At 57.4% G+C, this 230,686-nt stretch carries 189 protein-coding genes and 6 pseudogenes (1 of these 195 cut by a window edge); 159 read left to right on the top strand and 36 right to left on the bottom strand.

Annotation, left to right across the window (positions count from 1 at the left end; all coding sequences use genetic code 11):
• Positions 1–1,076: the 5' portion of an erythromycin esterase family protein gene (locus RIN49_RS00980; RefSeq protein ID WP_309118499.1), read on the bottom strand. It extends 205 nt beyond the left edge of the window; only the first 1,076 of its 1,281 coding nucleotides appear in the window; the start codon lies at positions 1,074–1,076; the stop codon falls past the left edge of the window.
• Positions 1,077–1,251: 175 nt separating this feature from the next.
• Here RIN49_RS00980 and RIN49_RS00975 point away from each other — a divergent pair, with 175 nt between their 5' ends.
• The 13 genes from RIN49_RS00975 (at position 1,252) to RIN49_RS00915 (ending at position 16,945) form a co-directional block, all read left to right on the top strand.
• Complete coding sequence (locus RIN49_RS00975; protein ID WP_309118292.1) at positions 1,252–1,470, top strand: hypothetical protein; 219 nt, start codon at positions 1,252–1,254, stop codon at positions 1,468–1,470.
• Between the two features lie 200 nt (positions 1,471–1,670).
• Positions 1,671–2,891 (top strand): MFS transporter, encoded by a 1,221-nt coding sequence (locus RIN49_RS00970; RefSeq protein ID WP_309118291.1) that lies wholly within the window; start codon positions 1,671–1,673, stop codon positions 2,889–2,891.
• Positions 2,892–3,090: 199 nt separating this feature from the next.
• Positions 3,091–3,564, top strand: a complete 474-nt coding sequence (locus RIN49_RS00965; RefSeq protein ID WP_309118290.1) for a GNAT family N-acetyltransferase — start codon at positions 3,091–3,093, stop codon at positions 3,562–3,564.
• Positions 3,565–3,583: 19 nt separating this feature from the next.
• Complete coding sequence (locus RIN49_RS00960; protein WP_309118289.1) at positions 3,584–4,648, top strand: Gfo/Idh/MocA family protein; 1,065 nt, start codon at positions 3,584–3,586, stop codon at positions 4,646–4,648.
• A 19-nt stretch (positions 4,649–4,667) separates the two neighbouring features.
• The gene (locus tag RIN49_RS00955) at positions 4,668–5,543 is read left to right on the top strand and encodes a sugar phosphate isomerase/epimerase family protein (RefSeq protein ID WP_309118288.1); all 876 of its coding nucleotides are present in this window, start codon (positions 4,668–4,670) and stop codon (positions 5,541–5,543) included.
• Positions 5,544–5,564: 21 nt separating this feature from the next.
• Entirely contained in the window at positions 5,565–6,428 is an 864-nt protein-coding gene (locus tag RIN49_RS00950; RefSeq protein ID WP_309118287.1) for a sugar phosphate isomerase/epimerase family protein, read from the top strand.
• Positions 6,429–7,251: 823 nt separating this feature from the next.
• Positions 7,252–8,871 (top strand): extracellular solute-binding protein, encoded by a 1,620-nt coding sequence (locus RIN49_RS00945; RefSeq protein ID WP_309118286.1) that lies wholly within the window; start codon positions 7,252–7,254, stop codon positions 8,869–8,871.
• 83 nt (positions 8,872–8,954) lie between these two features.
• Positions 8,955–9,920 (top strand): ABC transporter permease, encoded by a 966-nt coding sequence (locus RIN49_RS00940; RefSeq protein ID WP_309118285.1) that lies wholly within the window; start codon positions 8,955–8,957, stop codon positions 9,918–9,920.
• Entirely contained in the window at positions 9,914–10,777 is an 864-nt protein-coding gene (locus RIN49_RS00935; RefSeq protein WP_309118284.1) for a carbohydrate ABC transporter permease, read from the top strand. Before RIN49_RS00940 ends, RIN49_RS00935 begins: the two co-directional genes overlap by 7 nt.
• A 59-nt stretch (positions 10,778–10,836) precedes the next feature.
• A complete protein-coding gene (locus RIN49_RS00930) occupies positions 10,837–13,077 on the top strand; it encodes a helix-turn-helix transcriptional regulator (protein ID WP_309118283.1) in 2,241 nt (746 codons plus the stop codon).
• A 45-nt stretch (positions 13,078–13,122) separates the two neighbouring features.
• Positions 13,123–14,121: a zinc-dependent alcohol dehydrogenase gene (locus RIN49_RS00925; RefSeq protein WP_309118282.1), complete on the top strand. Its 999-nt coding sequence runs from the start codon at positions 13,123–13,125 to the stop codon at positions 14,119–14,121.
• A gap of 55 nt (positions 14,122–14,176) precedes the next feature.
• Positions 14,177–15,760: an FAD-dependent oxidoreductase gene (locus RIN49_RS00920; protein ID WP_309118281.1), complete on the top strand. Its 1,584-nt coding sequence runs from the start codon at positions 14,177–14,179 to the stop codon at positions 15,758–15,760.
• Between the two features lie 99 nt (positions 15,761–15,859).
• A complete protein-coding gene (locus RIN49_RS00915; RefSeq protein WP_309118280.1) occupies positions 15,860–16,945 on the top strand; it encodes an acyl-CoA dehydrogenase family protein in 1,086 nt (361 codons plus the stop codon).
• A gap of 79 nt (positions 16,946–17,024) precedes the next feature.
• On the opposite strand, the gene RIN49_RS00910 is transcribed toward RIN49_RS00915, so the two are convergent.
• Positions 17,025–17,669 carry a sensor domain-containing protein gene (locus RIN49_RS00910; RefSeq protein WP_309118279.1) on the bottom strand — a complete coding sequence of 215 codons (645 nt, stop codon included), beginning with the start codon at positions 17,667–17,669 and terminating at the stop codon, positions 17,025–17,027.
• A 210-nt stretch (positions 17,670–17,879) separates the two neighbouring features.
• On the opposite strand from RIN49_RS00910, the gene RIN49_RS00905 reads away from it, so the two are divergent.
• From RIN49_RS00905 to RIN49_RS00860, 10 genes are all read left to right on the top strand, one after another.
• Positions 17,880–18,890: a response regulator gene (locus RIN49_RS00905; protein ID WP_309118278.1), complete on the top strand. Its 1,011-nt coding sequence runs from the start codon at positions 17,880–17,882 to the stop codon at positions 18,888–18,890.
• 62 nt (positions 18,891–18,952) lie between these two features.
• Positions 18,953–19,972 carry a Gfo/Idh/MocA family protein gene (locus RIN49_RS00900; RefSeq protein WP_309118277.1) on the top strand — a complete coding sequence of 340 codons (1,020 nt, stop codon included), beginning with the start codon at positions 18,953–18,955 and terminating at the stop codon, positions 19,970–19,972.
• Between the two features lie 53 nt (positions 19,973–20,025).
• The gene (locus RIN49_RS00895; RefSeq protein WP_309118276.1) at positions 20,026–21,012 is read left to right on the top strand and encodes a 2-hydroxyacid dehydrogenase; all 987 of its coding nucleotides are present in this window, start codon (positions 20,026–20,028) and stop codon (positions 21,010–21,012) included.
• A 138-nt stretch (positions 21,013–21,150) separates the two neighbouring features.
• The gene (locus RIN49_RS00890; protein WP_309118275.1) at positions 21,151–21,918 is read left to right on the top strand and encodes a YheC/YheD family protein; all 768 of its coding nucleotides are present in this window, start codon (positions 21,151–21,153) and stop codon (positions 21,916–21,918) included.
• 127 nt (positions 21,919–22,045) lie between these two features.
• On the top strand, positions 22,046–23,281 hold the full coding sequence (locus tag RIN49_RS00885) for a GGDEF domain-containing protein (RefSeq protein ID WP_309118274.1): 1,236 nt from the start codon (positions 22,046–22,048) through the stop codon (positions 23,279–23,281).
• Positions 23,282–23,434: 153 nt separating this feature from the next.
• Positions 23,435–24,400, top strand: coding sequence for an ABC transporter permease (locus tag RIN49_RS00880; RefSeq protein ID WP_309118273.1), 966 nt, complete (start codon positions 23,435–23,437; stop codon positions 24,398–24,400).
• A gap of 13 nt (positions 24,401–24,413) precedes the next feature.
• Positions 24,414–25,301 (top strand): carbohydrate ABC transporter permease, encoded by an 888-nt coding sequence (locus RIN49_RS00875; RefSeq protein WP_309118272.1) that lies wholly within the window; start codon positions 24,414–24,416, stop codon positions 25,299–25,301.
• Between the two features lie 60 nt (positions 25,302–25,361).
• The gene (locus RIN49_RS00870) at positions 25,362–27,074 is read left to right on the top strand and encodes an extracellular solute-binding protein (protein WP_309118271.1); all 1,713 of its coding nucleotides are present in this window, start codon (positions 25,362–25,364) and stop codon (positions 27,072–27,074) included.
• Between the two features lie 71 nt (positions 27,075–27,145).
• The gene (locus RIN49_RS00865; RefSeq protein WP_309118270.1) at positions 27,146–29,155 is read left to right on the top strand and encodes a beta-galactosidase; all 2,010 of its coding nucleotides are present in this window, start codon (positions 27,146–27,148) and stop codon (positions 29,153–29,155) included.
• 66 nt (positions 29,156–29,221) lie between these two features.
• Positions 29,222–29,989, top strand: coding sequence for a sugar phosphate isomerase/epimerase family protein (locus tag RIN49_RS00860; RefSeq protein WP_309118269.1), 768 nt, complete (start codon positions 29,222–29,224; stop codon positions 29,987–29,989).
• An 87-nt stretch (positions 29,990–30,076) separates the two neighbouring features.
• Here RIN49_RS00860 and RIN49_RS00855 read toward each other — a convergent pair whose 3' ends face one another.
• The gene (locus RIN49_RS00855; protein WP_309118268.1) at positions 30,077–30,952 is read right to left on the bottom strand and encodes a carbohydrate ABC transporter permease; all 876 of its coding nucleotides are present in this window, start codon (positions 30,950–30,952) and stop codon (positions 30,077–30,079) included.
• A gap of 17 nt (positions 30,953–30,969) precedes the next feature.
• Positions 30,970–31,905, bottom strand: a complete 936-nt coding sequence (locus RIN49_RS00850) for an ABC transporter permease (RefSeq protein WP_309118267.1) — start codon at positions 31,903–31,905, stop codon at positions 30,970–30,972.
• A gap of 205 nt (positions 31,906–32,110) precedes the next feature.
• On the opposite strand from RIN49_RS00850, the gene RIN49_RS00845 reads away from it, so the two are divergent.
• The 8 genes from RIN49_RS00845 to RIN49_RS00810 all read left to right on the top strand — a co-directional run bounded on the left by RIN49_RS00845 (position 32,111) and on the right by RIN49_RS00810 (position 42,033).
• Positions 32,111–34,411, top strand: a complete 2,301-nt coding sequence (locus RIN49_RS00845) for an AraC family transcriptional regulator (protein WP_309118266.1) — start codon at positions 32,111–32,113, stop codon at positions 34,409–34,411.
• A gap of 140 nt (positions 34,412–34,551) precedes the next feature.
• A complete protein-coding gene (locus tag RIN49_RS00840) occupies positions 34,552–36,123 on the top strand; it encodes an extracellular solute-binding protein (RefSeq protein WP_309118265.1) in 1,572 nt (523 codons plus the stop codon).
• Between the two features lie 299 nt (positions 36,124–36,422).
• Positions 36,423–37,337: an NHL repeat-containing protein gene (locus RIN49_RS00835; RefSeq protein WP_309118264.1), complete on the top strand. Its 915-nt coding sequence runs from the start codon at positions 36,423–36,425 to the stop codon at positions 37,335–37,337.
• Between the two features lie 143 nt (positions 37,338–37,480).
• A complete protein-coding gene (locus RIN49_RS00830) occupies positions 37,481–37,777 on the top strand; it encodes a DUF2277 domain-containing protein (protein WP_309118263.1) in 297 nt (98 codons plus the stop codon).
• The gene (locus RIN49_RS00825; protein ID WP_309118262.1) at positions 37,770–38,198 is read left to right on the top strand and encodes a DnaJ family domain-containing protein; all 429 of its coding nucleotides are present in this window, start codon (positions 37,770–37,772) and stop codon (positions 38,196–38,198) included. The genes RIN49_RS00830 and RIN49_RS00825 overlap by 8 nt, the downstream gene beginning before the upstream one ends.
• Before the next feature lie 102 nt (positions 38,199–38,300).
• Entirely contained in the window at positions 38,301–39,020 is a 720-nt protein-coding gene (locus RIN49_RS00820; RefSeq protein WP_309118261.1) for a YebC/PmpR family DNA-binding transcriptional regulator, read from the top strand.
• A 297-nt stretch (positions 39,021–39,317) separates the two neighbouring features.
• Entirely contained in the window at positions 39,318–40,877 is a 1,560-nt protein-coding gene (locus RIN49_RS00815; protein WP_309118260.1) for an ATP-binding protein, read from the top strand.
• A 136-nt stretch (positions 40,878–41,013) separates the two neighbouring features.
• Positions 41,014–42,033: a LacI family DNA-binding transcriptional regulator gene (locus RIN49_RS00810; protein ID WP_309118259.1), complete on the top strand. Its 1,020-nt coding sequence runs from the start codon at positions 41,014–41,016 to the stop codon at positions 42,031–42,033.
• 249 nt (positions 42,034–42,282) lie between these two features.
• Here the strand turns inward: RIN49_RS00810 and RIN49_RS00805 are convergent.
• A pseudogene (locus tag RIN49_RS00805) lies at positions 42,283–42,339 on the bottom strand (hypothetical protein); the annotation flags it as partial.
• A 289-nt stretch (positions 42,340–42,628) separates the two neighbouring features.
• Complete coding sequence (locus RIN49_RS00800) at positions 42,629–42,895, bottom strand: hypothetical protein (protein ID WP_309118258.1); 267 nt, start codon at positions 42,893–42,895, stop codon at positions 42,629–42,631.
• 141 nt (positions 42,896–43,036) lie between these two features.
• Here RIN49_RS00800 and RIN49_RS00795 point away from each other — a divergent pair, with 141 nt between their 5' ends.
• Positions 43,037–43,585, top strand: coding sequence for a Rieske (2Fe-2S) protein (locus tag RIN49_RS00795; RefSeq protein ID WP_309118257.1), 549 nt, complete (start codon positions 43,037–43,039; stop codon positions 43,583–43,585).
• A 33-nt stretch (positions 43,586–43,618) separates the two neighbouring features.
• Positions 43,619–44,971 carry a hypothetical protein gene (locus tag RIN49_RS00790; protein ID WP_309118256.1) on the top strand — a complete coding sequence of 451 codons (1,353 nt, stop codon included), beginning with the start codon at positions 43,619–43,621 and terminating at the stop codon, positions 44,969–44,971.
• Between the two features lie 47 nt (positions 44,972–45,018).
• Here the strand turns inward: RIN49_RS00790 and RIN49_RS00785 are convergent, their stop codons facing one another.
• Positions 45,019–45,852 carry an AraC family transcriptional regulator gene (locus RIN49_RS00785; RefSeq protein WP_309118255.1) on the bottom strand — a complete coding sequence of 278 codons (834 nt, stop codon included), beginning with the start codon at positions 45,850–45,852 and terminating at the stop codon, positions 45,019–45,021.
• A 163-nt stretch (positions 45,853–46,015) separates the two neighbouring features.
• Between RIN49_RS00785 and RIN49_RS00780 the strand changes: the two genes are divergently transcribed.
• From RIN49_RS00780 to RIN49_RS00745, 8 genes are all read left to right on the top strand, one after another.
• Positions 46,016–46,780, top strand: a complete 765-nt coding sequence (locus RIN49_RS00780; RefSeq protein WP_309118254.1) for a phytanoyl-CoA dioxygenase family protein — start codon at positions 46,016–46,018, stop codon at positions 46,778–46,780.
• A 91-nt stretch (positions 46,781–46,871) separates the two neighbouring features.
• Positions 46,872–49,115, top strand: a complete 2,244-nt coding sequence (locus RIN49_RS00775; protein WP_309118253.1) for an FAD-dependent oxidoreductase — start codon at positions 46,872–46,874, stop codon at positions 49,113–49,115.
• Positions 49,116–49,270: 155 nt separating this feature from the next.
• A complete protein-coding gene (locus RIN49_RS00770) occupies positions 49,271–50,872 on the top strand; it encodes a response regulator transcription factor (protein ID WP_309118498.1) in 1,602 nt (533 codons plus the stop codon).
• The gene (locus tag RIN49_RS00765; RefSeq protein WP_309118252.1) at positions 50,869–52,656 is read left to right on the top strand and encodes a sensor histidine kinase; all 1,788 of its coding nucleotides are present in this window, start codon (positions 50,869–50,871) and stop codon (positions 52,654–52,656) included. Before RIN49_RS00770 ends, RIN49_RS00765 begins: the two co-directional genes overlap by 4 nt.
• Positions 52,657–52,789: 133 nt before the next feature.
• The gene (locus RIN49_RS00760; protein ID WP_309118251.1) at positions 52,790–53,692 is read left to right on the top strand and encodes an ABC transporter permease; all 903 of its coding nucleotides are present in this window, start codon (positions 52,790–52,792) and stop codon (positions 53,690–53,692) included.
• Positions 53,686–54,546 carry a carbohydrate ABC transporter permease gene (locus RIN49_RS00755; RefSeq protein ID WP_309118250.1) on the top strand — a complete coding sequence of 287 codons (861 nt, stop codon included), beginning with the start codon at positions 53,686–53,688 and terminating at the stop codon, positions 54,544–54,546. The genes RIN49_RS00760 and RIN49_RS00755 overlap by 7 nt, the downstream gene beginning before the upstream one ends.
• An 82-nt stretch (positions 54,547–54,628) precedes the next feature.
• Entirely contained in the window at positions 54,629–56,212 is a 1,584-nt protein-coding gene (locus tag RIN49_RS00750; RefSeq protein WP_309118249.1) for an extracellular solute-binding protein, read from the top strand.
• 51 nt (positions 56,213–56,263) lie between these two features.
• Positions 56,264–57,055 carry a phytanoyl-CoA dioxygenase family protein gene (locus RIN49_RS00745; RefSeq protein WP_309118497.1) on the top strand — a complete coding sequence of 264 codons (792 nt, stop codon included), beginning with the start codon at positions 56,264–56,266 and terminating at the stop codon, positions 57,053–57,055.
• A gap of 61 nt (positions 57,056–57,116) precedes the next feature.
• Here the strand turns inward: RIN49_RS00745 and RIN49_RS00740 are convergent, their stop codons facing one another.
• A complete protein-coding gene (locus RIN49_RS00740) occupies positions 57,117–60,365 on the bottom strand; it encodes a hypothetical protein (protein ID WP_309118248.1) in 3,249 nt (1,082 codons plus the stop codon).
• A gap of 284 nt (positions 60,366–60,649) precedes the next feature.
• Here RIN49_RS00740 and RIN49_RS00735 point away from each other — a divergent pair, with 284 nt between their 5' ends.
• From RIN49_RS00735 to RIN49_RS00725, 3 genes are read left to right on the top strand one after another with little or no spacing between them, the layout of a single operon-like run.
• Positions 60,650–62,017 (top strand): extracellular solute-binding protein, encoded by a 1,368-nt coding sequence (locus RIN49_RS00735; protein ID WP_309118247.1) that lies wholly within the window; start codon positions 60,650–60,652, stop codon positions 62,015–62,017.
• 40 nt (positions 62,018–62,057) lie between these two features.
• Entirely contained in the window at positions 62,058–62,834 is a 777-nt protein-coding gene (locus RIN49_RS00730) for an endonuclease/exonuclease/phosphatase family protein (protein ID WP_309118246.1), read from the top strand.
• Positions 62,831–63,763 (top strand): carbohydrate kinase family protein, encoded by a 933-nt coding sequence (locus RIN49_RS00725; protein WP_309118245.1) that lies wholly within the window; start codon positions 62,831–62,833, stop codon positions 63,761–63,763. The genes RIN49_RS00730 and RIN49_RS00725 overlap by 4 nt, the downstream gene beginning before the upstream one ends.
• A gap of 46 nt (positions 63,764–63,809) precedes the next feature.
• Here RIN49_RS00725 and RIN49_RS00720 read toward each other — a convergent pair whose 3' ends face one another.
• On the bottom strand, positions 63,810–64,778 hold the full coding sequence (locus RIN49_RS00720) for a hypothetical protein (RefSeq protein ID WP_309118244.1): 969 nt from the start codon (positions 64,776–64,778) through the stop codon (positions 63,810–63,812).
• 132 nt (positions 64,779–64,910) lie between these two features.
• Between RIN49_RS00720 and RIN49_RS00715 the strand changes: the two genes are divergently transcribed.
• Genes RIN49_RS00715 through cysK form a run of 4 tightly spaced genes read left to right on the top strand, consistent with a single transcriptional unit; the run spans position 64,911 to position 68,448 of the window.
• Positions 64,911–65,966 carry an ABC transporter substrate-binding protein gene (locus RIN49_RS00715; protein WP_309118243.1) on the top strand — a complete coding sequence of 352 codons (1,056 nt, stop codon included), beginning with the start codon at positions 64,911–64,913 and terminating at the stop codon, positions 65,964–65,966.
• Positions 65,967–65,977: 11 nt separating this feature from the next.
• The gene (locus RIN49_RS00710) at positions 65,978–66,748 is read left to right on the top strand and encodes an ABC transporter permease (RefSeq protein WP_309118242.1); all 771 of its coding nucleotides are present in this window, start codon (positions 65,978–65,980) and stop codon (positions 66,746–66,748) included.
• A complete protein-coding gene (locus RIN49_RS00705) occupies positions 66,749–67,486 on the top strand; it encodes an ABC transporter ATP-binding protein (protein ID WP_309118241.1) in 738 nt (245 codons plus the stop codon).
• Positions 67,487–67,524: 38 nt separating this feature from the next.
• Positions 67,525–68,448, top strand: coding sequence for a cysteine synthase A (gene cysK / locus RIN49_RS00700; RefSeq protein ID WP_309118496.1), 924 nt, complete (start codon positions 67,525–67,527; stop codon positions 68,446–68,448).
• Between the two features lie 55 nt (positions 68,449–68,503).
• On the opposite strand, the gene RIN49_RS00695 is transcribed toward cysK, so the two are convergent.
• Both RIN49_RS00695 and RIN49_RS00690 read right to left on the bottom strand, forming a co-directional pair.
• The gene (locus tag RIN49_RS00695) at positions 68,504–68,656 is read right to left on the bottom strand and encodes a hypothetical protein (RefSeq protein WP_309118240.1); all 153 of its coding nucleotides are present in this window, start codon (positions 68,654–68,656) and stop codon (positions 68,504–68,506) included.
• Between the two features lie 110 nt (positions 68,657–68,766).
• Positions 68,767–69,657 carry a LysR family transcriptional regulator gene (locus tag RIN49_RS00690; protein ID WP_309118239.1) on the bottom strand — a complete coding sequence of 297 codons (891 nt, stop codon included), beginning with the start codon at positions 69,655–69,657 and terminating at the stop codon, positions 68,767–68,769.
• 125 nt (positions 69,658–69,782) lie between these two features.
• Here RIN49_RS00690 and RIN49_RS00685 point away from each other — a divergent pair.
• From RIN49_RS00685 to RIN49_RS00675, 3 genes and pseudogenes are all read left to right on the top strand, one after another.
• Positions 69,783–70,301: pseudogene (locus RIN49_RS00685) on the top strand (acyl-CoA thioesterase); the annotation flags it as partial.
• Positions 70,302–70,717: 416 nt separating this feature from the next.
• The gene (locus tag RIN49_RS00680; RefSeq protein WP_309118238.1) at positions 70,718–71,731 is read left to right on the top strand and encodes a LacI family DNA-binding transcriptional regulator; all 1,014 of its coding nucleotides are present in this window, start codon (positions 70,718–70,720) and stop codon (positions 71,729–71,731) included.
• Between the two features lie 92 nt (positions 71,732–71,823).
• Positions 71,824–73,170, top strand: coding sequence for an FAD-dependent oxidoreductase (locus RIN49_RS00675; protein WP_309118237.1), 1,347 nt, complete (start codon positions 71,824–71,826; stop codon positions 73,168–73,170).
• Positions 73,171–73,183: 13 nt separating this feature from the next.
• Here the strand turns inward: RIN49_RS00675 and RIN49_RS00670 are convergent, their stop codons facing one another.
• Positions 73,184–73,993 carry a peptidylprolyl isomerase gene (locus tag RIN49_RS00670; protein ID WP_309118236.1) on the bottom strand — a complete coding sequence of 270 codons (810 nt, stop codon included), beginning with the start codon at positions 73,991–73,993 and terminating at the stop codon, positions 73,184–73,186.
• Positions 73,994–74,143: 150 nt separating this feature from the next.
• Here RIN49_RS00670 and RIN49_RS00665 point away from each other — a divergent pair, with 150 nt between their 5' ends.
• Positions 74,144–74,413, top strand: a complete 270-nt coding sequence (locus RIN49_RS00665; RefSeq protein ID WP_309118235.1) for an HPr family phosphocarrier protein — start codon at positions 74,144–74,146, stop codon at positions 74,411–74,413.
• 43 nt (positions 74,414–74,456) lie between these two features.
• Here the strand turns inward: RIN49_RS00665 and RIN49_RS00660 are convergent, their stop codons facing one another.
• Positions 74,457–74,852: an SET domain-containing protein gene (locus tag RIN49_RS00660; RefSeq protein ID WP_309118234.1), complete on the bottom strand. Its 396-nt coding sequence runs from the start codon at positions 74,850–74,852 to the stop codon at positions 74,457–74,459.
• Between the two features lie 224 nt (positions 74,853–75,076).
• On the opposite strand from RIN49_RS00660, the gene RIN49_RS00655 reads away from it, so the two are divergent.
• The gene (locus RIN49_RS00655; RefSeq protein ID WP_309118233.1) at positions 75,077–75,895 is read left to right on the top strand and encodes a phytanoyl-CoA dioxygenase family protein; all 819 of its coding nucleotides are present in this window, start codon (positions 75,077–75,079) and stop codon (positions 75,893–75,895) included.
• An 83-nt stretch (positions 75,896–75,978) separates the two neighbouring features.
• Here the strand turns inward: RIN49_RS00655 and RIN49_RS00650 are convergent, their stop codons facing one another.
• On the bottom strand, positions 75,979–76,665 hold the full coding sequence (locus RIN49_RS00650; protein ID WP_309118232.1) for a hypothetical protein: 687 nt from the start codon (positions 76,663–76,665) through the stop codon (positions 75,979–75,981).
• Positions 76,666–76,780: 115 nt separating this feature from the next.
• On the opposite strand from RIN49_RS00650, the gene RIN49_RS00645 reads away from it, so the two are divergent.
• From RIN49_RS00645 to RIN49_RS00635, 3 genes are read left to right on the top strand one after another with little or no spacing between them, the layout of a single operon-like run.
• The gene (locus tag RIN49_RS00645; protein WP_309118231.1) at positions 76,781–77,545 is read left to right on the top strand and encodes a gluconate 2-dehydrogenase subunit 3 family protein; all 765 of its coding nucleotides are present in this window, start codon (positions 76,781–76,783) and stop codon (positions 77,543–77,545) included.
• 24 nt (positions 77,546–77,569) lie between these two features.
• Positions 77,570–79,285, top strand: a complete 1,716-nt coding sequence (locus RIN49_RS00640) for a GMC family oxidoreductase (protein WP_309118230.1) — start codon at positions 77,570–77,572, stop codon at positions 79,283–79,285.
• A 40-nt stretch (positions 79,286–79,325) separates the two neighbouring features.
• A complete protein-coding gene (locus RIN49_RS00635) occupies positions 79,326–79,718 on the top strand; it encodes a c-type cytochrome (protein ID WP_309118229.1) in 393 nt (130 codons plus the stop codon).
• Between the two features lie 38 nt (positions 79,719–79,756).
• On the opposite strand, the gene RIN49_RS00630 is transcribed toward RIN49_RS00635, so the two are convergent.
• A complete protein-coding gene (locus RIN49_RS00630; protein WP_309118228.1) occupies positions 79,757–79,939 on the bottom strand; it encodes a twin-arginine translocase TatA/TatE family subunit in 183 nt (60 codons plus the stop codon).
• Between the two features lie 150 nt (positions 79,940–80,089).
• Between RIN49_RS00630 and RIN49_RS00625 the strand changes: the two genes are divergently transcribed.
• From RIN49_RS00625 to RIN49_RS00610, 4 genes are all read left to right on the top strand, one after another.
• Complete coding sequence (locus RIN49_RS00625) at positions 80,090–80,848, top strand: IclR family transcriptional regulator (RefSeq protein WP_309118227.1); 759 nt, start codon at positions 80,090–80,092, stop codon at positions 80,846–80,848.
• 100 nt (positions 80,849–80,948) lie between these two features.
• Entirely contained in the window at positions 80,949–81,824 is an 876-nt protein-coding gene (locus tag RIN49_RS00620; RefSeq protein WP_309118226.1) for a fumarylacetoacetate hydrolase family protein, read from the top strand.
• A 46-nt stretch (positions 81,825–81,870) separates the two neighbouring features.
• Positions 81,871–83,325, top strand: coding sequence for an alpha-ketoglutaric semialdehyde dehydrogenase GucD (gene gucD, locus RIN49_RS00615; RefSeq protein ID WP_309118225.1), 1,455 nt, complete (start codon positions 81,871–81,873; stop codon positions 83,323–83,325).
• 51 nt (positions 83,326–83,376) lie between these two features.
• The gene (locus tag RIN49_RS00610) at positions 83,377–85,326 is read left to right on the top strand and encodes a YjhG/YagF family D-xylonate dehydratase (RefSeq protein ID WP_309118495.1); all 1,950 of its coding nucleotides are present in this window, start codon (positions 83,377–83,379) and stop codon (positions 85,324–85,326) included.
• 24 nt (positions 85,327–85,350) lie between these two features.
• Here the strand turns inward: RIN49_RS00610 and RIN49_RS00605 are convergent, their stop codons facing one another.
• The gene (locus RIN49_RS00605) at positions 85,351–86,091 is read right to left on the bottom strand and encodes an EcsC family protein (RefSeq protein WP_309118224.1); all 741 of its coding nucleotides are present in this window, start codon (positions 86,089–86,091) and stop codon (positions 85,351–85,353) included.
• A gap of 313 nt (positions 86,092–86,404) precedes the next feature.
• Between RIN49_RS00605 and RIN49_RS00600 the strand changes: the two genes are divergently transcribed.
• Positions 86,405–87,592, top strand: a complete 1,188-nt coding sequence (locus RIN49_RS00600) for a DHH family phosphoesterase (RefSeq protein ID WP_309118223.1) — start codon at positions 86,405–86,407, stop codon at positions 87,590–87,592.
• Positions 87,593–87,922: 330 nt separating this feature from the next.
• Here RIN49_RS00600 and wsfD read toward each other — a convergent pair whose 3' ends face one another.
• The gene (gene wsfD / locus RIN49_RS00595; protein WP_309118222.1) at positions 87,923–90,172 is read right to left on the bottom strand and encodes a glycan biosynthesis hexose transferase WsfD; all 2,250 of its coding nucleotides are present in this window, start codon (positions 90,170–90,172) and stop codon (positions 87,923–87,925) included.
• A gap of 152 nt (positions 90,173–90,324) precedes the next feature.
• Here wsfD and RIN49_RS00590 point away from each other — a divergent pair, with 152 nt between their 5' ends.
• Complete coding sequence (locus tag RIN49_RS00590) at positions 90,325–90,804, top strand: hypothetical protein (protein ID WP_309118221.1); 480 nt, start codon at positions 90,325–90,327, stop codon at positions 90,802–90,804.
• Positions 90,794–91,903: a phosphodiester glycosidase family protein gene (locus RIN49_RS00585; RefSeq protein WP_309118220.1), complete on the top strand. Its 1,110-nt coding sequence runs from the start codon at positions 90,794–90,796 to the stop codon at positions 91,901–91,903. Before RIN49_RS00590 ends, RIN49_RS00585 begins: the two co-directional genes overlap by 11 nt.
• Before the next feature lie 246 nt (positions 91,904–92,149).
• Here RIN49_RS00585 and RIN49_RS00580 read toward each other — a convergent pair whose 3' ends face one another.
• Positions 92,150–92,488: a L,D-transpeptidase gene (locus RIN49_RS00580; RefSeq protein WP_309118219.1), complete on the bottom strand. Its 339-nt coding sequence runs from the start codon at positions 92,486–92,488 to the stop codon at positions 92,150–92,152.
• A 113-nt stretch (positions 92,489–92,601) separates the two neighbouring features.
• Here RIN49_RS00580 and RIN49_RS00575 point away from each other — a divergent pair, with 113 nt between their 5' ends.
• Both RIN49_RS00575 and RIN49_RS00570 read left to right on the top strand, forming a co-directional pair.
• Complete coding sequence (locus RIN49_RS00575) at positions 92,602–93,462, top strand: aldo/keto reductase (protein WP_309118218.1); 861 nt, start codon at positions 92,602–92,604, stop codon at positions 93,460–93,462.
• Between the two features lie 15 nt (positions 93,463–93,477).
• Positions 93,478–94,737, top strand: coding sequence for an FAD-binding protein (locus RIN49_RS00570; protein ID WP_309118217.1), 1,260 nt, complete (start codon positions 93,478–93,480; stop codon positions 94,735–94,737).
• Positions 94,738–94,911: 174 nt separating this feature from the next.
• On the opposite strand, the gene RIN49_RS00565 is transcribed toward RIN49_RS00570, so the two are convergent.
• Entirely contained in the window at positions 94,912–96,012 is a 1,101-nt protein-coding gene (locus RIN49_RS00565; protein ID WP_309118216.1) for a PRK06851 family protein, read from the bottom strand.
• A gap of 288 nt (positions 96,013–96,300) precedes the next feature.
• Here RIN49_RS00565 and RIN49_RS00560 point away from each other — a divergent pair, with 288 nt between their 5' ends.
• From RIN49_RS00560 to RIN49_RS00515, 10 genes are all read left to right on the top strand, one after another.
• Positions 96,301–98,544 (top strand): hypothetical protein, encoded by a 2,244-nt coding sequence (locus tag RIN49_RS00560; RefSeq protein ID WP_375295190.1) that lies wholly within the window; start codon positions 96,301–96,303, stop codon positions 98,542–98,544.
• Positions 98,545–99,714 (top strand): HEAT repeat domain-containing protein, encoded by a 1,170-nt coding sequence (locus RIN49_RS00555; RefSeq protein WP_309118214.1) that lies wholly within the window; start codon positions 98,545–98,547, stop codon positions 99,712–99,714. It begins immediately after the preceding gene.
• A 96-nt stretch (positions 99,715–99,810) separates the two neighbouring features.
• Complete coding sequence (locus RIN49_RS00550) at positions 99,811–101,214, top strand: glycosyltransferase family 2 protein (RefSeq protein ID WP_309118494.1); 1,404 nt, start codon at positions 99,811–99,813, stop codon at positions 101,212–101,214.
• A gap of 23 nt (positions 101,215–101,237) precedes the next feature.
• The gene (locus RIN49_RS00545; protein ID WP_309118213.1) at positions 101,238–102,047 is read left to right on the top strand and encodes a response regulator transcription factor; all 810 of its coding nucleotides are present in this window, start codon (positions 101,238–101,240) and stop codon (positions 102,045–102,047) included.
• Between the two features lie 41 nt (positions 102,048–102,088).
• Entirely contained in the window at positions 102,089–103,444 is a 1,356-nt protein-coding gene (locus RIN49_RS00540) for a nucleotide sugar dehydrogenase (RefSeq protein ID WP_309118212.1), read from the top strand.
• A 39-nt stretch (positions 103,445–103,483) separates the two neighbouring features.
• Entirely contained in the window at positions 103,484–105,313 is a 1,830-nt protein-coding gene (gene glmS, locus RIN49_RS00535; RefSeq protein ID WP_309118211.1) for a glutamine--fructose-6-phosphate transaminase (isomerizing), read from the top strand.
• Between the two features lie 11 nt (positions 105,314–105,324).
• The gene (locus RIN49_RS00530) at positions 105,325–106,251 is read left to right on the top strand and encodes a copper amine oxidase N-terminal domain-containing protein (RefSeq protein ID WP_309118210.1); all 927 of its coding nucleotides are present in this window, start codon (positions 105,325–105,327) and stop codon (positions 106,249–106,251) included.
• A 2-nt stretch (positions 106,252–106,253) separates the two neighbouring features.
• Positions 106,254–107,015 (top strand): NTP transferase domain-containing protein, encoded by a 762-nt coding sequence (locus tag RIN49_RS00525; protein ID WP_309118209.1) that lies wholly within the window; start codon positions 106,254–106,256, stop codon positions 107,013–107,015.
• 17 nt (positions 107,016–107,032) lie between these two features.
• On the top strand, positions 107,033–108,409 hold the full coding sequence (glmM, locus tag RIN49_RS00520) for a phosphoglucosamine mutase (protein ID WP_309118208.1): 1,377 nt from the start codon (positions 107,033–107,035) through the stop codon (positions 108,407–108,409).
• Positions 108,410–108,414: 5 nt separating this feature from the next.
• A complete protein-coding gene (locus RIN49_RS00515) occupies positions 108,415–109,305 on the top strand; it encodes a hypothetical protein (protein ID WP_309118207.1) in 891 nt (296 codons plus the stop codon).
• Positions 109,306–109,359: 54 nt separating this feature from the next.
• Here the strand turns inward: RIN49_RS00515 and RIN49_RS00510 are convergent, their stop codons facing one another.
• Positions 109,360–110,766, bottom strand: a complete 1,407-nt coding sequence (locus RIN49_RS00510; RefSeq protein ID WP_309118206.1) for an S-layer homology domain-containing protein — start codon at positions 110,764–110,766, stop codon at positions 109,360–109,362.
• Positions 110,767–110,984: 218 nt separating this feature from the next.
• On the opposite strand from RIN49_RS00510, the gene RIN49_RS00505 reads away from it, so the two are divergent.
• The 4 genes from RIN49_RS00505 to mreB all read left to right on the top strand — a co-directional run bounded on the left by RIN49_RS00505 (position 110,985) and on the right by mreB (position 114,915).
• Positions 110,985–111,503, top strand: a complete 519-nt coding sequence (locus RIN49_RS00505) for a tetratricopeptide repeat protein (protein WP_309118205.1) — start codon at positions 110,985–110,987, stop codon at positions 111,501–111,503.
• Positions 111,500–112,651 carry a glycosyltransferase family 61 protein gene (locus RIN49_RS00500; protein WP_309118204.1) on the top strand — a complete coding sequence of 384 codons (1,152 nt, stop codon included), beginning with the start codon at positions 111,500–111,502 and terminating at the stop codon, positions 112,649–112,651. Before RIN49_RS00505 ends, RIN49_RS00500 begins: the two co-directional genes overlap by 4 nt.
• Before the next feature lie 191 nt (positions 112,652–112,842).
• Complete coding sequence (locus RIN49_RS00495) at positions 112,843–113,814, top strand: D-2-hydroxyacid dehydrogenase (RefSeq protein ID WP_309118203.1); 972 nt, start codon at positions 112,843–112,845, stop codon at positions 113,812–113,814.
• 123 nt (positions 113,815–113,937) lie between these two features.
• Positions 113,938–114,915 (top strand): rod shape-determining protein, encoded by a 978-nt coding sequence (gene mreB / locus RIN49_RS00490; RefSeq protein WP_309118202.1) that lies wholly within the window; start codon positions 113,938–113,940, stop codon positions 114,913–114,915.
• A 58-nt stretch (positions 114,916–114,973) separates the two neighbouring features.
• Here the strand turns inward: mreB and RIN49_RS00485 are convergent, their stop codons facing one another.
• Entirely contained in the window at positions 114,974–115,882 is a 909-nt protein-coding gene (locus RIN49_RS00485; protein ID WP_309118201.1) for a DMT family transporter, read from the bottom strand.
• A gap of 288 nt (positions 115,883–116,170) precedes the next feature.
• On the opposite strand from RIN49_RS00485, the gene RIN49_RS00480 reads away from it, so the two are divergent.
• The 15 genes from RIN49_RS00480 to RIN49_RS00410 all read left to right on the top strand — a co-directional run bounded on the left by RIN49_RS00480 (position 116,171) and on the right by RIN49_RS00410 (position 135,611).
• Positions 116,171–117,022, top strand: coding sequence for a sugar phosphate isomerase/epimerase family protein (locus tag RIN49_RS00480; protein ID WP_309118200.1), 852 nt, complete (start codon positions 116,171–116,173; stop codon positions 117,020–117,022).
• Between the two features lie 4 nt (positions 117,023–117,026).
• Positions 117,027–118,064, top strand: coding sequence for a Gfo/Idh/MocA family protein (locus tag RIN49_RS00475; protein ID WP_309118199.1), 1,038 nt, complete (start codon positions 117,027–117,029; stop codon positions 118,062–118,064).
• Positions 118,061–118,927 carry a sugar phosphate isomerase/epimerase family protein gene (locus tag RIN49_RS00470; protein ID WP_309118198.1) on the top strand — a complete coding sequence of 289 codons (867 nt, stop codon included), beginning with the start codon at positions 118,061–118,063 and terminating at the stop codon, positions 118,925–118,927. The genes RIN49_RS00475 and RIN49_RS00470 overlap by 4 nt, the downstream gene beginning before the upstream one ends.
• 70 nt (positions 118,928–118,997) lie before the next feature.
• On the top strand, positions 118,998–119,900 hold the full coding sequence (locus tag RIN49_RS00465; protein ID WP_309118197.1) for a helix-turn-helix domain-containing protein: 903 nt from the start codon (positions 118,998–119,000) through the stop codon (positions 119,898–119,900).
• Between the two features lie 17 nt (positions 119,901–119,917).
• Complete coding sequence (locus RIN49_RS00460; RefSeq protein WP_309118196.1) at positions 119,918–120,997, top strand: Gfo/Idh/MocA family protein; 1,080 nt, start codon at positions 119,918–119,920, stop codon at positions 120,995–120,997.
• A 3-nt stretch (positions 120,998–121,000) separates the two neighbouring features.
• Positions 121,001–122,239 carry a Gfo/Idh/MocA family protein gene (locus RIN49_RS00455; RefSeq protein WP_309118195.1) on the top strand — a complete coding sequence of 413 codons (1,239 nt, stop codon included), beginning with the start codon at positions 121,001–121,003 and terminating at the stop codon, positions 122,237–122,239.
• A 78-nt stretch (positions 122,240–122,317) separates the two neighbouring features.
• Positions 122,318–123,115, top strand: a complete 798-nt coding sequence (locus RIN49_RS00450) for a M55 family metallopeptidase (RefSeq protein ID WP_309118194.1) — start codon at positions 122,318–122,320, stop codon at positions 123,113–123,115.
• Positions 123,116–123,269: 154 nt separating this feature from the next.
• Positions 123,270–125,816 (top strand): beta-mannosidase, encoded by a 2,547-nt coding sequence (locus tag RIN49_RS00445; RefSeq protein ID WP_309118193.1) that lies wholly within the window; start codon positions 123,270–123,272, stop codon positions 125,814–125,816.
• A 34-nt stretch (positions 125,817–125,850) separates the two neighbouring features.
• Positions 125,851–127,635 carry a glycoside hydrolase domain-containing protein gene (locus RIN49_RS00440; protein WP_309118192.1) on the top strand — a complete coding sequence of 595 codons (1,785 nt, stop codon included), beginning with the start codon at positions 125,851–125,853 and terminating at the stop codon, positions 127,633–127,635.
• Between the two features lie 13 nt (positions 127,636–127,648).
• Positions 127,649–128,134, top strand: a complete 486-nt coding sequence (locus RIN49_RS00435; protein WP_309118191.1) for a hypothetical protein — start codon at positions 127,649–127,651, stop codon at positions 128,132–128,134.
• 249 nt (positions 128,135–128,383) lie between these two features.
• Positions 128,384–130,015, top strand: a complete 1,632-nt coding sequence (locus RIN49_RS00430; RefSeq protein ID WP_309118190.1) for a response regulator transcription factor — start codon at positions 128,384–128,386, stop codon at positions 130,013–130,015.
• The gene (locus RIN49_RS00425) at positions 130,008–131,810 is read left to right on the top strand and encodes a sensor histidine kinase (RefSeq protein WP_309118189.1); all 1,803 of its coding nucleotides are present in this window, start codon (positions 130,008–130,010) and stop codon (positions 131,808–131,810) included. The genes RIN49_RS00430 and RIN49_RS00425 overlap by 8 nt, the downstream gene beginning before the upstream one ends.
• A gap of 254 nt (positions 131,811–132,064) precedes the next feature.
• Positions 132,065–132,925, top strand: coding sequence for an ABC transporter permease (locus RIN49_RS00420; RefSeq protein WP_309118493.1), 861 nt, complete (start codon positions 132,065–132,067; stop codon positions 132,923–132,925).
• A 20-nt stretch (positions 132,926–132,945) separates the two neighbouring features.
• Positions 132,946–133,824, top strand: a complete 879-nt coding sequence (locus RIN49_RS00415) for a carbohydrate ABC transporter permease (RefSeq protein WP_309118188.1) — start codon at positions 132,946–132,948, stop codon at positions 133,822–133,824.
• An 80-nt stretch (positions 133,825–133,904) separates the two neighbouring features.
• On the top strand, positions 133,905–135,611 hold the full coding sequence (locus tag RIN49_RS00410; protein WP_309118187.1) for a type 2 periplasmic-binding domain-containing protein: 1,707 nt from the start codon (positions 133,905–133,907) through the stop codon (positions 135,609–135,611).
• A gap of 55 nt (positions 135,612–135,666) precedes the next feature.
• Here the strand turns inward: RIN49_RS00410 and RIN49_RS00405 are convergent, their stop codons facing one another.
• Positions 135,667–136,866 (bottom strand): right-handed parallel beta-helix repeat-containing protein, encoded by a 1,200-nt coding sequence (locus RIN49_RS00405; RefSeq protein WP_309118186.1) that lies wholly within the window; start codon positions 136,864–136,866, stop codon positions 135,667–135,669.
• Positions 136,867–137,111: 245 nt separating this feature from the next.
• Between RIN49_RS00405 and nagA the strand changes: the two genes are divergently transcribed.
• The 20 genes from nagA to RIN49_RS00305 all read left to right on the top strand — a co-directional run bounded on the left by nagA (position 137,112) and on the right by RIN49_RS00305 (position 161,713).
• Positions 137,112–138,281 (top strand): N-acetylglucosamine-6-phosphate deacetylase, encoded by a 1,170-nt coding sequence (nagA, locus tag RIN49_RS00400; RefSeq protein WP_309118185.1) that lies wholly within the window; start codon positions 137,112–137,114, stop codon positions 138,279–138,281.
• 38 nt (positions 138,282–138,319) lie between these two features.
• Complete coding sequence (locus RIN49_RS00395; RefSeq protein ID WP_309118184.1) at positions 138,320–138,778, top strand: hypothetical protein; 459 nt, start codon at positions 138,320–138,322, stop codon at positions 138,776–138,778.
• Positions 138,779–138,876: 98 nt separating this feature from the next.
• A complete protein-coding gene (locus RIN49_RS00390; RefSeq protein WP_309118183.1) occupies positions 138,877–139,719 on the top strand; it encodes a sugar phosphate isomerase/epimerase family protein in 843 nt (280 codons plus the stop codon).
• Positions 139,720–140,174: 455 nt separating this feature from the next.
• A complete protein-coding gene (locus tag RIN49_RS00385) occupies positions 140,175–140,750 on the top strand; it encodes a DNA-3-methyladenine glycosylase (protein WP_309118182.1) in 576 nt (191 codons plus the stop codon).
• 50 nt (positions 140,751–140,800) lie between these two features.
• Positions 140,801–143,368 (top strand): PEP/pyruvate-binding domain-containing protein, encoded by a 2,568-nt coding sequence (locus tag RIN49_RS00380; protein ID WP_309118181.1) that lies wholly within the window; start codon positions 140,801–140,803, stop codon positions 143,366–143,368.
• A gap of 92 nt (positions 143,369–143,460) precedes the next feature.
• Positions 143,461–144,336, top strand: coding sequence for a cell wall hydrolase (locus tag RIN49_RS00375; protein WP_309118180.1), 876 nt, complete (start codon positions 143,461–143,463; stop codon positions 144,334–144,336).
• Between the two features lie 135 nt (positions 144,337–144,471).
• The gene (locus RIN49_RS00370; protein ID WP_309118179.1) at positions 144,472–146,220 is read left to right on the top strand and encodes a sensor histidine kinase; all 1,749 of its coding nucleotides are present in this window, start codon (positions 144,472–144,474) and stop codon (positions 146,218–146,220) included.
• A complete protein-coding gene (locus RIN49_RS00365; RefSeq protein WP_309118178.1) occupies positions 146,217–147,623 on the top strand; it encodes a response regulator in 1,407 nt (468 codons plus the stop codon). Before RIN49_RS00370 ends, RIN49_RS00365 begins: the two co-directional genes overlap by 4 nt.
• A gap of 153 nt (positions 147,624–147,776) precedes the next feature.
• Positions 147,777–149,495 carry an extracellular solute-binding protein gene (locus tag RIN49_RS00360; RefSeq protein WP_309118177.1) on the top strand — a complete coding sequence of 573 codons (1,719 nt, stop codon included), beginning with the start codon at positions 147,777–147,779 and terminating at the stop codon, positions 149,493–149,495.
• Positions 149,496–149,564: 69 nt separating this feature from the next.
• Positions 149,565–150,455, top strand: a complete 891-nt coding sequence (locus RIN49_RS00355) for an ABC transporter permease (RefSeq protein ID WP_309118176.1) — start codon at positions 149,565–149,567, stop codon at positions 150,453–150,455.
• 19 nt (positions 150,456–150,474) lie between these two features.
• A complete protein-coding gene (locus RIN49_RS00350; RefSeq protein ID WP_309118175.1) occupies positions 150,475–151,359 on the top strand; it encodes a carbohydrate ABC transporter permease in 885 nt (294 codons plus the stop codon).
• 106 nt (positions 151,360–151,465) lie between these two features.
• On the top strand, positions 151,466–152,881 hold the full coding sequence (gene pdxR, locus RIN49_RS00345) for a MocR-like pyridoxine biosynthesis transcription factor PdxR (RefSeq protein WP_309118174.1): 1,416 nt from the start codon (positions 151,466–151,468) through the stop codon (positions 152,879–152,881).
• Between the two features lie 443 nt (positions 152,882–153,324).
• The gene (locus tag RIN49_RS00340) at positions 153,325–154,209 is read left to right on the top strand and encodes an NAD(P)H-dependent flavin oxidoreductase (protein ID WP_309118173.1); all 885 of its coding nucleotides are present in this window, start codon (positions 153,325–153,327) and stop codon (positions 154,207–154,209) included.
• Between the two features lie 128 nt (positions 154,210–154,337).
• On the top strand, positions 154,338–155,186 hold the full coding sequence (locus tag RIN49_RS00335) for an ABC transporter permease (protein WP_309118172.1): 849 nt from the start codon (positions 154,338–154,340) through the stop codon (positions 155,184–155,186).
• A 15-nt stretch (positions 155,187–155,201) separates the two neighbouring features.
• The gene (locus tag RIN49_RS00330) at positions 155,202–155,984 is read left to right on the top strand and encodes an ABC transporter ATP-binding protein (protein ID WP_309118171.1); all 783 of its coding nucleotides are present in this window, start codon (positions 155,202–155,204) and stop codon (positions 155,982–155,984) included.
• Positions 155,985–156,001: 17 nt separating this feature from the next.
• Entirely contained in the window at positions 156,002–157,084 is a 1,083-nt protein-coding gene (locus RIN49_RS00325) for an ABC transporter substrate-binding protein (RefSeq protein WP_309118170.1), read from the top strand.
• Between the two features lie 218 nt (positions 157,085–157,302).
• The gene (locus RIN49_RS00320; RefSeq protein ID WP_309118169.1) at positions 157,303–158,325 is read left to right on the top strand and encodes a glucosaminidase domain-containing protein; all 1,023 of its coding nucleotides are present in this window, start codon (positions 157,303–157,305) and stop codon (positions 158,323–158,325) included.
• 138 nt (positions 158,326–158,463) lie between these two features.
• Entirely contained in the window at positions 158,464–159,228 is a 765-nt protein-coding gene (locus RIN49_RS00315; protein ID WP_309118168.1) for an SDR family NAD(P)-dependent oxidoreductase, read from the top strand.
• A 480-nt stretch (positions 159,229–159,708) separates the two neighbouring features.
• Positions 159,709–161,421 (top strand): methyl-accepting chemotaxis protein, encoded by a 1,713-nt coding sequence (locus RIN49_RS00310; protein WP_309118167.1) that lies wholly within the window; start codon positions 159,709–159,711, stop codon positions 161,419–161,421.
• A 160-nt stretch (positions 161,422–161,581) separates the two neighbouring features.
• The gene (locus RIN49_RS00305; RefSeq protein WP_309118166.1) at positions 161,582–161,713 is read left to right on the top strand and encodes a hypothetical protein; all 132 of its coding nucleotides are present in this window, start codon (positions 161,582–161,584) and stop codon (positions 161,711–161,713) included.
• A gap of 44 nt (positions 161,714–161,757) precedes the next feature.
• Here RIN49_RS00305 and RIN49_RS00300 read toward each other — a convergent pair whose 3' ends face one another.
• On the bottom strand, positions 161,758–162,792 hold the full coding sequence (locus tag RIN49_RS00300) for a chymotrypsin family serine protease (protein ID WP_309118165.1): 1,035 nt from the start codon (positions 162,790–162,792) through the stop codon (positions 161,758–161,760).
• Between the two features lie 165 nt (positions 162,793–162,957).
• Here RIN49_RS00300 and RIN49_RS00295 point away from each other — a divergent pair, with 165 nt between their 5' ends.
• Positions 162,958–163,509 (top strand): glutathione peroxidase, encoded by a 552-nt coding sequence (locus RIN49_RS00295; RefSeq protein WP_309118164.1) that lies wholly within the window; start codon positions 162,958–162,960, stop codon positions 163,507–163,509.
• 76 nt (positions 163,510–163,585) lie between these two features.
• A complete protein-coding gene (locus tag RIN49_RS00290) occupies positions 163,586–163,729 on the top strand; it encodes a hypothetical protein (RefSeq protein WP_309118163.1) in 144 nt (47 codons plus the stop codon).
• Positions 163,730–164,061: 332 nt separating this feature from the next.
• Here RIN49_RS00290 and RIN49_RS00285 read toward each other — a convergent pair whose 3' ends face one another.
• Genes RIN49_RS00285 through RIN49_RS00275 form a run of 3 tightly spaced genes read right to left on the bottom strand, consistent with a single transcriptional unit; the run spans position 164,062 to position 166,996 of the window.
• On the bottom strand, positions 164,062–164,490 hold the full coding sequence (locus RIN49_RS00285; RefSeq protein ID WP_309118162.1) for a DUF1284 domain-containing protein: 429 nt from the start codon (positions 164,488–164,490) through the stop codon (positions 164,062–164,064).
• The gene (locus tag RIN49_RS00280) at positions 164,487–166,184 is read right to left on the bottom strand and encodes an ATP-binding cassette domain-containing protein (protein WP_309118161.1); all 1,698 of its coding nucleotides are present in this window, start codon (positions 166,182–166,184) and stop codon (positions 164,487–164,489) included. The genes RIN49_RS00285 and RIN49_RS00280 overlap by 4 nt, the downstream gene beginning before the upstream one ends.
• On the bottom strand, positions 166,181–166,996 hold the full coding sequence (locus RIN49_RS00275) for an ATP-binding cassette domain-containing protein (RefSeq protein WP_309118160.1): 816 nt from the start codon (positions 166,994–166,996) through the stop codon (positions 166,181–166,183). The genes RIN49_RS00280 and RIN49_RS00275 overlap by 4 nt, the downstream gene beginning before the upstream one ends.
• Positions 166,997–167,136: 140 nt before the next feature.
• Here RIN49_RS00275 and RIN49_RS00270 point away from each other — a divergent pair, with 140 nt between their 5' ends.
• The 16 genes from RIN49_RS00270 to RIN49_RS00190 all read left to right on the top strand — a co-directional run bounded on the left by RIN49_RS00270 (position 167,137) and on the right by RIN49_RS00190 (position 191,614).
• Positions 167,137–167,721, top strand: coding sequence for a biotin transporter BioY (locus RIN49_RS00270; protein ID WP_309118159.1), 585 nt, complete (start codon positions 167,137–167,139; stop codon positions 167,719–167,721).
• A 198-nt stretch (positions 167,722–167,919) separates the two neighbouring features.
• Positions 167,920–170,079, top strand: coding sequence for an alpha-glucan family phosphorylase (gene glgP / locus RIN49_RS00265; protein WP_309118158.1), 2,160 nt, complete (start codon positions 167,920–167,922; stop codon positions 170,077–170,079).
• 292 nt (positions 170,080–170,371) lie between these two features.
• A complete protein-coding gene (locus RIN49_RS00255; RefSeq protein WP_309118156.1) occupies positions 170,372–170,491 on the top strand; it encodes an NAD(P)/FAD-dependent oxidoreductase in 120 nt (39 codons plus the stop codon).
• 392 nt (positions 170,492–170,883) lie between these two features.
• Positions 170,884–175,074, top strand: a complete 4,191-nt coding sequence (locus RIN49_RS00250) for an FIMAH domain-containing protein (RefSeq protein WP_309118155.1) — start codon at positions 170,884–170,886, stop codon at positions 175,072–175,074.
• A gap of 1,032 nt (positions 175,075–176,106) precedes the next feature.
• Complete coding sequence (locus RIN49_RS00245) at positions 176,107–177,075, top strand: ABC transporter permease (protein WP_309118154.1); 969 nt, start codon at positions 176,107–176,109, stop codon at positions 177,073–177,075.
• Between the two features lie 19 nt (positions 177,076–177,094).
• The gene (locus RIN49_RS00240; protein WP_309118153.1) at positions 177,095–177,970 is read left to right on the top strand and encodes a carbohydrate ABC transporter permease; all 876 of its coding nucleotides are present in this window, start codon (positions 177,095–177,097) and stop codon (positions 177,968–177,970) included.
• Between the two features lie 91 nt (positions 177,971–178,061).
• Positions 178,062–179,687: an extracellular solute-binding protein gene (locus tag RIN49_RS00235; RefSeq protein WP_309118152.1), complete on the top strand. Its 1,626-nt coding sequence runs from the start codon at positions 178,062–178,064 to the stop codon at positions 179,685–179,687.
• Between the two features lie 73 nt (positions 179,688–179,760).
• On the top strand, positions 179,761–182,046 hold the full coding sequence (locus tag RIN49_RS00230) for a helix-turn-helix domain-containing protein (protein ID WP_309118151.1): 2,286 nt from the start codon (positions 179,761–179,763) through the stop codon (positions 182,044–182,046).
• Entirely contained in the window at positions 182,043–184,322 is a 2,280-nt protein-coding gene (locus RIN49_RS00225) for a glycoside hydrolase family 95 protein (RefSeq protein WP_309118150.1), read from the top strand. Before RIN49_RS00230 ends, RIN49_RS00225 begins: the two co-directional genes overlap by 4 nt.
• Before the next feature lie 110 nt (positions 184,323–184,432).
• Positions 184,433–184,843, top strand: a complete 411-nt coding sequence (locus tag RIN49_RS00220; protein ID WP_309118149.1) for a VOC family protein — start codon at positions 184,433–184,435, stop codon at positions 184,841–184,843.
• Positions 184,844–185,339: 496 nt separating this feature from the next.
• Complete coding sequence (locus RIN49_RS00215; RefSeq protein WP_309118148.1) at positions 185,340–185,822, top strand: GNAT family N-acetyltransferase; 483 nt, start codon at positions 185,340–185,342, stop codon at positions 185,820–185,822.
• Positions 185,823–185,962: 140 nt separating this feature from the next.
• On the top strand, positions 185,963–186,436 hold the full coding sequence (locus RIN49_RS00210) for a hypothetical protein (RefSeq protein ID WP_309118147.1): 474 nt from the start codon (positions 185,963–185,965) through the stop codon (positions 186,434–186,436).
• Positions 186,437–186,453: 17 nt separating this feature from the next.
• Positions 186,454–187,008 carry a flagellar basal body rod protein FlgB gene (gene flgB / locus RIN49_RS00205; protein ID WP_309118146.1) on the top strand — a complete coding sequence of 185 codons (555 nt, stop codon included), beginning with the start codon at positions 186,454–186,456 and terminating at the stop codon, positions 187,006–187,008.
• A gap of 498 nt (positions 187,009–187,506) precedes the next feature.
• Positions 187,507–190,056, top strand: coding sequence for a ligand-binding sensor domain-containing protein (locus tag RIN49_RS00200; protein ID WP_309118145.1), 2,550 nt, complete (start codon positions 187,507–187,509; stop codon positions 190,054–190,056).
• A 90-nt stretch (positions 190,057–190,146) separates the two neighbouring features.
• A complete protein-coding gene (locus RIN49_RS00195; RefSeq protein WP_309118144.1) occupies positions 190,147–191,028 on the top strand; it encodes an AraC family transcriptional regulator in 882 nt (293 codons plus the stop codon).
• A 259-nt stretch (positions 191,029–191,287) separates the two neighbouring features.
• A complete protein-coding gene (locus tag RIN49_RS00190; RefSeq protein WP_309118143.1) occupies positions 191,288–191,614 on the top strand; it encodes a hypothetical protein in 327 nt (108 codons plus the stop codon).
• 114 nt (positions 191,615–191,728) lie between these two features.
• Here the strand turns inward: RIN49_RS00190 and RIN49_RS00185 are convergent, their stop codons facing one another.
• Complete coding sequence (locus RIN49_RS00185; RefSeq protein ID WP_375295198.1) at positions 191,729–192,958, bottom strand: MFS transporter; 1,230 nt, start codon at positions 192,956–192,958, stop codon at positions 191,729–191,731.
• A 106-nt stretch (positions 192,959–193,064) separates the two neighbouring features.
• On the opposite strand from RIN49_RS00185, the gene RIN49_RS00180 reads away from it, so the two are divergent.
• Both RIN49_RS00180 and RIN49_RS00175 read left to right on the top strand, forming a co-directional pair.
• Complete coding sequence (locus tag RIN49_RS00180) at positions 193,065–193,871, top strand: AraC family transcriptional regulator (protein ID WP_309118142.1); 807 nt, start codon at positions 193,065–193,067, stop codon at positions 193,869–193,871.
• Positions 193,872–194,330: 459 nt separating this feature from the next.
• Complete coding sequence (locus RIN49_RS00175; protein WP_309118141.1) at positions 194,331–194,690, top strand: winged helix-turn-helix transcriptional regulator; 360 nt, start codon at positions 194,331–194,333, stop codon at positions 194,688–194,690.
• Between the two features lie 12 nt (positions 194,691–194,702).
• Here RIN49_RS00175 and RIN49_RS00170 read toward each other — a convergent pair whose 3' ends face one another.
• The 7 genes from RIN49_RS00170 to RIN49_RS00140 all read right to left on the bottom strand — a co-directional run bounded on the left by RIN49_RS00170 (position 194,703) and on the right by RIN49_RS00140 (position 202,909).
• Entirely contained in the window at positions 194,703–195,260 is a 558-nt protein-coding gene (locus RIN49_RS00170; protein ID WP_309118140.1) for an NAD(P)H-dependent oxidoreductase, read from the bottom strand.
• 311 nt (positions 195,261–195,571) lie between these two features.
• Positions 195,572–195,931 carry a Rieske (2Fe-2S) protein gene (locus RIN49_RS00165; protein ID WP_309118139.1) on the bottom strand — a complete coding sequence of 120 codons (360 nt, stop codon included), beginning with the start codon at positions 195,929–195,931 and terminating at the stop codon, positions 195,572–195,574.
• A 15-nt stretch (positions 195,932–195,946) separates the two neighbouring features.
• On the bottom strand, positions 195,947–197,002 hold the full coding sequence (locus RIN49_RS00160; RefSeq protein ID WP_309118138.1) for an amidohydrolase family protein: 1,056 nt from the start codon (positions 197,000–197,002) through the stop codon (positions 195,947–195,949).
• Between the two features lie 22 nt (positions 197,003–197,024).
• The gene (locus RIN49_RS00155) at positions 197,025–198,593 is read right to left on the bottom strand and encodes an extracellular solute-binding protein (protein WP_309118137.1); all 1,569 of its coding nucleotides are present in this window, start codon (positions 198,591–198,593) and stop codon (positions 197,025–197,027) included.
• Positions 198,594–198,655: 62 nt separating this feature from the next.
• Positions 198,656–199,516 (bottom strand): carbohydrate ABC transporter permease, encoded by an 861-nt coding sequence (locus RIN49_RS00150; protein ID WP_309118136.1) that lies wholly within the window; start codon positions 199,514–199,516, stop codon positions 198,656–198,658.
• A 15-nt stretch (positions 199,517–199,531) separates the two neighbouring features.
• Positions 199,532–200,425 (bottom strand): ABC transporter permease, encoded by an 894-nt coding sequence (locus RIN49_RS00145; RefSeq protein ID WP_375295197.1) that lies wholly within the window; start codon positions 200,423–200,425, stop codon positions 199,532–199,534.
• Positions 200,426–200,641: 216 nt separating this feature from the next.
• Positions 200,642–202,909 carry a helix-turn-helix domain-containing protein gene (locus RIN49_RS00140; RefSeq protein ID WP_309118135.1) on the bottom strand — a complete coding sequence of 756 codons (2,268 nt, stop codon included), beginning with the start codon at positions 202,907–202,909 and terminating at the stop codon, positions 200,642–200,644.
• A 397-nt stretch (positions 202,910–203,306) separates the two neighbouring features.
• On the opposite strand from RIN49_RS00140, the gene RIN49_RS00135 reads away from it, so the two are divergent.
• The 20 genes and pseudogenes from RIN49_RS00135 to RIN49_RS28915 form a co-directional block, all read left to right on the top strand.
• Entirely contained in the window at positions 203,307–204,023 is a 717-nt protein-coding gene (locus tag RIN49_RS00135; protein WP_309118134.1) for a GntR family transcriptional regulator, read from the top strand.
• A gap of 36 nt (positions 204,024–204,059) precedes the next feature.
• A complete protein-coding gene (locus RIN49_RS00130) occupies positions 204,060–205,556 on the top strand; it encodes a sugar ABC transporter ATP-binding protein (RefSeq protein ID WP_309118133.1) in 1,497 nt (498 codons plus the stop codon).
• Positions 205,549–206,529 (top strand): ABC transporter permease, encoded by a 981-nt coding sequence (locus RIN49_RS00125; protein WP_309118132.1) that lies wholly within the window; start codon positions 205,549–205,551, stop codon positions 206,527–206,529. The genes RIN49_RS00130 and RIN49_RS00125 overlap by 8 nt, the downstream gene beginning before the upstream one ends.
• A 78-nt stretch (positions 206,530–206,607) precedes the next feature.
• Positions 206,608–207,591, top strand: a complete 984-nt coding sequence (locus tag RIN49_RS00120) for a substrate-binding domain-containing protein (RefSeq protein ID WP_309118131.1) — start codon at positions 206,608–206,610, stop codon at positions 207,589–207,591.
• 39 nt (positions 207,592–207,630) lie between these two features.
• The gene (locus RIN49_RS00115) at positions 207,631–209,853 is read left to right on the top strand and encodes a glycoside hydrolase family 20 zincin-like fold domain-containing protein (protein ID WP_309118130.1); all 2,223 of its coding nucleotides are present in this window, start codon (positions 207,631–207,633) and stop codon (positions 209,851–209,853) included.
• The gene (locus RIN49_RS00110) at positions 209,784–210,995 is read left to right on the top strand and encodes a M20 family metallopeptidase (protein ID WP_309118129.1); all 1,212 of its coding nucleotides are present in this window, start codon (positions 209,784–209,786) and stop codon (positions 210,993–210,995) included. The genes RIN49_RS00115 and RIN49_RS00110 overlap by 70 nt, the downstream gene beginning before the upstream one ends.
• A gap of 34 nt (positions 210,996–211,029) precedes the next feature.
• Positions 211,030–211,422 carry a RidA family protein gene (locus RIN49_RS00105; RefSeq protein ID WP_309118128.1) on the top strand — a complete coding sequence of 131 codons (393 nt, stop codon included), beginning with the start codon at positions 211,030–211,032 and terminating at the stop codon, positions 211,420–211,422.
• Between the two features lie 13 nt (positions 211,423–211,435).
• Positions 211,436–212,173 carry an MBL fold metallo-hydrolase gene (locus RIN49_RS00100; RefSeq protein WP_309118127.1) on the top strand — a complete coding sequence of 246 codons (738 nt, stop codon included), beginning with the start codon at positions 211,436–211,438 and terminating at the stop codon, positions 212,171–212,173.
• Positions 212,174–212,230: 57 nt separating this feature from the next.
• The gene (locus tag RIN49_RS00095; RefSeq protein ID WP_309118126.1) at positions 212,231–213,364 is read left to right on the top strand and encodes an aminotransferase class V-fold PLP-dependent enzyme; all 1,134 of its coding nucleotides are present in this window, start codon (positions 212,231–212,233) and stop codon (positions 213,362–213,364) included.
• Positions 213,361–214,389 carry a zinc-dependent alcohol dehydrogenase gene (locus RIN49_RS00090; protein WP_309118125.1) on the top strand — a complete coding sequence of 343 codons (1,029 nt, stop codon included), beginning with the start codon at positions 213,361–213,363 and terminating at the stop codon, positions 214,387–214,389. The genes RIN49_RS00095 and RIN49_RS00090 overlap by 4 nt, the downstream gene beginning before the upstream one ends.
• Before the next feature lie 6 nt (positions 214,390–214,395).
• Positions 214,396–215,403 (top strand): Gfo/Idh/MocA family protein, encoded by a 1,008-nt coding sequence (locus tag RIN49_RS00085; protein WP_309118124.1) that lies wholly within the window; start codon positions 214,396–214,398, stop codon positions 215,401–215,403.
• Between the two features lie 21 nt (positions 215,404–215,424).
• Positions 215,425–216,282 carry a fumarylacetoacetate hydrolase family protein gene (locus tag RIN49_RS00080; protein WP_309118123.1) on the top strand — a complete coding sequence of 286 codons (858 nt, stop codon included), beginning with the start codon at positions 215,425–215,427 and terminating at the stop codon, positions 216,280–216,282.
• Positions 216,283–216,307: 25 nt separating this feature from the next.
• Entirely contained in the window at positions 216,308–218,017 is a 1,710-nt protein-coding gene (locus tag RIN49_RS00075) for a methyl-accepting chemotaxis protein (RefSeq protein ID WP_309118122.1), read from the top strand.
• A gap of 891 nt (positions 218,018–218,908) precedes the next feature.
• Positions 218,909–220,432, top strand: a complete 1,524-nt coding sequence (locus tag RIN49_RS00070) for a spore germination protein (protein WP_309118121.1) — start codon at positions 218,909–218,911, stop codon at positions 220,430–220,432.
• 32 nt (positions 220,433–220,464) lie between these two features.
• Complete coding sequence (locus RIN49_RS00065) at positions 220,465–221,667, top strand: Ger(x)C family spore germination protein (protein ID WP_309118120.1); 1,203 nt, start codon at positions 220,465–220,467, stop codon at positions 221,665–221,667.
• Between the two features lie 10 nt (positions 221,668–221,677).
• Complete coding sequence (locus tag RIN49_RS00060) at positions 221,678–222,790, top strand: GerAB/ArcD/ProY family transporter (RefSeq protein ID WP_309118119.1); 1,113 nt, start codon at positions 221,678–221,680, stop codon at positions 222,788–222,790.
• A 140-nt stretch (positions 222,791–222,930) separates the two neighbouring features.
• Positions 222,931–223,149: pseudogene (locus tag RIN49_RS00055) on the top strand (IS110 family transposase); the annotation flags it as partial.
• A gap of 516 nt (positions 223,150–223,665) precedes the next feature.
• Complete coding sequence (locus tag RIN49_RS00050) at positions 223,666–223,968, top strand: YbfB/YjiJ family MFS transporter (protein ID WP_309118490.1); 303 nt, start codon at positions 223,666–223,668, stop codon at positions 223,966–223,968.
• A complete protein-coding gene (locus RIN49_RS00045; RefSeq protein WP_309118489.1) occupies positions 223,925–224,380 on the top strand; it encodes a YbfB/YjiJ family MFS transporter in 456 nt (151 codons plus the stop codon). Before RIN49_RS00050 ends, RIN49_RS00045 begins: the two co-directional genes overlap by 44 nt.
• Before the next feature lie 38 nt (positions 224,381–224,418).
• Positions 224,419–224,562, top strand: a pseudogene (locus RIN49_RS28915) (IS110 family RNA-guided transposase); the annotation flags it as partial.
• Positions 224,563–224,895: 333 nt separating this feature from the next.
• Here RIN49_RS28915 and RIN49_RS00035 read toward each other — a convergent pair.
• Positions 224,896–225,015, bottom strand: a pseudogene (locus tag RIN49_RS00035) (GntR family transcriptional regulator); the annotation flags it as partial.
• Positions 225,016–225,283: 268 nt separating this feature from the next.
• On the opposite strand from RIN49_RS00035, the gene RIN49_RS00030 reads away from it, so the two are divergent.
• From RIN49_RS00030 to RIN49_RS00015, 4 genes are all read left to right on the top strand, one after another.
• Positions 225,284–225,760, top strand: coding sequence for a MarR family winged helix-turn-helix transcriptional regulator (locus tag RIN49_RS00030; protein WP_309118118.1), 477 nt, complete (start codon positions 225,284–225,286; stop codon positions 225,758–225,760).
• 65 nt (positions 225,761–225,825) lie between these two features.
• Positions 225,826–227,022: an ArsA family ATPase gene (locus RIN49_RS00025; protein ID WP_309118117.1), complete on the top strand. Its 1,197-nt coding sequence runs from the start codon at positions 225,826–225,828 to the stop codon at positions 227,020–227,022.
• The gene (locus RIN49_RS00020) at positions 227,019–227,246 is read left to right on the top strand and encodes a hypothetical protein (RefSeq protein ID WP_309118116.1); all 228 of its coding nucleotides are present in this window, start codon (positions 227,019–227,021) and stop codon (positions 227,244–227,246) included. The genes RIN49_RS00025 and RIN49_RS00020 overlap by 4 nt, the downstream gene beginning before the upstream one ends.
• A gap of 46 nt (positions 227,247–227,292) precedes the next feature.
• Positions 227,293–227,667: a DUF6463 family protein gene (locus tag RIN49_RS00015; protein WP_309118115.1), complete on the top strand. Its 375-nt coding sequence runs from the start codon at positions 227,293–227,295 to the stop codon at positions 227,665–227,667.
• Between the two features lie 819 nt (positions 227,668–228,486).
• On the opposite strand, the pseudogene RIN49_RS00010 reads toward RIN49_RS00015, so the two are convergent.
• Positions 228,487–229,676: pseudogene (locus tag RIN49_RS00010) on the bottom strand (IS110 family RNA-guided transposase).
• Positions 229,677–230,065: 389 nt separating this feature from the next.
• Between RIN49_RS00010 and RIN49_RS00005 the strand changes: the two are divergent.
• Complete coding sequence (locus RIN49_RS00005; RefSeq protein WP_309118114.1) at positions 230,066–230,488, top strand: DUF6843 domain-containing protein; 423 nt, start codon at positions 230,066–230,068, stop codon at positions 230,486–230,488.
• The last annotated feature ends 198 nt before the right edge of the window (positions 230,489–230,686 follow it).

Raw genomic sequence — 230,686 nt, 5'->3', positions numbered from 1 at the left:
TATTTATCGAAAGCGCCGGCTTCGTGCAGCAGATGCTCCCAGCTGTCCGGCACGCCGGGCGGGACGGTCATGACTTCCAGCCGCGCGCCCCAGGAAGAGCCTGCGACGACGGTGCCGCGGTACGTGCCGAAGCCGATGGCGTAGACGGCGTCGGCGCCGTATTTCTCGCGGGTCAGCTGCCCGACGTTGACCATGCCTTCGCGCGCCATATCGGTGGCGCGCGCATCCCCGATATGCGTGTTGTGTTCCCAGACGACCCCTCGGGAATCCGGGCCGTAAAACGACGCGACCCGCTCGAGGGCGTCGACCATATGCCGGTCGCGTACGTTCCACGATTCGGCGTCGCCGCGCACCATCGTGCGATAGTACGCCTCCGCATTGACGCTTACGAGGGCATTGACCTCCGCGGAAAGGGAGGCTTCCGCTTCGCTCGAGTCGGGCGACCCGGCATGACGCTCGCGACGTACCTTCGCGAGCAGACGTACGACGTCGTCCTCGCAGTCTTCGCCGTACAGTCCTGCCGATACGGCGTACGACTGCTCGTCGCGCTGATGCGCCTCGAAGCATTCGAAGGCTCGCTTCGCTTGTTCGAGCGCGGGGGAGTCGATCTTCTCCAGGTAGGCGATCATCTCGTCGAGCGATTCCCAAAGGGAGTAAACGTCGATGCCGTAGAAGCCGACTTTGACGTCGCCATCGGGCAGCTTGTCGTTGTAGTCGCGGAGCCACTCGACGAGCTCGGCGATCTCTTCGTTGGCCCACATCCATGACGGCCACCGGTCGAAGGCGCGCATCGCTTCCCGGACGGAGGCGGGCGCATCCGGCGCTCGCTTGACGTATTTGTTCAACGCCATGCAGGACGGCCAATCGCCTTCGACGGCGATGAACCGAAAGCCGTGCGATTCGATCAGCCGCTTCGTGATCGCGGCGCGGCCCGTATAAAATTCCGACGTCCCGTGAGACGCCTCGCCGAGCAGCGCGAAGCGGGCGTCGGCGGCGGCGAGGGCGAGGGTCGCGTAATCTTCCGGACTCCGGAGCGCCGCGGCGCTTCGTTGAATTTCTTCGATCATCGATTGCATACGCACCGCAGGGTTCCATCCTTTGCCGGATAATTGAGTTCATATGTATTCTTTCCCGCGCTTGTCATCGAAATGTAATACTGGCGCCGACACCGTTTTACAAATTCCTCGAAAGCCCTCTGTTATACTGAGGACACGCTTAGAGAATCTAAGCGATCCTTAGGAGGGATTTCGAATGAGCGAAGCGGAAAACCAAGAAGTGTTGGCGGAGAACGAAGACGTGCAAGCGGAAGAGGCGGTCGAAGAAGCAGAGGCTGCCGCTTCGGAGGAAGCGGAGGCGGAGGACGCGGCGGAAGCGATCGACGCGGAAATCGAAGAGGCGGAGGCGGAAGCGGCAGCGGCGGAACCCGAAGAGCCGGCTGAAGCGTCGGATTCGGAAGAAGACTCGTTGTAACGATCGCTCACGGTCCCTCTCCTTTCGCAAAACATCAAGATCGCCCATATTAGGGCATAATAAGAAGGCTGTCTTCCGGGACGGCCTTTTTTCTTTGGTTTCCGGATCCGAACGTCGGTTGAACGACCGTAGACAGAGGTTTATAGTGGAACGAAATAGGAAGTACGAGACCTCTGAACGAACGGAAGTGTTGCCCCGGGATGGAATCGTGGAAGCGTACGATGTGGATTTTATGGTTCGGCGTACTGTTGTGCAGCGCGAGCTATACGATGTCGGTGCCGTTCCTGCCGCTGTTCCTGTACGAGCTCGGCGTAGCGGAGAAGGACGTCAATTGGTGGGCGGGCGTCGTGCATTCGTCCGCGTTCCTCGTCGGAGCGATCATGGCTCCGTTGTGGGGTTCGGTGGCCGATAAGTACGGGAGGAAGAAGATGGTGCTTCGCGCGGGTTTCTCGTTGGCGCTCATCTATGCGCTTATCGGGTTCGTGCATACCCCGTGGGAGCTGGTCGTCGTTCGACTGCTGCACGGCTTCGTCGGCGGCTTCGTCCCGGCCTCGATGGCGATCGTTTCGAGCGTGGCGCCGAAGGAGAGGATGGGCTGGAGCCTCGGCATGATGCAGGCCGGAACGATGAGCGGCGGCATTCTGGGGCCGATGATCGGCGGGCTGCTCGCCGAATGGTTCGGGATGCGAATGTCGTTCGTCGCGGCGGGCGCGCTCATCTTCGCGGCGACGACCGCGGTGCTGTTCACCGTTCGCGAGGGGCGGCCGGCGGAACCGTCGAAGCCTTCGTCGGTCCGGGCCGATCTAGCGAACGTGTTCCGTCAGAAGGCGCTGCTGTCGATGCTGCTGCTGTTGGTCGCGTTTCAGATGACGTATAACATGATTCAACCGCTGCTCACGCTTCATATCGCGGACTTGCAGGGCAGCGTCGAGGACGCCGCGCTCACATCGGGCTTCGTCTTCGCGTTGATCGGCATCGCGGGAATCGTCGCCTCCCCGTTCTGGGGAAGAACCGGGGAGAGGCTGGGATATGCGAAGGTGCTGACCGTTTGCTTCGCGGGGTCGGCGGTCGCGATCACGTCGCAATTTTTCATTTCGGAATTATGGCTTTTTACCCTGATACAATTTTGCTTCGGTCTGTTTATGGCCGGCATCGTGCCGTCCGTGAATACATTAATGGTGCGGAGTACTCCGGACGACTTCCGAGGGCGGTCGTTCGGTTTGACGGCGAGCGCCAACCAGTCGGGCGCGATGATCGGCCCGCTGCTCGGCGGGGGGCTTGGCGCGTTCCTCTCGTTCCAATGGATCTTCGTGACGGCCGGGCTGCTGTATACGGCGCTAGGGGCGATCGTCTGGTTTTCGTCCGGGAAGGAAAGCCGGGAAGGCGCGGTGCCGTCGAAGACCGAACGGCGTTCGATGTAATCGGGGGACGGGGGAATTATTCGATTTCTACAAGTTTCCGATTTCCTCTCCCCGATTTTCTGCGCGGCTCATGATAATTATTTTCGTCAAAAGGCTCAATATCGCGGAAAAAAAGTTCGTGGAAAAGCAGGAATATTCGTTTTTGTACGGTATTCTATATAATGACTACATCCTGTAGAGAAGGAAAGGTGGAGGAGTCATGCCGGATATGCTGGTAAAGCTGTACGAGCTGCCGGAGATCCCGTCCGAAGCGGCGTACGCTTCGCAGAGCGGCGTTACCGTTCGCCGGGCGATCGCGCCGGAGAAGCATGTCGTAACGAAGTGGATCGGAGAGCACTTCGGTCCGGGTTGGGTCAGCGAAGCGGAGGCCGCTTTCGCAAGAAGCCCGGTATCGTGTTTCATCGCGGCGCAGGACGGAAAGCTGATCGGGTTTTCCTGTTACGACGCGACGATGAGAGGGTTCTTCGGCCCGACGGGCGTGGACCCGGAAGAACGGGGGCGCGGAGTGGGGAAGATGCTCTTCCTCTATGCGATGCAGGCGATGCGGTCCGAAGGTTACGGCTATGCGATCATCGGCGGCGCCGGACCTACCGAATTTTACGCGAAGACGGCGGGCGCGGTAGCCATACCCGATTCGTCGCCAGGGATTTACAAGGGCATGTTAAAATTATAAACGCGAGGGAGTGGCTGGAATGGCAAAGCTGAAAATCGGCGTTATCGGCGCCGGGTCCATCTCGGACGTGCATTTCCAATCTTACGAAAACCATCCGGACGTCGAAATTTACGCGATTTGCGACTTGAACGAGGAGCGCGCGAAAGCGAAGGCGGCCCGTTACGGAGCGACGAAGACGTTCACGGACTACCGCGAGCTGCTCGCGCTGCCGGAAATTCACGGCGTCAGCATTTGCACTTGGAATAATACGCATGCACCGATCGCGATCGCGGCGCTCGACGCGGGGAAACATGTGTTGGTAGAAAAGCCGCTCTGCAAGACCGTGGAAGAAGCGTTGGAAGTCGAGAAGGCGGTGGCGCGCAGCGGCAAGCTTCTGCAAGTCGGCTTCGTACGGCGGTACGCGTCGAACACGCAGACGTTGAAGAAGTTCGTGGACGACGGCGAATTCGGCGAGATTTACTATGCGAAGGCGACGTGCCTGCGCCGTCTCGGCAATCCGGGCGGATGGTTTTCCGACGTCGAACGTTCGGGCGGCGGCCCGCTGATCGATCTCGGCGTGCACGTCATCGACATCTGTTGGTACTTGATGGGGCGCCCGAAGGTTTTGTCCGTCAGCGGCAACGCTTACAATAAGTTGGGCAATCGGAACAACGTACAAGGATTGTCGTTCTACAAGGCGGCGGACTACGACGCTTCCAAGAACACGGTCGAGGATTTGGCGAACGCGCTTATCCGGTTCGAGAACGGCGCTTCGTTGATGGTCGACGTCAGCTTTACGCTCCACGCGAAGAAAGACGAGCTGTACGTGAAGCTGTTCGGCGAACGGGGCGGCGCCGAGCTCGAGCCGGAATTGCAGCTCGTGCTTGAACGCCATAATACGATCCTGAATGCAACGCCGCAGGTAGACAATCTCACGTTCGACTTCAAAGACGCGTTCCAACAGGAAATAAATACTTTCATCTCCGCTTCGCTCGGGGAGAAACCTACGCTCAGCCCCGTGCAAGACGGCGTCGAGCTGATGAAGATCTTGTGCGCGATCTACGAATCCGCCGCCAGCGGCAGAGAAATTCGATTCGATACTTAAAGAACGGAGGACGAATCGTATGGCATTGACGAATAAAATCGGCGTCATCGTCGACAGCTTCGGCGTCGGCGTGCGCGAAGGCTTACGTAAGGCGAAGGACGTCGGCGCGGAAGGCGTTCAAATTTACGCCGTGAAGGGCGAGATGGACCCCGACGTGTTGGTCGGACCGGCGCGTCAAGAATTAAAGAACTATATCGTGGATCTCGGTCTCGAAATTTCCGCGTTGTGCGGCGACTTGGGCGGCCACGGCTTCCAAGACGCGGCGGCGAATCCGGAGAAGGTGGAGAAGTCGAAGCGGATCATGGATCTGGCCGTCGAGCTCGGAACGAACATCGTGACGACGCATATCGGCATCGTGCCGGATGACAAGAACGGGCCGGTCTATCATGCGATGCAGACGGCTTGCGAGGAGCTGAGCCGGTACGCGAACAGTCTGGGCGCGTACTTCGCGATCGAGACGGGGCCGGAGACGGCCGCGCATCTGAAGTCGTTCCTAGATACGCTGAGCGGCAATGGCGTATCGGTCAACTTCGACCCGGCGAACATGGTCATGGTGACGGGCGACGATCCGGTGCAAGGCGTAAAGCTATTGAAAGATTATATCGTTCACACGCACGTGAAGGACGGCGTGCGCCACCGCGTCGTCGATCCGCGCGTCGTCTACGGCAGCTTGGAGACCGAAGGCATGGAGCACGACAAGATCGCTGCGCTGCTCGCCGAAGGGAAAATCTTCGAGGAGCTGCCGCTCGGCGAAGGCAAGGTCGATTTCGATGCGTATTTCCGCGCGTTGCAGGAGATCGATTATCAAGGGTATCTCACGATCGAACGCGAAGTCGGCGCCGATCCGGAGGCCGACATTCGCAAGGCGGTTCAATTCATCAAGACGTATCGGTAAAGGACGGGGGACTGAGCGAATATGAAACTGGGACTTAGCAGCTACAGCTTGCACCGCGATATCAGCAGCGGGAAGCTTTCGATTCTCGATGCGCCGCGATGGATCAAGGAGCAAGGCGGGGAGCACATCGAGATCGTGCCGATCAGCTTCTCTCTCCTCGACAATCCGGGCTTGATCGACGATATCCGTCGCGCGGCGATGGATGCAGGCATCGAAATTTCGAATTACGCGGTCGGCGCCAACTTCGCGGTAGACGACGAGGCGGACTATCGCCGCGCGATCGAGGAGACGAAGGCGCACGTCGACGTCGCGAATCGACTGGGCGTGAAGCTGATGCGGCACGACGTCGCGTCCCGGCCGCCGGCCGAGGCGACGATCCAGCGTTTCGAAGCGGATTTGCCGAAGCTCGTCGCGGCGTGCCGGGAAGTAGCCGATTACGCGGCGCAGTTCGGCATTACGACGAGCGTCGAGAACCACGGCTTCTACATTCAGGCGTCCGACCGCGTGCAGCGGCTCGTCTCGGCCGTCGACCGGCCGAACTTCAAGACGACGCTCGACGTCGGCAACTTCATGTGCGTGGACGAGAATCCGCTCGTCGCCGTCAAGAAAAACTTGCCGATCGCTTCGATGGTGCATTTGAAGGACTTCTACTTGCGGCCTGCGCATTCCGGCTTCGGGGAAGGGTGGTTCCGCTCGGCGGGCGGCGACTACTTGCGCGGCGCGATCGCCGGTCATGGCGATCTCCCGCTCGAGGCGATCTTGAAGGAAGTCAAAGCGTCGGGATATACCGGTTACGTCTCCCTGGAGTTTGAGGGAATGGAAGACTGTCAGCTCGGCTCGAGGCTGGGATTGCAGCAAGTGCGATCGATTTGGGAACGAATCTAGAATTCAATGACTCCTCGTCGTGCTAGACACGGCGGGGAGTATTTTTTTCTACGGCAGACCAATTCGCGCACACGGGCTGTCCCAATTTTTCTCCCAACCAAGACGAAACTTATGATGTGCGGCCAATTGGGGAGGAATTCCTCAATTTTCGGGGTGGCATGTCCTGATTATTGCGGAGAAGCGCCCCAATGTATTGCTCCCTACCAAGACGAAACTTATGATGTGCGGCCAATTGGGGAGGAACTCCTCAATTTTCGGGGTGGCATGCCCTGATTATTGTGGAGAAGCGCCCCAAGTTATTGAATTCCTAATGTTAGTGGATTGGTCGGAAGCAGTCTTTTTCGATCGAGGCGTAATGGTTTTCTTATTTTGATCGGAAAGAACGAGGAAGGGGGCGGCAGGATGGACAATCGTATCCTCATCCCGTAAGCGCGCCCCATATATGGGATTGATAAATTCGGCAGCGGCTCGCCGGTCGAATCGAAACGCAATCGGAAACGACGGAAAATAATAACGTAAGAATATCGAAGTGCTCAGTAACAATTCATGTTATCATGGTGTAACGTCAATAATTTTCCGAATTTCTTTCGTATTAGGTTTTTCTACATCGAATTTTCCGCTACAAATCAACGTTTTTACGATTTGGAAGCGATTTCCGAATTTCTTGTTGAACTTGGCGAGAAAGCTGAGTTTACGAAATTCGCGTTCCGGATTACGATGATCTTGGCTGCAGGGGAAGGTCTTGAACGTGAGTATTCATGACATGAAAGAGCCTCAGCAGACTACTTAATAGTTGAACAGTAGAAAAGGGAGGAAGACAGAAATGAATCGCAAGCATCTGAATGGCGCACTCGTATTAACATTGTTGACTTCGATTCTGGCTGCCTGCAGCGGCGGCGCGTCCGAACCGGAGCCGGCAGCTGAGACGCCGGCAGCGGAACAGCCAACGGCGGAAACGCCGGCGGCTGAAGAAGACACATCCTCGCAATACGGGGATACGGGAGGCATCAAGCTTCCGATCGTCGACGAGCCGACGACGCTCACTTGGATGTTGGTCAGCGAAAATCCGGCCAACGATAAATTGATCGCGAAAGAAATCGAGAAGCGCACGGGCATCACGCTCGATCTTCAAACGTACTCCAGCACGACGTACCAAGACCGCTTGCGCGTCGTCGTCGCTTCCGGCCAGCTGCCGGACATCTTCCACGGCCTTCCGTTCGCGGAACTGAAGAAGATCGGCCAACAAGGCGCGGTCGTCGCGATTAACGACTATGCGGACATGCTGCCGAACTTCAAGAAGCTTTATATCGACGAAAATCCGTGGGTCGTGAAATCGTACGGCGACGAAGCGGGCAAGCTGTATTCCTGGCCGATCTACAACATGAACCGCGACGTCAACCACGGCTGGATGTACCGCAAGGACATCTTCGATAAGCTCGGAATTCCGGAGTGGACGAACACGGATGAGTTCTATGAAGCAATGAAGAAAGTCAAAGAAGCGTACCCGGACTCGTTCCCGATCGCTTCCAAGACGAAAGACGGCATCTTCCGCGATTGGGGCTACGGCTGGGGCGTCAGCGGCGCAAGCTACCCGATGTACTACGACGAAGCCGCGAAGACGTGGAAGTTCGCGCCGGCGCAAGCGGAGTTCAAGGACATGCTCGACTTCATGAAGAAGTTGTACAACGAGGGCTTGCTCGATCCGGAGTTCTTGACGGATACGCCGGACTCCTGGACCGCGAAGCTGACGACGGATAAGGCGTTCGTCACGTGGGATTGGATCGGCCGTCTCGACTTGTTCTACAACCAAGTGAAAGACCAATACCCGACGTACGACATGCGCTACGCGAACCCGGTCGGTCCGACGGGCAATGTGCGCACGCTTCCGAAGATCGACGTCAACTTCGGCATCACGGTCGCGAACAACGACAAGAAAGAAATCGCTTTGAAGCTGCTCGACTACCTCACCAGCCCGTCCGGCGCGGCGCTCGTCACGCTCGGCGTGGAAGGCGAGACGTTCAACTTCGACGCGGACGGCAAGCCGGTCTATCCGGAGCTCGCCGACGTGCCGCTCGTCGACATCAAGGTGCTGGAAGACAAGTACGGCCTGTGGCTCGAAGGCATGTATCTGAATCCCGACCGCCGCAGCGTGTACTACAATTTCACGGAGAAGGAACAAGAAGCGCAAGATAAGATCGTATCGCAGAACAAATTCGAAGCTTTGGATCCGGTCTTGAACTTCAGCGACGACGAGAACGCGACGATCGCGGAGCTTCAAGTCACGTTGATGAAAGAAGCGGCCGAGTTCAGCGCGAAGTACATCCTTGACAAAGCATACGGCGACGCGCAATGGAGCGAATGGCAGCAGAACGCGGAGAAGGCGGGCGCAAGCCAGCTGACGGAAGTGTTCAACGCGGCTCAAGCGCGTTTCGAATCGCAATAATCGCATCGTAAAGAACGGTCGGCGGCACTCGGACGCAATCGCGGTTCGGGTGCCGTTGATTCTAGAACAGGAGGGAGAGCATCATGGAGCACCCCGGGACGAAGCCTTATCCGCGCCAACCGCAATCCTCTATCGGCGCAAGGCTGGCAGCAACGTGGAAACATATGAAGCGGGATCGGCAGCTTCTGCTCCTCTTTATACCGTGCATTTTGTTTTATCTCATTTTCCGGTACGGTCCGTTATACGGCTTGATCATCTCGTTTAAGGATTACAGTGTATTTCAAGGCATCATCGACAGTCCGTGGGTCGGGCTCAAGCACTTCGAGAAGTTTTTCTCTAGTCCTGATTTCTGGCAGCTGTTCGGCAACACGCTCGCGCTCGGGTTTTACTCGCTTATTTTCGGTTTCCCGTTTCCGATCATTCTCGCCATCATGCTGAACGAGGTACGGGTCGCGGCGTTCAAGAAGTCGATCCAGACGCTCAGCTATTTGCCGGCGTTCTTATCCGTCGTAATCGTCAGCAGTATGATCATCGACTTCCTATCTCCGTCGAACGGCATCATTAACCGGATCATCGCCTGGTTCGGGTTCGAGAAGATTTACTTCCTGATCGAAGCGTCTTGGTTCCGTTCGATCTACGTCATCTCCGACATCTGGGCGAGCGTCGGTTACGAGGCGATCGTATTTTTGGCCGCCGTCGCCGGCATCAGTCCGACGTTATACGAAGCGGCGAGAGTCGACGGCGCAAGCCGTTGGCAGGTCATGCGCCATATTACGCTGCCCGGCTTAATGCCGACGATCGTCATCATGTTCATCTTGAAGACGGGCTCGATGATTCGCGTCGGCTACGAGAAGGTATTGCTGTTGTACAATCCTACCACTTACGATGTCGCGGACGTGTTTTCGACCTTCGTTTATCGGAAGGGATTGCTGGAGGCGAATTATAGCTACGCCGCCGCCGTAGGCATGTTCGAAGCGGTCGTCGCGATGGTCATGCTGCTTGGCGCGAACTTCATCAGCCGTCGAATGGGAGGGAGCGGGTTATGGTAGGTCAACGGAAATTTACGCTGTTCGACGCGATCAACGCGCTCCTGCTGACGGCGTTGGCGATTTCCACCGTGTACCCGGTCGTTTATATTCTAGCCGTCTCGCTCAGCGACACCGCGCTTGTGACGCAAGGCAAGGTTTGGCTTTGGCCTCGGGGGTTGAATTTCAACGCGTACGCCGAGGTGTTGTCCGACAATCGCATCCCGCGCGCGTATTTGAACACCATTTTCTACACTGCGCTCGGTACGTTCATCAACTTGCTGTTCACCGCCGTCGCGGCGTATCCGCTCTCGCAGCGAGGCTTTATCGGCCGAAAATACTTTATGTTCATGATCGTTCTGACGATGTTCCTCAATCCGGGCATTATTCCGAACTACATGATCGTGAAAGAGCTCGGCCTGCTCGATTCCGTCTGGGCGCTCGTCATTCCGAATGCGATCTGGACGTTCGAACTGATCATCTTGAAGAGCTTCTACGAAAACATGTCGACGCAAATTCGCGAAGCCGCGCTGATCGACGGCGCGTCGGAATTCCGGATCTTGTTCAACATGGTCATTCCGTTGTCGAAGCCGGCGCTCGCGTCGATCGGTTTGTTCTATTTCATGGGACATTGGAACAGCTTCTTCCTGCCGATGATTTACTTGACCGATCAGACGATGCATCCGCTGCAAGTCGTGCTGAGGGGCATGCTCATCTTCAGCGAAGGAAACAACGCGGGATTGGTCGATGCGGCCGCGCTCGCGCCGCAGGCGCTTAAGAACGCGACGATCGTCTTGTCGATGATACCGGTTCTAATGATTTATCCGTTCGCCCAGAAATATTTTGCTAAAGGTGTAATGTTAGGGTCGGAGAAGGGATGAGCGGAGACGATGTAGAATTATTTTAGGATACACATCACGGCGTCGGGAGAAGATCATCTATGAAACGAATCGTTACCAATGCGGGTTTGCTGCAAATCTTCTTTGCGTTACTGCTCGTCATTACCGTAATGTTCGTATCCAACTACATCGTCTATAAAAACTCGATATCCGGCATTTACGACAAAGTCACGCAAAACAACGCGCTCATCATGCGTTCGATCATTCAATCGTTCGACAACAGCTTCCGCACCGTGAACAACGTCATTCATTCCGTCCACGGACTGCGGTACGACGACTCGATTCAAGCGGACGGACGCATGAAAATGAGCGAAATTTACATGATGCAGGAGCAGCTCGCATCGCTTCTCTCCAACGTCGATTACCTCGAGGATATCATCGTATTTTACGATCACTCGAATCTCGCCGTTACGTCGAGAGGGACCAGCGATTTACACACGCTGTTCACGACCAAATATCGGCACGAAGTGTACGACGCGGAGTATTGGCGATCGTTGTCGTCCACGAAGCACGAACTTAAGACGTTCCCGGCCGCCGATTATCGCGTGTACTCGGACGGGTCCCAATATAAGAACAAGCGGCTCATCGCCATCGTAGACGGAAACAAATTCCGGCTTTCGTCGAAGAACATCATTATGTTGGTGAACGTGGAAGCGCTGATGAAGCACGTCGATCAGAAAGCGATGCTTCCGGGCGCCTCTTTGATCGTGATGGACCAAGCCCGAAATATTCTCCTTAGCACCGAAGAAAGCTTCGGATTGATGGAAATCTTGAACGACGTGTACTTCAAAGCCGGCAACGAAACGAGCGTAACGAGGGAAAACTTCGAATATAACTTTTATAAGTCGAATTACAACGCATTCATTTATATCGATAAAGTGCCGTATCAGTTCCAAAACATCGACTCTGTCAATCAAGCGAACCGAATCATTATGTTCACTGGAATTTTATGCGCTTTATTGCTGTCCGGCTTGCTGAGTATTTACTTATATAAGCCGGTGAAGCGGATTTTGCAATTGTTCGGCGAAGGACAGGTAAAAGGGAACGACTTTCGGAAAATTCACAGCGGCATCTTACGGATTCAGTCGGAAAACGACTCTTACCGGAAGCAGCTCGAACTGGTGGACGCCGAGATGCGGAAGGTCGTCTTCTTCCAGACGCTGGACGCTTTCCCGCACACCGAGGAGCAGGACGCGCTGCTGCGTCGTCATTATCCCGACTTCTTCCGGAAGAAGTATTTCGTCATGCTTTCCCTCGAAGCGGTTCCCGAACGAAGGGACCGTCTGCCGTTCGATTCGATCGAGGCGTTCGAATCGCGGCTGCGCGAGTCGCTAAGCAGCGAACGGATGCACGCGGAAGTGTTCCACCATGGGAATTTGCGATTCCTCGCGATGATCGGGCTCGATCAATCGTCCGGGAGGGAGACGCTGCTTCGCCGTCTCGGCAATATGGTCTTGCGATTCGAGAAGGGGCTGACGGACTGCGCCCTCCGCGGCTGCGTAAGCCGTACGTACGAATCCCAAGTATCGAACTGCGCGAAAGCGTATGACGACGTCGTCCACGCCTCGCCCTATCGCAAGATGAAGGATGCCATCCTGTTGGACGTCGAGACGCTCCGGTACGAGTGGAACGTGTACTTCCCGTTCGAGCGCGTGGAGAAGCTGTCGAATCTGTTGCTGAACGGGCGCAGGGACGAAGCGGTGGAGATCGTTCGGGAGACGCTTCGGGAAAACTTGGATCGCAACGTGCACCGGAATCAGCTGAAGCACGTCGCGAACGCGATTTTCTTCTCGATGCTGCAAGTCGCCGAGGGGAACGGGAACGACCGCCAGGCGTTGTACCGGCTTGAGCTCGACTTCCAACGCACGGCCGAAGGGGCTAGCGGCGTCGCGGACATCGAAGAAGCGCTCGTGTCGCTCGCCGCCTCGGTGGCGAGCCAGAGCCAAGGCGAGCAGCGAAGCAAGCTGAATCCGTCGTTCATATCGCAATACATCGATCTCCATTATATGGAGAATCTGTATCTGGACCATATGGCCGAAGTGCTCGAGACGACGCCGAAATATTTCTCCAACTATTTCAAGAAGACGTTCGGCGTCAACTATGTCGAGTATTTGAACAAGGTCCGCTTGTCCCATGCGAAAGAATTGTTGAAAGACTCGAGCTTGACGGTCGCCGAGATCGGGGAGAAGACCGGTTACTTGAACTCTTCGACGTTCACGACGACGTTCAAGAAGTATTACGGCATCTCGCCGAGCGAATACCGAAAGCGTCAAGTCAGTTAATGTCATGAATGATTAACGGGTTGAACATCTGGGGGATGAAGCACGATGAAAGCGATCGCCACGCAACAAGGAAACATAGTCATCACTGAGCTGCCGGCACCGACGCCGACGGCGGGCCACGTCATCGTGCGCACCGAATATTCCGCGATCAGTCCGGGGACCGAGATGGGCTTCCTGAAGCGCATGCCGGAGCAGCCGGTCGTTCTCGGCTACAGTGCCGTCGGCATCGTGGAAGCGGTGGGCGACGGCGTGACCGATCGGTACCCGGGCCAGCGCGTAGCGTGTTACGGCGCTCCATACGCGAGGCACGCGGAACGGCTGTCGATGCCGTCGAACTTGACGGCGGCGGTGCCGGACGGCGTCGATCCGAAGGAAGCCGCCTTCGCGGGGCTCGGCGCCATCGCCATTCACGCCCTCCGGACCGCGTCCTTGTCGTTCGGCGAATCGACCGCGGTCGTCGGTCTCGGTATTCTCGGCAATCTGATCGCTCAAATTTCCAACGCCGCTTCGTATCGGACCGCCGGGCTCGACCTGGACGCCGGACGGGTGGAGGCGCTCCGCCGCTTAGGCGTGCCGCACGCGTACGCGTCGCCGGAAGCGCTCGAGGAGAAGCTGGCGGACGCCGTCGGTCCATACGGCGCGGACGCCGTCTTGATTTGCGCGAGCGGTCCCGGGGAGGCGCTGATTAACCGGGCGATGTCATGGCTGCGGGATCGCGGCAAAATCGTGATCGTCGGCGACGTTACGACGGAATATTCCCGCGGCGATATGTTCGGGAAGGAAGTTCAGGTGCTCATCTCTCGAGCCGGCGGGCCGGGGCGGTACGACGCGTCTTACGAACGGGAGAATCGGGATTATCCGATCGGGTACGTCCGTTGGACCGAAGGACGCAACGTCGGCGAATATATCCGACTGCTCGCGGAAAACAAAATTACGATCGCGCCGCTCATTACGGACGTGTTCCGGTTGGACCGCGCCGAGGAAGCGTACCGGCAATACGAAGTCGCGAAACCGAACGTCGTAGGCACCTTAATCCAATATTAACGCGAGCGGCTGCCCGGCATCGATCGGCAGCCATTCGCATGAGGAGAGATGAAACATGGTTTTCGGACAACAGCGTCATGCCGATATCGTCATCGTCGGCGGGGGCGTCGGCGGCGTGGCCGCGGCGCTCGCCGCTTCGCAGGCGGGTAAGCGCGTCATCCTGACCGAGGATTCGGATTGGATCGGCGGGCAGTTCACCAGCCAAGCGGTGCCGCCGGACGAACATCCGTGGATCGAACGGTTCGGCTGCACGGCGTCGTACCGCAAATTCCGAGATGACGTAAGGGCGTATTATTTGCGCAACTTTCCGGTGACGGCCGAAGCTCGCGCGAAGAAGGAGTTTAATCCGGGCAATGCGATCGTCAGCCGCATTTCGCACGAGCCGCGCGCGGCGCTCGCGGTGCTGCGCGACATGCTGGCTCCGTACGTTCACAGCGGCAATCTGGTCGTCTTGGAGCGGCATTCGCCCGTCGGCGCGGAGACGGACGGAGATCGGATCGTATCGGTCGCCGTTCGGTCGGAAGATACCGGCGAGACGATCGTCCTGACCGGCGATTATTTCCTCGATGCGACCGAGGAAGGCGACTTGCTCCCGTTGGCCGGCGTCGAATACGTGACCGGCGCGGAGTCCGCTCAGGAGACGGGCGAGCCGCATGCGCTGCCCGGCGCGGCGGATCCGACGGACATGCAGGCGATCACCTGGTGCTTCGCGATGGACCATATCGAGGGCGAGGATCATACGATTCCGAAGCCGGCGGAATACGACTTCTGGCGCTCGTACAAGGCGGATTTCTGGCCGGACCGGCTGCTCAGCTGGATGGGACTCGTGCCGCATACGCTCGAACCGATCCGGTACGGCTTCTTCCCCGATGAGCCGGCATCGTTCTCGCTCTGGAAGTATCGCCGCTTGATCGATCGAACCTTGTTCGCGGACGGAGCGTTCGACAGCGACATCACGGTCGTCAATTGGCCGCAGAACGACTACTGGCTCGGCCCGATCATCGACGTGCCCGCGGACGTCCGCGCGCAGCGGCTCGAGAGCGCGCGGCAGCTTAGCTTGTCGCTGCTGTATTGGATGCAGACGGAAGCGCCTCGGCCGGACGGGAAGGTCGGCTATCCGGGCTTGCGGCTTCGCGGCGACGTCACCGGCACGACCGACGGGCTGGCGAAGAAGCCGTACATCCGGGAGTCCCGGCGCATCCGGGCGGTGACGACCGTCTTGGAACAACACCTCAGCCCCGAGTGCCGACCGGACGGGACGGCGGAGCCGTACCACGATTCCGTAGGCGTAGGCTGCTACCGCATCGACCTGCATCCGAGCACGGCGCTGCGTACGTACGTCGACGTCTCGAGCTTGCCGTTCCGCATTCCGCTCGGCAGCCTGCTGCCGATCCGGGTGAGCAACTTGATCGCGGCGGGGAAAAATATCGGGACGACGCATATTACGAACGGCTGCTACCGGCTGCATCCCGTCGAATGGAACATCGGCGAAGCGGCGGGCGCGTTGGCCGCGTTCTGCATCGACCGGAGCGCGGAGCCTCGGACCGTTCGGGAGGACGTTGATCTATTGTCCGCCTTCCAAGGGCGGCTTCGCGCGCAGGGCGTCGAGCTCGAGTGGCCGAAAATCCATTCGGTGTAATGGGTCCCGGATCCCGCGCTCGTTGCATTCGACTCCGTTCCTGCGTTCCGGTTACAATGAAATAGACGGATCGGGAGGATGGAACCAGGGGGGATACGGTTGTTTACGAAAGATTTGATCGAGTCGGTAAGGGACGCCGCCGGACGCATGGAGCGGGAAGGCGCCTTGAGTCGCGAGGCGCTCTCGTACATATACGAGCTCGGATTATTCAAGCTGTTCGTTCCGGAAGAGTACGGCGGTCGAATGGCTCCGCTGCCGGAGGCGCTTCGCGTCTTCGAAGAAGCGTCCCGAGTCGAAGGCAACTTCGGATGGGCCGTGACGATCGGCTCCGGGGGCGGTTACTTCGCCTCGTGCTTGCCGCCGGAGACGGCTGCGGCCGTCTATTCGGACGCTCGAGCGGTCATCGCCGGGAGCGGGTCTCCCACGGGGCGCGCCAAACGCGTCGAGGGCGGCTACGTCGTTAGCGGCAGCTGGAAGTATTGCAGCGGCTCGACCTATGCGACGACGTTCACGGCGACGGCGCTCGTCGAAGGCGGCGATCCGGCGGACGCCGCTGCGCTCGCCTTCGCGCTGCGGCCCGAGCAAGTCGAGATCGTGCCGGATTGGCGGGCGTTCGGCTTGAAGGCGACGGCAAGCCATTCGATTCGGGCGATCGAGGCGTTCGTGCCGGATTCGCATGCGTTCCGCGTCGATAAGAACGACCGTCGGAACGAAGCCGCGTATCGGGTGCCGTTCCTGCCGTTCGCGGAGAGCTCGTTCGCCGCGGTGGCGATCGGCATCGCACGACATCTGCTGGAGGAGGCTTCCGCGGCGGCCGAAGCGAACCGCGAGGCGTGGAGCAAGGGAGGCGGCGCTCGATTCGAGTCGGTTGCGGGCCGGATCCGCCGAGCGGAGGAGCGGCTGACGCAGCAGGCGCATCGGTATTACGACGCCGCCCGGCAGGCGTGGGACGCCCATCTTCGAGACGTCGCGACGGACGTCGACTGGGCCGCCCTCGGGCGGGAAAGCAAGGCCGCGGCGGCGGAAGCGATGCGCGCGGGCCGGAACGTGTTCCCGTACCTCGGCATCGGCGCGCTGATGGAAGACGCCGCGGTCAACCGGATCTGGCGCGATCTGCAGACGGCCTGCCAACACACGCTGCTAGTCGACTTCCAAGCGGATTTCGAGGAAGCGGCAGCCGAATAACAAAACCGCGCGAGTGTTGTACCGCCGTAATGGCGGAACCGCTCGCGCGGTTTTTTTTCGTGCAATAACGCATGTATGCTTATCGAGGCGCTCGCGCCATGGCTAACGTAAACCTTGCCGTCCAAGCGGCCATCGCGCGAATCGCCGCGACGGAGAGAAGCAAGAGCACGATGCCGACCGCCGTGCAGACGAAGGAGAGTTGCAGCGATGTGACGTTCGGGGCAAGATCGGCGAGCCAATACGACATCTCGAAGATGTCGATATCGATCGTACGCTCCAGCACGACATACACGGCGGGCGTCGCGATCAAGCCGATGCTGACGCAGACGAGCGTGACGGACACGACGAAGTTTACGATGCCGATCGGCAGCTTCAGAATGCACAGGAGAATGTTCAGGTACGACGCCGGATCGGCGATCGCACGGCCGAGCCGGCGGAATAGTCCGGATTCGGAGGCGGCGGAAGCGGAAGAGGGCTCGGGATCGTCCAGGCCGAGCACCGCGCGGGCGAGCGATCGTTCGAAGCCGGCGATGCCGAAGAGAATCGTAAGCACGCCGAGCAAAATCGGCAGGCCGACGAAGATCGGCAGCAAGCCGGCGGACAATGTCAGTCCCGCGACGATAAAGACGAAGTAAAAAATGCCGAGCGGGAGCGACAGTAAGACGTAAGCGGACGGGGTGACGGACGGCTTCGCCGTCGGAAGCGCCGGTTGGCGGATTTGCATGGGGATCGTTTCTCCTCGAATTGGAATGTACTGTCACATCTTACCCGTTTTCGTGCCGTCTTCGATACCGGCCGCGGTTCGTGCGCGGCCCGGACTTTCGTCGGGGGAAGATGTTGGATTTTCTGTTGTATTCCGAGGCGGGATCGATTACGCTGACAGAAGGAGCAAGGCGCGGGAGCGCTCGAACGCCGGAAAGGAAGCGATTCTCCGATGTATTCTATCCTGATCGTCGACGACCATAAGCACTTAGTGGAGAGCTTAGCCGCCACGGTGCCGTGGGACGAATACCGGATTACGAGAATCCATAAAGCGTACAACGGAAAGCAAGCGCTGCAGATCGTCATGGAGCAGGACGTCCACGTGCTGGTCACCGACATTCGGATGCCCGAGATGTCGGGCCTCGAATTGATCGGGACGATCCGCCAGCGCCAGCTCGACATCGAATGCATTTTGTTGACCGGGATCGCGGATTTCCAATATGCGAAGCAAGCGATCGAGCTGCAGGCGGTCAACTATTTGCTTAAGCCGGTGCGGGTCGAGGAGCTGCTCCCGTCGATTCGCGCCGTCACGGATCGGTTGGAGGAGCGCCGTTCTGCGGTAACGGAGCAGGAGCGTATCGCCGCCGAAGAACGGAGACGCATCGGGCACGATTTGCACGATATCCTCGGCTTCACGCTGACGAGCACGCTCATGAATTTGGAGGCGGCGAAGATGCTGCTCGCGGCGAACCGCGAAGAAGGATTGAAGCGGCTCGAGCAATCCAGCGAGCTGCTGCGCAGCGGCATGCTGACGATCCGCCAGGCCGTAAGAACGGTGCAGCAAGGCCGGCAGGAGACGGATCTCGTCGCAACGCTGCGCGCGTTCCTCGCGGACGCCGAACGATTGGCCGGCGTGACCGTCGTCTCCGACTTCGAGCCGGAAGCGGCGACGGTGGACCCGTCCTTCGCGAAGACGGCGCTGCACGCCGTGCAAGAAGGCATCACGAACGGGATTCGGCACGGCGGGGCGACGCGGTTTCTACTCCGTCTGCAGCAAGGCGAGGGCGGGTTCCGCCTGTCGCTCTGGAACGACGGCCGTCCGTACGACGGGGGGAGCGAGCCCGGCATCGGTCTCGCCGCCATGCGGGAACGCGTCGAAGCGTGGGGCGGCGCCGTCGAGCTGACGCCGACGGACGAGCCGCCCGGCACGCTGCTGCGGCTCGCCCTGCCGTACGGAGTCTGACGCGAATCCGGGGGACGTTCCCTTGCCGGAAACACGTATTGCAGGAGGAGGCTCGCGAAGCTATGGGCGAAAGTCAGATCGTCCCGCCGCTCCGATTCGCCGTGTACGGCTGCCAGCACGGGCATATTGAAAGTTTCATTCAAGGAATGAAGAAGCTCGGGCATACGTTCATCGGAGTGTACGACGAACATCCGATTCCGTTGACGCACGAAACCGTCGAGAAGCACGGCGTGCCGCTGTTCGAGCGCCGCGAATCGCTGGAAGCGGCGGATCTGGTCGGCTGCGCGGCGGTCAACGACGAGAAGATCGACGCGGTCGAGTGGTGCGTCGCACGGAAGAAGCCGATCATGGTCGACAAGCCGATCGTTCTGCATCGGGACGGACTACGCCGTCTCGGACGCGCGATGGAAGCGGAGGGCGCTCGGATCGGGATGATGTTGACGTCGCGGTACAAGCCGTCGATCTTTACGCTTCGGAACGACATCGCGGCCGGCAAATACGGCGACGTCGTCAGCATCTCGATGCGCAAGCCCCATCGGCTGACGCCAGAACGAAGACCCGCTTGGTTTTTCGACAAGGCGCGCCACGGCGGCATCGCCGTCGACTTGCTGATTCACGACTTCGACTTGCTGCGATGGTTGACCGGTCGCGAGATCGTCGACGTCGCCTGCACGATGACGAAGAAGCTGCTGCCCGAGCATCCGACGTTCTACGATGTCGTGATCGCGAGCGCGATATTGGAAGGAGGGCTCGCCTGCCAGCTGTACTCGGATTGGCATACGCCGACCCGAAGCTGGACGTGGGGCGACGGCCGCATCTTCGTCGTCGGCACGCGGGGAACCGCGGAGCTTCGGCTCGAGGGAGATCCCGGACTCGCGGTCATGGATAAGAACGCTTACGTCAGCGTGACGGACGAAGCGGGCTTCGCGATCGAATCGGTCGACGCGCCGGCGCTCGGCATCATGGAGCAGTTCGTGCTCCATGCGTTCGGCGGCGGGGAAGCGGGAGTTACGCACCGCGACATCCTGCTCGCGTCCGAAGCGGCGATTCGCGCCGACGAGACGGCGACGCTCCTCCGATAAGGGAATGGCGCTACATGCGCTACATGGGAAGATAGGGCGAGGAGGCAACAACGATGGAACATGGCAAACCGAAAGTATTCGCGGCGAAGCGCATCCCTCCGGAGGCGCTCGCTTGTCTAGAACCGTACTGCGACGTGCGAAGCTGGGACGGCGACGGCCCGATTCCCCGCGAGCGGCTGCTCGAGGCGCTCGCCGACGCGGAAGGGCTGCTGACGTCGGGAGACGCGATCGATGACGAGCTGCTCGCCCGCGCGCCGAAGCTCCGGGCGGTCAGCACCGTGTCGGTCGGCTACAACCACTTCGACCTGGACGCGATGCGGCGCCGCGGGGTCGTCGGGACGCATACGCCGTACGTGCTCGACGACACGGTAGCGGATCTGGTGCTGGCGCTTATGTTGTCCGCCGCGAGGCGCGTGACGGAGCTGGACGCATACGTGAAGTCGGGGCGTTGGGAGCGCGGCCTGCCCGAGGCCGCCTTGTTCGGAACGGACGTGCATCATGCGAGCTTAGGCATCGTCGGCCTCGGACGAATCGGAGAGCGCATCGCCCAGCGTGCGGTACACGGCTTCGGAATGAAGCTCTACTACCATAACCGGAGCCGCAATCCGGAGGCGGAGGAGCGGTACGGCGCGCAATCCGTGTCGATGGACGAGCTGTTAGGCGAGTCGGACTTCGTCGTCTTGATGACGCCGCTGACGCCGAAGACGGAACGATTTTTCCGGAAGGAGCACTTCGACCGCATGAAGCCTTCCGCCTTCTTTATTAATGCGTCGCGCGGCCGCACGGTCGACGAGAACGCATTGGTCGAGGCGCTCGCCGCGGGGCGCATTCGCGGAGCGGGACTCGACGTCTATGAGACGGAGCCGGTCGACCCGAATCATCCGCTGCTCGCGATGCCGAACGTCGTAACGCTGCCGCATATCGGCTCGGCGACCGCGCGGACGCGGCGCGACATGGCGATAACGGCGGCGCGCAACTTGGTCGCGTCGCTCCGCGGCGACGAAGGCGCGTACGTCGTGAAGGAGCTGAGATCGCAGTAGGGCTTCGCCCGCGCGGCCAAAGATAGACGCATCTCTCGGACGATATACCCATCCCCGGATTTCATCGATGAATAGGATATACGGACATCGAATCCATCAACATCGAATCCATCGAAGGGGACGGGAGGTTTCGTTTCGTTGCTTAAGAAGCGTTATTGGCATGTCAAAAATAAATGGACGCGGCATCTAAGCTTGGCGGGTCATCCCGTCTTGAACCGGCATTTGCCGCCGACGCGCCTGCTTCGCCGGAAAACCCTTCGCAAGTTTCTGAAGAAATACGGGGTCGTTTACGTGAAGCCGGTATATGGCTCGTTCGGCAATCGGATTCTCAGGATCGCCAAACGGGATGGTGCGTATTTCCTTCATTACGAAAATAAGACGAAGCGGTTCAAAAGCCGAAAAAAGTGTCTGAAACGGGTGTTCCGGCATACGCGGTCGCAGCTGTTCCATATTCAGCGCGGCATTCGCCTCGTGCAGCTGGACGGCCATCCCATCGATTTCCGCGTGCTGCTGCTCCGGCCGAAGTCGAGTTGGCGCATGATGGGCATCATGGGCAAGGCCGCGACAGGCAACCGCGTCGTGACGAACTACCACCACGGAGGCCGCCCGGTCCGGTTCCGCGAGGCGTTGCGGCGCGCCGGTTGGTCGGACGGCGACATCCGACGCGCGAAGAGGGAGATCGAGCGGCTGTGCCTGATCGCGGCCGAGCGGTTCGGCAAGCGTCATAAGCATTGCAGACGCCTCGGCATCGATATCGGGTTGGATCGGGAGAAGCGGATTTGGTTCATCGAGGTCAATACGAACCCGTACTACGAATTGTTCCGGTACCATGAGGACCGCAAGCTGTACGGCAAGATCGCTCGACATATGAAACGGATTAAATCCATCCAATCCAATCGTTGGTAACCGAACGCCGACTCTCGCAGTCGGCGTTTTTATTTTGGAATCCGTTCGGATGTCAACGCTCTCAAAATAGTGTAGAATATAGTAAGCCCCTTACTAGAAGTCAGAGAAGGAAGAAGGATTCGCAGCAATGTTATACGTTCGCCTGTTTTCCCTCGCCTTGTTCGCGGTCGCGCTGGCCCTCGCCGCGGCCGGATTGGGTTCCTTCCGACCTACGGGCGAATACTGGATCTATTTCGGTATATACTTGCTATTTTCCATCCTCTACAATCACCTTCGTTTCATTAGTAAGAAGGGGAAGACCGAGATCGAGTACGGAATCAATTATGGGTTGTCTCTTAGCTTGTACGCCGGGCTGACGGGGCTGTTCCTGTTCGAAATCGTTTATCGATTCGCGAATGTCTTGTACCGAAAGCTGGACCGCTATGCGGACCCGGAAGAATGGTCGGATTTCTTCTATAACGTAGGTTCGTTCGTCCTTCAAAATTCGGTCGCCTTCTTCTTGTTCTCATGGCTCACGCATGGAGCGGGAGACGTCCACGGCGCGCTCTATTGGGTCGCGATCGCCGCGGCGGCGCTGCTGACCGGCTTCCTGTCCGACACGCTCATCGTGGTCTCGTTCGTGCTCGAACGGGAAATCCGTACGTGGAAAGAAGCGATCGATTTATATAAAACAAGAACGCCAATGGCCATCGCGCAAACCGCCCTAACGAACGGGCTTCTCTATTATTTCATCGCGGCGGACGAATGGCTGATGCTGATCGGGTTGTTTCTGCTCAATTACTTGGCCAGCTACTCGATGCTGTTCAAAGCGCAGAGCATTCAAGCTCGGGTGGAGCGAGACAACTTTGAGAAGATGGCATACACGGACCACCTGACGGGCGTACATAACCGGACCTATATGGAGAAGGTGATCCAAACGATGGAGGGCGGGAACGAGCCGATCGGGATCGTCGTAACGGACATCGACCGGTTCAAGTCCATCAACGACACCTACAACCACTCCGTCGGGGACCGCGTCATCCGGCATTTCGCGGATACGATGAAGGCGACGTGCGCCGAGCACGATATCGTCATCCGAACCGGAGGCGAAGAATTTACGATTTTGCTCCGAGGCCGTTCGTACGACGATTGCTTGGATTTTTGCGAGCGGCTCCGCCGCGACGTGGAAGAGAGCGTCGTCGAAGCGGAATTCGGAGGCGCCCGCGTCGACATCAGATACACCGCGTCGTTCGGCGTATACTTTCGAACGGGCGGGAGCGAGACGCCGCTCGCGAGCGGTTACGTCCACGCCGACAATCTGCTGCTGCAATCGAAGCAACAAGGACGCAATCGAATCGCCGGCGCACGGGAAGCTATCGCATAGGAATGAATACACAGGAACCCTTCGGGGTTCTTTTCTTTTTTTTCTAGGGTATTCTCGTATGGTTCCTCCGGTTAAAAGCGCTTCCACCCGGTTCTATAATCGAGATAGAAACAGAGAAGGGCAATGTAGAGAGAATCGGAGGAGACGCCATACATGGAAACCAAGCTCGACCCGAACCCGATCCGCCCGGTCGGCCGGCCTTCCGCGCTCTGCGTTTGGGTACAGAAGACAATCGCCCAGCGAGAGCTGCTGTTGATGACCGTGCCCCTGATCGGACTCGTCATCGTGTTCAACTATATGCCGCTGTACGGATGGCTGATCGCGTTCCAAGACTTCAAGGTCGCCAGAGGCATAAGCGGCAGTCCGTTCGTCGGATTCGAAAACTTCCAGCAGCTGTTCAAGGATCCGCATTTTTTCCGCGTGCTGCGCAATACGCTCGCCATGGGCTTCCTGAACTTGATTTTCGGCTTTCTCGGCGCGGTCGGCCTCGCGGTCGCGCTGAACGAAATTCGCGTTCGATGGTTCCAACGGACGGTGCAGACGATCACGTACATTCCGCATTTCGTCTCATGGGTCGTCATCGGTACGATCGCGCACGTGATGCTGTCGCCGGACGGCGGGCTGTTGAACGATCTCATGACCGGCCTAGGTTTGCTCGACGAACCGTTCTATTTCATGGCGCAGCCGAATTGGTTTTGGGGCATTAATACGTTTTTCTACTTTTGGAAAGAGGTCGGCTGGAACGCCATTATCTACCTCGCAGTGCTCGCCGGCGTAAATCCGGACCTATACGAAGCTGCCGACGTCGACGGAGCGGGCCGGATTCGGAAAATTTGGCATATCTCGATCCCGTCGCTTATGCCGGTGGCGATCATTATGCTGACGATATCGCTCGGCTGGGTCATCCAGAGCGGTTACGAATCGCAGTATTTATTAGGAAACTCGATGGTAATCGACTACTCGGAAGTGCTGGACCTGTACGCGCTGCGCTACTCGTTCCAGATCGGCGATTACGGCGCCGGGGCGGCCATCAGCATTTTCAAATCGGTCGTCAGCATCCTTATGGTGTTATCCGTCAACTATTTCGCGAAGAAAACCGGCAACGGCGGTTTGTTCTAAGGGGGCATTGACTGTGAAAGCGGTAAAACTCGGAGACGCCGCGCTATCGACGATTTTATACACCGGCCTTGCGCTCTTTAGTTTGTTTACGCTTTACCCGTTCATTAACATTCTCGCGGTATCGCTGAACGACAAAATTGACACGATCCGCGGGGGCATCTACGTATGGCCGCGCGTCTGGTCCACGCAAAACTATTCGGAAATATTCGCGAATCCGAACTTGTTCGGCGCATTCCTCATGTCCGTGATCCGGACGGTGGTCGGCACGGCGCTCGGCATTCTTTGCACCGCATTGTTCGCATACGCGCTAAGCATGAAGGAATTCATGTACCGCAAGCTGCTGAACGGGATGCTCGTCGTGACGCTGTATGTGAACGGGGGGCTCATTCCGACGTACCTCTTGATCAAAAATCTCGAACTCATGAACACGTTCGGGGTGTATATTCTTCCGCTGCTCGTCAGCGGGTTCTACATCATCATCATGAGAAGCTATTTCGAGACCTTGCCCGAGGGGCTCATCGAATCGGCGAAGATCGACGGAGCGGGACATTTCCAAACGTTGTTTCGCATCGTCATGCCTGTCAGCCTTCCGGTGCTCGCCACGATCACGCTGTTCGTTGCGGTACTCCACTGGAATTCCTGGTTCGACAACTTCTTATATACCAGCCGCGAGCAAAAACTGAGCTTGCTGCAATACGAGTTAATGAAAATCCTGCTCAGCGCCATGAACCAATCGGCAGGTCAACAGGCGCATATCGACGAGAGCACGATAAACATCGCGAATCCGCAGTCGGTGCGCTCCGCGATGACGATCATCGTCACGGCGCCGATCTTGCTCGTATACCCGTTCCTGCAGAGATATTTCGTCAAGGGCATGACCGTAGGGGCGATGAAGGAATGAATCGTGTATCCAAGGCGATTCGCCTTTGATATAAAAATTACACACGAGGGGCAGATGGAAATGAAAAGCAAAAAAACATGGCTTCATGTATTGCTCGCGGTTTGTCTCGTCCTGATCATTACGGCATGTTCCGGAAGCGGCGGAGGGGGGGCGGCCGAACCGTCGGCGCCGTCCGGGACCGCCGAACCGTCCGGGCAGGCGGAGCCGCCCGCGGTCGAGGGGCCGAAGACGCTCGAGCCGATCGAGTACACGTTCGGCGCGAGCGACAGCAAAGCGCAGTGGGGCGGACCGATAAATCAGGTCATGAAGGAAAAGACGGGCGTGTCGCTCAAGTACGAAAACATCGTCGGCGACCAATTCCAGAAATGGGATTTGTGGCTCGCTTCCGGAGACTATCCGGACATCGTCCGTCTCGACGCCGAGTACGTCAGCAAATACCGGGATGCGGGAGCGATCATTCCGCTCAACGATTTGATCGACCGGTATGGACCGAACATTAAAGCGAAGTGGGGAGACAATCTGGAGTTGCTCCGCCACCCCGACGGCAATATCTATTCCTTATACTCGGTGAATCTCGCCGAAGAAGCTCCGGCGGATTCCGCGGCGCAATTCGTGGTCCAGTACGCCGTCTTGGAGGAAGCGGGCTTCCCGCAAATCAAGACGTTGGATCAATTGTACGCGCTTATTAAAGACTACGCCGCGAAGCATCCGGAGATCGACGGCAACCCGACGATCGGGTTCGGCGCCGCCGCGGATTCGTGGACGATGAAGATCTTCTTTAACAACGCATCGGTGTACTCGAACGGACTTCCGGACCACGGCAATTTCATCATCGACGAGAACAACCAAGTGAATTGGAATTTTACGTCCGACAACGCCGTCCAATATTATAAATTCCTAAACACGCTTTACAACGAAAATTTATTGGATAAAGAATCGTTCACGTTGACCGACCAAGCGCTCCAGGCGAAGATGGCGCAAGGACGCGTGCTCGCCGCTTACGCGCCGAGCTGGTTCGTCAGCGGTCCGCAAGCGACGCTTCGCGCGGCAGGAAATCTCGACCGCCAATACGCGCATCTTCCGATTTATATGAACGAGAACGTCGTCGACCGCAGCAACGCGATGACGGCCGCGAACGGCGGCACGGCGGAGTGGGTCGTTACGGAACAGGCGAAAAACCCGGAGCGCATCATTCAATTCATCGACTTCCTGTTCTCCGACGAAGGCCAAATCTTGACGCAATGGGGCATCGAGGGCGTCCATTACGACGTCGTCGACGGCAAGCGTCAACAGCGCCAAGATTGGATCGACAAGAAGACGGCCGATCCGGATCTGCAATACAAGGAAGGGATGCAAGCCGAAGCTACTGGCGGTCCGACGAGTTGGTTCGGCGTCGGACACGGCGCGCTGCTGGGCGACGGCGATCTGGCGACGCCGGTCACGCCGGAATCCGTGCGCAAAAACTACGACGAGAAGACGCTCGAGGTGTTGGATGCATACGGGATCCAGACGTGGGCGGACCTGCTTCCGCCGGTCACGAAGGTGAAGGGATATTTGTGGCAGCTGCAGCCGCCGTCAGACGACGAGTTCAAGCGCATGGATCAACAGCTCGAGGACTTGTTCCGCAAGGCGATCCCGAGCATCGTCATGTCGAAGGATGCCGCAGACTTCGACGCGCAAGTCGCCTCGTTCCGCGACGAAGCCGCGAAGATCGGCCTCGACAAGTACGAAGCCGCGTTCAACCGGATCTGGAACGATTTCATTAACAAATAAACGATATCGTTGGGACGCATCCTCGACCGTTCGCGGTCGGGGATCGTCCGCGTCGAGAGGAGCGACAGGGCATGTATTTCGGAGCGTGTTATTATCCGGAGCAATGGCCGGAAGAGCGATGGGCGACCGACGCGAAGCTGATGCGGGAAGCCGGCTTCAACGTCGTTCGGATCGGGGAGTTCGCGTGGAACGACTTCGAACCGAGGGAAGGTACGTTCGACTTCGATTGGTTGGACCGCTGTGTCGCGCTGCTTGCGAACGAAGGGATCCGCGTCATACTCGGGACGCCGACCGCGAGTCCGCCGAAGTGGATTATGGACCGACACCCCGAGCTGTATAAACGGGACATGTACGGCCATGCGCGGGGCTTCGGGACGCGGATGCATTATTGCTTCAACGGCCCCGAATATTTGCCGTACGTAAGGAACATCGTCGGCGCGATGGCGGCGAGGTACAAGGATCACCCGTCCGTCGTCGGCTGGCAGATCGACAACGAGTTCGGCTGCTCGGACACGACGTGGTGTTATTGCGATCGCTGCAAGGCCGCGTTCCAGCGCTGGCTGCGCTCGAAGTACGGTACGATCGAAGCGGTGAACGAGGCATGGGGGACCGTCGTTTGGAACCATCGATACGCCTCGTTCGAGGAGATCGAGACGCCGAAGCTCACCGTGTACCAGCTGCATAACCCGAGCCTGCAGCTGGATTTCCGCCGGTTTTCCTCCGACGCCGTCCGCGATTTCATGAACGTCCAGGTCGAGCTGCTTCGGGCCGCGGCGCCGCGGCAGCCGATTACGCACAACATGATGGGCACGTTCAACGAGATCGATTATTATAAGCTGTCGGAGACGCTCGACGTGGCGGGGCTCGACCTGTATCCGAACTTCCCCCATAACGAGCGGATCAATCCTTACGCGCCGGCTTTGTTCCACGATGCGACGCGCGGCTTCAAGAATGCCAACTATTGGGTGCTGGAACATCAGAGCGGCACCCCTGGCGGCAACATCCTGAAGGAGACGCCGAAACCCGGGGAGCTGCGCCGCTGGACGTACCAGTCGATCGCGCGCGGCGCCGATGCGGTCGTCTATTTCCGGTGGCGAACGGCGACGTTCGGGGCGGAGGAATATTGGCACGGCATTCTGCAACATAGCGGCGTGCCGGGTCGCAAGTTCGAGGAGGTCCGCCGCGTCGGCGCGGAGGTCCTCAAGCTGGCGCCCTATCTGGATGGGACGACGGTCCGGAACGACGTCGCGATCGTCCGATCGTTCGACAACGACTGGGCGTTCGCGATCCAACCGCACACGCCGGGCTACGAATATTTGCGGCAGGTGCGCAATTACCATCGGTACTTCGTCGAATGCGGCGCCGGCGTCGACGTCGTGTCGCAAAGCGCGGACTTCGGCGCGTACCGCGTCGTCATCCTGCCGAACCTCGCGATCGTCGACGATGCGCTCGCGGACAAGATCGCCGACTTCGTCGAAGCGGGCGGCGCTGCGGTGCTCGACTTCCGCGCGGGCTCGAAGCTGCCGGACAACCGGATGCGCGCCGAGGTGCTGCCCGGCCCGTTCGGGCCGCTGCTCGGCATCGCCATCGACGACTACGGCATCATCCCGCTCGATCGCAAGCAGCGCGTAACGTTCGAAGACGACGGGACCGCATGCGAGGCGAGCGTCTGGTACGACGTGATCGAGCCGAACGGCGCGGAGACGGTCGCCTCGTTCGCGAGCGACTACTTCGCCGGGGCGCCGGCGATCACGCGCCGCCGTCATGGCCGCGGCCTCGCGTATTATGTCGGTACGGAGCTGGATCGCGCGGGCGTGCGCAAGCTGCTCGACGCGGTCCTGACCGCGCAAGGCGCGATGCCGGCGTGGACGGTCGATCACCCCGAAGTGGAGGTGTCCGTAAGATCCAACGGGAATCGCCGCGTGACGTTCGCGATCAATCATGCGAGCGTCCCCGTGTCGATCCGCCCGCCGGCGGGCAGCGTCGACCTGCTCGCGGCCGAACCGGGTGCGGCGTGTCCGGGGGAGACGCTGTTGCAGCCGAACGACGTGTTCGTATTCCTGCAAGAAGATTCATGGTAGGCGCTTCCAACAACCCATGGTAAAATACGAGGGGATGTACAAATTGGCGATGGAGGCGGTACGGACATGAAGTTGGCGGCGCAGTTATACACGGTACGGGATTTCTTGAAGACGCCGGAGGACATTGCGGAAAGCCTCCGCAAAATTAAAGCGATCGGATATAACGCGGTGCAAGCGTCCGGCGTCGGTCCGATCGACGATGCGGCGTTCCGGCGTCTCGCCGACGAAGCGGGCGTGACGATCTGCGCGACGCACGTCGGGTTCGACGCGCTGAAGAACCGTCCGGAAGACGTGATCGCGCAGCATAAGCTGTGGGAGTGTAAATACGTCGGATTGGGCGGACTCCCGGTGGAAAATCGCGCGGATCGCGCCGGCTACGCTTCGTTCGCGGAGACGGCGACCGACATCGGCCGACGGATGAACGAAGCCGGCCTGAAGTTCATCTATCACAACCACGACTTCGAATTCGCCAAGTACGAAGGCAAGACGGGGATGGACATTCTGTTCGAGGAGTCGGATCCGAACGTCGTCGACTTCGAAATTGACGTCTACTGGGTGCAGGCGGGCGGCGGCGACCCGATCGAATGGATTCGCAAAGCGGAGGGCCGGATGAAGGTCGTGCACTTCAAGGACATGATCGTAACGCCGAGCCGCGAGCAGCGCTTCGCCGAGGTCGGCGAAGGGAACATGAACTTCAAGGGCATCCTGCAGGCATGCTTGGACATCGGCGTCGAGTGGGCGGCGGTGGAGCAGGATAACTGCTACGGTCGCGACCCGTTCGAGAGCCTCGCGATCAGCTTCCGCAATCTTCGGGAGCTCGGCGCGGAAGCGTAGGCGGCGACGGAGCCGCGAGAACCATCGAAAGAAGCAGTCCCGCCATACGGCTTCCGCCGCATGCGGGACTGCTTCTTTTTCCCCCTCTTATTCCTTCACGGACCCGATCAACAGCCCCCGGATAAAGTATTTCTGCAGGAACGGGTAAAACAATACGATCGGTCCGATCGTCATGATCGCCGTAGCCATCTTGACGGATTCCGTCGGCAGCGCTTCGGCGCTGACCGCGCTGCCCGAAATCGCCTGCATCTGGGATATCATATTGATCTCCGAATTCAGCTTAAACAATAAATACTGCAACGGGTACAAGCGCTGGTCGTCGACCAGCATGATCGCGTTAAACCAGTTGTTCCAATACCCGATGCCATAAAACAATGTAATCGTCGCCATCACCGGAAGCGACAACGGGAAGAAAATGCGGAAGGCGATGAACAAGTCGTTCGCTCCGTCGATTCTCGCCGCTTCGATCAACGAATCGGGAATTTGCTTCATGTAATTTCGGACAAGGAATAGATTGAACGGATTGAACAGCAGCGACGGCACGATCAACGCCCACAGGTTATTGCGCAGCCCGAGGCCGGAGCTGACCAGGTACCACGGTACGAGACCGCTATTAAACACCATCGTGACGAAGAAAAACAAGGCGAGCGCGTTCCGATAACGAATGTGGCTCGCCGATAACGTATATCCCGCCATGCCGGTGATCGCGACCGCGAGCGTCGTGCCGACGACCGTGACGACGATCGACACGAGATAACTTTGCAGCAGCAGCGAGTTTTCCCCGAACAGCATGCGGTACGCGGCCGTCGTCATCTGCTCGGGGAAGAAGCTGTACCCGTTCGCCTTGATGGCGCGCTCCTCGGTGAACGACACGATCAGTACAAGCAGCAGAGGGAGGAGGCTGACTAGCGACACGATCGTTAGGAAGGCCATATTGACGATATCGAACAGCTTCGGTTTCATGGACGTAGCCTCCTTCCTTAAAATAGCGAATGATCCTTGTCGACTCTGCGCACGATGAAGTTCGCGCCGAACACGAGCGCGAAGCCGACGATCGACTGATACAGCCCGATCGCCATCGCCTGCGAAGGGTTGCCGATCGTCCGCAGCGCACGGAACATATACGTATCGATGACGTCCACGGTGGAGAACAACATGCCGTTATCCTTAACGATCGCGTAGATCATGTCGAAGCTGCCGTACATAATGCGTCCGAGCGCGAGCAAGGAAAGAATCGACACGGTGGGCATCAGCAGCGGCAGCGTAATGTACCGGATTTGCTTCCACCGATTCGCCCCGTCGATGCGGGCCGCCTCGAATAACGTGCCGTCGATGCCCGCAATCGCCGCGAGGTAGATGACGAGCGAGATGCCAATGTCCTTCCATACGTTCGTGGCGACCAGGATTTGCACCCAATATTGCGGGGAGGCGTACCAGTTGACCTTCTCCCATCCGATCGAGGCTAAGACGTTGTTCACGATGCCGAAGTCGGTCGCGAATAGGCTGTACAACATATAACTGACGACGACCCAGGACAAGAAGTGGGGGAAGAGGATCGTAGACTGCGTCACCCGCGCGAACAGGCGCGACTTCAGTTCATTGAAGAGGAGCGCCAATGCGAGGGCCGCCAGCGTCCCGCAAACGATAAACAAGAAGTTAAGACGAATCGTGTTGAAGGTGACCTGCCACGCTTGGTTGGACAAAAAGAAAAACTTAAAATTGGCCAGTCCGACCCACTCCGATCCGAGCAGACCGCGGCGGTAGTGGTACTTCTGGAACGCGATGATCATGTACGGCAATGTGACGTACCCGAACAGGAACGTATAGGCCGCGGCGGGAAGCACGAGCGCGTACCCCCAGCGATTGCCGCGCAGCTCCTGCCAGAGACTTGGTTTTCGGCGTCGACCCGATGACATGACGGATTCCTCGCTTTCGTTATCGTACCTTCACCATACCCGACCGGAAGCTCGCCGAACCACTTCGTTTATTCGAAAAAGGCGCGTTTCTCCGCGCTTCGGGCGCTTCACTTTTTCGCAATCCGTTCATTTTCCCGCAAATTCCCGACCCTTCGGACAGAATGCATTATAATGGGAAAAACGCGCGTTCGAAGGGGGAGCGTTCATGCGATTGAAGCGATTGAGGGAGAAGCTGGTTCGATATCCGGTGTACCGCAATATGTTTTTAAGCTTTTTCTTTTTGACCTGTCTCGTCGTGTGCGTGTTTTGCTTCGCGGTGTACGCGTTCTTCTCGAAGAGCACGTTGGAGGAGGTCGGCAACGTCTCCGAATCGATGCTCGCCCAGACGAGCTACGTCGCGGATATTATACACACCCAGGTGTACGATATCGGCAATCACCTGATCAACGATCAACACATGGTATCGGCGATGTTCAACAAGAAGATCGACCGGATTCAGGAATATCGCGTCGTCTCCGCGTTATCCGCGCTGCAGTCGACGTATCCTTTCATTAAATACATTGGCGTGTACAACGGCGCCACGGAGCGGTATATGAACAATAAGGGCATCGCGTACGAGGACGAGCGGGCGTTGATCGAAGGGCTCGGTCGCGCGCCGGTGAAGGAGTACAGCCGTTTCGTGCCGCGGAAGGTGCACGATCCGGTCAGCGACCGCGAGGTCAATGTGCTGACCTTCGTGCTTTCGCCAGGGTTTACGTCTTATTTTCCGAAGAACGGCGGCATCGTGATCAACGTCGACGAACAGTACATCAAGGAGTTGCTCGTGCCGCTCATGAATGAGAGAACCGGTTTCTTAATCGTTACGGACGAAGACGGCACGATTTTGTCCCGAACGAACGAAGAGCATTTTCTCGAAAATGCCGCCGGCGAACCGTACATTCGCTCGATCCTGTCTTCCGGCGATCGCAGCGGCAGCTTCTTGGCCGAGATCGAAGGGGAGAAGCGATTCGTCAGCTTCGTGAAATCGGAGGCGCTGCGATGGAATTTCATCAGCGTCAACGATTACGACGAGCTGTTGTTCAACATGACCAAGATGCGGCAAATCGTCTTATCGTTGGCGCTACTCCTCTGCGTATTGGGCGTCTTGCTCTCCTATTGGTTGACGAATCATATGTACAATCCGCTCGAACATCTGATGAAGCGGATCGCGGGGCTGCAGAAGGGCGGTTCGGCGGCGCCCAAGCGGGCGAACGAATTCCTGCTGTTGAGCGAAGCGTTCCACGCCGTATCCGAGAAGGCGACGCAGCTCGAGCCGGCGATGTCGGTCATGCAGATGAGCAGGCTGCTTCAGGCGATGAAAGGCAGCAGCGCGGATCCGGCGAACCGGTTCGTGGAGGCGTTGGGGGCGCACGAATACAAGGTCGTCCTGCTAAAGCTGGACGGCATGAAGACGTTCAAGCGGATGCACGACGAGAAGACGCAATCGCTCATTCGGTTCGCCGTCTGCAATATCGCGCACGAATTGACCGGCTTGGATGCGGTCATTACCGAGGAAGACGAAATCGGCTTAGCGGGCCGTTCGGACGCCGCAGCGTTCCCGCACGATCTTCCGGCGTCGTTGCAAGAAGTACAGCGGGTCGTGCTCCAGTATTTTCGCCTGTCGCTCACGATCGCGATCGGTCCCGACGCCCGCGGCGCAGGGGAGCTTCGTTCTTCGTACTTGGCGGCGAGCGAGCTGCTGCAGCGTCGGTTTATGGCGGGCGGCGGATGCATCTTCGGGGTTGCTAACCCCGAAGAGCGGAACGCGGACGGTAACGAAAGCGTCGCGTTGTCCGAGAAGAAGCTGATCGAACGCATCCAGACGCTGCGTCGCGCGGACGTCGGAGCCGAGATTCGCGGCTTGTTCGACGAGGTCAGACGGCTGCCGTACGATCAGGCGATGCTCGCCCTGAACCAGCTTCTCGTGTCGCTGTATCGGTATTTCGACGCTGCGGTGCCCGGAACGAAGGAGGAGGCGCGGAGCTTCCTGAAGCTCGCTTCCGGCTTAGTGGCGTTCGAAGCGGCCGACGAGCTTGCGGAGCGCATCGAAGCCGCGTGCCTCGCGATATGCGACGCGCTCGAAGCGAAGACGAAGCATAGACATCACGAAGTCATCGACGAAATCAAGGCGTATGCGCAAGCGAATTACGCGAAGCACGATCTCTCGTTGGAAGCGTTGGCGGATCGCTTTCAAATCACGCCGGGCTACCTCGGCAAGCTGTTTAAGTCGGCTTGCGGCGTCTCGTTTTCGGACTATTTAAGACAGGCTCGTCTGGACAAAGCATGCGACCTGTTGCTGCATACCCGCGATCCGGCGAACGTGATCAGCGAGAAGGTGGGTATCCTTAACTCGACGTATTTCTATACCGTCTTTAAGAAAAAATACGGCGTCTCGCCCGTGCAATACCGGACGGATGCGATCAAGAGGAAGCTGCTGCAGGAACGCGCGAACGCGACGAACGAATAATTCGAACGGATTGCCGATTTTCGAAGTGTTCGCAATGCCGGGCAGTGAATGAATTGCAAGGATTCGAAGTGGCGCCGCGCCCTGAACGGAGGCTATGATCGACTCGAAACCGTTCTTAAAGCCAAAGGAGAGGGTAGACGTTGACGATCAAAGGGAAGAAATCAGGGCTAATGGCCATCGTATTCGGCTTGGCGTTCTCGGCGCTGGCCGCATGCACCGGTTCGGGCGACGGCGAGCCGTCGGGCGCGGATTCGGAGCCGGGCGCCGCGACGGAGACGGAGGGGCCTGCGGGCGCGGAGCAGCCGGAGAACGCCGTGCCCGAGCTGCCGGTCCGTTGGGTGCTGCCCGGCTCGGCGCCGGAGGATCAGGAGATGGTGGAGCAAGCGATTAACGAGAAGCTGAAGGCGGACGGATTGAACTTGCGTTACGAAGCGATTTACGTGCCTTGGGACGTCTGGGATCAGCGCACGAACCTTATGATGTCTACGGGCGAAGAGTTCGAAATCATCCATATCATGCACGATCTTAAGGGTCCAAATATCTTGGCGGCGAACGGCGGCATCATCCCGATCGACGACTTGCTCGATCGATACGGCGCCGACCTGGTCGCGGCGATGCCCGATTGGATTTGGGAATCTGCGAGAATTAACGCCGAGACGTATTTCGTTCCGGACTTCTGGCTCGACACCGCGTACGCGGAAGGCATGGTGACGATGCGGAAGGATTTGCTGGAGAAGAACGGCATCGCGCCGCCGCGCTCGACCGCGGAGCTGATGGCGGCCGCCGAGACGTTGAAGGCGAATTGGCCGGAGACGAACAAGAACGTCTATATTTACGTCCTGAACGGCGAGACGCCGGCGTATTTGCACGCGACGTACGAGTCGTATCCGTTCATCGTGTTTCAGGATCTCGTCTACGTGGATCAACAAGGGAACGTGAAGCCCTGGATCGAAACCGAGGAGTTCAAGCGGGACGCGGCGTTTTTCCGGGAGGCATATCGGAAGGGGCTGGTCAATCCGGACATCTTAACCGTGCCGAAGGAAGTGATGGACCGGGATCAAGCGGACGGGCGATATTTGTACCGCGAGGGCGAGGGGTTAAGCGCGCTTGATAATGTAAAGAAAACCGTCCCTGACGCCGAAACGGAAATTTATTATTTGACCGACAAGCCGAAGTTGCGCTCCTATGGCCTAAGGAACTCGAACGGCATTTCGGCGACGAGCAAGCACCCCGAAGCGGCGATCCAGTTCTTCAATTGGATGTACGGCAAACAGGAGAACTTCGATCTCGTCATGTACGGCATCCCGGACGTACACTGGAAAGATCTCGGGCCGAACCAAATCGAGCGGTTGAAGAAGACGGAGCAAGGCGGTTCGGCTTACGAGCTGCCGTACTGGATGGCCGGCAACGTCGCAATGGGCCGATGGACGCCGGATACGCATCCGTCGGTGCTCGCGACGAAGTCCGTCGTCGCCGAGGACGCCGTCAACAGCGTAACCGTCGGCTTCAACTTCGACGCGACGAAGGTCGGCGTCGAATACGCCAACGCGCTGTCCGAGCTGAAGACGAGCATCTACCCGATCAAGCTCGGATTGGTCGACTACGAGAACGCGTTCCCCGACGCGTTGAAGCGGATGAACGCCGCGGGACTGCAGGAGGTCGTCGCGGAATACGAGCGTCAATTCAAGGCCTGGCAAGCGTCCAATCCGTAGCGGCCGGCTTCGCGCGGTTCTGTTCTATGTTGGGGAGGTGTCATCCGATCCATCGCCAGGAGCCGCACGAAGTTTATGGCGCGACGAGAACGGTCCCGCTGCCCTGGTAACGTATGCAATGGAAAACCTTGCCGCTCCCGGCCACGCCGACGACTCGCAAGGTTTTTCTATGCCTGCGCAATCGCGCGTGTCGCGATGTCGGATGATGTCGGTAATTTCGACTACTCACCTCGTCCTCGATTCGTTACAATGACATAGAATCGATTAGCAATCTATACTCAGTATCGGAGGAATCGTTAATGATCATCGGATCCGGAAATCACCGCTACGACATGAATCCGGCTTGGGCGCAACTGCCGGAGTCGATTCGGTTCGGCTACTGCCACGGCATCGTCGCCGATTCGGAGGATAACGTGTATGTATTTCATACGAACGCGCCGTGCGTCGTGAAGTTCGATCCCGAAGGGCGCTATCTCGCTTCGTGGGGCGACGAATTCGAAGGCGGCGCGCATGGGTTCTACCTGCATGACGAAGGCGGCGAACAATACTTATACATAACGGATACGGCTCGAGGCTCGGTCGTCAAGACGACGCTGTCGGGAGAGAAGGTGCTGGAGCTCGGCGCGCCGGATTTGCCGAACGCGTACGACGCGGAACGCAAGTACGTTCCGACCGACGTGGCGGTCGCCCCGAACGGCGACATTTACGTCGCAGACGGTTACGGGCAGAACTGGGTTCACCGGTATCGGGCGAACGGTGAATACGTGGGGTCGTTCGGCGGCACGGGTTCGGAGCCGGGACGGTTCAACTGCCCCCACGGCATCTCCGTCGACATGCGCCGGGGCGAGCCGGAGCTCTACGTCGCCGACCGCGGCAATCATCGCATCCAAGTGTTGACGCCGAACGGCGAGCCGATCCGAATCATCGACGAAAATATGGATATGCCTTGCAGCTTCTTCTTCCATGGCGACGAGATGATCTTCCCGGACTTGCACAGCCGCGTTACGATTTTCGACGCGAACGATACGTTCGTCACGCATCTCGGGGAAGACCAGCTCGCTTATAAACAGCAAGGCTGGCCGAATTTGCCGGAGTCGTACTTCCGCGGCAATCGGTTCAGCTCTCCCCACGGCGTCTGCGCGGATCGGGCGGGCAATATATACGTAGCGGAGTGGACGGTGAACGGAAGAGTGACCAAGCTTACGAAGATGTAGTCAACCACGGCTTTCGGCCGCATTCGTTCGCGAATGCGGCCGATTCGCGTTAAGTTCAGGGCAGAGGTTTGGTATAATGGAAGCCAAAGACAATTATCGGGCCGCCGCGTTCGCGTTCGTCCCGCGGGAAAGAGGAGAAGCTTATGTGCCGCAATATCAAGACGTTATTCAACTTCGATCCGCCGGCGACCGAAGAGGAGATCATGGCGGCTTCGCTGCAATTCGTTCGGAAGGTGTCCGGCTTCAACGAGCCGTCGAAGGCGAACGCCGAAGCGTTCCGCGCCGCCGTGGACGAGGTCGCGGCCGCCGCGAGCCGATTGTTGGACTCGCTCGTCACGAACGCGGATCCGCGCAACCGGGACGTCGAACTCGAACGCGCGCGGGCGCGAAACGCCAAGCGATTCGGCAACCCATCGATCGGAGGCGGAGTGGATGGTTGATTCCCCGTCGTGGAGCCGGTTGAAGGCGAGGTTGGAGTTCGAAGAAGCGAAAGCCCGTATGGATCGTCAGGTGAACGATTGGTTGGACGAAGCGGTCCGCGACTTCGAAGCGAAGGGCGGATTGGAGCATGTGCAGGGCAAGGGGAAGCCCCTGCGCATCGAGACGGGGGACCCGATCAACGGAGTGTTGAAGGCCGCGAACGTGAAGCCGCCATGGCTGGAGCTGCAGCATGAAATCCGTGACGGGCTTCGCGCGTTAAAGCGAGAGTTCGAGCAGGAGCCTTCCGTCGCCGCTCAACGGGCGCTGGAGGCGATCAACCTGAAGATCTCCCGGTATAACGCGCTCGTACCGCATTATTCGATGCAGAAGGCGAAGATCGATCCGGCGACGCTGGTCCGCCAATCGGAGTCGTGGGAGTAGCGAAAGAGCGGGCAAAAACTCTTGTTCTCGCCCGCTCTTTAGAGATATAATGGACAAGGCATTCTTGAGTACTGCCGAATCAAACGAGAAAGCGGGAACGTCATGGGCCGTAAGTGGAATAATATCAAAGAGAAGAAAGCGTCCAAAGACGCGAATACGAGTCGAGTTTATGCGAAATTCGGCCTTGAAATTTATGTCGCGGCGCGCAAGGGCGAACCGGACCCCGAGTCCAATCGCGCGCTGAAAGTCGTGCTCGAACGAGCGAAGACGTACAACGTGCCGAAGGCGATCATCGATCGGGCGATCGATAAGGCGAAGCGCGGCGCGGAGGAAAACTATGAAGAGCTGCGTTACGAAGGCTTCGGGCCGAACGGCTCGATGATTATTGTAGACGCGCTTACGAATAATGTGAACCGGACGGCTTCGGCCGTTCGTGCGGCGTTCAGCAAGAACGGCGGCAACCTGGGCGTAACCGGTTCGGTATCTTACATGTTCGACGCCGCGGCGGTGCTCGGCATCGAAGGGAAGACGGCGGACGAAGTCATCGAGCTGCTGCTTGAATCGGACGTCGACGTGCGCGACGTCGTCGAAGAAGACGAATCCGTCATCGTCTATGCCGCCCCGGAGCAATTCTACGCGGTGCAGGAAGCGTTCAAGCAAGCGGCCATAACGGATTTCACAGTCGCCGAAATTACGATGATCGCGCAGAACGACGTCGAGCTGTCGGGAGACGCGTTGACGCAATTCGAGAAGATCGTCGACACGCTCGAGGACTTGGAAGACGTCCAGCAGGTGTATCACAACGTGGCTATGGGCGAATAAGCCCGGGAACGTAACGCTTGAGGGAAACCTTAAGCGTTATTTTTTATCCCTTCGCATACATATACATAGACGCAAGTCAGGGGCAAGGAACGGGGAACGTTCACACGCCCGAAACGACGGCGGCTCTTCGTTACATAAAGAAAAATACCGAACGCTGTCGGAATCGATCGGATGTAAAAAAGGTTTGAAAACCGAATGTTGCCACTCTATAATGAGTACAGGTTCTCGAAACGAGAACGTATATCAGGCATTCTATCACGGAGAACGTAAATCATCGGGAACAGGATGAAGCTGATCATGAACGTTGACAGTACGGAAACCAAAGGAGTCAAAGTTACGCATCTTAGTCAGTTGGCCTCCGTCGGTCAAATCGCGGCGGGCATCGCCCATGAAGTAAGAAACCCGCTCACCGCCGTGAAGGGGTTTCTGCAGCTCCTTAAGGAGAAGAACGAGAAACAGTATATCGAAATCGCGCAGACGGAGCTGGACAATGCAATCGGCATCTTGCAAAATTTGCTGCAAGTATCCAAGCCCGACCTGGAGGACGAGCCGTTCGAATCGATCGACTTGGCCGTGGAGCTGGAATTGGTGTCGCAATTGTTCCAGGACCAGATGTACCGCGTTTCCCTCGAGAAGCAGCTGGACCAACCCGGACATTTCGTCATGGGGAAGCGGAATCAACTCAAGAAGGTATTCTTCAATTTGCTGAAGAACGCATTCGAAGCGATTCCGGGCAAAGGGCGAATTACGATCGATTATTCGGCGGACGATGATTACGTCACGATTGTCATTAAGGATAGCGGCGTCGGCATCCCGAAGCAGAAGATGGATATGCTGGGGACGCCGTTTTTCTCGACGAAATCGGACGGCACCGGTATGGGGCTTACGCTGGTATTCTCCGTCGTATATCAACATAACGGCGTGATCAACGTCGAGAGCGAGGAGCATGTCGGAACGACGTTCACGATTACCTTCCCGAAGGAGACCGGATTGATCAAACGGAAGGAAGTGTATCGCTTGGAGCTGGAGATGCCGGAATATCCCGAATTAAAGACGTTCTTCAGGCTAAATCGGAGCCACTTCGAGGAACGGCTGCTTAGGGAAGCTGTCAACGTAAGGGGTAAGATCGACGAAATCTTGAAGATCGGCAATATTAATCTGATCGATAACGCTCATAAGCTGGTCCTCTTCATCGTAGAAGGGAGAGAGCACGAGGTCGTCGCCTTCGCGAAGACCGAGGGCATCGTATGGGCGAAGCATTCGCTCACGCTCGCCTTCAAGCTGGAGTGGATCCAAGCGGTTCGTCGCGTCATGTGGGATTTCCTCTACAATTTCGACCGACTGCGAAATTCGGCGGGCACTATCGAGGACTTCTATACAATGGAGAAGCGGATTAACGAACTGATGGATATGTTCCTGAGTCATTTCTTTATCAATTATTCGCAATTCAAGGACGATCTGATCCGCACCCAGCGTGAAATGGTGGATGATTTGTCGGTCCCGATCATCCCGCTGACCCCGACGATCTCGATCCTGCCGTTGATCGGAACGATCGATTCGTATCGATCGGGCACGATTCAAGAGAAGGTGATCACGAAGATCGGTTACGATCGGCTCGAGAAGTTGATCATCGATTTATCGGGCGTCGTCGATATCGAACCGAACGTTATTCACGAATTGATCAGCTTGATCGCCGGCATCAAGATGATGGGCTGCGAAACGATCATTACGGGGCTGCGTCCGGAGGTCGTGAAGGTGATGGTCCGCATGTCGTTAACGTTCGAAGACAAAGCGATGCTCCGAGGCACGCTGCAGCAAGCGTTGAAAGATCATTTAGGATCTATTTTCGAAACTTGACGATCGCCGCCGCATCCGTTGGATGCGGCTCTTTTTTTTTCTGCCGGGGGTCGTGCGATTGGATTGACATTCCTCGACTCGAAGTTTAATAATGTAAATAATACGATGATATCGTTACCATGCTAAGGGGAATGGGATGAAACCGACCATTAGGGATGTGGCAGCGGAAGCCGGCGTCTCGATCGCGACGGTGTCGCGCGTGCTGAACGGGAAAGACCGGGTCAAGGACAGCACGAAGTCGAAAATCGAGGAAGCGATCCGCAAGCTAAATTTTCAACCCGACCAAAATGCGAGAAGCATGATCAAGAAGGAGACGAGGACGATCGGAATGGTCGTCCCGGAGCTGTCGAACGAATATTGGGCGCAGCTGTTCGACGTGCTGCAGCGCTTGTTCTGGGAGAATGGATATACGATCTTCATCGGAACGACGGAGCGCAACCTGGACAAGGAAGCGGCCGTCGTGAAGACGTTCATCGAACGAAGAGTGGACGGCATCATCTTCGGTTCCGCCTTGCCGAGACCGAATCCGGACCGTACGTTGGAGTTGCTCGAACGATTCGCGGTTCCGACCGTCTCGCTCGATCCGAGGATGAAGGGGCTGCATTGCGTCGTCGGCGATCATCTACAGGGCGCTACCGATGCGGTAGATCACCTCATCCGGCTGGGCCACCGGAGCATCGCTTACGTCGGAGGGCCGATCGTACCCGACAATCGGGAGCTCGGGCTGCGGAACGCATACCTGTTGAACGACTTGCCGGTGAATGAAGCGTTATTTCGGAGGACGAGCGATTCGCCGACGTTCCAGTCGGGATATGCGGAGATGAAACGGCTGCTCGGCGAAGGGGAGTCGTTTACCGCCGTCTTCGGTTTTAACGACGCCGTCGCGTTCGGCTGCATCCGGGCGTTGGAAGAAGCGGGCAAGCGGATTCCGGAAGACGTCGCGATCGTCGGATACGACGACATCCAAATGGCGACCGTCTTTAAACCGAGGCTGACGACGGTCCGGCAACCGGTTCGGGAGATCGGCGAGGCGTTGGCGACGCTGCTGCTGAGAGCGCTGTCCGAGACGCCCGACGCGCAGCGAAGCTTCCCGAGAACGCATATCGCCTTCAAGACGAAGCTGGTCGTGCGCGACAGTTGCGGAGGGCGCGGGTAACGCGAGAGGAAACACGCAAGCCGACGATTCGGCCTGCGTGTTTTTTTGTCGCAGGGAGTTTCGGGTCAGACGTTCTCGCACGGATTGCCGGCAAGGTTCCGACCGCGCGCTAGCCAAAACCGCCAGCCCGGATTTTTCTCCGGGATTGATCTTCGTGTCGGCGGAAATATATCGCATCGTATATCCGCAGCGGCGGTACGGACTTGAATTCGCCGCCGCGCCGTGGATGATGCGCGAGTCGTGGAGCGAGCATTCGCCCCGTTCGAGCTCGAAGTAAACCGCCTTCTCTTCCTCGATGTTTTTCAACTGGGCATGGAACGTGTTGAACGTCTTGTCGACGTTCTTTGTACGGATCTTTGCAAATGAAATGGCTGGACCACAGGACGATGTCGGGGCCGATTAAGCCTTCTACGAGGCTCAACGCTTCGTCGCTTAAGAGAAATTCCAGCAGCCGTTCATCGCGGAAGTGCGGCGTATCGAGCTCGTCGGACAGCTTGGATCCCTTCTCCGCAAGATGGTTCGTCCGTGAAGACAATAAATTGCCGGCGTACCGCAGCCGCGCCTCGTTGATCCATTGCGTCGGGGTCATGCTCAATTACTTCTTGAACGTCCGGCTCAGATGCTCGGGGCTCTTCGGCGACAGTTCGTGAATCCGAACGATACCGGCGGCGAACTGTTCCTTGCGCTTCATCGTCTGTATCAGATGCTCGAGCCAATCCGGCAACGGAGCGTCCGCGCGCTCCGCCGTTCCGGCGAAATATCGCATCGGCGCGTCGGCAAGGAACGCTCTCGTTTCGGCGCGAATGCGCCGTTTAACGGTTTCGATCGCTTCGAAGCCGGCCGGCTTTATTAAATCGGTCATCCGCATCGATTGATTTCCGGGGGAATCGCGCCAAGCGACAAGAGAGTCGTTCCTTCGTCGAAACGGGTCTCATTCTGTAAAATACGACATTAATAATTAATAATATAAATAATTAAATAGATTAATTAGAGGTAACGCCATATGATCCCTGCCATCAATCCGACGACCGTGGGCGGTTGGTCCATTCCGTTCCGCGACTTCTTGGATGCCGCCGCTCGGACGGGTTTCCCGGCAATCGATTACTCGGTCGAGCCGTTCGCGGAGGTCGCTCGAACCCAACCGCTCCGATTCGCGGCCGCGGCGGACGATCTCGCCGAAGGGACCTCGATTCTCGTGGACGTGGGAGGCCGAACCATCGGCGTGTTTCGGGTCGGCGGGCGATATTACGCGTTTCATAATTATTGTCCGCACGCCGGGGCGCCGCTCTGCCTGGGGCAAGTCGTCGGGACGACGCTCCCCTCCGCCGTATATGAATACGCGTTCGGCAGACAAGGGGAAATCATTCGGTGTCCTTGGCATGGGTGGGAGTTCGACATGACGACGGGGCGGTCGCTCGCGAACCCGAAGGTTCGGGCGAAGTCCTACGAAGTCAGAGTCGAAGACGGAGGATCGGCATCGTCTATTGAACGGAAGGCGTCCTCGCAGCGATCCTATGAAAAAAAATTGCCAATCTCTCAATATTCCGAGTAAAATAGTGGAATATTATAGAGTGGAGGGATTGGAATGATTGTAAGAGACATGACGGCGCTTCGCCGATTCGTGGCGGGCGGCGCGGCCTTAGCGATCGCTTGCGCGGCGGCGTTCCCGGTCGCGGCGGCGGCTGCGCCGGCGGAAGACGCGAACGATTACGCGCTGTTCCTGGAACAGAAATACGACATCGCCTTCGGCGCATCGACGCCGAAGGGCGACTTCCTCGAAGCGATGCAAGAGACGCTCGAGTTGGACGCTAAGGCCGTGAAGGTCGCCTTCGAGGACGTCGCGAGCGACAGTCCGCGGTTCGAAGCGGCTGCGGCGCTGTACGGCGCCGGCGTCATGACGTCGACGACCGTGCAGCCGGAGGCGACGTTGACGGCGCCGGGCGCCGTCTACTTGGCGGTGAAGGCGTCGGGCCTGAAGGAGTTGGCCTATTCGTACAAGGCGGACAAGGTGAACGCGGCGTTATCTAAGGCCGGCTTGACGCCGTCCGCGTATTCGCCGCAAGCCGCGAAGGAGCTGGCAGCCGCGATCGACGCCGGCCTGCTGCCGGAGTCGTATTACAAGGAGGTTGCGGCGGGCGGCCCCGCGTCGAACGCTTTGCTCGCGACGCTGCTCGGGAAGACGCTCGCGTTCAACGACCGGTATAAGCATTACCTCGGATCCGTCAGCGACGCCGACATCTATGGTAAGCTGCAGGATGCATATCGGACGTCGGATCTGATTCAGGCGCCCGAGCTCCAAGAGGTCGTGGATACGGCGCTGAAGCAGGACTTGCTGACCGGCTACAACCTGAAAGATTCGCGGTACGATCCGAATTTCGTCGATTCGTTGTCGCTGACGTACGGACACGACAACCTGCTGCATGCCGTCCAGCTGATCGGGCTGCTCCGCAGCGAAGGCATCGACGCGCTGGTGCAGTTCGAGCCGAAGACGTCGGCGTTCATCTACTTGAAGGAGTGGGGCGAGCCGACCGAATCCGACAGCTATCAGGTCGTACAGATCGAGAACGGCAATTATATCGCATACGCGAAAGAATACGACCTCTCGTTCGAATTCGAGACGGCGGCGGACAAGGCGCGGTTCCAAGATATCGTCCTTGCCTACGCTAAGAAAAACAGCGAGGACGCGGCCGGCTTGATCGCCTCGTCGTGGTGGCAGCCGCTGTACTATTCGTTCACGGAACTCGAGGGTTACGATCTTATTACGAACAACAAGATCGAAAGCTCCGGTCCGTACTACGCGCAGTCGTTCTCGCTGAACGCGGCGTCCGAGGCCATCGTCGACGGATTCGAAGCGCTCGATCCGGACGTCGAAGTCGAAACTTATACGTTCTGGGTCGATCCGCCGTTCTTCCGCTATTTGAACGGAGAATCGATGTAAACAAATCAGGCGCGCCGCTACCGTTGCGGTGCGCCTTTTCCATGCGATTAAAGGCCTCTCGATCTCTCCCGGTAGTCCTGCGGCGAGCAGCCGGCCCATCGCTTGAACAGCCTGGAGAAGTAATTGGCGTCCTCGAAACCGAGCCGCCGCGCGACGTCCGAGACGCGTTCGTCCCTCCGCGCCAAGGCGCGCTTCGCCTGCTCTAACTTTACGAAGTGGACGTATTGCAGCGGCGACATCCCCGTCGCTTGCTTGAACCGCTTCCGCAGCTGCGATTCGCCGAGGCGAGCAAGGTCGCAGAGCTCCGCGACGGTCGGCATCCGCTCGCCGCTGCACACGATATATTCCGCGATCCCGGCCATGTGCGCGTCCGCGATCGGAAGCGCGTCATCCGCCCGTCCGCCGCCCTCCAACGCGCCTTCGATCAATGCGCCGATCAGCAGCAGCATGTGCCCCTGCAGCTTCAATCTTCGCGCGATTGTATCGGACGCATCCAGCTCCGCCATGACGGCCATCGTATCGCGAACGAGCTCCGGCGCTCGTTGTTTCGCGGGGATCGGTATCCAATCCGACCAAGCCTTCGAGGGGAAGAAGCCGATCTCCGCGTCGAAGTTGACGCTGTAGAGCTCGATCGTTTCGCCGATCGCCCGGCTGGCCGCGACCGCGTTCGCCGGGAGGAAGACGAGATCGCCCGTCTCCGCGCGGAGCGACTCGCCGTCGACGGCGAACGAAAAGCGGCCCGCCGACACGTACCACAGCACGTTATGATTCAGCTTGCGCGGCGCGATCGCCCACCGGTAATCGAGCCGGTACGTCTTCGCGGAATAACACGTCGCGGTCATCGAATCGATCCACAGCTTTGCGCCAAGCCTCTCCGGCATCGTCCGGCCCCTCCTCGTCGATCGTTCGGAATGCTTCGGAATCATTGTAACGGAGAATGCGCGTTTTGTGCTAAAGAACATCGATTTGCCGTCTGACGCCGGACGACGCAGGAACGCTAGGATAAGGATGAGGCAAATCTTTTCGAGAAGGCGGGAGAAACGCATGATCGTGGCGGGAACGGAGTTTTCGTTGGAGCGTTATCGGACGGAGGGGTACAGCGGGCCGATCGCGGGGCTGAGCTTGGAGGAAGCGGAGGCGGGGTATCGGTCGTTCTTCGAGACGCTGGGGCAGTCCCGGCAACGGCCCGGACCGACGTCGGCGAATATGTCGGCGTGGCATCACCGGCACCGATGGGCGTACGACCTGGCGACGCATCCGCGGATCGTGCAGGCGATGCAGTCGATCCTCGGACCGGATTTGATTTTGTGGGCGATGCATTTCTGGTACAAGGAACCGGGGAACGAGAAGTTCATCCCATGGCACCAAGACATCAATTATTGGCCGATGGAGCCGGAAATTAACGCGACGGCTTGGGTCAGTCTCGGATTCTCCTTGACGGAAAACGGCTGCTTGCGCGTCATCCCGGGGACGCACGAGCGGGATGCCGAGCATACGAGCTTGAACGACGGGACGAGCGCGTTCGGCGAAGGCATTCGCGGCGACTTGATCGACGAGTCGAAGGCGGTCGACGTGGAGATGTCGCCCGGACAGATCGTCTTCTTCAACGAGCGATTGTTCCATGGCTCGAACCGGAACGCGTCGGACATTCCAAGGGTGGCGTTCTCGGTACGGTATACGACGCCGGAGGTCGTCTTCCGGATGGACGACTGGGGCGGGGACAAAAGCCGGATTCGCACGTTCTTGGTGCACGGGGAGGATCGGTACCGACGCAACGACGCGATCCGCGGGGTCGTGCCGAACGAATGAAATAAAATATATGTCGAGATAAAAAAAGTGCATTCGCTTTATTCCGTCTTCGGACTATCATGAAATTAATTATAAAACAGGAGGCTTGGTCATGAGGACGGAAACGATAACGACAGACATTACGGTAATCGGCGGGGGGCTTGCGGGCGTATGCGCCGCCGTCGCCGCGGCGCGGCTCGGGCGAACGGTCGCCCTCGTGCAGAACCGGCCCGTGCTCGGCGGCAACTCGAGCAGCGAGGTCCGCGTCTGGGTGTGCGGCGCGACGGCGCACGGGACGCAGCGGTACGCGCGGGAGACGGGGATCATGGGCGAGATGTTCGTCGAAAACCAATACATCAATCCCGAGGGCAATCCGTATTTCTGGGATCTCACCGTGCTGCAGACCGTTCGTGCGGAGCACAATATACAGCTCTTCCTTAACACCGACGTGCATGAAGTTGAAGCCGACGGCCCCGAGGACGATCGGGTCCTTCGTTCGGTCACCGGCTGGATGATGGGCAGCGAGCGGCGCATCCGGTTCGAGAGCGAGATGTTTCTCGATTGCACCGGGGACGGGCTGGTCGGCTTCCTCGCGGGGGCGAAATACCGATTGGGGCGGGAAGCGCGCTCGGAATACGACGAAGAGTGGGCGCCCGAGGTCGCCGACGAGATTACGCTCGGCAGCACGCTTCTATTTTACACGAAGGATGTCGGCCATCCGGTGAAATACGTCGCTCCGGACTTCGCCAAGGACATCGCGAAGACGTCCATCCCGCTGCGCCGCGTCATTCGAAGCGGCGACAACGGCTGCGCGTACTGGTGGATCGAATGGGGCGGAGAGCTGGACACCGTCCACGACAACGAACGTATCCGGGACGAGCTGTGGGCCGTCATCTACGGCATCTGGGATTACATTAAGAATTCCGGCAAGTTCGACGCGGAGACGATGACGCTCGAGTGGGTCGGCTCGCTGCCGGGGAAGCGGGAATACCGGCGGTTCATCGGCGACTATGTCCTGAATCAGAACGATATTCTCGATCAGAAGGAGTTCCCCGACCGCGTCGCCTTCGGCGGCTGGTCGATCGATCTTCACCCGCCGCAAGGCGTATACGCCGAGGAGAGCGGTTCGAAGCATCTCCATATGAACGGGGTGTATTCGATCCCGTTCCGCTCGCTTTATTCCGCGAACGTCCGGAATATGCTCATGGCGGGCCGCAACATCAGCGCGTCCCACGTCGCCTTCGGCACGACGCGGGTCATGGCGACGTGCGCGGTCATCGGAGAAGCCGCCGGTTCGGGGGCCGCCTTGGCGGTGCAGAAGGGCGCGACGCCGAGAGAGATCGCGACGGACCATATCGCCGAGCTGCAGCAAATCATGCTGCGTCAAGACGCCTCCATCGTCGGCCTCCGCAACGAAGACGCGCTCGACTTGGCGCGGCGGGCGACCGTCTCCGCTTCGAGCGTCCGGACGACGATCGCCGTGACGTCGCCGGAGGATAGCGTTCCGTTGGACGCGGACGTCGGCATTCTCTTCCCGGTCAACCCGTCGGTGGAGGGGATCGAGCTGCTGCTCGACGCCGACGCGGCGACGACGGTCGTGGCGGAGCTGTGGAGCACGGGGCGAGCGGAAAATTACGTTCCGCACGAGCGCGCGGCGGCGGCGTCCGTCGACGTCCCGGCGGGCGGCCGGCAATGGGTGCCGATCGACCTTCGCTGGCGTCCGAGCCTGCCGCAGAACGCGTTCCTGATCGTGAAGGCGAACCCGGCGCTGAAGTTGTACCGGTCCGGAGAGGCGCATACCGGCATCCTGCCGTTCTACAGGAAGGAGCAGCCCGACAGAGATCCGAAGCTGGAGTTCCAATTGCAGCAGCAGGTCGTCGTCTGGCGGATGAACGGGCAAGCGCGCAAGCCGTTCTGCCTGAAGGTCGCTCCGGCCACGAACGCGTACGAGCCGGCCAACGTCGCGGGAGGCTATCTCCGGCCGTACGGAGGGCCGAATCTATGGTCTTCGGCCGACCTTGCGGCGGGGCGCCCGGAATGGGTCGAGCTGAGCTGGGACGAAGACGTCGAGGCGAGCGAAATTCATCTGGTATTCAACGACGACGTCAACGAAGATCTCATCAATCTGCATCATCATCGTACGCCGTTCGAAGTCATACCGGAGCTGGTTAAGGATTATGCGATCGAGGCGTTCGTGAACGGCGAATGGACGACGCTGCATCGCGAGACGGGCAACCGCCGCCGCAAGCGCGTGCATAAGCTGGCGGAGACCGTCCGGACGAAGCGGCTCCGCGTCGCGGCGGAGGCGACCAACGGCTGCCCCCGCGCGGAAATCGTCGAAATTCGAGTGTATTAATGGAAACCAATGTACCGTCGGGCATGCGCCTGACGGTTTTCTTTTCTCTCTTGTCCGGGCGCGTTCTCCGCGGAAGCAGGAAATCGGCGCTCGATGCATAATTAGTATTGCAAACGCTTACTCTCTCCAGACAGAAGGAGGTTCGCCTCGTGACGATGAATCCCGTTACCGTTCTGATCGTAGACGACGAAGTGCCGATTCGCCAGGAGCTTCGCGCCTTCCCGTGGGAAAGCTGCGGCGCCGTATGGTTCGGCGAAGCGGAGAACGGAGAAGAAGCGCTCGCCATGTGCGAGCCGCAGCCGCCCGACATTATCGTCTCGGACATAACGATGCCGACGATGGACGGTCTGACGCTGCTTCAAGAAGTGCGCCGTCGGTATCCTTCCGTACAGTTCATTCTGTTGACCTGCCATAGCGAGTTCCAATACGCGAAGGAAGCGATCCGGCTGGGCGCTCAAGATTACATCTTGAAGGTATCGCTCGACGAAGAAGAAGTCGGCGGCGCGATTCGGAAGGCGAAGGAGGCGTTGATCCGGGAGCGGGGTCATCGGCGGCAAGAACGGAAGCTGGATCGCGCGAAGTCGGCGAAGCGGCTCGAGGCGCTCTTGAACGAGTTCCGCGAGCGCGGCCGTTCGAACTCGTCGGAGATCGATCCGGAGGAGTGGGCGCGGTTCGGCTTCGGCGATCGGTTCCCGTACCGCTTCGCGCGCCTGTGGCTGCCGGTGCCGCCCGAAGCGAGCTTGCTCGCGCAGGACGTCATTCACTCGGCGCTCCTCGACTTCGAACAGCAATGCGCGGATTGCGTCGCGTGGTTTCCGATGCGCGGCGACGAATATACGATATGGTTTTCCGCATGCGAGTCCGCAGAGCGCGCGCTGCCCGAGCTGGAGAAGCTGCTCCGGGACGTTCGGACGGCGGCCGCCGCGACGTCGCTCGTCGACGAGGACGAGCTCGTCTTCCGCGCGGTCGTCGGCGATGCTGTTCGGTGTCGGGCGGATGCGCTCGCGGCCGTTCACGCGACGTCGGCATGGAAGGAGGCGGCGTTCTACATCGACGACGAGTCGGAACGGCTGCGCATCGGCATGCCGGAGCCGCCGCGGGAGCTGACGGAGGAGCACCGCAGGACGCTCTCCGCCGGGCTTCGGCAAGCGGGGTGGGACGCCGACAAGCTGGTGCGCTACGCCGAAACCGAGCTGGCGTCATGGTGCGCGGCGCAGCGGATCCGGCCCGAGCCGCTTAAGCAGTGGCTGACCCAATGGCTGACGGATTGGATGTCGGGCCGAGGCGCGGAAGGCGCGGCGTACGCGAAAGCCGCGGGCATCGCCGCGGCGACCGATCTGCGGAACGCGCTGGACGCGTTCGTTCGGGCCGTTCGATCCGTCGACGCCGGGGAGGAGAAGTCCCGTCCGGAAATCCGCGAAGCGCGGCTGTGGATTCAGGACCGGCTGCAGGAACCGCTGTCGCTGCCGATGATCGCGGAGCGCGCCGGGCTCCGTCCGGAATACTTCAGCCGGCTCTTCAAGGACGAAACGGGAGAATCGGTGAATCAATACATTACGCGGCTCCGGATGGAGAAGGCCATGGAGCTGCTCAAGCATTCGCAATTGAAGGTGTACGAGGTGGCGGAGGCGGTCGGCATTCCGAACTATCGATATTTCACCTACACGTTCCGCAATTGGGCGGGGGCCGCGCCTACAGACGTCAAGCGCAATCATCGCTCCGCCGATCGCGGCAGGAACGAGGGGGCTCCGTCATGAAGCTGCTTCGATGGTACAACCGGCTCGGCATCGCGACGAAGCAATTCGTCTATTTGTTTTTCGTGACGCTGATCTTGTTTCTCGTGCTCGCGTGGAGCAACCTGAACGAAGCGGAGTCCTTGTTCAAGGCTCAGGTGACGCGGGACGCCGAACTGCTCGTCGCAAGGACGAATCAATACATCGACGCGAGCCTCGACAGCGTGGAAAATATGCTGCTGCTCCTCTCGACGCGGCACGATCTGCTCGACGACGGCAACGAACGGCTGGCGATTGCCACATTGCAAAACTTCGCGATCAACAACAGCTCGATCGCAAGGACGCTATATCTCGTCCGGGCCGACGGCAAGGTGTATTCCAACACGCAGGTGTCCTACGACATCATCGGAAACCCGCATCTGCAGGGCTTGTACGAGCAGGCGTTGGACAACTACGGCGCCATTCGGGTCAGCGAGCCGTACGTCTCTCCGTTGTCCGGCCATACGCTCGCTTACATGCGGCCGGTCGCCGACGAACGGACGAAGGAGATCAAAGGCGTCGTCATCGCCGAAATCAATCTTGACCTGCTGTCCTCCCGCATCGCGCCGCTCATCTACCAATCGTTCGCGCTCATCACCGCGAACGGCAACGTCGTGAACCGGCTGGAGCCCGGCGAGAAGCTGCTTCCCGTGCAGCCCCGGACGTACCCGCCGGAGCTGCTGCCGGACTTCGAGGCGAAGCTGCCCGAGCTGAAGACCGGCGTGGACAGCCTCTCGGTCGGGGACGAACGGCTCGTCGCGGTCAAATCGAACAAAAACCGTCTCGGCTGGTCGCTGATCGCCTTCATCCCCGAGGACTATTTCTATAAGGATTTGCAGCCGCTGTATACGAACTATCGGACCGCCTCCGCCGCGATGATCGTCATCCTGCTCTTCAGCGCGTATATGCTGTCCCGTTCGTTCACGAAGCCGATCCGCAGGCTCGTGGAGAAGATGGACCGGCTGCACGACGTGCAGATCGTGTCCAAGCTGTCGGAGACGCGGCAGGACGAGATCGGGAAGCTCGCGCGCAGCTTTAACGCCATGCTCGAACGGATTCATCTGCTGCTGCAGGAGACGAAGCGCGCCGAAGAGCAGAAGAAGGAGTACGAGCTGAAGATGCTCCGCAGCCAGATCGCGCCGCACTTCCTGTACAACACGTTGGCCTGCATCAGCAGCTTGGCGAAGCAGCAGCGCATCGGGGAGGTGCGGCAGACGATCCGTTCGCTCGTCGGACTGTTGACGTTCAGCTTCGATAAACACGGCGAATTCGTCACGCTGGAGGAGGAGCTCGAAGGGCTCCGCATGTACATGCATATCCAACAGGTACGATACGGCGCGAACTACGCGTACGACATCGATATCGACCCTTCCTTGCTGTCGAACCGCATTTTGAAGCTCACCCTGCAGCCATTAGTGGAGAACGCGTTGTTTCACGGCATCGCGCCGAGAGGCGGAGGAACGGTGTCGATCAAGGGCCGAGCGGAAAAGGGGAGGCTGCGCCTATACGTTCGCGACGACGGCGTCGGCGTTCGTTCGAGCGACGCGCGGGACGTTCTGCGAAAGCAGACGAACGAGCCTTCGCGCCATCGGTTCACGGGCATCGGCATCGCCAACGTGCATGACCGGATCCGCATTCATTTCGGCGAACCGTACGGTCTCAAGATCGGCGGGCGCGAAGGGACGGGAACGATCGTCCGCATCGATCTGCCGCTGACGAAGCTTTCCGCAACGAATGACGGAGCCGTTCGCTTCGCCGACCGGGCGTAGCGCGGCTCCGTCTTTTTCGTACAAAAATTCGAACACTTTTTCAGGTTTTGTGCATAACGGCCAGGGACTGAAATCGACTACACTGATTTTAGAAAGTGGTAGCGCTTACAAACTGGATGGAGAGGGGAAATCCATGGTCGGCAACGCCTTGCGAAAATTCGGTCCGTTCTACCTGATGCTCTTGCCCGGCGTCGTATACTTCATCCTGTTCCGGTATGTTCCGATGTACGGGATGATCATCGCCTTCAAAGATTTCGCGATCATGGAAGGCATCATGGGCAGCGATTGGGCGAATCCGTGGTTCAAGCATTTCGAGACGTTCTACCGGTCGCCGTACTTCGAACAGCTGTTGACGAACACGCTGCTAATCAGTCTGTACAAACTAGTCTGGGGGACCGTGCCCCCGATCTTGCTGGCGCTGCTCCTCAACGAATGCCGGGTACGGTGGTTGAAGTCGATCGTGCAGACGCTGACGTATATGCCTCATTTTCTGTCGTGGGTCATTATCTTCGGTATTTTGCTAGCGCTGCTGTCCCAGAACGGAGGTCTCGTAAATCGCTGGATCGTGGAAGCCGGCGGGGAGTCGATCCCGTTCCTCACGTCCACCGACTATTTCCGGAGCATCTTGGTCGGCTCGGAAGTATGGCAAAACCTCGGTTGGGGCGCCATCATCTATTTGGCCGCGATCGCGGGCATCGACCCGACGCTGTACGAAGCCGCGAGAGTCGACGGCGCGAGCCGCCTGCGGATGATTTGGCACATTACGCTTCCCGGCATTCGCAGCGTCATCGTTCTGCTGTTTATCTTGAAGCTCGGTCATCTGATGGACGCCGGATTCGACCAAATTTACATCCTGTATAACATTCAGGTGTATCCGGTCGCCGACATTCTCGACACTTGGGTGTATCGAACCGGTCTGCAGCAGCTCAATTTCAGTCTCGCTTCCGCGGTCGGGTTGTTTAAATCGCTGATCGGCATGGCGCTCGTCCTTCTGGCGAACAACATCGCGAAGCGATGGGGGGAGGGCATATGGTAAGAAATCTCGAGGATAAGCTGTTCAACGCGGTCGTCTACACGATCCTCGCCTTCTGCGCGCTGATCGCCGTGTTTCCGCTCATGTACGTCGTCTCCGTTTCCATTACGCCGTTCGGCGAAGTATTGCGCAACGGGGGCTTCATCCTCATCCCGAGGGAAATCACCTTCACGGCGTACAAGACGCTGCTGACGGAATCGAACTTGCCGCAGGCGTTCAAGGTCACGGTGATCATCACGGTCGTAGGCACCGCGATCAATCTCGTCCTTACAGGCTTGATGGCATATCCGCTCAGCCGCAAGCTGCTGCCGGGAAGGCAGTTCTTCCTTCTGATGATCGTGTTTACGCTCATCTTCAGCGGCGGCTTGATTCCGACGTATCTTACCGTGAAGTCGGTCGGCCTGCTCGATACGATCTGGGCGATGATATTGCCGAACGCGATCTGGAGCTTCAACGTGCTCATTATGAAAAGCTTCTTCGAAGGACTTCCCGAGGAGCTGTTCGAGTCGGCAAGAATGGATGGCGCGAAGGAATTCCGGATTTTGCTGCAGATCGTCGCGCCGTTGTCGGTGCCCGTCATTTTGACGATCGGTTTGTTTTACGTCGTCGGGCATTGGAACGAATTTTTCCAAGCAATCTTCTACGTGACGGACCGCACCTTGTTCCCGCTGCAGGTCATCGTTCGCGAAATCTTGATGCAAAGCCAACAACCGCTGGAGAACGCGGACAACGTCATGCCGACGCAGACGATGCAGATGGCCTCGGTGATGATCGCGAGTCTCCCGGTGTTGATCGTCTACCCGTTCATCCAGAAGCACTTCACGAAGGGAATGCTGCTCGGCTCGATCAAGGGGTAACCCGGGACGACGTACGGGATCTGGCCAGACGTACGACGGCTCGCTCGCCAATATACAAGATAAGGAAAGGGGCACTCTTCCTATGAACAGAAGGAAATTATCGTTGGGATTGACCGCCGCCGTTCTGTTGGTCGGCACGGCGCTCGCGGGCTGCAGCGGAGGGAACGGCGGCGCCGCGACGCCTTCGGACGCCGCGGAAGGCGGGAAGGGAGCGGCGGGGTCCGGACAGACGCCGGCCGCAACGCCGGCCGATGCCGGAGACGCATCCTCCGGGAAGACGATCAAGCTGGAAATCATCGAAGGCGGCAACAATCTCCCGTCCCCGGATCAAGACATCATTAAGCAAGAGCTCGATAAGGCGCTGAACATCGATCTCAACTTGACGGTCTACGCCTCCGGCGACGATTATAAGAACCAATTGAACGTACGGATGGCCTCCGGCAACTTCCCGGACTTGTTCGCCGTCGATCGGCAGCAATTGATCGAATTTTCCAAACAAGGGCTGCTCTTGGATTTAACGCCATATATGGATAAGCTGCAGCAGGTGCAGACGTTCATCGGCGAAGACAGCTTGAAGAAGGGGATGGTGGACGGGAAAGTGTACGCGATCTCCAAGAGTCCGCAAATCCCGTACAATACGTACTTCATACGCAAGGATTGGCTCGATAAGCTGCAACTGCAGGTTCCGACGACGATCGAGGAGCTGAAAGCCGTGTCCGTGGCGTTCGCGAACGACGATCCGGACGGGAACGGCAAGAAGGACACGTTCGGCTTGACCGGGGGTAAACTGAACGGCGCGTTCGCGCCGGTGTTCGGAGCCCACGGCGTCGCGCTTCCGGAACAGTTCTACGTGAAAGATGGCAAGGTCGTGAACTCGTTGTACGATCCGGCGATGAAGGACGCGCTCGCGTTCATCAAGTCGATGATCGACACTGGATCCGTCGATCCCGAGCTGCTCGCCAATACGGCGCTGCAGCATCAGGAGAAGGCGATCAAGGGGCAGGCGGGCATCATTTATATCGACTGGCCGAACTTGACGAAGGAGCAATTCGTGGAGCAGATCGCGACCGTGAATCCGGAGACGGAGTGGATTCAGATCGCCGCGCCCGCCGGCCCCGGCGGACAATACGACGGTACGTGGGACATCGGGGCGACGCCGGGACGATACGCCGTTCCGAAGGCGCTGGAGAAGGATCCCGAGAAGCTGCAGCGCGTCTTCGATCTCCTCAACTACATCTCCGATCCGGAAGGCGGCTCGATGCTCGTTCAGTTCGGGGTGGAAGGGACGCATTATACGCTGGACGGCGACAAGGTCGTTATGACCGATAAGGCGGGCGACGTCGGTTATTCGTGGCTGTACCAATTCACCGGACGACCGGAGATGGAGTACCTGCAGGCGAAATTCGCGAAGCAAGCGGCGTTCATCGAGTTCGCCAACGATCAGCCCCGCATCCAAGCGTTGAACGGCTTCATCGACCTGCCGGAAGGCTTCGTCGCGGCGGACGCGAACCGGTACATCGAGGAGGAGCTGGCGAAATTCGCGTACGGCAAGCGGGATCTCGCCGAATACGACGACTTCCTGAAGACGCTGGAGACGACGATGAATTACAAAGCGTTGTTGGATTCGGCCGTACAGCAGCTGAATGCGCTCGGTTACGGCAGCTAACGATATCGCGACAACTTCATGGAGGTGACAAGCGTGTCGACGCAACAAGCGATGGACATCCCGGCGCTGAAGCGGCGGTTCCAAGCGCAAGGTTATTTGCTTCTCCCCGGCATCTTAAGCGAGGAGAAGGTGCGGCGATTGAACGAAGCGGTCGACGCCGTATTGGCCGAAGAGGAAGAAAGCCTGTCCTACAATATTTATAACAGCGTGCAACGCCATCCGGAATTTCTGTCCTTGATCGACGAGCCGACGATGCTGCCGCTCATCGTCAATCTGCTCGGGTACAACATACAGCTTCATATTTCGCATCTGACGGTGCGCAAGCCGAACCCGAATCTGGAGAAAACGGCGACGAACAGCTTCATCGATTGGCATCAGGACGGTCCGCACCCGCAATTTCCGAAGATCGACGGGCTCACTTCAACGTATTACATTAAAGCGTGTTATATCCTAAGCGATATGTCGAAGCCGGATCGAGGCAATACGAAGGTGATCCCGGGCAGCCACGTCAAGCCGTACAATCCGAACCAAAAGGATGTGCGGGTTCATCTGGACGACGAGGTACAATTGTGCGGCCATCCGGGCGACGTGTTCGTCTTCGCTCAAAACCTGTGGCACGCAGGCGCGCCGAACACGTCCGAATACACGCGGCGGCAGCTGTTCATGGGATACAGCCCGATCTGGATGCGGCCGATCGATTATCACGAGGCGTCCGAGAAGCTGCTTGAAGGCGCGGACCCGATTCGCCGCCAACTGCTCGGCCGAATCAGCGATAACAAGTTCAAGTACTACGTGCCGGAGGAGTCGATGGTGCCGCTGAAGTCAATGTATTTAGGAGAGTAGGAAAATGGAAAAGGGCATGGGCTCCCGGGCGGGAGGTTCCATGCCCTTCTTTCGTCGTGCGTTACAGATAGCTTGCGAGCTTCAATAGCAGCGCCGCGCGTTCCTCCGCGATCTTCTTGCCGGAGAGCGCTTCGAGCTGATTCGCGAACGCTCGGAGCGAGCCCGCCTCGGCGTTCTCGTTGCCCTGTATCGCGGCTTCCTGCGCGCTGCGCAGCTTCGCGGTCAAGGCGTTCGCGATGCCTTCCTCGTCCGAGACGAAGCGGGCGACGAGCGCGGCCAGATCATCGTAGCTTACGGTCACTTCGAATTCGAAGACGGCGGTTGCGACGTTGCCGGCCCGATCCTCCGCGGTCGCCGAGACCGAATGCGTCCCCGGCTCGAATTCGAACGCCGGGAGGGCGACGAGACGGTCGGCGCATGAATCCGCGGCGAGTCCGGACAAGGCGTCGGAGGCGGTGCAGCCGAGATAGACGTCCTGCGTCACCGAATACGTCGGTTGGCCGGAAAATTGAATGACCGGCGCGGTTTTATCGATGGATACCTCTAGCGTCTTCGGACTCTCTTCGATGCCGGAGGCGTTCGTCGCGTAGTAGGTGATCAGCGTCTTGCCTTCCTGCGTCGCGTACAGTTGAACCGCGTCGCCTCTCGCCGTCGTCGGGGGGAGGGGCGACGCGCCTTCCGCAGAATATGTAATCGAGTAGGCGCGGTCCGCGGCGATCGATACGGTAACGTCCTCTTGATTCCAACCGTTCGCGTTCGGCGCCGGCGTTACGCTCGCCGAGGAGCTCGGAGGAACGCGGTCCTTCACCGTCACGAAGAAATCGTCGTAATACGCCGTCGCGATATTATACCGGGACGTCACGGCCAGAAATCTCGCATAGGCGGCGTTCGCCGGCGCTTTGCCGCGAAGCGACACCTTCTGCCATTGCGACAGCCTCGATTCGTCCAGATGCGTCTCGAGCGTAGAAATCGTGTTGTTGTTCGCGTCGAAAAACCGGAACATGAGGCCGGGCTGCCCCGACTCGATGAACAGATGCGCGCCGGCTTCATAGTCCTCTCCCGGCGTTACCGGAATCCTATCGCCGATGACGGCGACCGAACCCGTTCGAGTGGTATCCGTCGTCTTTAAGCTGAAGCCGCCGGTATGGCTTCGCGCACCGCTCGCTTCGTAAGAATAACCCGCGCCAGGAGCGAAGAACGGGCTCCATCCGGGGATAGTCGCGCCGGATGTCGGCGATTCGAAGCTCGCGTTGCTTACGGCAACCGGTACGTTCGGGAACGGCTCTCGAATGTCGCCGTCGACTTCGATGCGATACAGAATCGTGTTCGTCTGCAAATCCGTCAAGTACAGATGACCGTCGAACCCGAGGTCGAAGCGGGACGTATCGGCCAAGGTCCGCGATTCCAGCGTCTCCGGATCGATGACCGTCAGCTTGTTGTTAAACAACACGTACAGAAGACCGTCTTCCGACCAACGAAGCGGGTGATGCGCCCATTGGCTGAAGTTCAGCTGATTATGAACCTTCTTGCTCTTCACGACTTCGTAGGTAACCGGGTCGATCGCGAAGATGTATTCGTAAGAAGCGCCCCAGATCAAGCCGTCGGGACCCGCGGACAAGTCGCCGATGAAGATCGGCTTCTCCAAGCCGGGAACGCGGAGCGGGAACTCGGCGATCTTCCGTTCGGAGGCGACGTCCCAAACGAAGATCTTCGCCTCTTCCTCCGTCGGCTCGGAGCCGAGGCCGCCGCGAATCGTCGTCGAACCGAACAACTTGCCGTCCAGCACCGCGGTGCTCAGCACGCTTTGGTTCGCTACGATGTTCTGGTGGACATCCAACCGCCCGGTCGTCGTATCGTAGACGGTAAGCGAACCCCCGAGGTTGCCGTAGCTCGCGATCGTGGAGATGTACAGCTTGCCATTCGCGCCGGACATATGCACGAGGCGTTCCTGATCGTTGCCGAGAACCGCCAGCTTCTTCGGGTTGCCGGCGCCGGGCGGCGCGGAAAGATCGAATTCGTGCAGACTGCCCTCGGGATATACTCCCAGATACGCTTTATCTCCCATGACGTATACGCTGTCCGCTTGGCCGATGCTGAACGGCACCGCGGTTCGGTCCGTCAGATTCACAAGCGATGAACGCGCCTGAGAGCCCGTGGTAATCGCGTGCGTCTCCGAGACGATCGAGAGCCGATTCACGACGCCCGGCAAGCCGGGAATGACGGGGGGGTAGAGGTGGACTTGCTTCGTCTCGATATTCATGACGGCGACGCCGCCGTCGTAACGGACGGTGACCAAGTTTTTCCCCGGAAGGTCGGGGTTGTTCGGGAACTCGACCCAGTCCGCGCCGCGGAAGCCGCTGCCGTACTCCATGCCGGTCTCTTCCACGGCAAGCGTCGACAGGTCGATCGTCTTCAGCTTCTTATCGGACATGAAATACAGCTTCCCGTCGAGCGAGTCGGTCGCGTGCAGACCCGTCACGTTATCCAGCACGACGGGGAGCCAGCTCTCCGTCTGCGTATCGTACAGGAACGCTTCGCCCGGAATGCCGCTGCCGTCCGTATACCGAGCCAGCAAGTAGCGGTCGTCGATCGTGCTGAGATCGTATACCGTGTCTTCCTTGACCGGAAGCGTTGCGGCGATGTTCGTCTTCTCGCCGGTGTCGACGTCGACGCGGACGATTTGGCGGTGCGCGGTGCCGGCATAGACGTTGCCGCCCTGGTAGGCGATAGAGCGCACGTACTCCTGATCCAAATCGCCGATCATGCGGCCGTAATCCCGAGTCTCCTTCGTGGCCGGATCGTAGCGATATACTTTGCCGCCGGGATACGTCCCGACATACACCCGCCCTTGTTCGTCGGTCGTGATGCTGTTCGGCACCGATTGGCCGGAGAACGCGGCGACTTGGACCGGCGTCTTCGTGACGGGCGAATAGTGCCACAGTCTGGCGCCGCCGCCGTCGGCCGCCAAATACAACGAGCCGTCCGGCGCGATCGTATGCGCCCAGGAGCTTTCCGACGGCGCGAGCGGAAGACTGCGGAGCAGCTTATAGTCGTCTAAGTCGATGACGTTGAGATAGCCCGGCTTTCCTTTGGCCGTCGCGTATAACACGTTATGCCCGTCTTCTTTCCCGACCGTCCCGTTAAACACGGCTACCGTGTAATTATTAGGGATGAGAAGTTCTTCGGGGGTACCGTACGTCTTCTGCGACAATCGGCTTTCTTCGGCGACGGCCGCGGTTCCGCCCAACAGGGAGAAGGCGAGCGCCGCGGATAAAGCGAACGCGGGAACGCGGAAAGCGATTTTCTTCATAAACAGCCTCCTTGAACATACGATTTTTCGTTCCAGTATGAGGTTTCGAATCCGACTCGCCGTCCCTCCGCAGGGGATGCCTCCTCTCCAATCATTTTCGAAGGCTCTCTATCTAGTATCCATCTGGTTCCCATAATAGGTGAATGTGGCGAAGTCGTCAACGATTTATAGCACTAATTTTAAATTATTGGTGTATAACTGGTTTCCTAATTGTTGGTGGAAAATGGGTGTGTTATAATGAGCCGAATATTGGAAAATTCGATAGAGGCAGGTCAGGTGATACGATGAGCGGCAAACCGGATCGAGTAACGTTCGAAGCTCGCATGAACGTCATCCTGACGGAGCTTCGCAAGGAGATCATCTCCGGGATCCGCCCGCAAGGCAGTTATTTACCTTCCGAAACGGTGCTGGGCGAACAGTATCGGATGAGTAAGAAATCCGTGCGGAAAGCGCTCGAGTTTCTCGTGGACGAAGGATTGATCGTGAAAATCCCGCGCGTAGGCAACCAAGTTTCGATCCGGGAGAAGGATCCGCTTGCGGTCATAAGAATGGGCGTGTATCCCTCGATCGAAGAGCAAGGCGTGCTGGCCGGTTTACTAGAGCGGTTCGGCCGAACGTATCCCAACGTTCGGGTAGAGACGGTGACGCTGCCGTACAGCCGTTACCCGTCCAGCGTCAAGGGATTTTTGGACGAAGGCTTTCTGGATGTCTTCACGCTGAATAATCGAAATTTCGCGGATCTGGAGCATTCCGACCATCTTCATATGCTTGAGGAGCGGCTGCCGAATCCGGAGCTGCACCCGTTTTTGTACGAACGATTTCGAGCGGGCGGGAAGCTGTACGCGACGCCGTTCCAATTTTCTCCCGTCGTGCTTTGTTACAACAAGGATCTATTCAAGCGCAGCGGTTTGAAGGAGCCTCACAGCGGATGGAGCTGGAAGGAGCTGCTCGATTGCGCCGTCGCGATCAAGGAGAAAACCGGGGTTTACGGATTTTACGCGCATATCGAATCGTTGAACCGGTTTCCGATTTTTCTGCTTCAAGCGAGGTATCGGTTTCTCCGGGACGATGACGGCGGTTACCGGTTCCACGATCCCGCCTTATGGGACATCCTGAAAGACTGCAGGCGGCTGCTGCACGGCCAGGGCGTTCCGCCGGCGTTCCTGTCGGAAGGCGACGCAGGGGCGGAGACGTTGTTCAAGGAACAGAAGACGGGCATGATCATGACGACGTACTACGGTTTACAGCTGCTCAAGTCGGTTTCGTTCGCGTACGACATCTCGCCGCTGCCGTTCGGACGACTTCCGAAGACGCTGCTGCTCGTCACGGGCCTGGCCGTCAATCGGCAGTCCAAACAGAAGGAATCCGCCCGGCTCTTAGTCGACTTCCTTACGGGACCGTCGGCGCAGCACGAGCTGCAGCGGCTGTCGCTGGCGCCTTCCGCGCATTCCGGCGCCGCGGACGAGGCCGAGGAAGAGACGAAGGACGGGCCTTCCCGATATCGGTTGTATCGCGAGATCGTGCCCGCGTTCGCCGATTATAAGGAATTGGACATTTCCATCGAGGCGTTGGATGCGTTCAGCCAGGAGTTGAAGCTGTTTTGGGCGGGACTGGAAGAACCCGAAGCGGTAATCGGTCGTCTCCGCGGGTAAGAACCTTCGCTCGGAAGCGGAGCGCTTAGGAGGAATAAAGATGAGCATGATCGTGATGACGTACAATTTGCGAATCGACGTCGAGGCCGACGGGAACAACGCTTGGCCGCTCCGGTTCCAGGAGGCGGCGCGCTCGATCGCAAAGGCGAGCCCGGACATCGTCGGCACGCAAGAGTTGAATGCTTCGATGCTGCGGGATCTCGAAGGGCTTCTGCCGGAGTACGCTTGGATCGGGGAAGGGCGGCTCGGCGGCGGCGAAGGCGAGTTCAACGCGATCGGCTATCGTCGGGACCGCTGGACGGCGGAGGATAGCGGAACGTTCGGGCTATCGGAGACGCCCGAGACGTTGGGTGCGATCAGCTGGGACTCGAACTGCCCAAGGATCTGTACCTGGGCCCGGCTTCGCGGGACGCGCGGAAGCGAACGGCTGGTCTTCAACACGCACCTGGATCATATGAGCGAAGAGGCGAGACGCGAGGGGATGCGGCTGATCGTAGAGCGGATGACGGAGGCGCGCCGGATCCGGCCGCTCCCGACCCTGTTGACGGGCGACTTCAACTGCGAGCCGGACGCTCCCCCGCATAAGGGATTGACGGATGCCGGGTTCGTCGACGCGTATTCGGTCTGGCCCGGAGAAGACGGACCCGGGAGGACGTACCATGCCTTCCAAGGCGGAAAATCCGGCAAGCCGATCGATTATATTTACGTAACGCCTGATTTACGAATTCGGTCGGTCGCGTTGGACCGGACTATGTATGAAGGAAGATACCCGTCGGATCATTACGCGGTTACGGTCGAGCTGGAGGAACGCGAATGAACAAGATCGTGTACGTGCTGGGCGAGCTGAACGTCGATCTCATTATGACCGGAGACGACGTCGCCCCCGAGTGGAACCGGGAGAAGCTCGTGAACTCGTTCGATATGGCGCTCGGTTCATCGTCGGCGATCACGGCTTGCGGTCTCGCGGGGCTCGGACTCGACGTACGGATGGTGTCCGTCGTCGGCGGCGACGAGATCGGGGCGTTCTGCATCGAGCGGTTGAAGGAGAAAGGCGTGTCGGTCGAACACGTCGTCGCGTTGGAAGCCGAGAAGACGGGCGTGACGCTCTCGCTCTCCACGATGCGCGATCGGGCGCTGCTTACGTATATGGGAACGATCTCGATGCTGCGGCCGGAGCATCTGCCGGAACGAATGTTCGAGGAGGCGGACCATATTCATTTCGGGTCGTATTTCCTGCAGGAGAGCATGAGACCGCATTGGTTCGCATTATTTCGGAGGGCGAAGGAACGCGGCATCACGACCTCGTTCGATACCGGATGGGATCCGGGCGAACGTTGGTACAAGGATGAAATTTCGCAGTTGCTCGCGGTTACGGACTATTTCGTTCCGAGCGAAGACGAAATCATGAACATCTTCGGCGGCGCGAGTCTGTACGAGACGCTCGACGCCGTACCGGCGTATCCGGGCCGCATCGCCGTGAAGTGCGGCGCCCGCGGCGCGGTGCTGGCGGGCCCGGGCAAGGAGCGGATCGTCGTCGGACCGTTCCCGGTCGAACCGATCGATACGACGGGGGCGGGCGATTCGTTCAACGCCGGGTTCATCTACGCGAGCCTCGCCGGACGAGAAGGGAAGGAAGCGCTGCGGTTCGCGTGCGCCTGCGGCGCGCTGGCGACGACGCGAATCGGCGGCGCGAGCGGCGTCCCTTCGCTGCAAGACGTAGAAGCGATGCTGCGATCATCGAACTAACGACAATGGAGAGGCTCCCCTAAGCGGAAGCCTCTCCGTTTCGTTTCTAATGGCAAAACAGTCCGAAATTCCGAAGCGGCCAGAAGGTTACCGGCTGACTCAGGAAGTACAGCACTTCTTCGAATCGAGAGACGGGTACGACCAACAACTCCTTATCGATGGCTCTTACCTGTTCGTAAGCTTCGACCGGGACGAAAAAAACTTTCGGTTCCGATCGCAATGCCGCCCGCGTATACGCTTCGATATCGTCCACCATTCCGATCGATCCGTCCGGGGCGACGGCGCCGATCCCCATAACGGATTGCCCCTGCGTCACGTCTTCGTTCAAGGTCGCATCCCAACGCGCCAGCGTCTTCATCAGCGCATGCGGATCCGCCGACGCGCCTTCAACGCCGTAGAAGCTTGCCGGTACTTCGAACGGAAGCTCGTATAAGTCGCCGAAATCCTCCTCCGACAACTCGGCGAGTCCGAGATCGTTCAAGCCGGACGCGTCGTCGGAAGCTTCGGCCCGGTTCCACGGCTGCCGGAACAGCTCGACCGTCAGGACGGCGCGTTCCTTCACGTTAGGCGCGGAGATGGCGCCCTTCTTCCCGAGTACCGAGTAATCGCTCGCTTCGGCGGGATCGACGGTATGAACGCCGGGGACGGGAAAGCACAATACCGCCGGAACGACGAACGCCAAGGCGGCGGCCCGGGAAGTCCAGGTCCGAATCCCGCGCCATTCGAACGCATAGAACAGCAACCCGACCGCTTGCATCATAATCGCTGCGGTCATTGGCAATACTTTGAACAATCCTAGAATCGCCGCGAGCAGTAAAAATATCGAGAACAGCCGACGTCCGATGCCGATGCCGCGTCCCGCGACGTCGGCCTTCGTCGCGTTCGAGACGCCGAACGCGAGCGCGGCCGCGCCGGACGCCGCCGCGGCCCAGTCCGAGCCGGCTACGAAATACGCGTAACAAGCTAGTAGATAGAGAGCCGCGTATAAGATCATGCCTACGATTCTTGTCGTCATCGCATTTTTCTCCCAAATTAGGTTGACGTATAGAACAATAATTTCTACAATAAACCGGTATCCCAAGTATCCCTCTGGGGATTACCGATATTATATACAGCCACAGACCAAAAGTCACGGAGGAGAAACCAAATGCGCAACATTCGTTGGAGAAAATCGTTGTTCGCGTCGATCGTTCTAGTATTCGCATTGACGACGGCGGCATGCGGGGGGCAACCGCAAGGGAATGGGGAAGGACAAGGCGCGGCCGAAGGAACGCAAGAAGCGCAGAAGCAGAAGCTTCGTCTCGGCTATCTTAACGTCATGGACGACGCGCAGACGATTCTCGCGCATCGTGCGGGCTTGTACGAGAAGCACGGCTTGGACGTCGAGATGCAGCTGTTCTCCAGCGGCACCGACTTGATCAAGGCGATCGTCGGCGGCCAGCTGGACGCGGGCGTGCTCGGCTTCTCGAACGCGTTGTCTTGGCTCGACAAGGGAGCGGACTTGAAGATCGTCGGCGGCGCGCAGATGGGCTACCATAGCATGCTCGTAGAGCAAGACAGCGGCATTACGAGCGTCGAGCAGCTGAAGGGCAAGAGCGTCGCTTCCCAGAGCCAAGGCAGTACGGCCGACATCGTATTGAATGGCGTCGTCTGGAAGCAAGCGGGTCTCGCTCGCGAAGAAGTGACGATGCAATACGTCTCTCCGGCGGTCGCGATCCAATCCTTGGCTTCGAAGAAGGTCGACGGCGCATTCGTCTTCGAACCGTATGCTTCGATCGCGAAGATGACGTATCCGGTGAAGGAAATTTACGAGATCGGACAGCAGTGGCCGTTCCCGTGCATGGTCGTCATCGCGTCGGGCGACATCGTGAAGAACAACCAGACGGCGGTGTACGACATGCTCGACGCGCAGAAGGAAGCGATCGACATGCTCGAAAGCGATCCGGAAGCTGCGGCGAAATTCATTACCGACGATTTCATTACGGAAGATACGCTTACGAAGCTCGACGGTTCGACCGTCCCGGCGGAAGCGGTCATTCAGGCGTCCATCGAATCCCAACAATTCAATTGGGAGATCACGGAGCAGGATATCGCTCGGATGGACGAGGTCGCCTCGTTCATGGTCGAGCAGGGCATCTTGACCGCGAAGCCCGACGTGAACACCGCGCTTGATCTGTCCTGGCAAGAGCAACAACAAGAATAGGGTGCGACACGATGCGAAGCATTCGTAACATTTGGCCGTTCCTGGCTGCGGTGGCCTCGCTTCTGGCGCTTCTGCAGCTCGGGAATTGGCTGAATCCGATCCTTTTCCCGTCTCTGCCCTCCGTATTCGATCGTCTCGTAGGCAGCTTAGGCGACGAGAAATTTTGGCAAACCGTCGGGGCAAGCCTGTACCGATTGTTCGTCGGATATCCGATCGCCTGCCTCGTCGCGGGATTCCTGGGACTCGTCGCAGGGTTGTACCGCGGCTTTGCTTTATATTTGCGTCGTCTGATCGCCATTCTGCAATCGATCCCGCCGATTACTTGGTTGCCGTTCTTAATGATCATCTTCGGCTTCGGCGACGTACCGATCATCCTCATCGTCATGATCGCCAGCTTCTTCCCGATGGCGATCTCGGTCATGAACGGAACGGAGGGCGTCGTCCGCACCCATCTGGAGGTCGCCAAGGTACTCGGCGCGAATAAAGGTCAGCTGCTCCGCAAGGTTTATTTGCCCGAGACGTTCCCGGCGTTCATTACGGGGGCGCAGGTCGCCTTCGGCAACGCCTGGCGATCGCTCGTCGCGGGCGAGATGGTCGGCAGTACGATGGTCGGACTCGGCTTCTCGATTACCTTCACGGCTAACGTCGCCGATATGAGCGGTCTAATCATGTATATCATCGTCATCGGCACGTTCGCGACGCTGCTGGACCAGGTGCTGCTCGAACGGTTGAAACGCAGACTTCTTCGCTGGCGGTACGTCGGCGGTGGGGAGGAACGATAAATGCAAACGTTGGAATTGCGTCAGGTCAGCAAGTCGTTCGGCGATTTGCAGGTGCTGAAGGACATCCGGCTGAAGGTCGAACGGGGCGAATTCGCGGCGATCGTCGGACCGTCGGGCTGCGGCAAGAGCACGGCGCTTCGGATGTTCGCGGGGCTCGAGACGGCGTCGGAGGGCGAGGTGCTCTCGGGAGACGTCAAGATCGAAGGTCCGTCGCCGCGCCGCATGATGATCTTCCAAGAGCATGCGTTATATCCGTGGCTTACGGTAGAGCAAAATGTCGGGATGGGCTTGGAAATCGCCAATATGCCGAAGCGGGAGCGCCTTGCTCGCATTAACGAGGTGCTCGATAAGGTGAACCTGAACGGGTTCAATCACTATTTCCCGTCCCAGCTGTCCGGCGGCATGCGGCAGCGCGTCGCGATCGCGCGGGCGCTCGTCATGGATCCGGAGATTTTGCTGCTGGACGAGCCATACGGCGCGCTGGACGCGATGACGCGGCTCAAGATGCAGAACGAGCTGATCCGAATTTGGCACGGGACCGGCAAGACGATGCTCCTGATTACGCACGATATCGACGAAGCGTTGTATTTAGCGGATAAAGTATACGTCATGAGCCCGAGGCCCGGTCAGATCATTCGCACGATCCATCTCGACAGCCCTCGGCCGCGTAATCGGCACAGCCAGGAGTTCGTCTCGCATCGGCAAGAAATCATGCAGCTCTTAGGACTGGAAGAGTAAGAGCCAACGAGTAGAAGGAGGGGATATCGTTGCCTAAGATGGTTACGTCCGTCATGGATTTAATCGGAGAGACGCCGATCGTACGGCTGAACCGGGTCGCGGCCGACGTTCCTGCATCCGTCTATATGAAGCTTGAATCCTTCAATCCCGGCAAGAGCGTCAAGGATCGCGCCGCGGCGAATATGATTCGGGTCGCGGAGCTGGAAGGACGAATCCAGCCGGGGCGCACGACCGTCATCGAGCCGACGTCCGGCAACACCGGCATCGGCCTCGCGATGGTATGCGCCGCGAAGGGGTACCGCTGCATCATTACGATGCCCGACAACGCCACGAAAGAGCGAATTCTGGTTATGAGAGCGTACGGCGCCGAGGTTTATTTGACGCCCGCCGCCAAGCGGATGACCGGCGCGATCGAGAAGGCGAACGACCTCGCGGCTACCGTCCCCGATCCGTTCATTCCGATGCAGTTCGAGAACGCGGCGAATCCCGACGCGCACCGGCAGACGACGGCTCTTGAAATCTACGACGCCTTCGAAGGGAAGTTGGATGCCCTCGTTGTGACGGCCGGAACCGGAGGAACGGTGACGGGCGTCGGGGAAGAGCTGAAACGGCGGATTCCCGGAATACGGATTTACGTGATCGAGCCGGCCGGTTCGCCCGTGCTGGCGGGAGGTACGCCCGGGCCGCACAAAATCCCGGGCACCGGACCGGGCTTCGTCCCGCTCATTCTGAACCGCGCCGCCTTCGACGAAATTCTTCCTATCGAAGACGACGACGCGCAGCGGATGGCTCGACGGCTGGCGCGGGAAGAGGGCATCCTGGTCGGCGCATCGGCGGCCGCATCGGCGTTCTACGCCGTTCAAGTCGCGAAAAGCTTGCCGGCCTCCGCGCGGGTGCTCAGCCTTGCGCCGGACAGCGGCGAACGATATTTATCTTCGGATTTATTCGACTTCGAGAATTGACCGAATGAAAAGCGCACGGCCCCCGTCATTCGGGGTCCGTGCGCTTTGTTCGTCTTTATTGACGGCGGGATTTGCCGTTGTTGCCCTTGAACGCCTGAGCCGCTTCTTCCGCCGAAAACTCCGTATCCTCGGCCCCCGGAACCGGCATTTTGTTCAGCTCCGTCGATTGTACGGCCGCTTTAGCAGCTTGCTTTTGCTTCTTAGCCATGTTGCACCTCCTTCTGCGATCGGACAACCGTATTATTCGCGATAAGGAGGGCTTTTACCCTTGGAAAACTTCTAAAGGCTACCGCCGGTCGCGATGCGCGGCGATCCTTCTCAGCTGAACGTCCACCCCTTCAGCAGCTCGATCCACGCTCGCGCAGCATAAGGCAAATACCGCTCCTTCCGCCAAATCATCGCGAGCCTCCACTTCGGCTCCGGGGAGGCGAGCGGAACCGTTCGAACGTCGGGGTCGTCGATCTTGTCGCAGACGTTCTGCGGCAGGAACGCGACGCCGAAGCGAGCGGCGACCATCCCCGTCATGAAATCCCATTGCGCCGTCTCCAGCGCGATCTCCGGCCGGAACCCTTCCTCCGCGCAAGCCTGCAAGATGAGATGATGCAGCGTAAACTGCTCCCCGAACAGGATGAACGGCTCGGCGGCCAACTCGCGAAGCGCGATCGACGTGCGAGAAGCGAGCGGATGCTCCGCGTGCAGCACCGCCCGGAGCTCGTCCTCGAAGAACGGACGGATCGTGAACGCCGCTTCGTTCTCCACGGGCAGGATGACGATGCCGACGTCCAGGTCGCCGGCTTCGACGGCGGTTTCGATGCGCTTACCGCCTTTTTCGATTAGTTTGATATTGATATGCGGATACTTGGCGCGGAAATGTTCGAGAATCGGCGGGAAGTACCGCCCGCCGATCATGGGAGGCAAGCCGAGCAGGAGGTCGCCTCTTCGCAGCTCGAGCAGATCGTCCAGCTCGGTCGTCATGTTTTCCACCGAGGTTAAGATGCCTTGGGCCGAGCGAAGCAATATTTCGCCGGCGTCCGTCAGTCGGATGCGCTTGCTTCCGCCGCGCTCGAACAAGGTGACGTTCAGCTCTTCCTCCAGCAGCCGAACCATCTTCGATAAAGTCGGTTGGGTCACGTGCAGCCGTTCCGCGGCTTTCGTATAACTTTGCGCTTTCGCTACGGCGACGAAATATGCGAGTTGTCGTAAATCCAATGCAGCGGCCTCCTTGCTCTATAGATGGATGGAATGAAAATCATTCGATATATGTATTTTACTTATATTTCGAATCGATGTAGAGTGGTATGCATCATAGACTTGAGAGAAGGAGAGAAGCAGACATGACATTTTATACGAAAGCCGATTCGAAGCCCGCATCCGAATCGTATACGATAAAAGCATCGATCGTGCTTCCGCCCGACACGAACCATCACGGCACGATCTTCGGCGGCAAGCTGATGGCTTACATCGACGACGTCGCGACGATCGCGGCCACGCGCCACGCGCGCCGTCCCGTCGTGACGGCATCCACGGACTCCGTCGATTTCCTGCATCCCGTGAAGAAAGGCGACGCGATCTGCCTGTCCGCCTTCGTCACTTGGTCGCATCGCACCTCGATGGAGGTGTTCGTTCGCGCCATCACCGAAGATTTGTTGACGGGGGAACGGAAGGTGTGCGCCACGTCGTTCCTGACCTTCGTAGCTTTAGACGAAGAAGGGAAGCCGATACACGTTCCCGGCGTCATCCCGCAGACGCAAGAGGAGAAATTGTTGTACGACAGCGCATTGGAGCGGAAGGAAGCACGCAAAATAAGACGACTTGAAAGCAAAAAATTCGCGGAATATCTCGGAGTCGACTATAAGCTCGGCGGAACGCCGGGACGGCGGCGAGACGACTCGACCGCCTTCGCGGGGCCGGCGGGATGGGAGGCCGGCGATCCGATCGCGGCCGAACGACAGACGGACGATCAAGGCGAACGGAACGCCGGTTCCGGCCGTCGGACGACCGTCGCCGAACGAACCACCGCAGCCGAATCGCGCGCCGTCGAGCGACGGAACGCCGCCGGCAACGAGTCAGCTGCGGGAGAGAAGAAGTCCGCCGAACGCGCTTATGCTTCCCTGTGGGAAGACTGGAATTAACATAAATAACGCGGCCTCCGTCCCGAACATCGGGAGGGAGGCCGTTTTTATTTCCGGACCATGGTTGACAGCCGGCGCGGCTTCCATAATAATGGTCGTAAGCAGAGTTGTGCGCGCTCCCAGAAGAGGGTGGTCAGATGGCGCATACATTGGAATCGATCGCGGAACTTGCCGGCGTGTCCCGAGGCACCGTCTCTCGGGTCGTGAACGGGCAGCCCGGCGTCAAGCCGAACGTACGGGAGCGGGTGCTCGCCGTCATCGAACGGACAGGGTACGTTCCGAATCCGCAAGCCAGAAGCTTAGCGGGCGGGAGGACCGGCAATATCGGCGTCGTCGTCTTCGGCGACAAGCCGGACTTCTTGAAGCATCATATCTTCTTCGAAGCGTTGCAGGGCATCCAGGAGCAGACGGCTTCGAACGACTGCGATCTGCTGTTGTACGCGAACCGGAAGGAAGCGGACGCGGAGTATTGGAAGCGGATCGCCACGAAGCGGAAGACGGACGGCCTCATCATTATGGGAGAGCGAATCCAACCGGAGTACCTGCATTACTATCGGCAACGAGGCATCCCCTACGTGTTAATAGGGAAGCGGGTGTTCGGCTCCCTGCCGCTCGCCTGCGTCGCCTCCGATTACCGCGGCGGGGCGTATCGCGCGACGAAGCATCTGTTGGAGCGGGGAAGACGTCGCATCGCGTACATCCAAGGCCTTCCCGACATGCATCACGAGAACGAACGGTTCGCCGGGTATTGCGAGGCGCTCCGGGAAGCCGGACTCGACATGGACCCGTCGCTGATCGTCGCCGGGCGCGCCGACCGAGAGGAAGCGGTTCGGGAGATGCGGCTGCTGCTGGAGAGGCAAGCGTCGTTCGACGCGGTGTTCGCCGCCAACGACCTGATGGCGCTCGGCGCGATGGATGTCCTGCAGGAGAGCGGACGCAGCGTGCCGGAGGACGTGGCGGTCGCGGGCTACGACGACATCGCGCAGTCGCGCCATGCATCGCCGCCGCTGACGACGGTTCGGCAGGAGAAGGAGAAGCTCGGCAGGGAAGCCGCCGCGCTGTTGTTCGAGATGCTGCGCGGCGGGCTGCCCGCGGATGCGTCGAAGGACGTCGTCATCGATAACGAATTGATCGTCAGAGCTTCGACGTAAGAGAAGGAAGCCGCCATGGCGGGGGCGGTTGTCCTTTTTCTTCGGTCAAAAATGGGAGCGCTCCAAAAAAGATGGAAGGGTTGTGATCGCGAATGTCCAAGATGAACTATGAGGTAGCGGTGCTCGGCGGAGGTCCGGCCGGCATTACCGCCGCGCTCGGCGCGGCGCGTAACGGCGCGAAGACGATCGTGGTGGAACGATACGGCTTTCTGGGCGGGATGTCGACCGCGGCGATGGTATATCCGTGGATGACGTTCCATTCCGCCTCCGGCGAACAAGTGATCAAGGGGATCGCGCAAGAAATCGTGGATCGGCTCATGGCGCTCCATGCGTCTCCCGGGCATCTTCGGGATACGATCGGCTTCGTACATACGCTGACCCCGTATCATCCCGAGGTGTACAAAGCGTTGGCCGGGCGCATGTTGAAGGAAGCCGGCGTGGACATCCTGCTCCACACGTCGGCGATCGACGTCAAGACGGAAGGGGAGCGAATCGAATCGATTACGCTGTACAATAAGAGCGGCGTCTCGACGCTGTCCGCGAACGTATTCGTCGACGCTACCGGGGACGGAGACATCGCGGCGATGGCCGGCGTACCGTACGAGAAGGGCAATGCCAACGGGAAAGTGCAGCCGATGACGATGAAGTTCCGGATGCGCGGCGTAGACGTCGACAAGGTAAAGCGGGCGATGCAGGACGATCCGTCGAATTTCTACGAGAAATCGTTGACGTCCGAGCTGGATCGGCTTCCGGTGACGGGCGTTATGGGGTTCTACGCGCAGTGGAAAGCTGCCGGATTGCCCGTCGAACGCGACGGACTGCTGTTCTTCGTCGGTCCGAACGAAGACGAGGTGCTCGTCAACGTATCCCGCGTCTCGGGGTTGGACCCGACGGATATCGGGGATTTAACGAAAGCGGAATTCGAGGGACGGGAACAGGTGCTTCTGCTGGAGTCTTTCTTCCGGGATCGTATTCCGGGCTTCGAGAAGGCGAGCGTCTCGGCGGTCGGCGCCCAGATCGGCGTCCGGGAAACCCGCAGAATCACAGGGAAGTATGTGCTGAACGGCATCGACGTGTTGGATGGCCGCAGATTCGACGACGTCGTCGCGCGGAGCGGCTATCCGATCGACATCCACGATCCGGAGGGCAGCGGCGTCACCGCCAATTTCATCCGCGAAGGCGGCGCATACGACATTCCGTACCGGAGCATCGTGCCGATTCGCACGACGAATCTGCTGCTCGCGGGACGGTGCATCTCGACGACGCACGAGGCGCAGGCGACGACCCGGCTGACGCCGAGCTGCATGGCGATCGGGCAAGCGGCCGGCGCGGCGGCCGCGCTCGCCTCGTCGCTCCGGCGCGAAGTCGAAGCGATTCCGATCCTCGAGCTGCAGGAGAGGCTGGCGGCCGGCGGCGCCGAACTCGGCTTGAAGAAGTAAGCCGACGCAATGATTATTTCTTCGTAACGGAGACGCTCAGAATGGTGACGGGGGACACCGGCCGGCTGAGTTCTCCGTTGTTTTCTTTCACCGGAGCGGCGGCGATATCCAAGACGACATCCATGCCGTCCACGACCTTGCCGAAGATCGTATAGTTCGGGTTGGAATTCAGCAATTCGCTTTCCTTCCCCGTACCGATGAAAAATTGGCTGCCGTTCGTATTCGGGCCGGCGTTCGCCATCGCGACGACGCCCGGCTCGTACCGGTGCCCGTTGTTCAGCTCGTCCTTGAAGGCGTAGCCGGGACCGCCTCGGCCCGTTCCCGTCGGGTCGCCGGTCTGGATGACGAAATCTTTCAGGACGCGGTGGAAGATGACATTTTCGTAAAAGCCTTCGTTCGCCAAAAATACAAAATTGTTCACCGTTACGGGAGCGTCCTTCGCGAACAGCTCGATCGTAAAGCTCCCCTTGGACGTCTCGATCGTCGCTTCGTAAGCCGCTTCCGCGTCGATCGTCATCGCGGGCGGCGCGGCGTACCGGTTGCCGACGTAGATCGTCTCGCGTTTCGGATCGTAATGGACCGGCTTCCCGATCGACTCGCTCATATAACGGAGAGGCACGTACGTAGTACCCTTATACACGAACGGCGTTCCTTGCTCCGGCGCGATCGGCTTGTCTTGGCCGTCGAATACGAATCGAAGCTGTTTGAAAACCACTTCGATCTGCTGCCCTGCGGCGCTCGCCCCGACCGACGCGGTCATCGCCGCCCCGATCAGGATGCCCGTCGTCAATACTTTCAGCTTGCCCCAAGTCTCTTTCTTCATTTCATTCTCCTCCGATTTCGATGCGATATTTCCGCTACTCCGATTATATCGGCATTCGGCAAGAAATCATTGACTTTCTACGTGGATGCGATTACAAATTTACTATAGGAAGGATCCGCTAGGCGCGGCGAGAGAGAGAGATGAGCGAGAATGAGAGTACATCGCCTTACGATTGCGAACGACTTCGGAATCGAGGAGCTGCAGCGGATGTCGCAGGAAGCCGGCAAATTCAGCGCCGACATCTTGATCGAATACGAGGAAGACGGGACGTCGTTCAAGATCGACGTGAAGAGCGTGCTCGGCACGATGCTGCTTGCGCTTCGGCGAGGGACGGACATCCTGCTGCGCACGAAGGGGAAGGACGAAGAGGAAGCGATCCATTGGATCAGCGATACGTTCGAGAGAGGTTCCCGAACGTAAAGAGACCGACAAGAAGGCCGACGTCGCCGTCGGCCTTCTTCTTTCAATCTTCGGACGGTTCGGAAGGCTCCGTGAACCAGAGCGGGTCCATGCAGTCCTCTTCTCCGTTGTAGTTGATGAATATTTCTTCGCCCGCCACGATATCTTTATAGGCATAGAAGTCGAAGGTATGCTTCTCGAAGCTGATCTCGTACGTCGCGTTCGGCTGGTACGAATGGTTGAACAAGCTGCCGTAGCCTAACAGAATGGCCGTATGGTTCGCGCCGTACTCGTAGACGTAGTCCGCGAGAACCGTCTTCTCGATATGCTCGTGCTCTTCGTTCGGATAAGGGATGACCGGCGCTTCGTGGATCAGCTCTCCCTTCGCGATATTGCGCGTGGCGAACACGCCTCTTTTGAACTCTCCGGCCGACACCGCGGATGTTTTGATTTCGATCATCGATGGTCACCTATATGCTTTCTTATGAATTAAATTGCTGCGCAGGTTGATGGATGCAACCAACCTTGAGTGTACCGTATGGACGACGAATCGGCAACCGCCGGCCAATGACGCCTCTCCGGCGCGGAACCAAAAATATCGTCCGGCGGAAATAGAAATATGTCGTGTTGTTCCCGGGTCGGAAGCGGTAGACTGGAACAAACTTCAGAGCTGGAGAGATCCTTATGACGGATGCATACGAACCTGCCGCGATTATGGGCGCCCTATATGGACCCGGGATCGCGGGGTTGAAGGGAGCGTTCCCCCGCGAGTGGGCGGAGGCGCTCAAGGAAGATCTCGACGCGTTGTACCAGGACGCGCTGCAGCGGCCCGGCGGCACGGTCGGCCGCGGACCGAAACGTCATTACGTCGAAATTCATCCGGAGGATCTTCGCGGATTCGTCGAGTTGGCTGCGCATCCTTGGGTGAGGACGGTGTGCGAGACGGTGCTCGGTCCGGACTACAACATCGTCGAGATCGGCTTCGACGTACCGAATCCCGGCGCCGTCGATCAACCGTGGCATCGCGACTTCCCGTCGCCTGAAGAGACGTACAAGGGGAGACGTCTCACTTCGCTCGCCTTCAATGTCACCGCGGTCGACGTCGAACCGGACATGGGGCCGTTCGAGATCGCGCCCGGCACGCAGTGGGACGCCGCCGCGGATTTCGAGCACGGCATGTTTCCGCCGCAGCACCGCTATTCCCGGTACGAAGCGAGAGCGGAGCGGAAGATGCCGAAGATGGGGGACATCTCCGTCCGTTCGGCGCTGACGATCCACCGCGGGACGGCCAACCGCTCCGATAAAGCGAGGCCGGTTCTCGTTCTAGGCGTCGACGCGCCGGGAGCGAACAACCACGAGCGGCACGATCTGCAGGTGACCCAAGCTTATTACGAAACGTTGCCGGACGAAGTGAAGCGTCATCTGTTATGCCGCATCGTGGAACGATTGGAACCGATCGTGCAGAAGCACGACATCGAAGGCTTGAAGATGGGCGAAGCATAAGACTTCTGGCCGGTCGTAGGACCATCCCTTCTCGAAAACGGACACCTCCATGGAGGTGTCCGTTTCTGTATCCGCCGCATCTCCTATTCCTTCGCCAACTCCAGCAGCTCCGAGACGTCCGCGGCGACCGATCGGCCGGAGCCGGAAGCCGCCATGTTCGATTGAATGCGCTCGATCAGCTCGACGGCTCTCGCGTCCGTGACGGTCCGGATGCGCACATGGCCTTCGAACATCTCCTCCACTTGCTTCTTCGCGATCGCGAGGTTATCGTCCTCGGCGCTTCGCTCCACCTTCGTCCCTTCGTTGCGCGCGCCCTTGCCCGACATGCCCTGCGTCGGGCTTAACACTTCGTTCTGGAGCGCGTCGTATCGGTTCGAGACGATCGACGGCGTCTCCCGCGCCAAGATGACGGTGTCGTCGATGACGAACACTTCCACGCCTTCGACGCCTTCCGCCGATATCCGGGATTCGATATGCGAGGACACGCCGCCTTCGTGGAGCCCGGACGACCCGATCATGCTGTATACGGACGTCCCCATCCCGCTCGACGTCCGCCCGCGTTCGTTCGTCGTGTGCGTCTTCGGTCCGTTCACGCTCGGAATGACCCCGATATCGCCCCCGTGGGCGGACGTCCCTGCGCCGTCGTCATGGCCCTCATGCGGGACGACTTGCTCGTTGTCGTCCGCGGCTCGTCCGTCCCCGCCGCATCCGCTTACGAGGGCCGATATTCCGAATAAGACGGCGACGGCTGCTAGATAGCTTCGTTTCATATGTATCCCTCCTCCGAAATTTATGATTAACATGCCCATTGGATTTTAATGTATGAATGGTTTTTCATAGGGGAACACCACTGTCAAAGACTATTGCGCGGGAGGTTTCACGACGATGGACGAACAGGAACGTCCGAAGACGAACGACGATCAAGCGAAAGGGATGTCGCGCCGGCAGTTTCTGATTAAATCCGGATATACCGTGGGCGGCGCCGTTCTCGGCGGCGTCCTGGGGTATTTGCTGCCGAGGCGTCAGGAGGAAGCGGCGCCTCCGGCCGCCCCTGCCGCGGAGGGGAACGATTACGGACAAGCGCTCATGTTTTTCACGCAGGAGCAGTTCTCGATCGCGCAAGCGGCGACGGAGCGCATCTTCCCGACGGACGAGAACGGTCCCGGCGCGAAGGAGCTCGGCGTCGCTTACTTCCTCGATCATCAACTCGCTAGCGAATGGGGCTTCAACGCGAGAGATTATATGCAAGGCCCGTTCTTCGTCGGGGAGAAGGTGCAGGGCTATCAGGGGCGGTTGAAGCGGAGGGACATTTTCCAAATCGGACTTCGGGAAATGCAAAACTATAGTCAAAGCCAATACGGTAAAGCGTTCGTCAACCTGACGGAGGAAGAGCAGGACGCGGTGCTGACGGCGTTCCAAAACGACGAAGTGCCGGTGACGACGATTTCCGCCAGCGGATTCTTCAGTATGCTCCGCAGCAGTACGTTGGAAGGCGTCTACAGCGATCCGTTGTACGGCGGGAACAAAAACATGGCCGGGTGGGCGATGCGCAATTACCCCGGCAGCCAGATGTCTTACACGCAAATTATGGATAAAGAGTTCACGAAGGTGCCGCCTAGAAGCTTGAAAGATCATGTAGCGCATTCTTGAGGGTGCGAGAAGGGGGATGGACAGATGGCCAAGAAATTGCCGAAGACGGACGTCGTCATTATCGGCGTCGGCTGGGCCGGCGGCATCATCGCATCCGAGCTGACGAAGAACGGCTTGTCGGTCGTCGGGTTGGAGCGCGGGATGGAACGGACGACGGAAGATTATTTCATGGTTCACGACGAGCTTCGCTATGCGCTTCGGTACGAATTGATGCAAGACCTGTCGAAGGAAACCATTACGTTCCGAAGCAACGAGAAAATCCGGGCGCTGCCGATGCGGCAGTACGGATCGTTCCTGCTGGGGGAAGGCCTCGGCGGCGCGGGCGTGCATTGGAACGGCCAGACGTTCCGCTTCCTGCCGTACGACTTTCAAATCCGAAGCTTGACCGAGGAACGGTACGGGAAGAACAAAATTCCGGCGGAGATGACCATTCAGGATTGGGGCATTACGTACGACGAGCTGGAGCCGTATTTCGACGCGTTCGAAAAGATGGCCGGCATCTCGGGAGAGGAAAATCCGCTCGGCGGCAAACGCTCCAGCCCGTATCCGACGCCGCCGATGATCCAAACCCCGTCGATGAAGCGATTCGCGGATGCGGCGAAGAAGTTGAACTTGCATCCGTTCACGATGCCGTCCGCCAACCTATCGACCGCTTACACGAATCCGGACGGCGTATCGAGGGCGCCGTGCCAGTATTGCGGGTATTGCGAGCGGTTCGGCTGCGAATTCGGCGCGAAGGCGGACCCCGTCGTGACGGTCATCCCGGTGGCGAAGAAGACGGGGAAGTTCGAAATTCGCACCCACTCGTACGTGCGGCGCATCCTGCATACCGGGGGCAAAGCGACGGGAGTTCTCTATACCGACATAACGACGGGGGAAGAGATCGAACAGCCGGCGGATGTCGTGGTGCTTACGGGATACGTGTTCAACAACGTTCGTCTTCTGTTAATGTCGGAGATCGGAAAACCGTACGATCCTGCGAGCGGCACGGGCGTCGTCGGGAAAAACTATGCGTACCAAGTTCAGAAGGGGAGCGCGATGGGGTTCTTCGACGACGCGGAATACAATCTGTTCGCCGGAGCCGGGTCGCTCGGCATGAGCTTAGACGACTACAACGGGGACAACTTCGATCATTCCGAATTAAATTTCATCCACGGAGGGAACATAACTCTTACGAATACGGGGCAACGTCCGATTCAAAACAATACCGTTCCCTCCGGCACGCCGAAATGGGGCAAGGAGTTTAAAGCCCAGTCGCTCAAGTACGCCAACCGCGTGCTGAAGGTAGGCGGGCAAGGCGCGTCCATGCCGTTCCGGCATCACTACCTTGACCTCGATCCTACCTATAAGGACGCATTCGGAGATCCTCTCGTTCGGATCACGTTCGATTTCGAAGAGCAGGATCGTCAACTGGCGAAGTTTCTGGCCGATCGATGCACGGACATCGTCAAGGAGATGGGACCGACCGTAATGGAGTCCATGAAGGAGTTAGGACCTTACGAGATCATGACATATCAGTCGACGCATAATACCGGCGGCGTCATCATGGGGAGCGATCCGAACACTTCGGCGGTCAACAACTACTTGCAGATGTGGGATATGGAAAATTTGTTCGTGATCGGCGCCTCGGCCTTCGCGCACAACAGCGGATACAACCCGACGGGTACCTTGGGGGCGCTCTCTTACCGCGCGGCGGAAGGGATCGCGGCGTATAGCAAGAAGGGCGGAATTCTCGTGTGACGCGAGTGGAATCAATCCAAAGCGAGGGAGATGTTTTACGATGGTGAAAATCCGATGGATGCTGCTTTGCATGGCGCTTGCCGCATCGCTCTCCGCGTGCGGCGGAGGCGGCGGCAACGATGCCGGCGACGCTCCCGCGGGGGATGACGCGCCTCCCGCCGGGACGGAGAACGGCGCCGCGGGCGACGCGGGCGGCGGGGATCTCGAAGCGACGGCGAGACCGATCTACGAAGGGAACTGCTTGGCATGCCACGGGACGGACTTGGCCGGCGCGGGAAACTTCCCGAGCCTGCAGCAGGTCGGCGCGGAGATGTCGCAGGAAGAGATCGCGGCCAAGATCGCCGGCGGCGGGAACGGGATGCCGGCGTTCGAAGGCCGATTGACGGACGACGAGATCGGCGCGCTCTCGCAATGGCTCGCGGCGATGAAGTAAACATAAAGGTCGACGGCGGGTGCATTCGCCGTCGACCTTTATTTTTGTTCTTCCTTGTCGTCCTCGAAATCGGACACGAGCTCGCGCGTCGAGGTTTTGAATTCGTGCAGCGTTCGTCCGAAGCTGCGCCCTAACTCCGGCAACCGCGAAGGGCCGAAGATAAGCAGGGCGACGAGCAAGAGCAAGACGAGGCCGGGGATCCCGATGTTTCCGAACGGCATAGACTGGACTCCTTCCATTGGTACTTTCTCATTTTCGTATAGGATGCCCTTATAGACACGAATGCGATTCCTTGCTATCCTTAGGATAATCAATGCCATAATGTGGAACGTAGTTTTATATTATAGAACAAAATGAGAGGAGCGTCCTACATGCCGTTAATTCAATCGGTCCAGCGGGCGCTGCAAATCGTCGATTTATTCGACGAACGGACGCCGGAGCTGAAGATCACGGAGATCAGCGCCCGCATGCAGCTGCACAAGAGCACCGTACATTCCCTTCTGAAGACGTTGGTGCATCATGGATATATCGCGCAAGACGAGGAGACCGGAAAATATCGGCTCGGCTTGGCTTTGGTCGAGAAGGGAAATTTGCTCCTGCAGTCGATGGATCTTCGTTCGATCGCGAAGCCGTACGTCTCCGAGCTGTCGGCGAGGAGCGGGCAGACGACGCATCTGGTCGTATTGGACGGGAGGGACGGCGTATATATCGATAAGGTGGAAGGGGCGAAGGCCGCCATTCGGTACTCTCGCATCGGACGGCGCGTCCCGCTGCACAGCAGCGCGGTCGGGAAAGCGTTGGCCGCGTTCCGTCCGATCGAAGCCGTCCATGCGCTGCTCGAAGGCTATGCGTTCGATAAGCGGACCGAGCGGACGATCGGCGATCGGGAAGCTTTCTTAGCGGAGCTATCCCGCGTTCGAGGGTGCGGCTTCGCGATCGACGATGAGGAGAACGAGCCCGGCGTCCGGTGCGCGGCCGCGCCGATCTTCGACTATAGCGGCGTCGCGGCAGCGGCGGTCAGCGTCTCGACGATGACTTCGTCCGTCGACGACGCCGCGCTGCGGGCGTTGATCGACGAGCTGCTGGAGGCGGCGAAGGCGATCTCTCGGCAGCTCGGGTACAAGGGGTAATCCGTCGGTCTCGTCTTCGGCCGCGGGTTTCTTCCGGCGGTCCACATACGAGAACGATGTTTTATAATATAAAACCATTTATTCTTAGGGAGGTATGTTCATGAGGCTGATTCGGTATCGGGAGGAACATGGCTGGCGGCTCGGCGCGGTTCCGGACGGCGTCGACGAGGCGTATTCGCTGCCGGATACGGACGTCTTCGCGCTTCTCCGGCGGGCGGCGGCGGCCGGGGTAACGGCGGCCGATGCGGCGCGCGCTTCGATTCGAGAAGCGTCCCCGCTGACGAACGACTGGCGGAGCCTTCCGCTCGGCGTTCCGATCGAAGCGCCGGAAGTGTGGGCCGCCGGCGTCACGTACCAGCGCAGCCGGGAAGCGCGCAATTACGAAGCGACCGGCGGGAAGCTCGACGCCGGCACCTTCTACGACAAAGTATACGACGCGGAACGCCCCGAACTTTTCTTCAAGTCGACGGCGGCGCGCACGGTCGGGCCCGGCGGCGAAGTTTCGCTACGCAGCGATTCCTCGTGGCAGGTTCCGGAGCCCGAGCTCGGCGTCGTGTTGGACGGCGACGGCCGCATCGTCGCGTATACGATCGGCAACGACATGAGCTGCCGAGACATCGAAGGAGAGAATCCGTTATATTTGCCCCAGGCGAAGATGTGGAAGCAGTCTTGCTCGCTCGGACCGGCGCTGCGCCTGGCGGAGACGACGCCGGATCCGTACGCGCTCGGCATCGAGCTTCGCATCTACAGGGACGGCCGGTTGGTCGTCGAGGAGCGCGCCAATACCGGGCAGCTGAAGCGGAGCCTGGAGGAACTCGTCTCGTTCCTGCGCCGGGATAACGTGCTCTTCGAAGGCACGGTGCTGCTCACCGGCACCTGTATCGTGCCCCCGAACCAATTTACGCTGCAGGCGAACGACCGAATCGAGATCGACATCGCCGGCATCGGTACGTTGGTCAATTCCGTCGTCGCATAAGGAAGTCCTTGTAAGCGGATACATATTTCGAGAGAGGATGAACCTAATGAACGATACTCCCGTGTATGGGAACTACATCGGCGGAGCATGGGTCGCGGCCGCGGGCGGCGCGACGGTGCCGAGCGTCAATCCGGCGAACCGCTCCGTGGTCGGAGTCGTGCCGGCTTCGACGCGGGCGGATTTGGACCGCGCCGTCGAAGCGGCGAACGAGGCGCGCCGCGCCTGGAGGAAGCTGACCGGGGCGCAGCGCGGAACGCTGTTGTACAAGGCGGCCGATCTGATGGAACGAAGACTCGACGAGATCGGGGCCACGATGACGCGGGAGATGGGCAAGACGTTCGCCGAGGCGAAGGGCGAAACCGCCCGGGGCGTCGCGATCTTACGATATTACGCCGGGGAAGGCATGCGCAAGACGGGCGACGTCATACCGGCGACGGACGCCGAAGCGCTCATGTATACGACCCGAGTGCCTCTCGGGGTCGTCGGCGCCATCACGCCGTGGAATTTCCCTGTCGCGATTCCGATTTGGAAGATCGCGCCGGCGCTCATCTACGGGAATTGCGTCGTCTGGAAACCGGCGACGGATACTGCGGTCACCGCCGCGAAGGTGATGGCTTGCTTCCACGAAGCGGGCTTCCCGGCCGGGACGATCCAGATGGTCGTCGGCGGCGGTCGAGAGATCGGACAGGGCATGGCCGAGCACCCGGGCATTCACGGCCTCACGTTCACCGGGTCGAACGCGGTCGGGAAGCAGGTCGGAGCGGCGGCGTTCGCGCGGGGCGCGAAATACCAGCTTGAGATGGGCGGGAAAAATCCGATCGTCGTGGCGGCCGACGCGGATCTTGAGTTGGCGGTCGAAGCGACGATCAACGGCGGCCTTCGGTCGACCGGTCAGAAGTGTACCGCCACGAGCCGCGTCATCGTCGTGAAGGACGTGTACGACGCGTTCCGAGCGAAGCTGCTTGACAAGGTCGCGACGCTGAAGGTCGGCGACGGGATGCAGCCGGATACTTGGCTCGGGCCATGCGCGAACGAAAGTCAGTACGACACGGTGCTGTCGTACATTCGTCATGGCGTCGAAGAGGGCGCTCAGCTCGTCTTCGGCGGAACGAAGCCGGCCGACGAGGCGCTGAAGGACGGCTTCTACGTTACGCCGGCGGTGTTCGAAGGCGTCACGTCTCGGATGAAAATCGCTCAGGAGGAAATTTTCGGCCCGGTGCTGGCGCTGCTTCGGGCGGAATCGCTGGAGGAAGCGATCGAGCTGGCGAACGACGTCGAATACGGGCTCAGCGCTTCGTTATACACGAAGAACATCGGGCAAGCGCTCGCGTTCGTACAGGAGATCGACGCCGGATTGGTTCGCGTCAATGCGGAGACGGCTGGCGTCGAGCTGCAGGCGCCGTTCGGCGGGATGAAGCAGTCGAGCTCGCATTCCCGCGAGCAAGGGCAGGCCGCGATCGAATTTTACACGTCCGTGAAAACCGTATTCCTCAAACCCTAATCCGACCGAAGGGACCGATGCTCCGTGAGTTCCGCCGATTTGATTTCCGTAATGGGACCGGAGGACGACGACGTCTTCCGCATACACACGCATGCGCCCGGACCGAGCGGCTCGCTGCCGCTGACGCCGGATCAGCTTCGGCACGCGCCGAGCGGCGACTTGTTCGGCTGGTCGCAGAACGTCGGCATGGGGCTGGCGCCGAGCCGGCTCGGCGGGCCTGAGGTGCTGCTGCTCGGCACGATGGGCGGCATCCGGGACGCGGACGGACGGCCGATCGCCCTCGGCTATCATACGGGCCACTGGGAGATCGGCCTGCTCATGCAAGCCGCCGCCCGGGAGGTCGCGGCGTCCGGGGGCGTCCCGTTCGCGGGCTACGTCAGCGATCCGTGCGACGGACGTTCCCAAGGCACGACCGGCATGTTCGATTCGCTGCCATACCGGAACGACGCCGCGGTCGTCATGCGCCGCCTGATCCGCTCGCTGCCGACGCGCAAGGCGGTAATCGGCGTGGCGACATGCGACAAGGGGCTTCCGGCGACGATGATCGCCATCGCCGGCATGTCGCGGCTGCCGGGCGTCATCGTCCCCGGCGGCGTGACGCTGCCGCCGACCGTCGGCGAAGACGCCGGGAAAATCCAGACGATCGGGGCGCGGTACGCGAACGACGAGCTGTCGCTCGAGGAAGCGGCGGACCTCGGCTGCCGTGCCTGCGCGACGCCGGGCGGCGGCTGCCAGTTCCTCGGCACGGCCGGCACCGCGCAGGTCGTCGCCGAGGCGCTCGGCTTGACCGTGCCGCACGCCGCCCTCGCGCCGTCCGGACAGCCGGTATGGGAGGAGATGGCGCGTCAATCGGCCCGCGCCGCGATGCGCGCCGCGAAGAGCGGCTTGACCGTCGGCGCGATCGTGACGGACGCGGCGATTCGCAACGCGATGGCGGTTCACGCCGCGTTCGGCGGCTCCACGAACTTGCTGCTCCATATTCCGGCCATCGCGCATGCCGCCGGGGTTCGCATCCCGGACGTCGCGGACTGGGCGGATGTGAATCGGGCGGTGCCGCGCATCGTGAGCGTGCTGCCGAACGGGCCGATCCACCACCCGACGGTGCGCGTCTTCCTGGCCGGCGGGGTGCCCGAGGTCTGTCTGAAGCTGCGCCGACTCGGCGTGCTGGACGAGAAGGCGTTGACGATCGCCGGGGCGACGCTGGGGGAAGCGCTCGACTGGTGGGAGTCTTCGGAGCGCAGGCATCGGATGCGCAAGCGTCTGCGGGACGTCGACGGCATCGATCCGGACGACGTCGTCTTTACGCCCGAACGGGCGCGAACGGCCGGCTTGACGTCGACGGTGACGTTCCCGGTCGGCAACCTCGCGCCGGAAGGCTCGGTCATCAAGTCGACCGCGATCGATCCGTCCGTCGTAGGGGACGACGGGGTGTACCGGCATATCGGGCAGGCGAAAGTATTCGTCTCCGAGAAGGCCGCCGTCAAGGCGATCAAAATCGGCGGCATTCAGGCGGGGGACGTGTTGGTGCTCATCGGCCGAGGGCCGAGCGGCACCGGAATGGAAGAGACGTACCAGCTGACGTCGGCGCTGAAGTTTTTGCCGTTCGGGAAATATGTTTCGCTGCTGACGGACGCGCGGTTTTCCGGCGTGTCGACGGGCGCTTGCATCGGGCATATCGGGCCGGAAGCGCTGGCGGGCGGACCGATCGGCAAGCTGCGCGACGGAGACCGGATCCGCATCGAGATCGATCGGGTGAGGTTGACCGGCCGCGTCGACTTCGTCGGAGAGGGAGAGGAGACATTCGACGCGGACGAGGGCGAGCGGCGCCTGGCGATGCGAACGCCTCACCCGGACCTGGCGCCGGATCCCGAGCTGCCGGACGATACGCGAATTTGGGCGGCGCTGCAATCGGTCAGCGGCGGCACCTGGCGCGGCGGAGTATACGACGCGGACCGGATCGTGGCGGCGTTGGAAGCGGGGAAGAAGGCACTGGGTTGGTAAACTTTCGAAGGAACGGCGTTCTCTTTATTTAGAAGCATCGCTGAGTCTGCGCATGCGGTACGCGTTCATCGCGACCTCGCCGAGCTCCTCCAAGATGGTGTAATTGGCCCAGGCGCCTGCGACCGCGCCGATGCCGGGCACCATCTGGAGCATCTTCCGGAAATCGATCGAATCCCTATACTCCTTCTGGAACGTCTCCCAATCCATGCGTCGGTAATACTCGGAATCCGAAGACCATCGTTCCTTCTCGACGTCCCATCGCTGGATCGAATCCAGCACGTATTCGCGCTGCGCGTTGCTCGAGAAGGCGAGTCGGAACACGTTCAGCAGAAAGATCCGCTCGGAAAACGACTTCGTATCGTAGCCGTACACATGCGCCAGCTCGAACAACAACTTCATCTTGATCGCGATCAAGGCCGGGAAATCCACGGCGTTCAGCAGCAGGCCGCCCGCGCCGGTGCCGGCGCCTTCGGCCGTCGCGATCTTCTGGTATAACGAGAGCGTATTTCTCGCTTCATGATCGGCCTCTTCGAGCGTCGCCGTGCGGTGCACCTTCCGCCGAGGCGTATATTCGGCGCCGAAGAGCGCCGTACGAACGATCGATCGTACGGTCGCCGTGATGGCTTGATGCATCTTCGCGGGGATCAGCTCGTTGATCTTCGTACTGATCGTCTTCGAGGTTCGCTCGAGCCAACCCGGCGGTTCCGTCAGGCGACGCTCCCATACGTCCAATTCGAACCGAATGCGCTGTTCATATTCGTTCAATGGTTCTTTTCTCCCGTCCTTCGAAGTTTCGGTGGTTCCATGCCGCTATTGTAAAGAAGTTCCTTCGGTTCGGAAAGAGGCTGCGGCAGGAGGCCGGACTCGACGAAGGTCGGGGAGGCGGCGTCTACAGCGCGGCCAGCTTTCGCGCCGCCAGACTTTCTTTCCTAGAATATACTGTATTCTCCTCGCCCCTCGATCCGTTCCCACCTGCCGCCTCGACGGCGAAAACCTTCCATAGGGAATAAAGTGGAAACCGATCGGGAAACCCTACCCATGGCAACACTATCTCGCGCGGCAAGGGGACCGGGAATCCATGCATCACTTATACACGCACAACGATCTCGACGGCGTCGGCTGCGGCGTCGTCGCGCGCTGCGCCTTCGGCGATAAAATCGAAATACGGTACAATTCCGTCCAAAGCATCAACCCGCAAGTATCGCGATATATGGATGCGTATCGAGAGAAGCCGAAGAAGGGCGGGTTCTTGTTCGTTACCGACTTATCCGTATCCGAGGAGGTCGAGGCTCGAATCGACCGCTTCCTGCAAAACGGCGGCAAAGCTCGACTGTTGGACCACCACAAAACTTCGCTGCATCTGAATCGGCATCCGTGGGCGACCGTGCAGGTCGAATACGACGACGGCCGGCAGACGTCCGCCACGTCGCTCTTCTACGATTATCTGGTTCAGCATCGGATGCTGCAGCCGAACGAAGCGCTCGCAGCATTCGTAGAGCTTGTGCGCCAGTACGATACATGGGAATGGGAAACACACGACAACGTAATGGCGAAGCGGCTGAACGACTTGTTCTTCCTGTTGTCGCTGGACGAATTCGAGGATCGTATGGTCGAGCGGGTGCAACGGAAGGAGGCGTTCGCCTTCACCGACTTCGAGGAGAAGCTGCTCGAGCTGGAGGAAAGCAAGATCGATCGGTACGTGCGTCGGAAAAAGAGAGAGCTGGTCCAGACGTTCGTCTCGGACCGGTGCGTCGGCATCGTGCATGCCGAGTCGTATCATTCGGAGTTGTCGCACGAGCTTGGGAAGGCGTTCCCGCATCTGGATTATATCGCGATCTTGAACGTCGGAGGGAAGAAGCTCAGCCTGCGGACGGTGCACGACCACGTCGACGTCTCCGATATCGCGGCGGGGTACGGCGGCGGCGGACACGCGAAGGCGGCGGGCTGTCCGCTCAGCGACGCCGCGTTCCGCGCCTACGCCGTCGAGCCGTTCGCGCTCGACCCGCCCCGGCCCGACGCCGACAGAAACGAGTATAACGTCAAGGGCTCGGAGTACGGCGCGTTATACGAAAATCGGGCGGGGGAGCAGCTGTTTCTGTTTCAAGCCGAAGGACGGTGGCACCTCGACGCGAACGGGGAGACGGCGGAACCGGCGTTCGACGCGTTCGAGGAAGCCGAACGTTACGTGAAGCGGCGGTATGCCGCATGGCTCGTTCGCGACGATGCGTTCATTCAATATTTAATGGGGCACGCGAGCAAGCGGTAATACAATTGGGGAGGAGTTCCCCAATTATCGGTGTGGCATGCCTCAAAAATTGCGGAATGACGCCCCGATTTATTGCACCCTACCGAGACGAAACTCGAGTTGGGCGGCCAATTGGGGAGGAGTTCCCCAATTATCGGGGCGGCATGCCGTAAAAATTGCGGAATGTCGCCCCGATTTATTGCACCCTACCGAGACGAAACTCGAGTTGGGCGGCCAATTGGGGAGGGATTCCCCAATTATCGGTGTGGCATGCCGTAAAAATTGCGGAATGTCGCCCCGATTTATTGCTTCCTACCGAACTGAAGCCGCTTAATCCGATGCGTCAGTCAGCTATGGTAACCTGGGCCCGTCGACCCGGTACGGGCGTTCCGCCGTGCCGGAGCCGCTCCGGGCGGACGCGTCCGAGCGCAGAAATACGGCGGGCGCGACGCCGATCCGTTCGACGGCGGCGTCTCGGTGATAGACGAAGCCGTCCTCGCCGACGATACGGACCATGCTGGCGCTTCCGGCGTACGGCGTCCTCACCCAATAGGGCGTCGCGTTTCCTTGCAAGTTCGCCTTCGTTAAGGAGGAGCCCCGCATGGAGACATAGCGGACAAGCTGCTGCGCATCGAGCAGGAACACAACCTCGGACGCTCGCCGCCCGTACGCGCGATCGTAGTTTTGCTCCGCATCCCGGGGAATGCTGCTCCAATAATGAGGTTGATCGCCGAATTGCTTCCGGTCGACGCGAGGCGCCGACACGAGGGTGTTCAGGGCAGCGGCATTCAGCAGCTTGCGTTCCTCGTCGGTAAAGCCGGCGAGGAACGCCTCGTTCAGCCAACGCCTGAGGTCCGAGGTTTCCCAATCGTTCGATCCGTAGCTTCTTGCTTTCTCACCCGCCGGGAGCGATTCGTCCTCGGCGTCGAAGGGCTTCGCGGCGATCGCGTCTCGGGACCATAACAAGTAGCCTTCCATCTCTTTCGCGAGAACGGTCCATAACAACGGCTTGTCTTCATACCGGCCCAACTGCACCGTATCGCCGACGCGAATACCGGAGGCGGCGCTCGCCGGCGCGGACTCCGGGCTCTGCGACCGGTAGAAGGCTGGGAGCAGCAGAGCCGCCGCACAGACGATTAGGACGCCCCGCGCGGACGCGCGATCCGCGATCCACGCCGCGCCGACGAGCAGCATCAAGTCGAAGCAAGCGGCGAAGAGAAACATATGCTTCTGCAGATCCGCCTCCCCGTTGCCGAGCACCGGGACGACCCATTGCATCGCCGTCGTCGACAGCAACAGCAAGACGGCGCAGAGCGCAAGCTTCGTCCGGGCGCTCGTCGACGGCTGCCTGCCCAGCTTGACGAGCGTATAAGCGAACGCCGCAAGATAACAGACGAATCCCGCGACGACGATCGGGAAGGCGATGCCGACCGTCCGCTTGCGCAGCCCTTCCCACAGCGAGAATCGCTTCGTAAAGCTGAATCGCTCCAAGCCCGCATCCGGTTCGTAATTGCCTATATAGGAGGGACGCAGGAACACGCTTGCGTCCGCCGAAACGCGCAGCTTCTCGACGAGCCTGCCGGGATGCGATCCATAGAACCTAAGGATATCCGCATGCGACACGCGATCGTAGACGTCCCGTCGGAAGGCGTCGCCGTAGATATCGTACGGCGCGTCGGGCATATAACCGTGAGTGCCTCGGAGCGCGGCGTATTTCGGGTCGAGCCCAAGCTCCGCGGCATCCTCGACCGGCGTCGGGGAATCCTTCAACACCCCGAAGAAAATCGACTGGTATTGATTCACCTGCTTCATCCACTGCGGCGCTGCGGAGAAGAAGAGGATCGAGAAGAGCAGCAACGCGCCGCTTCCCGCGAGGACGGTCGCCCGGGAAAACCGATCCTTCCGGACGAGCAGAATCGCGCACCCGAACCATGCAAGGAGGACGCCGATCGGCGCATTCGCCACTTTGGCGGATACGAACAGCCCGCTGGACGCGTAATACAGTAGCAGCGGCAGCTTCCTCTGGGGATCTCCGTAGATGCACCATGCGACGCTGCCTGCCGTAAGCAGCAGCGCTGCGAGAATCGTCGCTTCGCCGTAGAAGGAATGAAAGTATAGAACATACCCCGCGTCGCAGAACATGAAGATCGCCGCAGCGAAGACGAGCAGTCTTGCGATCGGCCGCTTCGCGCCCAGCTTGGAGACGAAGAGAGCCAAGCCGGCGCCGTATATGACGATATATAGTCCCCCCAGGAACCGGATATCGAACAGAGAGACGTCCATCCCCATCCACCGGCGGAATCCGTCGTTCAGAAGGAGCGCCGCTTTCGTCAGCAGCATCTGGGAGCTGACGTATCCGAGTTCGTTTTCCAAGTCAGGGAATAACAGGTTACGTAGGCCGCCCATGGCCGCTTCGGTCAGGCGAAACTCCCGGAACGCGTGGAAGTACCTCGGATGCTCGTCGGGCAATAACCCCACCGGCTGCACCGCGCGGGCGTAATCGCTGTTATCGGCCAGCCCGACGAAGGGCGGCAGGAATAGGATCGCGCTCAAGACGAGAACGATGAGCGCCCATAGAAGCAAACCTCGCTGCGTAGTCAATCCATCCCCTCCGAAAACATCGATCCTTTCGCTTCCAGTCTGGCCTCGATTCGACGCTTCCATAACAGGTTTCGACATAATCTATGAAAAATCGCCCGCAAGTATGATAGGATTATAGTATCTCAACTAGAAACAACGAAAGGAACGGAACGATGAACGAAGCGTACTACGAATTGGAATCGAGAATGGAGCGATCTCCGAAGCAGCGGGAAAACAAGGCGGAACGCTCTTACAAGTGGGTCGCGAAGGCCGGGGTCGTCGCGTTGTGGCTGTTGTTGGCCGGCAGCGCCTTCGCGTTGGCGTATTATTACGTCGGCGGCATCCGCGCGGAGCTCGAACAGATTCAACGGACGAACCAACAACATATAGCGGACGTGAACGGGAAGTTAACGCAGCTGCAGGGCGCGCTGCAGTCGAACCAGGAACTAGCCGCGGCGCTTCAAGCGCAATTCGCCGTCGTCGAAAGCGAGTTGACCGCCGTGAAGGAGCAGATGTCGCTGGCCGGCGATTCGCTCAGTACGACGGCGGAATCGAAGAAGGCGCTGAACGAGCGGATTACGGACCTAAGTAAGGAACTGGAGGAGCTGCGCAAATCGATCAAGAAGCTGGAGGAAGCGGCGCGTGTTTACTAAATCGCTGATTCCGCTCGGCTTGCTCGTTACCGTACTGCTCGGCGTAACGGCGGGTTTTCAGCTGCGCTCCTCCGAGCTGAACGCCGCCTACGCGCCGGCCGTTCTGTCGTATGCGGACGCGGAAACGCCGATCGAAGGCGTAAGCAAGCTTGCCGACGACGTGTCGACCGCCTACGCGTCGATTGCGGATACGGCGAATGCGGCGGCCGAACGGCTGTCCGAAATCGATGCCTTCTTAACGGAATTGACGGAAGCCGCTCGACGGGAATCCGCTTTCGACGTCGAACAGCATGACGCGGTCGCGGAGCTGGTGAACAAGAGCAAGCAGCAAAATCAAGCGACGGAAGATACGCTCGAATCGGTGCTCAGCACGCAGCTCGGCAAGCCGATCGGCCAGACGTTCGGCAAGAAAGCTACCGTGAAGGTGTTTTCATTAAAGGAAGCGGGCTACCGGGGGTACTTGGCGAAGGTCAAGCTGCACGACCCGAAGGCGATCAAGCTCGTCATGTCGAACGACAAGATCGGCGATAAAGGCGAGACGACGAGCTCGGCGGCGAAACGCACCGACGCCGTGCTGGCGATCAACGCCGGCGGATTTTCGAAAGATAAGAACGGCCTTCTCTATCCGATGGGCGTAACCGTCGTCGACGGCGAGATCGTAGCATTCTACCAGACCGGACTCAGCTTCATCGGCATCAACAAAAACGGGCATTTGGTCGGCGGCGAAATTACTTCGCGGAAAGATATCGAAGCGCTCGACGTCGAACAAGGCGCCACGTTCGTGCCGACGCTGCTCCAAGACGGCAAGAAGCAGAAGATCCCGACCAAGTGGAAAAACAAACGGGAGCCGCGCACCATGATCGGTCACTTCTCGAACGGGGACTTGCTGCTTATCGTCATCGACGGCAGGCAGAAGGGCTACAGCAACGGCGTAACGCTCGAGGAAGCGCAGACGAAGCTGCTCGAGTGGAACGTCCGAGATGCCTACAACCTCGACGGCGGCGGATCGAGCGCCTTCGTGTACGACGGCAAATTGCTGAACAGCCCATCCGACGGACGGGAGCGGAAGGTCGTCTCCAATTTCGTCGTGCTGCCGTAATCGCGATGAACGAGCTAGTACCATTTTCCTGTATGAAAACGTAAGGAGAATCGCCTGAGATCCCGGACGAAACCGATCGTCGCCGGACGCGTCTCAGGCGATTTTCGGTTTCGGCGTCGTTACGGCGCTGCACTTCGAGCTCGGCATACGACCCCGTATATAGTCATCCGGCCGTTCCCGACCGGAAGCGTCGGATCTACATGATTTTCGTAAAGCGGCAATCGCTCGTCGACCGACGGAGGTCCGTTACGGCCGAATCGTTACCCTTGTCCCGACCGGCACAAGGGAAGACAGTTCCAGAACGTCCTTGTTATGCATTCGAACGCAGCCGCTAGACACTTCCCTCCCGATGGAAGACGGATCGTTCGTCCCGTGAATGCCATAGGTCGGCTTGGACAGTCCCATCCAGAATGCGCCGTACGGACCGCCGGGATTCGATTGCTTGTTAATGATTTTGTAATCGCCGGTGGGCGTCCGGGAGACCATCCTTCCGATGCCGACCGGAAATCCCCGCCTTACGATATCCCCATCGAGCAAATACAATCGCCGATCGGATAAATCTACGATGATTCGATAGTTCGGCACGCTCATCCTCCTCTTCGCCTTCAGATTCGTTCATTTAGGGTATGACGAAACCGGGAAACTTTGCTACTCTTATTCCGATGGCACCTATTTTAGGTTCAAAGGGGACGATATCGATGATGCCCAAGAGACCGTTAGGCCGTATTCCATTCGAAAGCTCGGTCGTTATGTTCGGAGCCGCAAGTCTCGGCAACGTCACGCAAGAAGAGGCGGACGCCTCGATTCGGTTCGCGCTCGAACGCGGCGTCAACCATTTCGACACGGCGGCGAGCTACGGGGATGCCGAGGAGCGGATGGGGCCGATGACCAGCGAGGCGCGGGGCGAGATTTTCCTCGCGACGAAGACAGGAGAGCGTACGAAAGAAAAGGCGAAAGCCGAAATTTATCGATCGTTGGAGCGGATGCGCGTCGATTCCGTCGATCTGCTGCAGCTTCATGCCGTGGGAACGATCGCCGAGCTTGATTTGTGCACGAACAAGGGAGGCGCGCTGGAGGCGGCTATCGAAGCGAAAGAAGAGGGGATCGTCAAGCATATCGGCATTACGGGGCACGGTCATGAAGCGCCGACCGCGCATTTGGAAGCGCTTCGACGATTCCCGTTCGAAACCGTGCTGCTTCCATTGAACTATTACATGTATTCGATGCCTGAATACCGAGAGACGTTCGACGCCTTGATGGAGGAAGCGGTCAACCGGGAGGTCGCCGTTCGGGTCATTAAAGCGATCGCGAAGGCGCCTTGGGGCGAACGTCGGCAGCGCCCGTACGCAACCTGGTACGAGCCGTTCGATCGGCAGGACGTGATCGACGCTTGCGTTCATTTCGTATTGAAGTTCCCGAACGTGGCGGGCTTCGCAAGCGCGGGGGACGTTCATTTATTTCCGAAAATCGTGGACGCCGCGGAGCGATTCGGTTCGATGACCGACGAGGAGGCGGATCGAATCTTATCGTCCGTCAGCGGGTATACGTCTGTATTTTAGAAGGGACGGGACAAGGTGCATAACGAAAAAAACTGGGCAGGCAATTATGTGTATAACGCTGCGGAAACATACATTCCCGATCGAGTGGATCAAGTGCAGGAATTCGTCGCGACCCGCTCGCGGGTGAAGGCGTTAGGGACGCGCCATTCGTTCAACGCGGTCGCCGACACGACGGCCAGCCATATCTCGCTCCGAAAGCTGAATCGCGTGATCGAGTTGGACCGCACGCGCCATCGGGTGACGGTGGAGGCGGGAATACGGTACGGCGAGCTGTGCGGATATTTGCACGCCAACGGGTATGCGCTGCACAATTTGGCGTCGCTGCCGCATATTTCCGTCGCCGGCGCATGCGCGACGGCGACGCACGGCTCCGGCGACCGGAACCGCAATCTGGCTGCGGCGGTCCATTCCCTCGAACTCGTTCAAGGGGACGGAACGACGGTCGCCTTCACCAAAGAAGACTCGGAGCGTCCGATCGAAGCGGCGGCCGTCGGACTCGGAGCGCTCGGCGTCGTCGTGCGAATGACGCTCGATGTCGCGCCTTCCTTCGAGATGAGCCAAGAGGTGTACGAGAACTTGCCCCTTACGATGTTGAAGGACGATTTCGACGCGATCTTCTCCAGCGCGTACAGCGTCAGTCTTTTCACGGATTGGAAGCGGCCGTCTTTCAATCAGGTGTGGCTGAAGCACAAGGGGAGAGCTCCTGACGATGGGAGAGTAGACTTCTATGGAGCGACGCGAGCAGGCGCGAAGCTGCACCCGGTACCGGGGAGCGGCGCGGAACATTGCACCGAGCAGCAAGGCGTCCCGGGACCATGGCACGAACGCATGCCCCACTTCCGCATGGAATTCACGCCGAGCGCGGGGGAGGAGCTGCAGAGCGAATACTTCGTCTCCCGCGGCGACGCCTATGCGGCTTTATGCGCGCTCGAGGAAATGAAAGATCGGATCGCACCGCTCTTGTATATATCCGAGGTTCGTACGATCGCAGCGGACGAGTTGTGGATGAGTCCTTGCTATCGACAGGATTCCGTCGCGATCCACTTCACTTGGAAGCCGAATTGGGACGCGGTTCGCGACGTTCTGCCGATCGTGGAGGAGAAGCTGGCGCCGTTCCAAGCCCGTCCGCATTGGGGCAAGCTGTTTACGATGCAGCCGGGGAGGCTGCAGTCGCTTTACGCGAAGCTGCCGGAGTTCCGCCGGTTGATGGCTCGCTGCGACCCCGAGGGCAAGTTCCGCAACGATTTTTTGGATACCTACGTCATGGGAAAATGATCGAAAGCCGAAACATCCCGCGGGGGCTTGTCGCCACGCGGGATGTTGCTTGTGCATGACATATAGTCAATGAAGCAGGCCGGCAACTGCACAGGAAGTGTGCGGAAAGTGCACAACCATTAGGCGGAAAGCGCCCAAGGGTTGTGCACTTCGCCGCTGCGGGGCGTTGCGCGTCTAGACGTATCTTTCGGCGATCGCGTCGATCTCCCCACGGATACGATCCCGCATCGAATCGACGACCGCGAAATTCATCGCCTGCCCGTAGATGCGTTCCAACTCGTCGTGAAGCGACTTCGCCGTCGCCAAGTGCCCGATCGACTCTTTCATCTTGGAGGAATACCTCAGCTTCAAGTCCTGCAAAGCGTCCGCATGCGCTTCGTCCGTTCCGGGCTTGATGCAGCGCACGTACATATCCAGGATTTCATCGGATTCCCGTTCGGGAAAATACTCGTGCGGCGCCGTGCTGTCGAAGATGGCGAAGCCGAGCTCCCGGACGATGACCATGTCCAGACTGTTCGGGTCGAAGCCGCAATGGTAGATTTCTACATCGTACCCCCGCTCCGTCGCGGCCGCCGCGACCTTCTTCAGCAGGGTCGACTTGCCGGAGCCGGGTCTCCCCTTAATGAAAATTCTCCGCTTCAGCCCTGCGGTTAAGCTCGGGACGAAGTCGACCGCGCCGGACGGGGTGGCCGCTCCCAAAAACCGGTGATCGACCCGGCTCTTCCTCCCCGTAAGACCGTCTGGGAACAGCGAACGGATGCATTCCCGGGTCAGCCGATCCGCCGCCTCGAAATCCATATTTTCGATATAAATCTTCTCCCAGTCGTCATGAATCCGCAGCGCTTCCGCGAAGCCGCCATAAGCGCGGTCGTACGCCAGCTTGATTTGATCGTTCAGCGCCTGGATCTCGCTTCTGCGGTCGGCCAGCGCGGCCGCGTCCCACGCTTCCCCGAGATTTACGTACTGCTCGACCGCGCCGGGAAGACGGGGTTCGATGACATGAGGCGACGTGCCGTCGACGATGCCGACGCCGATCCCCGGCACGACGACGCCGTCGAGCGAGTCGTTATCCGACGCGCAATGAATGTACCAGACATGATGGCCGGAACGAACCATGGCGTCGCCGACGGCGCGGATGATGCCGGATTTCCCCGTACCGGGGCCGCCCTTCAGAATGTACAGCCGCCGTAGGTCTTGCAGCGACGAGTCGAACAAGTCGGCGAAGCCCTTGGCGGTATTGCCGCCGCAATAAAAATGCAAAACGTTCCCTGACATCGCGAACATCACACCTCTCCTATAGGCAAATGTAATGCTGACATAGCACATCGTATTGCGAACGCTGCCAATTGGTGCCCAATTTTCGCGAAACGAACACAATTTCCATACTTTCATCACACCCGCCGAAAGCGTTCACAACGTTCATACTCCGATTACAATACTCTCTGAACGATTACAATATTTAGCATTTAGAACACAGACAAACGGCCGCTTTCTGAAGTACGATAATTTCGCAAACCACAAATATCGTCAAGAAACGAGGTTTCTAGCAGAGGGAAGTGAAGGATGAAAAAGATGTCGAAGACACTTTCGCTGTTGGCTTTGATCGGCACGGTCGCGGCGGCCGCGACGGCCTACTCGTTCTGGCCGCCGGCGGCCAAGGTCGAAAGCGCCGAGATCGAAGATGGCGTCCGCGCGAAGTTTCGAGCCGAGGGCTCGCAGATCGAAGTATACGCCGATCAAGCCTGGCAGCCATACTTCGCCAAAGGGGTCAACCTCGGCGCGACCACGCCCGGACATTTCCCCGGAGAACTCGCCGTCACGAAGGAAGAATACATTCGATGGTTCGGCATGATTCAAGAGATGGGAGCGAATGTGATTCGCGTTTATACGATCCTAAAGCCGGAATTTTACGAGGCATTGGTCGCTTATAACGCAAAGCGCGAGGGAGATCCGTTGTTTTTCATTCAAGGCGTGTGGAGCCCGGAGGAGCGGTTGATCGAGGGGCAAGACGCGTTCGAGCCGGATGTGAAGCGGCAATTCGAGCAAGAAATCCGGGACGCGGTAGGAGCCGTATACGGCAAGGCGATGCTCGAGGCCGATCCGCATTCGGGGAAAGCGAGCGGCACGTATATTTTTAACGCGGGACCGTATTTGATGGGATGGATTCTCGGCACCGAATGGGACCCCAAGATGGTGGATCGGACGAACCGGCTGCATTCCGACGTGCCGGCGTACGAAGGCGTTCACTTCCGAAGCAAGCCCGAAGCCAGCCCCTTCGAGCGTTGGTTGGCCGAAATGGTCGATATCGCGGCGCAATCCGAGCGGGAACACGGGTGGCAGCATCCGATCGCCTTTTCCAATTGGGTGACGACCGACCCGCTGGAGCATCCCGGCGAGCCGCTGTTCGAGGAAGATCTCGTCTCCGTCGATCCGCTCCATATCGAAGCCGTCGATTGGGGGGCCGGATATTTCGCTTCCTATCACGTGTATCCGTACTATCCGGATTTCTTCGCGTTCGACGCTACGTATCGGACGATGACCAACGACGAAGGGGAGATCGACAGTTACCTGACGTACTTGAACCGGCTGAAGCGGCATCACCGGGAGCTCCCGATCATGATTACCGAATTCGGCGTGCCGGCGTCGCAAGGCGTTGCGCATATGGGTATGCTGGGGCGCGATCAGGGCGGTCATAACGAAGCGCGACAAGGCGAAATCGATCGCGAGCTGTTCCGGCACATCCATTCCGAAGGCTATTCCGGGGCGATTCTGTTTACGTGGCAGGACGAGTGGTTTAAGAAAACGTGGAACACGCTGCAGTACGACGTCCCCGACCGCAGAGCGTATTGGTACAACGCGCTGACGAACGAAGCGTTCTTCGGCGTGCTCGGGATGTACCCGAGCAAGGCGGAGACGATTCTGATCGACGGCGACGCGTCGGATTGGGAACGATTGAAGGCCGGCGATTGGAAGCGCCTGGAGATGCAAGCGGCCGGGTTCGAGGACGTTCGGGCTTCCCACGACGAAGGCTACCTATACCTCCTGCTGCGATTGTCCGAGCCGTTCGATCCCGCGCGGCAGACCGTCTACATCGGAACGGACACGATCCCCGGAGGCAACCGACACGCGGAGGAGCTGGGCGGCTTAACGCTGGACGAAGGATTGGAGACGCTCGTAGAGCTGTCGGGCGAAGAGGCGGGCCGCATTCGAATCGCTTCCAATTACGATTTCCATACGCGGCTCTATCGTCACGCCGGGATGGAGCCGGTCGATCCGCAAGCACTTCGGGACGATTCGGGGCTGTTCCACCCCTGGCGGCTCGTAGTGAACTACAAGCTGGAATATCCCGATTCCCGCTTCGAGCATCCGTTCAAGGACGTCGACGTCGGCGAGCTGATTCGAGGGACGAGCGACCCGGAAGATCCGGATTACGACTCCAAGGCGATGTGGCAAACGGACGGCGAGGTCGTCGAGCTCCGAATCCCTTGGATGCTGCTCGGGTTCAGCGATCCCAGCTCGCTGCGGGTCATCAACTACGAAGACGTCAAAGACGGCAAGCTGGCATCCAGCTTCGTCGACGGCGTGCGGTTGTTCCCTTGGATCGCGGACAAGACGACGGGCGAGCTCGTCGGCATGCCGCCAAGCTCGACTGCAAAACCGTATCCCGTTTCGGCGCTGCCCCTTTACGGATGGGAAGGTTGGGAGGATGTCGACGTGGAGTATGTGGAACGGCCGAAACAAAGTTATTACCTTATGCAGGAAGCCATGAAGGAAGCGAATTTACCCGTCACGGAAGGAGCTCCATAGGTGTATACGAATTTGAACGCAGCCGTCTTTTTCTTGTATGGCTTGATCGCCGTCAATATGATCCTCGCTATGATTCTATACGGCGTGAAGCTGCGCAGCATTCAAAGACGCAAGGCGGAAGAGAGGTTCCAGCGAAAATTCCGGGATTACTTGATTTATATCCAAACGAACGCGGCGGGAGTGGAACGGCTGCGCCCTCCGCCGATGAAGATGAACGCCGTCGAATCGAGCGCGCTGCAACATCGATTGAACGACATGATCGAGATGCTGGCGGGCGAACCGAGGGACAAGCTGATCGAGTTATGCGAACGGCTGGGCTTCGTCCGCGCTCACTTGAACCGGCTGCGGGGTCGAAAGTACCGCGAGAAGGTGGACGCCGCGTATCATCTAGGCTGCATGAGAGCGAAGGAGGCGGTGCCGGCGTTGCTGGAGCTGCTGCGGCATCACCCGCTCGACTCGACGTTGTTTGTTATCGCTCGCGCCGTCGCGAAGTGCGCGCAAGAGGCGAAGGATGTGAAAGAGATGCTGCGCGTCATGACGACGAAGGGGAAGAGCTTCCCCGATCTGCTCGCGGACATCGTCGAGGAAGCGCGGATCGACCGAACGGCCTTGTTCGCCGACTTGCTGCAAGAGCCGCATCCGTCGCTCGTTCGCATCGCCTTCGCCGGACTGAACGGCGCGTCGAACCCGACCCTCGCGGCGGCCGTCTACCGCTGCATCGACACCGAGCATGCGGACATTCGGGAGAAGGCGATCGAGCTGTATTTGAAGTCGTCCGCGATGCTGCCGAAGCACGTCGTCGCCGGATTGCTCGAACATCCGAGCGCGAACGTGCGGCTTCTGACGGCCGGCGCCTTGCGCGATCTGTTGCATCCGACGTATGCGGACGCGATGCGAGCCTGCCTTCGGGACTCGGATCCGCGGGTCGTGGCCGCCGGCGCGGAAGGGCTGCTCGGGCTCGGGTTGCCCGGCATGGAGCGGCTCTGCGCATCCGCGTGGGAGCAGCGTGAGCGAGGAGACGGCACCGCCTTGCAAGACCGAATCGAGGAGGAGCTCGCTTCGTTGTCGGAGAGGCTCGATATGCTCGACGGACTGACCCGATACAACGCCTTATTGTACGCATACGAGAAGACGTTCGGCAGAAACAAACGAATCTACCGCGTCGTATAGTCCAGCCGTCCGAAGAAAGAGGGGAAGATCAACGTGTGGAACGACTTATTACGCATCATCGAATATTATTTGCAGCAGAGCGCATGGTTGAACGGATTGCGAGATTTCTTATTCGCCTACAGCGCCTTCGCGGTCGGGTACGCGATCGTCATCACCGCGATCTACTTTCTCATTTTCGGCCTGTCGATTCGCAATATGTTCGCGCTGAAGCGGGGGATCCGCTATAACCGAGTGAAGAAGCTGTCCGGTTCGGGGCATGTCCCCGCGGTGTCCTTGTTGGTTCCCGCTTACAACGAGGAGCTGACCATTATCGAAAACGTCCGCTCGCTCCTGTCCCTCGATTACCCGGAATACGAAGTAATCGTTATTAACGACGGCTCGAAGGACGACACCTTCCGGATCATGACCGAGCAGTTCCGGCTGGAGCGCATTCGCCCGACGCTGAACGGTCGGATCAAGACGGCGGACATCCGAGGCGTCTATCACAATCCAGAGTACCCATTCTTGTATTTCATCGATAAAGAGAACGGCGGCAAAGCCGATTCGCTCAATGCCGGAATCAATCTGTCTCATTACGATCTGATCTCCACGATCGATGCGGACTCGCTGCTCGAGAAGGACGCCTTGACTCGCATCGCCAGGGTGTATATGGAAAATCCCGAGGATACCGTCGCGGTCGGCGGGAACGTGCGCATCGTCAACAGCTGCACGGTCGAGGGCGGCATCGTGAAAAACGTCCGTTTCCCGAAGCGGTTGCTTCCCGCGCTGCAGAACGTCGAATACTTGAAGGCTTTCTTAGGCGGAAGAATCGGATGGAGCGCCATCAACGGCTTGATCATCGTATCCGGCGCGTTCGGCGTGTTCCAGAAGGACAAGGTGGTCGCGGTCGGCGGTTATCGGGGCGGCTATCCCGGCGAAGACATGAACATCGTCATCAAGCTGCATCGGCATTGCCTCGAGAACGATATCCCGTATCGGGTCGCCTTCTGTCCGGATGCGGTCTGCTGGACGCAAGCGCCGGATTCGTACCGCATACTGAGCAGCCAACGGAAGCGTTGGGGCCGGGGAAACTTGAAAAATATGATCGAGGAAGGCGTCCACATGGCGTTCCGTCCGAGGTACAAGGTGTTCGGTCTGTTGACGCTGCCTTATAACATCCTTTTCGAAACGCTCAATCCGTATATTCGCATCTCCGGGCTGTTGGCGATTATAGGGTATACGCTCCTAAGCATGACGGATTGGACGACGCTGGCGATCTTCGCCCTCGTGAACTTCTTCTGCTGCTTCTTGCTCAGTCTCGGCGCGCTGCTGATCGAGGAGACGACCTTCAGCCGGTACCCGACCGTCGGCGACCTGAACAAGATGCTATTATATTCCTTCTTCATGTTTCTGGGGTACCGGCAGATCGGCGTGTGGTGGAGGCTCATGGGGCACATCGACTTCTTCCGCAATAACAATTCATGGGGAACGATGGTGCGAACGAACTTTAACAAATCCTGATCCGTGGAAGGTAGTGACATCGCATGACCGTGATGGTTCAAGATTCCGTTCATCAATTTAGTCGGCAGCTGTATCGCCTGACCCGAGAAGGCTACGCGAAGAGCGAAGCGTGCGGGATGATGTTGGCCGCGTGTACGAATTCAAATCCAAGATTTCTGGTCCAGCTGCAGTCGTATTTGGCCAAGCACGAGCCGGAGCTGTCCACCGAATGTTATTACGACGAACCATCCCGGGTGCTAGGCGTCGTATTGGAAGGGCGGAGCTTAGCGAGCACGCATTACTTATCCTTAGTGTGCAAGGAATTTCTCGAGCATCACCGCCTGTTGGACGGGCATCTCCTCGTCGCCGCCTTCCCGGAAGCCGGCGAACCGGCGGAGTCGATGGTGTCGCAGCTCGTGGCGGCGGCGACCCGGACGAGAGGGAGAAGCAGAGAAATTCGAATCTTCCTGGAGCAGCCGACGAACAAGAGCGCGTCGTCCATCTTGCTTGCGGATACGGAGGAGACGAGCCGCGAGTTCATTAAGCTGCGCCTGGAGCTGAAGGGGTACGAGGTGTACGAAGCTAGGGACGGCTCGGAAGCGTTGGAAAAGTATTCGATGTTCGCGCCTGACGTCGTCATTACCGAACTCAATCTGCCCGTGCTCGACGGGTACCAGCTCATCGGCCGGATTCAAGAGGAGGCGGACAACGACGGCAAAGTGATCGTGCTGACGGAGAAGCAGACGACGAAAGACATGAACCGCGCCTTCGAATTGGGCGCATCGGATTACGTCACGAAGCCATTTTCGATCTCCGAGCTGGAGTGGAGGATCCGAAAGCTGCAATTTTCGTAATCGAACGTTAAATCCTAGCGAATCGAAAGGTGGAACTCCCTATGATGTATTTCAACCGCTTGAAGGACCGACTGCAAAATAAAACCGCCAAGGTCGGCGTCGTCGGACTCGGCTACGTCGGACTGCCTCTGAGCATGGAGATGGTGAAGGGCGGGTTTACCGTCTTCGGCATCGACACGGACGAACGCAAGGTAGAAGCGCTGCGCGAAGGAAAGTCGTACATCCAAGACGTGCCCGACGCGGCGGTGGCCGACGCGGTGAACGCCGGCATGTTCTTCCCGACGTCGGCGTACGACGTCATGAAGGAGCTCGACATGATCAGCATCTGCGTGCCGACGCCGCTGAGCGAAAATCAAGACCCGGATACGTCGTTCATTAAGAGCGTCGTCCGCGAAATCAAGAAGCATATGCAAAAAGGCACTTTGATCGTGTTGGAAAGCACGACGTATCCCGGCACGACGGAGGAGTTGATCCAATTTGAACTGGAAGCTCAAGGCCTTACGGCGGGCAAAGATTTCTTCCTTTGCTTCTCGCCGGAGCGGGTCGATCCCGGCAATCGCAATTACAACACCTACAACACTCCGAAGGTGATCGGCGGCACCACGGAAGCGTGCAAGGAGCTCGGCGTCCTACTGTACGGACATGTCGTGAAGACGGTCGTTCCGGTGTCGAGTCCGAAGGTCGCGGAGATGTCGAAGCTGCTGGAAAATACGTTCCGAAGCGTCAACATCGCCTTCGTCAACGAGCTGGCGATGATGTGCGACCGGATGGAGATCGACGTCTGGGAAGTCATTCGCGCCGCCTCGACGAAGCCGTTCGGATTCATGCCGTTCCACCCCGGCCCGGGCATCGGCGGCCATTGCATCCCGCTCGATCCGATGTACTTGTCGTGGAAGGCGAAGGAATATCGATTCTACAGCAAGTTCATCGAGCTGGCGCAATCGATCAACGACAATATGCCCGAGTACGTGCTTACCAAGACCGCGCAGGTGCTCAACAAGTACGCCAAGTCGATTCGAAACTCGAAAGTGCTCATTCTCGGCATGGCGTATAAGCCGGACGTGGACGATCTGCGCGAGTCGCCCGGTCTCGAGGTGTACGAGCTGTTCCGAGGAAGCGGAGCCTTCGTGGACTACTACGACCCTTACGCCACTTCCTTCAAGGACGAACGCGGCGCCGTCGTCGCCTCCGTCACGTACGATCCGGCGGCGTTCGCCCGGTACGACTGCATGGTGTTCATCACGAATCACCGCTGCTTCAGCTACCATGAGCTCGCCGCGCTTGGCGTGCCGATCATCGATACGCGCAATGCCTTCGCCGGCATCCCATCGGACAACATCTACAAATTAGGCACCGGCATCAAGACGCCGGAAGCGAAGCTGGCCGTCGGCGTCTGATAGACATAGAGACATAACGGAGAGGAGAACCAAATTTATATGTGCGGAATCGTAGGTTACATCGGAAAGAGAGACGTGCAGCCGATTCTAGTGAACGGGCTGAGCAAGCTGGAATATCGCGGATACGACTCCGCGGGCATCGCGGTACTGGAGCCTGAGGGCCTGGGGGTTCGAAAGGCGGAAGGACGGCTTGCGAATTTGGACGGCAAGCTGAAGACGATGCCCCTGAAGGGAACGATCGGCATCGGTCATACGCGGTGGGCGACGCACGGGGGACCGTCGGACGCGAATTCGCATCCGCATACCGATATGTCGGGAGCCTTCTCCATCGTACATAACGGGATTATCGAAAATTATCTCGAGATCAAGGAGGAGCTCGCGGGCAAAGGCGTCTCGTTCGCTTCCGAGACCGACACGGAAGCGATCGTCCATCTGATCGCCGATCTCTATGACGGCCACCTCGTCTCCACTGTGCGCCGGGTCATACGAAAGCTTCAAGGAGCGTACTCCTTAGGCGTTATCACGAAGCACGAGCCCGACAAGCTGGTAGCCGTCCGGCAGGCGAGCCCGCTCGTCATCGGCGTCGGCGCGGGGGAAAACTTCATCGCCTCCGACATCTCCGCCATTCTCGAGCATACGAAGGATGTGTATATCCTAGAGGACGGCGACGTTGCGACGCTGACGCTCGATCGCATCGATATCGTGAAGGGCGACACCGGACAAGCGGTCGACCGGAAGCTCCATCGAATCGATTGGGACGAAGAGCAGGTGCAGAAGGGACCGTACGAGCACTTTATGCTGAAGGAAATTCACGAGCAGCCGTTGACGCTGCGCAATACGATGGCCGGCCGCATCGACGGCGGGAATCGGATCGTCTTGCCGGAAATTCCGTTACCCGAAGAAGAGCTCCAAAAGATCGAGAAGATGTACATCGTCGCGTGCGGGACCGCGTACCACGCGGGGCTCGTCGGCAAATTCGCGATCGAGTCGCTCACTCGGATCCCCGTCGAGGTCGACATCGCATCCGAATTCCGCTATAGAGACCCGATCGTATCGGACAACACGCTCGTAATCGTCGTCAGCCAATCCGGAGAGACGGCGGATACGATCGCCGCGCTGCAGGAGAGTCAACGCCGCGGAGCGAAGGTGCTCGCCATCACGAACGTCGCCGGCAGCACGATCGCGCGCCAAGCGGATTACGTCCTCGCCACGAAGGCGGGACCCGAGATCGCGGTCGCTTCCACGAAGGCGTATACCGCTCAGCTGCTGGCGTTCGAATTACTGGGGCTGTACTTCGCGCAGACGCTTCGGACGCTGGACGACGAGACGCGGTCGTCTTTGATCGACGGCGTGAAGCAGCTGCCGCACCAAGTGGAGAAGCTGCTTGCGAACGCCGACGAGATCAAGTGGTTCGCGGAGTCGATCCGGGACCGGCGCAGCGTGTTCTTCATCGGGCGCGGGCTGGATTATGCGGTCGCGCTGGAAGCTTCGTTGAAGCTGAAGGAAATTTCGTACATTCATTCCGAAGCTTATGCGGCGGGCGAATTGAAGCACGGCAGCCTCGCGCTCGTCGAAGAGGGAACGCCGGTCATCGCGCTCGTCACGCATCAACAGCTGTTCGAGAAGACGGTCAGCAATATTAAGGAAGCGAAGGCTCGCGGTGCGCGCGTCATGGGCGTAACGGTCGACGGCAACGTGGAGCTGCTCGACAGCGTGGACGAAGCATGCTTCATTCCTCGGACGCACCAGCTGTTCGCGCCGATTCTGGCCGTCGTCCCGATGCAGCTGCTCTCGTATTACACTGCGTTAGCGTTAGGCAACGACATCGATAAGCCAAGAAATCTAGCGAAGAGCGTCACCGTCGAATAACGGCGAGCTTGATGATTCTACGCACGTTCGTTCGAAAACGGCGGTTCGCGATTGGCTTATCCGTTGCCGCCGCGCTGCTCGCTTCGTTGATCGCCGCGCTCGTCTCGGTCGGAGATCGGCGTCCTCCCCTGCATAAGGGGACTTGGATCTGGGACGCGGAATCCGTCGTCGAGCAAGCGGATCCGATTTTGAATTTTTCCAAACGAAACGACGTCACCCACATATACCTGTACATCGATCGACAGAACGTTACGCCGGGCGAGTACGCAAAGTTCATTGCCCAAGCGGGGAAGCGAGGCATCCGAGTGGAGGCGTTGGCCGGCGATCCGACTTGGGGATGGAGAGCGAAGAGGGAGCATCTTCAGTCGTTCCTGGAATGGGTCGCTCGCTATAACACCGACGTCGACGAGGACGCTCGCTTCAGCGGGATTCACTTGGACATCGAACCGTACTTATTGCCCGAATGGGAGAAGGACGCGCCGCGCCTGCTCGAGGAATGGCTCGCCAACCTGGATTACGCCGCGCAGGAGGCGCGCCGGATCGGAGACCTGGAGGCATCCGCGGACGTACCGTTTTGGATTCACGAGCTAGAAGTGCCTGGATACGAACGATATTCCGTCGGCGCCTGGCTGTTCAAGCGGTTCGACACGGTCGTACTGATGGACTATCGAGACCGCGCGGAAGGGTCCGACGGTATCGTCGCCCACGCGTCCGCGATGGTGGACGAGGCGACGTCGGCGGACAAGGCGGTCGTCGTCGGCGTGGAGGTCGCGCCGAACGACGAAGCCGAGAAGACGACGTTCCATGAAGAAGGAATCGAGACGATGGAACGGGAGCTGGAGAAGACGCGGCGGCATTTCCAAAATTACCGCGGCTTCCGGGGAACCGCGATTCACGGCTTCCCGGAATGGATATCCCGCGAACGAAAAGGAGAATGAGGATGAAAACGTATGCGATTGTATTGGCGGCAGGCAAAGGGACCCGGATGCAATCCGATCTTCCGAAGGTGCTCCACCGCGTCGGCGGCAAACCTATGATCGAACATCTGGTCGATAAGCTGGAACAGATGAACGTCGACGACATCTTCGTCGTCGTCGGCTATCGCGGAGAGCTCGTGAAGGCGCAACTCGGCGGCCGCGTCACGTACGTCGAACAACGCGAGCAGCTCGGCACCGCGCACGCCGTCCGGCAGGCGGCGCCGTTGTTGAAGGGCAAGCAAGGACAGACCCTCGTCCTCTTGGGCGACACGCCGTTGCTCAAGCCGTCGACGATGGAGCGGTTGATGAAGCTGCAGCGGTATACGCGCTGCCCCGGCGTCGTCTTGACCACGCTCGTCGACGATCCGACCGGGTACGGCAGAATCGTCCGCGATCCGTTCACGGGCCATGTGGCGAGCATCGTGGAAGATCGCGACGCGCTTCCCGAGCAGCGCCGGATTCGGGAGGTCAACACCGGCAATTTCTGCTTCGACAACCAAAGCTTATTCCGCGCGCTGCCAGGCATTCGCAATCGGAACGCGCAGCAGGAGTATTACTTAACGGATATCGTTCCCGCCTTGCGAAGGACGGGAGCCGCGAACGTACGGCCGGCGCTCGAGTCGTTGACGTTGATCGATCCGGCGGAAGCGATCGGGATCAATACCCGCGCCCAATTGGCGGAAGCGGAACAAGCGCTGGGCGGCCTGATGCGTGCGGTCGTCTAACAAGGAGGAGGAGAGGAATGGGAACTTATTTCGGAACGGACGGAATCAGAGGCGCGGCGAATACGGAGCTGAGTCCGGAGTTGGCGTTCCGCGTCGGCCGATTCGGCGGGTACGTCCTGACGCGGGAGAGGCAAGGCGGACGGCCCAGAATCGTAATCGGGAAAGACACCCGCATCTCGGGCGACATGCTCGAAGCCGCGCTCGTCGCCGGCTTGCTATCGATCGGCGCGGACGTACTGCAAGCCGGCGTCATCCCGACGCCGGGGGTCGCCTATTTAACCAAGACGTATCATGCGGACGCGGGCATTATGATTTCCGCGTCCCACAATCCGCTAGGGGATAACGGGATCAAGCTGTTCGGCGCGGACGGCTTTAAGCTGTCGGATCGGCTCGAGGCCGAGATCGAAGCGTTCCTCGCGGCGGATTCGGGAGCCGATCGGGCCATCGGACTCGCGCCTCGCCCGGTCGGGAGCGACATCGGCACGCTGCTGTTCTTCCCGGAAGGCGCGCAACAGTACGTCTCGCATCTCCGGTCGACGGCTCGGCACCGGTTCGACGGGCTGCGCGTCGCGATCGATTGCGCGAACGGCGCGGCATCCATGCTGGCCCCGCGGTTGTTCGAGGCATTAGGCGCGGAGACGATCCCGCTGGCGAACGAGCCGAACGGCTTGAACATTAACGAGGGCTGCGGGTCCACGTCCCCCGATTTCATTCGGAACGCCGTATTGGAGCGGAAGGCGCATCTCGGATTATCCTTCGACGGAGATGCCGATCGGTTGATCGCCGTCGACGAGAACGGCGACATCGTGGACGGCGACCGCATCTTGTTCGTTCTGGCCCGCGCCATGGCGAACCGCGGTCGATTGCATGGCAATGCGGTCGTCACGACCGAGATGAGCAATCTCGGATTCGAGAAGGCGCTGCAGGAACGGGGGATCGACGTCGTCAAGAGCAAGGTGGGCGACCGGTACGTCATGGAACGGATGCTCGGCGGCGGCTACAATCTCGGCGGCGAACCGTCCGGCCACATGATCCTGCTCGACTACGCGACGACCGGCGACGGGATGCTGACGGCGGTGCAGCTGTTGGACGTAATGGTTTCCGAAGGCAAGACGTTGTCCGAGCTGACCGCCGGCATGACCGCGTACCCTCAGCTGCTGTTGAACGTCCCGGTGCAGCAGAAGCGTAAGCTCGCGGAAAACGAAAACATTCTGAAGGCAATTCGGGAGACGGAACGCCGGCTGGGCGACGCCGGGAGAGTGCTGGTCCGTCCTTCGGGTACCGAGCCGCTCGTTCGGGTCATGGTCGAAGGACCCGACGAGCGGGAGCTGCCGGCGCACGCGGAGCGCATCGCGGCGACGATCCGGAGCGAGCTGTCCTACAGCGCGGTGTAGCGGTTATGAAACTCTATATGATCGCGGGAACGCTGTTGGTCGGGCTCGTCGCCGGAATCGCCGGGGGTATCGCCTACGCCTCCGAAAGTCGCGACGGGGGCGGGGGCGTCGGAACGCCCTTCGCCGAGTCGCCGCTGCCGGGCGGCGGGCTGCAGGTGCCGCATAACGAGAGGCTTCATCTTTCCACCGACCGGAAGTGGGTGTTTTCCGAAGGCCATCTGTCGGATTTGATTCGCTTGCAATGGACGGAGGACCGCGCGAAGCCCGCGCTCGCTTGGGCCGACGAGAAGGGTCTGGACAAGGCGGCCATCGTCACGCATGCGAAGGCGAACGACCCCGACCAAGCGGATCACAATCATATCTCGATCGAAACGACGATGTCGCCGGACGGCGAGCAGGCGAATCAGCTGTTCACCCGATTCGAAATTCCGTTCGATCAGGACGTGGCGGACATTCGGACGCATTCCTCGAACTTCAACGTCGTGGACGGCATATTACGCGTCGCCGGCTCGGAAGGGGTGACGCGCGACTTCCAGTTCGCGAAAACCGAGAAGGGCAACGTCACGACGCCCCGATGGGCGATCCGGGCCGATGCGACGGAGGAGAGCGGGGCGGACGCCGGTTCGAACTTCCACGTCGTCCGCTATTCGGATGCGGGGGAGGCGCTGGATACGCCGTTATTCATCGGCCGGGACGCCGGGAACGTCGGGATCGGCAATACCGACCCCGCGTCGAAGTTGGACGTAGACGGAGACAGCATTCGCATCCGCCAAGCCAAGACGCCCGAATCCTCTTCCGCGGATGGGAAGGTCGGAGAGCTGGCTTGGGATAACGGGTATTTGTACATTTGCGTCGCGGAAAACACGTGGAAGCGTGCCGCGTTGGAGGCTTGGTAATCCGGAACAGAAAACGGTCTACGGCGGACGCCCCGCCGTAGACCGTTTCGTCGTTCATTCGCGTCGCTTCAATCGGTACGTCTCATAAGCCAGCTCGACCAACTCTTCGCGAGCCATCTCGTACCGGTAACCGGGCCGCCGATCTTGGTAGCCGGCCTTCGTCATCGCTCCGATCCAGCTCTGCGCCCAATCGGAGGCGCCCGGCACGACCGCGTTCCGATCTTCCGCGAGACCGATCGTCTTCGCCATGACGCTGAACGCTTCTTCGACCGTGATCATGCCGTTCGGTTCGAACGTTCCGTCGCCGTTTCCTTGAACGGCGCCGATGCGGCGGGCGGATTCCACCCAGCCGTAGAACCATTGCCTCGGCGAAACGTCGCGGAAGGAAGCCTCGGCCGGCCTTTCCAACGTCGCTTCCGTATACCCGGCGATTCTGGCGGCGATCGCGGCTACCTCCGCGCGCGTCGTCGGCTTGCCGAAGCCGGTCGTGCCGTCGGGATAACCGGTCATGATGCCCGCATCCCGCAGTTCGCGGAACTGTCGTTCCATCGTTTCTTCCTCTTGGCGAAGCATGGCTTGATAAGCATCGTAGGTATGTACGGCGACGCCCCCGAAGCCGGGATGCTCGGCGTAATGCCGGCGGATCGCTTCCATCTGAACCTTCATATAATGGACGTTCTTTCCGCTGTACGTGACGTAATCCGGAATTCGCTCGCCGTCGGGCGGCAGCGTCTCGGCTCCGACGTAAGCAAGCTTGCCGACCTTGCCGGCGTATGCGACATCGATCGAGGAAAGCTCGATTTGCGCAGCCGCGGTATCGCGGTAGGCCATGATGGAAACCGAGTCGACGACGTCCAAAATATGATGGCTTAACGGCTTCTCGACGCCGTTATAGTCGACTGTCCTCGGCTTATGACTCGCGGCGTACCAGAACGGAATCGCCGCGTTCAATTCCAGCTCGTCCGGAACCAATCGTTCGGCCGTATCCAATAGACGCAGCAGCTGCGCGCCGATGCCGGCCGGATCGTCCGCATATTGCGGCAGCGTATACGGTTCGACGTCGAGTTGGATGCCGTCGAACGGGGTAGACGGGTGACGCGCGTTGAAGTCGAGCACCTGCGAGATGTGCTTAATCGCGGAGGCATGATGTTCCGCGAGCGCCCAATCGGCCTTGCCGGCAAGCGCGAACACGCGGATGCCCTGGGCATGAGCGCGCCGGATCAGATCGGCGTATTTCGGTTCGGCCTCGGCCAGCGTCGTTCGGGTGCCGACGAACAAGACGTTCGCATCGACTTGCCGGGAAAAGCGGAGAAGCCGTTCTCTGCGCTCCTCCGTCGAGACGGACGTGTTATAGTCCCACGCCCACATCGCCGTAACGGCGTCGGGCTCCGCTTGGGCCGGACGGACGAACATCGTCGCCGCCATAAGTACGGCGACGGACAGAACGATTGTCGCTTTCATGATTTCCCTCTTTTTTACGAAGTATAGGCCTATCCTTAGAACGAAATCGACAGCCAAAGGTTGCGCCGCAAGAGGAATCTATCCTGCGAGAACGCGGACATTCGCCCGTTTTCCTCCGCAGGGACAGCGTTTGGGCCGCTGTCGATTGCGGGACGGCCGCCGCATCAATACCATTGTAAGGAGAGTACAATGAGTCGTCCCGGAGAGGAGTAATTGACATGTTCAACGACAACGTGCGGGATCTGATTCGTTCCGGTTCGCTCAAGTTTCGCAGCGGCGATTATGAGCAAGCGTTCAAGCTGTTCCAGGAAGCAGCGCGGTCCGACCCCAACAGCGCGGAGGCCCATGCTTGGCTGGCGGCGGTCCATGGACGCCGAATCGAGGGCGCGATCAGCATGACGGAGAAAATCAAGCTTCTCTCGCTGCTGGAAGACGAGCTGGCCGTCGCGCTCCGCCTCGATTCCACGCTGCCTCTCGCCAGAAGAATGAACGGCGCCATGCTGCTTTACACGCCCGAAATGCTCGGCGGAAACCCCGCAGCGGCCGCCGACGAGTTCCGCTATTGCATCGATCGCGGCATGGACGATGCGGACGTCTGGGTGTCGCTTGCAGAATGTTACGCCAAGACTGGATTCCCGGAGCAAGCGATCAAGGCGGTGGAAGCGGCGTTGGAGCGCGACCCCGGCCATGAACGAGCGACGGCGTTATTGCACCGAGCGAGAGGCGGATCGGCATGAGAGAACGTATACCGGACGGCGTCTACGAATCGCTGTGGAGCTGGGTCGAGGCGTCTCGTTCGACGAAGCTACCCGGCCACGAGCTGCAAGACGTCCTATATGCGGAAGACACGATTCGCCTCGATCGGGCGATCGGATTGGACGCGCACCGCCATCCCAACTTCGACGTCGACGCCGCGACCGCCGAGAAGGCGTTCGTCGGGGTTTTGCCCGGAGGGCGGTATTGGGTGTCCGACGACGGGACGATCGCGGTCATCTCCACCGACAATAAACTGATTTGGGACGTGTCGATGCAATATCGGCTGCCGCGGATCAGACACCCGGTTTTCCAGAAACCCGATTTGCCCCCGGTCGCCTATACGGCGGACAACGTGGCCGTCTTAACGTATGTCTTCTACGACAATTATTACCATTGGCTGGCCGAAGTATTGGCCCGCATCCATCTTCTCGACCGGAGCGGCGTTCGCGTCGACAAATATATATTCAACGACTTCGGGACCGCCGGGTTCCACGCGGAGACGCTGGCGGCGCTCGGGATCGGCGAGGATCGAATTATCCGGAGCCGTAACGGCATGCACTTGCAGGCCGAGCGCTTGATCGTCCCTTCGCTGGAGATGTATTCGCTTCTGCCTTACGTTCCGAATTTCCCGCCGAAGTGGGCGATTCGGTATTTACGTTCCAAGCTGATGGACTCGGACCTCGCCGCATCTTCCGGTTCGGGCGGACGCGAACGGCTTTACATCAGCCGAGGGGACGCCCGATTACGCAACGTCGCGAACGAGGCGGAAGTCGCGGAGATGCTGAGCTCCTACGGCTTCAAGGCCGTTACGCTCGGGCGCATGACCGTAGCGGAGCAGGTCCGTGCGTTCGCGACGGCCGAAGCGATCGTCGCGCCGCACGGAGCGGGTTTGGCGAATCTCGTCTTTTGCCGGCCGGGGACGCGTCTGCTTGAATTTTACTCCCCAAATTATGTGAACCCGTTGTATTGGTACCTTAGCAATCAAGTGGGGGTCCGGTATTTCTACTTGATCGGTCAAGGCGATCGATTGCCGATCGGTTCGGGCGCTGTGGACGTCGGGTACCGCGTCGAATCCATTACGGTAGATATAGAGGAGCTCGAAGCGATGTTGAAGCGTATGGGCGTATGAGGGGAACGCCGTTACGCGACCGTAACATCGTTCGGAGCTTCGAGAGCACGCTACGAAGCCGCCTTGACGAATCGTCTCGGCGGATTTTTTCATGTGTTCAGGCAGGAATCGACCCTAACGACACAGAAGAACGCAATGATAGGGATTAGAAAATTATGGACTCTCGCGAGCGGAAAGAAGGCGAAGCGAATATGAACATCGTCGTATTAGACGGATACACGTTAAATCCCGGAGACTTGGATTGGAGCGGACTCCAAGCGTTGGGCGAGGTGACGGTGTACGACCGTACTCCGGCAGAGCTGGTCGTCGAACGCGCCCTCGACGCCGACCTGGTGTTAACCAATAAGACGCCGCTGCGTGCGGAGTCGCTCGAACGGCTGCCGAAGCTTCAATACATCGGCGTGCTCGCGACCGGCTATGACGTCGTCGACGTTAGCGCCGCGGATCGGAAGGGCGTGACGGTGACGAACGTCCCGAATTACGGCACGGATTCCGTCGCTCAATTCGTCTTCGCCCTCATTCTCGAGTTGACGAACCGCGTCGGACTGCATAGCGATTCCGTTCATGCCGGGGCGTGGAGCGCAAGTCCGGATTTTAGTTATTGGCGGTCGCCGTTGACGGAGTTGTCGGGGAAGACGCTCGGGATCATCGGCATCGGGCGGATCGGGAGCCGAACGGCGGAGATCGCCGCCGCTTTCGGCATGAAGGTGAAGGGGTACGCCCCGCGGACGAAAGCGTTGCCCGCCGGCTCTCCGATCGAGCTCGCCGATATGGACGAAGTGCTGCGATCGTCCGACTTCCTTAGCCTGCATTGCCCGCTCACCGACGACACCCGGGAGCTCGTCAACCGAACGACGATCGCGAAGATGAAGCCGTCCGCCTTCGTCATTAATACGGCTAGGGGAGCGCTCATCCGCGAGGTAGACTTGGCCGACGCCTTGCGCGAAGGCCGACTCGCCGGCGCCGCGCTCGACGTCTTGACTCGGGAGCCGCCGGAGGCGTCGTCTCCGCTGCTCGGACTGCCCAATTGCGTCATCACGCCGCATATCGCTTGGGCGAGCCGGGAAGCAAGAGCAAGGCTGCTTCGTCAAGCCGTAGACAACGTACGCGACTTCTTGGACGGAGCCCCGTCGAATGTCGTTCGGCCGGCCGGCGCGAAATAACGCTGCACGAAGGATCCTACGGGGCGAGCAACCGATGTTAGGCCGGTCTATCTCTGCCGGTCCTTCGCGGGACCCCCATAAACCGCCCTCTTCCTACGAATCGTATAGGAGAGGAGAGGTTGCATGTTTAAGAGATTCGAGAAAGTGTATGGCATCGACTTGGGCACGTCGAATACGGTCATCTTCGAACGTGGAAGAGGCATCGTGCTGAACGAACCGTCCGTAGTCGCTTATCGGGAGAACAGCGGGGAAGTGCTGGCCGTCGGCGCCGAAGCCCAAGCGATGATCGGGCGAGCGCCTCCGCAGGTGACGATCGACTACCCGCTGCGCAACGGCGTCATCGCCAACTTCGACATGACCGGGAGCATGCTGAAACAGTTCATGAACAAGATCCAGGGACGCTCTTCGTTGTGGCGCGGATCCCAGGTATACATATCCGTTCCTTGCGGCGTTACGAACGTCCAGAAACGCGCGGTCGAAGAGACGATCGTGCACAAAGGGGCGAGGAAGGCAAGCGTCGTGGAGGAGCCGCTCGCGGCGGCGATCGGCGCGGGGCTGCCGATTCACGAGCCGATCGGGCATCTTGTGCTCAATATCGGAGGCGGCACTTGCCAAGTCGCGATCCTGTCGTTGGGCGGCATCGTGGCCAGCCATACGATGCGCCGCGCGAGCCTGTCCCTCGATCGCGACATCATGGATTACGTGAAGCGCAATCATAACCTGGAAATCGGCGAACGAACGGCGGAAGACGTCAAGATCCGAATCGGAACGGCCGACCCGGACGCGGAAGTGCGCTCGATGGACATTCGCGGGCGCGACGCGATCGACGGGATGCCTCGTTCGATCCGTCTGGTCTCGAGCGAAGTTCACGCGATTATAGAGGATTTCGCCGGAACGCTCGTCGACTCGATTCGTTCGACGATGGAACAATGTCCTCCCGAACTCGCAGGGGACGTCGTGGAGCAAGGGATCTTGTTGTGCGGCGGCGGCGCCTTGTTGGACGGCATCGACCGGCGGATCCGGGAGGAGACCGGCATTCCCGTCTACATCGCGGAAAACCCGTTGGAGTGCACCGCGATCGGAACGGGCATGATGCTGTGAACAAAGAAAAGCAGGGAATCCAATGGATTTCCTGCTTTTTTTGTCTCGGTTTCCGATCTTACGCCTGATGCGCCAGCGGCTTCGGCACGCGAGCTTTCTTCTCCCGACTTGCGATGAAGACGCCGGTTAAGATGAGGAGTCCTCCGACGATTTGCGAGGCGCGGATGGCATCGCCCAGGACGAAGTACGCGACCACGATGGCGACGAACGGAGGAATGTTCATAAACATCGAGCTCGCGGAGGCGCCGACCACCGAGATGCCTTGGTTCCACCAGAAGCCTGCCAAGCCTTGCCCGAAGACGGCGACCAGCGTCAGGACGATCCACATCGAGGCATGAAGGCTGACATGCAGGTGACCTTGGCTAGCTTCCCATACCGCGGCCGGGGTCATGAGCAGCGTGCCGATCACCGTCGCCAAGATAGTGATATCGTAGGAGGGCATCGTTAGCGACAGTTTCCGAATGAACAATAGGCTCACCGATAACGCCAGCATGGCAAGAAGCAAGAGAAGATCGCCGGTCGAAACCCCGAACGCGCCGCTTTCTCCGAGCAGCACGATGAAGACGACCCCCGTAAGGGCGAGTCCCGTTCCGGTCAGCTTCTTGGGGGTGACGGCTTCCCCGAGGAAGAGTCGGGCTAGCAACGTCGTGGCGATGGGGGACAGCGCGATAATGAGAGACGCGTTGCCCGCCGTCGAGGATTGCAAACCGATAAAGTAGAAAAATTGATTGAACAGCGTGCCGAATAACCCGGCGAATAACAACACAAGCCATTCTCCCTTGGTAGGACGACGCATCTTCCGATGGAGCATCGCGATCGACAGCAAAAATAACGAAGTCAACACCAATCTGGAGTAGGACAAGAAAATCGGGGAGAAGTCCCGCAACAAAAACGCGCTCGCCACGTAATTGCAACCCCATAAGAGCGAAACGCCGAACAACTTCAAAAACACGGTCCGGTTGGACACAAAACCAAGTCCTTTCTGGATGCTTATGACCCCTAGGGCGTTCCCGCAGCCCCGAGCGCCGCGATCGCCGCGGCGATCTTCGTTTTCCGACGCATCGCAAGCCCGCCCGCCTCATTCGTCTTGGTCATTGGGGCAACGCCCCTCTTATATAGTATCTTATCTTTCCGAAATCGTGATAGCTTAAAAAATGTACATTTCCTTCGAAAGATACGTCAACTTTCCCCGCGCGGATATTGCTATAGTAGGGATGTGAAACGAAGTAAAGGAACGAAAGGAGCCGAATCGGCGATGATGGACAGAGTTGGCGTGTTGACGGACGAAGTGTCCGACCGCTTGGAGGAAGCGCTGGATTGGGCTACGGAGCAAGGACTTGCGCATGTAGAAATTCGGGTCGTGAACGGGCGCAACGCCGCGAATCTGACCGACGAAGAAGCGAGTGCGATTCGCCGGGAGGTCGAGGCCAGAGGACTGTTCGTCTCGGCGCTCGCGTCGCCGTTGTTCAAGTGCGCGTTGGATCCGGGAAGACCCGTAGCCGCGGGCGATACGTTCGGCAATGCGGAAGAAGACGTGGAGGCCCACTTCGAGAAGCTGAACCGCGTGATCGAGATCGCGAAACTGCTGGGCACGAAGCGAATCCGCATCTTCTCCTTCTGGAGAGAGGAGCATCCGGAGCGTCATACGGAGGAGATCGTCAGCCATCTGCGGCGTGCTGCCGGCATCGCGGGGGAGGCGGGCGTGGAGCTCTTGTTGGAAAACGAACCGTCCTGCAACGGCGGCGTAGCCGTAGAAGTGGCGGCGCTCGTCCGCTCGGTCGATTCCCCGGCGCTGCGCGCGCTGTGGGATCCGGGCAACGAGGCGTACGCCCGGAGGGAAGCCTATCCGGCAGGGTACGAGTCGGTCAAGGATTGTCTCAGCCATGTGCACTTGAAGGATGCTTACGTCGGATCGGAAGGGACATCGCGCTGCGTTCCGTTGGGCTCCGGAGACGTGCGGGTCGTGGCGCAGTTGAGAGCGCTCGCAGCGGACGGATACGACGGCTTGTTCACGATCGAGACGCATTTCGTCCCCGACGGCGGGAGCCGCATGACGGGCACGCGGATGACGTTGGACGCGCTGAAGGCGCTGCTGAAGGAGGTGTAGGCCGATGGCGCAATGGCGCTTCGGGCTCATCGGCTGCGGCAGCGTGGCCGACATGCACATGGAAGCCATTCGACAGATCGAGGACGCCGTTCTCGCCGTCGTGTCGAGCCGATCCGAGAGCAAGGCGAAATCCGCCGCGGAGAAGGCGGGCTGCGACTGGACGACCGATTATCGCGAGCTGCTGCGCCGAACCGACGTCGACATCGTATGCGTGACGACGTCGAGCGGAAGCCACGCTTCGATCGGACATGAAGTGCTTGCGGCCGGCAAGCATCTCGTGCTGGAGAAGCCGATCGCCATGACCGCGGAAGACGCGCGCGCGTTGGCGGAAGCCGCCGAATCGCGCGGGCTGACCCTGTCGGTCATCTCCCAGCGAAGGTTCGAAGCGAACAACCAGCTGATTAAGCGCGTGCTGGACGAAGGCGCCTTGGGCAGGCTGCTGCTGGCGGAGGTGACGCTTCCGTTCTACCGCAGCCAAGCGTATTACGACAGCGCCGAGTGGCGGGGGACGATCGCGGAGGACGGCGGCGTGCTCATGAACCAGGCGATCCACTGCCTGGACTTGCTGCTCTGGTTCGCCGGCGACGTCCGCACGGTGTACGGGAAGACGGCCACGTTGACCCATCGGATGGAAGCCGAGGATATGGGGCTCGCCATCCTGACGTTCGGGAGCGGCGCCTTCGGCACGATCATGGCCTCGACCAGCATTCGGCCCGGGTACGCGGCGACGATCTCGCTCTACGGCGAGGAGGGCACGATCAAGCTGGAAGGCACCTCGATCGTGCGATGGTCCGTCCCCGGCTGGGACGAACCGAACTGGACGCGGAAAGAATCGTACGGGGGCGTGTCCGATCCCAGGAGCATCGTCTCGGATTATCACCAAAGCCAGCTCATCGACGTAATGACGTCGATCGAGACGGGCATGAAGCCGTTAATCACCGGATGGGACGGATGGCGCGCCGTGCGACTGGTCGAAGCGATCTACGAGAGCGCAGCGGCCGGCGCGGAAATCGAAATCGGGAAGGAAGGCGGTAGCAGATGATGAAATTCGCGGCGTTCAGCGGCGTGCTCATCGAGCACAGCATTCAGGAAGCGATGCAACTGACGAAGAAGCTCGGGATGGACGGCATCGAAATCGCGGTGCGGGAACCGCATCTCTCGGCGGGAACCAGCTTGCCCAGAGTGAAGGAGATTCAGGCGCTCTCTCGAAGCTTGGATTTGGAAATCCCCGTGCTGGCGGGGTACGTCGGAGGCTTCTCGGACGCAAGCGATGGCGAGGCGCGGAAGAGCTTCGACGAATTCAAGCGGCTGCTCGACATCGCCGGTCATCTCGGCGCCGGCATGATCCGCATCTTCCCCGGCGGACCGAACGCGTTCCTGGCGAACGAGTATCATTACGCCAAGGCGGCTCATTGGGTGAGCTTATGCGCGGAGGAAGCGAGGAAGCATCACATTCGAGTGCTCATGGAAATCCACAACGATTCCTTGGTCGAAACCGTAGAGAGCAGCCTGCGGCTGCTTCGCATGATCGAGGGCGACAACGTCGGCATGATCCATGACGCGGGCAATATGTATATTACGGATACCGACTACGGGCGGGATTCGGTGCTGCAGCTGGGGCGCTACTTATTCCACGTGCACGTGAAGGATGAGCTCCGCGTCGCGGAGGTCGGGGCGCCCGGCACGTTCACGAGTACGACTCGCCACGGCCAAGAGAAGTTCTTGCAGAGCCGGATGGGGGAAGGCGGAGCCGATCATCGTCCGCTGTTCGAAGCTCTGGTCGAAACCGGCTATTCCGGCTGGGTGACGCTCGAATGTCACGCGCCGTTCCCTCCGTACGAACGATTGGAGCATGATTTTCAATTCGTCCGCAGCCTGTTGTCGTCTTTGCGAGTCGCCCCGTAAACTTCTTGCCGGAGCGTTCCGGCTATGCTAGTTTACAAGAAAGGCGATCGATAGGCGGTGCGGAGAAGCGATGGACGAGAAGAAGGGAATCTTGTATTTTCAAACCCGAAGCCAGTTGAACCATGAGTTTCCTTTCAAAATTTTCCGTTACTCCAGTCATTTGTTAAAGCAGTCGCTGCACATGCACGATTATGTGCAGCTCGCTTACGTGCGCAAGGGGATGTGCAATCATCGGATGATGGGCAAGTCGCTCACGGTGAGCCAAGGCGAGCTGTTTATCATTACGCCCGGCACGGAACACAGCTTCAGCGCCATCGAAGAGAAAGACTTCGAGTTGGTGTTGATCGACTTCGCGCCGAACGTGTTGGACGGCTTGCTCGGTCCGATGAAGAACGCTTTGGAGCCGTATTTGTCGCCGGGGGGCGCTTCCGCCGCGCATTCCTGGCTGCACGTCGGCAAGACGAAACAGGCGCTCGTTCTTCAGTTGCTGCAGGAGATGCAAGAGGAATACGAAGCGAAGGAGCCGGGGTACGAATATTCGATTCGGCTGTCGCTGGTCAAGCTGCTGGTGGTCGTCGAACGCGAGTACCGCAAGATCGGCCGGCGGCCGCAGAACCGGAGGTCCGCGGCGCCGGACCGGCAGCCGATCGAAGAGGTGCGCCGGTACATCCACGATAACTACAGTCAAGACATTCCGCTCGAGCATGGCGCGTATCTCGCGAATATGGCGCCGGCCTATTTCAGTCATGTGTTCAAGAAGGAGACGGGCCAATCGTTCATCGATTACGTGAACGAGGTGCGGGTCGAGCGCGCGATGGAGCTCATTCGCCGCGATTCGCTCACGATCACGCAAATCGGCTTTCAAGTCGGCTACCGGCACTTAAGTCACTTCATACGAACGTTTAAGAAGCGAACGGGGATTACCCCGACGGAATACAAGAAAACATTCGGAAGCGTTACCCCATCCAATTAAGAAAGAGGGAATCCTCCATGACTTCCACTCCGATTCGCGTCGGCATTATCGGCCAAGGCCGCAGCGGCCGCGACATACACGGCAAGCTGCTCGTGCAGCTGCCGGAGCAGTACCGCATCGCGGCGATCGCGGATTCTCTTCCGGACCGCCAAGCGCGCGCGCGCGAAGAGTTCGGCTGCAATCCATACGCGACTTGGGAGGAGATGATCGAGCGCGAGCCGTTGGATTTGATCGTGAACGCGTCTCCGAGCCATCTTCATTTTCCGATTACGCTCGAATTGTTGAACCGCGGGTTCAACGTGCTGTGCGAGAAGCCGCTGGCGAAATCGCCGGAAGAAGTCGACGAGCTCATCGCGGCGTCCAAGCGTTCGGGCAAGCTGCTGGCCGTGTTCCAGCAATCGCGGTACCATCCGGCGTTCCAACAGATTCGCAAGGTCATCGATTCCGGCGTGTTGGGCCGGATCGTCCAGATCGACTTCAGCTTGAACGGCTTCGCGCGCCGCTGGGACTGGCAGACGCTGCAAAGCAACAACGGCGGCAATCTGATGAATACGGGACCGCATCCCGTGGATCAGGCGCTTCAGCTGTTCGGGACGGATACGATGCCGCAGATTACCTGCATCATGGACCGCGCCAACACGTTCGGCGATGCGGAGGACTACGTCAAGCTCCTTATGCGAGGGCGAGGGCGGCCGACGATCGACATCGAAATTTCGTCGTGCTGCGCGTACCCGCAGGATTCCTTCAATATTCAAGGCACGAACGGCGGATTGCACGGCACCGCGGATCGCTTGGAATGGAAATATTTCAAGCCCGAGGAAGCGCCGCCGCAGCAATTGATTCGGGAGCCGCTCATCTCGGCCTCCGGACTGCCCGCGTATTGCAGCGAGACGCTGACCTGGCATGAAGGCGACTGGACGATGTCGCTGCCGGAAGGGCAAAGCTTGTTCGGGTACATGACCGAGCGGCTGTACGTAATGCTTCACGGCGCCCTGACGGCGGGCGCCGAGCTGGAAATTACGCCGGAGCAGGTGCGCCAGCAGATGTGGGTTATGGAAGAGTGCAGACGCCAAAACCCGCACATTTACAGCGCTTAACCGATGACGACGGACATGCGCAGCGCGTTATTAATCGGAACCGGCGGTTTCGGGAACGTCCATTTGCGCGAGCTGACCCGTCTCGAGGACGAAGGCGTCCTCCGGTTGGCCGCCGCGAGCGACGTGCGCGTTCCGGAACAATCGGCGAAGCTGATCGCGGATCGCGGCCTTCGGGTGTACGGCGATTACCGGGAGATGCTGGCCGCCGAAACCGGCGCGGACTTCGTCATCGTCTGCACTCCGATCCAGCTCCATGCCCCGATGTGCCGCGACGCGATGGAGGCGGGCTATCACGTGCTGCTCGAGAAGCCGCCGAGCGCCATGATCCAAGACGTCGACGCGATCTCGGAGACGGCTCGACGGACCGGCAAGCTGTGCGGGGTCAACTTCTTCGCTCCGTCCCGCTCGGCGCTCGAACGGATCGAACGAACCGCAGTGTCCGGCGACATCGGCCGGGTTCATAGCATCAAGGGGCTCTCGCTCTTGACGAGAACGCATGCGTACTTCAATCGCACCCCATGGGCTGGTAAGCTCCGAGCGAACGGAGCCGTCGTATTGGACGGCGCGTTCCACAATCCGGCCGCGCACTTGCTCTACAGCATGCTGAAAATGGCGGAGCTCGTTTCGGATTCGGACGGGAAGGGGAGCGGCGCCGATCCGCTCCGCGTTACGGCGGAGATGTACCATGCCAACCCGATCGAGAGCGACGACACGACCTCGATGCGCATCGAGCTGCGCAACGGAACGACGCTTTGCTTCTATGTTACCTTGTGCGCGCGCCAGGCCGAGACGCAGCGCGTTCGACTGGAGGGAACCGAAGGCGCGATCGAGTGGGACTATAACGATCGAGTGACGGTATGGAGCAAGGGGGAAACGCGGACCTTCGATTGCGCCGAAGGGAGCATTCTCGAGCGTCGGTACCGGAACTTGATGCGGGCGGTCGAAGGATCGGAAGACCGGTTGGACGTCTCGATCGAGTCGGCCCGCCGATTTACGCTTGCCGCGAACGGCGCCTTCGAATCGGCGGGGCTGATTCGAACGGTGCCGCCGGCGTTCGTGGTTCGGTCGACGGGAGACGATCAGCCCGGTTCGTACATCCACGGGATCGAAGCGACGTTGAAGGAGGCGTTCGCCGCCGGTCAGCTGCTTTCGGAGGCGGGGGCGCCGTGGGCGGAGCCGTCGACGCCATACGACGTAAGCGATTATCGGCAGTTTCCTCAACGCTTTCGTTTTCCCGAGTAACGACAACTTCGGTCTGCTACCTTCGCGTGGCAGGCCTCTTTCCCATACCGTTTGCCAAGGAAGAGGAGGAAGAAACGAATGAAATTTTACGTCAGCGTCGATATGGAAGGCATCGCGGGGATCGCCCTGCGGGAGCAGACGATGCGAGGGGAACCGTTCTACCAGGAAGCGCGGCATCTACTGACGGAGGAAGTGAACATCGTCGTCGAGGCGCTGGTTCAATCGGGGGCGACCGACATTATCGTGAAGGACGCTCATGCGACGGGGTTTAACTTCTTGTACGATCGGCTGCATCCCGCCGCCTCCTACGTTCTCGGCCCGGTGCCGATGACGAACCGGTTCGCGGGGGTCGACGAGACGTTCGCCGGGGCGCTGCTGCTCGGCTATCACGGGATGGCGGGGACGCCGGGGGCGATTCTCGACCATACGTACAGCACGGCGGATGTGTACGGACTGGAGCTGAACGGCGCCCCGATCGGCGAGATCGGCGTCGACGCGCTGTTATTCGGTCTGCGCGGCGTGCCGGTGCTGTTCGTTTCCGGCGACGATAAGACCTGCGCGGAGGCGGAACGCCAGCTGGGCACGGTGAGGACTTACGAGACGAAGAAAGGGTTGGGCCGACATGCGGGCTTGTTGAAGGCGCCGAGAAGGGTGTACGAGGAGATCGGCGACGCCGTGAAAGAAGCGGTCGCCCGCAGGTCGGCTTGCAAGCCCTATACGATGCAAGGACCGTACGAGATGAAGGTCGAATATACGAGCACTCGTCTCGCGGACGGCCGGTATTGCAACGAGGCGGACACGTTCCGCGCGGACGGACGGACGGTGCTGCTTCGCGACGACGATCTGCTCCGGCTGCTGTCGAGAACGTTCGGATAAGGCGGTCCCCAGCGTTTCGCAACGTTCCGGAGAAGGATAATAATTTCTCAGTAAAGTTTAGCATTGCCCCGTATATCCCCGACGCCGTTCGCTCTACCATTAGAGAAGATCGCGAACAGGCAGGCAAAGCGCTAGATCGATCGGGAGGGGAACGATGGCATCGCATCAGACGCAATACATCAAGCTTCAGGAGCGTTGGAAAATCAAAGCGTTCGACCGCGCGGAGGACATCCCCGACGCCGTACACGAGGCAGGCTTCGAAGCATCGGGCTGGTTGGAAGCGGCGGTACCGGGGGATGTGCATTCGACGCTGCTAGCTCACGGCATCATCGAGGATCCATTTTATTCAACCAACGACCAAGCTTGTCGGTGGATCGAGCGGAAAATTTGGGTGTACCGGATGGAATTCGATGCGCCGGAAAGTCGGAACTTCAGCAGCGCGCGCCTGCGCTTCGAGGGCCTCGACACGCTGGCGGAGGTGTTCGTCAATGGACAATCCGCGGCGGTATGCGAAAATATGTTCGTCCCCGCCGTCGCCGAGCTGACCGGGAAGCTGAAGGATCGCGGCAACGTCGTCGTCGTTCGCTTCGACTCGGTCGTCGCGTACGCCGAGAAGCAGGACGTGTCACGATTCTGGTCCAAGGTCAATTACGAACGAATTTGGCTGCGCAAGTGCGCGTGCAATTTCTCGTGGGATTGGAGCCCGCGCGTCGTGACGGTGGGCGTCTGGAAGGACGCTTGGCTGCAGCTGATTCGCAAGGCGAAGATCGAGAACCTGTTCTTCCGGACGCTGTCGATCGGGCCTAGCGGGGCGGAGGTGGCGGTCGATGCGGAGGTCGGCCGGTTCGACGGCGGAGAATCTCGCCTTACCGCAGAAATACTGCTCAAAGGCCGCGATCGAACGGACCGTTACGAGGTCGAGGTCGTCGACGGAAGAGCGACTCTCCGATTCCGCGTAGACGAACCCGAGCTCTGGTGGACGTTCGATCATGGGAATCCGTTCTTGTATGAGCTCGACGTCCGGTTGAAGGCGGATGGACGGATCGTCGACACGGCCGTCGAAGACGCCGGCATCCGGACGATCGAAGTCGCGCTCCGCTCCGAGACCGGCGGTCCCCGGTTTACGTTCGTCTTGAACGGCAAGCCGATCTACGCGAAGGGCGCGAATTGGATACCCGCCCACAATTTCATCGGCGCGATCCGGGACGAACGGTACGCGGATCTGATCTCGCTCTCCCGCGAGGCGAACATGAACATGCTTCGGGTGTGGGGCGGCGGGATATACGAAAAGGCGGCGTTTTACCGCGAATGTTCGCGGCAGGGTCTGCTCGTCTGGCAGGACTTTATGTTCTCCTGCAGCGAGGTGCCCGACTACGACGCGGGGTTCATGGCGAACGTCCGCGAGGAGATCGTCGCGAACGTGAAGATGCTGCGAAGCTATCCTTGCATCGCGATCTGGGCGGGCAACAACGAAAATCAGGCGATCCACAGCGAGAAGATGTATTACCGGGGCGACTACCGGTTTTACGGGGAGAAAATTTTCCACGAGCTCATCCCGGAGCTTCTCGGAACGTTGGACACGACGCGATTGTATTGGCCGAGTTCTCCTTGGGGCGGCAACGACGCGAACAGCTTCGACGAAGGGGATACGCACAATTGGGCGGTTTGGGCCGGCGACGTGTATCCGCGGAAATACGGGGAGCCGTCGAAGATGGACGTGTCGCCGTACGGCATCTCTTATCGCCGGTACGCCGAGGACACGTCGAAATTCAGCAGCGAATTCGGCATTCACGGGAGCACGGTGAAGGAGACGCTGCGCCGGAACATCCCGGCATCGGAATTGTATTACGGCAACTTCGAGTTAGATTACCGAAACAAGGATTACGAGCCGGAGAAGGCGGATCTCACGATGGCCGGCTATTCCGGACTGCCGACGGATTTGGATCAATACATCGATTTTTCCATGCTGTGCCAAGCCGAAGGGTTGAAATTCGGCGTCGAGCATTTCCGCCGGAGAAAACCGGAAAACAGCGGCTCGCTCATCTGGCAGTTGAACGATTGCTGGCCGGGGATCAGCTGGAGCTTGATCGACTATTACTTATTTCCGAAAGCGTCCTATTACTACGCTCGCAGATTTTACCAACCGATTCTGCTCTCCTTCAAAGAAGAGGAGGGACGCATTTCCGTCTGGGCGACGAACGACAGCTACGAAGCATACGAGGATACCGTGACCTTGAGCGTGCAAAATTGCTTCGGCAACGCGACTTATGAGTGCGCTTACCCGGTCCGCGTTGAACCGAACGGCTCGAAATCGATCGTCGAGTTCGCCCCGGCGGAAATCGAATGGCGGTTCGGCGTCATCGACAAGCGCAGCCACTTCATTGCGATCCGAAGCGCGAGAGACGATGTGTACGACAACCACTTCTTCTTCGCCGAGCAGAAGCAGCTGCGTTTCGCGCCTTGCCGGCTGCAGGTGACGATGAGAGAACGGCCGGGTGAGATCGAGATTTCCGTAGCGACGGATCGATTCGCCCGTTTCGTGAAGCTGGAGTGCGGAATCGACCATACGATGTTTTCCGACAATTACTTCAATCTGGCGCCGGGCGAGAAGAAGACGATCGTCGCGTCCAATCGCAAGGGAACGCCCGTCGCTCCCTCGGATATTCGCGTCAGCGCATTGAACGGAAGCAAGGTTCGATAGGGGCTTGCCCAATATGACGATAAGGAGCCGTGTCATGAGCAACAGTTTCTTGATTCACGATATGATCCGGATCTGTCCGCAAACCGGCGAGGCGCTGGAGGAAGAAGCGAAGAGTTCGACGCCTGCGGCGGACCGGGAGCGGTCGATCGGCCTCGTCTCGCCTCGGAACGGGTATGTATCCTTCCAAATCATCGTACGGCTCGACGGCGCCGCGGACGCCGACATTCGATTTTCGGCCGAGCCGATGAAGGGCGAATTCGACGAAATCGGCACGGAGGAATTCACCTATTACGCCGAGTGGTATCACCGCGTCAAGGGGAAGTATTACCCGGATGCGCTCGTGCCGCTGAAGGAGGGCGCCTCTTCGCCGCGAACGTTCTCCGCGATCGCGAAGAGGAACGATGTCCAAGATCAAGCGTACGCCGCTTGCTGGGTAGATCTGTTCGTTCCTTCGCATATTCGGGCGGGCGAATACCGCGGTGCGATCCACGTGACGTCGGCGGCGGGGACCGACACGCACGTGATTCGCCTAACGGCGCTTGCGACGGTCGTGCCGAACGAATCGTATATCGTCGCCGATCTGAACAGCTACGCGGACAATATTTCCAAGCGGATGGATTACTTACGAAACAACGAGCATCGGTACGAGGACGGCACGTATAACGAAGTGGAACGCCGCTTCTTCCGAATGGCCCACGAGCACCGCTGCTTGCTGCATTACTTGCCGTACCAGCATTCTGGGAAAATTCCTTCCGCGTTCATCCCCGAGGTGGAAGGCAGAGGGAAGAACATTCGGGTGAAGGACTGGTCTCGATTCGACGAACACTTCGGCTCGTATTTCGACGGGTCCGCGTTCGAAGGAACGAAGCGGGGACCGATTCCGCTGCCGTATATGTATTTGCCGTTTAATTTCCATTGGCCGGCCGATTACGTGAAATTCGGGACGAAAGGGTACAAGACGGAATTCGCGACGATCCTGGAAGAGTTCTACCGGCATTTCACCGAGAAGGGCTGGCTCGGAACGAAGTTCGAATTGTTCCTGAACCATAAGAAGCGTTACAAACTGTTCCCGTACGACGGCGACGAAACGAGATTTATGTGGGACGAGAAAATCAACGACATTTTCTACGATCTCGCGAAGGACGTATTGGAGAAGAAGGACGGGGCGCAGTTTATTTTCCGTACCGATTCCAGTTGGAGCTACGGCCATCATTATGACAAATACGCCGATCTGATCAAGCTCTGGGTCGTCAATCAGCAAATATTCTCTTGGTTTCCGGAAGGTCTGAGTGCGCTTCGCGCGGCCGGCTGCGAAGTGTGGACGTACGGCACCGCCGCATCCATTCATGAAACGCTGCTCGCCTCCGCGATCGCTCCGCTTACCGCGGTGGCCAGAGGGGTGGACGGATTCGTGTATTGGGAAAGCACGAAGTGGGGCGACCGCTGGTACGAGACGCCCGATTCGAACGGGGGCACCGCGCTGTTTTACCCGGGAGACCGGTTATTCGGGTTGTTAGAGCCGATGCCGTCGATCCGCCTCAAGACGCTCCGCAACAGCGGGCAGGTCGCGGATTGCGCGGAGCGGTGGATCCGCGAGCAGCCGGAGGTTCGCCGGAACGCGGTCAGGGACGCGTTCGCCGACGCATTCGACGTCGAGCCGGACGCCTGGTGGCCGGGCCGGCCGGAGTTCGCGACGCTGCCCCCGCACCAATGGGAGGACCAGATGTTCAGCGACGCCCCGAAAGCCGTGCTGCACCACGGGAAGGCCCCGGAATCGTTCGACGTCATGAAGCGAAAACTGTGGGGAATTTTAGGATAAGGGGACTCGAACCATGAAGCGAAGCACGTATTCTTTAATGGAAATCGCAAGGATCGGGGCGTTGTTCCTACAAGGGGATCAACTGGAGGACGTGATGCCGCCCGAACGCCGCGAGTACCCGCTTCGGGTCGCGAATTCGCCGAATCCGTTCGCCGTCGGCGACGAGATCGACTTCGTGGAGGAACACTTCAACGCGCTGAAGAGAGTGCTGCTGCTGACCGAACGAATCGACCCCCATCGCTCGCCGCTGACGGCGCTCTGGATTCGGCGTCCGGAACAACCGACGCACGGCGAGGTCATGGTCGCCGGCGGAGGCTTGCCGCAGGAAGGAACGCATATTCAGGAGCTATGGCCGGAAATTTTGCGCGCCTTCTCCGGGCTTCCCACCCGTTGGGACCGCGATGGCGGGACGACGGTGTATTACCCGATTCGCAATTCGGACGAAGACATCGTCGGCGTATTGGAAGTTTCGGATCACGTCCCGGAATTTTTCGTCTAGTTCGAAATTGCATAGCGATCCTTGGAAACGTCGAGCGAACAGAGGCTCGGCGTTTTTTCGTCATTCCCGAGAGGACGCCCATGATCCGGCGTCGAATAGATAGGAAATCGGAAAGAAGATAAGAATCCCATGAATAGTTTACATTTGCCGCATAGCGGCGGAGGGACGGCAATAAGCAAAATGGATGGAAGGGGATAAGCTTCGTATCATGCCGAACTTATGGAGAAACTGCGACAGGAGCGTGAGACGATGGTTCGGGTACTGGTCGTTGACGACGAAAAGGAAATTCGCAAAGGTTTGGTGACGCAGCTCCCATGGGCGGAATGGGGCGTCGACGAGGTGCTGGACGCCGATGACGGGGATACGGCGCTTGAGCTTGCAAAGCGCTGCGTTCCCGATCTCATCGTCACGGATATCCGGATGCCGCGCATGAGCGGTCTGCAATTGATCGAGGATCTCGTGCGCTCCGGCTATGACGGAAGCTTGATCGTTATCAGCGGTTACGACGACTTCCACTACGCGAAGGACGCTTTCAAGATGGGGGTGTCGGATTACTTGCTGAAGCCGATCAGCAAGGACGAGTTGTCGAAGGCCGTGGCGTTCGCGCTCCAGCGAATGCGCGAACGGCAGGCGCTCGAGCAGAACCGCAGCATGCTCCAACAAGGGTACGAATCGGCGATACCGAAAATCCGGGAAGAACTGCTGCGCGAATTGACCGAGCAGCCCTACCGTGAGAGTCAGGCGCTGCGCATCGAACATAAGCTCGAGCAGTTGAAGCTGGGCTGGCTGCCGCATTCGCGGCTTCGGCCGGTCGTCTTCGGCATCGATAGTTTGAAGGCGATTACAGGAACCGAAACGCCGTCGGATAAAGACGCTCTCCTTGCGGCCATGGGCGAGCGGTTAGAACTCTATTTTCAAGGGAAACCGTTAAAGCGTTACGTTCTGTTTCGCTCCCGATCGGACGATTGGATCGCCCTGTTCGGGGAAAGCGAGGGGTTCGGCTTCGCTGACATCGACGCGTTGTCCGCGGAGGCTTGCGAGCGCGTGAGCGAGAAGCTTCACATTCGGATCAGCCGAGGCTGCGCCGACGCTTCCGGCTCCGTTCGGGAGCTGTCTGAGATGTGCCGCAGAGCCGTAGAGCTCTTGGCGCACTCCAAAGTGAGCGGCAGCTCGGCGGCGTCGGAGGAGCAGGAGCCGGACGGCGACGAACGGGCCGACGATCCGCTCTCCAGCGCGAAAGGGATCGTGGAGCTGATGAAGTACGGTACGCAGCAGGACGTGCGCGAGGCGCTCGGAGGCTTTCCCAAGCTGGTTAAGTCGTGGAATGTCCGCCATCCGAAGGATCTTCAGCAGCGCACGTTCGAGTGGCTGCTCGACGTATTCCGGACCGCGCAGCGAACCGCCGGTTGGAAGGAGAACGCGTGGGAGAGAAATCCGATCGTGCTCTGGGAGCATCTGGAGCGGTTCGACACGCTGGAATCGCTGCAGCAGCAGGTGATCGACCAGCTGCTGAAGGCTTCGGAGAGCATTAAGGTGCAATCCGATTCGAGAAGCCAGATCGTACACGAGGCGATGCGGATTATTAGGCAGCGATTTCAGGAAAACTTGACGCTTCAGACGGTGGCCGAGCAGGTGCACGTGACGCCGGTGTGGCTAAGCAAGCTGTTCAAGAAAGAAACCGAAATGAACTTCTTGGAATACATCACCGACGTTCGGATGCAGAAGGCAACGGAACTGTTGGCCGACCTGACTTATAAAGTTTATCAAATCAGCTTCCTCGTCGGGTACCAAGACCCGGTTCACTTCTCCAAACTGTTCAAGCGGAAATACGGCTGTACGCCGCAGGAGTACCGCAACAGCAGGGGGAGTCAGCATGCCTAAGGCGCCGCTTCTCGATCTGGGTCGATTCTCGATCCGGTATCAGGTGATCCTCTTGTTTTTCCTGATCATCGCGCTTCCTTTTATTTTTATCGGTTATTTTTCTTATTCCAAATCGGTCCAAGCGATTCAGAACGTCAGCTCCCTGATTTCTAAAGAGATGATGGACAAGAACGCGAACAATTTGGATAACTATCTCGACTTGGTGGACCGGGCGCAGAACGACATCATGTATTCGCCGGACATGCAACATTTGCTTAGCATCGATCCGGCAGACAGCTTGGAGGAGATGGAAATCGCCTCGAAGTTGATCCAATATTCCACGGATCTGAGCAGCAACGCGCATGCGTATTCGATCCGCATTTTCCCGATTGAGCCTTCCCGATACCCGACCTTCACGCATTCGATCTATCAGAATGTCGACGTGGAGAAAGAGGAATGGTTCCGCGACGGGGGGGCGATGAAATCCCCGTTCTGGCAGCTGTTCCTTCCGAGCGACAACCCTTACCTATACAAGGAACCTATCCTTTCCTTAATCAAGCAAATTTACGGTTTAAACAAGACGCAGCCGCTCGGCTTCGTCGCGGCCGACATTAAGGTCAGCACGCTCAGCGACTATTTAGCTCCCGTCATCATGATGGATCAGCAGCAGGTCATGCTGATCGACGAGCAGGGGACGATCGTCTACCATCAGGACCAAACGCTGATCGGCACGTCCGTCGCTTCGTCCGAGCTGAGCGAGTACCTCCGGAAGAGGCCGGGAAGCGACGTCACCATCGCGATCGACGGCGACGAATATATGGTGACCTCCGCGACGCTGGCGCACAACGGTTGGAAGCTCGTCAGCCTGCTCCCGGTATCCTTGCTGACTCGTCCGATCTCGGGCATCGAACAAATCAGCTTTCTGTTTTTATTCTTTTATTTCGGACTTTCCGTCTTTACGGTCGCGTATTTGACCTCCCGCTTCACGAACCCGATCCAAAAGCTCGTGCAGGCGATGCGCATGGTAGAGCGCGGGGACCTGCTTCCCAGACTTCCGCAAGTGAAGCGGATGGACGAAATCGGCTGGCTGTACCATGGATTCGATAACTTGATGCAGCGGATCGATCAATTGGTGCAGAACGCGGAGAAGGAGGCGAAAGATAAGAAAGAGCTGGAGTTTCAAGTGCTTACGCACCAAATCAATCCTCATTTCCTATACAACACATTGGAAGCGATCCGCTGGAAGGCGGAAAGCCGGAAGTCCGACGACATAAGCGAGATGGTCCGTTCGCTCGGTAATTTGCTTCGCCTTAGCTTGAACGACGGACGCGAGATGTCGACGGTGGAGCGTGAAATCGAGCATGTGAAAGCATACGTGAGCATTCAAACCGCCAGGCAGGATACGTCGATCCGCATCGTCTACCTGATCGACGACGACATCTTGCGGTTGCCTTGTTTGCGCTTGTTGTTCCAGCCCTTGGTGGAAAATGCGATTAAACACGGCACTCGGTGCGCAGGGGAAGGAGAGACGGTGAAGATCGTCATCACCGGTCGAAGGGAGTCGTCCGTGCTTCGATTCGAAATTATCGATAACGGTCCCGGCATTCCCGAAGAGCTCCGCGCTTCGTTGCTATCGCCGGAGAACGGGGCTTCTGCGCAGCGAAAGGGGGTCGGCCTGCGCAACGTTCACGAGCGGTTGACGATCTATTTCGGCGAACGATACGGCCTTCGCATTCTGAACGGCGACGAAGGCGGTGCCATCATCGAGCTGACGCATCCGGTTCTAAGCGACTCCGCCGTCGAAGCGTCGGCGTAACGACGCGAGCACCCGAACATGGTTTCGGGTGTTTTTTTATTTATGTTTAAGAATCTCACAGTAAAGAACAACATTGCGCGGTTCAAAGCGATCCGGTCGAGGGGATATAATGGCAACAAATAGGACGGAGGAGAATCGGATTGAAAACAAATGCGCTTGCGGACATCGAAAAGATGAAGTCCATCGACCCTGGACCCCGAGTCCGAAAATCTTCCATTTGGAAGCGGATACAGAAACAACATATTTTGTTATGGATGTCGGTTCCGATCATGCTGCACCTCGCCGTATTCCAGTTCGTGCCACTCTGGGGCTGGTTGATGGCGTTTAAAGATTATAAGATCGGCCGAAGCATCTGGAGCGCCGAATGGGTCGGATTGGAGCATTTCAAGACATTGCTCGCGCACGATCAATTTTTACAAGCGCTGCGGAACAACTTCGTCATGAACAGCATGCAGCTCGTCGCAGGCACGTTTTGCGCCGTCGCGTTGGCCGTCGTGCTCAGCGAGCTTCGAAGCAAGTGGTTCGTCCGGATCGTACAGACGATGACCTACCTGCCGCACTTCGTATCCATGGTCGTCGTCGCGAATATTTTCGTGATGCTGCTGTCGCCGGACGGAGGGATCCTGAACGACCTGCTGATGGCGATGGGACTCATCGACGAACCGATCTTCTTCTTGGGTCAAGCGACGTGGTTTTGGTATTTGCACACGATCATCCTGACGTGGAAGGGATTCGGCTGGGGCGCGATCATCTATTTGGCTACGATCACCGGCATCGACCCGAGTCTGTACGATGCCGCCCACGTGGATGGGGCAAGCCGCTGGCAGCGCGTGAAATACATCGTTATTCCTTGCATCATTCCGACGCTCGTGCTGCTTACGATCCTCAATATTGGAAGCTTGCTCACCGGCGGATTCGAATCGCAGTTCCTGCTCGGCAACGTCATCACCGCGGAGTATTCGGAAGTCATCTCGATCGTAGCGCTTCGTCTCGGTCTCAACCAAGGCGACTTCTCGTTCGGCACCGCCGTAGGCATCTTCAATTCTTTGGTCAGCCTCACGATGGTATTGATCGTGAACGCCATCGCCCGTAGATATCAAACCAACCTCTTCTAACGATTGGAGCGAATGCACCTATGCCTGTTCACCAGACTAGGGGAGAACGAGTCGTCGACATCTTCTTCTACGCGATGCTGACGATCGCAGCCTTCTCGACCGTTTACCCGTTCATCTATTTGCTGGTCATCTCGCTGAACGAAACGCAGGATGCGTTAAGGGGCGGATTATACTTCTTGCCGCGGAAGTTTACCTTGGATAATTATTTGTATGTGTTCGAAAATCAGAGGCTGGCGCGGGCGTCCTTCAACTCCGTCGCGCGTACCGTCATCCAAACCGTGTTGTCGGTGTTTTGCTGCGGCATGCTCGCGTACGTCCTCAGCCGGAAGACGTTCATCTTCCGGAAGGCGTTCAGCCTCACCCTCGTCATCACCATGTACGTGAGCGGCGGGTTGATTCCGACGTACCTGTTAATCAAAAACCTGCACTTGCTGAACACGTTCGCCGTCTACATCGTTCCGGGCCTCATCAGCGCTTTCTATATTTTCATTATGCGAACGTTCTTCGAGCAGCTGCCCGACGGTCTCGTCGAATCGGCCTATATCGACGGAGCGAACGACTTCAGCATATTCGCCCGAATTATTATGCCGATTAGCCTTCCGGTCGTCGCGACGGTCGCGTTGTATGTCGCGGTCAACGAATGGAACACTTGGTTCGACAATTACTTGTACAACAGCCGCAATGAAAATCTAGCGGTGTTACAATACGAGCTGCAAAAGATGATTCAAGTCGTCGAAAACACGTCGGAAACCGAAGGGGAAGGATCGTCGCGGGTCATCTCGCCGCTCACCATTAAGTCGACCTTGACGATTCTCGTCACCGTTCCGATCCTGCTCGTCTATCCGTTCCTTCAGAAATACTTCGTGAAAGGCTTGACGCTCGGCGCCATGAAAGATTGATTTCTAGGCCGTTTCCGTCTAGCATGACACGGAAGCTGCTTTGGAATAAATACTATAATCATATCGGAGGTCGCAAACGTATGAGGAAAAGAAGCAGGTTCAACGTACTAACCGCTCTAACGCTGGCCGGCATTCTGTTGGTCACCGCGTGCTCCAACGTGGATTCCGGCGAGGAACCGGCAACGCCGTCGCCCGAGCAGCAAGCGGAGCAGCCCGCGCCGACGACGCAGGAGCCTGAGGCGGAAGAAGAACCCGCAAGAGAGCCTTTCACCTTCACGATGAACATGGACAATCCCAACATTACCTGGGACAACGAGGTCGCCGCGGAAATCACGAAGCGTACCGGCGCGACGATCAAGTGGGACATCATCACGGGCGACTTCCGTGAGAAGATGAACGTATGGCTCGCGGCCGGCGACTACCCGGAAGTCATCAATATTCACGACAACACGCTGCAATCGTATATTGAAGCTGGCGCAGTGCTCGACCTGACCGACTTGATCAACGAGCATGCTCCTAACATTTTGAAAGCCTTCAATAATGACTTGTCGATCCTGCAGCATACGGACGGTAAAATCTACGGTTTGCTTCAGCCTCCGACGCAGGAGGTTAAACAGCTCAGTCAAAAAGGTTGGATCGGCATCCAATCGGCTGTATTGAAGGAAGCGGGTTACCCGGAAATCAAGTCGCTCGAAGACGTCAAGAAAATCGTCGTCGACTACATCGCGAAATATCCGGAAATCGACGGCGGCAAGACGATCGGCTTCTCCAACTACGGCGCGGCCAACCAGCTGTACAACATCTTCGACACCGCGGCGCGCAACTACGCCGGCTTCCCGTTGACGGCGCAATACTTCGTCGACGACCAGAACAACGCTCGCCTTCGCTTCTTCGAGCCGGGCTACACGGATCTCTTCAAGTTCTTCAACCAAATTAACAAAGAAGGCTTGTTCGATCCGGAATCGCTCGTCCAGACGCCAGAGCAATTCACGACCAAATGCTCGCAAGGGCGCGTTCTCGTCATCTTCGGCGGCGGCGGCGATTGCAACGGCACGTTGGAAGCGAACGGCATGGACGACCGCTCCTACGTGTACTTCGATATCGTAGCGCCGGGCAAGACGAAGCTCATTAGCGAGCCTTCCAAGAATCCAAGCCGCGGCGGCGACATGTGGCTGTCGATCACGAAGAACGCTAAGGACCCCGTTCGGCTGATTCAGTTCTACGACGACATGTATAAGCTGGAGAATCAAATCTTGGTCGGGTGGGGCATCGAAGGCAAATACTACACGGTGGAAAACGGGAAACGCACCGTAACGGACTGGTTCATCGATTATACGAAGCAAAACCCGAGCACGTTCTACGAAGATCTCGGCATCGGGTATGCGCGCCCGCTGTCCACGAATTATGCGAACGGCTTCACGCTCTCCGACGGCGACTTCGCGATGTACGCGCATTCGGAAAGCTGGATTTCCAAGAGACAGAGCCCGACCGTTAACGAAACGTATGCGAAGTACGGCGCGAAGACAGCTGCCGACTTGATGCTACAAGGTCAAGTGAAAGCGTATAATTTCTCGGTTTCGAAGTGGACGGACGAAATCAAGGCGTTCAACACGGAAGCGATCGCGGAGTGGGGCAAGACGCTCCCGAAATTCATCCTCGAGAAGGATGAGTCGAAGCTGGACGGCATCTGGACGGAGCTCGAAGCGACGTTGAAGAACAAAGGCCTCGACAAGCAAAACGCCGAAGTCACGAGAATTTATCAAGAGCACTTAGCGACGTTGAAGTAATCGGCAAGACGAAGGGGCTGTTCCGGCATGATCCGGAACAGCCCCTTCGCTTCCATTATTCGCCTTCCGGGAGCCAGTGATGGTGCGTCGGCAACGCGCAACCGACGAACTCATTGTCTTCGAGCAGGAGATCTCGCGTATGTTCCTCCATGCAGATGCCGATCGTTCGATCCCGCGGCGCTTTCCCGAACGAAATCCGGTTGGCGACGAATTCGACATGATGCGTGTGGCCGCGAATGCGGATGCCGACATAGCCCATCGCTTCCGAACCGTTGTCTTCGATCGTGTTCCATTCGACGCGGTTGTAGTTGGCGGCCATCGGCTCTCCTTCGTTGCGGAAGAAGATCCCGTAGTATCCGTTATCCGAAAACCGGTTGTACCGAATCACGTTCCGAACGTCTTTATGGCCGATCGAAAGTCCGTTCGCCCGGTTGCCGACCGCCTCGTTATGCTCGACGACGCTGTCTTGCACTCTCCAGCAGAGAAAGATGCCGTCCATGCCGTTTTCGTTAAAGACGCTGTCCCGGATCAGCGTATCTACTGTGCCGCTCCCGGGATGAATCCCCTTGCCGCCGTTGCGGACGCATTCGCAAGCTTGCACGCGAATCGCCGAACAGTGCTGGTAACTGATCCCGTCCCCGTTATAGTCCCTTACCGTACAGCCTTCGATTACAACATTGTGCGAACCGTACAAATAGATGCCCGCGTTGCGGCACCCTTCCGCGAGAGCATTGCTCTTTTTCCCCTCCACGATAAGGTTCCGAATTTCGATTCGCTCGCAGTCGTAAGCGCTGATGACCGAAGTTTGCGTCGTCGCGATGCCGCCGTTCGCCAACAGGACGGTGGAGACGATCTCGCGGTCGAGGTAGAGCGTATTCCCTTCCTTCGCCGTGACGACGGCGACCGTATCGCCGAAGCCCATGCTGGCGGTCGCTTTGCGAATCGTAATCGTCTGCCCAACAGGGAATACGTCCGGGCGCTCTACCGTCACTTGCCGTTCGTGCAAATCGGCGTCGGCCGCCAGGGGCGACACTCGTTCTTCTCGCTGCCGGAGCACCGTCTCCCCCGGAGTGCCTTCCAATTTCACATGAGAGCGCAGATGGATAGCCGTTTCGAGCTCGAACACGCCTCTCCCGATCCGCACCGTGCCTCCGCCAAGGTATGACACGTAGTCGATGGCCGCTTGGATGTCCCGGTTGGCCTTTCCCGGCGGGCCGTCCGGCGACTCGACGACCGTTACGACGACTTTCTCCATAAGGTTCCCCTCGCTTCGTTACACATGTTTATGCCAAGTTCAGTCTATCATCGTCGGATTTCCTATAGCGATGAGGCAAAACCATCGTTTACTGAGAGGATTTTATTCATTATGTATTGGATAAAAGACGCCTAGTATAAATTAAAATTAGCTTGTAGGAGGGGGAGAACGATTCGCTATACCATGGAGATGTTCTCGTAATGCCCGGCGAACTAATATACAATTCAATCAGGGAGTGAAAGCTTATGAAGAAAATAGTCGTCAACGGTATGCTTTATACAAATCATGGGATTTTCGATAGCGGAACGCTATTAATCGGCGAAGAGGGGCGCATCGAAGCGGTCGGCGGACCGGAGATCGCCGAGGGCCGCGAAGAAGCGTCGATCGTGGATGTCCAAGGGAAAATCGTGATTCCCGGCTTCGTCGACGTCCATGTTCACGGCGGCGCCGGGTACCACACGATGAAGGGAAGTTATGAAGATCTGAACGGAATGAGCCGCTTTCATGCGGCTCACGGCACGACGTCGTTCCTTGCGACCACGAACACGGATTCGAAGGAAGCGATCGTACGGGCGCTGCGCAATTGCGCCGATTCGGCCGAGCGGGGGCTGGAAGGAGCGGAGATGCTCGGAATCCATCTGGAGGGTCCTTATTTGAGCGCGGTTCGCGCCGGAGCTCAAAATAAGTCGCAACTATGCGCTCCGAACGTGGAAGAGCTTCGACGATTCATCGAGGTTTCGCGAGGGCTTATTCGTCTCGTGACGCTTGCGCCGGAGCTCGACGGCGGCATGGAAGCGGTGGAGACGTTGTCGAAGGCGGGCATCGCGGTTTCGATCGGACATTCGGACGCGACGTATGCCCAGGCACTGGACGCCATTGCGAGAGGGGCCTCCCAAACGACTCACCATTTCAACGGCATGAGCCCGCTTCACCATCGGGAGCCCGGCGTCGTCGGCGCCGGACTTCTCTGTAAGGAACTTACGACGGAGTTAATTGCAGACGGGATTCACGTTCATCCGGCGGTCGTTAAGCTGCTGTTCGACGTCAAGGGCCCGGATCGCGTGTGCATGATCACGGACGCGGTGTCCAGCGCGGGATTGCCCGACGGAGACTATGGCGACCGAACGATGAAAGACGGTCAAATCTGGCTGAAGGACGGCTCGAGCCTCGCCGGAAGCTCTCTGACGATGATCGCGGCGTTGAGGAACGCCCTTCGGTTCACCGGCTACCCGCTCGAAAGGCTGCTGCCTTCCTTCACGACGGTTCCGGCTCGGCAAGCCGGAGTTACGGCCCGGAAGGGGACGCTCGAGGCCGGGAAAGACGCGGACTTTTTGGTCCTGGATGAAAATCTCTCCCTAGTATCGACGTTCGTCAAAGGCAAAGAAGTTTATAATATTAACATTTCGCTAGGTTAATGAAACAGACTCCGTGTTTGAACCTCTCACGGAAGCGAATGCTAAAATTATCCGCAGTTATGGTTCTGTTCGTCGCCGGCGCGTGCGCCTCCGGCTCGAACGCCGGAACGAGCGGCGACGCGGCTCCGCAAGCGCCGGCCGAACAGCCGGCGAGTGAACCCGCGGCCGCCGAATCGGAAATTCGCGTCGTTATCGACCAGACGCCCATGCCGATCGAAGGGCATGCCTTCTCCTTCGGCGTCCGGAGCGTTCCGGAAGGGTACGCGCTTCGCGAAATGCAATGGGTTTCCGAGCGAACGAACGTCGCCGCGTCGACGGCGGATGCGATCTCGAACGGTCAAACGGGAGAAGAAGGGTTTTATATTAGCGGGAACGGTCAAATGATGGGCTTCTTCTATCCGGACGAGAGGGTCGGCGAGACCGGGGAGGTCGTCTTTCTCTTCGCGAACGAGAAAGGCGAGGAAGCGGCGTGGAAGAAAGAGATTACTTTGAAATAACCGCTGGCACGTCTCGATAAACCGTTATCGAAGGAAAATCGCCCTGCGCGTGGAATACATACGTAGTCCATCATTTTTTGCGGAAAGGCGTGAATTCCATGTCTGTCGGCGTTTTAGCGCATCTGTTCGGAAGCTTGCCTGCGAAACAATTGGCGGCGGAGGTATCCGAGGCCGGGTTCTCCCACGTGCAGCTCGCGCTGTGGAAGGCGATCAGCGACGTTGATTTCTCCGAACCGGGGAAGCTTAGCCCGGGGTTAGCCTCGTATATCGGAGAAGAGTTCGCCAAGCGCAACGTCTCGATCTCCGTGTTGGGATGCTATCTTCACCTATTCGACCGCGACGTCGAGCGGCGGAGGGCGAATCACGCGCGGTTTAAGGAGCTGCTTCGGTATGCTCGTTCGTTCGGCTGCAGCATCGTTGCCGCCGAGTCGGGAACGCTGCCGGGGAGCGATTACAATGAGCAGGATTGGAAAGCGATGCGGCACGCGCTGGAGGAGCTCGCCGAGGAGGCGGAACGGTGGGGCGTCTTCGTCGGCATGGAGCCGGCGAACGGACACCTGATCGGAACGGCTTCCGAATTAGGCAGACTTCTCGAGGAAGTGCCGTCGCCGAATGTCGGCGTCGTGATCGATCCGGGGAACCTGCTGACGGAGGGCAACTTCGCAACGCAAGACGACGTGATTCGAGAAGCCTTCGACTTGCTGGGAGATCGGATCATCGCGGCCCACGCGAAGGACCGGTTCCTGTCCGAGGACGGCAAGCTGCTCACGGCGTCCCCGGGATACGGACGGATGAATTACGATTTATATTTGAAGCTGCTTCATCGGTATAAACCTTACGTTCATATTGTCATGGAACAGGCGACTCGAGACGTGATGGCCTACTCCAAACAATATATCGAACGAATCCGCGCAGGATACGAAGGACAAGTAACGAATTAATCCACTATTTTGGGCTGCTCCTAAGTTTCGTCAACGGGAGCGGCCCTTCTTTACGTTCCGAACGGCGGTTTCATAAATGCCGGACGATATCGGGAAGGCGGTCGCATGGCTCGTGTCCGACGAAGCTTCCTAATGTTACCGGCGCAACGTTGCGGATCGCCGGCGGCTTGATCTTGCCCGGGATGCCGGAATTCGGGAAAGCGTTGGACGATGGATGGGCGAGAGTAGGTTAACGATATAAATATTTCAGGAGGGAAAATGATTGTCGATGACAATAACGGACGTACGAACGATCGTCACGGCGCCGGACGGGATCCATCTTGTCTTGGGGAAAATCGAAACGTCCGAGCCCGGCTTGTACGGACTCGCAAAAAATTAAAGCCGTAAAGGAAAAGAACCCCCTTCGTTTGGGTTAAGCTAGATAGGACACAAGGATCAGAGGCGGGCGAAAAAGGATGGAAGGGTATCGTGTCCTAGAAAAAGATACGGTAGAAGCGGCGGAGCGGCTACTAGGATGGGAGTTAGTCCGCAGGACGGAACGCGGCGTCATTCGAATTCGCATTACGGAGACGGAAGCGTACAAAGGCGGCGACGACCCGGCCAGCCATGCCAGCCGAGGGGTAACCGCCCGGAATCGGCTTATGTTCGGCGACGTCGGTTACTTGTACGTTTATCTCATCTACGGGATGCATCATTGCATGAACATCGTCGCCCACGAGCCCGGAGAGATCGGCGCGGTCTTGCTTCGGGGAGGAATCGCCCTGGAAGGAATCGATCGGATCCGGCGGAATCGGCCGGGCGTCTCGGATAGGCTTCTATTGAACGGCCCGGGGAAGCTTGCCCAAGGCCTGGGCATCGATCTGAGCTGGAACGGTTATCGCCTGCTCGAACCCGGCGCGCTCGCCGGCGACGGCTTGCGACTCGAACCGGGGCAGGCGGTAGGAACGGTCCGCAGAACGCCGCGAATCGGCATCACGAAAGGCAAGGAGCTTCCGTGGCGTTTCGTACTCGAACCTTCGGAATCCCGATAGGAATGAATTATAATAGTGGAAATAGGAGCTGTAGAAAAGGCGGCGGTATCATGGGATTTCGCGGGAAAGCAAGTACGGGGCTGCCGGGCTTCGATCAAGTGATCGACATGCTGCGCTTGGGCGACAACGTGGTGTGGCAGGTCGATTCGACCGAAGACTATCAACGGCTGGTCGCGCCTTACATCGAACAATCGCTCAGAGACGAGCGCCGGCTCGTCTACGTTCGCTTCGGCAAGCATGATCCGGTCATCGGGGAGCATCCGGAGGTAGACACGTACGAGATCGATCCGACGCGGGGCTTCGAACGATTCACGGCCGAAGTGTATGCGTTGATCGAACGCAGGGGGAAGCAAGCCTTCTACGTGTTCGACAGCTTAACCGAGCTGTTGGAACAGTGGAAATCGGACTTCATGATCGGCAACTTCTTCAAGATCGTATGTCCCTATTTGTATGAGCTCGATACGATCGCTTATTTCGCGCTCATTCGCAGCGCGCACACGTACAGCACGATCGCGGGCATTCGCGAGACGACCCAGCTGCTGCTGGATGTATACCGCGTGAACGGAAATGTGTATATTCATCCGCTTAAGGTGTGGAACCGCTATTCGCCGACGATGTTTTTCCCGCACCTGATCCGCGGGGACGAAGCGGTGTCCATTACCGCGAGCGCGGAGACGGCGGAGCTGTTCTCGGCCATTCGTCGGGGAGCGGAACGGTTGGATTACTGGGATGTCCTCCTGCAACAGGCGCAGAACGCGCTGCAATCGGATGCGGGGCGGCAGGCGGAAGTGAAGCGAACCTTGATCGCGATGATGCTCGGCGGCGACGCCGGCCGGATGACCGAGCTGTGCGATCGGTACTTCACGCTGGCGGATTTGCTCCTCGTCGCCTCGCGCGAAATCGGCACCGGCTTCATCGGAGGGAAGAGCGTCGGCATGCTATTGGCGCGCAAAATACTCGAGAGCGAAGGACGGCAGCAATTCGCCGACTGCCTGGAGCCGCACGATTCGTACTACATCGGCTCGGATGTGTATTACACCTACATCGTGCAGAACGGATGGTGGGGGCTGCGGTCGAAGCAGCGAACGGAGGAAGGGTTTTTCGAGTACGGCAAAGAGCTGAAGACGAAGCTGCTTCAGGGGAAGTTCCCGCCGAATATCCGGGAACGCTTGATGCAGATGCTGGAGTATTTCGGCCAATCGCCGATCATCGTCCGTTCGAGCTCCCTGCTCGAGGATAATTTCGGCAATGCGTTCGCCGGTAAATACGAGAGCGTCTTCTGCGCGAACCAGGGAACGCCCGAAGAACGATACGAAGCGCTTGAGCAAGCGATCCGCGTCGTCTACGCCAGCTCGATGGACGAGGACGCGCTGCAGTACCGGTTGAACCGCGGCTTATTCGACCGCGACGAGCAGATGGCTATTCTCGTTCAGCGCGTCTCGGGCGACCATTATCGGGATCACTTCTTTCCGCACGTGGCCGGCGTCGGATTTTCCATGAACCTCTATGTATGGGAGCAGGGCATCGATATGAACGCGGGGATGCTGCGTCTCGTCTTCGGCCTCGGCACGCGCGCGGTGGATCGGACCGAAGGGGACTATACCCGTCTAGTCGCTCTCGACGACCCGTCGCGTCTGCCGCCGATGTATGCGGAGGACGAACGGAAGTATTCGCAGCACGAAGTCGATGTGCTGTCGCTCGTCGAGAACAAGCTGACGACCCGGAAAGCCGACGAGGTGCTTCAGCTCGATCTGAAGACCGATCGCGGTTGGTTCGCGACGCCGGATTACGAGACGGAGCGCCGAATGCGGGAGCTAGGTATGCGTTCGTCGCCGACCCCGCAGCTGCTTCAATTCCGCAAGCTCCTGCGGGAGAGCGAGTTCCCCGCTATGATGCGGGACATGTTGGCGCTGCTCGAGAGAGTGTACGATTATCCGGTCGATCTGGAATTCACGGCGAACTTCGGCGCGGACGGACGATTCAAGATCAACGTGCTGCAATGCCGTCCGATGCAAACCCGAGGACTCGGCGGTCAAGGCGCCGTGCAGCTGCCCGAGTTCGGTCCGGACGCGGGGGAACGCCTCTTCTTCGCCGCGAGGGGGAATTTCATGGGCGGAAACGCGCGGTTGCCGGTAGAACGCGTCGTCTACGTCCGACCCGAGGCGTATGCGCAGCTTACCGATCGGGATAAATATTCGGTCGCCCGCGCGATCGGCAAGTTGAATGCGCGGCTCAAGGGGCAGCATGCGCTGTTGATCGGTCCGGGGCGGTGGGGTACGACGATTCCGTCGCTCGGCGTGCCGCTGCGGTTCTCGGAGCTGTGCCACATGACCGCTTTATTCGAGGTCGCCGTACCGAGCGAGGGCTTCATGCCGGAGCTCAGCTATGGAAGCCACTTCTTTCAGGACCTTGTGGAAAGCGACATTTTCTACGGGGCGCTCTTCGCAGGCCGGGAGGACGTCGACTTCCGGCCGGACGCCGTGCTCCGCAAACCCAATCGGCTGGAAGACTGGTTGCCGGAGCACGCGGGCTTCGCGCACGTCATTCATGCGGCGGAGACGCCGGGGATGACGTTGTTCGCGGACGTTGTTTCCCAGAAAATGCTATGTGTGGAATGACGGACGCGGGTTACAACGGACCGACGATTGTGATACAGTACAGGGAGACGCCTACGATTTGAGCGCATTCGATCAAATGTAAGGAGGTCCCGATGAAGCTAAGAAGGAAGCCGAAGCGGAAGCAAGCGCTGGCTGGACTAACCGTCTTGCTCTTGTTCGCCGCAACGCCGTTGTCCCCCGCTGCCGCCAACGACGAGACTGTGATCTTAGAGGACGCAAGCGTTACGATCAATGGGGAAGAAGTGCTTCTGGACGACCCGATTCGAATGACGGATGGAAGGTTGTTCTTGCCGGTCGCGCCCCTAGCGGGATTGTTCGGCGCGACGGTGGAGTGGGACGGGGCCGATGAAGCCGCGACCATTCATACTACGACGAACGATAAAATCGTGATGAGGAACGGCGTGCCCGTCGTTCGAATGAATGAGCAGCGCTACCTTATGGACGTGTCGCCTTACCTGGCGGACGGAAGAACGTACCTTCCCTTCCGCTTCGCGGCCGAGCTCATGAACGCCAGCGTGGAATGGAACGAAGCCGAGAAGACGGCCGAGTTGACGTCGACGGCATCGACGGCGGAGGAACTTCCCGAGCTGCGACCGGCCGACCCGTACACGGAGGAAGACATGCAGCTGCTCGCGAAGCTTGTCCAGGTCGAAGCCGGTTCGGAGTCGTACGAAGGGCAGTTAGCTATCGCCAATATTATTTTGAACCGCGTGAAGGATTCGCGATTTCCGAATACGATCCGCGACGTGATTTATTCGGGACGCCAATTCCCGCCCGCCCATAACGGCTTGCTGGACCGGAGCGAACCGAACGACAGCGCGCTTCGGGCGACGAGGGACGCCTTGGACGGGAAAAACAATATCGAAGACGCAGTGTATTTTTATAATCCCGACGTAACCGGCGGATCGTTCTGGGATCGGCTCGAAGTGGTAGCCGAAATCGGGAATCATGCTTACGCAAGACAATGACGCGAGCATGAACGCGAAAACAGACGAAGCCCTCGGGCTTCGTCTGTTTTCGCTTACGTCCGCAAACCTATTGATGGATCGAAGGACCCGTGATATCGTTGTCCGTAATATCCGCAGCGGAAAGGAACGAACGCCATGAAGCGACAGCGTCTCTCCACCAGGTGGTTGGCTTTCCTTACCTTGAAGCGCCGAATTATCCTCATTTTCATGATTACCTTCCTACTCCCGTTCGTGGGAATTACCGTTCTGTCCTATTACACGATCAACTCGATGCTCACCAATAAAATCCACTCGACGATTCGCAACAACATGGGGCAAGTGCGCTTATCGCTCGAAAACGCGTTCTCCAACATGAACCACGTCTCGCAGCAGCTCGCGTTCCAGGGAAGCGTCGGTCCCAAGCTCGGGCAATTCCTCGAAGCCACCGAGCCGTATCGGCAAGCGGAGCTGATCGACGAAATCAACGCCGACCTCGATACGATCACATATACGAACCCCAATATCGGCTTGACGTTGTATTATTTCGCGAACGACGGCACGTATAAATTCGAAAACCTGAACGCCGCGAGAAACTTCGATCCGCTGCGGCTCCCGACGCTGGCCGAGCAATACCGCGTCACCTATAAGGGGCCGCACCTCAGTCAAGACCAGTTCAACAATCAATATGTGCTGTCCGTGCTTCGGAAGGTGGACTTGCCGGAACGGGACGACGTCTACGTGTATATCGAATCCGGCTTTAAGCTGACGCAGAACATTCTGGAAAATAACCGCTTCAGCCCGAACACCCGGCACCTCATTCTCGACGTCGACGGGGACGTCGTCTATTCGGAGCTGCCCGGCGCCTTCCCGCAGGGCACCGCCTTCGCCGACGGCGACAACGCCGCGGAATCGGGCTTTCATAACGGGTACTATTGGTTCCGGGGGACAAGCGATCAGGGCTGGAGCATCGTGTCCGCGATCCCGAAGACGGAATATATGCAAGAGAGAGACTTGTGGCTCGTGCAAATCGCCGTCTTCTGTCTGCTGTTCCTCGCGGTGACGTTAGGACTGGCTTGGCTGCTCTGGAAGATGGTGTATCGCCCGCTGAACGACTTCAACCGCGAAATTCGGCGCATGTCCAAGAGCAATCTGGAGCCGATCACGACGGTGTCGAATATCCCGGAATTCAGCTACCTGCTAAAACAGATGAACGGCATGAAAGGGGAAATTCGCAGGCTGTTCCGGGAGGTCGAGGCTTCGGCGCAGCGGCGCGCGGATTTGGAAATCGAGAAGCTGCGCTACCAGATCAATCCTCACTTCCTGATGAATACGCTTGACACGGCGCATTGGCTCGCGGTGATGAAAGGTCAAGGCGAGATCGACAAGCTGATCGTGTCGTTGAATAAGCTTCTGTACTACAACTTAGGAAAGACCGGCGAACGGACGACCGTCCGGGAAGAGCTCGATGCGTTGGAGCAATACTTGACGCTGCAGAAAATTCGGTACGACTTCGACTTCAACGTCGAAGTGGAGACGGACGAGCAAGTGCTCGATCTCGAGATTCCGCGGTTCATCTTGCAGCCGCTCGTCGAGAACGCGCTGTATCATGGGCTGCAGGACGACGGCCGCATCCTCGTGCGCGTGTCGTTCGACGGCGCGCTCCGGATTACCGTGTCGGATAACGGCGCGGGCATGAGCGAGGAGACGCTGAAGCAGGTGCTGCATCGCGAGAGCCAGGGCAAGGAGAAAGTGGGCATGGGCATCGGCATGAATTATGTGAAACGAACGGTCGAATCGTTCTACGAAGGACGAGCCGTCATGGACATCCGAAGCGAGGTCGGCCGCGGAACGACCGTCACGCTGACGCTGCCGGCGGGAACGAACGGGAAGGAGCGGATCTCATGATCAAAGTTTTGGTCGTCGACGACGATAAGCTGGTTCGGCAAGGATTGATATCCGCCATGCCGTGGGCGGATTTCGAGATGGAGGTCGTCGGCGAGGCGAACAACGGGGAGAAGGCGTTGGAGTTTCTGGAGCGGCACGAGGTCGATCTCCTGCTTACCGACTTGGCGATGCCGGTCATGTCGGGCATCGAGCTGATGCGCGCCGCGCGCGCGAAATATCCTTCGCTGTATATCGTCGTGTTGACGCTGCATCAGGATTTCGATTATATCCAAGAGGCGCTGCGGCTTGGGGCGATCGATTACATCGCTAAGGTGCAGCTCGAGCGGGAACGGTTCGACGAAGTGCTCGGCCGCGTTTATCAGCGGATGCAAGAAGAGCGTCGCGTCCGTTCCGCCGCTATGCCGGACGTCTATGCCGTCGGCCTCGGATACGCGTTGATCGCGGGAGAAGGGGAACCCGCCGACGCGTCGGATCCGCTTCTTCGCGAGGCGCCGTTCGCGGGCGCGGACGTCGAGGAGGTCGAGGACGGCCTCTGGTTGTGGACGTGCGCGGAACAAGCCGCTCCGGAAGATGCGGCGCTCGATGCGTGGCTGCGGCGGATAAGCGAGCGGGAAGGCTGGCTGCTCCTGCGCGTCGCATCGCTGACGGGCAAGCGTCGCGGGACGGTCCACCGCGGGCTGCGCGGGTATCGTTCGCGCGAGTATTTCTATGCCTACGAGCCCGACCATCGCTTCGTCGACACGACGGCGGACCGGTTGTCGTCCCCGCCGGCGGAGACGGCCGAAGCGATCGCCCTCCAGCTGCGGGACGAATGGTTGTCGCTCGAGTGGCTGCGCGAAGAAGAATCCGCCTTCGCCGACCGCTTGCGGCGGCTGCGCGACGCGCGCTTGCCCGCGGCGAGGCTCGAGACGATTCTGTTCGTCGTCGAGAGCGAGTGGAGCCGCGTGTTCGCGGCGGTCGCGGGGGAACGGCCGCCGCTGCCGGAACGGCTCGAGCATTGGAACGGAGCGGAGGCGTGGTTCCGGGACGTTCGGCGATGGACGGCGGTGGCGACGGGCGCTTCGCTGTATTCGGCCGATGTCGCCGCGGCGGTCATGAAGGCGATCGCGATCGTGAAGGACGAGTGGAACGGACCGCTGCTGGCCGCCGACGTCGCAAGGCGCGTCAATATGAGCCGGAGCTACTTCAGCCAATGCTTCCGCGACATCGGCGGCAAGCCGTTCAACGAATACGTCCGGACGCTCCGGATGGAGAAGGCGAAGGAATACCTGCTCCATACCGCGAAGCCGATCCAGTGGATCGCCGAGCAAACCGGATATCAGGACGAGAAATATTTCAGCCGGCTGTTCCGCGATTACACGGGGTGTTTGCCCAGCGAGTTCCGATCGAGGTCGTCAAGGTGAGAGATGTCCGGCGGATGGGGGGAGATTTGTTTCGGCGGCGCGGGATCCCGAGTCATTCCTCGACCGAACGTCGAACGACCGTCTAACCGTGAAGCGCTTACATCCATGCTATCCTTAGGATGTAAGGAAAACCGATCGAAAGAAGGGGAAATCATGATAGCTTCAAGCAAAGGACTGTCCATCTTGTTGGCGGCGGTTATGCTGACGTTGACGGCGTGCGGCACGGGGGAACCTTCGTCGAATCCGAGCGGGAAGTCAAGCGAGAAGACGAGCGAGACCGCGGCGAACGCCGACGCTCCCGCAGCTCCGGCCGACCCGTTCGGCAAATACGAAAGTCCGATCACGATTAACGTCGGGCAAGCGATCGATCCGACCGACACGAGCTTGCCGGCCGGCGACACGCCGGAGAACAATCAATATACGAGACATATTAAGGAGCAGCTGAACGTCGAGACGAAGATCATTTGGCAAACCGCGACGGGCAAAGATTACGACCAGAAGGTCAACCTCGCGATCGCGAGCAACGACCTGCCGGATCTCGTCGTCGTGAACGACGCGCAGCTGCGCCAGATGGTTAAAGCGAATCAGATCGCGGACCTGACGGAAGTGTTCGAGCAATACGCGTCGCCGGCCATCAAGGGCATCATCGAGAAGACGGAAGGCCGCGCGATGAAAGCCGTCACGTTCGACGGGAAGATGATGGCGCTGCCGAACGTCACGGCGCGCGGCGACGCGGTGCACACGATGTGGATTCGCAAAGACTGGCTCGACAAGCTCGGTCTCGAGGTGCCGAAGACGGTCGAGGACCTTCGCGCGGTCGCGAAGGCGTTCGTCGAGAACGACCCGGACGGCAACGGTCAGAAGGACACGATCGGCATCTCCGGTCCGCAGGCGGGAGGCAAGCTGCACGCGAACTTCATCGCCTCGAGCAACAACACCTTCGGCCTCGACCCGATCTTCTCCGCGTTCCTGGCCTACCCGGGCTTCTGGCTCGAGGGCGACGACGGGAAGCCGCAGTACGGCTCCATCCAGCCGCAGGTGAAGGACGCGCTCGCGACGCTGCGCGATATGTATGCGGAAGGGCTCATCGACCAAGAGATGAGCATTCGCAAGGACGCGGCGGAGCCGGTCGTCGGCGGCAAGTCCGGCATCTTCTTCGGCCCGTTCTGGATGGGCTACTGGCCGCTGCCGGACGCGATCAAGAACGACCCGACGGCGAACTGGCAGGCATACGCGCTGCCGTTGGACGTCAATGGCGAATACAGCCCGCATATGGCGACGCCGTCCAATACGTTCCTCGCCGTGCGTAAAGATTACGAGCATCCCGAAGTGGCGCTCAAGCTGATGAACTTGCTCGTCCGCGACGAAGCGACGTTCGACGTCAGCGTCAGCTTGAATCACTACCCGGTACGGATCGTCTACGCGCCGGTCGACGAAATCGAGTTCTCCGTGGAGATGTTGAAGGAAGTGCTCGCCGGAACGAAGACGCCGGAAGACTTGAACATCCCGGGTTACAAGCTGCTCGCGGACGATGCCGTGAAGGTCAAGAAGGCGAAGCTCGAGCCGTACGACAAATACGACATCCAATACTGGAACACGGAAGACATGGGCATCTGGAGCCGACAGTATTCGCTCTTCGTCGGCGGCGCGCCGCTGCTCGAGCCACGCAACGAGGTGTACAGCCTGACGTATTCGCAGACGAAGACGATGGAGAGCCGTTGGGCGAACCTCGAGAAGCTCGAGAACGAGACGTTCCTCAAGATCATCATGGGCGCGGCACCGATCGACACGTTCGACTCGTTCGTCGAAGAGTGGAAGAAGCTGGGCGGAGATAAAATTACCGAAGAAGTGGCGGAAGCGATTCAAGAATAACAGGCTCGGCGGGCGGGCGTCGGACGGTGAAGTCCGGCGCCTCGCCGTACCGGGAGACGGGAGTAACGCATGAAGACGAGAGCGTTCGAGAAGCATTATTATCTCATGCTGCTGCCGGGCCTCATCTGGCTCGTTCTGTTCAACATGGTGCCGATGGTCGGCATCGTCATGGCGTTCCAAGATTTTAATCCGGGCTTGGGGATCTTCGGCTCGGAGTGGATCGGTCTCGAAAATTTCGAGTTCATGTTCCTGCTCGGCGACAGCAAGACCGTCTTGTATAACACCGTATTTATCGCGGTGCTGAAGATCGCGGGCAATTTGCTCGTGCCGCTCGTTTTCGCGCTGATGCTGAACGAGCTGCGGCTGCAAGTCGTGAAGCGCTGGGTGCAGACGGTCGTGTACTTGCCTCATTTTCTATCTTGGGTCATCTTGTCCGGCATTCTTCTGGATGTGTTCGCGTTGAAGGGGCCGGTCAATCAGCTATTGTCCGCGTTCGGCGTCGAGCCGATCCTGTTTTTCGCGAGGGCGGAATTATTCCCTTACATTATCGTCGGCAGCGACGTGTGGAAGGAATTCGGCTTCAACACGATCATTTACTTGGCCGCGCTTACGGCGATTAACCCTTCGCTGTACGAAGCCGCGGCGATGGACGGCGCTCGACGGCTGCAACGGCTGTGGCACGTGACGCTGCCCGGCATCTCGACGACGGTCGTCTTGCTCGCGGTGCTCAGCCTCGGCAACGTCCTGAACGCCGGGTTCGATCAGGTGTTCAACCTGTATAACCCGCTCGTCTACTCGACGGGCGACATTATCGATACGTGGGTGTACCGCGCGGGTCTCGTGAATTTGCAGTTCAGTCTCGCGACGGCGATGGGGCTGCTGAAGTCCGTCGTCAGCTTCGTCTTGATCGTGATTTCCTATGGATTGGCTTCCAAATTCGCAAATTATCGCATTTTCTAATAGAGGAGCGGACTAGACCATGGTAAGAGAAGGGACGTTCGGCTCTCGCATGTTCGACGTCGTCCTGCTCGCGTCTCTGATCGGCATCGCGCTCGTGTGCGTGCTTCCGATCTGGTATACGCTCGCGTTGAGCTTAAGCGACAAGGCGGCGGCCGCGGCGGGCGACGTCAGCTTATGGCCGATCGGGTTCACGACGCAGTCGTACGACACGATCATGACGGATGCGCGATTCATCAACTCGTTCGGCATCTCGCTCTTGCGCGTCGGGCTCGGCGCCACGATCAACTTCGTCGTCATCGTGCTGATGGCGTACCCGCTGTCGAAGACGACGAAAGACTTCCGGCCGCGCAACGTATTTATGTGGCTGCTCGTCTTCTGCATGCTGTTCAACGGCGGATTGATCCCTTGGTATATGACGATTAAGGCGTACGGGCTGATGAACACGATCTGGGCGTTGGTTTTGGCGGGCGGCGTGCAAGTGTTTCACGTCATTCTCGTCGTCAACTTCTTCCGCAATCTGCCGAAGGAACTCGAAGAGGCGGCGCTCGTCGACGGGGCGGGCCCGTGGTACATGCTGCTCCAAATTTTCGCGCCGCTCGCCGTACCGGTACTGGCGACGATTACGCTGTTCAGCATCGTATACCACTGGAACGAATTTTTCCACGGCTTGGTGCTCATGTCGTCGGCGGAGATGTACCCGTTACAGACGTACATCCAGCAGCTCGTCGTCGTCATCGATACGACCACGATGACCGAGGACGAATACAAGAAATTAAGCGAGTTGTCGAACCAGACGTTGAACGCGGCTAAAATTTTCATCGCCATGATTCCTGTATTGGTCATCTATCCGTTTTTGCAGCGTTTCTTCATTCACGGCATCACGCTCGGTTCCGTGAAGGAGTAGCCGAACCTGTCCGGCGAGAAGCACTTGATCCATGACGGATCGAGTGCTTCTCTCGTTTTCTATGGTAATCTAAGAAAATATCTACTTCGTAGGAGCGGATTCGCAAGTGGTCTGGATTACGATCGATCGGTCGCGAAAGACATCGCTGAAGGAACAAATCATCTCGCAGCTGCGCGCGAGCATCTTGAACGGCGAGCGGAAGGCCGGCGAAGCGCTGCCGTCCACCCGGCAGTTGGCGCTCGATCTGCAGGTGTCGAGGAACATCTTGTTGGAAGCTTACGATCAACTGACGGCGGAAGGATACTTAGAGGGAAAGCGGGGAAGGGGCACGTTCGTCGCGGAAGGCGCGCTGCTCGCCGGATCCGAAACTCCGGCCGCGCCGGCCGCGCCGATCGTAGAGGCGAAGAAGCCCGAAATCATTAGTTTCCGATCCGGCATCCCCGCCTTGGACTTGTTCCCCAGGCGGAAGTGGTCGCAGCTCGCGCAGCAAGTGCTGGCGTATACGCCCAGCCGAGATTTCGGGTATGATTCGCCGGAAGGCAGGTCCGAGTTGCGGAACGCCATCGCCAAATACGTCTATCGGGTCCGCGGCGTTCGATGCTCCCCGGAGCAGGTGCTGATCACTTCGGGGGCGACCCAAGCGATCACGCTCGTCGCGAAGCTGTGCGTGCGGCACGGGGAACCGTTCGTCCTCGAGGATCCGATCACGAACGATATCCAGACGATCTTCGCCACACATGGCGCCCGGCTCGTCCCGCTTCCCGTCGACGAAGCCGGGATCGATCCGAGCGTGCTGGCCCGAGGAGCCGATTGCGGCAGCGTCTATGTCACGCCGTCGCATCAGTACCCTCTCGGATCCATCCTGCCGATTCAACGGAGGGTGCAACTGATCGAATATGCACGAAGGACGGGCAACTACGTCATCGAGGACGATTACGACAGCGAATTCCGGTATGAAGGCGACCCGATTCCTTCGTTGCAGGGGCTGGATCCGAATGTCGTCATCTATCTTGGAACCTTCAGCAAGATATTGTCCCCGGCGTTACGGATCGGGTACATGATCTTGCCGTTGCCGCTTATCGAGCGCAGCCGGCAGCTGAAGTGGTTCAGCGACTTGCACACGCCTTCCTTGGAGCAGCTGATTCTAGCTCGGTTCTTGGAGGAAGGTCATCTCGAACGCCATATTCGGCAGATGAAGAAAGTGTATAAGCGGAAGAGGGACGCGGTAAGACGGATGCTCATCCGCGCTTTTGGAGACGACGTTACGATCGAGGGCGATTCTACGGGTCTCCATCTGATCGCGGATTTCGCAGGCATCGAATTCACGGAATCGATCGTTCGGCGATTGTACGACGCCGGCGTCTTCGTCCAACCGGTACGGATTCATTCGGCGGACGGGCGAAAGCATGGGAACAAGCTGATCATCGGGTACGCCAACTTGCAGGAGCAGGAGATGGCCGCGGGGATCGACCGAATTCGGAACGTGCTCTCCGATATTGGACGACACGGACAAACCCGCTAATCCGGCGGGTTCGTCCCCACGACATAGCGGGAAGCTTCGCACGCCTCTTCCCGAGCGACGTCAGGCTCGTCCGCCGCTGCCCCCAGACCTCTTGAGAGTAACACGCTTGCCGCCACGACCCCCAGCATCAACGCCCCAACGAGGATTCGATCATTCCGATGTTCGATACGCATCTCTTTCTCCTTCCGACGCGGCGGTGCCGCCGTCTCTGTCTTCCTCAACCGTACCATGCGGACCGGGAAATCAGGAGAGCCACTTCCATGGAAAACGAATGGTGCCACCGCGATCGGATCGCTCGCGAATCCATCCTCGCGCCATCCGCACGTACGCGACGACCCGCTGCGCCGAACAGCGGACGGATTCCTAGACGGCGTGTTACAATGGGGGCATCATCCCAGGATCGCTCGACTTGTAGAACCGACTACATGCGAAGGAGTGGATTTATGCGGTTGCCGATTATCGTGGCTCCGATGTTTCTGGTATCCAGCCCCCGAATGGTGATCGAAAGCTGTCGGCAGGGCGTCATCGGGACGATCCCGCTTCTGAATGCGCGAACGCCGGAAATATGCGCGGAATGGTTGTCGGAAATGAAAGAGGCGTTGCCGACGGAGACGTGGGGCGTCAATATCATTAGCCATCGCGGGGAAAATCCTCGGTTCGACGAAGATTTGGCCTTAATCGAAGCGTATCGGCCTCCTCTCGTCATCAGCTCGTTGGGCGATCCGGCGCCGATCGTCGAAGCGGTGCAACGATACGGGGGAGCGGTGTACGCCGACGTCATCTGCGAGAAGCATGCCCGGAAGGCGGCGAAAGCGGGGGTGGACGGTTTAATCTTAGTGTGCGCCGGCGCCGGAGGTCATGGGGGTCAGCTGAATCCGTTCGCCTTTATCCATGCGGTGAAATCATTTTATGAAGGTACGATCGTTCTGGCGGGCGGTATATCGACGGGAGCCGACATCGCGGCCGCGCGGGTCGCCGGAGCCGATTATGCTTACATGGGAACCCGGTTTCTCGCGGCCGACGAGGGGAGCGCATCCGACGCGTATAAGGAGATGGTGATTCAAAGCTCCATCGAAGACATCGTCTACACGGATGCGATTACCGGCGTACACGCGAATTTCCTGCTCCCCTCGCTGCGGGCGAGCCGGATCGATATCGCTCGACGGGATCGGGGGAACGCGGATTCGCCACGGATGACGGAGCACAAAGCGTGGAAAACGATCTTCTCCGCGGGCCAAGGCGTCGCGGCCGTTCGAGAACGTCAATCCGTCCGGGACATCGTCGCGCAATTGGAGAGCGAATACGAGGAGGCGCGTCAGCGGATCTAGTCTTCCCGGCAGACGATGGAATTGAGAACAGAGGGGGAAGCTCCCTCTGTTTTTTTATGTTCGGGAGGATTTCTCCGGACCGCTCCGCCCTGACCCGACGAGCACCCATCTGGGCGCTTGCGCATACGATGCAAGTAGTAAAGGTGGTGAATCGCTTGAAGGCCGACAACAGCGAACTTCGTCCGACACCTATGGAACTCGAACAACAGGAATGGCGAAGAGCGGAACGAAGTCGAAGACGTCAGCAGTGGTTGACCGTCTCGTCCCCGATCCTCATTTTGGCGCTCTGGGAGCTGCTATCGCGCACGTCGCTCATCGACCCTCGTTTTTTCCCGCCGCCGACCAGCATCCTTCGGACGTTCTGGGATTTGACGGTCAACGGCGTGCTGCTCGCCCATGTAGGCATCAGCTTAACGCGGATCGTTCTCGGATTTCTGATCGGAACGATTCCCGGCGTCGTCATCGGCTTGCTCATGGGCATGTACCGGCCGTTCCGTTCGTTCTTCTCGCCGCTCCTGATGGCGCTGATGCCGATCCCGACCTTGGCGCTCATGCCGCTCATTCTGATCGTCTTCGGCATCGGCGAGATGTCGAAGGCGATGACGATCGCGGGCAGCGTCTTCTTTCCCGTCGTCATCAACACCGCCGCCGGCGTCGCGAATATCGACCGGGCTTATATCGACGTCGCCAACAACTATGGCGCCGGGCCCAAGGAATTCTTCCTGCGGATCGCCTTGCCGGGGGCGCTTCCCGTCATGTTGGAGGGCGTGCAGATGGGGCAGGCGATCGCGCTGCTGACCATCGTCGCGGCCGAGATGATCGGCGCGAACCAAGGGATCGGTTATCTGATTTGGAGCTCGTATAAAGTGTTCAATTTTAACCCGATGTACGTGGGCTTGATCTTGATCTCTTTCTTCGGCTTTACGTTCTCCATCTTGCTGCGCCGGCTTCAATCGAAGCTCGTGCCTTGGCAATAACGAGGGGGGATCATCGTGGCGAAAGAAACGAAAATTACGGTCGACCGTCTGACGAAAGTGTTTTACAGGAAAGACCGGCACGTGACGGCCCTAGAAAACATCTCGATGGAAATCGAAGACGGAGAGTTCGTCTGCCTCGTCGGTCCGAGCGGGTGCGGCAAGACGACGCTGCTGCGCATTCTCGCGGATTTGGAGAAGCCGAGCGCGGGCTCTTATACGATTCGACGGACGGATCCGAACAAACCGCTGCAGTCGATGGTGTTTCAAGAAAACGGGATCATCCCCTGGTTGACCGTCTGGGACAACGTCGCCTTCGGCTTGCAAATGCGGCATCTGCCGAAGAAGCGGATCGCCGAACGCGTAGAACACTATTTGGAAAAGGTCGGGCTGCGCCAATTTTCGAGGCTGTACCCGAAGGAGCTGTCCGGCGGCATGAAGCAACGAGTCAACATCGCGCGCGCCTTCGCCAACGATCCGGAAATTTTATTAATGGATGAACCGTTCGCCGCGCTCGACGAGCAGAACAAATTTATAATGCAGAAGGAATTACTCAACATTTGGGAGGAGGATCGAAAGACCGTCCTCTTTATTACGCATAGCATCGACGAGGCGCTCATGTTGAGCGACCGCGTAATTTTACTATCGGCGCATCCGGGCAGCATCGCAGGGGAGAAGCGAGTGGATCTCCCGCGTCCGCGGACGATGGAGCAAATTCGCTCCCATCCGAACATGTCGGATACGTTCGTTCACATATGGAATCACCTCCAACGCGAGGTACAGAGCTCTAGAGCGCATTAGCGAAAGGAAAGATGATGATGAAACGATGGGGGATTGTGTTATTATCCGCGATGCTGATCCTCGTTGCCGTCTTAACGGGCTGCAGCCAGGAGCGCCCGGCGCCGGCCGACGAACCGGGAAGCGCCTCCGCCAGCGGCGACCTGGAGCCGCTGGCGGAGAAAACGAAAGTCGTCATCGCGGAAGACGGCGCCGCATCCGGCGCAGGCTTCTATATTGCGGAAAGCAAAGGTTATTTCGCAGAGTATAACATCGAGGTCGAATTCGCGACGTTCGCGAACAGCGACGAGATGCTTCCGGCGCTGGCGATCGGGGAGATCGACGTGGCCGGCGGCGTCTCGACCGCGTCGTTCTTCAACTCGATCGCGCAAGGCATCGACGTCCGGATGATCGCCGACAAGGGGCATAACCGGAAAGGCGAATCGTATTTTACGTTCGTCGTCGATAAGGATCAAGAAGGCACGATCCGAGATTACAAGGATCTCAAGGGCAAGCGGATCGCGGTGTCGTCGGAGAACGCGGTCGACGATTACATTTTCCAATCGATGCTCGATCATGCCGGCCTGACTCGAGACGACGTCGAATTCGTGCTCATTCCCGACTTCGCGAACATGCTCGCCGGGATGGAGACGAACTCGATCGACGCGGCGCTGCAGATCGAGCCGCTCGTTACGCGGGGCGCCTCGGAAGGCATTCATGCGAAGTTCCTGGACGCGACCGATTTCGCTCCGAAGGCGCAGATCGCCATGGTGCTCGCCTCGCCGGAGTTCGTGACGGAGAAGCGCGACGTGGCGATTCGGTTCATGCTCGCTTACCTGAAGGGGCTGAGAGATTACAACGACGCGTTCGTGAAGGGCGCCGGCGACCAGGAAGGCGTCATCCGTATCATGACGGAATACACCGCGCTGAAGGATGCCGCGCTCTGGGAGCAAGTGAACGTGACGGGGCTGAACCCGAACGGCACGATGTTCGTCGATGATATTAAAGCCCAGTACGAGTGGTATAAAGAAAGAGGCGCGTTAATCAAAGACATCGACGTGGATGCGGCCATCGACGCGAGTTTGGCGGAAGAAGCGGTCGAGATCCTCGGGGAATATCGATGAGCATGGGGGAAAAGCATCCGGAAGGGTGCTTTTTTATTTTCGTAAAATTCTAACTATTAGACGGAAATTTTCATTTTCAGACCACGATCCGTGCGGATTTGGAATATATCGACAAACAATATCATATTCTTCTCAGACAAAGTGACAAGCTTCTCGAGAACGTTTGTGTACAATCTTCTTAATTCACATCCGAACGAATCCAAGAGGTGGGTGGGACAATGCGTAATCAAGTGAAGCATTATGCGATAAAAGGGATCCTCTGCTTGACGCTGCTCTTCACGATGGGCCTGGATTTCGGAATCTCGAATCACAATCCGACGGACGCCGCTTCGGTCCCGTCCGCGGTGAGCGATACATCGACTTCGACGATAGATTACCAACCCCCGTTCACTCCGCGGCAGCATCCTCCCCTCGAATTCACCGGCGGACAAGCTACTTCCCCTGCCCCCCATAACGTCACGCAGCCGAAGGATGTAATCGAACCCGTTCCGTCGATCGAATCGGCGGCCGTTTATGAAGTCACCGCGTATTTCCTTAACGTACGGGCCGCTGCGGCGAATACGTCCGAGATTTTGGACGTCGTTTCGCAAGGCAGCGTGCTCGAAGTCGTTCGACCGACCGACAATGGATGGCTGGAGCTGAAGAGCGGGGGATACGTTCATGGGAAGTACGCGAAAGCGATCGCGGCTTCCGGGGAAACGAAGAAGTCTTCCGCGGTGTCGATTCTTTCGGCCGAGCCGAGCGCATCGAAAGCGGTCGCGGCCGAGCCTTCCCCCGAGTCGAAGAAGCCGGAGGACAGTCCTTCGAAACCGACGTCTTCCGTCACGTCCGACTCGGGACTGACGGAAGCGCATATCGCCGAATTATTCGAAGGCACTCCCCTGGAAGGGCAGGGCTTGGAGAAGGCGGTCTTAGCGGTAGAGGAGGAGTATGGCATCAACTCCTACTTCATCATTGCCGTCATGAAGCTGGAGAGCGGCCACGGGAAGAGCAAGATCGCGAAGAACAAGAACAATTTGTTCGGGCTCAATGCCTCTGGGAAAAATCCGTATAAAAACGCCTTGAGCTTCGAAACCAAGGGCGAAAGCGTCGAGAAATTCGGACAAATCATCGCCGACTTTTACGTCGACAAGGGATTAACCAGCGTCGAGAAGGTCGCGCGCAAATACTGTCCGTCGAATTCCAAATGGCCATCCTTGGTGAAAAATATTATGAATCGCGATTATAAAAAGGTCGCTTAGCGCGACGCCCTATCCGGCCCCCGTCTCCGCGGCGGTGCAAGGATACGAATGCGCAGACGAGTTATGTTTCGCTTCCGGAAGGGTTTTACTCGTCCGCATCGAATCCTTCCTCTATAGTCATAGAGGAGGCGTGTCCGTATGTACATCGACTTGTCCGGGAAAACCGCTCTGATCACGGGAGCGACGGGTCAGCTGGGGAGAGTGATGGCTCGAACGTTAGGGAATTGCGGGGCAGATATCGTCATTCATTACCATAGCAACGAAGAGAAAGCCGCGCAGCTGCAGCATGAAATCGAAGCGTTGGGCAGAACCGCGTTCGCGGTTCAAGCCGATATCACCGATTTCGCTTCCGTGCTCCGCATGAAAGACGAGATCGCGAACGCGACGATAGGGAGCGTTGACATCGTTGTCGCCAACGCCGTCGTCCAGTATCAATGGACGACCGTTCTGGAGCAGCCGCTGGAGGATTACGCGAGCCAATTCGGCTCGTGCGTCCTGCAGAGCGTCCACCTAGCGAAAGCGTTCGTTCCAGGGATGATCGCGAACAAATACGGCCGCATGATCGGCATCAACACGGAGTGCGCCATGCAAAACTTCCCGGGTCAATCCGCTTATGTGGCGGGGAAACGGGGAATGGACGGGATCTACCGGGTCTTGGCGAAAGAAGTCGGCGAGCATCGAATTACCGTGAATCAGGTGGCGCCGGGCTGGACGATCAGCGACCGGGACCGGGAGAATCACTCGGAACGCAACGAATCGTACGAGAAGAGCGTTCCGTTACGACGCCGCGGAACCGATCAGGAAATCGCGAACGCGGTGGCGTTCTTGGCATCCGATCTGGCCAGCTTTATTACAGGGGCTTATGTTCCGGTGAACGGCGGCAACGTGATGCCTACGATCTGATTAAACGGGATCCGTAATCGTCGCAGGGATGCTCGTCGGTTCGACCGTCGAATTCCAAGTCGCCTAAAACCGTCGCCACGACGATCTCGGGAACGGAAAGGCAGCATTGGCGCATTCTCTTCTACCATGAGCCTCTGGACCCTAAAAGCTTATAACAGACTCGAATGAAAGACGGTATTGCCGACGCGGCGATACCGTCTTTTCATTTCCCATGTTGAAAAATGTAGAATCGGGTTGACAGGATGTGGGATACTGAGGAATAATGATTCGGAAGACCACAAGACACCACATTCTATTGATGCTTTTTGGGGGAACCGACCTTTGCTTCGGATCGTTCGATTTTATCTGCCGCTTACAAACCTATTCTTGTACCGCAATGCGGTCCGGAGGAAAGGAGGCGAGCGTTCGCGAGTTAGTTTTCATCAGCAATAGCAAATAAAAAGAGAAGTCGAACAATCATTCCGGGAGAGGGTCGAATCTATGTTTCTGCGATGGTCCGTACAAAAAAAGTTGATCGCTTGTTTCTCTTTCGTCTTGCTCCTGATGTGCATCCTCGGGTCGGTTGCGGCGAACCGAATGAACGCGATGAAGCAAGATACCGAAACGATCGCGACGGAGTGGATGCCCGGCGTCGAAGCCGTGAACCGAATGACTTACTTGATGGAGCATGTGGTTACGCTTACGTTCCGGCACATTCACGCCGAGGACGAAAGCCAACAAGATTACGTAGCGGGCGAAATTCAATCGACCTACGCTTCGATCGACGAGCTCTTCGTATCCTACGAAGCCATGGCCGACGATCCGGAGGAACGCGAAAGCTTCGAGAAGCTGAAGCAATATTGGACTATTTTCAGAACCGATAATCAATTGATAATAGAGAACAGCGCGAAAGGCGCCGAATACAATACGCTGGCTAGGAAGACGTTAATCGAAAAGCTGACTCAGTTCATTACGCTTCAATCCTATCTGGACCAATTGGTCGTTTATAATCATGACGGGGCTATCCATTCCGAGCGCGATGCGGCGAACGCCTTCGAAACCGCGTTACGTTTCACGATTTGGATGATCGTAGTTTCCGTTGTTCTCGTGAGCGTACTAGCGTTCGTCATTACTCGTATGCTTTCAGCCCCGTTGAAAAAGGTAACGAGCGCCATCGCTCGAGTGGCGAAAGGCGATCTCGCCGTCGAGCCGCTCGCGATCGCCAATAAAGACGAAATCGGCGACCTGGCTGCCGCGACGAACGAGATGGTTCGCAGATTGCGCGAGCTCGTAAGCCACGTCGCCAGAACGGCGCATCAAGTCGCCGCCTCGTCGGCGGAATTATCCTCGAATGCCGAAACGACGGCAAGCATGGTAACCCAAGCCGTGGGGTTCGTGCAAACGATGGCGGAGAGCGCGCTCACTCAACATCGAGGGGCGGAAGACAGCTCCCGAGCGATGGAAGAAATGAGCCACGGCATTCAACGGATCGCGGGGGCAACGACGGATGCGGCCGACGCTTCGAGTCGAACGGACAATATGGTAAAGCAGGGAGATGTCCTTGTGCGGGACGCCGTTGCCCGCATGAACGCCATTCAGACGGCGGTCGGCAGCTTGGCGGTCGAAATCCGGAGAATGGAAACTTGCTCGGCGGAAATTCAACAATTTATCGGAGTCATCTCCGGGATCGCCCAACAGACGAATTTGTTGTCGTTGAACGCGTCGATCGAAGCGGCCCGAGCGGGGGAACACGGGCTCGGTTTTGCGGTCGTCGCGACGGAAGTCAAGAAGTTATCGATGCAATCGGAGTCCGCGGCTATGCAGGTCTCCGAACTCGTGAACGAAATCCGGAGAATTACGCTTGCCGCGGCGGGAGCGATGGAGACCGGCGTGATGCAAGTAGAAACCGGCATGGGCTCCGTCCGCGAGACCGGGCGCACGTTCGCCGAAATCGCGCTAGCCGTAAATCATGTGGACGAACAAATCCAAGAGATTTCCGCCATTGCCGAACAGTTGTCCGCTGGGTCTCAGGAAGTCGCGGCGACGGCGGTTTCGGCGGCGGAGTTGGCGCAGCATACTTCTTCCTTAGCCCAAGTCTTGGCGAGCGGAACCGACGAGCAAAGCGCCGCCACCCAGGAGGTATCCGCTTCGGCGATCACCTTATCGGAAGCGGCCAAGGAGTTGGAGACGTTGGTCCGCCGGTTTACCTTGTAAGTCGCGGAATCTACGAATGTGCAATAAAGATAGACAAAAGCGAGAGGACAGGAGGTAACTTCCGGCATAAGATTTAATATCTTTAACCGGGAGGTGATGCGAAATGGTATGGAGAGGAAGACCGAAGAGAGCAACTCCTGTAAAGAAGAGTGTCGTTCCGGTGAAAAAGAAGCCTTACAAGATTAAGCAGGAAGACGACCTCGAGGATGCGCTCGACAGCTTGGAAGACGCGCGTCGGAACATCAATAATGCAAGGCGTTCCGTCCGGAGAGCGCTGCGCGACTTAGACTGACCCCGCGGAAGGCTGCCATGAATCAATGATGGCAGCCTTCCTTTTCATTTCGCGCCCGGCGAGGTCGCTTGAACCACTTGAATGGAAGCGAGACGACTCGGCGTAAGGGATGGGGCGAAGGCTTCGCTGCTTCGACGCACCTTTCGAACCCGTCCCGCTCCGCCTCTCCGCGCCACTCTCGTTCGGAACGCTTGCATCGCCCAATCCACCGGGAATGCTACCGAAATGCTGCCGTCGTCCGTTCCGGCGAAATTGACGGCCGCGGCATAGTGGTCCGATCGCCGGAGCCAGACGGAACCGGAGTCCCCGGGGAGGGAAATCGGTCGCGTTCCTCTAACGATCGTTTGGTTTTCGAATCGAAGCACCCCCTTCTTCCCGTAATCGATGAGCACATCCGTATTCACGGACTCTACGACGCCGTACCGTAACCCGGTCGTCTGTCCCACTTTCATGAACCGGTCCCCGACTCGATAGGAGGTAACGTGACCCGGGATCGTTCCGACTTGCGCATAGCGGGGACTCAAGATCGCATTGCGCCTGGGGGCGGCGATGGCCGCATCGATATAGTTGGCGCGGCGACGCTGTAACCTTGCGAAGCGCTCCAGCATCCCGACCCGGTCCCGACGCAACCGTCCGTCATCCTGCCCGCCGGGCTGCAGCGTCGCGACGCGCGCGGTCCCGTTCAACGGATCCGTCAGCACATGGGTGTTGCTAAAAAAATACCGCTGCGAAGGATCGAGAACATCCGATAAAATCAACCCTAACGTCCCCGAAACCGAACGGGTCCCGATACTGTAGCCCGCTATGACGGGTCGAATCCTGCTGGAATACAGGCAATTGGCGCGGAGTTTCGCCGTTCTCACGACCCGAACCGGGACGCCGCCTCCGACTTTGGAAAGCTTTCTACGAATGCCAAAGGAAACAGGGGAGAATCCGACCGCATAGACGAGGATGGCGGCTCCCTTCCGAGGATGCTTCGGATCGCGGTACCCGACCCCGATCGCTTGGACTTTCGAATGTTTCAGCAAGGAACGAGCGATGCGCTTCTTCACATCGCATGCTTCCGCGAACGTAATCATGGTATGTTCCACCTAGATTCGTTGGTTTTTACGTTAGTGTATAACGAACGACTCGGCCATGACTGGGCGGGCTCGCTGAACCGACCGACGAACAGGATTTCGCAAACCTTTATCGAATGCTTATAGCGATGAGGGTAGAAATCTACGACCGAAAGGAAGACGAGCATGTCCGTACACGCATTCGAAGCAGTAAGCGCCGAGGGGCAAGAGATCCGGCTCGAACAGTACAAAGGCCGGGTTCTGCTAATCGTAAACACGGCAAGCCAATGCGGATTAACCCCCCAATACGAAGGACTGCAACAACTGTACCGAACGTACGCCGACGAAGGATTCGAGGTGTTAGGCTTCCCCTGCAATCAATTCGGAGGCCAGGAACCGGGAACCGACGAAGAGATTAAAGATTTCTGTACCTTGAATTACCAAGTGACGTTCCCGATGTTTCGCAAAGTCGAAGTGAACGGGCCCGATGCGCATCCCTTGTTTCAATACTTGCGGGAGCAAGCGCCGGAGGATGCGGACGCGGATCCGAACAGCGGGTTATACGGGCACTTGCGCGCGAAATTCCCTGAGCTTCTGGAAGGTTCGAACATTCGATGGAACTTTACGAAGTTCCTGATCGATCGGGAAGGCAACGTTGTGAAACGGTATTCGCCTACGACGGTCGCGGGCGCGATCGAAACGGATGTTCGAACGTTTGTATCGAAGACAACTTCATAAGGTTTTTGGTTTTCCGTTCCGCTGTCTTTTTGAATCAGTCGCATATGCCGCGCAAGAACGTCGGATCGCCGACCTTATGGAAAGAAATGAGTTCGACGGCGACGCCGATGTCCCGACTTGGCTGCTGGACCTGATGACCCATGTGACCAATCGGGACCTCACCGGGATTTGGATCGATTTCGAGCGAGGCGAAGCGACGAGTCGAATTTGTATCATTTGATCCGCGAGCTGAACGAAGCGCTGCCTCGAATACGAGAACAACGAGGAAAGCTGGCTGTTGACCTTCCCGCAGTTGCAGGTAAAAGCATGCATCTCGTGGGAAGGCGCTTGCTACAAAGGAAGTCGAATCGGCGAAACCTGGGAATTGGAAGAAGAACAGTAATGCGTAAGAATGCTTAGCCTGTAGACAAAGCTCCGGACGGAGCATGTCTGCAGGCTTTTTTTCGTATGTTTACATCCCGTTTTATCGGACGGTCTTTTTGTTGTCTTTGCGTGTCGGAGAACAGCCCAAGTGAATTGTGTTGCACAGAGGATTTCGTCACACAGGAAGGATTACCGCTTCTCCGGCAGCGGCGGCAATCCGTCGCCCGCTGTAATCCGGGCTACGCCTTCCTGGCAGACGCCATACGGGAGCCATTGACAAGTCGCACACATGCGCGGTATGTCTTCTTTTTGCAGATGCAGCTTCACGCTCGCGAGGATGTCCCGCCATTCCGTCTTATCCCCGCAGTTGAAGCCGAGCCGCCGCAGTACATCGTCGTCTCGCTCCCGGACGCTCGCCGCATCGCAATGATTCGGCTTATCTTCGGGGTAACATGCGCATAGGTCGTCCGGTCCCTGTACGATCTCGATTTCGGTGCGCGGTTCGCAGCGAAGCCGTTCGTACACGTCCGCCATGTTCGCCGCGAAAGCGGGCGAGTACCCCATGCCGCGAAAACCTAATAAACATAAAAGATGATGTCCACGCAACTTGACGTTCACAGCGGTACCTCCTCTATAACGCGAATGACCAGAAGCAATGCAAACATCGATAGGCCCGCCCATACGATCCGCTTCTCTCGTCGCGCGTTTCCTTCCAACCCCAAGACATGCCGGGGAACGGGCTTGAACCGGTTCGGCTGCATAAATCCCTTCATCTCCAGCGCGACGATAAGGTCCTCAACGGCTTGAAACAACGCGATCAGCAGAGGGATGACGAAGACGGGGAGGTCGAGTAGATGGACTTGCCCCGGCTTCGTGCCTCGCTTGCCGCGCGTCATCGCGATTGCGGCGAATCGGTCCGCCTCTTCGAGGATAAGCGGGATAAACCGGAGCACGAGAGAGGCGCTTAGCGCCAACACCTCTACGGGGAAGCCGATGCGCTTCAACGGACGAAGCCCGCGCTCGAGCCCGGTTTTCATTTCGGCTGTGCTCGTCGATAAGGTAAAGACAAGACCGAACACGGTTATCTCGAAAAAGGCGAACAGCCTGCGGAACGTCTCGATCGCCGACTCGAAGGAGAAGCCGAAGGGCGTTCCGAACCGAATGCCGGAGAAGGAGACGGCGAACGCCATAAGCCATAGGAGCGGCTTGCAAAGACGTAACAACCGTTTCCTGTCGACGGCCGTTAAGGCGAACAAGCAGGCTAGCGCGAGCGGCAGCACGGCAGCTAAACCGGTCCAACCGGTCTGTAAGACGATACCGACGGACACGAGCGTATATACCAACCACTTCCGCTTCGCATCCGTACGGTAGAGAAAGCTCCGGCGATGTCCCCCTTCTCGGGATGATTCAGGATCGCTTCCCGTTGAAGGCATCGTAGGAAACGGATTCGCATCGCCGCCGATCTGAAGCTTCGATGTCCCACGCGCGTTGGCCGCGATCGCTTCGGCCATCCCCTCCGGTGTCAGGGCGCTCGGAGGGATAGGAATGCCTGCCTGACAAAGCGCCGACGCCGCGAACATCGCCTCCGGAAGACCGACCCCGCTAGACATGAGCAGTTCAGGTTGCGCGGCCAACGCCTCCGGCGTAACGTCCGCGACGAGTTCCCCGTCGCGGAGCACGACGACTCGATCGGCAATGGGCAGGAACGCATCCAAGTCATGCGTCGCAAGCACGATGCCGCAGCGGCGTTTCCACTCCGCCAGCTCCGCAGTAAGGCGTGCGAGCGAACGCCCGTCTAAACCGGCAGACGGCTCGTCGAGGAACAACCAAGGCGTTCTCGTCGCCATGATCGTCGCCAACGACACGCGTCGCTTCTGCCCGCCGCTTAATTGAAGGGGCGAAACGGACGTTATGGCTTGAGGAAGGTTCTGGCTTTCGAGCGCCGTCGCAACGCGCTCGGCGCTTTCTTCGGCAGAGAGACGGTATGGCCTTAGGGAATAATCGAATTCGCCCTGTACGGTACCGGCAAACAATTGGTGTTCGGGAAATTGGAAGGCTAACGCGGTTTCCAGCAGGATCTTACGGTCCGGACGGCTGCCGTTCCAGAGCGGCCGCTCGTCGAACGTCACATGCCCGACGGAAGGCGGCGTCAGACCGGCCATCGCCCGTAATAGCGTCGACTTACCGGAGCCTGACCTGCCGACGACGAGCGTGATCGCGCGAGCCTCCGCCGCGAAGGACACATCGCGTAATATCGTGCGGTCCGGCCGGTCCGTGCCTGCGACGGCGAGATTCGTTACGCGCAAGGTCATGCCGTCGTCACCGCCTCGATCAACGCTTCCGGGCGCAGCGGACGAGTCGCAAGCGGGTAACCGAGCGCAAGAAGCGCCTTCGCCGTGCGAACGACGAAAGGCGGCTCGAAGCCTAGGGACTCGCAGGGAGGCGATTCGCCGTCACCATAAAAGAATATTTCGGTGCCTCCGTCATAGACGATTCGACCGTGCTCCATAACCAAGACGCGTTCCGCGGCGGCGACCTCTTCCATCCGGTGCGTCGCCCACACGATCGTTCGACCGCTTCGATGCAGCGAAACCGCCGCGTTCAGCACCGCTTGTCGGGAGGCGGGATCGAGCATGGACGTGGCTTCGTCGAATACGATGCAATCCGCTCCGGCGACCAAGCAGCCCGCTACGTTCAATAACTGTTTCTGTCCGCCGGATAGCCGTTTGACAGGTGCGTCGAGCGGGACCGTCAAGCCAAGCCCGCGCAGCAGCTCTTTCCATCGGGAGCGGACGGCGTCCGGCGACGAAGTTTCCAACTCCCGCGAAGCGCATAGCGCCAGTTCTTCGAACACCGTCTCGCCTAGTATTTGCGTCTCCGGTTGCTGCAGCACCATGTGAACGGAGACGTCTTCGTCAACGCTTCTACATCCCCCCGAGAGCGGGGCGATTCCGGCCAACGCTTTCGACAGCGTACTCTTGCCGCCGCCGTTGCGACCGACGAGAGCCGTCCAAGACCCTCTATATAAGTCTAGCGACACGCGCTCCAACGCCGAAATATGCTCCGACGATGCCCCAGCGTAATGTACGGTCGCTTCGCGTAACGTAACCGCAATTTTTTCCATAGGGACTATTCAATCCTCGCTTGTTGTGATACAATCCATCTGCCAATTGTTAACCAATATTTCAGCCCGGGGTTAACAATGATACTTTACCATACACAAGGAGTGGGATTCAATTGAAACAGTCGTTATCTTTGCGAGGAGTGGCATTTAGCGCTCTGTTCGCCGCGTTGGTCGTCGTATTCGGGTATATCAGCATACCGCTCGGTTTTACGCCGGTACCGATCACGTTGCAGACGCTCGCCGTGATGCTCGCCGGAGGATTGCTCGGAGCGCGTTACGGTTTCTTCAGCATGACGCTTGTTGTTGTACTGACGGTGCTTGGACTTCCGTTGCTGGGAGGGCGGGGCGGGATCGCGGCGCTGCTCGGACCGACTGGAGGGTACGTCGTAGCATGGCCGTTCGCAGCGCTCTTGATCGGTTTCGTCGTCGGGAAGGTACGCTCCACGGGGTGGACAGGACACGCGATCGTCTTCCTCGCCATGGCGTGCTTCGGTTCGCTTCTCCTGTACGTGACCGGCGTGCCGTGGCTTGCCCATTCGCTACATCTGCCGCTGTCGAAAGCGTTGGCAGGAGGGTTTTATCCATACATTCCAGGGGATTTGATTAAGGCGGCTGCCGCTACCGTGATTACTGTGGCGCTTCGGCGGGCATTCCCGCAAGAGCGTCTAACCGGGCACGGAGGTTACGTCGTTCGCGAGCAGGATGCCCCGTCGTTACGCCGATAATCGCTCAATACCCGCCGATTGAATATTACATTCGTCGCAGGCGCCCGAACCGGGCGTCTTTTTTCATGTATCCGGACGACGTGACGATCGCCGCGTTACGTTGGGCATAAGCACATCTTAGCTGCGACGCATATGGTGTTATGAACGAAAGAAGATACCATCTGCGATGGGACTTGGGGTGAGGAAATGTCGAGCTGCGTGGCCTATTTTTCCGCCGAATACGGTATCGATGAATCGCTGCCGATTTATTCCGGCGGCCTTGGCGTACTGGCGGGAGACCATATTAAGGCTGCTAACGATTTAGATCTCCCGTTAATCGGGGTCGGGATTTTCTATAGTAAGGGGTACTTCCAGCAGCGAATACGCGAAGACGGCGTACAAGAACATCTTTTTCCTCGGATCGACCCGGAAACATCTCCCGTTAAGCCGGTCCTTGCATCGGACGGCCGCCCTTTATCGGTCGAGGTCCCAATCGCCGATCGCAAGGTCGTCCTGGTCGCTTGGTCCGTCGTAGTCGGACGGGTGACGGTCTATTTATTGAGCTCCGATGTGGACCGAAATCCAGAGCAGGACCGACGCTTAACCGATCATCTGTATCCGGGCGACCCGGACACTCGCATCCGTCAGGAAATCATTCTTGGCATCGGCGGCGTCAGATTGCTCCGCGCGTTAGGCATTCAACCCGAGGTTTGGCATCTTAACGAGGGGCACTCCGCTTTCATGGCATTGGAACGGATTCGTGAGTTTACAGCCGAGGGGACGGCATTCGATACGGCGCTGGAAGCGGTGAAAGCGAGTACGATGTTCACCACGCACACTCCGGTCCCGGCGGGGCATGATGTATTCGGCTTGGAAATCATGGATCGTTATTTCGGGGATTTCTATTGGCAGCTTGGCGCGGACCGGGAGAAGGTGTTGTCGCTGGGCCGCATCGGCGACGGTTTTAATATGACGCGCCTTGCCGTAACGGTATCGACGATGGTTAACGGTGTAAGCAAGCTTCACGAAGAGGTAACGAAGGAATTGCTTCATCAATGGATGCCTCATATCCCGATGGAAGACATCCCGGTCGCTTCGATTACGAACGGCATTCATCTCGGCACCTGGTTGTCGCCGGGCATGAAAGCGTTGTTCGACGAGTATCTCGATTCCCGATGGGAGAAGAACCTCGCGGATCCGAAAACTTGGATCCCGATTCGATCGATACCGGCTCCCGCGTTATGGGAGAAGCATCTTCGAAACCAGTCCGACATGATCGAACGACTGGGTCTCCCGATCGCGGACTCCTCCGTCGGGAAGACGTTGATCGTCGGCTTCGCAAGGCGATTCGCAACGTATAAGAGGGCATATCTGTTGTTTACCGATTTGGAACGTCTGGATTGCATCGTTAACGATCCGTCGCGTCCCGTATGCTTTGTGTTTGCGGGTAAAGCCCATCCTTCCGACCAGCCGGGTCAAGAGCTCATTAAGAAAATCGTAGAAGTCTCGCAATCCGAGCGGTTCAAAGGGCGAATTTTCGTCGTGGAAAACTATAATATGGAAAAAGCGAAGGCGTTGGTCCAAGGGGTTGACGTCTGGCTGAATACCCCGGTGAAGCCAATGGAGGCAAGCGGAACGAGCGGACAAAAAGCGGCTGTAAACGGGGTTCTGAATTGCAGCATTCTTGACGGCTGGTGGTGCGAGGGATATAACGGCAGAAACGGCTGGGCGATCGACGGCGCGACGGAAGGAAGCGATCAGGAACGAATTCGCGCGGACAGCGCGGCGTTATACGGGTTGATCGAGCACCGGATCGTCCCGTTGTACTACGATCGCGACGAACAGGACGTTCCGGCGGAATGGGTCGCCATGATGAAGGAATCGATTTGTTCATTGGCTCCGGTCTTCAATACGCAGCGCATGGTCGACGAATACTGGAAACGGTTGTATGTACCTGTCATGACTCGCGGTAGGTATTTCACCGCCAACGGCCTTGAGGTCGCCGGCAGGGTGGCTGCTTACAAGCGATTTATCCGCGACAACTGGCATGAGGTTCGAGTCGGCAGGACGGGCGTTACCTCTCTGCGGGTTACGAAAATCGGTCTCACCATGGTTCGTTTCGAGGCTGAGATCGCCTTAGGACCGATCTGGCATAAAGACGTTACAGTGGAAGCGGTCGGTTCTGGTAAGAACGGAATCTGGAAAACCAAGCTCACCTTATCGAAGTCATTGGATAACGGCATTTATCGTTACGAGGGCTCGTTGTTTATCGATTCCGACTCCTTGTGGCTATCGAAGAGCAATATCCGGGTCGTCCCCGTCAGTAAAGATTTCGGCAACGATTTCGAAATGGAGCTGGCGGCATGGGGCGACACATAAGGGCGGGGCGTCAGCGCCGATTTCTTTCTAAAACAAACGCTCCTGACAAATTGTTGTCAGGAGCTATATGAAAGAAACGATTATTCCTCTTAGCGCACATCAAGTCGATTGATTGCCGTCTCCATCATTCTATCCGAGAGCTCCGCGTAGCTCATGAAGCATTGGGACTTTCCCGTGCACGATACCAACGGCTTCAACAATGCGCAAACGACGGCCGGCGGCATCGATACGACGGAGCTCAAGGTAGGAACGTTGGCATCCAAGCTCGTGCCTTTTTTGGGTTGGCGAGGTGATGGATGTGGACGGGGACTGCGGCGGCGATAACCTGCAATGGGCCTGGAGCTCCGTCTATGCGGCCGCGATGGCGCTCGCGGACGCCTTACCGTCGTTACGGAGCGAGTTTTATTCCTAGTATACCAGACGTCCCGGCGTCGCCCGCAAATGCGCCTCCCGCAGCAACTCGCCGACCCATCCCTATCGTCGTACGGCATTTTGTCAAGCACGAATGAAACTTCCCGGTCTTCCGCCCCGAGTTCTTTGTTGTGAATAAACAATGGTTAGCATACGGTCGCAGTCGCCGATGTGTTTATCGGCGACTGTGTCAATAGTAGGTGATGAGACGCGCTCCTATTTGTGAAGTTTAAGCAGACGGACGGGCAAATTCAACGGATTGAACGATCTAATGGTTACCGGCAGTAACAGCTTGCGATCATTTTTCGTAAGCTGTTACTTTTTTGTGGGATTGACATGATATAAATTGCTATTTAAACTTTTAGTGAGTCAGATATGAGTCAATTAAGGAGGTTGATTATTATTAGAAGTCTGATATTTCAAATTTTGTGTACATCTCTTGCCGTTAGTGCGGGTATTTTCTGGCATCCCGGTTCTACCGCCGCAGCCGCCGCCCATGCAACGACACCTCCTCAATTGCCGAATTCAGGGTTTGAATCATTCATGGAGGAATTCACGATTCCCGGATGGGCCCAAGTTTTTGGCGCTGGAGAAGAAGATGTATATTACGAGGTCTCGAATGAAGATCCCTACGAAGGGGGAGCTTCATTACTTCTGGATGATAACAATCCTTACGCCGGATTGGGATTTGAAAGCGCTTCATTTCCGGTGTCTCCCGGCATGTTCTACATTGCATCAGCGATGATGAAGGTAGAGCGTGGTTCGGTCGGAATGTATACTCAATTTTATAACGAAGACGGCATTAAAGTTGCCGAGAAAGGGATATGGACAGCAACGGCAAGCGGGAATTGGGCACAGGGCGAAATGAGCAGCATTGTGCCTGCCGACGCTGCGACAGCTAAAATCCTTGTGTATTCGTCGGTTTCCGGAAGAGCGCGGGGCTATATTGATTCTATTCATGTAGAGCTTATGCCTTGGATTGAAAATGCCGGATTCGAGCAAGTTCAAGAAGGGGCAATTATCCCGGGTTGGTCTCAAGTGTTCGGCGCGGGAGAGAAAGATGTGCATTACGAGGTTTCCTCAAGCAGCTACCATGAAGGGACCAAAAGTCTGCTTCTGGACGACAATAACGCTTCGGTTGGGCTTGGTTTTGAAAGCGCCGCGATTAAAGTCGTTCCTTCTGTGAACTACTCATTATCGGTAATGACGAAAGTGGACCGCGGGGCGCTTGGGATCTATGCGCGTTATTACAATTCCTCGGGCGTCAAAATCGGAGAAGCAGGCAAGTTTACGGCGAACGATGCATGGGAGAATCATTCGATCGACTTCACGCCGCCGGTTAATACAGAAACTGTAAAGATCCTCATTTATTCTTCCTCTTCGGGCAGAGCTCGCGGCTTTGCCGATGCTGTCCAAATCATCCAAACGACGCCTTCGATCACGAATGAAGGCTTCGAGTCGGATTCGGTTCGATTGATTCCATCGGACTGGACGCAAACGTATGGCGCCGGAGAACAAAACGTGGCGTTCGAGCTTTCCCAAATGAATCCGTACGAAGGTGCTAGGAGCTTGCTTTTAGACGATAACAGCGCCACCTCGCTGCTGGGCTTGGAGAGCGCTCATTTTCCAGTGGAACCGGGCGTAAGTTATTCCGTCTCCGCCATGCAGAATGTAGAGCGGGGATCCTTGGCGCTATATGCAAGGTTCTTTGATGAAACCGGCGTTATGATTGCAGAATCGGGTAACTGGACGGCGCCAACAGACGGGAAATGGGTAAAAAGCGCCGTCTCTGCGGTAGTCCCTGCCGGAGCGGCTACGGCTAGTATCCTTATTTATTCCTCTTCCACCGGAAGGGCTAAGGGATATTCCGACGCCGTACGCGTGGAACTGATTCCGATTGGTACGTTCGAGAACATCGGTGCGGTCGTGGAGGGGATGATCAACGAAGATGCTGCGATCGGGGTTGAGGATGGATCCGCCGTTGTCTACACCTTGTTCAAAGGAAGGGGCGAGGTGCCAGCCACGTTCGCCGTGATCGACGCTTTGACGCGAGAGGTGCTGCGATCCTTCCCTTTGCCCGGCGTTGAAGCCGCGTGGGGGATAAAAATCGCTACGGACGGAAGAGTCTATATCGGGACGCATTACGACGGGGGATTGTACCGGTATACGCCCGGCACGAACGACTTTGAGTATTTGGGGCGCTTCGGTAATGAAACGCATGTTTTTTCGATGGCTGCGGGAGCGGATGGGAAGATGTATGCGGGGACGTACCCGGGCGGGCGCCTGTTTGAGTATGATCCGGTCGGCGGAGAAATCCGCGATCTAGGGCAGCCGGACCCTGAACAGAGGTATGTCCGCTCGCTGGCTTACGACGCGAAGCGGGACGTCTTATATGTTGGGGCCGGAGGGACGAAGAGCCGCGTATTCAAAAGGAGCCCGGACGGTTCAATGAAGGAGCTGCTTGCGGGAAGCATTCCCGGGGGAGGGGATACGTATACATGGCCGTACGGAATATCCTTCGCCGCGGATCGCTTGTTTGTGAAGTTCTCGAATGGGGATCTACTCATCCTTCGCGCCGAGGACGATGTTGTAGAATATTATGATCCTCAAGGCATGGATATCCATTCCGAAAGGGCGATCGAGATTCCCGATCAACAGAGCCGCGCATTATTTTCCTATAACACTGATTATTATGTATATGATTCCGAAACCGTTTCATTTGAAAAGGTAACGGGTGTGGAGGGCGGAACGAATTTCTGGGACGGGAAGTTCATTGAGTTGGGCAGTCCCGATTGGCCGGGGCTAACCTTTGTAGCTGCCGGTAGACACGGAAATATTGAATACTACAACGCTGCAACCGGAATTGCTCATGCAAAGCCCGCCTCTTATAGCGCGCCTACTTTGATTCAAAGCATTCACAACGGTCCCGACGGGAATATTTATGTGGCAGGGTATATGTCAGGGTTCACAGCATATAACCCTATCATCGGAAGCCTCTCCGATACAAATACGCTGGGTCAAGTCGAATCGTCGGCGATACGAGATGGACATATGCTGCTTGGCGCCTACGCCGGGTCCCGAATCCTGGACTTTGATCCGACGCAGCCTTGGTCGGAATCCAATCCGACCCAGCTTTTTGATCTAAGGCCGTACGCTCAGGATCGCCCGTTCGCGATGCAGTATGCGGAGGATAGGGATCAACTCTTCGTCGGGAATGTGCCGGTTCCAAGCTCGCTGCAGGGCGCATTGGCCGTTTACGATTTTCAATCCAACGAGCTGGAAGTCATAGAAAATTTGATTCCTAATCAGAGTATCGTATCGCTGTTATATAAAGACGGTCTGCTGTATGGAGGCACGACCGTATTCGGAGGGCTTGGTACGATCGGTCCGGCGGCACAGGAAGGAAGGCTTTTCATTTATGACCCGGAAACCCGGCAAATCGTATTTCAAACGGTTCCCGTCCAGGGGCGCAAAGGAGTGACAGGATTAAACATCGGCCCTGACGGGTTGATTTGGGGGGTGGCGGAAGACCATAATTTTAAGTTCGATTCCGCTTCGAGAAAGATCGTGTCGAGCATCGCCAAACTGCGACGGTATAAAGAGGGCGGCACCGTCTGGACCTATGGATTTTTGCAGCCTGGACTGGATGGAAACATGTATGGAACATCCCGAGGGCAATTTTTTATGGTGAAGCCTGAAACGATGGAGTTTATGCTGCTGAACGGGAACTACGGAAATTATTTGCAGCGAGATGATTACGGGTCGTTCTATTTTTCCGATAATAGCTCGGATCTTTGGAAATATACACCGCCCTATGAAGAAAGCTTGATGGAGCTTCTAAACGCTTTAAAATCTGCTAGAAACAAGCTCCAAGCGACACCGACGGGCGAACAGATCGGGCAGGTGCCGTACGGGCAGAGGCAGGCGTTGCAGCACGCCTGGGATGCAGCGAACAACGTAAAAAGCACCTTATATGACGATACGCAAGCCATTCGTTCAGCTACGGCCGCCTTGAAGGCGGCAATGGTTCAGTTCGATCTGGCGATCGTCGCTCTACGGGATGTAGCGCTTCATGCGGATCAAACGGAAATGGTTCGCGGAGAAAGCGTCACGTTAGCCGTGTACGGTACCACCAGCCTAGGGACGCCAGCGGATATAAAGTTTTCCGAGATCCAGTACAAAACCAGCGATCCCATGGTTGCCGACATTTCGATGAACGGGACGGTTACCGCCAGAGCGGTGGGTACGGCTGTAGTATGGGGCGAGGCGATGTGGCAAGACGTCAAGTATACGACCGCACCCTTACAAATCCATGTCGTTGTAAACGCTGAGTCGATCCGTGCATGGATCGATGCTTACGAGGACAACGGGCAGTTGGAACATGCCTTGGCGCAACAGCTCCGGGCAAACGCGGAGCAAGCTTCTCATCACAAAAAGGCAGGGAACGTGGAACAGTCTATTAAACATTTGGATGATTTCGTAAGGCATCTGAACAATCGGGCGAAGAACGTCGTCATTGAGGAACTCGCTAAAGCCACATTAGCAGCGGATGCGGAGGCGCTTAAAACCATCTGGTCGGAATGAACTGCATGATAAGAAAGAAAGACCCAGCGACAGGGTCTTTCTTTGCGTTAAAGGTTAAAGCGATCCTTGATCTTACTGCGGCGCTCGAAGATCTTGATCGGTCCTGATGCTCCGAGATCTTGGTGGTGGGCCTGACGGAGTAATGAATTTTATCCTAAAGAATTTGTTCGATTTGCACATCGAAGAGGCGGCGTACGATCTAGGAGATGAACGGTAATCAATGCCTTAAACTTCATGATAGAGTGACCTCCAAGATAGGTATTGGGACAATGATCCCGTGCGCAACCCTATCGTACCGAGGCGCTCTCTTTTTTATTCAAAGTCCAAATTTTACGTTCCACAGGAATTCTAATGGGGACTTTAGTTCAATGGAACAGCGACAGACTAGGACAATATTTTCTCGTCCTTAGCTGTCGCTGTTCCATTTCTGCTGACTGCAGGCCGTTTGTTTTAAACCTGCTGCTTCTGTTTCGCGATTTCGCGCCGGACGATAGGAGCGAGACTTGATCCGCTAACCACCATTACGAAAAAAATAGCTTCGTGTTTGTTGCACAAAGTATACTAACCGCCTTACTTTTCGCCTTGTGTCAATTTAGGAAAAAAATTAACACCATAATAGACTTTTCTAATTCTATGGCACGGCGTAATTTGAAAAACTAATAGATAATCAGTAGGTCCCGCTACACTTACAGATTAAGCAGTACAATTTATCATTTTTACCTGCAAAAGTCGCAGGTAAAAACGGGCGGACTCTTATCCCTCTGCGTTTGTTAGTGTCGGGCGACAAGAACATTACGCCGATTCAAAGTCGCTACGTGCGACAAAACAAATCCACCGGTGGGTAGACATTGTGTGCAATATTTCTGGACCACGAGATGCTGCAGGAACACCATGGCTGCTGCAGGGAGAGGGGCCGCCGGGATGCAGGGGGAGGCGCTCATAAAAACTGCACATAAATAATGGACATTGTGTAAGCGTTATCATTGGTGGTACGTTGACGATACCAAACAGACAAAGGAGTGGGTCGGCAGCATGAGAAGGAGCGCGACGGTAATCGGGGGCAAATCCGGAATCGGCACCTCCCGGTTTCAGGAGACTGCGGTGTTGCTTCGGAGGGATTTCAAGAAAAACAAAATGTTATATCTCCTTTCCTTATCAGGCGTGGCGTATTACTTGGTTTTTAAGTATATCCCCATGTACGGCGCTTTGATCGCCTTCAAAGAATTTTCGCCGACGAAGGGGATCCTCGGCAGTCCTTGGGTAGGTTTCAAGCATTTCATGAATTTCTTCGAGAGCCATTATTTTTGGAGAATTTTGCGGAACACAGTCATGATCAACGTGTATGAGCTGATCTTCGCGTTCCCGGCCCCGATTATCCTTGCGCTTCTCTTGAACGAAGTACGCAAAACAATGTTTAAAAGAATGGTTCAGACCGTTACGTATTTGCCTCACTTCGTCTCGCTCGTCGTCATTTGCGGGATGCTGGTCGACTTTTCGTCAAAGGACGGATTGTTAAACTCGATCCTCGGATGGTTCGGAGCGGAGCCGCAAAATTTGCTCTTGAATCCCGATCTGTTCCGAACTATCTATATCGGCTCGGGCATCTGGCAAGGTATCGGCTGGGGATCGATCATCTATCTTGCCGCCTTGACCGCGATCGACCCGCAGCTATACGATGCGGCGACCGTCGACGGCGCGAATCGTTGGAAGCAGATGGTGCATGTTACGCTGCCGGGCATCATGCCTACGATCGTCATTTTGTTGATCTTGCAAATCGGCGGGATGATGAACGTCGGGTTCGAAAAGATCATTCTGCTGTACAATGCGCAGACCTATGAAACCGCAGACGTCATCTCCAGCTTCGTCTACAGGCGAGGGATCCTGGAAGCGAATTACAGCCACAGTACTGCGGTCGGGTTATTCAATGCCGTCATTAACTTTGCGCTGTTGATCCTCGCGAATCGAATCAGCCGCAAGGTCAGCGAGACGAGTTTATGGTAGGAGGAAGGGGAGCGCGAGAATGATGAAATCGTCCTTCGGAGATAAAGTGTTCGATACTTGCAATTATATGGTTTTGACCGGCTTGATGCTGATTACGCTTTACCCTTTTCTATACGTCGTGTTCGCTTCGCTGAGCACGCCGTCCGAGCTCATCAAGCATACAGGAATTTTGTGGAAGCCCGAAGGCTTCTTCTTGGAAGGGTACCGTCTGGTGTTGCTCAATCCGATGATCGGCGTCGGGTATCAAAATACGTTGTTTTACGTCGCCGTCGGCACGGTCATCAATGTGTTTTTTACCGCATTGTTCGCGTACGTCCTGTCCCGCAGGGATATGTTTTGGAAGAAATACATGATGATGATGATCGTGTTCACGATGTTTTTCAGCGGTGGCCTGATCCCGGACTACATGCTGGTGAAAAATCTCGGCATGCTCGATACGCGGTGGGCGTTGATCGTGCCGGGCATGATCGCGACATGGAACCTCATCATCATGCGTACATCGTTCCAGTCGATTCCTTACGAGCTCGAGGAGTCGGCCAAGATGGACGGCGCAACGGATTGGACCGTGTTTTGGAGGATCATCCTTCCCCTCTCGATCCCGCTGCTGGCTGTCATGGTGCTGTTTTACGGCGTACAGCACTGGAACGCTTGGGCGAACGCTTTGATTTATTTGCGCGACCGCGATTTGTTCCCGCTCCAGTTGGTGCTTCGGGAAATTCTGATTCAAAACAGCACGAGCGATATGACGAATCTGACGACGGACAGCGACCCGTTCTTGGGCGAGGTCGTCAAGCACGCAACGATCGTCGTGGCGACCGTCCCGATCCTGATTTTGTATCCGTTGATTCAGAAGCATTTCACGAAAGGGGTTATGATCGGAGCGCTGAAGGGGTAACCCTAGCCGATCGCGAGAGGGGGGATGCCTGGAAACGAAGAGGCTTCATCGCAGGGAACGTGTATAATACATTAGGGAGGTTCTAACACAAATGAAAAGAAGAAAACTGTGGACTCTCGTTAGTTGTATTTCTATCGCCGCAACGGCTCTCGTCGGCTGCAGTGCGGGAGGGAGCGAAGGCGGCGGCGCGGCCGCTCCGTCGCAAGATTCGGGCGCGGGAGCCGAAAAGCAGACGGAACAGCAAGGACCTGTGGAATTGTCTTTCTTTATGAACACCAACATGGAAGCCAAGGCCGTGAAAGGGTTCGAAGAAATAGAAGCCTACAAAGAAATTCAAAAACGCACCAATACGAAAATCAATTTTCAACTTCCCGGCGACGGGACGCAATTCAACATTATGATGGCGTCCGGAACGTATCCCGACATCATGTTCGTGCCAAGAAACTATCCAGGCGGCATAGAGAGGCTCGTACAGGAAGGCATTGCGTTGAAGCTGAACGATCTGATCGAGGAGCATGCGCCGAATTACAAGAAAATCTTGGATGAACATCCTGATATCAAGAAGCAGATCATGATGGACGACGGGACGATCGCGAAATTCCCTCAGATCGATATCGACATGCACCGCATCGCGTATTCCGGACACATTATTCGCGAGGATTGGTTGAACAAGCTGAATTTGCAAGCGCCGACGACGATCGACGAGTGGTACGCCGTTTTGAAAGCGTTCAAAGAAAACGATATGAACGGCAACGGCGTCGCGGACGAAATTCCGCTCGGCGAGCGCGGCGATTCCTTGAGCTCGATCAGCGCCTTCGCCACGAGCTACGGCATCTTGGCGAATACGTTCCATATCCATCCGCAAACCGGTAAAGTGACGTATGGACCGTACGAGCCGGCCTTCAAGGATTACGTAACTACGATGAACGCATGGTACGAAGAAGGCCTTATCGACAGCGAATTCGCAGCGCTTGATAAGAAGGCGTTCGAAGCGAAATTCGCGAACAATACGATCGGCTCTTATGCGGCCGTCATTTCCGGGATTAACAACTTTAAGAACTTGATGCAGGGACAAATTCCGGACTTTAAACTGATCGGCTTGAGTCCACCGATCGGCCCCGCCGGCAAGTCGTACAGCGGACATACCCAGATGGTGCAGAACGTTCCGCTCGACGGCGCCGTCATCAGCTCGCAAGCTAAGGACCCTGTCGCCGCGATCAAGCTGTTGGATTTCATGATCGGACCGGAAGGCAGCGACCTGCAAAACTGGGGCATCGAAGGAAAGAGCTACGTCGTCGAAAACGGCAAGAAGAAGTTTACCGACGAAGTATTCAATCACCCGGACTTCTCTCCGTCCGACGCAGTTAAGAAATACGCGCTTCCGACGTCGGGCATGGTGAAGGTGATGAGCTTCGACGCTTGGGCCTCCTTCGAGCTGAAATATCCGGAAGCGGCGGAAGCCAACAAGAAATGGTTCGAGGCCGATCGTTCCTTGCTGCTCCCCGCGCTTACGTTCACGGGTGAAGAGAGCCAGACGCTCGGAAGCATCATGAGCGAGGTGGAGACGTACTCCCGGGAGATGTGGGTTAAGTTCGTCATGGGCAATGAGCCGATCGAGAATTACGATCAATTCCGCGGGACGCTTACCAAAATGAGAATCGAAGAAGCGATCGCGATCTACCAAACGGCTTACGAACGTTTTCAAAATCGGAAATAGGTTTCCCTCGGGTTGGGCGCCTAGGCGTCCAGCCACAATCCGTTTTTTATCGATTTTCGAAAGGAGGAGGCCGATGGCGCGGGCGAAACGAAGTCGCATTTTCTTCAAATATTTAATGACATATATAACGATCTTATTGCTGCCGATCTCGATCATGTCCTTCGTCGTGTATCATTTCTTCGTCGACCAGTTGCAAGAGGAAGTGATTAAGGGGAATGTCAACCTACTCGACAAAGTCAGATATGTCATGGACGATCAGTTGAAGAGAGTGGAGGATACGACCTACCAGATGATGGTGAAGGAAAACCATCTCGCCCAGTACCGCGCCTCGGACGACCCCGGTTATAAAGCGTGGGGGATCGTGAAAGAGCTTAGACGATATTATATGGTCAATCCGTTCGTCGACGAGATGTGGCTGTATTACCGAGGGGAGACCTCGGTATTTACGAATAACAGCGTGTACTCGCTTCCGATGTTGACGAGGCAAATCTATCGGTTCGACAACTGGTCGGACGAAGAGATCTTCGACGACTTGAATACGTTGGCGGCGCCCAAGGTGCGTCCGCCGACCCTGAATTTGGTCGATCGCAAACGGGTGCTCCCGATTTTGATCCCGATTCATCCGCGAGGAGATCAACCATACGCCACGCTCGTTTATTTAATCCAGGAGAGTGCGATTCAAAGCGTTTTGTCCAATCAAGTGCACACCGGAAGCTCTACATGGGTGTTGGACGGAGACAATCGAATCGTGACCAGCGTCGGCGCTCGTTTCGACGATCGAGCCGAGGAGATTTCTTCGTTATTCGAAAGCCTCGGCGACGAAGCATACCGGAACGTCGTTCTCGGGGGCGAAGAATATTATTTGTTTATGGTGAAGTCGGAGCAGACCGGATGGAAGTTTACGACGCTCCTTCCCGTACGCCACGTGCTAGACAAGGTGTGGCAGGCGCAGAAGATGTTCCAGTACGGATTGATCCTCGTATTTTTGACGGGCGGATTATTCGTCTACTTCGGCATGCGGTGGAATTACCGTCCGATTCGCCAGCTGAAACTGGAGACCGAGCGCATTGTGCCGCTGGGCGCGAAGGCGATGAACGAATTGGAGACGGTGCGCTTCGCGATCAATTCGCTGGCGCTTCAAAACCGTCAGCTCGACGAGAGGATGAAATCCCATGCGGTAGCGGCGAAGAAGCATTGGCTGCTTTCGTTATTGAAAGGGGATCTCGACACGGCGGAAGCGCTGGCGGAAGAAGGGGAAGAGGGCGATTCGCTGGCGTCGAACTTCTCCTTCCGGGTCGCGATCGTCGAGCTGCCCAGCGAGAAGGAGGAACGCCGATGGACCGCGCATGCGCTCGAAGAGCTGCTGCCGGAAGGCTTAAAGGGCTTCGGCATCGAGCACTTCGACAGCAACCGGTACATCTTCCTGATGGCGATCGACTGCATGTCGACGGAAGCGGACCACGCGGGAATGGAACGGTTTCGCATCGCGGTGCGAAACGTCGTCTCCGGCCCCGTGACGCTCGGCGTCGGCACGCGCTGCGAGCTTGCGGGCATTCCCACGTCGTACCTTGAGGCGAATACGGCCATCGATTATCGATTCATTCACGGCAACGATCGAACGATTTATTTCGAGGACATTGCGCCCAATCAGGACGCTGTAGATACGTATTTTCACGATGAACTGGAACAGGTTCGCGCGGCGGTCCGTTCCGGCAACGCTCCCGGCGTCGAGTCCAGTATGAACGCCATGGTGGCCGCGATTCGATCGAAGCAGCCGCCGTTGATCGCGGTCAGGGGGCTTTGTTACGAGATTATTCGAACGGTGAACCGGGCCGGGATGGATTTGGGAATCATTGAGGAGTGGACTGCGGCGTATCCGGACGTCTTCTCCTTGGAACGGCTCGAAACGTTGGACGCTTTCGAGCAATTGATTCGATCGGCCTGTCACGACCTCTCGCAGACATTGGCCGCCTCCGCGGAACCGACGGCGAATCCGGCGATGGACAGTCAGCGTACGATTGACAGCATGATCGAGCATATCGAAAGCAATGGCCTGAGCCTCGATTTTTCGTTCCAAAACATGGCTCGGGATTACGGCATGGCGTTGCCGAACATGAGCGCTTACTTCAAGGAACAAACCGGACTGACGCTGCTGGAATACACGACGAATCTCCGCATGGACACGGCAAAGCGATTGCTGCTCGAGAGCGATGCGCCCTTGAAGTCGATCGCGGAGGAGGTCGGCTACTACAACGTTTCCAGCTTTATCCGCAGATTTAAGCAAGTCACCGGATCGACGCCGAAGGAATTTCGGATGCAACTCGGCAAAGGAAACGACGGAAGGATGGCCCACAGATGAAACTATGGTATAAACATCCCGCGGCCGGGTGGAACGAGGCGCTGCCCGTCGGCAACGGCAGGCTTGGCGGCATGGTCTACGGCGGGGCTGCGATGGAACACATTCAATTAAACGAGGACACGGTGTGGTACGGAGGGCCGAGCGACCGGAACAACCCGGATGCGCTTACGAATTTACCGATCATCCGAAGCCATCTGCTGGAAGGACGATTGTCCGAAGCGCACCGGTTGGCTGCTATGGCCTTGTCCGGCGTGCCGGAGACGCAGCGGCACTATACGACGCTCGGCGACCTGACCTTAGAGATGGAGCATGGGAAGGACGTCGAGGAGTATCGCAGAACATTGGATTTGAACGACGGCGCCGTTCGGATCCGCTACCGGGCGGGCGGAATCGTCTACGAGCGAGAGATCTTCAGCAGCTTTCCAGACCAAGCGCTCGTCGTTCGCCTGCGCGCGGATCAACCGGGCGCTGTGAACGTTCGCGTCCGTTTGTCCCGCGGCAAGGGAAGATATATGGACGGGATTCGGACCTATGGAGAGCACACGCTCCTCATGCACGGACATTGCGGGGGGACGGACGGCCTTGTGTTTCGCTGCGCCGTCCGCGCCGTGCCGGAAGGGGGGACGTCCCGGATCGTCGGCGAGTTTCTCATCGTCGAGCATACCGACGCCGTGACGTTCCTCTTGTCCGCCGCGACGAACTTCCGAACGGACGATCCAGAGGTTTACTGCTTGCGCGTCGTCGAGGAAGCGCGAGCCCGGCCATACGCGGAATTGCGGATGCGGCATCTGGGAGATTACCGCGCATTATACGAACGAAACGCGCTTTCGCTCGAAACGCGGATCGACGAATGCGAACGCTTGGATGAGCTCGCGACGGATGAACGCCTGGATCGGGTCAAATCGGGGCAGGACGATCCCAAATTGATGGAGCTGTATTATCAATTCGGCAGGTATTTGTTGATTTCGTGCAGCCGGCCGGGCTCCCTTCCCGCGAACCTGCAAGGCATCTGGAACGACCAGATGCGCCCGCCGTGGGACAGCAAGTTTACGATCAATATCAATACGGAGATGAATTACTGGCCCGCGGAGGTCTGCAATTTGTCGGAGTGCCACGAGCCGTTGTTCGAGTTGGTCGGCCGGATGCGCGAGCGCGGCCGGGAGACAGCGCGCCTCATGTACGGCTGCAGAGGGTGGACGGCTCATCACAATACGGACATCTGGGCGGACACGGCGCCGCAAGACATCTATTTGCCCGCGACGCATTGGCCGCTCGGGGGAGCGTGGCTGTGCCTTCATCTGTGGGAGCATTACTTGTTCAACCGGGACTCGTCTTTCCTTGCCAAGGCGTATCCGATCATGGAGGAGGCGGCTTTGTTTTTGCTCGATTACATGATCGAGGGACCGGGAGGCCATCTCATCACCTGTCCTTCCGTATCTCCGGAAAATACGTACGTGCTCCCGAACGGTGAAGAAGGGACGTTGTGCGTCGGGCCGGCGATGGACAGCCAAATCGCAAGGGAGCTGTTTACGGCTTGTCTGGAAGCGATGGAGCGATTGGGGGAACCGAGATCGATGAAGGAAAGTCTGCGACGCGCCCTCATCCGAATTCCGGAGCCGAAAATCGGAAAAAACGGGTGCCTTCAGGAATGGCTGGAGGACTACGAGGAGAAGCATGCGGGTCACCGGCATATTTCGCATCTGTTCGCGCTCCATCCCGGATCCCAAATCACGCCTCGCCGTACGCCGAAGCTGGCTGCCGCCGCGCGGGCGACCCTCGAAAGAAGGCTCGCGAACGGCGGGGGGCATACGGGCTGGAGCCGCGCGTGGATCATTAATTTTTGGGCGAGGCTGGAGGATGGCGAGGAAGCTTATCGCCACATCACCGAACTGCTTCGCTCCTCCACCTTGCCGAATTTGTTCGATAACCATCCGCCGTTCCAAATTGACGGCAATTTCGGCGGTATCGCAGGCATCGCCGAGATGCTGCTGCAGAGCCACGAAGGATATCTGCATCTGCTCCCTGCCTTGCCGAAGGCGTGGTCCGGGGGGCGGGCGACAGGCCTTCGAGCGCGCGGAGGCTTCGAAGTGGATCTCTCGTGGTCCGGCGGATCGATGACGCAAGCGGTGATTCGAGTAAAAGCCGCGGGACGTCTTGACGTTCGGTATCCCACGCCGTTATTCAATGAATTTACGGGACGCAGCTTTCAACCCGTAGACGCGATTCCCGGGGAGACGTATTCGCTAAAACCAGTGGACCCCAAGCTGCCGGAATAATCCCCGACCTGATAAAATAACTACTGATTATGACAGGAGTTGTCACTATTAAAGATTACACTATCAGAGAAAGAAAGATCAATCCCAAAGGTTGAAGGAGCTGTATAACTATGGAAGTGCAACTGACCCCGTATATTATGCTGGACGGAGGCGCTCGTGAAGCGATTGCCTTTTACGAGCAAGCGTTGGACGCAAAGGTGGTATTCAAGCAGACCTTCGGCGAAGCTGGACAAGGGGTGTCGGAGCAGGCGAGGGACAGAGTGGCTCATTCCGTTCTGAAGATCGGAGGAACGGATTTGTTCGTCGCCGATACGGATCCGGGGGTCCGGTTCGCGCAAGGCAAGCAGGTAAACATCTGCATCACCATCGCTGATAAGGAGCAGGCCCAGAAGTATTACGAGGCGTTGAAAGTGGGCGGACAGGTCGATCACCCCCTGCAGGAGGTCTACTTCAGCCCCGCGTACGGGATGGTAACCGACAAATTCGGCGTCACCTTCCAAATTTTCACAAAAAGGGCGTAGGGTTCGCCTTTCTGTTACGTTAACGGTACGATAGCCCAATAAACATCATGACGAGGCTGCCGAAGAGTCGATCGGCGGCCTCATCCGCCATCTGGCAGCCTATTCTTCCCTCGACTTATGAGGGCGCAAACACCAAAGAGTGTTTGTGCCCTTTTCTTTGTTTTCGGGACTTATTAGGTTTAAAACATAATAGGAGGGCATAGCCAAATGATTGAGTTAAGCTCGTCAGAACGATATGTAATTATTAACGCAGATGATCTCGGTCTTACACGTTCAACAAATCAAGCTATTATTGACATGTTTGTCTTGGAAGGATATACGGAATATACAAAGGACATGGATGTTACGCTAAACATTCCTGTATAGCCCAAGAAATGGGATTTGTTAAAAGAGAAGCGCCTCGGTATGAACGATCGGTTGCCGCCGTTCATTGAAGTAACTGGCGGATTAGTTCTATGATAAATTTACGATCTGTTCGCACGAAGGAGGGATGTAGATGGAACTGTTAAAGGTTTCATTCGAGAAGAAAGCCATATTACGTAACCTAATGGAATTATACCAATACGATATGAGTCAATTCGAGGATGATTGCGATAATGACGTCAACGAATATGGTCTTTATGATTATAAGTATCTCGACCATTACTGGACCGAGGAGGGGCGTTATCCCTTCTTTGTTATAGTCTCAGAAAAGTTGGCTGGTTTTGTTTTAATTAGGGAAATTACAGTTGCAGACGACACGGAACCTAAATTCTCCATAGCGGAATTTTTCATAATGAAGAAGTATCAGAGGAAAGGAATTGGAAAAGCAGTTGCAAATGAATTGTTTGCGATGTTCAAGGGAAAATGGAGTGTTGCGTGGTTGAAAAAAAACCTACCAGCAAAGGCATTTTGGACAAGGACTATTTCGGAATTCTCGAACGGAAGTTGTTTCGAATCCACATTCGCAGGTAATCCGGCGTTAGTATTTAACTCTTGAATTTACTTAACGTCGAGTTTACTCAAAATTAGGCTGCCGCGGAATATCGGCGGTCATATTCGCGGTGGTTTTAAATAGGGAAATAGCGGGAAAATACAACTAATACGAAGGTTATCAATCGCGCAAGGAGGGATTGTTAAATGGGTAAAATTGCAAATGGTTATATGCTTATATTCGTTTCATATATAATGTGTTTTTATTTGGCAGGGACAGTTTCCATTTTTATTTCGGGTGTTCCTCTGGATCGATCTCGGACGATGGGAGTCATTGTGGGGATTGTTATGCTTACTCTGCCGTATGTTTTATCAGGATTATATTCTACACATGCCTGGAAGGAGCGAAAGTACGCACTTTGGTTTATTTTAAGTTTGATGCTTGCCGAGAGAGCTGGTATTTTGCTTATTGGTGCTCTTTTCGTAGCAGGCGGCGGTGACGGTGGGGGAGATAAGGTTGTCAACATGGAAAACATAATTGATTTTGTTGGCTCGGAGGCGCTTCCTTACTTTAGCTGGGGCTATAGTTTGCTTGGTCCAATAAGTTTAATCGTTGGCATGTTTTCCACCCACTTGTATCGGTTTGTACATCCTCTTATAAAAGAAACTGAAGTAAGCTGACGGGGACGATAATTCAAATGTATGGAACCGATCGCCTCATTCTGCTAACTGGCAGATTAGTTGAAGAGTACGCTGCCTCTGAAGCCCTCTTCGTCTTTTTTCGTATAAATAGATTACGAGAGAACGCCACAGAACGCTGTGATCTTAGAAAGGTTGATGCCTTTATGTTTGAATCTCGAACGTCGAAGATAAATGAATCGATGCTAAACGTACTTGTTCTTAAAAATCGAGTAATTGCGAACAACATCGCTAACGTCGATACACCTCGATATAAAACGCAATCGGTCATTTTCCAGGAAGAGCTTCGCAAAAGACTTGCCGCCGATGACGACCGGAACGTCCAACTCCGGCGCACGCATTCGAAGCATCTTCCAACCAAATCCGACTTCTCTACGGTACCGTATAAAATCATTGAGTCTACAGATACCGTTGTTAATAATAATCTGAACAACGTCGATATCGACGCCGAGATGGCGAACCTCGCGAAAAACCAACTTGCCTACAACGTCATCGTGGATCGGGTCAGTGGCCATTACAAGAAGTACAAGCAACTGCTTACGGATTTAACGTAACAAGCACGAGTATAATTCGGAATGAACCCGCTTATAGTTCGGATCATATTTTGTATGCCCGATAAGTTCTTGTCACAGGCGGATAACAAGCTTGTCAAAACTTGTACTTAGATATAACGGTGACCATTTAAGGGGCATTCGGTGGTTCTGCGGACAATCGGACAAATGTTACCAAGGGCATTGCCGCGAAAGTTCACAGTTCGTGCGACGTGAACCTCGGTAGGATGAGTTTGTCCACGGGTTCGAAACCCAACACCATCAAGGAGGTGCTCTTATCTGCGAAGTTTAAGCAAACGGACGGAAAAAATTAACGGGCTGAAACGCAAGTTAAGGTGCCGACGGATCGATCGGGCAACATCGTATTGGTACTGAGGTGTGGGACATGTAAAGATTTGACGGTACAAAGTAAGAAAAAGTCGCTACCGTCATGCGAAATCATGGGAGAATAATCGTTGTCTCAGGATAACTATATCTTCTTATTGAATGGAGGAATCTTCTGTGATGAGCATAAGGAGCGTGCGGAGCCAATTTCCGTTCCGAAGGTTGCTGACGGTATTGTTGGCTGCTCCGATCACTGTTTCGGGCTTCGGGCATGACGTCTTCGCGGCGGATACTTGGGTTTGGAATTATGGCTTCGAGCAGGATTTAGCCGGTTGGACGCAGACAGTGAATAAGGACAATGGAAACGATCAGGACGAGAATGGCAGCGGCATCTTTATTACGGATGAACTGGCCAGTGAAGGACGGCACAGCGTCCGCATATACGACGTTAAAGCATCGCGAAGCTTCGGATTGGAGAGCGATTACTTTGCAGCCGAGACTGGCGCGTCTTATGTCGCCTTCGCTGATGTGCTGGTTGAAAGCGGAACCGCGGAATTGCACCTCCGATTCTACAATTCCTCGGGGCAGTTGTTGGACGAAACGAGCTCAACCGCTGGGCCGGCCGAAGGATGGGGCACGATTCAGACGAGTATGAAGGCGCCTGAGGGGACCTCTTATGCAACGATTCTCCTGCATTCCGGTATTTCTAACGAGGGAACGGCATATTGGGATAACGTAAGGTTTACGAAAGACTTTACCAATCTGGGCGTACAGGTGGGAACTTCCGCTCCTCTTGGATCTACATTCGGCATTGGAGAAAATCAGGACAAGATCTATTCCGTTATAACGGGCAATGCAAACGATCGGCCAATTATGCAAGTGATCGATGCAGATTCAGAAAGGGTGGCAAGCGCCATAACACTGCCCCAAGGAGATGTAAATCCAACGGGAGTGTGGGCTGCGGCAACTGCTACGGATGGCACGGTTTACTTAGGCTCTTATCAGAACGGCAGAATGTATAAATATGTGCCAGGTGATGCGGCAATGACCGATCTCGGCGCTCCGCTGACGAATGAAGAGTTTGTGTGGGATCTCGCAGCGGGCACGGATGGTAAAGTATACGGCGGTACATATCCCGGCGTCGGCTTCTTTGAATACGACCCGGTGAAAGGGTTCACGCAAATCGGCGACAGACCGGTCTACGAGCCTCCGGGTGAAGATTATAACTATGTCCGAGCGCTGGATCACGATGTTGAACGTAATGTCTCCTACTTAGCGGTCGGATCGTATGCCTCCGTCATCCGGTACGACCATGCAACCGGGAATATGGTTGATATATTACCGGCTCCACATAAGGTGACTTCGCTGGCCGGCGCCGTCGAATACGAAGGCGATCGCGTATTCGTATCGATTGGAGGCAAAGTGGTCGTACTGCACGTGACGGAACAGGCGGACGGAACCGTGGCGGTGACGGAGGATATTGCAATTGCCGGGACGGATCCACGGGTCTCGCCGGTGAGGGACGGCGGCGTTTACCTCATTCAACGCGACATTCTGGTTCATTATGATATTGCTTCCAAGACGGTTATGTCCACCGGAAATTCAGTCCCCGGTCGCGTTCAACGGTTCGGGTGGATTACGCTGGAGGATCAGGAGAATTATCCGGGAGAAACGCTGGTTGCCGTCTCGAACACGAACAATGAAACGTATATTGTGAAATATAATCCGCAGAACGGAAACTTCCGTATGGCCCGCGTCGAGGGCACACCTCGGATTCCTGGGGCGATTAACAGCATCGGAAATGGGCCTGACGGAAAAATTTATACAAGCGCTTTTCAATACGGCGGTTTGGGTGTTTACACGCCTTACAGAGGAGATTCCAACGACAGGCAGCCCGAATATGTGTACGCGCCGATCACGCAGATTGACCGAATGGAATCTTACAACGGAAAGCTTTATTTAGGAGTGTATCCCGGAGGATACTTGTATGAGTATGACCCTGAACAACCCTGGCTGCCGGGCGTCAATCCGAGGCTTCTCATCCACACGGCTCCATATGACCAAGATCGTCCCAAGGCTATAGCTTATGGGGATAACAAAGTATTCATGGGCACGACCGGGGAAACCGGCCAGAGGGAAGGAGCTTTGTCTGTTTACGACTACGAGACCGGAACTGCGACCGTCCATAGGAATATAATAACGGATCAGAGTATTATCGCGCTTGCCTATTACGACGGTCTGCTCTATGGCGGCTCGACGATCCGAGGAGGATATTCGAGTACCCCGACGCAAACGGAAGCGAAGCTGTTTATATATGATCCAATAACCGGGGCGAAGACGGCTGAATACAGCTTGCCGGGAGAAGGTGGCCGAAAGCTGACTGCGATCACGGAATTGGTAGTCGTGGATGGGAAGCTATGGGGAATGGCCGAAGGGTATCTGTTCATATTTGACCCCGAAAGCCAAACCTTCGAATATTTCGAAGAGAAATTCCCGGACGTGCAACACCCTGAAGGTACCTATCGGGATGCCGATCTTGTAATCGTCGATAAAGACCCGAATTCTATATACGGAACGATAGGCAATAAATATTTGTTTAAAATAAACAAAGACGACAAAGCGATTACAATCATAAAATCCGACGGAGCAGACATGCTGACGGCGGACCGTGACGGCAACCTGTATTACAAACATAATGATACAGAGTTGTGGCGCTATTCATTTTAATAGGAAACTAGGTAAGAACTCTCTATAATTTCTAGAGAGTTCTTTTTTTTATATGGTAGAATGGAAAAAATGAGAAGGAGGGGGACGTGTATGATACATATACCTTTATATGAGGATGCTTTAACGAATAGGATATTCGGCAAGAGTCAACTGCCGATTTTCATTTTGGAAAAACAAATGACGAGGAATTATCCGCTCCATCATCACAATTTCGCAGAGCTTAGCCTTGTTCTGGAAGGATCGGGCACAGAAATCCTAAACGGTAAGCCGCACCGCTTCAAGCGAGGGACCGTGTCATTTCTTCTTCCGCATCACATTCATGAAATCCATATCGAAGATTCGCCTGTGCATAAAATCAACTGCATGTTTGATGTCCAGCTTTTGTTTTCCATCTCCGATCGTGAATTGACGAAGTATCTGTTGAAAACCGGGCAGGGCCATCCTTCCCTCTACGAATTAGACGAGGAACAGACCGTCTTCATGCAGCAACTTTTTCAGTCGATGCGGAACGAATACGAGAACGACCGCTTCGGTAAGGATACTTTGCTGCATTCGATGCTTCTTGAGGCCCTCGTTTACATAGTAAGAACCAATCATTCAACGAAACAAACTTCTTCACCGTTCCCCACATCTAAAAAAAATATCCAAGATTTGATTTATTACCTACATCTGAACTTCCGAGAGGAAATCACGCTCACCCATTTAGCCGAAAAGTTCGATTGGAACCCGGCCTACATTAGCCGAATCTTCAAACAGTATGCTGGCCGAAATTTCACCGATTATCTTCACACCTTACGCGTTGAAAGGGCCGCAAGTCTCTTGGCGACCACCTCGATGAGCATCATAGATATTGCGTTCGAAGTCGGCTTCGATCATTCGCAAACGTTTTCGAGAGTGTTTAAGGAAAGGAAAGGTGTCCCGCCGAAGTTATATCGTGCAGCGCACAAGAGATCTGTGAAAATCGGAGGCTGACAGGGGGAAGATGCTGAAATGAAAAGGACGATTTCGGATACCAATCTACATTCGTCCTTGATACGAGGGTTCCAACGACCATGAACCAGCCCGGCGCGTCCGGTTCGCGCCGACTGCACGGTGAAACATGTCGAGGTCGGGGTATACTTCGATCTTTAAGAACGAACGTAAGATTACGAGCGTCTAATGAACTGGCTTTGGATATTTAGGGGACCCCTTACGCCAACTTCAAAAAGCAACAGTATGGCGAGGTGCAAACATGAATGATAACAAAGATATATCTAATGTTGGATATACAATTTATAAGCCAACGGGAGTACGTAATGAATATCCTCATGTTGATTTAGTTAAACAACAAGTAACCTGTGTTGTTTTATACAAAGAAAAAACCTATATGACTGTTATTGTTGATATAAAAAATGATATTGTCCAAGTACAGGGCGACGTTGATGAATTGGGGAGTTTATGCATTGGTAAAGACCGTTTCATCAATATGTTCAAACAACAGTCACGTTTTTTTATTGAAAACAATATCTCTTATCCAAAAAAGTATTACGATGAACTAAAAAACATCTTTCTAAACTAACGATGGCAGTCGGCTAAGGACCGGCTGCCATTTAACAGCAATATAGGGACTTACGGAAGAATCAGCCGACCAAATTCTGGAGGGGTTCTGGAATGGTTCTGGAATTTTATCATTTTATTCTCGAAGCAACTTGGCATCCTTGGGCAGCAGAAATGCAAACACGCCCAACATCGGCAAATACGCGCAAAGGTGGATAACGTAGGTCACGTTCGTATGGTCGATCAGCCAACCCAAAAGCACTGATCCGAGTCCCCCCATACCGAAGGACAGCCCGAATAAGAGCCCTGCAATCGTTCCTACTTTACCTGGAAGCATTTCTTGAGCATACACGATAATGACGGAAAAGCCGGACATCAGGATGGCGCCCACGGCCAAGCAGAGTAGGATGGAGCCGACCGGACCGGCATAAGGCAGCAGTATCGAGAACGGCGCTGTGCCGAGGATTGAGAACCAGATGATCTTCTTCCGCCCGAAGCGATCGGCCAGCGGACCGCCAAGCAGCGTTCCTAGCATTCCGGAAAACTGGAGCGCAAACAATGAGAGCTGGGCTTTTTCTAGTGGGAGCTGGTATTTGTCCATGTAATAGAAGGCGTAATAGCCGGTCATACTGGCCAAGTACACGAATTTGGAAAACAGCAGCACAATCAGCACGCTGAGCACGAAGACAACAAAACTTCTGCTGAGCGAATCTTGGCCCCAATTTGCCGAACGGTGCTCGGCTCTGGCCGAATTTCGGACATGGCGAGCATACCACCTGGCAACGTAAGTCTGAATAAAGATGCCGGCTATGGCCAGCAATGTAAACCACAGAAAACCAAGCTGCCCCTGTGGGGCTATGACAAAAGCAACCAAAAGAGGCGCCAACGCCTGTCCGGTATTACCGCCGACCTGAAACACCGACTGAGCCAGCCCCCTGCCCTTACCTGCGGTAAGGTGCGCGACCCGGGAAGACTCCGGATGCAGGATCGAAGATCCGATGCCGATCAAGGCTGCCGAGATGATTAACATGGTCAGGCTAGAGGCAATAGCCATTCCAACCATGCCTAATAGCGTAAACAGCATCCCCAAGGGGAGAAGCATCGGCATCGGCCGGCGGTCGGTATACGCGCCGATCAGCGGCTGAAGCACAGACGCCATCACATTGAGAGTAAAGGCGACCCACCCTATCTGGGCGAAGCTCAGCTTCATCGATTGCTGGAACAGCGGAAAAACCGCAGGTACGACTGACTGCATCGCATCGTTCAGCAGATGTGCAACGCTGACGCCGATTAGCAGGACGGATGCACTCCTGCCGACTGATTTTTCCGCAACTGCAGTTGAGCTTGTTGTTGAAGACATGGACATCACCTGTTTTTATACCTCATCTTATCTAAGAGCCAGGAAGACGTCTTCGCGATAATTGCGCTTCATGAAAGCAATATTTGATATAATGGGTGGCAGGTGATTGCACATGATCGTACAGATAACTACGCCACTGCTGGAGTTATGGCGCATCGGAGGACAGTTTTCCAACCTGCCTCACGCTCATGAAGGCGAGTTCCAAGTGACAGTACCCGTAACCGGAACATGTTTTTTTACGCAGGAGAATAAGGAGTATATGGTAGCCGGCGGCAAAGGGCTTGTTCAGCATCCGCACGAGAATCATTACTTTCATATAGGGCATGGTGCGGAGGTGCTTGTTTTTAGAATTGACCGCAGCAGCTTGAAAAAGCTCGTTCCTTACACTGAACTGGAGTTTTCCGTTCAACAGGAGTTCGATCCGACCGTAGTTAGCGGACATTTCCGTCGGTGGATGAGGGCGTTGCTGGAATGCGATCCGACCGATCGGTTGGCGCAAGAAGAGGTAGAGACGGGGGTGCTTCATTTTTTGCTAGGCTCTCTGGCCGGGAGTCACGAAAATGCATCCAAGGCGAATACCGACCTGCCTGTGGGCGTTTTTACATCCGATCCTTACCTGAGACTCGTGCTTGAATATATTCATGCACATTACTCGGATGAGATTCATATTGAAGAGCTGGCATCGATTGCTTTGCAAAGCAGGTTCCATTTCATACGTTCGTTTAAAAACGCCGTCGGCGTGCCACCGTACCAGTACGTGCTTCGCCTGCGAATCGAGGAAGCCAAGCGACTGCTCGAGCGGACCGATCTGTCAGTGACGGACGTCAGCTGCAGCCTCGGCTTCTCGAGCCCCAGCCAGTTTTACCGTGCATTCGCGAGGTCGGTCGGCATGACGCCGGAGAAGTATAGGAGTTCGTAAGCTCGTTATGAACTGAAAAGGATTGCACGAATGGGGACAAGAATAAGATCCAAGGCCAGACGAAAACGGCTGCTTCACTGAAGGCAGCCGTTTCTTGCTTGAGGTTTTAATTCGCGAATGTATGTTCCAGTATCGACAAAAGGATCAAGATCTTGTCGCCCGACAAGAACATAACCCGATTAATACCCGCCTAAAATGCGGGTTTTTATTTTGAATCGGACAAGTTCTTGTCGCGGGACAACGACAAGAACTTAACCCGTTGTAGATGCGCGACAAGAACTTGACCCTAATGTAAACTAGGGGGAGGGGACGGTTCATTCTAACTGGTGGGGCATTATGTCTGATACAGTTGCTTTAATCAGGGATAGTATTCTAAGCAGGGGAACTTAAATAATAAATGAAAGTTGAGAGGGATTTAGGAAGTTTAATGTAAAAAACAATAAAGGAAGTGTAATCTTTATGGACGTTAATCGTGGGACCTGTGTTCCATATGGCGTGAATCAGAAAGAAACCGGTTTCGGTTATACGCTGTCCGTTATTGGCGGCAAGTATAAAATGACCATTCTATATTGTCTGGCCGAACACAATGTTCTACGCCCCAATGAAATGATGCGTAGAATTAGCGGCATTCCTTTCAAAACGTTAAGCATCATGCTAAAAGAACTCGAAGCTGACGGACTAATCCTACGCAAAGATTATGCCCAAATCCCCCCGAAAGTTGAATATTCCTTAACGGAACTCGGGCAATCGGTCATTCCAATTTTGCATATGATGTGTGAGTGGGGAGAGAAAAACAGGAGGCTTGAATCATCCTCCTGAAGGGTTTATGCCTTACAGAGTATCTATAAAGCGAAGATATTCATGTGCTCTCTCTTCCAATACGTTGGTCGTCGGTCTATTGTCTTCGACAGCTGACGCTTCGTCGCCCTCCTTACCATAAACAGCAAAGAACGAGCGGTAGTCCGCATTGCAGTAGTGGAACGTTGTTTCAAACGGTGTTAGCAGTTGCTTTAACGCATACCTGTATTTCCCGTCAGAACTATATTCCTTTCGTCTGATCCCGGTTGACACGGCTAGAGCGACTTTTCGATTTTTCATTTGGTTCCCGTTGCTCGAACCATAGCCCCAGCCGTAAGTTAATACATCGTCAAGCCATTTTTTCAACAGCGGCGGGCAATTGAACCAGAAGATCGGGAACTGCAAAACTAGATTGCCATGCGACTCTACCAGTCTCTGTTCGCTCCCTACATCAATGTTTCCGTCGGGGTATGTCTTGTACAAATCATGGACGGTATACTTTTCCGAAAACTTTTTTAATTCTTCTACCAGCCGTTTATTGATCGTTGACGTTTCAATGCTTGGGTGCGTTACAATCACCAGGGTTTTCATGTGATCCCTCCTTTATTCATGAGTATAATGGCAATGATCCCGAGTTTTAAGTATGCACATTATTTTCAGGTACTTACCAAAAGGTAAGCGGCTAGCGGGGACGAGAGCATGCGGAACCTTCGAGCGTTCGGCGAACCCGAACGGGCCGCTCGGAGGACAGCATCTTCGCGGCGCGGCCATGGGAATTGTCCCGATTCATGAACAATGCCCTTCCGACCTCCCTATGGGAAGCGAAAGGGCTGAAAAGCGATGCGGACCCACACGTACGGTGGTGTGGGAAGACGGGGGCTAGCCGCCCTCTCTTACCCGATTTACCGATGTTCGAGCACGATGCCGACCTTCCCTTCGAGGACGTCCGTTTCGTACTTCTTCACCCGGACGCGATCGCTGAATAACGACTTTCCCGTCTTGATCTCGAACTCCCACCCGTGCCAGGGACAGCGGACGATCTCCCGCTCCCGGCCGTATTCGTATCGGTACACGTCGGAGGGCAGGTTCGTGCCGGAGACGAGACCTCTGCACAGGGGAGCGCCTTGATGGGGGCAATAGTTGTGCAGCGCGTAAAATTGCCCGTCGATCCGGTAGACGACGATGTCGCGACCTTCGACGAGTACGGTCGTATGGCCGCCTTCGGGAACGTCGTCCGCATCTAGCACGTAATGTACCGCCATATCGGTCCTCCGTTTCTACAAGCGATAGAGCGTTTTCGCATTCTCGTAAAACACTTTGCGTCTCGCTTCCGGCTTCAGCTTTTTCAAAATCGCGTCCGGCGCGTCGAAATCCCAATGCGGATAATCGCTGGAATACAGGATCATGTTTTCGGCGTCGAACATATTGAACAGGTCGATCAGATGCTGCGGGTTGTCCGGCTCCTCGATCGGCTGCGTCGTCAAGAAGCAGTGATCCCGGACGTATTCGCTCGGCAGTCTTGTCAGCCAAGGCACCGACGCCCGGAGCGCCTTATAGTTTTTATCGAGCCGCCACAGCAGGGGAGGAAGCCAGGCGATGCCGCCTTCGACGAGGACGACCTTGAGCTTCGGATATTTCACGAACACGCCTTCGCAAACCATGCTCACGAGATGCGCCATGAACATCTGAGACAAGCACGTATGCCATTCAATGTATCTCGCCGGATAGCCGGCGGCGGTGGGAGGCGTCGAGCTGCCCCCGCCTTCCGCCCCGGGATGGATGGCGACCGGTAGGCCGTTCCGCTCCGCAGCTTCGTAAATCGGGTGGTAGAACCGTTGGCCGAGCGGGGAGCGCGCCGCGCTTGAAATGATGACCTCCACGATGTCCGGATGACCGCCGACCCGATCGATTTCCCTGGCTGCCAGCTGCGGGTCTAACGTGGACACCGCGATGGCGCCCTTGAACGCCCTATGCTTCCCGAGCCATTCCGCGATGAGATAGTCGTTGTACGCCGAACAGATCGCCGCGGCGTAGTCCGGGTCGTGGGTCGCGGAGATGTTGTATACGACCCCGGTCAAGACGGCGTACTCCACATCGTACGCTTCCACCAACTGCTTGACGAGCAAGTCGGGATCCGATCCCGCGATGCCGCCTTCCGGCGGGATGGCGTCCTTCTTCATGACCCCTACGTGCGAATAATACCCCGAGTACGCATATCCGATGCCCGAAGCCGCCACGCGGGTTCGCCACGGTTCGGGCAAATAGGGCAGCAGGGCGGCGTCCGCTTGGTAGTTATGGACGTCCGTATCGATGATTTTGGTCCGTTCGACCATGAGAGCCCCTCCGTCCGAGTTTCTATTGGTTGCCGTAGGTCCGCTCGTAAGCAGCGTTATACATGTTCAGCAGCTCGTCGGCGCCCAGCTTTTTCGTCTGATCGATAAACTCCTGATACGAGGCGTCGTCGATCGGCGTCTTCCCGGTGACGAATTCGGTGATTTTCTGCTCGAGAAATTTGTTCAAATTCGTCAGCTTCGACTTCTCGAGTTCGAGCTCTTCCTGCGTCTTCACGATTTGCTTCGGCGCCGGGTGAATGGCGTCGGCGTATCTCGCGTTGATGTCCTTGCTCTTCTCGCTGAGGCCCCGCTCCCAAGCCGCGCGCGACTTGGCGTTATCCAGCGTCACCATATCGTACCATACGCCCCAATCGCGGCGAAGCGGAACGAACGGGGACGGGCCGAACTCTTCCAGGTACACCGGTTGGCCGTCTACCATCGTGTAGGTCTTGCCTTCGATGCCGAGCGACAAATAATTCGATCCTTCCTCGCCGACGAGATAGTCCAGGAACCGAACCGCGCGCTCCTTGTCTTTGACGTTGGCCGAGACGGCGCGGCCCACGCCGCCGATGACCGGGCGGGAGAACTGATACGTCCGGATGCCGTCCGCGGCGAACATCGGAATGGCGTCGAGCTCGTAGTCGGGCGTACCGGCTTGGCGGGCTTTGTCCTGCAGCGTCTCCAAATCGGCCTTCCAGAAGTACGTCACGAGCGACTTGCCCTTCAAGATGCGCTCTTCCCATTGCGCTTGCGTGAGCAAGGAATATTCCGGATCGAGCAGCTTCTCGGTATACAGCTTATTCAAGAAGACGAGAGCGTCTTTATACCCGGGATGATACGGAGCGAAGGCGTACGTATTCGTCTCGGGATCGAGGTTGAAGAAGCCGTGAATGCCGGTAAAAATGCGGCCGAACGTCGTGTACAAGCCGGTATCGCCGACGATGGCGTTAGAGATGAGCGGGTACGAGTCCGGTACGTTTTGTTTGTACGCTTTCAAGAATTCGTAAAACTCGTCGACCGTCGTCGGAGGTTTCAGCCCGAATCGGTCCATCAGGTCTTTCCGCGTGTACCAGATGAAGTTAAACCCTTTCCCCTCGGCATCCCCCTGAACGACCGGAACCGTGTAGATGCCGCCGTCCGCGCCCGTCGCCACCGCTTTCGCTTCGGGATACGCTTCGAAAAACTTCGCGAGGTTCGGAGCGGAATCCAAATAGTCGTTCAAGTTTAGAAACACGTTTTCCGGGCCGTGCTCCCGGCCTTGCTGATTATCGACCTCGATGAAGTCGGTGGTCGAGTTCGTGGCGATCATAATTTGCCTCTTCTCGGTCAGACCTTCCTGGCTAACGACCTGGAAGTCGACCGACACGCCGGTTTTCGCTTCGATTTCTTTGAAAATTTCCCAGTCTTGGCGCACCTTGCCTTCTACGCGGTCATACACGAGCCAGGAGAAGGTGATCGGCTCCTGCTTGGCGGGCTCCGCCGTGCCCGGCGTACCGGCTGCGGCGTTCTCGTCTTTATCGGCGCAGCCTGCCGCGATCGAACCGATGAGCATGACAGCGGTCAACAGCGTTGCAGCAAACTTTCTGTCCATGTTCAAACCTCCCAATGCTTTGTTCTTTGGTTTTATAGAGATAGATTCGGGCGAATCTATGACTATCCCTTTATGCCTCCGATCATCGTGCCCTGCACGAAATATTTTTGAATGAACGGGTAGACGCACAGAATCGGCAGCGTCGCGATCATGATCATGGCGTATTTCAGCGTTTCCAAGTAGCTGAGATCGCCTTCGCCCTGCACGTTGGTGCCGGCGACGAGGATGTTGCGGAGCATGATTTGCAGCGGATACATCTCGCGGTCGTTCAAATAGATGAGCGCGTCGAAGAACGCGTTCCATTGGTTGACGGCCGTAAACAAGCCGATCGTCGCCATGACCGGCATCGAGAGCGGAAGGACGATGCGCCACAGCACCTGGAGCGGCCCGCACCCGTCGATCGTCGCCGCGTCCTCCAGCTCTTCGGGCAACGCCTCGAAGAACGTCCGCATGATGAACAGATGCCAGGTGCTGATGAGCGTCGGCAGCACGATCGCCCAGATCGTGTTCAACATGCCCAACTGCTGCACGACGAGGAACGTCGGTATCATGCCGCCGCCGAACAGCAGCGTGAACGCGGCCATAAGCAAGATGGGGCGCCGGCCGGGCAGCCACCGCTTCGCGAGCGGATACGCCATCGCCGCGGTCGCAACCAACGTAAGCGCCGTGTGGACGAGGGTATAGCGAACGGTGTTCCAGTAGCTGATCCATAGATCGGGATTGTACACCAGCTTCTCGTAAGCGAGCAGCGTCACCGCTTTCGGCCACAGGACGACGTCCCCTCTGGCGACGAGCGCGCTGTCGCTGATCGACGCGGAGAATACGAAAACCATCGGGTACGTCATGACGATGACTAGCGCGATCATGATTCCGTAGTTGCACAGGTCGAAGATTCGGGAAGGAATGCTTTCTTTCATTTTCATGAAGGCGTCGCTCCTTTACCAAAGGCTGGTCTGGCCGTATTTTCGGACGAACCGGTTGGCGGCGACGACGAGCAGAAAGCCGATCGCCGACTGGAACAGACCGACCGCGGTCGCGAAGCTGAAATCCGCGTCCAGGATGCCCCGCCGGTACACGAACGTATTGATGACGTCCGACGTCTCGTAGTTCATCGTGTTGTAGAGGAGCAAAATTTTCTGAAACCCGCTTTCCATGAAATTGCCGAGCGTCAGTACGAACAGGATGATCATGACGGGCACCATGCCGACGAACGTGACGTGGCGCATCTGCTGAAACCGGTTGGCGCCGTCCATCTTGGCCGCCTCATATAAGGTAGGGTCGATTCCGGCGATCGCGGCCAAATACAAAATCGTGCCCCAGCCGACCTTCTGCCATATTTCCGAGCCGACGTAGATCGTCCGAAACCATTCCGGCATGCCGAGGAACAGGATCGGCTCGATGCCGAACGCCTTGACCAGCAGATGATTGACGATACCCGTCGAAGGGGACAGGAACGTGACGAGGATGCCCGCGATGACGACCGTCGACAAAAAATGGGGCATGTAGCTTACGGTTTGCACGAATCGCTTGAACATCTTGTTTTTGATTTCGTGGAACAAGACGGCAAGCACGATCGGCGCCGGAAAGTGAAACAACAGATCGTACACGTTCAGCATGACCGTGTTTCGGATCAGCTTCCAGGAGTCCGGGTTTACGTAGAAAAACTCGACGAAATGTTTGAATCCGACGAATTTGCTGCCCAGGATGCCCCGGCCGATGGAGTAGTCCTGGAACGCGATCACGACGCCGTACATCGGCCAATACTTAAAGATCAAGTAAAACAAAATGCCGGGGAGCATCATCAGGTACAACGTTTTATGTTTTCTGATCATGTGCCATACATAAGAAGAACGTGCCGCCACGTCTGCCACCTCCTGAAGTAAACGATTGCGTTCCCGTCGCTGGCTTCACTATACGAAGTCCGAACCGCGACGCATAGGGCGCATACTTGCGCGGCGTCGCATGTTTTGACGGCGGCGCCGCCGGCGGCGATCGAGCGGGGCGCGATCAAAAAAAGAGACTTCCGAAAAAAAGAAGTCTCTTGGCGTTTATTGATACGCGGAACGGTATTTAGCGGGCGTAGTGCCTTCGTATTTCCGGAACGTGCGGATGAACGAATTGCGGCCCCAGTATCCGACCGCCTCGGCGATGTCGTCGATCGTCATGTCGGATTCGAGCAGAAACTGCTTCGCCTTGCGCATCCGGCATTTCGCGATGTACTCGACGTACTTTTCCCCGACCTCCTCCTTGAACGTCCGGCTGAAGTGGCCGACCGACATGTTCATGACATCGGCAAAATGTTCGATCGACAACTCCTGATTGTAGTTCGCGTCGATGTAGTCCAGGATGTCGGAAAACTGCTTGGCGCGGTCGCCGGTTTCCGAAGTCGGAAATAAGAGGGCATGGACGGATTGCATGCATCGCCGCAGGTCGTCCCAGGTCATGCAGCGGTTCAGCCGATCGTACAAGCCGGAATAAAACGGCACGTTCACGTCGTGATGCTCCGTTCCGACCGCGCGAATCCACGCGTTCAGCACATCCGTGCACACATGCTTGACTTGGCTGGCGCTGGCGCACCGCCGCCGGCCTTCCTCCAGCAGCTCGAGCGCCGCTTGGAGCAGCTTGTCGTACTCCTTCGTCTTGTATTGGTTCATCATTCGATTGATGTCCTGTACGGACAAGAAGTTATCCCACGGCGGACCGTCCGGCGCGGTTCGGTCGCTGCAAATTTCCACGTCCTTGTCGAGACCTCGATATTTGAGGACGGAAGCCGCATGCTCGTAAGATACATGCAAATCTTCGATGGCGTGCACCGTCTTCCCGATCCCGATCGTCGCCTTGAAGTAGCCGCCGTAGTGCCGCAGCACGATGGCGATCAGCTCCGCCGCATCGTTCGGCCCGAACCGCAGGAACGGATCGTGATGCACGACGCAGGCGACGATGCCCGGCTTCGTCTGGCACAGCCATACGTCGGACGGCGACGCCTTCCGGATGCGTTCCTTCAGCTCCGCCATCAGGAACGACTTCGACGTCACCGACATGCGTTCGTCCACGGACGGCTCGTAATGCAACGCGACGGCGAGCGCCGTTCGCATCGCTTTCTTGTTGTACGGAAAGTCGATTTCCTTCGCGTAGATTTCGATGGACAGCGCATCCCGATATTCGCCGAGCAATATTTGGGTGACGAAATGCTCCTGCACGATCGGCATCATCCCGCTCACCATCTGGGACAGCTGTTTGTTTTCCGTTACGATCAGCTGGGAACACCGCTTGATCGCGTCGAAGTCGTCGCCTTCGTCGGACGGCGCCGCGTGCGAGGCGCGGTGCAGCTTCAGCCCTTCTTTAATTTCCAGAATCGGCTCGCACAGACGCTTGCTGAAGTAGGAGGAGACGAGCCCGCCGACCGACAGGAAAAACACCAGAAACACCCAGGCGACGGACCGGGCCGTGTGCACAGGCTTCAGCAGAGTGCGCAGGTCGACGATGCTGACGTAATACCATGCTTCGTTGTAATTGGATCGAGACAATGACAGCGCTTTCCCGTCGGAAACTAAAAATTGCGACGGCTTCGTCTGGGAGCGGACTCGCTCCTGCAGCCACCGCGTTTCGCTTTCGGTCAATCCGGACTGGCTGATTACCCGTCCGTCGTTGTCGGCGAGCGCGGTGCCCGTCACCCACTTTTCCGGAATGTCCATTCGGCTTTGCAGCCGATCCAGATGGACGTTCACGACCAAGTACACGTCGGGTTCGTTCGAGTTGAACGGATAGCTCATCAGGACGGATAAATGCGAAGCGTACGGGTCGCTGACCTGCATCATTTTCTTGCCGGTCATTTGCGAGAGAAAGGCGGTTTTCTCCTGCGGGTTCAGCGGGTACCGGAACCGAAAGTAGTAGTCCTTGTCGGTATAGGTATCGGCGTCGATGACCAAGTCTTGGTCCGCGAAATACAAGAACGCTTTCGACGCCAGCTCGGTGGATTGCAGCGTGATCAGCTGCTCGCGCAGCGTATGGATCAGCTCCGAGCGGCGGCGGTTTTCAGGCGAGGCGTCCGTTTCGCGGAGCAAGGCGGGCAGGTTGGACGTACTGAGCATGTCGATCATGTTCGTGCGGATCGCGTGAAAGGCGGTGTCGGTTTGCTCGGAGAAATGGCTCATCACGACGGCGTTCAATTTCTCGGCGTCCTTCTCGATCAACCGCGCGAAATAGAAGAACGCGAGGATGCCGGCGGCGATGACGGGAATCAAAATGAGCACGAAATAGTTCGAGAACAACCGCCAGAACAAGGCCACTCGATAGGCATGCGTTTTCGAATTCATAATTCCCCCCCTAAGGCGGACATTGCCGGAGAGCCGCTTCCGCGGTCGCCCAACTTTTTCCATGCCCTCATTATAGAGATTGCGAAATTATACTTCAAGGAAATTGTTGTTGGTGAAAAAATGTTTCAATTGAAGTGTGAACGGCGTGAAAAGAAAGGTTATGTGTGAGAATACATCACACCATAGATGCGAGGACTGAGGGGGATAGGAGGCATTAATACCATGATATTAGGGTTATTTCCAAGGAATGCGGTTGCATTTGGGATGAGCAATGGAATCGGTTTATCTTTTTCATTAAAATTTAAAAATCCTCTTGAAAAACAAACAGATTCTATATAATGTATTATATAGAATCTGTAGTGTGTAATGTAATGTCACATTTATTTGGAGCGGCTTTATGGCTGACAAACCAATATCAAGAGGTGCGGGAGGGGTTTCTATTTTCGATAAACAAAACATAAGCCGAGAAGTCGTAGAGTATTTCAAGCAAATGATCATTACCGGGGAGCTGAATCCGGGGGATCGCATCGTGGAGACCAAATTCGCGAAAGAGTTGGGGATTAGCCAAACGCCGATTCGGGAAGCGATGCACCAGTTGTCCGGTGAAGGCATCGTCACCATCGTCCCGAACAAAGGACCGGTCGTCAACGAATTGCAAAGGAGCGATGTATACGAAATTTACTCCCTGCGGGCGGCCATTGAGGGGTTGGCCATCCGGATCGCCACCCAAATCGCTCCACAAGCTGACGTTGAGGGGCTGGAGGTCTTCTACGAGCGTATGAAGGCGAAACTCGACGACGACGAGGTCGATTCCCTGCTTCAGGATTCGCTCTATATTCACCAAACGATTATCAGACTATCCAACCATTCGCGATTGATGCAAACCTACCAGTCGCTCTCTTTTCAAATTTCACTCGTGAACCGGATTCTCGGCAAGGAATCGACAAAGCGCAAAGAGGTGGAACAACACTGGGAGCTGATAGAAGCGCTCAAGCAGCGGGATCCCGACAATGCGGAGAAGGTGATGAGAAAACATATTTACCGGTCCTATCGCGAATTTATTGAATTGGACGAGGATAAGCACTGGGAAGACGGAGAGGCGTTGTGGTTTTGACCGGAACATAAAGGGACGGAGGAGGTGAGGGGGCGCTTGGAAGAGCTTGTATTGAAAATGTCGGGCATTACGAAGGCGTATCACGGCGTGAAAGCGTTGGATGACGTGCAACTGCAGGTTCGCCGGGGAGAGGTTCACGCGCTGATGGGCGAGAACGGCGCCGGAAAGTCGACGCTTATGAAGATCGTTACGGGCTTGGTGAAGCCGGATCAGGGGACGATCCGCTTCGAAGGACGGGAGGTGCGGATCGATTCTCCCCAGGCGGCTATGCATCTCGGCATCGCGATGATCCATCAGGAGTTGAATCCGGTGCCCGAGATGACGGTGGCGGAAAACATTTTCTTAGGCAGGGAGCCGGTCCGAGGGGTGTTCGTCGAGAAGAGAAAGCTGCATAAAGACACCGCTGAATTGCTGGAACGGTTCGAGTTCCGCGCGAGCCCCGGAGATAAGGTCGCCGGTCTCAGCGTCGCTCAGAAGCAAATGTTGGAGATTATTAAAGCCGTTTCGTGCAACGCGAAGCTGATCATCATGGATGAGCCGACCTCCGCTTTATCGGACGGAGAAGTACGGCAGCTGTTCCGGACGATGAACGAATTGCGCGGTCAGGGCGTGCCCATCATTTACATATCGCACCGCATGGAAGAAATCTTCAGTATGTCGGATCGGGTGACCGTGCTGCGCGACGGGCAGTATATCGGCTCCGAAGACACGAAAGCTCTGGACTCCGATCGATTGATTTCCATGATGGTCGGCCGGCCTCTGGACACGATTTACCCGAAGGAGAAGGTCGCGCCCGGGGAGGTCGTCTTCGAAGTGAAGGGCGCTACGCGCAAGCCCGCCTTCGACAATGTGTCCTTCCAGGTACGCCAAGGGGAGATCGTCGGCATCGCGGGGCTTATGGGGGCGGGCCGTAGCGAAACGATGAGGGCGGTGTTCGGCATCGACCGGTTGGACAAGGGGGAAATCCGGATCGATGGCCGCATCGTAAAACACCGCCACCCGTCCGAGGCGATCCGCAATGGACTGGCGATGGTCACCGAGGACCGCAAGGAGTTCGGTCTCGTGCTCAGCCGGTCGATTCGCGAAAATATGATGCTTGCGAGCCTGCCGCTCGGCGGGGGGAACCCGTTCTTGTCATCCTCAAAGGAAGAAGAAGCAGTCGACGAATTGACTGAACGGCTACGCATCAAGATGAACGATAGCCGCCAGGCGGTGCAGACGCTCAGTGGCGGCAATCAGCAGAAGGTCGTCCTGGCCAAGTGGCTTCTGGTAAAGCCGAAGGTGTTGATTTTGGACGAGCCGACGAGGGGAATCGATGTCGGCGCGAAAGCGGAAATTTATCGTCTAATATCTCGGCTGGCGAAGGAAGGGATGGCGATCGTCATGATCTCCTCCGAGCTTCCCGAGGTGATCGGGATGAGCGACCGTATTCTCGTCATGGGCAATGGAGCGATTCAAGCGGAATTCGAAGGCGGTCAAGTGACGCAAGAGATGATCTTGACCAGCGCGTTAGGGGGAAAACCAGGTGTTTAACGGCATATTGCTGAAATCAAACCGGCCCGGGGGGAGCTCCGGTCTCGCGGAGGGCGTGATACGGAAGTACGGCCTCATTCTCATATTGCTACTAGCGGTCATCACGTTGAGCCTGATTTCGGACGCGTTCCTGACCGTAACGAACCTGATGAACGTGTTGAGACAGGTTTCGATTAACGGCATCCTGGCCGTAGGCATGACGCTAGTCATCCTGGCGGCCGGCATCGACTTGTCGATCGGCTCGCTAATGGCAGTGTCGGCCGTCATCGCCGCGAGCATCGTGGCGCAGAGTCCGGATGCATTGCTGCTGGCGCTTCTTGCGGGGATGGTGGCGAGCGGCGTATTCGGCGGGGCCAGTGGGATGTTGAGCGCGAAGCTCAACGTAGCGCCGTTCGTCGCGACGCTTGCGATGATGACAGTCGCCAGAGGAATCGCGCTGCTCTATACGAACGGGCGTCCGATCGTCATCGATTCGCCTGCGTTCAAATTTCTCGGTCAAGGGTATATCGGGCCTGTGCCGGTACCGGTCGTCATCTTTATCGCGGTGGCGTCGATCGTCAGCGTCGTGCTATACCGCACGAAATTCGGACGTTATATTTTCGCCGTCGGCGGCAACGAGAATGCCGCAAGAGTATCCGGCATTCGGGTCGACCGCGTGAAGATTGCCGTATTCGCGATCAACGGATTGTTGGCGGGGCTGGCGGGCATTTTATTGGCTTCGCGAATCAGCTCCGGCCAGCCGAACAGCGGGATGGGCTATGAGCTCGACGCCATCGCGGCCGTCGTCATCGGCGGAACGAGCCTGTTCGGCGGACGCGGCTCGATGATGGGCACGATCGTAGGCGTACTGATCATCGGCGTCATCAACAACGGTCTGAACTTGTTGGACGTGTCGAGTTATTGGCAGCAGATCATCAAGGGACTTATCATTGCCGGCGCCGTCATCATCGATCAGCGCGCCAAGCGGGAATGAATCGGATTCGGGGGCTTAGCTCTTCTCGTAGGAGCTGCGTCTGATCATAAAAAAACATGGCTAAGGAGAGGTTGACCGATGAATCGGAGCAAGGGTTGGAAATGGTGGGGGGCGGCGGCGTTGTCGCTTGTAATGGTCAGCGGATGCGCAAGCAACGGCGGAGGGGGAACGTCCGCGGGCGAGGGCGCGGAAGGCGCGTCTAACGGCGACGCGGCGAAGTACACGATCGGCGTAGCGGCGCAAGGACTTTCTCATGAATTCATCAAGTCATTGGTAGAAGCGATGCAGGAGAAGGCGGAAGAGCTGGACGTGGAGCTGCTAGTGATGGACAGTCAGGACAAGATCGAAGAGCAGCTGAATCAAGTGGACAACCTCATCTCCCGGGGAGTCGACGCCATCATTCTCAATAGCGTCGATATGGTCGGTTCGAGTCCTGCGGTGGACCGGGTCAAGGAAGCCGGCATCCCGCTCGTCGAAGCGATCACGTTTACGGAGAACGAAAACTACGACGTCTTCGTCGGCACCGACCCGGAGCAATCGGGGGTCATGATGGGCGAGATTTTGGCGGAGCAGCTTGGAGGCAAGGGGAATGTCGCCCTGCTGCAGGGACAAATCGGGCACTCTGCCGAAATTACGCGGGGCGCGGGCCTGCAGAAGGAGCTGTTCGATCAATACCCGGACGTCAAACTGGTCACGCAGCAGACGGCGAACTGGAACCGGGACGAGGCGATGAGCATTACTGAGGATTGGCTGCAGCGCTTTCCGGAAATTAACGCGATCGCCGCGCAGAACGACGAGATGGCGATGGGCGCGCTCCAGGCGGTGGAAGCGGCGGGACGCACCGACATCATCGTCGTGGGAATCGACGGCATCGCCGACGCGTTGAAAGCGGTGAAGGAAGGCCGACTTGCGGCGACCGTGCTCGACAACGTCACGGACGAAGGCAAGCGAGCGGTCGAGGTCGCGGTCGGCCTGATCGAGGGCCAGACGTTCGAGAAGAAAGAACTGGTCGACTACGTTCCGATCGATGCGGATAACGTGGATCAATACTACACCGAATAGTCTTAATATTCATATAAGAATGGGAGTTGAGATGAGCGTATGTTCGCGGATTTCCATGCTTTAACGTCCCGACTGCTGCCCACCCCGAAGTCGATCTCGCCGCTGTCCGGCGGCGGGTTCGACGGCGGGCATGCAATTTCGTTCTATGCGGACGCTTCCTTATCCTGCATTGCGGACGTCGTCCGCGTCGAGCTGGCGAACGTCGGCTTCGGGCGGGTCGAGCGGGCGGATCGTCCCCGGCAAGGGGGATTGTCCCTGCTGGGCAGGGAGTCGATCCCGGACGAGGTGCGGACGGAGCTGGAGGCGCTGCCTTTCCCGGGTCAAGCCTATCGTCTGCGCGTCGCGGGACAGGAGATCCTTCTGTACGCGCTTGAGCCGCAAGGGGCTTTGAACGGACTCGCGACGCTCGTGCAGCTGTTCGATGCCGCGGCGGGGCAACCGATCCCGGCGCTCGAGTCGACGGACGGACCGGATATCGAGCGCCGCATCGTCTCCCCGACGATGACGTGGTATGCGGGCTTCGCGCGCGTCGGGTTCGGCATGCAGCTGTGGGACGAACACGGTTGGCAATCGTTCATCGATTGGTGCTTCCGTCATAAAATCAACGCGCTCAATATCGTGATGTACGGCTTCTGGCCGTTCGAGTTTCCCGAGTACTCGGAAACCGTGCTTCGCGACGTGAAAATGAAAACGTGGTCGGCGGAGATCGACAACTGGGTGGAAGTATCGTACACGCACCCGAATTTGCGCAAGCCGTTCCTGACCGATATGATCCGTTACGCCAACGCCAGAGGCATCGAGATTTACGCCTACATCGGGATGAACTCCTACAGCGGCGGGTACCCGGTCGTGTACCCCGAAAGCCGCAGCGTGCTTTCGCCCGAGCTGATCGAGGCGGGGCATGTGAATAATTATGATTCCATGTGCACCTCGCGGCCGGACGTGCGCGATTACTTGATCGCCAGCGTGAAGCGCATCGAGTCGCTCGGCTTTAACGGTCTCGTCTTCGAGGAGAGTGAAGAGGTACAGTGGTTTTGCCGGTGCGCGGAATGCCAGAGGAAATACGGCGATTTGCCGCCGAACGACGCGAAGCACAGCGTAACCGTCGATATGCTGCATGCATATCTGGACGTCTTGAAGCCTGAGACTCTGGTCGGCGTTCGTTGGCTTCGGGAGCCCCCGATCGTGAAGGACCGCGCCTATCTTGAGCGGTGGAAGGAGCGGTTGCCCGAGCGGGTCGTGCTCTTCTGGGCACCGGGCCTCGAGGACGACGACCGGGAGTTCTTGAAGTGGGTCGATGTGTACGGACCTGCGCGCGTCTGGTCCCGGAACTGCGAAGGCAGCGGCTTCGCCGCCAGCCTCGGGCGCATCCCGTACCTGATTCCGGATACATTCCCGGACACGCTGAAAAATTACGCGTTCCAGCATCTTTGGAACGATATCCTCCAATTCCAAGGCGCTGTGAATACGAGCTGCGCGGCCATTAACGGCTACGGCTTCGAATGGTACGGTCACGAGCTGTTTTTTATGGCGACCGCCCAATACGGTTGGGATTGCTGGAGGCTGGACAACGCGGCGTTCCTCGCGCATGCCGCCCGCCATCTGCACGGCGATAAGAACGGACCGATCTATGAGAACGTCATTCGGACGATACCGTGCATTCATGAGACGCAAATTTGTCCCGAGCTCCCGTCCTTCCCGTTCATGCCCAACAAGTATACGGGAGAGGAAGGGGTTCGGTATTTGGAGCACAGCGCCGAGGCGGCGGAGCAGGCTGTCCGAGCGATCGAAACGATGCTGAGCAGCGAAGGACTCAACCGACTTCAGCGGGACAATCTGCGGGCGACGCGCGTCATGGCGCTGCGGATGCGAGAGGTCGCGCTCGCCGGCTTGTTCTATAACCGTTACGTCGAAGCCGCAAAACGGCCGAACCCGGATGCCACCGAGCTCCGCCGGCATGCGCTGGCGGCGCTCCGTCATGCGGAGGAGGACGAGAGGCTTATCAAGGAGCATTATTTCGATACGCAGTCGCATGATTGGACCGGCGTAGCGATCGGGGAGTACTACATCTCGAGCGTCATCAACGAGTACAAGAAGACGTTCGCGGAGACGCTTGGTCCGCGATATGCGCCGGATCCGACCATGCCGCGCATCGTCGGCGGGGAAAGCCTGCCTTGGGAATGGCTGCTGGAATGGGGACCGAAGATCGCCGCCGCGAAGCCGCTGGCGATCGTACGCTCCGGCGGCGAGGCGGCGCGATGAAGCATCCGGCCGTCGCGCTGCTGGAGGACCTGATTCGAATCCAGAGCGTGAATCCCCGGTACGGCGAGGACGCGCAAGGGGAGATGGAGCTGTCCCGCTACATCGAGCGCTATTGCCGAGAGGCGGGGCTGTCGGTAACCCGGCAGCAGGTGTTTGAAGGCCGGGACAATCTGATCATCGAGCTCAAACGCGGCTTTCCCGAGTCCGTTCTTCTGTTCGAGGCGCACATGGACACCGTTTCGCTGGGCAGCATGCCGGACCCGCTGCGGCCCGTCGTTCGCGACGGGCGTTTGTACGGCAGGGGCGCATGCGATACGAAGGGGTCCTTGGCCGCCATGATGTACGCGTTGGCGGAATGCGCGCGGAACCCGGACGGGCTTCGATCCGACTTGGTGCTGTGCGCGTCCGTCGACGAAGAACATGCTTTCCGGGGCATCTTACGGTTCCTGGAGTGGGAGCAGCCGGTCTCGGCTGCCGTCGTCGGCGAGCCGACCGATCTTCGCATCGTCTCCTCGCATAAGGGCTGCGTCCGCTTCTCCGTCACTACTGAGGGGAAGGCGGCGCACAGCTCCGTTCCGCACGAGGGCGAGAACGCGATCGTGCCGATGGCCAGCATCGTTGCGTACTTGGAGGACGAGATCAAGGGCCGGCTTCGCGGGCTTGAAGACGAGCTGTGCGGGCCGGCGACCTTGTCGATCGGCACAATCCGCGGCGGCAAGGCGATCAACATTGTGCCAGAGCGGTGCACGATCGAGGTGGACCGGCGAATCATACCCGGAGAGTCGCCGGATCGAGTGATGGCGGGTATCGAGCGAGAGCTGCTCGATTGGTGTTCGGCGCGCGGCATCCGCTGCGTCGTCGAGCCGCTGCTTCTCGACTGGGCGCTGCATACGCCGACGGAAGAACTGCTGGTGAAGCGGGCATCCGCGTCCGCGGCCCGACTCGGGCTGCCGGCCCGTTCCTATGGCGAGACGTACGGCAGCGACGCCAGCAAGCTGCAGGGACTAAAGGGGATCCCGAGCATCGTATTCGGACCGGGATCGATCGCACAGGCCCATTCTAGCGAGGAATGGGTGCGCGTGGCGGACGTGGAGCGGGCGGCCGCCTTTTATTCGGATTTGGCTCGAACGTTCCGGGCTTGAACTGAATCGTGCGTAAGGGAGGAGACATTTTTCTATGAAGAAAGAGATCATTCGCACCGACCGGGCGCCGCTCCCGGCGGGTTCGTATTCCCAAGCGGTCAAGCTAGGCGACACGGTCTACGTCGCGGGCACGTGCCCGTTCGAGCTCGGCGGGGAGAAGCGGGTGCTGCATCCGGACGATGTCGCCGCACAAACTCGGGCGGTATTGGATTACATATCGGTGATCTTGAAGGAGGCCGGTTCTTCGCTCGACCATGTATTGAAGGTGACGGCCTTCCTCGACGATCTGGACCGCTTCGCCGAATACGACCGCGTTTACTCGGAATATTTCCGCGTCGATCCGCCGGCTCGGAGCACGGTCGAGATCGTGAAATTCCCGAAGGGGATGTGTGTTGAAATCGAATGCATCGCATACATCCCGTCGTGAAGGAGGCGTCGCGATGAAGATTAGCGATCGTATTTATCTAGTCGGCAGCGGTAAATTCGGGATGGAGCTGAGCGAGCCGACGGATTGCAATGTGTACTTGATCGACGGGGGGACGGAGTGTGCGCTGATCGACGCTGGCGGGGGTATCGAGCCGGAGCGCATCGTCGACAATCTTCGGCGGGACGGCATCGGACCGGAACGCATCCGGTACTGTTTGCTGACGCACGCACATGCGGATCATGCGGCAGGAGCGCGCTATTTCCATGATACGTACGGAATAGAAATCATCGCCTCCGCGGAAACCGGCGAATGGCTGGAGCGCGGGGACACCGTGAAGGCGAGCGTCGATCATGCCAAGCGGGGCGGCGTCTATCCGCAGGACTATCGGTACCCGGCCTGTCCCGTCGCCCGCACGCTCGCCGATGGCGATCGGATCCGGATCGGCGACGTCGAGCTGCGGACCATCGACAGTCCGGGGCACGCACGCGGCCATGTGTGCTTTCTGTGGGAGGAAGGAGGACGCCGCAACTTGTTCGCCGGAGATACGGTGTTCGCCGGCGGCAAAGTAGTCGTGCAGTACGTATGGGATTGCATCCTCGAGGAATACGCCGACACGTTGGCGAAGCTGCACCGGCTCGGCGCGAATCGCTTGTTCGCCGGGCATGGCCCGTTCCTGCTCGACCGGGCGGACGTACACATCGAGAAAGCGCATCGCTGCTTCGAGCGACTCGAAATTCCTCCGAACCTGTAAATCGGCGTTCGGCATAGGAGTCGAGGCGGCGAATCGCCGCAACGAAGGGAGAAACCGATGAAAGCACTGATCGATAAGAAGAATTTCGTAGGACTGGAGCAATGCGCGTGGTTTTTCAGCGGGGCGGAGACGCCGACCCACCGCGGCGTGCTGGGAGCCGTTATCGAATATATGATCTCGAGAAGCCTCGGTCCCGAAGGACGGGAGCGGAACGCGCGGACGGAGCAACGCTGTAAAGCGAATCTGGCGCGTCTCTTGAACGGGGAACCCGAGCAGATCGCGATCATGTCGAGCGCATCCGAGGTCATTTCAATGCTGGCTCGAGCCGTCGAACTGCAGCCCGGGGATAATGTCGTCATTCATAATCTCGAATTTCCGTCCGGCGTGCTTCCTTGGCTTGCGCTCCGAAAGGAAGGAGTCGAGGTGCGCGTTGTAGAGCATCGCGATTGGGTCATCGACGAATCCGATATTTTACAGCGAATGGATGAGCGCACGAGGCTCGTGCTGACCAGCCACGTCAGTTACTTGACGGGCGTTCGCTTCGACTACAGAACGTTATACGACCGCATTCGCAAAACAAAAGCCGCACTGGTGCTTGACGCGACGCAATCGCTCGGCGTCGTCCCGGTGGACCTGAAGCTGGCGGACGTCGTCGTTTGCAGCTCATATAAGTGGCTTCTTGGCGTGCACGGCGGCGGTGTGTTGGCCGTGAACCCGGAGCGCGGCTTCGATTACCGGCCGCCTTATGTCGGCTGGCGGAGCGTTGCAGATCGGCCCGCAGGGAAGAAGTTCGAGTCGTTCGACTTTCAGCCGGACGCCCGGCGCTTCGAGCTCGGGTACCCGAGCTACCCGACGGTGTACGCCCTTGAGCATTCGACCCGGCTGCTTCTCGACGTAGGCGTCGACCGCATCGAGCGGCATGTACTTGCGCTCGGGGAGCAGGTCATGCGCCTGCTGCAGTCGCTGGATCTCGCGGTCACGACGCCCGACGATCCGGTACGGCGAGCGGGCAATATTAGCTTCTTATATGAAGAAGCGGAGAAGTTGGCCGACCGACTGGCGCGGAAATGCATCTACGTCATGGGGAGCGAGGGGCGCGTGCGCATCTCGGTGCATGCGTTCAACGATACGGCGGACATTGAGAGGTTGGCGGCCGCGTTGCCGGCCTGCATAGGAGGAGAAGGCCAGTGAAGGCATTGGTATGGACGGCGCCGGAGACGATGGAAATCGCGAACGTCGCCGAACCGACCCCTGCGGAGGACGAGGTCATCGTACAGGTGGAAGCGGTCGGCATCTGCGGCTCGGAGATCGAAGGCTATTTGGGACACAACAGTTTGCGCAAACCGCCGCTGATTATGGGACATGAATTTTGCGGACGGATCGTCGGGAGCGGAGACCGCGTCTCGGGCCTTGAGCCGGGACTGAAAGTCGTCGTTAACCCGCTCAGCTCGTGCGGCGTCTGCAACTCCTGTATCAAAGGGAATACGCAACTATGCGCGTCCCGGCGCATCGCGGGCATTCATCGCCCCGGCGCGTTCGGCGAGCGGGTGGCGGTTCCGGCCGCCAGCGTCATACCGGTGCCGGACGCGATGAATTCGTTCCGCGCGGCGCTCGCCGAGCCTCTCGCCTGCTCGCTGCGGGCGACGCGGCGCGCGATGCAGCGCCACTTCCGCCCGAACGTGCTCGTCATCGGTGCGGGCGGCATCGGCATACTATGCGCGAAGGTCGCCCGATTGATCGGGGCGGCGCGCGTCATCGTGGCGGATACGCACCCGGAGCGGCTGAAGATCGCGCTGCAGACCGCATGCGACGCCGTCGTCGACCCGCGTTCGGAGTCGCTCGCGGAGGCGGCGAACCGGGAGGCTGGCGGCGCCGGGATCGACGTCGTCATTGACGCTGCCGGCTTCCAGCCGACCCGCGAGGCGGCGTTCGCGGTCGTCCAGCCGGGGGGGACCGTCATGAATATCGGACTGGGCATCGACGAGACGCGGCTGGCGATCAACCATGCGATTCGCAGCGAGATCGAGGTGCTCGGGTCGTTCTGTTACACGGCGCACGACTTCCGCGAGGCCGTCCGGCTACTCGTCGACGGACTCGTGACTGAAGAGGGCTGGACGGAAGCGAGGCCTCTGGCCGAGGGCTTCCAAGCGTTCCAGGAGCTGACCGCCGGCAAGGTGAAGCAAGGAAAGCTATTTCTATCGATGGAAGGAGCCTGAGGACCGATGAAGCGGGTGAAAGTAGGCATCGTAGGCTTCGGAAGCTGGGGCGCGTGCCATCTGGAGGCATATCGGGCGATACCGCACGTGGAGGTCGTCGCTGTGTGCGACGCCGATCCGGCACGCCGGGTGGCGGCGTCGGATCGGCATGTCGTTCCGCATGTATACGAGAACGCCGGGCAGCTGCTGGACCGGCATCCGGACATCGAGCTGGTCAGCATCGTCACCTACGAGAAAAATCATCTCGAATCGACGATGCTCGCCCTTCGCGCGAGGAAAGCCGTCATCGTCGAGAAACCCGTGGCCATCGACGTCGAGGAGGCGAAGGCGATGCAACGGGCGGCAACGGAGAGCGACGCGATTCTCGTCCCGGGCCATCTTCTTCGGTTTGACCCGAAATACGGCGAAATTCGGGCCATGCTTGAGGACGGAGGACTGGGAAAGCCGATCAGCATGTATTTGAAACGATCGCGGCAAAGCTCGCTATTCCAAACCTACAAGCGAACGCACACCGTCTACGAGCTGATGATCCACGACCTAGACCAAGCGATCTGGTACGCGGGGAGCCGGGTCAAGGAGGTGTACGCCTCCGGGGCGTTCCTCAACGGGGGCGACTCGCCCGAGGTGCTCTGGGCGCAGTTGCGGTTCGAGAACAGTGTCCTCGCCGTCCTGCACAGCAATTGGATGACGCCCGACGCGGCCGGCATCGCGATCCACGACTATACCGAGGTCATCGGAGAGCGGGGCATCGCGCACTTCGATACGCATGCGGCCGGCATCCAATGGTGGGGAACGAGGGGCCGCACGACGACCGACGTCTCCGTCCATCATCATCAGGGGGGCCGCGTCGTCGGGGCACTGAAGGAACAGCTAAGTTACGTTAGTCAATGCGTACTGGAAGGGGTTCGCCCGGGGATTGTCTCTTTCGACGACGCGGTGCATGGCATCGAGGTCGCCGCGGCGATCGTTGCCTCGGCGTCGTCCGGTCGGCCGGTTATTGTACAGAATCGATAAAGGGATACGGAGGAGAACGGCTTGAAGCTAGTACAATATCGTCTCCGATCCGACGCGCAAGGGCGCATTCGGGTCGGGGAATGGTTGGAGAACGGGAGCGTTCGATCGCTGGACGCGACCGACATGAAGACGCTGATCCGGCGGTTCGGCGCGGACGAGCAAGAGATTCGACAGAAAGCGGCGTCCGGCGAGGCGGAGCTGAGCGCCGACGACGTACGCTTGATCGCGCCAATTCATAACCCGGACAAGATGATTTTCGTCGGGCTCAATTATAAGGATCATGTCGAGGAATCGAATATGGCGATGCCCGAGGTACCGGTGTTGTTCCCGAAATACCCGAATGCGATCGTCGGTCCGGAGGACGACGTCATCATCCCCGCGGAGGTGCGGGAGTGCGATTACGAAGTGGAGCTGGCAGTCGTCATCGGCCGCGAGGCGAAGCGCGTCAGCCCGGAACAAGCGATGAATTACGTATTCGGGTATACGGTAATCAACGACGTTAGCGCCCGCGACCTGCAATTGCGCGAGGGGCAGTGGACCCGCGGAAAGGCGATCGATACATTCGCGCCGATGGGTCCTTGCATTGCGACGAAGGACGACGTGCCGGCCCCGCATCTGCTCAACCTGTCGTTAACGTTGAACGGCGGCGTCATGCAGGGGTCGAATACAAGAGAACTGATTTTCGACATTCCGTATTTGATCTCGTTCATTTCCCGCACGATGACGCTGCAGCCTGGCGACATCATTAGCACGGGAACGCCGCCAGGCGTCGGCATGGGACGGACGCCGCCCGTCTGGATACGAGACGGCGACGTCACGGAAGCGTTCGTCGAGCGCATCGGTTTGCTCCGGAACCGTTATGTTCAGGAGCGCGACTAACGTGCAGGCTGGTATGTGGAGTCGCATGAATAAGTTCCGATTCAAAATCGGTTATAAAATTACGATCGGGTTCGTTGTTTTGCTCCTCTTTCTGGCCGGCGCGTTACTGACCGTCTCCGATGCGATGCAACGGCTGGAAGAGGAGATCCGCGTGATCGTAGAGAGGGATCTTCGCATCCAGGAGCTTACTTACCGGATCGATAAGAACGTATCCGATATGGAGGCAGGTCATCGCGGGTATGCCGTGACGGGCGAGGCGTCGTTCCGGAGCCAATACGAGAACGCTGTGGAAAGCTGGGAGCAAAACCGCGAGCAGTTAGCTTCGCTCTTATCCTCGGCGCCGGAGCAGATAAACCGCCTGACCTCCGCAGCGGACGCCGTCGTCCAATGGACGGCGGCGGCGGAGCGGCAGACCGCCGCCTCCGCCGGGCGGAGCATCGAAGCGCTGAAGGCGCAGTACAAGGACGAAGCCGGGAACAAACAGCTCGAGGGGCTGCGCGAGCAGCTCTCCAGATTGCGCCAAGCCGAGAAATACGGGATGGAGCAGCGCGTTCGGGCGCTGAACGAGCGGAACCTTCAGCTCCAGAAGCTGATGTTCGGCACGCTCGGCGGGCTGACGCTGCTGACGATCGTCTTCTCTTGGCTCGTCTCGCGGAACGTTACGAGAAATCTGCGAACCGTCATGACGATGGTCGCCGATATCGCTTCGTCGGGCGGCGACTTGACGAAACGCATTCAGATGAAGACGTCGGACGAGGTGCAGGATCTAGCGCAGGAGACGAATGCACTGTTGGAGACTCTTCAGCGGATGATTCGGGAAGTCAAGGAGCAATCCGAGGAGTTGTCCGGCGTTTCGCGAACGATCGAATCGGGCGCTCGAGAAGCGATCGGGATGAACGATCAGGTCAACGAAGCGGTGCGCCGCGTGGCGGCGGGCGCCGAGACGCAGGTCGCGCAAATCCAGGAGATCGGCTCCGCAATGACGGAGACGATCGAAGGACTCGGACGAATTTCCGCTCACTCGCAGGAAGTGGCCGAGATGGCGCGAACGACGGAGGAAATCGCTGGTAGCGGCATCGCTGGGTTGGTAGCGTCACAGGAGCGGATCGGGAACATCGAGCACAGCTTCGAGGACATTCGCCGCAGCGTCGATGATCTATCCCGGCATTCGGCTCAAATCCAAACCATCGTCGGTTATATCGGGGAAATTTCGGCGCAGACGAATTTACTGGCGCTGAACGCCGCGATCGAAGCCGCGCGGGCGGGCGAGCATGGCCGCGGCTTCGCGGTCGTCTCCGCGGAAATTCGTAAGCTGTCGCAGCAGGCCGCTGCCTCCGCGGGACAAATCGCCGAGATGCTCGGTCGGCTGAACGGCGGCGTCGAGCGCATCGTTGTCGTGCTCGCCGATAGCGAGCATGTCATCTTCGACGGTACCGCATCGATCCGCCAGGCAAGCAACAGCGTCAAATCCGCCATGAGCCGTTTCGGCACGGTCACCTCGCTGATGATCGAGGTGGCAGGATCTATCGAGCGGATCGCCGAAGGCAGCCGTCAGGTCGCCGCGGCGAGCGAGGAGATCGGCAAGGTGTCGGAGGAGATGTCCGCCTTCGCCGAGGAGATGTCCGCGATGGTCGAAGGGCAGAACGATTCGCTGCGTCAGTTCTCGCGCATGTCGGAGCAACTGACGCAGACGTCCGGGAAGCTCACGAAAGTAGCAGGACATTTTCGGGTATAAGGGTCTTGCGTTTGAATGAAGGACCGGCCGAGTTACTTCGACCGGTTTTGACTTTTTGATATTAGGAAAATGCGGCCAAGTTCGTTGAACTAGTCGGGCAGTTATCTTGTATCTGTTATATCAAGAGCTACACCAGCTTCATACCGATTCTTATTTAGGATATAAAAAGGAGATAAACCACTTAAAGTGGTTTGTCTCCTTTTTAACCGATATTTGGTAGTTATGGGTAATAAGGAGCGAATATCCCCTTGAGATTTGTCCGCCATGCCCAAGAGTGTAAAGCAAAGGAGCCAGGGAAAGAAACAGAAGGAGTGGGCTGAATTGCTCGGTGACCCTGCGATAACAACTTCAATCGTGGACCGGGTCTTGCAAAAAATTGTAATCATCCAATTACAATCACAAATGGCAATCATCATCTTCTCGGTGGATCGATTTGAATAACTGGTCTAAGAGTTCCACCCTGAAGGTAACAATAATTGGTTCCGGGAAACCCGTTAAATGTAACCAAAAGACCGGAACCGTACCAAGGATCTAATGTGCTATTTTCGAAACCGCCATTTTGAATAGATCCCCACAGGGTTTGTCTCGGGAGTTATCTCACTTTAACCTTTCGATTACGGGGTTTCCTATTTACGGTTAACCGATTTTTAGGAGAAATTTTTCCTTTTAAATATAGGGGCGATCAATAGACAATGAGTATTCCACCTCATGAGCTTTTATATATCCATAATATGCAGACAGCTTTGACTCAGGGGATAATTTTTTGAAAATCCTCTTTCGTTGAGGAAGTTCTTCACCGCCTCATATTTCGAAAGCCCACTAATTGATTAGGATAAATGGGTATAATCTGGGTAAAATACCGCAAAGATCCCTCGGACGGAGGTAATCTGTTTGTCGGGCGGAGCGAATTCGAAGCGTAATGTAACAATTTGCACGCAGCTGAACGGAAACATACAGACGATTCGCGAACTGACGGGGAACAGTTCGGATGTCGTGATTCGTACGTTCGCGGCGTGTAACGGAACCCCTGCAGCCATTGCGTTCATCAGCGGCTTGACGGACAACGCGATCGTCAACGAGAACATCTTGCGTCCCCTTATGACGTCTGATCCGCCACCCGGCGGCGACTCGCCGCCATCGTCACCGTCGGACTTTATGCAAACGGTGGTCGGCAGAATCCTCACGGTAAATTCCGTGAAATCGATAAATACTATCGCCGACGTACTGACGATGCTGTTCGAGGGAAACACGATCGTCTTCCTAGAAGGCGTGGATCGAGCCTTGGCGGTTAATACTCCGAAGTGGGAGCACAGGGGGGTCGAGGAGCCTTCGTCTCAGACCGTAATCCGCGGGCCGAAAGAAGGATTCAACGAAAATATCGGAACGAACTTGGCGCTTCTAAGGCGAAGGATCAAGAGCCCGAATCTTTGGAAGATCGACCGGAGGATCGGGAAACAGACCCAGACAGACGTGTGTGTGTTGTATCTGAAAGGGACTGCTGACGAAGACTTGGTGACCGAAGTGTTGCGGAGACTCGACAAGATCGAAACCGACAGCATATTGGAGAGCGGTTTCTTGGAGGAATTCATCCAAGATCAGACCTTTACCCCGTTCCCGACGGTTATCAATTCGGAACGTCCTGATGCTACGACTGCGGCCATCTTGGAAGGGAAGATCGCGATCTTGACGGACGGGACACCGTTCGCCTTGATTCTTCCCGTTACGTTCTTCGAGTTCTTGCTGGCAAGCGAAGATTATTATCAACGCTTTGACATTTCCAGCTTTTTACGCGTGCTGCGGTTCGGCGCTTTCACGGCGTCGATGCTTCTACCTTCGATATACATTGCCATCACGACCTTCCATCAAGAGATGTTGCCGACCACGATGTTAATCAGCCTGGCAGCGCAACGGGAAGGCGTTCCTTTCCCTGCCTTCGTCGAAGCGTTCTTAATGGAAATCACGTTCGAGGTTTTGCGGGAAGCGGGAACCCGGATGCCGCGAGCCATCGGCCCTGCCATCTCGATCGTCGGCGCGTTGGTGCTCGGTCAGGCCGCGGTAGAGGCGGGACTCGTCTCGGCCGCGATGGTCATCGTCGTATCCTTCACGGCGATCTCCAGTTTCGTCGCCCCCGCTACGAATATCGCGATCGCCTCTCGATTGCTTCGCTTCGTGCTTATGATATTCTCCGCGACCTTGGGCTTCTTCGGGATTATGACTTTTCTCTTTATGCTGTTAATTCATATGGCGGGGATTCGTTCCTTCGGCGTTCCGTATTTGTCGCCGTTCGCTCCTATTCTTAGGAACAATTGGAAGGACGTATTCGTCAGGGTACCTTGGAGAATGATGACGACCAGACCGCTTCCGTTCGCCTCGAACAACAAACGAAGGCAACGGCAGAAGCCCGACCCATCGTGATAGACAAGATGAAACCCAAGAGGGAGCAGCGCATGAAGCTCGGAAAGACGTTATTGTTACTGGCCGGGATTGTCCTTATTACCGGTTGCTGGGACCAAGTTGAGATGGACGAGTTGGCCGTCGTGAACGCCACGGCCTTCGACCAAAGCGAGGAAGGGAGATGGCTCCTAACGTACCAAATCATCATTCCTCGCGTGGTCGGAATGAGAACCGGCGGCAGCGGTAGCGGGACGCCCGTTATGGCTTTCTCGACGGGAGGAGACACGATCGGGGAGGCTGTCGGGAACGCCAGGAAAGAATTGCCGCGAGTTTTGTTTTTTCCTCACAGTCAGGTAGTCGTGATCAGCCGCCGCGCCGCAGAACGAGGGATCGGCGAAATTGTAGATTTCTACCTTAGAGACGAGGAATCGCGGGAAACATCCAATGTGTTGATTTACGACGGGGATACGCGGAAAATCCTGGAGGTGTTAACGAATTTAGAAAGACTTCCCGGCAATGCGGTTCATCAATTGGTCGAAGGCGCGGGGAAAGGAGACAGTATAGTTCCTTCAAAGATGCATGAGCTCGTCACCACGTTGATGGGCCCTACGGGAACAGCGGTCATCCCGGAAATTCACGTAAGCGGGAATTTGGAGAAACAAACGGGTTCCCAGGCGATTCAAAAAACGAGGAGGGCGGCAGTGCTCAAAATGAACCGAGCTGCGGTACTGAAGAACGGAAGGTTTGTCGGATGGTTGGCGAAGAGCGAATTGATCGGCCTCGGTTTCGCGACCGATCGAATACGGAACGTTGAAATCGCGTTCCCGTGCGATACCCGCGGAGGCAGGCTTGCCACGTTCTCGGTCAAGCGCTCGCACACGGAAATAAGACCGAACGCGAGCGACGGAAGGTTGAAGGTCCAGGTCAAGGTCGACGCGTCGGGAGTGATCGCGGAGACGGCATGCCGTACCGGCTTGGATGACCCAAAGGGGTTGGCCCGCATGGAAGAGCAAATCGAGCGACGGATCGTTGCCGATGTGAGACGGACCTTCGATGCCTCTAAGAAGCTTAATACGGACGTCCTGGGATTCGGCGGATCGTTCCGGCGATCCTATCCAAGGTTATGGAAAGAACTAAGCGCCAATTGGGACGCGAGCTTTTCGGAAATCCAATTGCAAGTCGAGGCCAATGTCAAGATCCGTAACACGGGTATGATCGGCGACCCGGTGACCAAGCTTTTGCAAGAAAGGGAGTAACGGACCGGATATGGAGCGAATCAACGCATCGCAGCTGGGAGCCATGATCATCTTGTTCCAGATTGGCAGCACGACCTTATTCGAACTCGGGATCGACGCCCGGCAGGATGCTTGGCTGGTTGTGCTGCTTTCTTGCGTGTCAGGGCTATTGTTATTATGGCTCTACCTGTCCATTCAACGGCGGGACCCTGAGCGTAACGTATTTGGCATATTGGTTCGTTACCTAGGGTCTTGGCTAGGCGGTATCGTCGTATGTTTCTATATTGCGTACTTCGCCTACGAGTCCATGAGAAACGTAAGAGATTTCGGGGATTTGACGAATCTGACGGTCCTTCCGCGAACGCCTCCGTTCCTGGTGATGCTTGTCCTGTCGCTCTTGTCGATGTACGCGCTCTTTAAGGGGATCGAGGTGTTTTTTCGATTTGTCGAATTTATCGTCATCGGCGTAATTTTCTTTTACGTCTTGCTTGCGATTTTCTACGTCTTCTCGGGAATTGTCAGGCTCGAACGAATCTTCCCGGTTCTGGAGAGAGGACCGACACCGGTGCTATCGGAAGTTTACGGGGACAGTATCTGGTTTCCGTTCGGTCAAATGTTCGTGTTCTTAACGTTTTGGCGGCTTCTTCAAGAGAAGCAACGGCAGGCGCTTCGGAAGGTCACATTTCAGGCTTACCTCGTTTCCGGCGCCGTCATATTCATGATGAATACTCTCACATTGAGCGTGTTGGGGCCGGATTTCGCCAAGGTCAGCACGATCCCGCTCCTTCAATCTACGCAGCTGATCCAACTTGCCGACATTCTCGAAAGATTCGACGTATTGGTGTTCTTGTTGCTGTACGTGGGCATCTTCGTAAAAGCGACATTATGGTTTTTGGCTGCCGTCATCGGCCTCGGGGAGATGTTCCGACGCGATTACAGGTGGTTCGTGCTGCCGGTTGGCGGAGCGATCTATGCCGCAGCGTTACTGCCGCGAAGCTGGCAGGCGCATCTGGAGACGGGAGATCTCATCGCGGTTAAGTATATGCTGAATCCCATCATGCTCGGAATTGTCCCGGCCTTGCTACTCGTCGTCATGTGGATCAGAGGGCCTCTCGGAAAATTGGGGAGCAGCGGCCGATCCTAAATCTAAAACTTCGGAAGCAGGGGAGAAGCGTACGCGCTAAACCTGATTGTTTAGTCCATCATTCAGGGGACCCCTAAAGCTTCATCCGGTGCACGTGGAAGACTAATTGGGGTCGATACCCGAAATAAGATAGAACTAATAAAGGCATCCCGGGCATCGGGGACAAACTAGCTGCCGCGATCGTAGCGGAGGTCGGCGACGTAAATCAGTTTGAAGACGCCAAGCAGTTGGTCGCTTATGCTGGCTTGGATCCTGCGATCTATAGCTCGGGGAAGTTTACCGCCACAAGTTCACGAATTACCAAGCGTGGTTCCAAAAGACTCAACGGGTTAATGATAAATCAGTGTTTGATTGCTCTCCCTGTCGGACAAGAAGAGGTCAGCAATTCTTAAAGATTCTCTAACAATAACATAAGGGTCTGCGAAGGGCTGGAAGGAGGAAATGTCGGGCGACAAGAACATACGCCGATTCAAACCCGCTAAAGATGCGGGTCTTTTTGTTTTTTCGGACAAGTTCTTGTCGCGGACGAACGTCAAGAACTTGACCCTATTGTAGACTATGGGATGGGGAATGGATCTAAAAAAGTCCCAGACCGGCGTATTAAGCTAACAGACAGACTAGTTTCAATTAGATATCATTGAATCTCTCTTTCGAAACCCTAATAAATTCGGATATAGCTGCTGATTTATGAGTATCTTTGCGACGTATGAATAAAGTGGGTATTCTAACGAGCTCATCCGAGATTTTGTGATATTGAAAGTTATATTTAATCATGGCTCTTCGATAACCGAAAAAGGTAAAAGCGGAACCCCGAGAATAATTCTTATAAGCGTAAAAAATGGGTCGGGTTTTTCTATGGTGGAGTTGGTACCGGTATCGTCCTAACGGGGTTAGCTACACCTATTCTTAGCCATTTCACTTGGCGGGGTGCCTGGATAGGTCTATGTGTCCTCAGTTTTATTCTCATACTACCTATTTGGTCTTATATCCATGAGGCTAAGTCTCGACCTTTATCAACGAATTCTGCATCTAAACGTTCATTGATATTGCCTCAATCTATTTTTGTCTGGCTACTAGTAGCTTATGGACTTGAAGGACTGGGTTATATCGTAAGTGCGACTTTTTTTGGTAGCAATGGTCAAGCAAATGCCCAATATCTCAGCTTTTGCCGATTTTAGCTGGATTGTCGGGGGGCTAGCAGCCGTTCCATCACCCTTACTCTGGTCAAGGTGGGCGAGTAAGGCAAAGTATATTAAACCTCTTATTACTGCGCTTATTCTGCAAGCGCTTGGAGTAATCATGCCCATATGCATGCCTAATATAGTAGGTGTAGTACTAGGGTCGATCCTGTTTGGAGGGACTTTTATGGGAATATCTATGCTTTCACTGGCTGCAGCTCGTATGGTGCGACAGTCCAATAGCAATTATGCAATTGCTCTAATGACTGGATTTTTTGGTATAGGGCAAATAATAGGTCCGATTGGGGCAGGGGTCATTTTGAATGTGTCGCATAGTTACGGTCTGACACTTATTATTTCAACTTTGGTGCTTGCCCTTGCAGTTATTACGATCGGCTGCCGTGTCCATTGAAGTAACAGGCAATCATCTTCATCTTGCACAGTGGGACGGGGCAGATGAAGATAAGTAAACGCGGACGAGCGCGCCTTCGCCGCTTCATTTTTAAGATAACCATAAGTTTGGTTGGGAACACCCCTGAGTTCAAAGCAATGCATGCGTACAATGTACAGGTCAAAAAGATGAAGAAAACAAAAGTCACCGACCCGTAACGTTAGCAAGAACGGCCTCCACCCCGTGGACAGGCGTAACGAAGGAATGAGAGGGCATAGACCCGTTGAGATATGGGAGTGAAAACCTCCAGAGGCGGCGTGGAGAATGCGTGCAGTATATGGAATTATATGGGGCTTGTAGCTTTCCCCTCTATTCGAGTATTTGTAAGTAAACTGAATCGTGATAAGGGAGTTCAATAAACGACTAATCGGCCGGAAGAAAAACAACAAAAATTAATGAGACAGCCGTTTTTATACCGTTGTAAGGCAAGGTGTGCGAATGTTTGTTCCATTGTCGACAAAAGAGTCAAGTTCTTGTCATACGACACTCCGTACGATCAGCCCTTCGGTCGTCAGCATTTCTAGCGCTCTCTTGTTCGTAATTCGGCTGACGTTATACTTGTCCGCCAGCTCCTTCCCCGAAGGCACGCGATCCCAGACGCCGTATTCTCTGGTTACGAACTTCTAGCGCAGCGACGAGAAGGTGCGTTCATACATCGGACTGGACATCCCCGTTCTTCCTCCTTGAAGTCGTACGAGCAGTGAACTTAATCTATACACAATAAATCATGATATATTCGCTTCGAAAAGACGATCCCTTCCGCGATTCATACCCCTTTGGGCGAAATCCGATTGACATAACTACGAACTCGTAGTAATGTTAGATTCAGTTACTACGAACTCGTATTAATAAAGGGGCCAACGCATGCATCAGCTATACGAACTGTTCCTCAAGACCGGCTTGCGGCCATTCGCCTTCCTCTCCGATACGCTGCATCTGGAACAGCAGGTCACACGCTCGGATCTCTCGACGTTGTTGATTTTGCGATTCCGGGGCGATCTGCCGATGTCCGAAGTAGCGGCTGAGATGGGGGCTCCCCTCAGCTCCATGACGAGTATCGCCAAGCGGCTGGAGCGGAAGGGCTACATCGCGCGGGCTACCTCCGCGGCGGATCAACGCGTCAAGCTCGTCACACTGACGCAGCAAGGCATGCAGCTTGCGACGGAATCGGAGCGAATGATGATGACGCTGCTCGGCAGGCTGGAGTCCGCCTTCACGCCGGAAGAGATGGAACAATTCACGGCGCTGATGTTGAAGGCTGCGAAAGTGCTGCAAGACGGAGGACCGATCAAGCCGCAGCCACCGTCCACGCACCCGAGGAAAATCAAGATCGACGAATGACCGGCTTCAGCCGGATCATTTTCGACAAATACTACGAAATCGTACCATATAGGAGGCGGAGTGGGATGAGAATTATTGTGTTCACGGGCAAGGGCGGCGTAGGCAAGACGAGCGTGGCGGCGGCCACGGCGGTAAAGCTGGCGCGACAGGGGAAACGCACGCTCATCCTCAGCACCGACGCGGCGCACAGCTTGGCGGATTCCTTGAACGTGCCGATCGGTCCGGAGACGGTTCATATCCGCGAAAATCTATGGGGGATCGAGGTCGACAGCCTGCGGGAGACGGAACGGAATTGGGGCTCCGTCCAGGGATGGATCACGAAGCTGCTCGATAAGGCGCAACTGAAAGATATTACGACCGAAGAGATGCTCGTGTTCCCCGGCATGGAGGAGCTGTTCAGCTTGCTGCAAATCAAGGAGCACGCCGAGAGCGGAAACTACGACGTGCTCGTCGTCGACTGCGCCCCGACCGGGGAGACGCTTCGATTGCTCAGCTACCCGAACGTGCTGAACTGGTGGCTGGAGAAAATTTTCCCGACCGAGCGCAAGCTGATCAAGCTCGTTCGTCCGGTGGCGAAGCTGACGAACGGCTTCGAGCTCCCGTCCGACGACGTCCTGAACAGCATCGAGCGTCTCGCGCGGGGCCTCGAGGAGATGCAGCGCATCGTGTTGAATCCCGAGGTCACCTCGGTGCGAATCGTACTGAATCCGGAGAAAATGGTTCTCGCAGAGGCGAAACGTTCCTTCACCTATCTCAACTTATTCGGGTTCAACACCGACGCCGTCATCGTCAACCGGGTGCTGCCGGACGAAGCCGGCGAAGGATTCTTCGCGAACTGGCGGGAGCTCCAGCGGAAGTACGAGCAAGATATCGTAGCGAACTTCCAGCCGCTGCCGATCTTGAAGGCGCCCATGATGCAGGAAGAAGTCATCGGGCTGCCGATTCTGGAAATATTGGCGGATACGATCTACGGCGGCGCGGACCCTTCCGAGATGCTGTATCGTGGGCGCACGGAGGTCATCCGGGAAGACGAGGACGGGATGGTGCTCGAGCTGACGATTCCGTTCTTGGATCGTTCGGCGCTCGACTTAACGCAGACCGGCGACGAGCTCACGGTCGCGGCGGGTTCGTATAAGCGGAAGGTCGTGCTGCCGAAGCCGTTACTAGGCCGCGAGGTGGTCGGCGCCCGATACGCCGAGGATCGACTGCTCGTTCGCTTCGGGAGCCGAAACGAAGCAACGAGAGGAGATGGGGAGCGATGAGGAACGCAGGACACCTAAGCATGGCGTACTTGATCGAAATGGTTGGCATGGTCGGAAAATTTCAAGAGAGTCTGGAGCGGCACGGCACCGAAACGCATCTGAAGCAAGCGATGAAGCATGGGCTGCTGGCGTATCGATCGGTCATCGACAGCGTGCTGGACGCGTTAGAGGAGGAAGAAAAAGCTCCGCCCATGGCTAGGAAAATTAATATTTCGAAAGAGTAGAGCAGTAGGCGAACGGCAGGTACCTTAAAAGGAGGAATCGATTCATATGGGAACGGGGATCAAACGGCAAGTCGGGTTGCTGCTGGCGCTAACGGGATTACTGCATTCGGTGGTGGGGCTCATCCTTTACGGGGATGCTTTGCTGCCGATCGCTACGGAAGGCTTGTGGAATACCATGCAGGAAGGAGACTGGGAGCGTCTGAACGCGTTCTGGTTCATGATGTTCGGTTTCCTGCTGATGCTCATCGGGTATATAGTGAGCTGGGTGCTGAAGCAGACCCAGCTCCGTCCGCCGACCGTGGTTGGATGGTCGATCCTCGCTATCGGGATTGTCGGCGCCGTCATCATGCCGATCTCGGGCTTTTGGCTTGTGTTGCCGCAAGCTTGGCTGTTGTTGAGAGGGAAGAGTTTCATTGGGTAAAGAAGACCGCGTGTGTCCGACGATAAGAACATACCCCGATTTTAAACCGCTAACCAAGCGGTTTTTTGTTTAAGTCGGACATGTGCTACGTCGCCGGCGAGCGACAAGAACCTGACCCGTTTGTGGATACCGACAACAACTTGACCTTATTGTGGACTGTAGGAAGGGGATGGAGCTGAAAAAAAATTCATGGCCTTGCGTATTAAACAAACTGGCGAATCAAGAAACTGCACAACAGCTTGAAGATAATGCCCCGTTGATTTCAGGATAATAACAGGGGAGGAGCAGGTCTTAAGGTTGCCTCTTATTAAGAAATGCTTCTCCTTTACTTTGGCCTTTAGAAATATCTAGACCGATTACTGGATTCATGATGCTCTCCTTTCTGTAGTAAAATAGCCGGTATCCCTACAGAGCTTGCAGTACCACAGCATCGCTTGTTATGCGGGATCATCGTCCCAACCAGCTTAAACATGGTTTCTACAAGTAGGGGGCGAACAGTTTTAGCGACGGGATAAGAATTTCCCACGGGTACGAACGTTCTACCCCGGCTCCCCGTACTTAACCCTTTAATGAAAAAGAGTTCAACCAGTAAAAACTGGCCGAACTCATAATACGACGGATACGAGAGCGCGGCGGTGGATCCGATCCACCGCTTATTTGTATCGTTACGTGGTTCATTCAACAATTCCAGCTAATAGCTTGTCAATATTTAATGATTTAATAGCCATTACATGAGGTGATATACTTAAAAAAGTGTATGACAAATAACTGTCCCTTTTGGCACAGGAAGATATTTCTTATGTTTCTATACCATGCTAATTAGTCTAAACGGAACGATTCTTTCTTTGTTAAAATGGCAAAGATCCAGTGGATGAGTTTATTTACACAAGCGATTATTGCTACTCTGAACAGCTTTCCTTCAGCACGCTTCTTATCATAGTAGGCTCTTAGCTTTCGCGAATACCACATCGTACGGCTTGATATAAGGCAGTACGAAGCCTTCTGGAACCATGTTTCGTGATTTTATTTTGGGTAGCTACAAATTTGCCTGAAGAAAAAACACTAGGATCTATTCCGGCAAAAGCCACCAATTTCTTTGCGTGATCGAACCGATCGATTTCTCCGATTTCAGCTAAAATTGTTGCAGCAATCTTAGCACCAATACCGGGGATTGATTGGATTAAATCATATTCGAGCAACTCTTCAGCCAGGGCATCTATCGATTTTTGAAGGTCTGTTAGGTGTTCCTGGTATTGAAGAAGCAATTTGATAAGCAGCTGCATGGATATCAAATGGCTTGAAAAAGCCGTCTCTTTGAAGGGATTTCGCCTTGCTGCAGCTATTAGGATTTGAGCACGTTCCAGACACCATAAAGCGGATCTGCCGCGGCCGGTAAGACGTTGGATTTCTTCCGTAATCTCGCACTCGGTCATTTCTAGCACATCCTTGGACGTCGGGTGTAGGTCCAAAAAAGTAAGGGAGACTTTAGAATACAGGTCACCAAACACGCCGTGGTATTCGGGAAACACCTGATCAAGAATAGCTTGAAATTGCAATTTCGCTTGGACGTACATACCCGTAAAAGAGTCATACTGGCGCGTGAGATAACGCAAATTCGTGAGATGCTGACCCCGTTTTTTGTAGGGTTCAAACTCTTCTTTATAAAACAGAGCCCCCAGTTGATGAGCATCGGCGGCATCTGTTTTTAATTGTCGTAAGTTGGTTTTCTTGGCTTGATGAGAAATTAACGGGTTAATGACGATGTTTAAAATCTGGTGCTCATCCAGAAACTGAACAACAGGGCTGTGGTAATGTCCTGTAGCCTCCATGACGACTGAGAGACGCTTCCCCGCGGCGGACTCCACATCTCTGAGATAGTTAAGAAAGGACGCTAAGCCCTCAAGATCATGCTTAAACCTAAAGATCTTCCCATGCGTTATTCCGCGGTCCAAAAAAGCTTGTGCATGGCTCTCTCCCTTGGAAATATCTAAACCAATTACTGGATTCATTCCATCACTCCCAAAGTAAAATTCGCCGGTAGCCCCTAACCTTCTTGTCTTCCACACTATCGCATGTGATACGGGATCAAGTCCCAACCAGCCTAAACATGGTTTAACAAGTAGGGGGGATGAACGGAATAGCTGACGGGATCCAAGTCCCACGGGCAGAAACGTTCGATCCCCGGCTACCGCAATCTTACGACCACACAAAAATGAGGTCGACCAGAAAGATCTGGTGACCTCATAATACGAACGGGCAGAAGTTCGCAACACAGAGAAAAGCCAATTCTTTTTTAATGCATAGTAGAGGTTGAAACCATTCATATTTATATTGTGAAAAAAATCACAATAATATATTATGAAGTTGACAATAAAGATTTCTTGCAGAGGTGAAGCAAATGAAGTTCCCACTCCTTGTTTTTCTAAGCTTAGCTATTGTTATGGGTTGCTTATCACAATACAATAGGGGCACTTATGATCTATATTTGATACCCCAGAACTTTGAGGGGGTAATTAGAGTTATTTATAACGTAGAAGGTGCTCCGTCACTTAACCGTGAAGGGAAATTTGACATAATTCCAGTGGACGAGGATGGCATGTATCGTACCTCTAATCCCATGTTTGACTATGGAACAGTAATAGACAAATACTACTATGTGGATAATTTAGGAAACCGTACAGAAATTGATCGCTCCTGTGTTAACGTTAGAGGTACTGGTGGTTCGGTTATTAACGGAATCGAAACTCACCACACTGAAATTGAGGTCACTCGTTCAGAATGTGGTGAGGATTTTATGCTGGAGGGGTCAGCACTACACTAACTCTTGTTGAACGCGCCTGCGGGATCAGATGCGGCAAAAGCTTTTTTGAGTAAACAAGGTGCTGAGTATGGATTTTCGGAGCATCAAATGGAGTGGCAAGAAAAGCCTCTTGAAGAAACGGACGGTATTCTTCTGAGGCAAGCAACATTAGAAGATTACGAAATGCGCGTACGATTATCCGTTACGGCGTTCGGAGTG

The organism is Paenibacillus sp., assembly GCF_031177825.1.
Lineage (GTDB): Bacteria > Bacillota > Bacilli > Paenibacillales > YIM-B00363 > Paenibacillus_AE.
This window is presented reverse-complemented; position numbering and strand designations above follow the sequence as displayed.

Bases quoted from the DNA above. Each gene is read 5' to 3' on its own strand.
- RIN49_RS00975 (WP_309118292.1), top strand. From the start codon at position 1,252: ATGAGCGAAGCGGAAAACCAAGAAGTGTTGGCGGAGAACGAAGACGTG.
- RIN49_RS00970 (WP_309118291.1), top strand. From the start codon at position 1,671: ATGGAATCGTGGAAGCGTACGATGTGGATTTTATGGTTCGGCGTACTG.
- RIN49_RS00965 (WP_309118290.1), top strand. From the start codon at position 3,091: ATGCCGGATATGCTGGTAAAGCTGTACGAGCTGCCGGAGATCCCGTCC.
- RIN49_RS00960 (WP_309118289.1), top strand. From the start codon at position 3,584: ATGGCAAAGCTGAAAATCGGCGTTATCGGCGCCGGGTCCATCTCGGAC.
- RIN49_RS00955 (WP_309118288.1), top strand. From the start codon at position 4,668: ATGGCATTGACGAATAAAATCGGCGTCATCGTCGACAGCTTCGGCGTC.
- RIN49_RS00950 (WP_309118287.1), top strand. From the start codon at position 5,565: ATGAAACTGGGACTTAGCAGCTACAGCTTGCACCGCGATATCAGCAGC.
- RIN49_RS00945 (WP_309118286.1), top strand. From the start codon at position 7,252: ATGAATCGCAAGCATCTGAATGGCGCACTCGTATTAACATTGTTGACT.
- RIN49_RS00940 (WP_309118285.1), top strand. From the start codon at position 8,955: ATGGAGCACCCCGGGACGAAGCCTTATCCGCGCCAACCGCAATCCTCT.
- RIN49_RS00935 (WP_309118284.1), top strand. From the start codon at position 9,914: ATGGTAGGTCAACGGAAATTTACGCTGTTCGACGCGATCAACGCGCTC.
- RIN49_RS00930 (WP_309118283.1), top strand. From the start codon at position 10,837: ATGAAACGAATCGTTACCAATGCGGGTTTGCTGCAAATCTTCTTTGCG.
- RIN49_RS00925 (WP_309118282.1), top strand. From the start codon at position 13,123: ATGAAAGCGATCGCCACGCAACAAGGAAACATAGTCATCACTGAGCTG.
- RIN49_RS00920 (WP_309118281.1), top strand. From the start codon at position 14,177: ATGGTTTTCGGACAACAGCGTCATGCCGATATCGTCATCGTCGGCGGG.
- RIN49_RS00910 (WP_309118279.1), bottom strand. From the start codon at position 17,669: ATGCAAATCCGCCAACCGGCGCTTCCGACGGCGAAGCCGTCCGTCACC.
- RIN49_RS00905 (WP_309118278.1), top strand. From the start codon at position 17,880: ATGTATTCTATCCTGATCGTCGACGACCATAAGCACTTAGTGGAGAGC.
- RIN49_RS00900 (WP_309118277.1), top strand. From the start codon at position 18,953: ATGGGCGAAAGTCAGATCGTCCCGCCGCTCCGATTCGCCGTGTACGGC.
- RIN49_RS00895 (WP_309118276.1), top strand. From the start codon at position 20,026: ATGGAACATGGCAAACCGAAAGTATTCGCGGCGAAGCGCATCCCTCCG.
- RIN49_RS00885 (WP_309118274.1), top strand. From the start codon at position 22,046: ATGTTATACGTTCGCCTGTTTTCCCTCGCCTTGTTCGCGGTCGCGCTG.
- RIN49_RS00880 (WP_309118273.1), top strand. From the start codon at position 23,435: ATGGAAACCAAGCTCGACCCGAACCCGATCCGCCCGGTCGGCCGGCCT.
- RIN49_RS00870 (WP_309118271.1), top strand. From the start codon at position 25,362: ATGAAAAGCAAAAAAACATGGCTTCATGTATTGCTCGCGGTTTGTCTC.
- RIN49_RS00865 (WP_309118270.1), top strand. From the start codon at position 27,146: ATGTATTTCGGAGCGTGTTATTATCCGGAGCAATGGCCGGAAGAGCGA.
- RIN49_RS00860 (WP_309118269.1), top strand. From the start codon at position 29,222: ATGAAGTTGGCGGCGCAGTTATACACGGTACGGGATTTCTTGAAGACG.
- RIN49_RS00855 (WP_309118268.1), bottom strand. From the start codon at position 30,952: ATGAAACCGAAGCTGTTCGATATCGTCAATATGGCCTTCCTAACGATC.
- RIN49_RS00850 (WP_309118267.1), bottom strand. From the start codon at position 31,905: ATGTCATCGGGTCGACGCCGAAAACCAAGTCTCTGGCAGGAGCTGCGC.
- RIN49_RS00845 (WP_309118266.1), top strand. From the start codon at position 32,111: ATGCGATTGAAGCGATTGAGGGAGAAGCTGGTTCGATATCCGGTGTAC.
- RIN49_RS00835 (WP_309118264.1), top strand. From the start codon at position 36,423: ATGATCATCGGATCCGGAAATCACCGCTACGACATGAATCCGGCTTGG.
- RIN49_RS00830 (WP_309118263.1), top strand. From the start codon at position 37,481: ATGTGCCGCAATATCAAGACGTTATTCAACTTCGATCCGCCGGCGACC.
- RIN49_RS00825 (WP_309118262.1), top strand. From the start codon at position 37,770: ATGGTTGATTCCCCGTCGTGGAGCCGGTTGAAGGCGAGGTTGGAGTTC.
- RIN49_RS00820 (WP_309118261.1), top strand. From the start codon at position 38,301: ATGGGCCGTAAGTGGAATAATATCAAAGAGAAGAAAGCGTCCAAAGAC.
- RIN49_RS00815 (WP_309118260.1), top strand. From the start codon at position 39,318: ATGAACGTTGACAGTACGGAAACCAAAGGAGTCAAAGTTACGCATCTT.
- RIN49_RS00810 (WP_309118259.1), top strand. From the start codon at position 41,014: ATGAAACCGACCATTAGGGATGTGGCAGCGGAAGCCGGCGTCTCGATC.
- RIN49_RS00800 (WP_309118258.1), bottom strand. From the start codon at position 42,895: ATGACCGATTTAATAAAGCCGGCCGGCTTCGAAGCGATCGAAACCGTT.
- RIN49_RS00795 (WP_309118257.1), top strand. From the start codon at position 43,037: ATGATCCCTGCCATCAATCCGACGACCGTGGGCGGTTGGTCCATTCCG.
- RIN49_RS00790 (WP_309118256.1), top strand. From the start codon at position 43,619: ATGATTGTAAGAGACATGACGGCGCTTCGCCGATTCGTGGCGGGCGGC.
- RIN49_RS00785 (WP_309118255.1), bottom strand. From the start codon at position 45,852: ATGCCGGAGAGGCTTGGCGCAAAGCTGTGGATCGATTCGATGACCGCG.
- RIN49_RS00780 (WP_309118254.1), top strand. From the start codon at position 46,016: ATGATCGTGGCGGGAACGGAGTTTTCGTTGGAGCGTTATCGGACGGAG.
- RIN49_RS00775 (WP_309118253.1), top strand. From the start codon at position 46,872: ATGAGGACGGAAACGATAACGACAGACATTACGGTAATCGGCGGGGGG.
- RIN49_RS00770 (WP_309118498.1), top strand. From the start codon at position 49,271: ATGAATCCCGTTACCGTTCTGATCGTAGACGACGAAGTGCCGATTCGC.
- RIN49_RS00765 (WP_309118252.1), top strand. From the start codon at position 50,869: ATGAAGCTGCTTCGATGGTACAACCGGCTCGGCATCGCGACGAAGCAA.
- RIN49_RS00760 (WP_309118251.1), top strand. From the start codon at position 52,790: ATGGTCGGCAACGCCTTGCGAAAATTCGGTCCGTTCTACCTGATGCTC.
- RIN49_RS00755 (WP_309118250.1), top strand. From the start codon at position 53,686: ATGGTAAGAAATCTCGAGGATAAGCTGTTCAACGCGGTCGTCTACACG.
- RIN49_RS00750 (WP_309118249.1), top strand. From the start codon at position 54,629: ATGAACAGAAGGAAATTATCGTTGGGATTGACCGCCGCCGTTCTGTTG.
- RIN49_RS00745 (WP_309118497.1), top strand. From the start codon at position 56,264: ATGGACATCCCGGCGCTGAAGCGGCGGTTCCAAGCGCAAGGTTATTTG.
- RIN49_RS00740 (WP_309118248.1), bottom strand. From the start codon at position 60,365: ATGAAGAAAATCGCTTTCCGCGTTCCCGCGTTCGCTTTATCCGCGGCG.
- RIN49_RS00735 (WP_309118247.1), top strand. From the start codon at position 60,650: ATGAGCGGCAAACCGGATCGAGTAACGTTCGAAGCTCGCATGAACGTC.
- RIN49_RS00730 (WP_309118246.1), top strand. From the start codon at position 62,058: ATGAGCATGATCGTGATGACGTACAATTTGCGAATCGACGTCGAGGCC.
- RIN49_RS00725 (WP_309118245.1), top strand. From the start codon at position 62,831: ATGAACAAGATCGTGTACGTGCTGGGCGAGCTGAACGTCGATCTCATT.
- RIN49_RS00720 (WP_309118244.1), bottom strand. From the start codon at position 64,778: ATGACGACAAGAATCGTAGGCATGATCTTATACGCGGCTCTCTATCTA.
- RIN49_RS00715 (WP_309118243.1), top strand. From the start codon at position 64,911: ATGCGCAACATTCGTTGGAGAAAATCGTTGTTCGCGTCGATCGTTCTA.
- RIN49_RS00710 (WP_309118242.1), top strand. From the start codon at position 65,978: ATGCGAAGCATTCGTAACATTTGGCCGTTCCTGGCTGCGGTGGCCTCG.
- RIN49_RS00705 (WP_309118241.1), top strand. From the start codon at position 66,749: ATGCAAACGTTGGAATTGCGTCAGGTCAGCAAGTCGTTCGGCGATTTG.
- cysK (WP_309118496.1), top strand. From the start codon at position 67,525: ATGGTTACGTCCGTCATGGATTTAATCGGAGAGACGCCGATCGTACGG.
- RIN49_RS00695 (WP_309118240.1), bottom strand. From the start codon at position 68,656: ATGGCTAAGAAGCAAAAGCAAGCTGCTAAAGCGGCCGTACAATCGACG.
- RIN49_RS00680 (WP_309118238.1), top strand. From the start codon at position 70,718: ATGGCGCATACATTGGAATCGATCGCGGAACTTGCCGGCGTGTCCCGA.
- RIN49_RS00675 (WP_309118237.1), top strand. From the start codon at position 71,824: ATGTCCAAGATGAACTATGAGGTAGCGGTGCTCGGCGGAGGTCCGGCC.
- RIN49_RS00670 (WP_309118236.1), bottom strand. From the start codon at position 73,993: ATGAAGAAAGAGACTTGGGGCAAGCTGAAAGTATTGACGACGGGCATC.
- RIN49_RS00665 (WP_309118235.1), top strand. From the start codon at position 74,144: ATGAGAGTACATCGCCTTACGATTGCGAACGACTTCGGAATCGAGGAG.
- RIN49_RS00660 (WP_309118234.1), bottom strand. From the start codon at position 74,852: ATGATCGAAATCAAAACATCCGCGGTGTCGGCCGGAGAGTTCAAAAGA.
- RIN49_RS00655 (WP_309118233.1), top strand. From the start codon at position 75,077: ATGACGGATGCATACGAACCTGCCGCGATTATGGGCGCCCTATATGGA.
- RIN49_RS00650 (WP_309118232.1), bottom strand. From the start codon at position 76,665: ATGAAACGAAGCTATCTAGCAGCCGTCGCCGTCTTATTCGGAATATCG.
- RIN49_RS00645 (WP_309118231.1), top strand. From the start codon at position 76,781: ATGGACGAACAGGAACGTCCGAAGACGAACGACGATCAAGCGAAAGGG.
- RIN49_RS00640 (WP_309118230.1), top strand. From the start codon at position 77,570: ATGGCCAAGAAATTGCCGAAGACGGACGTCGTCATTATCGGCGTCGGC.
- RIN49_RS00635 (WP_309118229.1), top strand. From the start codon at position 79,326: ATGGTGAAAATCCGATGGATGCTGCTTTGCATGGCGCTTGCCGCATCG.
- RIN49_RS00630 (WP_309118228.1), bottom strand. From the start codon at position 79,939: ATGCCGTTCGGAAACATCGGGATCCCCGGCCTCGTCTTGCTCTTGCTC.
- RIN49_RS00625 (WP_309118227.1), top strand. From the start codon at position 80,090: ATGCCGTTAATTCAATCGGTCCAGCGGGCGCTGCAAATCGTCGATTTA.
- RIN49_RS00620 (WP_309118226.1), top strand. From the start codon at position 80,949: ATGAGGCTGATTCGGTATCGGGAGGAACATGGCTGGCGGCTCGGCGCG.
- gucD (WP_309118225.1), top strand. From the start codon at position 81,871: ATGAACGATACTCCCGTGTATGGGAACTACATCGGCGGAGCATGGGTC.
- RIN49_RS00610 (WP_309118495.1), top strand. From the start codon at position 83,377: ATGGGACCGGAGGACGACGACGTCTTCCGCATACACACGCATGCGCCC.
- RIN49_RS00600 (WP_309118223.1), top strand. From the start codon at position 86,405: ATGCATCACTTATACACGCACAACGATCTCGACGGCGTCGGCTGCGGC.
- RIN49_RS00590 (WP_309118221.1), top strand. From the start codon at position 90,325: ATGAACGAAGCGTACTACGAATTGGAATCGAGAATGGAGCGATCTCCG.
- RIN49_RS00575 (WP_309118218.1), top strand. From the start codon at position 92,602: ATGATGCCCAAGAGACCGTTAGGCCGTATTCCATTCGAAAGCTCGGTC.
- RIN49_RS00565 (WP_309118216.1), bottom strand. From the start codon at position 96,012: ATGTCAGGGAACGTTTTGCATTTTTATTGCGGCGGCAATACCGCCAAG.
- RIN49_RS00560 (WP_375295190.1), top strand. From the start codon at position 96,301: ATGAAAAAGATGTCGAAGACACTTTCGCTGTTGGCTTTGATCGGCACG.
- RIN49_RS00545 (WP_309118213.1), top strand. From the start codon at position 101,238: ATGACCGTGATGGTTCAAGATTCCGTTCATCAATTTAGTCGGCAGCTG.
- RIN49_RS00540 (WP_309118212.1), top strand. From the start codon at position 102,089: ATGATGTATTTCAACCGCTTGAAGGACCGACTGCAAAATAAAACCGCC.
- glmS (WP_309118211.1), top strand. From the start codon at position 103,484: ATGTGCGGAATCGTAGGTTACATCGGAAAGAGAGACGTGCAGCCGATT.
- RIN49_RS00530 (WP_309118210.1), top strand. From the start codon at position 105,325: ATGATTCTACGCACGTTCGTTCGAAAACGGCGGTTCGCGATTGGCTTA.
- RIN49_RS00525 (WP_309118209.1), top strand. From the start codon at position 106,254: ATGAAAACGTATGCGATTGTATTGGCGGCAGGCAAAGGGACCCGGATG.
- glmM (WP_309118208.1), top strand. From the start codon at position 107,033: ATGGGAACTTATTTCGGAACGGACGGAATCAGAGGCGCGGCGAATACG.
- RIN49_RS00515 (WP_309118207.1), top strand. From the start codon at position 108,415: ATGAAACTCTATATGATCGCGGGAACGCTGTTGGTCGGGCTCGTCGCC.
- RIN49_RS00510 (WP_309118206.1), bottom strand. From the start codon at position 110,766: ATGAAAGCGACAATCGTTCTGTCCGTCGCCGTACTTATGGCGGCGACG.
- RIN49_RS00505 (WP_309118205.1), top strand. From the start codon at position 110,985: ATGTTCAACGACAACGTGCGGGATCTGATTCGTTCCGGTTCGCTCAAG.
- RIN49_RS00500 (WP_309118204.1), top strand. From the start codon at position 111,500: ATGAGAGAACGTATACCGGACGGCGTCTACGAATCGCTGTGGAGCTGG.
- RIN49_RS00495 (WP_309118203.1), top strand. From the start codon at position 112,843: ATGAACATCGTCGTATTAGACGGATACACGTTAAATCCCGGAGACTTG.
- mreB (WP_309118202.1), top strand. From the start codon at position 113,938: ATGTTTAAGAGATTCGAGAAAGTGTATGGCATCGACTTGGGCACGTCG.
- RIN49_RS00480 (WP_309118200.1), top strand. From the start codon at position 116,171: ATGATGGACAGAGTTGGCGTGTTGACGGACGAAGTGTCCGACCGCTTG.
- RIN49_RS00475 (WP_309118199.1), top strand. From the start codon at position 117,027: ATGGCGCAATGGCGCTTCGGGCTCATCGGCTGCGGCAGCGTGGCCGAC.
- RIN49_RS00470 (WP_309118198.1), top strand. From the start codon at position 118,061: ATGATGAAATTCGCGGCGTTCAGCGGCGTGCTCATCGAGCACAGCATT.
- RIN49_RS00465 (WP_309118197.1), top strand. From the start codon at position 118,998: ATGGACGAGAAGAAGGGAATCTTGTATTTTCAAACCCGAAGCCAGTTG.
- RIN49_RS00460 (WP_309118196.1), top strand. From the start codon at position 119,918: ATGACTTCCACTCCGATTCGCGTCGGCATTATCGGCCAAGGCCGCAGC.
- RIN49_RS00455 (WP_309118195.1), top strand. From the start codon at position 121,001: ATGACGACGGACATGCGCAGCGCGTTATTAATCGGAACCGGCGGTTTC.
- RIN49_RS00450 (WP_309118194.1), top strand. From the start codon at position 122,318: ATGAAATTTTACGTCAGCGTCGATATGGAAGGCATCGCGGGGATCGCC.
- RIN49_RS00445 (WP_309118193.1), top strand. From the start codon at position 123,270: ATGGCATCGCATCAGACGCAATACATCAAGCTTCAGGAGCGTTGGAAA.
- RIN49_RS00440 (WP_309118192.1), top strand. From the start codon at position 125,851: ATGAGCAACAGTTTCTTGATTCACGATATGATCCGGATCTGTCCGCAA.
- RIN49_RS00435 (WP_309118191.1), top strand. From the start codon at position 127,649: ATGAAGCGAAGCACGTATTCTTTAATGGAAATCGCAAGGATCGGGGCG.
- RIN49_RS00430 (WP_309118190.1), top strand. From the start codon at position 128,384: ATGGTTCGGGTACTGGTCGTTGACGACGAAAAGGAAATTCGCAAAGGT.
- RIN49_RS00425 (WP_309118189.1), top strand. From the start codon at position 130,008: ATGCCTAAGGCGCCGCTTCTCGATCTGGGTCGATTCTCGATCCGGTAT.
- RIN49_RS00420 (WP_309118493.1), top strand. From the start codon at position 132,065: ATGTCGGTTCCGATCATGCTGCACCTCGCCGTATTCCAGTTCGTGCCA.
- RIN49_RS00415 (WP_309118188.1), top strand. From the start codon at position 132,946: ATGCCTGTTCACCAGACTAGGGGAGAACGAGTCGTCGACATCTTCTTC.
- RIN49_RS00410 (WP_309118187.1), top strand. From the start codon at position 133,905: ATGAGGAAAAGAAGCAGGTTCAACGTACTAACCGCTCTAACGCTGGCC.
- RIN49_RS00405 (WP_309118186.1), bottom strand. From the start codon at position 136,866: ATGGAGAAAGTCGTCGTAACGGTCGTCGAGTCGCCGGACGGCCCGCCG.
- nagA (WP_309118185.1), top strand. From the start codon at position 137,112: ATGAAGAAAATAGTCGTCAACGGTATGCTTTATACAAATCATGGGATT.
- RIN49_RS00395 (WP_309118184.1), top strand. From the start codon at position 138,320: ATGCTAAAATTATCCGCAGTTATGGTTCTGTTCGTCGCCGGCGCGTGC.
- RIN49_RS00390 (WP_309118183.1), top strand. From the start codon at position 138,877: ATGTCTGTCGGCGTTTTAGCGCATCTGTTCGGAAGCTTGCCTGCGAAA.
- RIN49_RS00385 (WP_309118182.1), top strand. From the start codon at position 140,175: ATGGAAGGGTATCGTGTCCTAGAAAAAGATACGGTAGAAGCGGCGGAG.
- RIN49_RS00380 (WP_309118181.1), top strand. From the start codon at position 140,801: ATGGGATTTCGCGGGAAAGCAAGTACGGGGCTGCCGGGCTTCGATCAA.
- RIN49_RS00375 (WP_309118180.1), top strand. From the start codon at position 143,461: ATGAAGCTAAGAAGGAAGCCGAAGCGGAAGCAAGCGCTGGCTGGACTA.
- RIN49_RS00370 (WP_309118179.1), top strand. From the start codon at position 144,472: ATGAAGCGACAGCGTCTCTCCACCAGGTGGTTGGCTTTCCTTACCTTG.
- RIN49_RS00365 (WP_309118178.1), top strand. From the start codon at position 146,217: ATGATCAAAGTTTTGGTCGTCGACGACGATAAGCTGGTTCGGCAAGGA.
- RIN49_RS00360 (WP_309118177.1), top strand. From the start codon at position 147,777: ATGATAGCTTCAAGCAAAGGACTGTCCATCTTGTTGGCGGCGGTTATG.
- RIN49_RS00355 (WP_309118176.1), top strand. From the start codon at position 149,565: ATGAAGACGAGAGCGTTCGAGAAGCATTATTATCTCATGCTGCTGCCG.
- RIN49_RS00350 (WP_309118175.1), top strand. From the start codon at position 150,475: ATGGTAAGAGAAGGGACGTTCGGCTCTCGCATGTTCGACGTCGTCCTG.
- RIN49_RS00340 (WP_309118173.1), top strand. From the start codon at position 153,325: ATGCGGTTGCCGATTATCGTGGCTCCGATGTTTCTGGTATCCAGCCCC.
- RIN49_RS00335 (WP_309118172.1), top strand. From the start codon at position 154,338: ATGCAAGTAGTAAAGGTGGTGAATCGCTTGAAGGCCGACAACAGCGAA.
- RIN49_RS00325 (WP_309118170.1), top strand. From the start codon at position 156,002: ATGAAACGATGGGGGATTGTGTTATTATCCGCGATGCTGATCCTCGTT.
- RIN49_RS00320 (WP_309118169.1), top strand. From the start codon at position 157,303: ATGCGTAATCAAGTGAAGCATTATGCGATAAAAGGGATCCTCTGCTTG.
- RIN49_RS00315 (WP_309118168.1), top strand. From the start codon at position 158,464: ATGTACATCGACTTGTCCGGGAAAACCGCTCTGATCACGGGAGCGACG.
- RIN49_RS00310 (WP_309118167.1), top strand. From the start codon at position 159,709: ATGTTTCTGCGATGGTCCGTACAAAAAAAGTTGATCGCTTGTTTCTCT.
- RIN49_RS00300 (WP_309118165.1), bottom strand. From the start codon at position 162,792: ATGATTACGTTCGCGGAAGCATGCGATGTGAAGAAGCGCATCGCTCGT.
- RIN49_RS00295 (WP_309118164.1), top strand. From the start codon at position 162,958: ATGTCCGTACACGCATTCGAAGCAGTAAGCGCCGAGGGGCAAGAGATC.
- RIN49_RS00290 (WP_309118163.1), top strand. From the start codon at position 163,586: ATGGAAAGAAATGAGTTCGACGGCGACGCCGATGTCCCGACTTGGCTG.
- RIN49_RS00280 (WP_309118161.1), bottom strand. From the start codon at position 166,184: ATGACCTTGCGCGTAACGAATCTCGCCGTCGCAGGCACGGACCGGCCG.
- RIN49_RS00275 (WP_309118160.1), bottom strand. From the start codon at position 166,996: ATGGAAAAAATTGCGGTTACGTTACGCGAAGCGACCGTACATTACGCT.
- RIN49_RS00255 (WP_309118156.1), top strand. From the start codon at position 170,372: ATGGATGTGGACGGGGACTGCGGCGGCGATAACCTGCAATGGGCCTGG.
- RIN49_RS00245 (WP_309118154.1), top strand. From the start codon at position 176,107: ATGAGAAGGAGCGCGACGGTAATCGGGGGCAAATCCGGAATCGGCACC.
- RIN49_RS00240 (WP_309118153.1), top strand. From the start codon at position 177,095: ATGATGAAATCGTCCTTCGGAGATAAAGTGTTCGATACTTGCAATTAT.
- RIN49_RS00235 (WP_309118152.1), top strand. From the start codon at position 178,062: ATGAAAAGAAGAAAACTGTGGACTCTCGTTAGTTGTATTTCTATCGCC.
- RIN49_RS00230 (WP_309118151.1), top strand. From the start codon at position 179,761: ATGGCGCGGGCGAAACGAAGTCGCATTTTCTTCAAATATTTAATGACA.
- RIN49_RS00225 (WP_309118150.1), top strand. From the start codon at position 182,043: ATGAAACTATGGTATAAACATCCCGCGGCCGGGTGGAACGAGGCGCTG.
- RIN49_RS00220 (WP_309118149.1), top strand. From the start codon at position 184,433: ATGGAAGTGCAACTGACCCCGTATATTATGCTGGACGGAGGCGCTCGT.
- RIN49_RS00215 (WP_309118148.1), top strand. From the start codon at position 185,340: ATGGAACTGTTAAAGGTTTCATTCGAGAAGAAAGCCATATTACGTAAC.
- RIN49_RS00210 (WP_309118147.1), top strand. From the start codon at position 185,963: ATGGGTAAAATTGCAAATGGTTATATGCTTATATTCGTTTCATATATA.
- flgB (WP_309118146.1), top strand. From the start codon at position 186,454: ATGTATGGAACCGATCGCCTCATTCTGCTAACTGGCAGATTAGTTGAA.
- RIN49_RS00195 (WP_309118144.1), top strand. From the start codon at position 190,147: ATGATACATATACCTTTATATGAGGATGCTTTAACGAATAGGATATTC.
- RIN49_RS00190 (WP_309118143.1), top strand. From the start codon at position 191,288: ATGAATGATAACAAAGATATATCTAATGTTGGATATACAATTTATAAG.
- RIN49_RS00185 (WP_375295198.1), bottom strand. From the start codon at position 192,958: ATGTCCATGTCTTCAACAACAAGCTCAACTGCAGTTGCGGAAAAATCA.
- RIN49_RS00180 (WP_309118142.1), top strand. From the start codon at position 193,065: ATGATCGTACAGATAACTACGCCACTGCTGGAGTTATGGCGCATCGGA.
- RIN49_RS00175 (WP_309118141.1), top strand. From the start codon at position 194,331: ATGGACGTTAATCGTGGGACCTGTGTTCCATATGGCGTGAATCAGAAA.
- RIN49_RS00170 (WP_309118140.1), bottom strand. From the start codon at position 195,260: ATGAAAACCCTGGTGATTGTAACGCACCCAAGCATTGAAACGTCAACG.
- RIN49_RS00165 (WP_309118139.1), bottom strand. From the start codon at position 195,931: ATGGCGGTACATTACGTGCTAGATGCGGACGACGTTCCCGAAGGCGGC.
- RIN49_RS00160 (WP_309118138.1), bottom strand. From the start codon at position 197,002: ATGGTCGAACGGACCAAAATCATCGATACGGACGTCCATAACTACCAA.
- RIN49_RS00155 (WP_309118137.1), bottom strand. From the start codon at position 198,593: ATGGACAGAAAGTTTGCTGCAACGCTGTTGACCGCTGTCATGCTCATC.
- RIN49_RS00150 (WP_309118136.1), bottom strand. From the start codon at position 199,516: ATGAAAATGAAAGAAAGCATTCCTTCCCGAATCTTCGACCTGTGCAAC.
- RIN49_RS00145 (WP_375295197.1), bottom strand. From the start codon at position 200,425: ATGATCAGAAAACATAAAACGTTGTACCTGATGATGCTCCCCGGCATT.
- RIN49_RS00140 (WP_309118135.1), bottom strand. From the start codon at position 202,909: ATGAATTCGAAAACGCATGCCTATCGAGTGGCCTTGTTCTGGCGGTTG.
- RIN49_RS00135 (WP_309118134.1), top strand. From the start codon at position 203,307: ATGGCTGACAAACCAATATCAAGAGGTGCGGGAGGGGTTTCTATTTTC.
- RIN49_RS00120 (WP_309118131.1), top strand. From the start codon at position 206,608: ATGAATCGGAGCAAGGGTTGGAAATGGTGGGGGGCGGCGGCGTTGTCG.
- RIN49_RS00115 (WP_309118130.1), top strand. From the start codon at position 207,631: ATGTTCGCGGATTTCCATGCTTTAACGTCCCGACTGCTGCCCACCCCG.
- RIN49_RS00110 (WP_309118129.1), top strand. From the start codon at position 209,784: ATGGGGACCGAAGATCGCCGCCGCGAAGCCGCTGGCGATCGTACGCTC.
- RIN49_RS00105 (WP_309118128.1), top strand. From the start codon at position 211,030: ATGAAGAAAGAGATCATTCGCACCGACCGGGCGCCGCTCCCGGCGGGT.
- RIN49_RS00100 (WP_309118127.1), top strand. From the start codon at position 211,436: ATGAAGATTAGCGATCGTATTTATCTAGTCGGCAGCGGTAAATTCGGG.
- RIN49_RS00095 (WP_309118126.1), top strand. From the start codon at position 212,231: ATGAAAGCACTGATCGATAAGAAGAATTTCGTAGGACTGGAGCAATGC.
- RIN49_RS00085 (WP_309118124.1), top strand. From the start codon at position 214,396: ATGAAGCGGGTGAAAGTAGGCATCGTAGGCTTCGGAAGCTGGGGCGCG.
- RIN49_RS00075 (WP_309118122.1), top strand. From the start codon at position 216,308: ATGAATAAGTTCCGATTCAAAATCGGTTATAAAATTACGATCGGGTTC.
- RIN49_RS00065 (WP_309118120.1), top strand. From the start codon at position 220,465: ATGAAGCTCGGAAAGACGTTATTGTTACTGGCCGGGATTGTCCTTATT.
- RIN49_RS00060 (WP_309118119.1), top strand. From the start codon at position 221,678: ATGGAGCGAATCAACGCATCGCAGCTGGGAGCCATGATCATCTTGTTC.
- RIN49_RS00045 (WP_309118489.1), top strand. From the start codon at position 223,925: ATGGTCAAGCAAATGCCCAATATCTCAGCTTTTGCCGATTTTAGCTGG.
- RIN49_RS00030 (WP_309118118.1), top strand. From the start codon at position 225,284: ATGCATCAGCTATACGAACTGTTCCTCAAGACCGGCTTGCGGCCATTC.
- RIN49_RS00025 (WP_309118117.1), top strand. From the start codon at position 225,826: ATGAGAATTATTGTGTTCACGGGCAAGGGCGGCGTAGGCAAGACGAGC.
- RIN49_RS00020 (WP_309118116.1), top strand. From the start codon at position 227,019: ATGAGGAACGCAGGACACCTAAGCATGGCGTACTTGATCGAAATGGTT.
- RIN49_RS00015 (WP_309118115.1), top strand. From the start codon at position 227,293: ATGGGAACGGGGATCAAACGGCAAGTCGGGTTGCTGCTGGCGCTAACG.
- RIN49_RS00005 (WP_309118114.1), top strand. From the start codon at position 230,066: ATGAAGTTCCCACTCCTTGTTTTTCTAAGCTTAGCTATTGTTATGGGT.